A 223650-nucleotide genomic window follows, 5' to 3' on the forward strand; every position below is an offset into this window, starting at 1 on the left:
CCTGGGCCACACGCCGCAGTTGGACGTCGACGGTACTTTCGGACCGCTGACCAACGCCGGAGTGAAGTGGCTCCAGGCCAAGGTCGGCGTCGGCGCCGACGGACTCTGGGGACCGGCCACCGAAGCCGCGTACGTGGCGTACACCGGAGGGACGGCCGACGCGGACGGTGGGTTGACCGGCATCCGGTCGGTCAGGGCTCAGCAGCACGCCGTCAACGGCCTCGGTCACACGCCGCAGCTGGACGTCGACGGCCTCTTCGGCCCCAGGACCGAATCAGGAGTGAAGTGGCTCCAGGCCAAGGTCGGCGCCGACGCCGACGGCCTGTGGGGCCCCGCCACCGAAGCCGCCTACAACCGGTACCAGGGGGGTGCGGGACTGGCCGTGGACGGCGGCTTCGGCCCGGCCACCGTCCAGGAGCTGCAGTACGCGATCGGCGCCACCGCCGACGGCTCCTGGGGGCCGGATTCCAAGCGCGCCCTGCAGCAGCACCTCAACACCTGGGCCGATGCCGGCCTGGTCGTGGACGGCGATTTCGGTCCGGCCTCGGTGAAGGCCCTGCAGGGTCACCTCAACAAGATGATCGGCGCCGGCCTGACCGTGGACGGCGACTGGGGCTCGGGAACCACCAAGGCCCTGCAGACCGCGCTCAACCAGGGGAGGTTCTGATGCGGGACGATGCGACGGGCGCCGCGGACACCACAGGCTCCACGGACGACCGGGCAACAGGGCTGTCCCGAAGGCGCGTTGTCACGGGCGGAGTCCTGGCCGCCGCCGGTCTCCTCGGCCTGGGGACTTCGGGGGCCGCCGCCCTGCCGACGGCCGCGGGCGCGTCCGCCGGGCGGTCCGGTGCGGCGCCCCGGTGGATGTCGTCCTTCACCGCGGTGGCGGCCGGCGAAGCGGATGCCGTCACGGTTCCCGCCGGTTGCACCGCCGACGTGCTCGCCCCCTGGGGGCAGCCCGTACGCGCGGCCGGGCCACCGTGGCGGGCGGACGGGAGCGGTACGGCGGCCGAGCAGGCACAGCAGGTCGGCAGCCACCATCACGGCGTCCAGTTCTTTCCCCTGGGTGACGGCGCCACGGGGAACCGCCGCGGTCTTCTGGTGATCAGCCACGAGGCGACCGACCCCGAACTGCTCGGCGGCGGTGCCGACAAGGCGGTCGCCGCGCAGGGCCTCACGGTGCTGGAGGTACGCGAGTCCGGAGGCGTGTGGAAGGCCGTGGATTCGGCGTACAACCGGAGGATCACGGGCGACTCACCGGTCCGGTTCTCCGGTCCCGTGAAGGTCGACGGCAGGTCACGAGGCGTGCTGGCCTGCGGCGGCCAGGGCATCACTCCCTGGGGTACCTACTTGGCGGCGGAGGAGAACTTCAACGCCGTCTTCGGCACCGACGAGCCCGACTGGCGACGCGGCGAGGAGCACGTCAGGTACGGCTTGTCCGCCGACGGCTTCGGCCACCCCTGGCACCGTGCCGACCCGCGATTCGACCTCGCCGCTCGTGAGGCGAGACCGGACGGGTTCGGCTGGATCGTGGAGCTGGACCCCCGCGATCCGTCCGCCGTCCCGGTCAAGCGGACCGCGCTCGGACGCTTCATGCACGGCGGCGCCACTGTGACCGAGGCCGCCGGACGCCTCGTGGTCTACAGCACTGACTCCGAGGACGGCGAGTACCTCTACAAGTACGTGAGCGCGGACAGCTGGCGCCGGCTGCGCGACCGGGGCAGGAGCCCGCTGGACCACGGCACGCTCTACGCGGCGAGGATCTCCCCCGACGGCGTCGGCCGGTGGCTGCCGCTCCGACACGGGCACGGCCCGCTGACCCGTGACAAGGGCTGGTACGACCAGGCAGACGTCCTGGTGCGGGCCAGGATGGCAGCGGACGCCCTCGGAGCCACTCCCCTCGCCCGGCCCGAGCGAGTTGCGGTGAGCCCCCTCGACGGCGAGGTGTACCTGGCCCTGGCCAACAGCACGGGTGGCTTCCCGTGTTCGGGCGGGACCGGGGACGACACGGCGGCAGGGGCGTGCGCGCGTGGCGCCGATCCCTACGGGCGCGTCATCCGCTGGCGCGAGGAGGCGGACGACGGTACGACACCCTCCTTCCGCTGGGAGGAGTTCCTCGTCGCCGGTGACCCGGACCTGTCCGCCGACGGCGCGTTCGCCGCTCCCAAGGGCCTCTGGTTCGGCGCGGACGGAACGCTCTGGATCTCCACCGGTGTCTCCGGCCACGCCCTGAACGGCACGGCGGCCGCCTACCGGGCCGCCGGGAACAACGCCCTGCTGGCCGCCGATCCCACGACCAGGAAGGTTCGCCGCCTCCTCACCGCCCCGCGCGGCGCCGAGGTCACCGGAGTCACCGCCACCCCTGACGGACAGACGCTCTTCGTGAACATCCAGCACCCCGGCGAGCGCACCGCCCGGTGGGGCGCCCCGGACGCCGCCGACCCCGGTGCGGTCAGCACCTGGCCGTCCGGACTGCCGGGAAGCCGCCCCCGCTCCGCCACCGTCGCCGTCCACCCGGTCCGAAATCCGCGTCGAAAGGAATCGGCATGACCATCAAGCCTGTCCCGTCCCGGTCCCGGAAAGCGGTGAGACGCCCAGGTCACACGGGTGACACCGTCCCGCCGTCCCACCCGGCAGCGTTCCGTCACGGGCGTTCCGAGCGCCCTGACGGTGTCGCTCCCGTCACCGATGAACCGAACGAACGAAAGGAAGAACGTATGCGACCGAACGTCATGACGAGGTCGATCGTCAGCGCCACCGCCGTGGCCGGGCTGGCGATCGGGACCCTCGCGGGTGCCGGGACCAGTTTCGCGGCCTCCGCACCGGCGGCCCCGCCGGCGGTGAGCGCCGAGGCCTTCGGCACCCTCGCGACGAACAACCTCGGCCTCACCAGCAAGCAGGCGAAGGGCATCCAGCGCTGGCTGACGGGCTGGGGCTACACCGGAGACATCGACGGACTGCTGGGAACCAACAGCTGGAAGGCGATGCAGAACTACCTGGCGGCGCAGTGGGACTACAACGACTCGATCGACGGGATCCCCGGCCCCAACACGATCAAGGCGCTGCAACGGTTCCTGAGTGAGCACTCCCAGTACACGGGTCCGATCGACGGCATCGCCGGGCCGGGCACCAGGGCCGCGTGGTCGAACTGGGCCAACTTCATCGGCTGATCCGCGCTCACGTCACCGATCGACCGAACGAACGAAACGAAGGGGAGAACGCATGCGACCGAGCCTCATGACGAGGTCGATCGTCAGCGCCACCGCCGTGGCCGGGCTGGCGATCGGGACCCTCGCCGGTGCCGGCACCAGCTTCGCGGCCTCCGCACCAGCGACCCAGCCGGCGCTGAGCGCCCAGGCCTTCGGCGCCCTCGCGACGAACAACCTCGGCCTGACCAGCAGGCAGGCCAAGGACGTCCAGCTCTGGCTGCGGTGGAACCATGAGTACACCGGTTCCATCGACGGACTGCTGGGCACCAACAGCTGGAAGGCGATGCAGCGCCACTTGGCGGAGGACTGGGAATACAAGGACTCGATCGACGGGATCCCCGGCCCCAACACGATCAAGGCGCTGCAGCGCATGCTGCGGGACCACGGCTACAACGGTCCGATCGACGGCATCGCCGGGGACGTCACCAGGGCCGCGTTCGCGAAGTTCGCCGACATCCACGGCTGATCCGTACGCGCCTGCCTCACCTCTTCACGGGGGAGGTGAGGCAGGCGCGCTCCCGTTCAGCCAGCCGCAGACGACCGAACGAACGAAGGGAAGAACGCATGCGACCGAGCGTGGTGACGAGGTCGATCGTCAGTGTCACCGCTGTTGCCGGGTTGGCAGTCGGGACACTCGCGGGTGCCGGCACCAGCTTCGCGGCCTCCGCACCAGCGACCCAGCCGGCGGTGAGCGCCCAGGCCTTCGGCGCCCTCGCGACGAACAACCTCGGCCTGACCGGCGCGCAGGCCGAGAACCTCCAGTGGTGGCTGTCCATGCACTACAGCTACACCGGCCCCATCGACGGGCTGTTGGGCACGAACAGTTGGAAGGCGCTGCAGCGCCACCTGCGGACGAACTGGGACTACGAAGACGCGATCGACGGGATCGCAGGCCCCCACACGATCAAGGCGCTGCAGCGGTACCTGAAGGACCTCTGGGGCTACACGGGTCCGATCGACGGCATCGCCGGTCCGGGCACCAGGACCGCGTTCGCGAAGTTCGCCGGCTCCGTCGGCGGCTGATCCGTAGCTGCCTGCCTCACCTCCTCACGGGGGAGGTGAGGCAGGCGCGCTCGTCGCTTCCGGCGCACCACCGGCTGTACCCGAAACCCGCGTCGTCCACGTGCAGGCGCCAATGAGCAGGCGCGGCAATCTCGTTGAACCCCTGTTTATCGTCTCTTGATTCCAGCTACCTACGATCGTCCGGCGGATCCCGCGCCGAACGAAACACTGGTGCGCTGTAGAGCAAGAGCCGAACTCAACTGGGGGAACGACATGCTCCGCATTCACTTCACCGATGTGGATCTCGCGAGGACCCGGCTCGCCTCCGCTCCCGATCCGCTCTTCGAGATCGCCGCGAGCCTGCACCGGTTCCAGACCCGGAGGGGAAGGTGGGCCTTCGACGGGTGGTACCGCACGACACGGCAACAACTGCGGGAGAAGGGGCTGGAGCGCGCCCTGCGAAGTGTTCTGCTGCCCTTGTATCCGAGGGCCGCGTACTATCCGGATTTCCTCACCCCGGTCGGGGCGTTGGACGGACTGGATGTGGGACTGGAGTCGATTCTGGCCACGTCCGGGCAACGGGTCATGGCGGAGATGGCCATCCTCGACCGGATCGTCGGAGCACCCGCGTGGGCCGGGCAACTGACCGGACTGGAAGCGCGCAAGGAGTTCGTGGGGGTGCTGCGCGCGTACTACGAGGTCGTCGTCGCCCCCCACAAGGAGCAGGTGCGTGCGCGTGTCGAGGCCGAGCGGGCGGCACGCTGCCGTGGGTTTCTCGACGGCGGAGTGGAGGGCATGCTCTCGGGGCTGGGGCCCATGCTGCGCTGGCGCCCGCCCGTCCTGGAGGTCGCGTACCCGAGGCAGGCCGATGACCGGGACCTGCACCTGAACGGCCGTGGGCTCACTCTCGTCCCTTCGTACTTCAACTGGGGCGAGCCGGTTGCCTTCGCCGACCCGGGACTGCCGCCCGTGGTCTGGTACTCGCTGCTCCACGAGCCCGAGGTCCGCTCCGTGGCCGGCAGCGCTCCCGAGCAGTCCCTGACCAATGTGCTCGGACGTGCCCGAGCGGTCGCCCTGCGCGCCGCGTCCGCCGGTGCCACGACCGGCGAGATCGCCCGTGCGGCCGGAGTTTCGGCCTCCGCCGCCAGCAGGCACGCCACCGCGTTGCGCGACGCGGGACTCGTCACCACCGTTCGGAACGGCCCGACCGTGCTGCACACCCTCACCCCCACGGGCGCATCCCTGCTGCGCGCCGCCATGCGCAAGGCTGAGGCCGACCTCACGGGCACCGTCGTCTGAGCGGGCCTCAGTCGGTCGCCCGGTGCGAGGCGGGGGGTGCGACGGGGAGCGGGGCCTGCGCGGTGCGCGTCACATCGCCGATGAGCTCCACCACATCGGGCCCGTACGCATGGGTGTTGACCACCTTCAGCAGCAGGACGAAGCTGTTGTTACGGTGCTTGCGCTGGAGCTTCTCGTAGTTGCGGGCGAGGTAACGCGAGGCCGCCTGATTGGTGATGGCGCGCTGTCCGCAGAACAGGAAGACGGGACGGGCGTCCTGACCACCCGTCAGTCGCGCGAGCAGGACGTGCTCGGCGACGCCGGACTCCAGGCGGTAGCGTTCCGATCCCACCTGGAAGGCGGCGCGGTCCGGACCGGGCTCGGGATCCGTGTTGACCTTCACGCCGGGCAGCAGGGACTGCAGGTGGGCGGCCATCCGCCGGTTCGACACCGGGCCGCCGACACAGAACTCCGTACGCTCACCGAACCCTTGCTGGGTCACGTCGTGGGACACGATCTGCGCATGGGCCTGGCAGTCCTTGATCAGCGCCGAGAGTTCGAGCAGGGCGAAGACGTCGTGACGGTGGACAGCGCCGTCGCCGCCGGCCTCACGATTCACCACGAGCATGCACTCGGAGTTCCCGGGCAGTCCGAAGAAGGCCTGCTTTCGGCGGAGTCTGCGCCGCCACAGGTAGGTACGGGCGATCCAGCCCAGGGAGGCGCTGAGCCCCGCGGCTATGAGACCCAGCACGATGTTGCGCACGTCGTCAGTCATGGGCGGGCATATTAGCGGTCGTCCGAGTCCGTGTCCGAGGCGGTCCTGTGGATCCGGGCGGGGCGGCGTTACCCTGCGCGGACGATCCTTCACTGGAGGTACGGATGCGTCGTTCCGTCGGCCGGAATGTGTCGTTCTTGAGCGTCATCGCTGTCATCGGTTCGCTGGGTGCCGCGGCGCCGGCGGCATCGGAACCGTCCGGACCACCACCCAAGTCGCCTGTCGCGGTGGGATACGGGGGAGCGGTGGCGAGCGTCGACGCGGACGCCTCGGCGGCCGGGATCGAGGTGCTCCGCAAGGGGGGCAACGCGGTCGACGCGGCCGTGGCGACCGCGGCGGCGCTGGGTGTCACCGAGCCCTACTCGGCGGGCATCGGCGGCGGAGGCTACTTCGTCCTGTACGACGCCGAGAAGCGCACCGTGCGGACCATCGACGGCCGTGAGACCGCGCCGCGCAGCGCGGACTCCTCGCTCTTCCTGGAGAACGGGAAGCCGATCCCGTTCAGCGACGCCGTCACCAGCGGCCTCGGAGTCGGTACCCCCGGCACCCCGGCCACCTGGGAGAAGGCCCTGGACGCCTGGGGCAGCAAGCCGCTGCGGCACCTGCTGAAGCCGGCCGAGCGCCTCGCCCGCGACGGATTCGTCGTGGACGCGACCTTCCGCTCACAGACCGCGGCGAACCAGGCGCGGTTCGCCGACTTCCCCGCGTCCGCGGAGCTCTTCCTGCCCGACGGACAGCTGCCCGTGGTCGGATCGGTGTTCAAGAACCCCGATCTCGCGCGTACGTACGAGACGTTGGGCCGCGAAGGCATCGACGAGCTGTACCGCGGCGGGCTGGCCGAGGACATCGTGGAGACGGTACGCAAGCCCCCCGTCGACCCGGCCGCCACCCGCGTGGTCCGTCCGGGGGATCTGACGGCGGAGGACCTGAAGTCGTACCGCGCCCTGCGCCAGGCCCCCACCAAGATCGGCTACCGCGGCCTCGACGTCTACGGCATCGCGCCCTCCTCGTCCGGTGGTACGAGCGTGGGCGAGGCGCTCAACATCCTTGAGTCTACGGACCTTTCGAAGGCGAGCCAGGCGCAGTACCTGCACCGGCTCATCGAGGCGAGCAGGATCGCCTTCGCCGACCGGGGGCGCTGGCTCGGCGATCCCGCGTTCGAGGACGTGCCGACACGGGAGCTGCTCAGCCAGCGCTTCGCCGACTCGCGCGAGTGCCTGATCAAGGACGACGCCGTGCTCACCAGCCCGCTCGCGCCGGGCGACCCCCGTAACCCCGTCCCGTGCGCCGCCGGGGACGCCGCGGCCCCGACGACGTTCGAGGGTGAGAACACGACGCATCTGACCGCCGCCGACCGGTGGGGCAATGTCGTGGCGTACACACTGACCATCGAATCGACGGGCGGCAGCGGCATCACGGTGCCGGGGCGCGGCTTCCTGCTCAACAACGAACTGACGGACTTCTCCTTCGCGCCCGCCGGCCCGGCGGTCCACGACCCGAACCTTCCCGGGCCGGGCAAGCGCCCGCGGTCGTCGATCTCGCCGACCATCGTGCTGGAGCACGGCAAGCCCGTACTGGCCCTGGGATCGCCGGGCGGTGCGACGATCATCACCACCGTGCTGCAGTCGCTGACCGGGCACGTGGACCGGGGGCTGCCGCTCGTCGAAGCGATCGCGGCGCCCCGTGCCAGTCAGCGCAACTCGGCCACGACCGAGATCGAACCAGGGCTGTGGGACAGCAGGGTGCGCGGGGAGCTGGAATCGCTCGGCCACGTCTTCCGGCTGAACCCGGAGATCGGGGCGGCCACGGGCGTCCAGCGGCTGCCCGACGGGCGCTGGCTCGCAGCTGCGGAAAAGGTGCGGCGGGGCGGCGGCTCGGCCATGGTGGTGCATCCGAGCGGACGTTCATGACCGATCGGCAGTAGCAGTGCCCTCGGGGCCGGTACGACGCGCTCAACCGCGTCGTACCGGCCCCGAGGTGTGACGCGGACGGGGCCGACCCGGCCGCGTCGGCAAGGAAGGGCCCACCGGGCTCCTTCGCGTCCAGTGAAAGGGCATCCCCCACGGTGCGTACACGAATGCTCGTTCCCTCCGTCGTCTCAGGTGCCGCTCTGCTCGCCGCCGCGGCCTTTCCGGCCGCGGCTCTCCCCGCCGTCGCCGGCGGCCACGGCGGGGAGACCGGGACGGACGCGGTGAGCGCTGCCGAGCTGCTGGCGCGGGTGAAGACCTGCACCCCGATCTCGCACGGGAAGTACCGAACGGACCAGGGCGGGCCGGCGAAGGTGCCGGTGTGCGGGACGAAGGGAGCCGTGTTCTGGGAGGCGGACATGGACATCGACTGCGACGGCCGGGTCACCGCCGCCTGCAGCAGGAAGACCGACCCCTCCTTCCTGCCCGACACGGCGTTCCAGACCTCGGACGGCAAGCCCCTGGACTCCGCCCGGCTGCCGTACGTCGTCGTGCCCGGCCCCGGCCCGATCTGGAACTACACCAGCTCCCAGATCGCGGGCGGCGGCGTGGCCGCCGTCATCTACCGCGGAAAGGTCCAGTACGCCGTCGTCGGGGACACCGGTCCCACCGGGATCATCGGCGAGGCGTCGTACGCCGCCGCGGAGGCACTCGGTATCGATCCCGACCCGAAGACCGGCGGCACCGCGTCCGGCGTCACCTACATCCTGTTCAAGAACTCCCGGGTGTCGCCGATCGAGAGCCCCGAAGCGGCCGTCACCGCCGGCCGGGAGCTGGCCCGGAAGTTCGTCGCCGACGGGGCCTGACGCGGAGGTCCGGCTCGCGGTCCCGCGGCCGGCCGACGCTCAGAGCGCCGTCAGGATCCTGGGGCCGCTGTCCGTGATGGCCACCGTGTGCTCGGCGTGGGCGGCCCGGCTGCCGTCGGTCGTGCGGAGGGTCCAGCCGTCCGGGTCCGGACGGAAGTCGTCGCGGCCGCTGCCGATCAGCATCGGTTCGATGGCGATCACCATCCCGTGCCGCAACGGCATGCCGCGGCCTGCCGGCCCCTCGTTCGGCACGGACGGGTCCTCGTGCATCGTCCGGCCCACACCGTGGCCGCCGAAGTCCTCCATGATGCCGTAGCCGGCGTCCCGGCACACGGTGCCGATCGCGTGGGCGATGTCGCCGATCCGGTTGCCGACGCGCGCCGCCGCGATGCCGGCGTCCAGGGCCGCGAAGGCCGTGTCGATCAGCCGGGTGTCGGCGGGGCGGGCACGGCCGACGGTGAAGCTGACCGCCGAGTCGCCGACCCAGCCGTTCAGCGTCGCGCCCGCGTCGATGCTCACCAGATCGCCGTCGCGGAGCCGGTAGTCGGTCGGGATGCCGTGCACGATCGCGTCGTTGACGGACGCGCAGATCACGCCGGGGAACGGGGTGGGGGCGAAGTGCGGACGGTAGTTGAGGAACGGCGAGGTGGCCCCCGCCTCCCGCAGGATCTCGTGCGCGGTCGCATCGAGCTCGCGCAGCGATACGCCGACCACGGCCGCCTTCTGTACGGAAGTGAGCACCTGCGCGACGACCCGGCCGGCCTCACGCATGGCTTCGATATGTGTGTCTGTCTTGAGCTGCACCATGCCAATTACTATACCGGTCGAAGCGGTATTACAATGACGGCATGGTACGGACACCCCTGACCCCCGAAGAGCGACGCCGCGGCGAGCGGCTCGGCGAGCTGCTGCGCGAGGCGCGCGGCGGACGCAGCATGGTCGCGGTCGCCGCGAGCGCCGGAATCTCGGCCGAGACGCTCCGCAAGATCGAGACGGGCCGGGCCCCCACCCCCGCCTTCTTCACCGTGGCGGCGGTGGCGGGCGTTCTCGGGCTGTCGATGGACGACGTGATGGCGCGGTGCGCACCCGAGCCGGATCCGGTGGCCGGACCGCTGACGGTGTCCCGGCCCGTACCCGCGTCCGGACCGCTCCCAGGGGCGCTGCCCGCAGCGGGGTCGCTGCCGCTCACGGCGTAGGGCGGAGTAGGGTCACGCCCGTGACTCTCCAGGACTTCGCCCGCAGCGAGTACGTCAGCCTGACCACGTACCGGAAGGACGGCACGCCCGTCGCCACGCCCGTCTGGGCCGCGGCGGACGGCGACGTCCTGTACGTCTGGACGCGAAGCGATTCGTGGAAGGTGAAGCGGCTGCGCAACGACCCCCGGGTCGTCGTCACCGTGTGCGACGTCCGCGGCCGGATCGCCGAGGGCGCGCCGAGCGCCGAAGGGACCGCGCGCCTCCTCGACGGGACGGAGATGGCGGGGGTGCGCAAGCTGCTGGCCCGCAAGTACACCTGGAAGTTCTGGATCGTGGACTGGCCCGCCATGGTCTTTCGGCTCGGAAAGCGCCCCCACACCGGGATCGCCGTCACCTTCTGAGGGGCGTGCGCCACCCGTCCCGCGCTCCGGACGCACCACGCCCGAAAAGCTCGCGTAGCCCGCCTGTAACACGCCTGCGATCGAATGCCAGCGGACTGGAATGTTCCAGTCGGCAGTCGGTGAGGGCGACGGTGACAGTGCATCAACATGCGTGGGACGTAAGGAATTTCGCACAGTACTTAAGAGGTCTTGCGGCCCTGCTCGATCCGGGGCAGGGCTGGTACGGGGTCTTCTGCGGGCGCGATCCGGAGGGCATGCGCGCCTGCTTCGACGGCGTGGAGGTGCCCCCCTGGGACGTGGTCGAATCACTCCTCCAGGACCTCGCCGTGGCCCGTGGCAACGAAGTCGCCGCGCAGGAATCCGTACGGGCCGCCGCGCTGTACACCGCCTCCGCCGGTGCGCACGACCGGCGGCCGGGCGGACGGCAGGCCCTCGTCGACCGCCTTGGGCTCATGCTCAGGGAACAGGCCCGTGCCGCACAGCAGTTGCGGGTGTCCGGGGGCGACAGGGCGCACGCGCCGGGTGTGGAGCCTGACGCCCTGGCCTGGGCGCGCGACGACCATGCCCGCGCCACGGCCCGCTGCGCGGAACTCCGCAACCGGCTGGCAGCCGTGGAGAGCACCGTGCCCGACCACTGGTTCCGTGCGGACGGCGACGGGCGCACACCGGAAGCGGAACACGCCGCGAGTACGCCCCTGATTCCCGAACCCCGCCGCCCGTCCGGTACGCGATCCCAGGGCACCGGCCCCGAGCCGGAGGCGCGGCCCGCCCCCAAGCGCAAGAAGCCGCGCGGAGCCCGGTTCGCCGGCCTGGAGCTGGAGGACGATACGGAAGCGGCCCCCGCCCCGTCCGCCGTTCCCGTGCTGCCCGAGCCCTCACGGGCCACCGCCGTACCGCGCGGCGCCCGCTTCGGCGGCGCTCCCGCGGAGGACCCGGCCGCGTCGGCGCCGCAGGCCGCCCCCGACCCGGCCGCCCGCCGCGTCGCCGACGAGGCCGTCGCCCAGCTCGTACGGCTGCGCGCGGAGGGCCGCAGCGGCGAGGCGCATGTGGTGCTCTGCGAGGCGGCGGCCTGGCCGGCCGGGCATCTGCCCGTACTCGCCGAAGCCCTGTACCGGGCCGGTCTGGCCGCCGACTGGGGCACCCTGCTGTGGGAGGTGTCCTCCCAGCCACCTGCCGAACTCGCCGCAGCGGCAGGCGCGTTGGCAGCGGCGGGCCGCGCCGAGGACTGCGGCCAGCTGCTCCGGCAGGGCGTGGCCCGGCCCGCTGCGGAGATCGCCGACGCCGTGGTCGCCCTCGACCGGGCCGGCCTGAAATCCGAGGCACGGGCCCTGCTGGGCGCCTTCGTACGCGTACGGACGGCACAGGACGCCGCGCTGATCGCGGAAGGCGGCCCGAGCCACCTCGTTCCTCAACTGCTCGCCGCCGCCCGGGAGGTGTCCGCGGCGCGGGAGTGGGACCTGGTCCACGCCCTGCGGGTGGCGGGCATCGCATCACCGTAGACCGCACCCGGGACCGTTGTCCCGGGTGCACCTCGCAAGCCGGAGACATCGCCGCGCTCCTCGACCATCCTGGGATTCGGGTTGAGGCCCTGGAGGGAGGGGCCGACGTGTCCCCGTTGGAAGGGAATTGTCGCCAGGTGCTGTCTCGTCTGCGACGCCGCGGGTTCTCGCAGGTGCGGGTGCTGGCGCGGTACGGAATCGGGAGCGAGGAAGCGGAAAAGCTCGGCTGTGCGCCAGGGTTCGAGGTCGCGGGCGCGTTGATCGCAGAGGTTGCTCGTGTGCATCACTTCCTCACCTGGGTTGCTTCCGGTGAAAGCCGAATTCCGGGCGGAGCGGCAGCGTTGGTGGCAACTGCCTGGGAAGAGTCCGAAGCCGGTGGTCGTCAATGGATCCAGTGGTGCGCGGAGGACCTCGGCCATATTCATTCGAGTGAGTGGTACTCAAGCGATCGGCGGTCCACCCCGGAGTGCGGTGACGGGCAACTCGGTGAATTGTTGCGTGCCGGCGACGCGGCGCTGAAGGCCGGCCTGTGGCGCGTGCCCGTACAGAGGACTCCGGAACAGACCGCCCATGCACTGCTCCTCGCCGGCATGGAGGAGATTCACGCCCTCGCCCGTGGTGGGCTGCCGCTGCCGCAGGGAGGTGGTGACCATGGAGGAGAGGGGCCGTGGTCGCGCATCGAGACGGTTTCGGATACCTGCCACAGGATTCCGATCCCCAGCGAGATTCCTCGCCCTTTTCGCTCGCTGGTCATCCGCAGAGGGCTGCGCTCGGCCTTCGATGATTCCAGTGAATCAGGAAGGGCCTGGCTGACCGAGATGTTCCTGAACTGACGGCACGTCAGGCGCGCTGAGGAGCGCGGTGTTCGGGCCGACAGCGGAGTCTTCACCGGGTTGGGGATCCGTGACTGTCGGAGGTGGCTTGTACCCTGCACTCATTCGACGATCGGGCGATCACGGGTACGGGCATGCGGGCACGGGGCAGGCGTCCAGGGGCGGGAGCGGCGGGGAACTCGATGAGTGACGCACATCCGATACGAAGCAGCACACCGGGCCTCTCGGCCGGCGCGCGCATCATCGCCGGGGTCGTCCTCGTCGCGATCGGGGCCGTCGGCGCCTGGCTCCAGCACGACGCTCGCGGCCGGAGCGCGGAGCCGCGTACGGAGTTCACCGCGAACAACCCGCCCGCCGGCCTGACCACCGCGCTCACCACCGGCCAGCACCTGCGCTGGTCCCGCTGCACCTCGCCGCCCACCGCGCGCACGGGCTACGACTGCGCCGCCATGAAGGCCCCCCTCGACTACCGGAAACCGGACGGCAGGACGATCGACGTCGCCCTGATCCGCCGCAAGGCCACCGGTCCGAACGCCCGGCGCATCGGCTCGCTCGTCCTCAACTTCGGCGGCCCCGGCGTGTCCGGTGTGAGCGGGCTGCCCGAACGCCTCAACCAGTACAAGCCGCTCCTCGACCGCTACGACCTGATCTCCTTCGACCCGCGCGGCGTTGGGGCGACCCTCCCCGTGCGCTGCGGTAAGACCGCAGACGACACCGGCTACGACGAGGCCGACGCCTGTGCCGAGCACTCCGGGGCGCTCCTCCCGTACATCGGCACCTCGCACACCGCGCGCGACCTCGACCTGATGCGCTACCTCCTCGGCGACGAGCGGCTGCACTACTTCGGGGTCTCGTACGGAACGGCGCTCGGCGCGGTCTACGCCCACCTGTACCCGGCGCACGTCGGGCGGCTCGTCCTCGAAGCGTCCGTCGATCCGACCGAGGACCTCGACGAGGAGCAGGTGTCGCAGGTCAAGGCGGTCCAGGCGGCGTTCGACCGGTTCGCTGCGCACTGCGCGGCCCGTATCCGCAACTGCCCGACCGGCGACGGGCCCGAGGAGGCCGCGCGACGCATGGCGCGCCTGGCCGACCGCCTGGAGAAGAAGCCCGCCCCGGCCGGCGACGGAAGGAACCTCGACGCCGACGACCTCGCGCACGCCGTCAGCGACCATCTCGACTCCGGCACGGACGGCTGGTCGCCGCTCGCCAAGGGCCTCACCGCGCTGATCGACCACAACGACGGCCGTCCGCTGAGCAAGGGCGCGGACGACACCGGCTCCGCCGACCGCGCGGCGACCCCACGCGACAACGGCCGCGCCGCCCTGATCGCGATCACCTGCGCGGACTCCAGCCTGCGCCCCGGCTTCGAACGCCTCGACAGGGACGAGGCTCGCATCAAAGCCGCCTCACCCGTCTTCGGCGCGGCCTGGTCCACCGGCATCTACCTCTGTTACGACTGGCCGTTCGACGGCGAGCGCGCCACGCTCCAGGTGAACGCCGACGGTGCGGCCCCCGTCCTGGTGGTCGGCGGCACCGGCGACCCGACTACCCCGTACCCCGGCGCCCGCCATATGGCCCGCGCCCTGGGCGACGGTGTCGGCGTGCTCCTGACGGCCGAGGAGGAGGGCCACGGCACATACCCGCAGAACCGCTGCGTCACGAAGACGGTCGACCAGTACCTCCGCACGGGCCGCACCCCTGCCCCGGGGACAGTGTGCCGGGGAAGCATGTCCTGAGGCCCGTACGGATGCGCAGGGCGGCCCAGCAGACGTGCAGGAACACTCGCGCAAGGGAACTGCCGCAGGAACGCTGCGCATCACAGGCCGGCCGATGAGCCTTGCCGTCGGGAGAGGGCCAGCCTGCGTCGTTCCCGGTCGACCTCGGTGACGACCACCGTGATCTCGTCGCCGACCTGGACGACATCTGATGGAGTCTCCACCGGTGTCCAGGCGAGCTCCCGTAGGTGAACCAGTCCCTCAATTCCGTCGGCGACCTGGACGAAGACACCGAACGGGATCAGCTTGGTGACCTGGCCGGACAGTTTCTGCCCCACCGCGATGGTGTCGGCGAATACCTCAAAGGGGTCCGGCTGTGTGGCCTTCAAGGACAGTCTGGCTTCCAGGTTCCACGTGTCGAACTGGAGGAACCCGCATGAGACGCGCTGTCCAACCGTCACCACGTCGGAGGCTTCCTCGAAGCGTCGCCAGGACAGTTCGGCGAAGGAGATGAACCCGACGCCGGGAAAGACCGGATGGGCGGGTCCGTCGTCCAGCGCAACGAACACACCGAACCGTTCGATCGCTGAGACCGTGCCGGAAAGCACATTGCCCCAGTGCAACGACTCCAGGAATGCCCAGAGTTCTGGGTTCTCGGACGCCCCACCCATCATCCTCCCAGCCTTTCACAGGGAACTGCGTCGGGGTAGGAAGTGTGCTCACGCTGCGGATACGGGCGCGTTCACGTCGTTCGGCGGCCAGGTAAATGAGAGCGAAACCCCTTGGCCTCAGCCCTGCGGGGGCCCGATGACCCTTTGTCCGATCTGTTCGGCGAGCCACCCCGCCAAGCGCTCATCGTCGCCATCACTACGCCGACGGACGTGGACCAGGACGCTATGCGTGTCCGCGCGGACGTCGAGCTCGACGGAGTCGCAGTTGAGCAGGAGCGTCACCTCGGCGTGTGTGCCCTCGCCGTACACATCGCGTTCCGGCGCTGCCGGCCACACCAGGCAGTCCCAGTGGATCCTGGCCGGATGTGGGCTGACCGCTGAGGCGAAGTGATCTTCGATGCTTCCCACTGGCTGTTCCTGCAGGTGGACAGCGAAGGGCAGGAATTCCTCCACGCGGGCCAGGTCGTCCGGAAGCTCACGGGCAGGAACTCCCCCGAACAGGTCCAGGACTCCCGGCAAAGGATCGACGGGTGCCGTCCAGCTCGTGAAACCCGCCTCGGGGAGGGCATCACGGATCCGCCTCGCCTCGGTCAGGGTAGGCACCTGCGCCTCCACCGACACGTCGGAGAACGACTGGACACCAAACGCCACCATCTGTTGAGCCACCCTCAGTGCCAGGGCTCGGTCGGGCGTACGGAAGACGGGGTAGGAGATGCCGTTGGACATGCGAGGACTCTGACACGGCCCCGTGCACGCGGTCCTACGGATTCTCGGGCTGTGCCATGGCTGCCGGGAAGGCATCCGTGTGCGGGTGACGGGCCAGTACCGACACGGTAAGGGCGGACTTCGGGACGCCCTTTGCGCTGACCTGGTGTCCGGTCCTGCCGAACAGTGGCGACGCAAGGTATCCCTTCCCTCGGATGGTTACCGGAGGCTACGAACTGGAGGGCGCTCCGGTGCAAGATCCCCATGAGTCCGGCCTTGCGGAGAGAAATCTCATTCCAGCCTTTAGGCTCGGTCGAGGCATATCCCCGCAAAAGGGATATGCCTCCGCATGTCCCAGTGATGAGGAGGCACCATGCTTGCCCAGGAAATCACTCTCACCGCAACGACGACCGAGACCACGGCGCTCGGCGCGCTGATGGTGGAGCCCGAGGCCGCCGTCAGTGACGCCCCGCTCTACACCCCGGAAGCCGCGGGCTTCCTGCTCGCGCTCCTGCTCCTGTCTCCGAAGGAGCCGAAGGAGCCCCGGGGCAAGTGAGTTACCGGTCAGCATTCGCCGCGGCGACTGATGCCCTGGCAGGCAGCGTCCTCGGTGCCCTCACGGGCACCGGGGACGCTGTCCAGCTGGCGCGGTACGTCGACGACGCCCCTGACACCCTGGCGGCCCTCGCGGCCGTCCGGGTGCTCGGGGCCGATGCCCTCAGCCCCCAGCTCCTGGCGGGCCATCCGCTCCCGGCGCAGGACGCAGCCATCGTGGCCAAGGCCTTCGAGTCCTTCCCGGCCTCCGATGCCATCGAAGAGAGAACGGCCGCCCGCCGCGACTGGGCGACCGCGCACCTCCTCGCCCGCCTCACCGGGGACGACACCCTCCGGGCCGTCGCGCCCCCGCCCGCGGACGACGCGGAGCTCGCCGGCACCGCGCACTGGCAGACCTGGTCCGTCCGTATGGCCCAGCTCTCCCCGCTCGCCACCCTCGGCCTCGACGGACCGGTGCACGACGCGGCGCGCGGCGGTGCCCTGGCGCTGAGCCGGGGCGTCAGCCGCTCGATCCTGCGCCGTGACTTCCCTACGGCCGTACGGCTCATCCGCTGGCTGGCCTGGCTGCGGTACGACGGCACGGAACTGCCGCTGGACCCGGCCCTCGCCGCGGAACACGCATGGCTCGTGGGAGGGGCGGGCCCGCGCACGGCCCTCGATCTGGAGATCGTGCGCCATTTCCTCGAACGGCGCCCCCGTACGGTCCCGAAGGCGGCACACACATGACGATTCCCGAGCCCGTGACGCGGGCCGCCCGGAGCATGGCCGACCGGGCCCTGTCGTGGCTGCACGCGAACCGTGCACTCGGCGGCCTGCCGCCCGACACCACCGAGACGATGGCCGACCCCGACAGCGTCTACAAACCCCTGGGCGAGACCACCCTCGCCGCATCGCTCATCCTGCGCGACGGCGTCGCCGGACCGGGCCGGCTGGTCGCCGCCCAGAGCCTGATGGACTTCACCTGGGAGCAGTTCCGGCGCGGCGACATGATCTACGAACGTCAGCTCCGCCACACCCTGATGACGGACCCGCTGGAGATGTACGCCCCCTTCGTCCGCTGCGGATACCGCCACGAAGGCCTCGACAAGCTGCTGGCCCACCGGGCCCGCATGCGGTCGGCGAACAGTGTCGAGATGCTGCCCAACCGCCGGCTCGCCGTCGCCAACGCCGCCCGCGTCGTCGGCCTGGAGCAGGCGGAGGACCTGACGGCTCTGGCCGGTGCCACCTGGCTCGGTGCGACGCCGGAACCCTGGGCCATCAACTGGATCACCGCCTACGCGATGACCCACACCGTCTTCCACCTCACCGACTGGGGCGCGGACCCGGACGGACTGCCACCCGAACTCGCCGCGTACGTCACCACGTGGCTGCCGGTATGGATCGACATCTGGCGCGAGGTCGGCCAGTGGGACCTCGTGGCGGAGCTGCTCATCGTCGGCGCCTCGCTCCCGGAGCCCTACTGCGCACCGGAGGACTGGGAGGCCCTGGCCGCGCTCCAGCACGAGGACGGACTCGTGCCCCGTGACAGCGACCCGGTGGACGCCGACCCGAAGCAGCGCTTCACGGACCACCAGCACACCGTCGTCGTCACCGCCGTCGCCGGATCCATCGCGCTGGCCCGGGCGGCGGGGCCGCGGTGACCGAACCGCCCCTGGCCGACTGCCTCCCACCCCTGCTGGCCGCGGCCAAAGGGCCGGGCACAGCGGTGGCGGCGCTCCGCGGCGACGAACGTGCGATGCTCTGCCACGGTCCGGTCGGGGCGGACACCCGCTTCGAGACGGGCTCGCTCACCAAGACGTTCACCGCCCTGCTGCTCGCCGAACTGGCCGCCAGGGGCGAGGTCAGCTACGGCGACCGCGCCGACCGCTACCTGCCGTTCAGGCTTCCCGGTCCGCCCCTGACCCTTCTGCACCTGGCCACCCACACCTCCGGGCTGCCCCGACTGCCGCCCGGGCTCCTCGCCCGCGCGGTCCGCAGCGGATGGTTCAGCAACCCGTACGCGGGCTTCTCCGAGACGGACCTGCTCGTGTCGCTCGCCCGCACCCGGCTCCGGCACCGGCCCGGCTCCAGGGTCCACTACTCCAACTTCGGCGGTGGCCTGCTGGGCCATGTGCTCGCCCGTGCCGTGGGCGGTGCCGGGAGCGACTACGCCGCACTACTGGCCGAGCGTGTCATCAACCCCCTCGGCCTGACAGACACCGACTGCGACCCCAACCGGCCCCAGGCGACCGGACATTGGCACGGCAGGGCGCGTCCGGCCCTGTTGATGCCCGGACTGGCCGCCGCCGGCGCGGTGCGGTCCAGCGCCCGGGACCTGCTCCACGTCCTCGCCGCGCTGGTCGCCCCGGACACCGCTCCGAGCCCCGCGCTGCGCACCGCGCTCGCCGAGGTCCAGCGCCCCCGGCTGAGCGTTCCGCGGACCGGTTCGCGGCTGTGCCTCATCTGGAACCTCCGGCCGCGCCCGGACGGAGCACTGCTCCACCACTCCGGTGGGACCCGGGGTTTCACCGCGTTCGCGGGCTTCCTCCCCGGCTCCGGTACCGCACTCGTCGCGTGGACGAACTCCGCCCCGACCCCGCTCGTGCCCTTCGTCCAGGCCGCCTACGGGACCCTGCGCGCACTGGACCGGCCGCCGCCGGGAGTGGTGTGGACCGCTCGGGTGTGAAACATGATCGACTCCGCCGGTTCACGGCGATGGTCTTGCCCCGTTGTGTGACGGGGCTTACGTTCTCCTCCTATGCATCGTGTCTACGGGCGTAGAAACCGCGTAGAGGCTCTCTGACGCCGCGTCGAAGGAGCAGCTCATGTCCCACGTCGTACGCGCCGCACTTGTCCAGGCGACCTGGACCGGCGATACCGAATCCATGATCGCCAAGCATGAGGACCATGCTCGCGAGGCAGCTCGGCAGGGCGCCAAGATCATTGGCTTCCAGGAGGTGTTCAACGCCCCGTACTTCTGCCAGGTGCAGGAACCCGAGCACTACCGCTGGGCGGAAGCCGTCCCGGACGGGCCGACCGTCCGGCGGATGCAGGACCTGGCCCGGGAGACGGGCATGGTGATCGTCGTGCCGGTCTTCGAGCTCGAACAGTCCGGTTTCTACTACAACACCGCGGCGGTGATCGACGCCGACGGCTCGTACCTCGGCAAGTACCGCAAGCACCACATCCCCCAGGTCAAGGGCTTCTGGGAGAAGTACTACTTCAAGCCCGGGAACGCCGGCTGGCCGGTCTTCGACACCGCCGTCGGCAGGGTCGGCGTCTACATCTGCTACGACCGTCACTTCCCCGAGGGCTGGCGCCAACTCGGTCTGAACGGCGCCCAGTTGGTCTACAACCCGTCGGCCACCTCGCGCGGCCTCTCCAGCTACCTGTGGCAGCTGGAACAGCCCGCCTCCGCCGTCGCCAACGAGTACTTCATCGCCGCGATCAACCGCGTCGGCCAGGAGGAGTACGGCGACAACGACTTCTACGGCACGAGCTACTTCGTCGACCCGCGAGGCCAGTTCGTCGGCGAGGTCGCCAGCGACAAGGCGGAGGAACTCCTCGTACGCGACCTCGACTTCGGACTCATCGACGAAGTCCGGCAGCAGTGGGCGTTCTACCGGGACCGCCGGCCGGACGCGTACGACGGGCTGGTGGAGCCGTGACCGGACTGCACGAGCGGCACCTGGCCGTCAGCCCCGACTGGCTCGCCCTCTACTACCGGCAGCCGCTGGAGATCACCCACGGCGAGGGGCGCCACGTCTGGGACGCGGACGGCAACCGCTACCTCGACTTCTTCGGCGGCATCCTCACCACCATGACCGCGCACGCCCTGCCCGAGGTGACCAAGGCCGTCACCGAGCAGGCCGGCCGGATCATCCACTCCTCCACCCTCTACCTCAACCGTCCGATGGTGGAGCTCGCCGAGCGCATCGCGACGCTCTCCGGCATCCCCGACGCCCGGGTCTTCTTCACCACCTCGGGCACCGAGGCCAACGACACCGCCCTGCTGCTCGCCACCGCATACCGCAGGTCGAACCAGATCCTGGCGATGCGCAACAGCTACCACGGCAGGTCGTTCTCGGCGGTGTCCATCACCGGCAACCAGGCCTGGTCGCCCACCAGCCTGTCCCCGCTCCAGACCCTGTACGTCCACGGCGGGGTCCGGACCCGCGGACCGTACGCGGAGCTGAGCGACGACCGGTTCATCAAGGCGTGCGTGGCCGATCTGGAGGATCTGCTCGGGCACACCAGGGAACCCGCGGCGCTGATCGCCGAGCCCATCCAGGGCGTGGGCGGATTCACCGCGCCGCCGGACGGGCTGTACGCGGCCTTCCGAGAGGTCCTCGACCGGCACGGCATCCTGTGGATCTCCGACGAGGTGCAGACCGGCTGGGGGCGCACCGGTGAGCACTTCTGGGGCTGGCAGGCTCATGCCGAGAACGGGCCGCCGGACATCCTGACCTTCGCCAAGGGCATCGGCAACGGCATGTCCATCGGCGGAGTCGTCGCCCGCGCCGAGGTCATGAACTGCCTGGACGCCAACTCCATTTCGACGTTCGGCGGCTCTCCGGTCACCATGGCGGCGGGCCTGGCCAACCTCTCGTACCACCTGGAGCACGACCTCCAGGGCAACGCCCGCAGGGTCGGCGGACTGCTCATCGAGCGCATCCGGGCGGTCGGCGCGGGCTGCGCGGCCGTGCGCGAGGTGCGGGGTAGGGGCCTCATGATCGGCATCGAACTGGTGAGACCCGGCACCGACGAGGCGCACCCGGATGCCGCGGCCGCCGTGCTCGAAGCGGCCCGTGCGGGCGGACTGCTCATCGGGAAGGGCGGCGGTCACAGCACCAGCGTCCTTCGGATCGCACCGCCCCTGTCGCTCACCGTCGCCGAGGCCGAGGAAGGCGCGGCGATCCTGGCCGACGCCCTGCAAGCGGCGACCTGACCCAGCTGCCCGCCGGAGCGCCCATCCGCCCGGCGGGCAGCGCGCCGCCCGGCCGGCCGTTGGGCCGGTGGGGTGTGCCGGGCCGGAAACAGAAACGTCTTCACGGGTTAGCAGCAGCGGTATTGCCACAGTGGGTAACCCACTTCTACGTTCTTCACCACGCACCGTGTCTACGTGCGTAGACCCATTCCGCCACCGCGAGGAGGGGCACATGAGTCGCACTGTCATTCACGGCGGCCTGGTCATCACCGCGTCCGACGAGATCCACGCCGACGTACTCATCGAGGGCGGACGGATCGTCGCCCTCGCCGCCCAAGGCACCGACGCGGCCGAGAGCTGGAACGCCGACAGGAGAATCGACGCCACCGGGAAATACGTCATCCCGGGCGGTGTCGACGCGCACACGCACATGGAGATGCCGTTCGGCGGGACCTTCGCCGCCGACACCTTCGAGACCGGCACCCGGGCCGCCGCCTGGGGCGGAACCACGACGATCGTCGACTTCGCCATCCAGAGCATGGGCCGGTCCCTACGCGAAGGCCTCGACAGCTGGTACGCGAAAGCCGACGGCAACTGCGCCATCGACTACGCGTTCCACATGATCCTCTCCGACGTGAACGCGTCCTCGCTCAAGGAGATGGACCTCCTGGTGGCCGAGGGCATCACCTCGTTCAAACTGTTCATGGCCTACCCCGGCGTCTTCTACAGCGACGACGGGCAGATCCTGCGCGCCATGCAGCGGGCCTCCGGCAACGGCGGGCTGATCATGATGCACGCGGAGAACGGCATCGCCATCGACGTCCTCGTCGAGCAGGCACTCGCCGAGGGCCGCACCGACCCCCGCTACCACGGTGACGTACGCAAGGTGGCGCTGGAGGCAGAGGCCACTCACCGCGCCATCCAGCTCGCCAGGGTCGCCGGATCGCCGCTGTACGTGGTCCACGTCTCGGCCGACGAAGCCGTCGCGGAGATCGCCGCAGCCCGCCACAAGGGGCTCCCGGTCTTCGGCGAGACGTGTCCGCAGTACCTCTTCCTCTCCACGGACAACCTTGCCGAGCCCGACTTCGAAGGCGCGAAATACGTCTGCTCCACCCCGCTGCGCCCCAAGGAACACCAGGAGGTGCTCTGGCGCGGTCTGCGGAACAACGACCTGCAGGTCGTCTCCACGGACCACTGCCCGTTCTGTTTCTCGGGGCAGAAGGAGATGGGCCGGGGCGACTTCTCGAAGATCCCCAACGGCATGCCCGGCGTCGAGAACCGCATGGACCTCCTCCACCAGGCCGTCGTGGACGGCCACATCACCCGGCGCCGCTGGATCGAGATCGCCTGTGCCTCTCCGGCCCGGATGTTCGGCCTCTACCCGAAGAAGGGCACCATCGCGCCGGGCGCGGACGCCGACGTCGTCATCTACGACCCGCACGCCCAGCAGACCATCTCTGCCGAAACGCACCACATGAACGTCGACTACTCGGCGTACGAGGGCAGGCAGCTCACCGGCCAGGTCGAGACCGTCCTCTCGCGCGGTGAAGTCGTCGTCGACGAACGGAAGTTCACCGGCCGTGCCGGTCACGGCATGTACACCCCGCGCGCCACCTGTCAGTACCTCGACTAGGAGCACCTGCCATGGACTTCGGACTCGTCCTCCAGACCGACCCGCCCGCCTCGGCCGTCGTCGGACTCATGCGCCGTGCGGAGCGCAACGGATTCCGCTACGGCTGGACCTTCGACTCGGCGGTGCTCTGGCAGGAGCCCTTCGTCATCTACAGCCGGATCCTGGAACACACCGAACGGCTGATCGTCGGCCCGATGGTCACCAACCCCGGCACCCGCACCTGGGAAGTCACCGCCTCCACCTTCGCCACCCTCAACGAGATGTACGGCAACCGCACCGTCTGCGGCATCGGGCGCGGCGACTCGGCGATGCGCGTGGCCGGCCGCAAGCCCAACACCCTGGCCAGGCTCGGCGAGGCCATCGACGTGATCCGCGACCTCGCCGAGGGGCGCGAGGCCACCGTCGACGGGCAGCCCGTCCAGATCCCCTGGGTGAAGAACGGCCGACTTCCCGTCTGGATGGGGGCGTACGGACCCAAGGCCCTCGCACTCGCCGGACAGAAGGCCGACGGCTTCATCCTCCAGCTGGCCGATCCCTACCTCACCGAGTGGATGGTCAAGGCGGTGCGGGACGCGGCGGCCGACGCCGGCCGTGACCCGGACTCCATCACCATCTGCGTCGCCGCGCCCGCCTACGTGAGCGAGGACCTGGACCACGCCCGCGAGCAGTGCCGCTGGTTCGGCGGGATGGTCGGCAACCACGTCGCCGACCTCGTCTCCCGGTACGGGGAGCACTCGGACCTCGTGCCCGAAGCCCTCACGGCGTACATCGCGGGACGGTCGGGATACGACTACAGCCATCACGGCCGCACCGGGAACCCGGACACCGCGTTCGTCCCCGACGAGATCGTCGACCGGTTCTGCCTGCTGGGCCCGGCCGAGGCGCACATCGAGAAACTGCAGGCCCTGCGGGACCTGGGCGTCGACCAGTTCGCCGTCTACAACATGCACGACGCGCGGGAGGCGACCATCGACGCCTACGGTTCCACGATCATTCCCGCGCTCTCCGCCTGACCCGTTCCCACACGACCGTCTCCACCCACCGTCCGCACCGCACAACCCCCCGCGCCCCGCACGGCACCGCTCCCGAGCGAAGGGTCCCCGTCGCCATGACCGCCACCGTCCCACCCGGCCCAGCCGGCTCACCGCCCGGTCCGGGGGAGCAGATAGCCGACCCGTCCGGCCGGATCGAACTCGCCCCCGGATCCGTCCCCGACGACCCCCGCTTCGTCAACGACGACCTGCTGCCCGTCCCCCTGGAGCGGCGCCGCTGGACGACGTACAACTTCGCCGCCCTGTGGATCGGGATGGCGCACAACATCCCGTCCTGGCTCCTTGCCTCGGGGCTCGTCGCCCTCGGCATGGACTGGAAGCAGGCCGTCTTCACGATCGCCCTGGCCAACCTGATCGTGCTGGCACCGATGCTGCTCACCGGACACGCCGGACCCAAGTACGGGATCCCGTTCCCCGTGCTGGCCCGCGCCTCCTTCGGGCTGCGCGGCGCCAACCTGCCCGCCCTGATCCGGGCGGGAGTCGCCTGCGCCTGGTTCGGGATCCAGACATGGATCGGCGGAGTCGGCATCTTCACACTGCTCGGCAAGATCTTCGGCGGCTGGGCACAGGCCGACGAGATCGGCGGGCAGCCCTGGACGCTCTGGCTCTGCTTCGCCCTCTTCTGGGTACTCGAACTCGCCATCATCTACCGGGGTATGGACACCCTGCGGCGCTTCGAGAACTGGGCGGCGCCCTTCGTCATCGTCGGCGCGGTGGTCCTCCTGGTGTGGATCGCGGTCAAGGCGGGCGGCCTCGGCCCGCTCCTGGACCAGCCGTCCGCGCTCGGCTGGGGGTCCGACTTCTGGCCGGTCTTCTTCCCGTCCCTGATGGGCATGATCGCCTTCTGGTCCACCCTGTCGCTGAACATCCCCGACTTCACCCGCTTCGGGGCCGGCCAACGCGCCCAGATCTGGGGCCAGTCGCTCGGGCTGCCGACCACCATGACGTTCTTCGCGCTGCTCTCCGTCTTCGTCACCTCCGGCTCGCAGGCGGTGTACGGGGAGGCCATCTGGGACCCGGTGCAGCTCGTCGCCAAGACCGACAACGTCTTCGGGCTCCTCTTCGGCCTGATCACCGTCCTGATCGCAACGATCTCCGTGAACATCGCCGCGAACGTCGTGTCACCCGCGTACGACCTGGCGAACCTGGCACCGAAGTTCATCAACTTCCGTACGGGTGCCCTGATCACGGGAGTCGTCGGCGTCCTGATCATGCCGTGGAAGCTCACCGAGACCCCCGAGCTGTACATCTTCACCTGGCTCGGCCTGGTGGGCGGTCTGCTCGGCACGGTGGCCGGCATCCTGATCGCCGACTACTGGATCATCCGCCGCACCGTCCTGGACCTGCCCGACCTCTACCGGCCCGGCGGCCGCTACTGGTACACCAACGGCTGGAACTGGCGTGCCGTGGCGGCCTTCGTGACCGGCGGCGTTCTCGCGGTGGGCGGCTCCCACTCAGCCCCGGGCAAGGGGCCGTTCCCCGCCGACGGCCTGATCCCGTTCCTGAAGCCCCTCGCCGACTACGGCTGGGCTGTCGGCCTCGCCTCGTCCCTCCTCCTCTACACCCTCCTCGGCGCAGGCGAACGAACCAGACGCTGAGGGCCCTTGGGAGCCTGCACCCGGCGTACGGCACGACTCGTCCGACGCTACCGGCGGTTCTGCCCCTGGAAGGGCCTCTGACCTGCATCGTATGCATCAGAGGCCCTTTCTGGGCGCCCCTCGGAGTCTCGGGGGAACGTGGCGCCGGAGTCCTTCAGTCGTCGGCCCGACAGGTTGACCCGCGGGCGGCAGCCGCGTCGATGAGGGCGAGCACGTGCGCAGTGGGCCGGACATTACCGAAAGAGCGGTACACCGTTCGTAGAGCGGCGTTGTGCTCCTGGTCCCCGCCGGCGGAGCTGGCGTCGGCGGTAGTGGCCGCTGTTGAGCCGTAGAGCTCCCGAATTCCACCGGCAGGGGCGGGTGGGGACGTGGTGACCCACCGCCCTGGGTGGGCGCCTTTCCCTCTCATGGAACTGCCTTCGGGGAGCATGGTGTGGACGTGGGAGAGGTTGAGAGGCCGGCGCGCGCAGCGGCGGGCCGCCCGCAGTTCTCGAGCTGCGCGCGACCGGCCCTCCGGCAGGCGCGCCGACCCTGCTGCATGACGTCAAGAGCCCCGTTAGTATCGCCAAGTGGCACGCGTTGCGGGCCAGTTCGGACGGGGGTCCTCGAATATGGTCACGGTTCTATTCGTACACGGTACGGGCGTGCGTGAGCCGTCCTACAGCCAGGCACTCGAAGAGATAAAGGCCGGCCTGGCCGGCGTCCGCTCCGATGTCCATGTCGAACCCTGCGACTGGGGCACCTCACTCGGGTCGTACCTGAGGGCGGGCGGCGTATCGATACCCGGATACCCGGAGTACCTGGCGGCAACGGCCGAGGAGACAGCAGCCGGAAAGGCGGAATCCGGCGTGGCGGCAGCCGGGCCGTACCCGTTTCCCTCCGACGGCTTCGAGGGTGGCAGCGAAACGGACGAGGCGCGGCTGCGCTGGGCGATGCTGTACGCCGATCCGTTCGCCGAGCTCGGCGTGTACGCCATGTCGGGGAAGCCGTCCGGTTCCGGATCCCCGGCCCTCTTCACCCCGGGCGTGGTCTCCACCGGTGACGAGCTCCTGGCCGTGCTGTCCCGGTTGGAGGAGTCCGATGCAGTGTGTGCGGCGTGGGGATCCTTCGTATCCGGCCCTTCAGTCACCGAAGGGGTCGCCGCCCTGCTGGCCGCCCAGGAACTGCGCCGGGCCGTCGCTGTCGCGCCGGCCGGGGGCGACGCCCTTCCCCGGCTGGCTGCCCGTGCTCTGACAGCCTGGGCGATGGCACAGTCGCCCAGGGACGCCGGCGCGTTCCCGGTCCCGGAGCGGGACGAACTCGTGGACCTCCTCACGAACGAACTCGGTGGCGACGCGAAGGGGCTGAACGACGCCCTGGTCTCCGCCCTCGGCTACTCGGCACGACTCTTCGAGCGTTCGATCGGCTCTCGGATGCTGGTGTCGCGGCGAGCCCGGATCAGCAATCGCTCGGTGGGCTTCTTCGGAGACATCCTCAGCTATCTGACACGTGGGCAAGCAGTGCGTGACCATGTGGCCGAGACGATTCGGGCCCTCCCCGACCGGGGGCCCGTGGTCCTGCTCGGGCACAGCCTGGGCGGAATCATCGCCTTCGACCTGCTGGCGGCCCAGGCCTCGAACCCCGTCGCGGACATGCTGGTGACAGTGGGTTCGCAGGCGCCCCTGCTGTACGAACTGGACGCGCTGCCGTCCCTTCCCTACGGCACCGGACTGCCCGGCGCGTTCCCCCGCTGGCTCAACGTCCACGACCGCCGCGACCTGCTCTCCTACCTTGCTGCCGAGGCCTTCGGGCGCGACCCGCGCGTCACGGATGTGGCTGTGGACAACCGTCAGCCGGTCTCCGCGGCCCACAGCTCCTACTGGGCCAACGCGGATCTCTACCGGGTCCTCGCCGATGCACTTCCCGGCTGATCGGGGAGCCCTTACCCTGGGCCCCCACCTCGACTCGGACACACGTCACGGTGCAAGAGAGGACGCGCGTGGCCACGGGAGGATTCGATGCCGTACAACACCGCGTCCTGCGCGCGGTGATCAAAGCGCTGGAGGACCCGGCGGGGCGGCTCATCAACGACAGCAGCCGGGACCTGTGGCGTCAGATGATCCACCAGCACATTTCCGGCCTGACGCCCGCGAGCTTCACCGTGACACGTCAGGAATTCGTCAGCATCGTGTACAGCTGCGCCGCGTTGGACGACGGCATGGATCTCCTGGTCGAGGCCACCTGCCTGGTCACACCCGCTCTGGAACCGGCTCTGCTCCTCCTGCTGTCGCAGTGGAAGGCGCGGCTGGCGTTCCCGGGTCCTGACTGGGAGCCACTGCGCCGCGTGCTGGATGTGCCGGTGGCCGATTTCGGTGCCCTGGTGGACCGGGCGACGGGCGGTCTGGCACGCCTGCCCGAGAACTGCGCAACGCCCTGGGAGGCATTCCTCCATCTGGCCGACCAGAACGGGCGCCCCGGCGAACTGATGCCCGCCATGGCCTTTCTGGAGCACCTGTCACTCTTCCCCGAAGTGGCTTCGGACGTAGGTGAGTTGCGTATGTGGAACGATCACTTCGCCGACCTGTGGAACCTGTCCGTGCCGCTGGCCGAACTGCGGGCCGCCCTCAGGGACGGCGCCGACCCCCGCACCGCCGGTTCCGATGACGTCCCGGAACGCGGGCGGGGCGGCCCGGCCCGGCCGCTGATCAGGATCTACGTCAAGGTGGAGCCGGACCGTACGCCCCACAGCGGCGCGGGCCGGCGGCGGATGAGCAGGGCGCAGCGCTACTACGTCTCCGCCTGTGTCAGATATCCGGACTCGAACGCACTCCAGCGGGATCCTCACACCGAGCCGCTGGAATCAGTGACCAGGTCTCAACTACCATATGAGATGGCTAAGTTACTCACTCACATGACGCAGTTGCGCCACTCCCGCGCGGACAATGCCGCCTTGGAGATCTTCCTTCCGGCGGAGCTGCTCACCGAGCCCGTGGAGTGGTGGGATCGTGATCCCTCGCTGGGCTTTCCGAACGCTCTGCTGAGCCGATACCGGGAGATCATGCTGCACAGCCTGGAGCGCGTACAGCGTCCCACCTTCCACAACGCGTGGCGCGCCCGCTGGGCGCACTGGCGGACCGGCGACGGCCGGGGCCAGTTGTACGAATGCGCTCCCGAAGGGCTGACGGATGCCGAGCACCTTGCCCTGCTGGACGCGAAGATCGGGCGGGACGACGACGTGGTCGGCATGGTGCTCAGCAGGCCGCCGCACCGCGAGAGCGAATTGGGCCTGCGCGAGCTGAGTCTCGCCCTGGACCTCGGAGTGCCCATAGTCGTCTACCACCGGGCGGATCCCGCGTCAGCGGTGTTCCGGAGCATTATTCGTGAAAGCTTGGCCAATGAGGGGCTGGCACACCTTCCTGAAAGTGCGCAACAGTGGAAGTCCGACGTTGCCGTCCGCGCCACGGTCGCAGGCGCGTCAAGTGCTGTACGGGAGCGAGACGTTGACGCGATCCGTTCGATGAGCATGATCTGGGACGACCCCGAGCATCTTCTTGAGGGCGGGCAGAACGCTCCTGCCACCTTTGTAGGGGGGACCGAGTGAACGCGGCGGACAACGACGGCCGGCTCTACCGGGGCACCGGAGACCCGTTACCCGACGAGGCGTACGAGCAGCGCACCTGGCCCGAAGGGCCGCCGTGGCGCACCTTCCGCAGCGCGGCGACCATGCCTCAGCCACCGGACGACGACGAGGCCGACCGCCGGCTCGGCCCGCCAGGACGCCGGCGCGTCCCTCGCGCCGAGGAGCTTCGCCTGGTGAACGCCGCGCTCCTGCTCCGCAGGCCCCTGTTGGTCACCGGACGGCCGGGAGTGGGAAAGTCGGGCCTCGCCTACCGGATCGCCCGGGAGTTACGGCTCGGACGGGTGTTGCACTGGCCCGTCACCAGCCGGACGACGCTGACCTCCGGTCTGTACGAGTACGACGCCATCGGACGCGCGCAGGCGACCCAGGACGCGGCCGAAGGCGCCGGACGGCCCAGCGTCGGGAACTACGTCCAGCTGGGTCCGCTGGGCACGGGCATGCTCCCCTACCGGCTGCCGCGCGTGGTCCTCATCGACGAGATCGACAAGTGCGACGCCGATCTGCCCAATGACCTCCTGACCCTGTTCGAGGACGCCTGGTTCGACGTGCCACCCCTCGTACGGGTGAAGCAGACGGAGGCATTAACCACCGTCCATACGGCTGATCCCGGCCACAGCGCGGTGGTCGAGAACGGCGTGGTCAGGGCTCACGTCTTCCCCGTCGTCGTCATGACCTCGAATGGTGAACGCGATTTCCCCGAAGCGTTTATGCGGCGCTGTCTGCGGCTCGACATTCCTGACCCCGACGCGGAGACGCTGGGAGAACTCGTCTCCGGACATTTCGGAGATCTCCTCGGCGACAGGCAGGACGCGCTGATCCGTGACTTTCTCCGAAGGAGCTCCCGGATGGGCGGGCTGGCCGCCGATCAGTTGCTGAATGCCGCGCATTTGGCGACATCGGGCCTCTACCAGCAGGACGGAAGCGACGCCAACGAGTGGCAATCGGTCCTCGCCGCCATTTGGCACCCGCTGGGCGGTGAAGGGGCGGATTCGGGGTGACCGGGGAATCTTCGAGGACCGGAGGCGCTGGTGCGCGGCACCGTCGCGACGGTCCCATGAGCGCGCCTGACGGCGATCCGCTGCCTCTCACCGGTCTGTACCCATGGGAAGTGGCCGACTCGTTATGGCTGGCGGCGAACCATCCTGGACTGGCCACCGACGAGGACCTGACGGACATCGGTCATGAGGACGCCGAGCCGTCGGAGCCCGCTTCCGCACAGCGGGACGACGACCGGGTGACCGAGCCGGAGCGGCCGGACAGGGACGACGCGCCGCAGCCGGAACAGCAGCGGCCTCCGGGGCCCGAACCGCTGCCGCCTGCCGCACGGGACGACGGACCGCCACCCGCCGGCGGGCCGGATACGAGGGACACCCTCGCGCCGACGGCCGAACTGCCCGCGATCCCGCAGCTGCGCGCAGCCGCCGGTCCCGGCGCGGCCGACCGCCCCCCGCGCGACCGTCTGAGCCTCGGTCGTGCGCTGCGTCCGCTGCGCTCCTTCGTCGCGTCCGCGCACTTCGACGTCCTGGACGAGTCGGCGACGGCGGAACGGATCGCGGCGGCCCCGCATCTGCCACCGGTGCTCACGGCCGAGCCTGAGCGGCAACGGAGCGCGGTCCTGGTGGTCGACACGGCCCCGCACATGACCATGTGGCGGCCGGCGGTGAAGCACTTCCGGACGATGCTGAGCCGGTACGGCGGAATGCGCGACGTGAAAACGATGACGCTCGATACCGCGGATGCCACGCGTGTGCTGCTGCGCGGCCACGAGCAGGCGTCGCACCCGCAGCCGCCGCGCGGCCTCGTCGACCCGACGGCACGGCAGATCGTCTTCCTGGTGACGGACGGCGTCGCGCCCGCCTGGCGTTCCGGGGCGGCGCAGCGACTGGCCGCCCTCTGGGGGAAGTTCCAGCCCGTGGTGGTGCTCCAGCTGCTGCCACAGCGCCTGTGGCCCAGCACAGGACTCTTTCCGGTACGGGTGCGACTCCGTGCCCAAGGGCCGTGGTCCGCCAATGCGCAGGTGCACTGGGAGCCCGCCGAACCGCTTGCCGCGTCGCTCCCGCGCGATCCCTCCGATCAGGTCGTCCTCGTCCCGGTGCTGGAACTGGGCGCCGAGTGGATCGGTCCCTGGGCCCGGTTCGTCGCGGGAACCACGCCGCGCTGGGCGGACATGGCGGCGATCCTCACCAGTACCCGGCCGCTGCCGTCTCCCGTGCCGTCACCCGTTCAGGGGCTGACCGCCGCCGAACTGGTTGCGCGGTTCCGCACGAAGGCTTCGGCGGAGGCATTCTCGCTGGCCACGCGCCTGGCCGCGGTACAGCTGGACCTGGAAACCATGTCCGAGGTGAAGCGGCAGGTCATGCCGCGCGCCTCGCGGGCGCACCTCGCGGAGCTGTTGATCAGCCCATTGGTCGATCCGCTGCCCGGGTGCGACGGGGAGTCCTACGTATTCGTCGACGGTGCCCGCGAGGAACTACTCGCCGCAGGCAGCAGAACGGCCACGGCAAGGGCCCTGAAAAAGGCGGCAGAGTTTCTGGCCCCGCGCAATGAAGCGGCGCGGGAGTTCCTCGGCTACTTACATGGTTCCGAAGAGTCGCCGCACCATGAGGAAGCGCTCACGACGGTCGAGTCGACTACGGAGAACCTTCGCTTCCGGCAGGCCGAACATGCGGCTCTGCAGGCGATTTCCGGAAATCATCTCCACCGCGCCCGGCGCCTCGGCGAACACATAGGGGCCGGTCCGCCGGCCGCTGCGAACACGCCCGGGGGCGATGCCGGACGCAACCCTTCGCGGCCTTCTCCCGATGAGACACTCCCCGACGACACCGACAGTACGATCCCCGCCCCTGGAGGCCCACAAGTGAGTACGGTCCGCCCCTCGGTAGAGAGCCCGGCCCCGGCACCCCCGGCACCCCCGGCCGGAAGCGGTGGGCGGCCGCCCATGCCCGCCGTCTGGGGCAACATGCCGCCGAGGAACCTCGTATTCACCGGACGCGAAGAATTGCTGGTCAACCTGGAACGCGGCCTGCAGGACGGGCCGACCGCGGTGCTCCCGCATGCACTGCACGGAATGGGCGGTGTCGGGAAGTCGCAACTCGCACTTGAATATGTATACCGACATGCCGCCGAATACGAAGTTGTCTGCTGGATCCCGGCAGAGCGGCCTACGCAAATTCAGCAGGCGTTTGTCGAACTGGCCCGGCGACTCCACCTTCCGGTGAGCAGCGAGGCGATTACCGCGGTGCCGGCCGTCCTGGAGGCGCTGCGCATCGGAAACCCGTACGGTAAATGGCTTCTGGTGTTCGATAACGCTGAAAGTCCGGCAGCGGTGCAGGAATACTTCCCGAGCACGCCGGCGGGCGGACCGGTAGGCTCCGTAATCGTGACATCGCGTAATCCCCAGTGGAACACCTTGGCCCACCCGTTGGAAGTCGATGTGTTCGAGCGGGAAGAAAGCATCCAGCTGCTGCGGCGGCGCAATCCCGATCTGTCCACCGCGGACGCGGACATGCTCGCCGAGGTCCTCGGCGACCTGCCGCTCGCGGTGGAGCAGGCATCGGCGTGGCGCGCAGAGACCGGCATGCCTCCGGCCGAATATCTGAGGGTGTTCGAAGAGAAGAGCGCTGAGCTGATGGCGGTGTCCCCGCCGACTCAGTACGAGAAGACCGTCGCCACCGCGTGGAACGTCTCCCTCGACCACGTCGAGGGGAAGAACGCCGGGGCCATCCAACTCCTGGAACTGTGCGCCTATTTCGCGCCGGAACCGGTCTCCAGGCAGTTCTTCTCCAACGCGGTTTCCGAGCCGATCGCCCCGGAGCTGGACCGGATCTTCACCGACCCGATCCGGCTCAGCCGGGCCATCCGCGAGATCAGCCGCTACTCCCTGGCCAAGATCGACCACCGCACCAACTCGATCCAGATGCACCGGCTGGTCCAGGCGGTGCTCGAAGCGCGCATGGCCGAGGAGCAGCGCCGTACGTTCCGGCACGGAGCGCACCTGCTCCTCGCGGCGAACGCACCCAGCGACCCGCGCGCCCCGCAGAACTGGACGCGTTTCGGTGAGCTCTACCCGCATGTCATCGCCTCCAAGGCGTCGCTCTCACCCCACCGCAATGTGCGCCAGATGGTCTACAACGTCGCGGAGTACCTCTTCTACTGGGGCGATCACGAGGCGGCGCTGGACTTCTCCAGCGAGACGTACGAGAACTGGTGCCGGCTCTTCGGCGAGGACGACCCCCAGACGCTGATTCTCGGTCGGCATGTGCGCTTCATCATGTGGACGATGGGCCGCTATCCGCAGGCCGCGGCCCTCGGGGAGCGCATGCTTGCCACCCTGGAGGGGGCCAGCCCGGATCTCGAGGAGGAGTACCTGCGCGTCAAGGGCCAGGTGTCCGGCGACCGCCGGGCGCGCGGGGACTTCCGGGGCGCGCTGGAGTTCGACGAGGAGGTCTACGCGCGGGCCGTCAGGTCGTACGGCGACGAGGACCCCGAGACCCTGCTCCACGCCCACAACCTCGCGGTGACCCGGCGCGGCAACGGCCTCTTCCGCGAAGCGCGGGACCTGGACGAGGCGAGCTGGCGCACCAAGGTGCAGATGTTCGGCGCGGACGCGCCCACCACCCTCAACTCGGAGGTCTCATTCACCCTGGACAAGCAGGAACTCGGGGAGTACGCCGCGTCGGAGAAGGCCTGTGAGGACGCGGTCGACACGTTCCGCAGTACGTTCGGCGAATTCCACCCGTCCGCCCTGCGGGCGGTGGCGAGGCTCGGGGTGGCGCAGCGCAAGGCGGGCCATCACGAGGCCGCGCAGCTCAGCACCGAGATGGCCCGGACCGCACTCATCGACCGGTACGGCGAGCGCAGTCCCGACGGTCTGCAGGCCTCGCTCAACCTCTCCATCGACCTGCGGCAGAACGGGAAGCTCCAGGAGGCGCTGACGCTGGGGGAGCGGACCCGGGCGTTGTACGCGGAGGTATTCGGCAAGGACCATCCGCACACCGTCGCGGCCGATGCCAATCTGGCCGTGACGCTGCGACTGCTCGACCGGGTGGACGAGGCGCGGAAGCTGAACGAGTCGGCACTGGCCCGCTTCCGGGCACCGCTCGGCGACACACACCCGCACACCTTGATCTGCGCGATCAACCTGGCCAACGACCTCTTCGCCCAGGGAGATGCGGCCGCCGCCCTGGAACTCGACCGGAAGACGACGGCAGCGCTGGTCGAGAAGTTCGGCGAGTCCCACCCCACTGTGCTGGTGCTTCGTGGCAACACGGCGTCGGACCTGAGGGCGCTGGGCCGTACCGGTGAGGCCGAGGAACTGCACCGGAGTGCTGTGGACGCGATCAACGAGCAGTTGGGACCGGATCACCGGGCCAGCGCCGACACGCTCGCCTGGCGCCGGGCCAACTGCGACGTCGACCCCATGCCGATCTAACGGAGGCCGGGCGGACCGGTATCGCCCTGGCCGAGCCAAGCGGCCAGGGCGATCGGGTCCGGGGTCCGCTGTGACATCCGCCGGGCGGCACCGTGAACGGCCGCCACCCTTTCAGGCACCTCCGTCAGGGCCTTGACGGCCTCCGGGGCGCGGTCGGCGTCCGCCAGGGCCAGCCCCAGACCCGTCCATGCCCCGGGGCCGGCGGATGCGCTCCGGATCTCCTGTACGTAGAGGCGTCGCGCGGCGGCGAACTCGGCGCAGGCCCACAGGACATCGGCCGGCCGGGCCCCGGCGACCCCGGGCACGTGGTCACCCTGGCTGCCGCGCATCTTGTCGAGTGCGGCAGGGTCGGCGAGGCCGACGCGCACGAGCATGGCGCGGGCGTCGAGGTGCCGCGCCCGGGATTCCCGGATGTCCGGGTGCGGACGCCGTGGCAGCGCGGGCGGTTGCTTCCGGCCCTCGCACCAGGCGGCCGCCAGCCGCCCCACGTCGTCCGGATGAGGCCGTACATGGGCCAGCCTCCACGTCGCCCGGTGATCGGCGGCCATCCGGCGGGCCATTGTCGCCTCTGTGCCCTCACGGGTGCGGTCGTGCAGCTGGAGGACCGCCCCGAGCAGGTCCTGCAAGGCGTCACGTCCCAGCGCGGTCAGGGTGGGATCGGTGGCCAGGTCCGGCACGACATCGGCCAGCTGGCCGAGCCACAGGGCACTTTCGAAGCGGGCGAGGCTGCTCATGTGACCTGTGAACCGCACGGCGCAGGCACCCCAGAACCGCGCCACCGCGGTGAAGGCGTAGGCGCCCTGCAGCATTCCCCCGAGCGGCCGGGGGTCATCGCGCCACGGAGCGTAGTAGAAGCGCTGCTGCTCGCCCGGGGGTGCGGGCTCGTGGAGCGGGTACAGGTGCATCAGCGCGCTGAGCTTGCTGTGCTGGAGTTCGTGCACCAGCGTGGCCGCGCAGAGCGGCGCGTTATCCGGCAGGGACGATGCCAGGCCGCCGACGCCGTGCCCGCTGCTGACGCTGCGTACCCGGAACCGTTCGTGGGCCGGCATCGGCTGGACGGAGCGCAGCAACCCGACGGCCGCGACGGCCGTGGGCGGATCCACGGTGGTCAACAGCCCGTACGCGTCCTGCAGCAGTCTGCTCCATGAGTCGTACGCGCTCTGCGTCAACCGCTCGGCCGCACCGTCCGGCAGAGGAGCGAGCCGGTGGTGGCCGAGGTCGTCCAGGGTGATCCGGCGGGAAGCGCCCGCGCCGAGAGCCGGCCGACGCTGGGGCAGCCAGCCACGCGCCGGGCGCTCCGGGCCGGAGGGCAGACGGAGATGACCGTACGCACCCCTGAGGGTGAGCCGGCCGCACACCGATCGGACCTCCGCCACCGTCCAGGCGTTCCGCTGCCGGTGCACCGAGGGCAGCCGCGCCAGTCCCATCGTGGGCAGCCAGACGCTCTCCTGGAGGGCCGGGACGGGAAAGCTGAAGGTGAGGCCCGCCCGTGCGGCGGCCACGGCGGCCAGGGTGTGCAGATGTCCTGCCTCGGCCCACAGAGGGGTCTCGGCACGGCCGGCGGAGCGCAGCCGGGTCAGCAGCCGGGTAAGCCACAGCCCGGTTTCCGGAAGGAGGAGCAATTCCTCCACCGCTGCCGGATTCCGGTGCTGTGCCGCGGCGAGCAGGTCCCAGGCGCGCTGGGCGGAAGGGAGCCGGCCGGTCACCCCGGCCAGAGGGCTGAGAGCATCCATCAGCAGATCGAACAACAGCAGGCGGTGGCTGTACTCGGCTCGCGACAGCGCGGCGAGCGTGGCGGGACTGCCGTCGGCGCGCGCGAGTTCACGGAATTGCTGAGGTGTCAGTGAATGCCGCGACTCCGCTTCGTGCAGTGAGTCAGGGCACATACGCTCCCTCTGCCTTGGCGCCGGATCGGACCGGGGACGTCAGGTGGTCCAGCTGTTCTCCCCGCCTGCAACGCTTCTGGCCGACCGCCCGACTTCCTCCAGCAGCCGCTTCTTGGCGGCCGCTCTGTCGTCGTTCGATCGAGCGCGCAACGCCTCCAGGGACGTGCCGGTGAGATCAGGCAGATCCGATATGGCGGCGCTTTTCGGCTTTACCACTGCCGTGAGACCTCCCCCGAGTCAGTGCGATGCGATGTTCGGCCCGCACTTACATGATGTCCTATGCATGCGCTGCTGGAAACATGCTCAACCGGTCAAGCCTGCGCCATCACAGGCCTGAAGTGGCTGAATCACGAAGCGTCAATTCGCTTCGAGTTGAGGCGGAGTAAACCGCTCCGGATAACTCCGGAAGACCTCCAGGAGGTCGTCGAGCGCGGTCGTACCGGGGTCGACCAGGGACACCGCCGACCACAAGTGCGTCAGTCCGTCACCGAATGCCAGACAGGTTTCGATGAGATCCAGGATTTCCAGGAGCATGACCCCTGATCTGGCGACACTTCCCGCCATCTCGGCAGGAAGCAAGGCGATGACCTGACTACGCGACTCCGGCTGCCGCATCACTCCGACCGCGGCCAGTGCGTCGCGCAGACGGCGTTTGTCGGACAGTTCGAGTCTCTGCCGAGGAATCCTCCGACTCACGGCGGTCCGCCCGGCCTCCCCGTCCCCTTCGAACCAGAGAGAGGTGGTGGTCCCGAACCGGCTGCGCAGCGCATCGGCCAAGGGGCGCGGAGACCGTCGCCAGTCGGGGTGCTCGCGCAGCATCCGCAGAGCCTCGGCACTGAACACACCCGAGCGCAGTCCGTTGCGCGTCGCCTCGCCCGGTCCGCAGGCGAACAGCACGTGCTGATCGGCCTGCTGACGTGGGGTCGAGCGCGGTATCGGGTCGGGCCGCAGGGTCCCAGCCGTCGTCGCCGGGTCGGCGTACGTCTGGCAGGCGTCGAACAGCCAGAGCTGGTGCGGATGCCCCGGTGCGCCGTCGGACCGGTACATGGCAAGCACCGCTTCGACGTCCAGACCGCGAAGGTCCCGGTGGACCGCATCGGCGAAGAGCAGCCGGCGGTTGTGATCGGCGTCGATGAGGCCGTGCCCGGACCAGGCGACGAACAGCCAGTCGGTCCGCTCGTCCGCCAGTTCCCGGGTCAGCACCTGGTGCACGGTGTTCCGGTCGGCCGGACGGTACGGCAGACCGGAGCCGTCGGCGAGTGCGCGGTTGCGCTCGAGCGGAGAGAGCAACAGGGTCAGCGACTCGTCCCTCACCCCGATCTCCCGCAGCCAGCCCGCGTATCCCAACGCGTCGTGCACCGGCCCGTCGAGGTCCCAGGCCGACCCCGCCTCGTAGGACTCCACCCCGACCACGAGCGCCCGCATCCATGTCTCCCGTCGCCGTAACCACAGCCATTGTGGGGCAACAGAATTACCCCGGGCGGTAGTTGGGCGACGTCGTATCTCTGCGAATCACTGCCGGGGGGCTTCGGCGCAGGCTGGACCGGACTGTGGCCCCAGCGTCTCAGACGGGTGCGGGCGTCCCGCCCAGCACCTCGCCGACGTCCACCGCGTCCTCCGCAGGCGGCGTGGCCGCGGGTACCGGCCTGTCGAAGCCGGAGAAGTCCACGGCCGCGTCCGCCCCATGGTCCTGCACGGTGATCCGCACCGGGTAGGGCTTGCCCTCGGTGGCCACGTACAACGTCAGCTCCTGGTCGTCCCCGGTCGTCGTGACGGGGACGGTGCGCACCCCGTCGACCGTCGTGCCTGTGCCCTTGGTGAGCGTTCCCCCGGGCGCATCGGCGTTGTCGGAGAGCAGCTCGTGGAACGCTTCGAGGTCGCACACCTGCACCATGGGAAGCAGCCTCGCGTCCGAGGCCTCGCCCTTCATGTACCGCCCGGCCAGAATCGCTTCGAAGGCCGTGCCCCCGACCGGGACCTGGTTCTTCCAGAAGTTCGAATCCGGCTTCACCCAGACAGTGTCGCCACGCTTGACGATCTCGACCGAGCCCTCGTCCTTGCCCAGGTCGATACCGCCCACGCAGTTGCCGTCCTGGTCCAGCGTGAGGTCGACCGTCATGGGGGAGCGTCCCTCGCCCAGATCGCCCACCGAGTGAAGGTGCAGCGACCGGGTGTCGAGCAGGGCGTCACGGGAGCGGTCGGCGATCTCGCGGGCGGGGAGCGACTCGATGTCGTCGTCCGCGTGCGCCACCGCGCCACTCGTCACGGAGAGTACGACCACTGCCGCGCAGGCGAGCGCACGGGCGGTGATGCGCTGTCCGGTCACGGCGCCTCCTCGGAAACAGCCTTGTCCAGGCTTCTTTCGAGCGTGCGTTCCCCCGAAGCGAGCGTACGCCGGGGATCCCCCGCCCGCGCGGCGGACAAGGGTGCACGGAGTGTGAGGTTCGGCGGTGTTTTCGGTTACGGAACGTGGGGGAGAGGAGCCGTGAAGAGCAAGGGATCAAAGGGGAGACATGAAGAATCTGTCCAGGGGGAACGCCGTTCGCACCCTGCTGCGCGGTGCGGCCGTCACGGGCCTGACCGTGGCACTGGCCGTGCCGGTGACCGCGGCGGTCGCCGTCGCGCCGGCAGCGCAACCGCCCGGTCTGTCCTGCGACACCGGGAAGCACGCGATCGACGACTACACGGGGTACGCGCTGTGCCGGAACAACGGATCGGCACCGCAGACCTTCTGGGTCCATCTGGTCTGCGGCTGGTCGCCGGACGTGGACGGTGAGCACGTCACGCTGAACCCGGGCCAGTCCGGACAGTCGACCGCCCACTGCGCCGGTCTCGGTACGGGGATCGGCGAGATCCACGTGAGGCCGTAGGACCTTCGGACTGTCTGCGCCGCGCGCGGCGCAGACAGTCCTTCCGGCAGGCATCCTTGAGCGGACCCCGGCCCCTCGTTACTCTCCAGTAGGACCGCTCGGGCGGCCCCGGGGCGGACCTCGGGGACCGTGCTCCGGCGGCAGCGAGGAGGCGGCAGCGATGTCTTCGGCAGACCCCGCGGAGCGGACCGGACCGAGCAGGCCGGACGAGCCCGCCGAACCGTACGGACTCGTCGGCAGCGCACAGGAACTCGCGGACGGCCGCACGACGTCCCAGGAGCTTGTCGCCGCCGCGCTCGCGCGCATCGAGGCGAGCCGCGACACCCTCAACGCCTTCCGCCACCTGCGGACCGAAGCCGCACTCGAAGAAGCCGCCGAAGCCGACCGGCGGCTCGCCGCCGGCGAACGGCTGCCCCTGCTCGGGGTGCCGGTCGCCGTCAAGGACGACACGGATGTCGCCGGTATGCCCACCCACTTCGGCTGCGCGGGCGACCTGCCGCCCGTCACCGCCGACAGCGAGGCGGTCCGCCGGCTGCGTGCGGCCGGAGCCGTCGTCGTCGGCAAGACCAACTCCTGCGAGCTGGGCCAGTGGGCCTTCACCGAGGGCCCCGCATTCGGCGTCACCCGCAACCCGTGGAACACCGCCCACACGCCCGGTGGTTCCTCCGGCGGCTCCGCGGCGGCCGTCGCCGCGGGACTCGTCCCGGCGGCACTCGGTTCCGACGGCGCCGGATCCATCCGTATCCCCGCCGCCTGGACCCACCTCGTCGGCATCAAGCCGCAGCGCGGCCGCATCTCCGTCCACCCCAACAGCGACGCCTTCCAGGGCCTCACCGTCAACGGCCCCCTCGCCCGTACGGTCGCCGACGCGGCGCTGCTCCTGGACGCCGCCGCCGGACCGCACCCCGGCGACCCGCACCGGCCGCCCGCCGTCAGTGCGTCCGCAGCCGCCCGCCGCGACCCGGGCAGGCTGCGGATCGGCCTCGCCCTCCGGCCCCCGCTGACCCTCACCCGGAACGCACCCCATCCCGAGGTGGTGCGCGCCGTCACCGCACTCGCCGAAGTCCTCGCCCGCCTCGGCCATCACGTCGAGGAGGCCCGTCCCCGCTACGGACTCATCGGCCTCTCCTTCGTCCCCCGTGCCACCGCCGGAATCGCCGAACTCGCCGCGCTCCACCCCGACCCCGCGCTTCTGGACCCGCGCACCCGCAGCGCCCTGCGCACCGGCACACGCCTCGGCGGCCGGGTGGTCCGGGCGGCCCGGGCCCGCGAGGTGCGCCAGCACCGCAGGATCGGCGCCTTCTTCGACCCGGCCACGAGCAGCGGGTACGACGTGCTGCTCACCCCGACCACCGCCGCCCCGCCGCCCCGGGTCGGCACCTTCGACCACCTGAGCGCCTGGCGCACCGACCTGGCGATGACCGCGGCGTGCCCGTACGCCTGGCCCTGGAACGTCCTCGGCTGGCCCGGCGTCAACGTCCCGGCGGGCTTCACCCGCGACGGCCTGCCCCTCGGCGCCCAGCTGCTCGGCCCGTCCCGAAGCGAGGAACGACTCGTCTCGCTCGCCGCCCAGCTGGAAGCCGATCAGCGCTGGTACGAGCACCGGCCGCCCCGGGGCGAGTTCGCCTGATCAACGGCACCTGGAACGTGGGCCGGGGCGCGGGCCCCCGACGGCGCGCGCTACGGCGCCCGGTTCGCGTCGGAGGCCGCCCAGTGCATCCCGACCGGACCGTTCCACGCGGCGGCGACGCTCATGCCCGCTCCCCGGCGGCCGTCCGCAGATTGGCCTCGACCCGCTCGACGGCGCACATCGCGCCGAAGGCGACCAGGTGGACCAGGCAGTGATCGGTGAACGGCGGTACACGCCACGCCGCCACGTCCTCGTCCGTGATCCGGTAAGGGGCGCGCGCCGCGAGCAGGGCAAGCCGGGCGCCCGGCCGTTGCGCCCGGTCGGGCAGCGCGGCGGTCAGGGGCAGGGGCGTGACGCCGTCCCAGCCGGCCACCGACTCCCGTACGAACGCGGCGTCCTCGTCGCTCAACAGGCCCGCACCCAGCTGCGCGGCCGTGCGCAGCGCGCCGTACGCCGTACCCACCGGGGTGTCGCCCGCCCACTGCGGCGGGTCGCCGGCTGTGTCGAGCAGCGCGAGGCTGTCGCCCGACCGCAGCTCGCGGCGCACCGTGCGGGCCAGCGAACGGCCCGCCGTACTCCGCACCAGCCGGTACTTCTCGGCGCCCCCCGGCAGCATCACTTCCGACAGCAACGAGGACACGACGCGGTTGATGAAGTGGAAGGCGAGCGCCGTCCCCACGTACTCGGGTGCCTCCCGCGCCGGGAACGGCTGCGGCGTGCTCATGTCCTTGCCCCAGGCCAGCAGTCGGCGATGTCCCGGCTCGTCCGGCTCATCGCCCCGCAGGATCGTCTCGGCCAGCCGGTGATCACCCGTGGCGTGCAGCAGCACGGTGTGCGCGTGCACACAGAACGGGCAGCGGTTGGCGAGCGAGACCCCCGCCGCCACCACCTCCTTCCCGGTACGGGACGCCTGCCCGGCCAGCAGGGACTCCCGCATCAGGGCCCAGGTGGCGGTGAGCAGCGGAGGGGAGGCGGACAGGACGACGAAGGTCGTGGCGTCCTTGATGCCGAAGTCGGTGGCGAGCTGGGCGTACACGTCGGCCACCGCACCGGTGGCCGACTTCGGAGGTTCGGGCGAGGTGTATCGGAAAGGTCCGGTCATGGCGACGATGCTCGTCCCCGCCACCCGCTCCCGTCGTCGTACGGCGGAAGGCAGTCCGGGCTGCGCCGGCCCGACGGGTGGGCGACCCCACTACTCCCCGGGGAGCAGCCCGGAACCCGTCCCGGAGGACGACGCGCCCGCATCCGTACGGGAGTTAGGGTGCGGCTCATGCAGGCGCGGGGGGACATCGAACGGCGGGCACTCCTGCTGGACACGGCAGGTGCCGCGGTGATCGGTGCTGCCGTGATCGCGGCGGCCCGGGCGGCGTCCTCGTTGGACGGCCTCGACCTGCTGCTCGTCGCGGCCGGCTCCCTGGCCCTCGCCGCACACCGCCGGGCACCCCGCACGGTGCTGGCCGTGACCACCCTGAGCATGTTCGCGTACGTCCTCCACGCCCACCCGGGCAGCTGGGTGGCGCTGCCCGTCGTGGTCGCCGTCCACGCCGCCGCGCGCAGCGGACACCGGGCGGAGGCGAGCGGGGCCGGGGCCCTGTTCCTCCTCGGCTACTTCACGGTGCTGCTCATCGCCGTACCCGGAGTCCAGGACACCGTCGAGCGGACGCTGCTCCTGCTGGGATGGTTCCTCTGCGCAGGGGTCACCGGTCTCATCGACAAGAACTGGCAGGCCTACCTGCGCCAGACCGAGCAGCGGGCGCTCGACGCCGAACGGACCCGCGAGGAAACCGCGTTGCGCCGCGCCGGGGAAGAACGGCTGCGCATCGCGAGGGAGTTGCACGACTCACTGACCCATTCGATCTCGATCGTCAAGCTCCAGGCGGGCGTCGCCGTGCATCTCGCCCGTAAACGCGGCACCGAGGTGGAACCCGCCCTGCTCGCCATCCAGGAGGCCAGCGGCGAGGCGATGCGGGAACTCCGCTCGACGCTGGAGGTGCTGCGCACGGACGTGCTCGACCCCGGCAACGGGCTGGACCGCATCGACGAGCTGGCCGAACGGGCGCGGGCCGCGGGCATCGCGCTCGTGGTCACCGTCGACGGCGTCGAACGGCCTCTTCCGGCCGATGTCGGCGGAGCCGCGTACCGCATCGTCCAGGAGGCCCTGACCAACGTGGCCCGGCACGCGGACCGCGCCGAGACCACCGTCCGTCTCCTCTACACGGACTCGACGCTCGCACTCCGCGTCGACGACCGGGGGCCGTGCCTGCCCGGCGACCGGATCACTCCGGGCACCGGGCTGACGGGCATGCGGGAGCGCGTCACCGCGCTCGGCGGCACCCTCGAAGCCGCGCCGGGTGAGCACGGGGGCTTCTCGGTACGCGCCGAGCTGCCCCTGTCACCCGGGACGCCGGGGAAGTCGGGGGTATCCGGGGTGTCAGGGGAGTCCGCAGGATGATCCGCGTGCTGATCGTCGACGACCAGGCCCTCATGCGGGCGGGATTCCGGGCCCTGCTGGAGGCCGAGGACGGCATCGAGGTCGTCGGGGAGGCCGCCGACGGGCGGCGGGGCGTCGAGCTGGTCCGCCGGTACACCCCGGACGTGGCACTCATCGACGTACAGATGCCCGTGATGACCGGCATCGAGGCGACCCGCGAGATCGCCGCCGACCCCCTGCTGGCCGCCGTGCACGTCGTCATCCTGACGAACTACGGCCTCGACGAGTACGTCTTCGACGCTCTGCGCGCCGGGGCAGCCGGATTCCTGCTCAAGGACACCGAACCGGCCGAACTTCTGCGGGCCATCGAGGTCGCGGCCCGCGGCGACGCCCTGTTGTCGCCCGCCATCACCCGTCGGCTCATCGGCGCGTTCGTCTCCCGGCCCCCGGACCGTGCCACCGCGCCGGGCCTCGAGGCCCTCACCCGCCGCGAGCGCGAGGTCACCGCCCTTGCCGCCCGGGGGCTGACCAACGAGGAGATCGCCGCCCACATGGTGATCAGCCCGTTCACGGCCAAGACCCACATCAGCCGGGCCATGATCAAACTGGGCGCGCGTGACCGGGCACAGCTGGTCGTCTTCGCGTACGAGTCGGGGCTCGTCGAGGCGGGCAGGGCGCCGGGGGCGCACGGGTCCGCCCCCTCCGCGGCCGGACGCGACTGACCGGTTCCGGCCGAAAACGAGGGCGGGCCCCTGTGGAGAGGGGGGCGGGCACGAGATATCTTGATGTCAAGCAATGTTGCAGACGTGGAGCGGAGCACCCGGTGACTGACTCGACCATCATCTATACGCACACCGACGAGGCCCCTGCCCTGGCGACCTACTCGTTCCTGCCCGTCGTCGAGGCCTACGCCTCGACCGCAGGGGTCACGGTGGAGAGCCGCGACATCTCCCTGGCGGGCCGGATCATCGCCAGCTTCCCGGAGCACCTCGAGGCCGGTCAGCGTATCGATGACGCACTCGCCGAGCTCGGCGAGCTGGCCAAGGCTCCCGGCGCCAACATCATCAAGCTGCCGAACGTCTCGGCGTCGATCCCGCAGCTGAAGGCCGCGATCGCGGAGCTGCAGAAGCAGGGCTACGCGCTGCCGGACTACCCGGACGACGCGAAGACCGACGCGGACAAGGACGTCCGCGCGCGCTACGACAAGATCAAGGGCAGCGCGGTCAACCCCGTCCTGCGTGAGGGCAACTCCGACCGCAGGGCCCCCGCCTCGGTCAAGAACTACGCGAAGGCGCACCCGCACCGCATGGGCGCGTGGACGGCCGACTCGAAGACGAACGTCGCGACCATGGGCGTCGACGACTTCCGGTCCACCGAGAAGTCCGCCGTCATCGCCGAGCCCGGCACCCTGCGCATCGAGCTCGTGGGCGACGACGGCACCACCACCGTCCTGCGTGACTCGGTACCCGTCCTGGCGGGCGAGGTCGTCGACGCCGCCGTGATGCGGGTGGCCGCGCTGCGTGAGTTCTTCACCGCGCAGATCGCCAAGGCCAAGTCCGAGGGCGTGCTGTTCTCCGTGCACCTCAAGGCCACGATGATGAAGGTCTCCGACCCGATCATCTTCGGTCACGTGGTGCGTGCGTTCTTCCCGAAGACGTTCGCCGAGTTCGGTGAGGCGCTCGCCGCGGCCGGCCTGACCCCGAACGACGGTCTCGGCGGCATCCTCAAGGGCCTGGAGGCCCTGCCCGAGGGCGCGAAGATCAAGGCGTCCTTCGAGGCCGAGCTCGCCGAGGGCCCCGCCCTGGCGATGGTCGACTCCGACAAGGGCATCACCAACCTGCACGTCCCCAGCGACGTGATCGTCGACGCCTCCATGCCGGCCATGATCCGCACCTCCGGTCACATGTGGGGTCCGGACGGCCAGGAGGCCGACACCCTCGCCGTCCTGCCGGACAGCAGCTACGCGGGCGTCTACCAGGTCGTCATCGACGACTGCCGTGCGAACGGCGCCTACGACCCGGCCACGATGGGCTCGGTGTCCAACGTCGGCCTCATGGCGCAGAAGGCCGAGGAGTACGGCAGCCACGACAAGACCTTCGAGATCCCCACCACGGGTACGGTCCGCGTCCTGGACGCCGCCGGCAACGCGGTGCTGGAGCAGGCCGTCGGCGCCGGTGACATCTTCCGGATGTGCCAGGCCAAGGACCTGCCGATCCAGGACTGGGTCAAGCTCGCCGTCACGCGCGCCCGCGCGACCGGCAACCCGGCCGTCTTCTGGCTCGACGAGGACCGCGCGCACGACGCCAAGCTCATCGAGAAGGTCCGCACGTACCTTGCCGACCACGACACCGACGGTCTGCAGATCGAGATCATGTCGCCGGTGAAGGCCACCGCGTTCTCCCTGGAGCGCATCCGCCGCGGCGAGGACACCGTGTCGGTCACCGGCAACGTGCTGCGTGACTACCTCACCGACCTCTTCCCGATCCTCGAGCTGGGAACCAGCGCGAAGATGCTCTCCGTCGTTCCGCTCATGAACGGCGGCGGACTGTTCGAGACGGGCGCCGGCGGCTCCGCCCCGAAGCACGTCCAGCAGCTCGTCAAGGAGAACTACCTGCGCTGGGACAGCCTGGGCGAGTTCCTCGCCCTCGCGGTCAGCTTCGAGCACCTCGCGCAGACCACGGACAACGCCCGCGCCCAGGTCCTCGCGGACACGCTGGACCGTGCGACGGCCACGTTCCTCAACGAGGACAAGTCCCCCAGCCGCAGGCTCGGCGGCATCGACAACCGCGGCAGCCACTTCTACCTGGCGCTCTACTGGGCCCAGGAGCTGGCGCAGCAGACCGCGGACGCCAAGCTCGCCGAAGCGTTCTCCACGCTGGCCAAGACGCTGGCCGAGCAGGAGCAGACGATCGTCGACGAGCTGATCGCCGTGCAGGGCTCGCCGGTCGACATCGGCGGCTACTACCAGCCCGACCCGGCGAAGGCCGCGGCCGTCATGCGTCCGTCGGCCACCTTCAACCAGGCCATCGCGACCCTGGGCTAGATCCGGCACCGCGCTCCGGGAAGCCCCTGGAAGCGCAAGCACCGCCCCGGCAGGCACCCGCCTGCCGGGGCGGTCTGCGTTGTGGCCGGGAGGTCTGCGGGCGCCCGGGCCGGCTCTCCGCCCGTAGGTGCCGGACCCGAACCTCGACAGTTCCGCCCACCACCTCAACACCGAGGAAAGTGCCGGGTGTCGGGAATCGGACACCCGTGAGCCGGCTCGCGGTACGGAAGAAGACGGCCCGGCGATACAAAAGTTCATCTCCTCGAACGATGAACACTCTTGTGAACTTCTGCGGTGGACTATCCGCGGCGATCGGCCCGTCCGGCGCGCATCGGCCGGGAAGACCTGCGGCTGGAGCGCCGGGCGGCGGGAACGGCTTCTGCGAGGCGGCGGCCGGATCGGGTGACGGTGTGGCCCGAAGCGCGGCCGTACGCATTCCGCATGTGACAAGAACCTTGTCAGCCCTGCGTGAGCAGCCCTATCCTCGCGGACAGAAAGCGCTTTCCTCGTTCGCGAGCCTCGTTCCGGTTGATGCGGTTCCCACGGCATCGACCGCGACGTCCGCATGGGCCGGTACCGGCGCGGCGGAACCGTCGGCCAGGCCGCGTCGATGAGGGCACCCGCAAGCGGACGGACGAGGGACTGCCCAGTGGCAGGACGCGGTCTCGAAAGTTCATGGATATGACCACCGTACAAGTACCAACACCCAGAGTTCGAAGACGAATCGGGAGATGGACATGAGACGACCAGTCGCACTGCGACTTTCTGCGGCGCTCGCCACGACGGCCCTGGCCGCCGCAGCCGGTGTGGTTGTGTCGATGCCCTCGGCATCGGCGGCAGTGACCGGCAGCGCCACCGGCTACGCGAGCCAGAACGGTGGGACCACCGGCGGTGCGGGCGGGCAGACCGTGCGTGCCACCACGGGCACCGCGATCCATGAGGCACTGTGCGGCCGGGCCAGCGCCAGCACCCCGATCACCATCGAGGTCGAGGGCACCATCAACCACGGCAACACCGCCAAGGTGTCCGGCGACAGCTGCAACACCGCCGCGGGCGTGATCGAGCTCAAGCAGATCAGCAACGTCTCGATCGTCGGCGTCGGCAGCGGCGCCGTCTTCGACCAGCTGGGCATCCACATCCGTGAGTCCAGCAACATCATCATCCAGAACGTGACGGTCAAGAACGTCAAGAAGTCGGGCTCGCCCACGTCCAACGGCGGTGACGCCATCGGCATGGAGAGCGACGTCCGCAACGTCTGGGTCGACCACACCACCCTTGAGGCGTCGGGCGGTGAGTCGGAGGGTTACGACGGCCTCTTCGACATGAAGGACAACACCCAGTACGTGACGCTGTCCTACAGCACCTTGCGGAACTCCGGCCGCGGGGGCCTCATCGGATCCAGCGAGACCGAGCTCTCCAACGGCTTTGTGACCTACCACCACAACCTGTACGAGAACATCGACTCCCGTGCGCCCCTGCTGCGCGGCGGCATCGCGCACATGTACAACAACTACTACCTGAAGCTCAACGAGTCCGGGATCAACTCCCGGGCCGGTGCCCGCGCCAAGGTGGACAACAACTACTTCAAGGACTCCAAGGACGTCCTGGGCACCTTCTACACCGACGCGGCCGGCTACTGGCAGGTCGCCGGCAACATCTTCGACAACGTGACCTGGTCCGCCCCCGGTACCGACAACAAGCCCGCCGGGCCCAACGTGCAGTCCACGACCACGGTCAGCATCCCCTACTCCTTCAGCCTCGACGCGGCCAACTGCGTGCCGAGCATCGTCGGCCAGACGGCAGGGGCCAACAAGGGCCTGAAGGTGTCGAACGGAAGCTGCACGCCGACGAACCCGTCACCGACCCCGACCACTCCCACGCCGGACCCCACCACCCCCACTCCCGACCCCACCACCCCCACGCCTGACCCGACCCAGCCCAGCGGGACCAACCTCAGCATCGGCGCCGGCGCCGACGGTTCCAGCAAGGCCAGCGGGACGAGCTTCGGCAACGTGCGTGACGGCAACCTGAGCACCTTCTGGTCTCCGGCCGGCTCGACCGGTTCCGTCTCGGTCAAGTGGTCCTCCGCCACCACCGTGGCCCGCATCAACATCCGTGAGGCATCAGGCTCCGCGGGCAGCATCGGATCCTGGAGGGTCCTCAACGGCGACACCGGTGCCGTCCTGAAGTCCGGTACCGGCGCGGGCGCCATCACGGTTCCCAGCACCTCGCTGAGCAAGATCACCTTCGAGATCACCGGCTCGACCGGAACGCCGAAGGTCGCCGAGTTCGAGACCTACGCGAGCTAGTCGACGCGGTCCCGTCGTCCGGGACCGCACCGTCCGGCTCCACCGGGCCTGAAGCGGCGCACACGGCAGCGACATCGCGGCCGCCCTGCGCTGCTGGTCACCCCGAACGGGGGCCGTCGCATACGACGGCCCCCTCATTCGTGCGGGCAGCTGGTGCTGACCTGGGCATGCGGGCGCCGCGTGCTGTCCGTGCCCCGTGCGGACACTGACGCACCGTACGCACAGCGAGGCTGGTGGGAGCCGGAGTTCGCGCTCATGGGCGACGGCGACGCGCGGCCGGGGTTCGTCCGCCGCGTCCGGCGCCCGCAGTCCCGATCCGCGATCACAATGACCGATTCGAGGGATACGGGTACCCGGCCTGCTGTACGTTCCTGGCATGGTCACGGGACAAATGAGCGAGAACCCGGAGTCACGCTTCTCCGCACTTCTGGCCGGCGCGGCAAGGCTGCCGGGTGTGCGAATCGACAGGGAGGCGTACCTCCGGACGGCGCTGGCCCGTCATTGCTCGGAAGATGATGTGCGCAGGGCGACGGAAGAGACCCCCGCGGCGGCGGGTATCCCTCTTGATGTTCTGGACAGGGTGGCCAACGAGTCCATTCGCTACGAAACCGCCAAGGTGAGCGCGCTCTCCGCGGCTGCCGGAATTCCCGGATTCATCGCCATGCCTGCCACGGTGCCGGCCGATCTGGCCCAGTACGTCGCCCACATGCTGCGCGTCGCGCAGAAGCTCGCCTATCTCTACAGCTGGCCCGATCTGTTCTCCGCCGACAACGACGACCTCGATGACGCCACCAAGGGAGTGCTCACGCTCTTCTTCGGGGTGATGTTCGGAACCCAGTCCGCGAACGCTGCCGTGGGGAAGGTGGCTGAGGCGATGGCCGAGCAGGTCGTCAAGAAGCTGCCTCAGAAGGCGCTGACCAAGGGTGTCGTCTACCCCATCGTGAAGAAGGTCGCCGAATACCTCGGCGTCGAGATGACGAAGCAGACCTTCGCCAAGTCCGTCTCGAAGGCCATTCCCCTCGTCGGGGCCGCCGTGTCCGGCGGGCTCACCTTCGCGACCTTCCGCCCCATGTCCAAAAGGCTCAAGACACATCTCTCCGGCCTGGAACTCGCCGAGCCGGTCGGCCAGGTCATCACCGGGGAAGTCATCCGGGACGAGGAATCCCCGACGGAGGACCAGGCGAAGATCCCGCACCCGGGCCGCGACTGGCGTGTCCTGAGGCGTCGGTAGGCAGGTAAGGGCTACTGGGGCAGCCACCTGGTCAGAGCCTGCGCCGTGCGGGTCATGGCGGTTCAGTAGTCGGAGAAGTTCCAGAAGATGCCCACCTCGGTGTCCGCGACGACGATCAGGCCGCAGTCCTCCGAGTACACGCTCAGGGGGCTGTACCCCCAGTGCGACGTCGTGAAGTCGAGGGTGCCGGGCGCAAGGCCGGGCCTGTCGACGTTGGTGTGGTAACCGGCCTTGTCCCCGAAGCGATCGAGGATCGTGCGCGCCATCGAGCGCAACTCCTCCTGGCTTTCCGCGAAGCGTGCCAGGTTGGACACGGTGCACTTGTCGTCCGTGAGGGCCAGGAGCAGGTTCTCGGCACTGTTTCGGTCGATCTCCTTCAGCCGCTCCGCGATGTAATCCGGCGGGTGGGCGACGAAGGGGTACGTGGGGGACGCCTCACGCTCCGGGTTGTGGGCCGCGTCGTCGAGACCGGACCAGCCGCGGGGATCCGGGACCCGCGCCATCAGCGCGATGACATCGAGGATCCAGGCTTCGTGGAGGCGTGGGCCCGTGGCGTCGTACGGGTACGCGTCCTCGTACAGGTGGCGTACAGCGGCTTCCCAGGACTTCTGGTCGACGGACATGCGGTGCCGGCCTTTCTCGCCCGGTCGCCAGGACGTGGAGGGCATCGTGGTCATGACGGTGAACGACGCGGCGTCAGTTCCCGTCGTCGGCCCCGCGATCCGGGGCTGATGGAACGGGCCGCGGCCCGCGGCAGGGTGATGGTCCGTTTCCAGCCATCGGGGCATCCAAGGGGCCGAATTTCACCTTCAGGTTAGGTTAGGCTAACCTCTGTCGAGTGATCGTGACTGCACCCGACCGAGAAGAATCGCCACCGCCTCGCCGCGCCGTGGCAGACCCCGGCGTTCCCGCCGGGGGTACCGCTGCCCCGTCCGGCCTCGCCGCCACGGGAGTCACGGTCGCCTACGACGGCGTCGACGTCGTACACGAGACGGACCTCCGTCTTCCGCGAGGGCAGGTCACCGCGCTGATCGGCCCGAACGGGAGTGGGAAGTCCACCCTGTTGCGTGCCGTCGCCCGTCTGCACCGGGCTCGCAGCGGGAGCGTGACCGTAGGCCCCGACGACGACCCGATCGACGCCCTTGCCCTCTCGCGCACCGATTTCGCCCGGCGCGTCACGTTGCTCGCCCAGAGCCGTACGACCCCGGCCGGCCTCAGCGTCCGCGAAGTGGTGGGCTTCGGACGGCATCCGTACCGCAGCCGGATGCGGGGGAGCGACCCGGACGGGGCGCGGCTCATCGAGCACGCCCTGGCCGTCACGAACGTCACCGATCTCGCCGACCGCGGCGTCGAGAGTCTCTCCGGCGGCCAGCTGCAACGCGTCTGGTTCGCCTGCTGCCTGGCGCAGGACACCGACGTGCTGCTGCTCGACGAGCCGACGACCTATCTCGACCTCCGCTACCAGGTGGAGATCCTGGACCTCATCCGGAGCCTCGCCGACACGCACGGCGTGACGATCGGGGTCGTCCTGCACGACCTGGACCAGGCAGCCGCGGTGGCGGACCAGGTCGTCCTGCTGTCCTCCGGACGCGTCGCCGCCGCCGGAACACCCGCCCAGGTCTACGAACCAGGGCTCCTGACCGACACCTACGGCATCCGTATCGAGGTCGAACCCGACCCTTCGACGGGCATCCCCCGCACCCGCGCGGTGGGAAGACACCACCTTCGGCTCGAAAGGCCCTGAACTCCTCATGACGACCAAGCACTGGGCATGGCCTGTGATCGCCGGCACCGCGGCGCTGACCCTCGTCGGCTGCGGCACCACCGAGGCGCCCGCGGAAGTGTCCGCCTCCGACTCCACGCTGACCGTCACCGACGCACGCGGCACGAAGGTGAAGCTGGACGGGCCCGCCAAGCGTGTCGTCGGCACCGAGTGGAACGTCGTCGAATCGCTCATCACACTGGGCATCGACCCGGTCGGCGTCGCCGACGTGAAGGGCTACCGGGCCTACGACACCGCGGCGCCCCTGACCGGCGACGTCAAGGACATAGGCACCCGCGGCGAACCCAGCGTCGACACCGTCGCCGCTCTGAAGCCCGACCTCATCGTCGCGACGACCGACCTGCCGGACGCCGCCGTCAAGCAACTCTCCAAGGTGGCCCCGCTCATCGTGGTGAAGGCGGCGGACGCCTCCAGGCAGATCGACCAGATGACCGACAACGTCAACCTGATCGCCGAAGCCACCGGAACCGAGGACAAGGCCGAGGCCGAGATCGCCGCCTTCCGCAAGAAGCTCGCCGACGGCAAGAAGGAGCTCGCCACCGCCGGCCTCGACGGTGAAGAGGTCGCCTTCGCCGACGGCTGGAAGGAAGGGAGCCAGGTTTCGGTGCGCCCGTACGTGAAGGGAGCACTGCTCACCGACATCAACACCGAACTCGGCCTGGTCAGCCCCTGGGCCATGAAGGGCGACGAGGGCTACGGCCTGGCTGCGACCGACGTCGAGGGCCTCACGAAGATCGGCGACGCCCGGTTCGTCTACATCACGAACAGCGCGGACACCGCCGACCCGTTCGCCGACGGCCTCAAGGACAACGCCGTGTGGAAGTCGCTGCCCTTCGTGAAGAACGGCGACGTCCACCGACTGCCCGACGGCATCTGGATGTTCGGTGGCACGGCGTCGATGACGCAGTACGTCGACGCGCTTGTGGACGCACTGACCAAGTGAACGTGAGCACCCTTACGACGAAGGCCGAGCCGGCGTCGTCGACCGCCCCGACGGAGGACGCGTCCTCCGTCGGGGCCGGGCGGCCCGCCCGCCGTGGGCCCCTCTTCCTCCTCGCGCTCGGGGCGCTGACCGCCCTGCTCGCCCTCGCGGTCGTACACATCAGCCAAGGCACGGCGCCCGTCGGACTGCGCACCCTCTGGGGTGCCCTCGCCACCCTGTGGACCGACACCGACGGGACCCACCAGGCGGACGCCGTGCTGGTGGCCTCCCGGCTGCCGCGGCTCGCCGCAGGGCTGGTCGTCGGCTGCGCGCTGGGCGCGGCAGGAGCCGTACTGCAGTCGGTGTCCCGCAACGTGCTGGCCTCGCCCGACACGCTCGCCGTGAACGCCGGCGCCTACTTCGCGGTCGTCGCCGTCGCCGCGTTCGGCATCAGCCTGCCACCCCTCCCGGCCGGCGGCACGGCCCTGATCGGCGGACTCGTGGCCGCCGGGATCGTGCTGGGGCTCGCCCGTGCCGGAGCGGGAACCACCCGGCTCGTACTCGCAGGATCGGCACTCACCCTCGGGCTCAGCGGCCTGAGCCACATGCTCCTCCTGCTGCGCGCCCAGCAGACCACCGGTCTCTACGCCTGGGGCAACGGCTCCCTCGCACAGATCGGCATGCAGGCGATCGACAGGCTCGCGCCGGTCGCGCTCCTCGCGCTGATCGGGCTGGTCGTGCTCGGCCGACGGCTCGACATCCTCGCACTCGGTGACGACGGTGCCGTCGTGGTCGGTGTCAATCCGCGTCTCACGCGGGCAACGGCCGTCGTCCTGGCCGTGGTTCTCTCCGCCGTCTCCGTCACCGTCGCCGGACCCATCGGGTTCGTGGGACTGTGCGCGCCCGCGATCGTCCGGCTGGTCGGCGCCAAGGTGCCCGCACTCGTCCGGCACCGCGCCTTCATCCCGGCTTCGGCGGTGGCGGGCGTCCTCGTCGTGCTCGGCGCCGATGTGCTGCTGCGCGCAGTCTTCGGCGCCCAGGCGGGCGCGTCCGTGCCGACCGGCATCGTGACGAGCTTCTTCGGCGCCGTGGTGCTCGTCCTCCTCGCCCACCGCTCCCGCGGAGGCGGATCCACCGGCCCCGAGGCGGCCTTCGCCCGGCTGCGCAGCCGACGCGCGTTCGTCCTCACCCTCACGGTGGTGACCACCGCTCTCGTCCTCGCGGTCGTCGCGGCGACTCTCCTCGGCGACGCCCCCCTGCTGCTCGGCGACGTGGGGAACTGGCTCACCGGCCGTTCCGGGAGGCTCGTCACCTTCGTACTCGACACCCGTGTGCCGCGGATCGCCGCGGCACTGCTCGCCGGTGCCGCGCTGGCGACCGCGGGGGCGGTGGTACAGGCCGTCTCACGGAACCCGCTCGCCGAACCGGGCATCCTCGGGGTCGTCGGGGGAGCGGGAGTCGGCGCCGTCATCACCCTGACCGTCGTCCCGCTCGCGAGCTTCTGGCTCATCAGCGGATCGGCGCTCGCAGGGGCGGCAGCCGCCGCGGCGCTGGTCTTCGGGCTCGCGGCACGGGGCGGACTCGAGCAGGACCGGCTGGTGCTGATCGGTATCGGTGTCTCCGCGGCTACGGCGGCGCTGGTCAGTCTGATGATCGTGCTCACCGATCCGTACAACGGGACCAAGGCGCTCGTCTGGCTCTCGGGCTCGACCTACGGGCGCACGTTCCCCGAGGTCCTCCCCGTCCTTGCGGCTCTCGCCGTGTCACTGCCGGTACTCGCCGTCAGGCGCCGGGAGCTCGACCTCATCGGTCTGGACGCCGACACCCCGAGGCTGCTCGGGATCCGGCTCGGCAGGGCGCGGCTGGGACTGCTCGGTATCGCCGTCGTCCTCACCGCGGCCGCGGTGGCCGCGGTAGGCGTGATCGGCTTCGTCGGACTGGTGGCACCGCACGCGGCGCGCGCCCTGGTGGGGCAGCGTCACGCGCGGGTGCTTCCGGTGGCCGCCCTGATGGGATCCCTGCTGGTGGTCGTCGCCGACACCATCGGCCGTACGGTCATCGCGCCCGCGCAGATATCGGTGGGCGTCGTCACGGCGGTGATCGGAGCCCCGTACTTCGGCTGGCTGCTGTGGCGGTCCAAGGCCTCGCGATAGAACGAGGCGTGCGGACAGCGGGTCCCGTCGCTTCCCCGTGCCCCGGCTCCGGCCGGGCCGGGGAAGCCGCGGAGGCCCGCTCCCGCATGTGTGCAGTCACCACGCATGCTTTGTCAGGTACCTGACTTTCGCCGGGCGCCATCCCGGGCCGGGGCACCGGAAAACGCCGGGTGACCGGCTCCCACCTGCACAGTTCAGGCAATCCGCGCATCCCCGGGCGACCTGCCCGCACCGTTACCCGATCGTCAGAATTATCCGTCCGCTATGTGGGAGACCCCCTTGCACTGCGGACTGTATGCGAAATACGGTCTGCGATATTCCTTTGATCACTCCTGGCAGGAGGTAGGCCTTCGTGCGCCGAAAAGCGGTTGCCATGGTGGCGGTTGCCCTGGTGTTCCTGACCTCGGGCTGCGCTTCGCTGCAGTCCTCGGCGACCGAGGTCGGCGGTGTACGGAAGACCGATGACCGGTCCGTGCGCGACGGCGGGACCATCACGGTGGCTCTCAACTCGGATCCCGACAAGCTCGACCCCACGCTCGCCCAGACGCTCGTGGGCCGCACCGTCTTCGCGGGCATGTGCGAGAAGCTCTACGACATCGACGAGGACGGCACCCTCGTGCCGCAGCTCGCCGCGGCCCTGCCCACCACCTCGGCCGACGGCCTCACGGTCACGGTCCAGGTGCGCCCCGGCCTCACCTTCAGCGACGGAACGGCGCTCGACGCCGACGCGGTGGCCACCTCGCTGCTGCGCCACCGCGATCTCCCCGGCTCGGCGCGAGGTACGGAGCTCGCTCCGGCCCGCACCATCGAGGCCACCGGTCCGCACACCGTACGGATCGTGCTCGACCACCCCTACGTCCCGCTCACCGGCGTGCTCGCCGACCGCTCCGGGATGGTGATGTCGCCGACCGCACTCAAGAAGTACGGGAAGAACTTCACCAACCACCCGTCCTGCGTCGGCCCCTTCCGCTTCGTCGAGCGGGTCGGCGGCGACCGGATCGTCCTGGAGAAGGACCCCCACTACTACGACGCCGCCGAGGTGCACCTCGACCGGGTCGTCTACAAGCCCATCCCCGACGGCAACGTCAGGCTGGCCAATCTGCGCTCCGGCGACCTCCAGATCGGCGACCAGATGGCCCCGGTCGACGTGCGGAGCGCACTCACCGAGCCCAAGCTCCAGCTCTTCAACTCGCCCTCGCTCGGCTACCAGGGCATCGGCCTCAACGTCGGCAACGTCAAGGGGCTCGGCGAGAAGCCCGGGAAGATCGACACCCCCCTCGGCCGTGACGTCCGGGTCCGGGAGGCCTTCGAGCTCGCCATCGACCGCGAACTCATCAACAAGGTCGTCTTCCAGGGCATGTACGAACCGGCCTGCGGCCCGATCTCCCCGCAGTCCGCCATCGCCCCCGGCGTACCGCCGCAGGACTGCCCGAAGCGCGACGTCGCCAAGGCGAGGAAGCTGCTCGAGGAGGCGGGGGTGAAGACCCCCGTCAAGATCGAACTGAAGACCTCCACCACCCCGGAACAGGGACGCGTCGGCCAGGTCCTCCAGGCCATGGTCAAGGAGGCGGGCTTCGAACTCTCCCTGCGGCCCACCGAGTACGCCACGATGCTGGCCGAGACGGACGCCGGGAAGTACGACGTCTTCACCAGCGGCTGGTCCGGACGCCTCGACCCGGACGGCAACGTCTCCAACTTCCTCAAGACCTCGGGCGCCATGAACGCCTACGGTCTGGGCGACCCGGAGATCGACAAGCTGATCGCCGAAGGCCGTTCCGTCGCGGACCCGGCGAAGCGCGCCGGCATCTACGACGAACTGACCCGCAAGGTCCAGGCGGCCCACGCGATGATCTACCTCTACCGGCAGAAGAACTACGTCGTCGCCAACAAGGACGTCGCGGGCATCCGCGTCTACGGCGACGGACTGGTGCGCGTCACGACTGCGGGGTACACACGATGACCAAGTACTTGCTGACGCGCCTGCGCCAGTCCCTGATCACCCTCTTCCTCGTCAGCATGGTCGTCTTCGCGGGGATCCGGGCGCTGCCCGGAGACCCTGCGCTCGCCCTCGCCGGTGAGGAACGCAGCCCGGAGGCGCTCGCCGCTATCCGCGAGAGCTACGGACTGAACGACAACATCGTCGTCCAGTACGCCCGGTTCATCGGCCACGCGCTCACCGGCGACCTCGGGACCTCCTCCCGTACCGGACTCCCCGTGAGCGACGCCATCGCCCAGGCCCTGCCCGTCACCCTGGAACTTGCCGCGCTCTCCCTCCTCCTCGCGGTCGTCGTCGGCATCGGCGCCGGTGTGGTCGCCGCGGTCCGCCGCGGCAGGCCGGAGGAGTGGCTGGCCAACGCCATCGCGCTGATCGGCCTCTCCATCCCGACCTTCTGGCTCGGCATCGTGCTCGTCCTCGGACTCGCCATCGCCGTCCCCGTCTTCGCCGCCTCGGGCTACGTCCCCTTCGGCACCGATCCGGTCGACAACCTGCGCCGCATGGTGCTCCCCGCGATCGTCCTCGGATCCGGTCTCGCCGCCGTCGTGATGCGGCAGACCCGGGCCGCGATGCTCGACTCGATGTCCGCCGACTACGTCCGTACGGCACGCGCCAAGGGCCTCTCCCGGCGCGAGGTCATCGGCGGTCACGCCCTGCGCAACTCACTCGTCACCGTGGTCACCGTGCTCGGCCTGCAGCTCGGCCATCTGATCTCGGGGGCCGTCGTCACCGAGCAGATCTTCGTCCTGCCCGGGTTCGGCAAGCTCACCATCGACGCCGTCTTCACCCGTGACTACGCGACGCTGCAGGCCGTGGTGCTCTGCACCTCGGCCGCCTACATCCTCATCAACCTGCTGGTCGACGTGATCTATTCGGTCATCGACCCGCGCATCCGGCTCGGAGGTGCCCGGTGACCACAGTTACCCCCTCGCTCCCCGCCACGCCGAAGGTCACCGGGCGGCGTGCCGGCGGCGGACGGCTGCGGGCCCTGCGGAAGAACCGGCTCGCCCTCACCGGCGGGATCATCGCGGCCGTCTTCATCCTGGTCGCACTGTTCGCCCCGCTCATCGCCCCGTACGACCCCTCGCAGCCCGACTTCGGCAACGTACTCGCGGAACCCGGCGGGTCCCACTGGCTCGGCACCGACGACCTCGGCCGTGACCAGCTGTCCCGCATCGTGTTCGGCGCACGGGCCTCCATGCAGGTCGGTCTCGTCGCCGTCGTGCTGGCGTTCGTCATCGGCGTACCGCTCGGGCTCATCGGCGGCTACTACGGGAAGTTCGCCGACGGTGCGATCTCCCGGCTCACCGACACGATGCTGGCGTTCCCGTTCCTGGTGCTCGCCGTCGGCCTCGCCGCCATCCTCGGCCCGTCGCTGACGAACGCGACCATCGCGATCGGCATCTCGCAGATCCCCGCGGTCATCCGCATCACCCGCGCCGAGACACTCCGGCTCAAGCACGTCGACTACGTCGCGGCAGCCGTCGCCAACGGCGGCGGCGACGGCACCGTGCTCTTCCGGCACATCCTGCCCAACGCCACCTCCGCCCTGATCGTCCAGGCGACCGTCGGCATCCCCGCCGCGATCATCGGCGAGGCACTGCTCAGCTTCCTGGGCCTCGGAGTCCAGCCGCCCGACCCCTCGCTCGGCGTGATGCTGTCCGGCGCCCAGTCCTTCCTTGCCCCGGCCCCCTGGCTGGCGGTCTTCCCCGGCCTGGCGATCGTCGCCGCGACGCTGGCCTTCAATCTGCTCGGCGACGGGCTGCGTGACGTCCTCGACCCCCGTGGAGGAACCCGATGACCGGAACACCCGTGCGCGAACCCATCCTGAGCGTGCGCGACCTGTCGGTGTCCTTCCGCTCCGACTCCCGCACCGTGCACGCCGTCGACGGAGTCTCCTACGACCTGGCCCCCGGCGAAGTCCTCGCCGTGGTGGGGGAGTCGGGCTGCGGCAAGTCCGTGACCTCGATGGCCGTGATGGGGCTGCTGCCGCCCACCGCGCACATCGGCGGCTCCATACGGCTCGCCGGCCGCGAGCTGGTCGGAGCATCCGAGAAGGAGCTCCAGAAGGTCCGCGGCAAGGACATCGCGATGATCTTCCAGGAGCCGATGACCTCGCTGAACCCGGTCCTCACCATCGGCCGGCAGATCGGCGAGGTGGTCCGCAGGCACCAGGGACTGAGCAAGAAGGAGTCCAGGGCACGTGCCGTGGAACTCCTCGAACTCGTCGGCATCCCCGCCCCGTCGCGCCGCATCGACGAATACCCGCACCAGCTCTCCGGCGGCATGCGCCAGCGCGTGATGATCGCGATCGCCGTGGCCTGCGACCCGGCGGTACTCATCGCTGACGAGCCGACGACAGCCCTGGACGTGACCGTGCAGGCCGGGATCCTCGAGGTCCTGCAGTCGCTGCGCGAGCGGCTCGGCACCGCCATCGTCCTGGTCACGCACGACCTCGGTGTGGTGGCGGACGCCGCCGACCGGGTGCTCGTGATGTACGCGGGACGGGGCGTCGAACAGGCCCCGGTCCACGATCTGTTCGGCTCGGGACGCCACCCGTACACCCGGGGTCTGCTGGGAGCCGTGCTGCGGCCCGGCGGCGAGGGCAAGCGGCGGCTCCCCGAGATCCCCGGCCTCGTCCCCAGCCTCGACACCCAGCCCGACGCCTGCACGTTCGCGCCGCGCTGCGCCCGCGCCGACGACACCTGCACCTCGTCCCGGCCCGGCCTCACGGCCATCGACCCGCAGGCGGGCGCCGACGCGGCGCACCGGGCCGCCTGCTGGCACCCGCACACCGCGGACCCGGTCACGGAGGCCGGAGTGCCGGCCGCCGCCGGCGAGACCGCGCGAACCACCCAGGAGGCCGGAAAGTGACCACAGCACAGACCGTCCCCGCACCGCGCGGGAGCGACGACGAGAACGCGCCCCGCCCCCAGGGGCCGGTGCTCGAGATCGACGCCATGGAACGGCACTTCGGTGCCTCCGGCGGCGGTACCGTCCGCGCCGTCGACGGCGTCTCGATCACCATCGGCCGCGGGGAGGTCGTCGGCCTCGTCGGCGAGTCGGGCAGCGGCAAGTCGACCGTGGGCCGCTGCGCCGTACGCCTCGACGAACCCACCGGCGGCAGTGTCCGCATCAACGGCACCGACATCACCCACCTCTCGCGCCGGGCCCTGCGGCCGCTGCGCAAGGACTTCCACCTGGTCTTCCAGGACCCGTCGTCCTCGCTCGACCCCCGCATGACCATCGGGCAGATCATCGCCGAACCGCTGAGACTGAACCGGCAGGCCCGCGGGCCTGCCGTGCGCGCCCGGGTCGAGGAGCTCCTCGCCCAGGTCGGCCTGCGCCCCGAACACGCGGACCGGCATCCGCACGAGCTCTCGGGCGGGCAGCGCCAGCGCATCTCGATCGCCCGCGCGCTCTCCTGCGACCCCGACCTGGTCGTCGCCGACGAGCCGACATCGGCCCTGGACGTCTCCGTCCAGGCCTCCGTCCTCAACCTCCTCGCCGACCTCCAGCGCGACCGCGGTTTCGGCTGCCTGTTCATCACCCACGACCTGGCAGCCGTCGAGTTCCTCGCCGACCGGATCGCCGTGATGTACCTCGGCCAGATCGTCGAGCAGGCCCCGACCGCCGAACTCTTCGCCGCGCCCAAGCACCCCTACACCCAGGCCCTGCTCTCGGCCGCTCCCGTCCCGGACCCGGTCGACCAGCGCTCCCGCCGGCGCATCGTGCTCCACGGCGAGCTGCCCAGCCCCCTGGACCCGCCGCCCGGCTGCCGCTTCCACACCCGTTGCCCGCTCGCCACCGACCGGTGCCGCACCGAGGTCCCCGTGCTGCGCGAGCTGCCCGGCGGACGCCAGGTCTCCTGCCACCTCGTCGACGACGACGGTGCGGCCCCGGACGCGGCGGCCCCGGCTGCCGTGGCCCCGGCCGCGGCATCCTGACCCGTCGTCCTTACGATCCGAACAGCGCACCTCACAGCATCACCGCACCAAGGAGCCCTATCCCGTGTTCACCACCAGGCCCACCCTCCAGGGCACCTTCGGCATGGTGTCCTCCACCCACTGGCTCGCCTCGCAGTCCGCGATGGCAGTGCTGGAGGACGGCGGCAACGCCTACGACGCGGCCGTCGCCGCCGGATTCGTCCTGCACGTCGTCGAACCGCACCTCAACGGGCCCGCCGGCGAGGTGCCCATGATCGTGGCGCCCAGGGACGGCGACGTACAGGTCCTGTGCGGTCAGGGCCCGGCGCCCGCGGGGGCGACCATCGACCACTACCGCGGACTCGGCCTCGAGCTCGTTCCCGGCACCGGGCCCCTCGCGGCCGCCGTGCCCGGCGCGTTCGACGCCTGGATGCTGCTCCTGCGCGACCACGGCACCAAGACGCTCGGCGAGGTGCTGCGCTACGCGATCGGGTACGCCGAGGACGGCCACGCACCGGTCGAGCGGATCGGACAGACCGTCGAGACGGTCCGCGAGCTGTTCGAGAACGAATGGCAGTCGTCCGCCGAGGTCTACCTGCCCGGCGGAAAGTCCCCCGAGCCCGGTCAGCTGTTCCGCAACCCCGCACTCGCCGCGACCTGGCGGCGCCTGCAGACCGAGGCCGAGGAGACCGGCGGCGACGACCGCGTCGCACAGATCGAGGCCGCCCGGAAGGTCTGGAGCGAGGGCTTCATCGCCGAGGCGCTCGTCCGCCAGGCCGCGGTACCCACCCTGGACACCAGCGGCACCCACCACACGGGCACCCTCACCGCCGCCGACCTGGCCGGCTGGTCCGCGTCGTACGAGGCCCCGGCCACGTACGACTGGAACGGCTGGACCCTGGCCAAGGCGGGCGGCTGGAGCCAGGGCCCCGCCTTCCTCCAGCAGCTCGCCCTGCTGCCGGCCGAACTGCCCGCCTACGGCTCCGCCGACTACGTCCACCTCCTCGTCGAGGGCTGCAAGCTCGCCATGGCCGACCGCGAGGCCTGGTACGGCGACGCCGCCGACGTGCCCCTCGACGTGCTGCTCTCCGAGCCGTACAACGCGGCACGCCGCGCCCTCGTCACCGCCGAGGCCTCGTGCGAGCTGCGCCCCGGCAGCCCCGGGGGCCGTACCCCCGTCCTCAGCGCACACGCCCACGCCGTCGCCTCCGGCGAGTCCGGATTCGACGCCATGGGCATACCGGCCGCCGGCGCGGGCGAGCCGACCGTCGCCAAGGACGGCGCGACCCGCGGCGACACCTGCCACCTCGACGTCGTCGACCGCTGGGGCAACATGGTCTCCGCCACCCCCAGTGGTGGCTGGCTCCAGTCCAACCCGGTCGTGCCCGAGCTCGGCTTCCCGCTCGGTACCCGCCTCCAGATGGCCTGGCTCGACGAGGGGCTGCCCAACTCCCTCACCCCGGGCCGCCGCCCCCGGACCACCCTGACCCCGTCCCTCGCGCTCCGCGACGGCGTCCCGGTCATGGCGTTCGGCACGCCGGGCGGCGATCAGCAGGACCAGTGGCAGCTCCACTTCTTCCTCGCTGTCGCGCTGCGCTCCGAGGTCCGTGGCGGCCTCGACCTGCAGGGCGCCATCGACGCCCCGAACTGGCACAACGACAGCTTCCCCGGCTCCTTCTTCCCCCGGGGGATGAGGCCCGGCAGCATGACCGTCGAGGAGGGAATGGACCCGGAGGTCATCGAGGAGCTGCGCCGCCGCGGCCACGACGTCACGGTCGGCGACCCGTGGTCCGAGGGGCGCATGTGTGCCGTCGCCCGCGATCCGGAGACCGGAGTGCTGTCGGCCGCCGCCAATCCGCGCGGCATGCAGGGGTACGCGGTCGGCCGCTGACCGCCCACCTGCGATGTCCCCCGGCGACCGTGCTTAGCTGGAGGCATGATCGATGACTTCCTCGCTGCGGACGCAGGGAACCTGACCGAGGTCGAGGCGGCGGTCCGCGCAGCGGCCGCCGCCGAGATCATGCCCCGGTACCGGCAGCTCGCCACGCACGAGATCGTGCAGAAGAGCGGCCCGCACGACCTGGTCACCGCTGCCGACCGGGGTGCCGAGGAGCACCTCACCGCGTCGCTGACCCGGCTCCTGCCCGGATCGGCCGTCGTCGGCGAGGAGGCCGTCCACGCCGACCCGTCGGTGTACGACGCACTGGGCGAGGACGCGCCCGTCTGGATCGTCGACCCGGTCGACGGCACCCGCCAGTTCGTCCACGGCGAACCCGGCTTCTGCACCCTGGTGGCCCTCGCCCACCGCGGCGAGGTGCTCGCCTCCTGGACGTACGCCCCCGCGCTGGGCGAGATGGCCGTCGCCGTACGAGGCCGTGGGGCCACGCTCAACGGCGCGCCGCTGCACAGCGGTTCGCCCGTGCCGGGCGCCGTCCTCAGGGTGGCGATGTCCCACCCCGACTACACCTCCGACGCCCAGAAGCGTGCGTTGCTCGGCCTGCGCACCGAAGGCATCGAGGCACGTTCCTGCGGATCGGCGGGCCTCGAGTACCTCGCCGTCGCCTGCGGTGCGCAGGACGCGGTCGCCTTCAACTGGGAACTGGCCTGGGACCACGCGGCCGGCCTGCTCCTGGTCGCCGAGGCGGGCGGCACCCAGTCCACGCTCGCCGGGCTCCCGTACCGCATCACCGGCGGCAACGCCCTCCCCTTCACGGCCGCCCGCGACGCGGCGACGGCCGATGCGGTCCTCACCGCGTTGCGCGACGGCGTATCCGGTTCAGGCTCCTCCGGCGCCTGAGACCGCGTCGCCGCCTTCCAGTACCCGCTGCACCTCCCGTACGACCGCGGCCGCCGTCTCCACCGCGTCCGCGTCCAGGCCGCGCAGCGCCCGGGAGACCCGGTCCGCGAAGCCCGCAGGGGTGTCGGGGAGGGCGGCGGCCGCCGCGAGCGCGCCCTTCTCGTTGAGGCACCAGGTGCGGTGGTGGGCGTGGAGGGACTGGGCGAGGACGCCGAACGCCCTCGACAGGCACAGGGCCACATGGAGCGTGTCGCCGGACGGGGCGGACTTGCGGGCCGAGGCCACGGAGAAGCCGGCTTCCCACGCGGCGTCGACGAGCGCCGTGCGCAAGGGCTCCGGATAGGTGCGCACCGTCTCCTGAAGGGCCGTCAACTCCCCGTGCGGATCCTCGAGTACGCGCCCGAGCGCGACCTCTCCCACATAACAGGGGGACCAGAAGCCCAGCGGGTGGCCGGGCTGGACGCCCACCTCGAAGCGGCCCTCGCGGCAGTCGGACCAGACCGACTCCACCCGGTCCAGATCGCGCAGGATCCAGTCGACCGCGACACCGTCCACCGTCAGCCACGCACCGCCGTTGACCCACGGCCCCCAGCCGCCCGGCCCCGCAACCGCCACCGGGGAACCCTGGGCCCCGGACGCCAGGGCGGTCAGTCCTGCCAGGCCGGGGGTGCCGCGGTAGTAGACACCCAGGTCCCAGTCGGAATCCGGCCGGTGGGTGCCGCGGGCCCGGCTGCCGCCGAGGACGACGGCCCTGATTCCGGGCAGTGCGGCAAGCCGGGAGGCCATCGCGGAGACGGCGGGCGGAGGTACGGAAGCGTTGTTCATCGGTCGGGAGGCTACCCGCGGGCCGGTTGTCGGCGCGCCCGAATATCCTGGGTGTCCTGGCCACCGGCTGACAGAGGAGTCCGAAGGTGCCATCGATGCTGGATGCCGTCGTCGTGGGGGCGGGCCCCAACGGGCTGACGGCCGCGGCAGAACTGGCCCGCCGCGGCTTCGCCGTCGAGGTCTTCGAAGCCGCGGAGACCGTCGGAGGCGGTGCCCGCACCGAGGAGCTCACCCTCCCGGGCTTCCGACACGATCCGTGTTCCGCCGTGCACCCTCTGGGGATCGGCTCACCCGCCTTCGACGCGATGCCGCTGGCCCGGCACGGCCTCGAATGGCTGCAGCCCCGGCTGGCGCTCGCCCACCCCTTCCCGGACGGATCCGCCGCCGTGCTCACCCGGTCCGTGGGAGAGAGCGCCATGTCCCTCGGCCCCGAGGACGCGGGCGCGTACCGCAGGCTGGTCTCGCCCTACACCGGCCACTGGGACACACTCGCCGCGGACTTCCTGCGCACCCCGTGGGACGGGCTGCCCCGCGACCCGTACCGCTGGGCGCGCTTCGGCCTCGACGCGATCCAGCCCGCCACGCTGCTCTCCCGCCGCTTCAAGGGCGCCAAGGCGCGCGGACTCATCGCCGGGCTCGCCGCCCACGCCATCGCGCCCACCAGCGGCATCGCGACGAGCGGAATCGCCCTGATGTTCGCGCTCGCCGCGCACGAGAAGGGCTGGCCCGTGCCCCGCGGCGGCTCGCAGGCCATCTCCGACGCCCTCGCCTCGTACCTGCGTGAACAGGGGGGCGAGATCCGTACGGGCATCGAGGTCAAACGTCTGGACGAGCTTCCGCCCGCCCGTGCGTACATCTTCGACACCTCGCCTACCGCACTCGCCCGCATCGCCGGACTCGGCAGCGCCTACAGCGGCTACCGCTACGGCGCCTCCTGCTTCAAGATCGACTACGCCCTGTCGGGACCCGTCCCGTGGACCGCGGAGGAGGCCAGGCGAGCCGGCACGGTCCATGTCGGCCCCACGGCCGGTGAGATCGACGCCGCCCTGCGCGCCGCGGTGTCGGGCCGTGACCCGGACGTCCCCTTCCTGATCACCGCACAGCCGAGCCTCGTCGACCCGTCCCGGGCCCCCGAGGGCCGCCATGTCTTCTGGGTGTACGGACACGTCCCGGCAGGCTGGGAAGGCGACGCGACGGAGGTCATCGAACGGCAGCTGGAGCGCTTCGCCCCCGGATTCCGCGATCTCGTGCTCGCCCGCGCGACCGCCGGCCCGCCCCAACTCGCCGTGCGCAACGCCAATTACGTCGGCGGAGACATCGCGACCGGGGCGTTCGCCGGGCTCCAGACGGTGATACGTCCCAAACTCGCCCGCGTCCCGTACGCCACCGCCCACCCAGCGGTTTTCCTCTGTTCCTCGGCCACCCCGCCCGGCCCCGGCGTGCACGGAATGTCCGGCCATCACGCTGCGAAGGCGGTGTGGCGCCGTCTGCGGGCCACGTGAGCGTCCCGCACGGCCCCGCCCGGCAACGGCATGATGTCCGCATGAGCAGATCTGAGGCCGTCAACGTCACCCTGGCCCGCGGCGACATCACCCGGCAGAAGGCCGACGCCCTTGTCAACGCCGCGAATTCGAGTCTCCTCGGCGGGGGCGGTGTCGACGGCGCGATCCACCGCCGCGGCGGCCCGGAGATCCTGGCCGCGTGCCGTGAACTGCGCGCCTCGCACTACGGAAAGGGGCTGCCGACCGGCCGGGCCGTGGCCACGACGGCAGGCCGGCTCGACGCCACGTGGGTCATCCACACCGTCGGTCCGGTCTGGAGCGGCGCCGAGGACCGGTCGGAGCTGCTCGCCTCCTGCTACCGCGAATCCCTGCGTGTGGCAGCGGAGTTGGGCGCGCGCACCGTGGTGTTCCCTGCCGTGTCCACCGGCATCTTCGGCTGGCCCATGGATGACGCCGCCCGCATCGCCGTCCGTACGGTGCTGGCCGAGGCGGCTCCGCCCGTCGAGGAGGTGCGCTTCGTGCTGTTCGACGCACACGCCTACATCGAGTTCGAGGAGGCCCTGGCAGCGCAAGGCTGATGTCGGATTTCCGCCAGCCCTGCCGCCGTGGATGCCCGATGCTTGAAGCATGCACACCGACACCGAACGCTGCGTGCGGGCCGTACAGTCGAAGGACGCCCGTTTCGACGGCTGGTTCTTCACCGCTGTCCTGACCACCCGGATCTACTGCCGGCCCAGCTGTCCCGTCGTGCCGCCCAAGGTCCGCAACATGACGTTCTACCCCAGCGCCGCCGCCTGCCAGCAGGCCGGATTCCGGGCCTGCAAGCGATGCCGGCCCGACACCAGCCCCGGCTCACCGGAGTGGAACGCCCGGGCCGACTCCGTGGCCCGCGCCATGCGCCTCATCCAGGACGGGGTGGTCGACCGGGAGGGCGTGCCGGGTCTCGCCGCGCGGCTCGGCTACTCGGCCCGCCAGATCGAGCGCCAGCTGCTCGCGGAGCTCGGCGCGGGCCCCCTCGCGCTGGCCCGTTCCCAGCGTGCCCAGACCGCGCGGGTGCTCATCGAGACGACCGGACTCCCCATGGCCGAGGTGGCGTTCGCGGCCGGTTTCGCCTCCGTCCGCACCTTCAACGACACCGTCCGCGAGGTCTTCGCGCTCGCCCCCGGGGAACTGCGCACCCGTGCGGCACGCGGGGCCGGGGCGGCCGAGGCTCCCGGAGTCATCACGCTGCGGCTGCCGTACCGCGCCCCGCTCAACCCCAGCAACCTCTTCGGGCACCTCGCCGCGACGGCGGTCCCCGGAGTCGAGGAATGGCGTGACGGCGCCTACCGCCGCACGCTCGCCCTCCCGCACGGACACGGCATCGTGGCGCTCACCCCGCGGCCCGACCACATCGCCTGCCGGCTCTCCCTCACCGATCCGCGTGATCTCACCCAGGCCATCAGCCGGTGCCGCAGACTGCTCGACCTGGACGCCGACCCCGTGGCCGTGGACGAGCAGCTGCGCTCCGATCCGCTGCTCGCGCCGCTGGTCGACGCGGCCCCCGGCCGCCGGGTGCCGCGCACGGTCGACGCCGCGGAGTTCGCCGTACGAGCGGTCCTCGGCCAGCAGGTCTCCACGGCGGCCGCGCGTACCCACGCCGCCCGCCTGGTCGCCGCCCACGGCGTACCCGTCGAGGACCCCGAGGGCGGCCTCACCCATCTCTTCCCGACCGCGGAGGCCCTGGCCGGACTCGATCCCGAGACCCTCGCGCTGCCGCGCAGCCGCCGCACCACGCTCACCACCCTGGTCGGGGCTCTTGCCGACGGCTCGTTGCACCTGGGGGAGGGCACCGACTGGGACGCGGCCAGGGCAGAACTGTCCGCCCTGCCGGGCTTCGGCCCCTGGACGGTCGAAGTGATCGCCATGCGGGCGCTCGGGGACCCGGACGCGTTCCTCCCCACCGACCTCGGCATCCGCCGGGCGGCCGAGCGGCTCGGCCTCCCCGCCACCCCCGCGGCGCTCACCGCGCGCGCCGCGCACTGGCGGCCCTGGCGCGCGTACGCGGTCCAGTACCTGTGGACCGTCGACGACCACCCCATCAACCACCTGCCCGTCTGAGGGCGTAAGGACGAACCATGACCACCACACCCACGGTGACCAGGCAGCACACGGTCATCGACAGCCCGTACGGGGCCCTCACCCTGGTCGCCACCGACGGCGTACTGGCCGGCCTGTACATGACCGGACAGCGCCACCGGCCGCCGGAGGAGACCTTCGGCGAGCCCGACCCGCGGCCGTTCACCGAGACGGTCCGCCAGCTGGGCGCGTACTTCACTGGAGAGCTGAGGACGTTCGACCTGCCGCTGCACCTGGCCGGCACCCCGTTCCAGCGCAGTGTCTGGGCCGGGCTCCAGGAGATTCCGTACGGCGAGACCTGTTCGTACGGTGAACTGGCCGAACACCTCGGCAAGCCCGGCGCCTCCCGTGCGGTGGGCCTCGCCAACGGCAAGAACCCCATCGGGATCATCGTCCCCTGCCACCGGGTCGTCGGAGCGTCGGGAAGCCTCACCGGGTACGGCGGCGGGCTGGAGCGCAAGCAGCGGCTGCTGGACTTCGAGCGGGGGACCGGGGACGAGGTACAGGCCCTGTTCTGAGGGCCCGCCCGGCCTCCCGTACGGATCAGCTCGTGAAGATCTCGACGACCGACCAGATCGCGAGCCCGAGCATGCACACACCACCGATGCGCTGCACGGTCTTCAGGGGCACCCTCTTGGCGATGAAGCGCCCGGCCAGCAGTGCCAGCGCCGAGACGGACATGAGGGCGGCGGCAGCCCCGATGGCCGTGGACCAGGTGCCGTTGCTCGCCGCGAGGTTCGCGGTGGTGATCTGCGTCAGGTCGCCCCATTCGCTGATGAAGACGGCCATGAAAGCGGTCGAGTAGACCGGCCAGAAGCCGGTCACGGTCTTGATCTCGTCCTCGTCGTCCTCGTCACCGCCGCCACTGCGCAGCAGCATGAACGCGCCGAAGGCGAAGAGGGAGGCCGAGACCAGCTTGACGATCCAGTCGGGCAGCAGGCCGATCAGACCGCCCGCGCCGACCGCGATGGCGACATGCACGATGAAGGCGGACGACGTACCGAACCAGACATACAGCGGCCGCATGCGCGTGCCCATGGCCAGCGAGGCGAACATCGTCTTGTCGGGGAGCTCCGCGAGGAAGATCAGCCCGAAGGCGGTGAGGATCGCCAGGAGGTCGAGATGCATTCCGGGTGGCTTTCTGTACGAGCCGGGCCCCGGGCCTTTCGCGAAGCGCCGCTCGGGCTTCTCGGAGGACCACTCGGCCCGGCATGACGGCAGCGCCCGCAGGACGCGGGCGTGTCATACCTGACCGAAGGTCTCGCCCACCCGTAAGGATCTACGAGCCCGGCCACCGGGAACCCGAAGGCTCCAGTGTGTCGACGACCGGTTTGCGGGGCTACTCCCCTTCGCAGCCGTCAACACTACCCCACCCCGGGGCCCGGACCGCCGGGGGAGCCGCTCGGTACAGTCCTACGGTGATCAACCGCGCCACCACCGGGAGTTCCTCCGCATGAGCCGCCGTACCCGCAGGCCCGCCGCCGGGCCGGGACCCTCCCGGCCCACCGTCAGCGTCTGCCGGGGCTGCTGCTGCGGCACCCCGAAGATCCCCGGCGTGGACCACGCCGGGCAGCTGGCAGAGCTGCGGCAGTCCCTCGACGGGGTCGCCACCGTGCGTGCCGTGGAGTGCCTGGACGCCTGCGAGCAGGGCAACGTCATCGTGGTGCAGCCCTCCGCCGAGGGACGCGGCGCCGGTGGCCGGCCGGTCTGGCTCGGTCTGGTGAACGATCCGCACGCCGTCGCGGACATCGTGACCTGGGCGGGGGACGGCGGACCCGGTCTCGCCGAGGCGCCCGAGATTCTGGACCTGTACGTGTTCAAGCCGTCGCGCCGGGTCCAGGGAGGCCTGGAGGAGTAGGCCGTGCCGGAGGGGCGAAAACGATCACAGCGTACGGCGGCTAGGCGCCCGCTCCGGCGGACAGGCGCTCCAGCAGCGTCGGCAGGGCCGTCCCGATGGGTTCGCGGATCGTCTCCTCCGCCAGCTCGTCGTACGGGGTCGGGTCGGCATTCATCACGATGAGCCGGGCGCCGTGCTCCACGGCGATGCCTGCCAGGGAGGCCGCGGGCTGGACCTGAAGGGTCGTGCCCACCGCGACGAACACCTGGCTCGCCTTGGTGATCGCCATCGCCTCGGCCAGGACCTGCGGATCCAGGCGCTCACCGAACATGACCGTTGCGGACTTCAGGATTCCGCCGCAGACAGCACACGGCGGGTCCGCCTCGCCGGCTTCGACCCGGGACAGCGCCTGCTCCATGGAGGACCGGGCACGGCAGCGCGTACAGACGACCTCGCGTGCGGTGCCGTGGAGCTCGACGACCTTGCGGGCGGACAGGCCGGCCAGCTGGTGCAGTCCGTCGATATTCTGCGTGAGGACCCGCACCGGTGTACCCGACCGCTCGAGTGCCGCGACGGCACGGTGGGCCGCGTTCGGCTCGGCCTTCCAGGTCGCACTGGTGCGACGCATCTGCCAGGAGCGGCGCCGGATCTCGGGATCGGACATGTAGAAGTCGTAGGTGACGAGCTTCTCCGCCTCCGGGTCCTTCCGCCAGAGCCCTTGCGGCCCACGGTAGTCGGGGATGCCGGAGTCCGTGGAGATGCCGGCGCCGCTGAGGATCGCGACGAGAGTCATGGCACGAGCGTACGCACCGGCCCGTACCGCCCGCGATCAGTTTTCGTCACCGTCCTGCCGGTTCGCCGTCCTCCAGCTCGGCCGTGCCCGCGCCGGAGTCCCGCACGTCCAGCGCCGCCAGGACCCTGAGGCGGAGCGACCCGCGCAGATGGCCGGCGAGGTCGGCGCGGTCCACCAACTTCCAGGACAGCAGCTCCTCCTCCTGGAGGCGGATCGACTCGAACTGTTCCGCCGACAGCACACCACCGTCGTACAGGTACGCGACGATCGGCGGACGCGCCGGACCGCGCGCCCAGTCGACCGCGAGCAGCCGGCCCGGCTCCAGATCGAGGCCGATCTCCTCCGCCGTCTCCCGGCGCGCGGCCTGCCGGGGGCTCTCGCCCGCATCGGATTCGACCGTGCCGCCCGGCAGCGCCCAGCCTTCGCGATAGTTCGGCTCGACGAGCAGGATCCGCCCCTGCCCGTCGAGGAAGAGCGATGCCGCCGCGGCCAGTACCCGGGGCAGGCCCGCGATGTACGCGGCGTAGTCGGTTGAGGTCATGGCGGCAGCGTAGAGGCAGGCCGGACGGTCCTGGACAGCCATGGGCAGGGAGGGGGTCGTCCGGATAGGGTCGGGGCGGCGCGACTGCCTGTTCGAAAGCAAAGGATGCAAGGTGACGGACGGAGCAGTGATGGAGACCGCCCGCGTGCTCGTCGCGGCGGACAAGTTCAAGGGCTCGCTCACGGCCGTACAGGTCGCGGAGCGGGTGACGGCCGGACTGCGGCGCGTCGTCCCCGGGGTGCGGGTCGAGACCCTGCCTGTCGCGGACGGCGGCGACGGCACGGTCGCGGCGGCGGTGGCCGCCGGATTCGAGCGCCGCGAGGCGCGGGTGACCGGACCGCTGGGCACACCCGTCGACGCGGCGTACGCGGTGCGCGACACCACGGCCGTGGTGGAGATGGCCGAGGCATCGGGCCTCCAGCACCTACCCGCGGGGCAGTTCGCCCCGCTCACGGCCACCACGTACGGCTCCGGCGAACTGCTGCGGGCCGCACTCGACGCGGGCGCGCGGACGATCGTGTTCGGGGTCGGCGGCAGCGCCACCACGGATGGCGGCGCAGGCATGCTCGCCGCGCTGGGTGCCCGCTTCCTGGACAGGGACGGCAAGCCCGTCGGCCCCGGCGGAGGAGGGCTCGCCGAGCTGGCCGAGGCCGATCTGTCGGGGCTCGACCCACGGCTGACGGACATCGACCTGATCCTGGCCAGCGACGTGGACAACCCGCTGACCGGCCCGAAGGGCGCCCCCGAGGTGTACGGGCGGCAGAAGGGCGCCACCGAGGACGACATCGCGGTCCTCGACGCGGCGCTCGCCCACTACGCCTCCGTCCTGGGACCCGAGCACGCCGCCCTCCCCGGGGCCGGCGCCGCCGGAGGCATCGGCTACGGCGCACTGGTCGCGCTGGGGGCACGCTTCCGGCCCGGCATCGAGGTCATGCTCGACGTCCTGGGCTTCGCCCCGGCGCTCGCCCGCGCCACGCTCGTCGTCACCGGCGAGGGATCGCTCGACGAGCAGACCCTGCACGGCAAGGCCCCGGCGGGCGTCGCCGCGGCGGCCCGTGCCGCGGGCGTGGAGGTCGTCGCCGTCTGCGGACGACTCGCCCTGCCGCCCGAGGCGCTGGAAGGGGCCGGGATCCGACGGGCCTACGCCCTGACGGAACTCGAACCCGATCCGGCCGTCTGCATGGCGCAGGCAGGACCCCTGCTGGAACGCGTGGCCGAGGCGATCGCCCGCGACTTCCTGGCGTGACGCACAGCCTCCTGTCGTGACGCACAGCGGTGAGGGGGGCGGGCCCGCCCCCCGCACCGCCGGGCCGCCCCCCAGAGCCCGAAGGGCCCCAGGGCCCACAAGATCACGAAAAGCGCGCGCGGCCCGGTAAACCCCCCTCACCGCTGTGCCGCCACCGAGAGCCGGAAGGCCTCCAGGGCCAGCATGATCTCGATCAGCTCGCGCGGCCGTGACAGCGACCGTGACGTCAGCTGCTCCAGCCGCCGCAACCGGTTCAGCACGGTGTTGCGGTGGCAGTACAGGAGTCCCGCCGCCCGCCCCGCGGACCCTCCGCAGTCCAGCCAGGCCTCCAGCGTCCGCACCAGCAACTCCCGGTCCGCCGGGTCCAGGCCCAGCAGCGGGCCGAAGACACTCGCGACCAGCCGGGCAGCCAGCTCCGGCCGGCTCACCACCAGCGCCGCCGGCAGCCGCTCCTCCAGCCGCACGATCCGGGCCGTGCCCGGGGGACAGGTCAGCAGTGCCACATCGGCCAGCCGGCGCGCCGATCCCAGCTCGGCGAGCGACTCCACCACCGGACTGATCCCTCCCGGACCGGGAAACCGCTCCACCAGGACCGCGGTGAGTTCGTCCGTGTCCCGCTCGCCCAGGGCCACGACCACGATCTCGCAGTCCGCCCGCGTCCGCCGGAGGAAGGTCATCCCGTCCGCGTCCATGACCGGACGGTCCGGCCCGTCGCCCGTCCGCAGCACCGCCACCGCGTAACGGCCCTGCTCCGGCAGCCCGAGACCGGCCGCCGCACGCGCCGCGAGTCCCGGCGCGGACCGGTCCTCGAGGAGGGCGTCGAGCAGCGCCTGGACCCGTTCGTCACTGCGCCGCTGCATGTCATCGCTCCGTTCCGCAGCCGGGCCGCTCATGGCTCGTGACGATGCCACCCGCCGCGAGGCGTGCGACAGCGGATCACGTGGCTCTGTGCGCGTGCACAACCGCACCCTTCGAACGCTGGTCAGACGCAGCGATTGCGCCGCGGACCGTGGACGCGCGGCCCGCCCCCTGCTGGTCTGTGGCACCACAACGACCAGTCGGAAGGAGGAGGACGCATGGCAACGCTCGAGATCCGCGAACTGTCCGTGGGCTACGGCCCGGTACGGGCACTGCGCGACGTCTCCGTCGACGTGCCGGCCGGCGCGATCACCGCGGTACTCGGCGGCAACGGCGCCGGCAAGACCACGCTGCTGCGGGCCGTGTCGCGGACCCTCGGCTTCCACCGCGGGACGGGCACGGGCACCATCCGCTTCGACGGCGTGCCCCTGGACGGGCTGCGCCCCGCCCAGGTGGTGGCCGCAGGAGTGATCCAGGTGCCGGAGGGGCGACAGGTGTTCGCCCGGATGACGGTGGCGGACAACCTGCGGGCCGGTGCACTCGGTGCCCGGGGCGGGCGCAAGGCAACGACCGCGGCGCTCTCACGCGTACACGAACTGTTCCCCGTCCTCGCCCAGCGCGCCCACCAGCGTGCCGGACTGCTGTCCGGCGGGGAGCAGCAGATGCTGGCGATGGGACGGGCCCTGATGGCCGGGCCCCGCCTGCTCCTGCTCGACGAACCGTCCCTCGGCCTGGCGCCGTTGATGGCGGCCAGGATCGCCGAGACGATCCAGGAGATCAACGCGGCGGGCACCTCCGTCATGCTCGTCGAGCAGAACGCGGCGATCGCGCTCAGGCTCGCCTCCACCGCGTACGTCCTGGACGTCGGCGAGGTCGCCATCGAGGGCCCGGCCGACGATCTCGCCGCGTCCGACGAGGTACGCCGCCGCTATCTGGGCGTCGTCGACGAGGAGGCAGCCGAGGTCGCGCGGCAGGCCGTCGGCGGCCCCTCACGCACCCTGAGCAGGTGGTCCGCGTGACAACCGCTCCGGCCACCACGGCCCCCGTCACCGCCCCGGCCGCACTCGCCGTGCGCGACGTGACCGTACGCTTCGCCGGGCTCACCGCCCTCGACGCGGTCTCGTTCACCGTCGAACCCGGCAGCGTGCACGCCGTCATCGGACCCAACGGCGCCGGCAAGTCCACCACCTTCAACGTGCTCTCCGGTGTCTACCGGGCCACCTCCGGCTCGGTGCACCTCGGCTCCACCGAACTCACCGGCCTCGCCCCGCACAAGATCGCCGGCCTCGGCATCGCGCGCACCTTCCAGAACCTGGCGCTGCCCCCGCACGCCACCGTCGCCGACAGCCTGCTGCTCGGCCGGCACCGCCTCACCCGCGCCGGTTTCCTCGCCAGCGGACTGCGGCTGCCGTCGGCGGCCCGCGAAGCGCGGCTCCATCGCGAACGGGTCCGCGAGATAGCCGAGTTCATCGGCCTGGACAAGGAACTGGAACGGCCCGCGGGTGCGCTCCCGTACGGGAAGCAGAAGCTCGTGGAGCTCGGCCGTGCGCTCTGCATGGAGCCGCAGGTGCTGCTGCTCGACGAGCCCATCGCCGGCATGACGGCCGACGAACGCCGTCGCGTCGCGGCCGTCGTCGCGGACGTACGCGACAGCCTCGGCATCTCCATCGTGCTCGTCGAGCACGACATGGGTGTGGTGATGCGGCTCGCGGACGCCGTGACCGTACTCGACTTCGGACGCAGGATCGCGGGCGGCACCCCCGCCGAGGTCCAGAACGATCCGGCCGTCGTCCAGGCCTACTTGGGGACACAGGAATGACCACCTTCATCGAACTCCTCCTCGGCGGACTCTCCATCGGATCGGTCTACGCACTGATCGCGCTCGGCTTCGTCGTCATCTTCAAGGCCACCGAGGTCGTCAACTTCGCCCACGCCTCCCTCCTGCTGGCGGGCGGATACGTCACCGCCGTACTGCACGACGACATCGGCTTCTGGCCGGCGCTCGGCGTCGGGATCGCGGGCGCCGCGGTCGTCGGCTCCGCCGTCGAGTTCTTCGTGATGCGCCGCTACCGGGGCAGCGACCACAGCGTCCTGGCCATCGTCACCATCGGCGTCGACATCCTCATCACCACGGAACTCACCCGCCAGATGGGCACCGAGGTCCTGTCGCTCGGTGACCCGTGGGGCGACAATGTCGTCACCATCGGCGGTGTCACCCTGGCCGAGACCCGCATCGCGGCCTTCGTCGTCGCGGGGCTGCTCATCACGGTGTTCCTGCTCGCGTTCCGCTACACCTCGTGGGGCGTGTCGATGCGGGCCGCCGCCGAGAACCCGCAGACGGCGGCCCTGATGGGCATCAAGCTCGGCCGGGTGTCGCTGTCGGCCTGGGCGGTCGCCGGGGCACTCGCCGCGGTCGCCGCGCTCTTCCTCACCGTCTTCCCCACCCCGGGCCTCGAACGGGCCACGTCCTTCGCCGCGCTCAAGGCGTTCCCGGCGGCGATCCTCGGCGGCCTCGACTCGACGACCGGTGCGCTGGTCGGAGGGCTCATCGTCGGAGTCACCGAGTCGCTCGCCACCGGGTACCAGAGCGATCTCTCCTTCCTGGGGCGCGGCATCGGAGACCTCGCGCCCTATCTCGTGATGGTGGTCGTCCTGCTCATCCGGCCCGCGGGACTCTTCGGTACGAAGGAGCTGGCCCGTGTCTGAAACCGTCAAGGACGCCGGGACGCCCGCCGAAGCCGGCGTCACCCAGGCTCCCGTGCCGCCCGGCCCGGGGCAGTCGCTCACCGCACGGCTGCGGCACCCCCGCCCCTACCTGTGGCTCGTCGGCTCCGTCGTGCTTCTCCTGTTCCCGTTCTACCTGGACCGCTTCTGGCTCCAGGCCGGACTCTTCGCGATGGCCGCCGCGATCGGGGCGATCGGCCTCAACCTGCTCACCGGCAGCACCGGCCAGCTCTCCATGGGCCACGCCTTCTTCCTCGCGGTGGGGGCGTACAGCTACTGCATCCTGGCCGGTGAGAGCAGCACCGAGAACGGCCACGAACTCTCGGGGCTCGGCCTGCCCACCTGGCTCGCCGCGATCCTCGCCGTCCTGCTGGCGGGCGCGGTGGGCGGACTGTTCAGCCCGATCGCGGGCCGGCTGCGCGGCGCGTACCTCGGTATCGCCACACTCGCCCTGATCTTCATCGGCCAGCACGTGCTGTTCAACGCGGGCTCCCTCACCGGCGGTTTCAACGGCCGGGCCGTGCCCCCGCTCTCACTGTTCGGGTTCACCTTCGACGACACCGAGGTGATCGTCGCCGCGGTGCCCTTCCAGTCCTCCGAGAAGCTCTGGTACGTGGGACTGCTCGCCCTCGCCCTCAGCGGGCTCTTCGCCCGCGGGGTGCTGCGCGGCAGGCCCGGCCGGGCGCTCAACGCCATCCGCGACCACCGGATCGCCGCGGGCGTGATGGGCGTGCCGGTGGCCAAGTACCGGGCAGGGGTCTTCGTCCTCTCCTCGATGTACGCGGGCCTCGCGGGTGTCCTGCTCGCGCTGGTCTTCCAGCGGACCGTGCCCGAGTACTTCGGCATGGTCCTGTCCCTCGAGTACCTCGCCATGATCGTCATCGGCGGGCTCGGCAGTGTCGCGGGGGCCGTCGTCGGCGCCGCGTTCGTATCGCTGCTCCCGCAGGTGCTCACCCACTACAGCGACTCCCTGCCCCTGGTGTCCGCCCCCGGTACGGGCGGACTCACACCGGGTGAGGCGTCCCGCTATCTGTACGGCGCCGCGGTGGTCGCGGTGGTCCTGTTCCTGCCCGGCGGCCTTACGCGTCTGAAGAATCCAGGGGAGAAGAAATGAAAATGCGTGTGTACGGAGCGGTCCTTGCGGCGCTCACCCTCACCCTCGTCGGGTGCAGCGAGAAGGCCGGAAAGGGGGATGCCGCCGGCACGGACAAGAGCGGGGTGAAGACCGGTGAAGGAGTCACCGACTCCAAGATCACCCTCGGCGCCCTCACCGACATGACAGGGGTGTACGCCTCGCTCGGCAAGAGCGTCACCCAGGCCCAGCAGCTGTGGGTGAAGGAGACCAACGCCGCGGGCGGCATCTGCGACCGGCAGATCGAACTGACCGTCCGCGACCACGGCTACGACCCGCAGAAGGCCATCGCGGCCTACACGGAGCTGGAGCCGGACGTGCTGGGCTTCGCCCAGTTCATCGGCTCCCCGTTCGTCGCCGCCGTCGAGCAGCGCATCGACGGCCAGGACAAGGGCATCGTCCTGCCGCAGGCCTGGTCGGCGAACCTCCTCGGCTCCAAGTACGTCCGGGTCATCGGCGCCACGTACGACGTCGAGACGATCAACCTGGTCGACTTCCTGCTCGACGAGAAGCGCGTCGCCAAGGGCGACAAGATCGGTCACGTCTACTTCGAGGGCGACTACGGCGAGAACGCCCTGGCCGGCTCCAAGTACGCGGCGAAGGAGGCGGGCCTGACCGTCGTCGAACAGAAGATCAAGCCGACCGACAACGACATGACCGCCCAGGTCTCCGCGCTCAAGCAGGCGGGCGTCAAGGCGATCGTCATCAGCGCCGGACCCCGCCAGGCGGCCTCACTGGTCGGCGTCGCCGCCGCCACGGGATTCAACGTCCCCGTCGTGGGCAACAACTCGGCCTACGCGCCGCAGCTCCTGGCGACCCAGGCGGGCCCGGCCCTGCAGAAGGACTACTACATCGGTTCCTCCACCCTGCCGATCGGTGACGCGGCGGCGGGTCCGTCCAAGCTCGCCAAGGCCTATACGGCCCAGTACCCGAAGGACGGCCTCGACAACGGGGTCGTCGCCGGATACAACGCGGCGTCCGTCTTCGGGGAGGCTCTGAAGAAGGCCTGCGAGTCCAAGGACCTGACCCGTGAGGGTGTCGACAAGGCCCTGCTCACCATCAAGGGCTTCGGCAGCGACTTCGGGATCTCGCACGACTTCACCGATCCCGCGGCCCCGTCGACCAACCAGACCGTCATCATGAAGCCGGATGCCAAGACCCCCGGTGGTCTCAAGGTGGTCCGCCCGGCCGAGGTGTCGACGGCCGCGGAGGGCTTCGCGTCCAAGTCCTGACCCCTGTGAGCGATGACGGGCCCGGCCGTGAAGGCCGGGCCCGTCACCGTGTCGTCCGATCAGCTGGTGTAGGCCTCCAGTTCGGAGAGCTGAGCAGCCGGCCAGCCGGTGTTCCCGGTGAAGGTCAGCCGCACATAGCGGGTCGGCGTCCCCGGCAGGGTGACGGTCGCGGTGTTGCCGCTCGACGGGTTGAAGGTGTAACCCGCCGAGGCCTTGAGCGAGTTGTACGTGGAGTTGTCGGTGCTGCCCGTGACGCCGATGGTCTGTGTGCGGGTGGCCCAGGCGGCGGCCGGAGGCAGTTTCAGCACCAGCCGCTTGACGGCCTTGGCGGCACCGAGGTCCACGGTGACGGACTGCGGGAAGGCGTTGTTACGGCTCTCCCAGTAGCTGTTGGCATTGCCGTCCACCGCGTTGGCCGCGCCGTACACATCGACGTGACTGGTCTCGGTGACCGTACGTCCCTGGGCGAGGTTGCCCGTCTCCTCGGGCGGGTCCGTCGGGTCCGGGGGGTCGGTCGGGTCGGTCGGACCGCCGCTCCCGGGCACCCCGCCGTTCGTCCACACCGGGTCCGGCCAGACACCGGTGCAGGCGGGCGGGTTCGCGTACCAGCCGGAGTTGCCGGTGCCCTGGGTGATCTGGAAGCCGCTGCCGACGCAGTTGTGGATCGGGTTGGACTGGGCGATGTGCGTGGCGACGACCTTGTTGAACGAGGCCGTTCCCGGCGCCTGGATCTGCAGGGCGTACGTACCGGCGCCGTCGATCTTGATGTTGTCGAAGTGCAGCCCGTTGGACGCGCCCTCGATCAGGTGGATCGCCGCGTAGGAGCTGTCCAGGATCTCGCTGTCGGTGATGTTGATCGTGGCGTTGCTGATCGGCTCGTTGAGACCGCTGAACCAGATCGCACCGACGCCGAAGCGCCAGTTGAAGTCGTTGTTGCCGGTGCGGATCAGGGTGTTGCGGGCGGCCGTGTGGGTGCCCGAGACCGCGGTTCCCTGACCGGAGTTGACGCCCGGATAGCGGTTGGCGATGTGCAGGCCGCCGCCGTTGCTGATGGTGTCCGACATGACGTTGTCGGAGATCGTGATGTCCTTGCCGCCGTAGGTCACGATGTTGTTGGCGAGGATCGGCAGGATGACGGTGTTGAACGTGAACTTGTTCCTCACGTTCGGGATGTTCTCCGCCCACATGGCCAGACCGTCGTCACCGGTGTTGCGGACGAAGGTGTTGGTCACGGTGGAGTTCGTGACACCGTAGTGGAAGTTCACACCGTCGGCGGTCTGGTCGAGGATCCGGCTGTTCTTGATGGTGAAGTTGTCCATCGGACCGTCCATCCAGGCGCCGCACTTGGTGTGCTGCATCCAGACGTTGTCGACGACCGAGTTCGACATGGCCCCGCCGATGGCGTTGACCTGGTCGTTGTCCACGCGCTCGCGGATGTCGCCGATGATGGCGAAGTCCTTGAGGGTGACGTTGCTGCTGCCGCCCTGGGCCGCGTACTTGCCGTAGACGCCGACCGCCTTGCTCCGGTCCGTGGGGTGGCGTCCGGTCAGCACGCTGTACCAGGGACCGGCGCCCCGCAGCGTCACCTTGTCGACGACGATGTGGTCGTTGACCTGGAAGGTGCCCTGCGGGATGTACACCTCCCTGCCCTGGGTGCGGCCCGCGTCGACCGCCGCCTGGAACTTCGCGGTGGAGTCGGTGCCGCCCGTCGGGTCGGCACCGAAGTCACCCACCACGTCCAGGGCGCCCGAGGGCTTGCCGACCGGCGCGCCGACCTGCTCGAAGTCCGCCAGGTCGATGGTGAAGGAGGGCGAGGCGGCGGTGGACGTCACCTGGAGCCGTACCTTCGTTCCGGCGGCCAGCGTCGATCCGAACATGGTCCGGGTCTCGTCGTAGAAGTGGTGCGGGTTGGTGTCGCCGGGATTGTTGTTGAAGGGATAACCCCCGTAGTACCAGCCGTACTTCGAGGTCACCGGCACGCTCTTGAGCGAGGAGCCGTTCACTCGCAGGTCGATCGAGGCGTCCCGGCCCGTCCCGGCGGAGTTGTCCGGCAGTGAGTAGCGGAAGGTCATCGCGTTCGCGGGTGCCGTGAGGGTGAACTCCACGTACTCACCCGCCGAGTCCAGCGTGACGGCCTGCCGGCCCGATGCCTCCGAGGGCAGCGAACCGTACAGCCGGTCGGGGCCGATGAGTGCGCCGTTGGTGGCGGCGTACTCGGCTTCCTGCTCCGTGAACGGAACGGTGGCACCCCGGCCGGGTATCCCGACGGGCGACGGCGCGGGGACACCGGCGGCCTGGGCGGACGGTGCGCCGGCCATCACGACGGCGGCAGCGGTGCCGACGGCGGCGAGGGCCAGGGAGAGGGATGCGGACAGGGAGCGCCTGAGCAGGCGTCGTCCAGGTGGTGAGGTCACGTGTCGGTCGTCCTTGCGGCTCGTGGGGGCTCTGCGGACGCCCCACAGGCTAGGAGCATCTCCGCAAGGAAGTCCACGCTGCTGCGCAAGATTTTGTGTTCAGAGCTCAAATTCATGACTCAGATGCGTGAATACTGACCTCTGTCCGGCGCGCGCACCCCGCGTGCGCCGATCGTCCGGAGGTGTGGCCCGGGTGCGGCAGGGGCTTTCGGGGCCCGCGGGGCGGGTGTGGCTTCCGCCCGGCCCTCGGGTGCCCTGTCCGGCGCCGGTCCGGCGTCTTCAAGAAGTGAAGATTGACATGCCCATTGACAGCGCATCCGGCCTGCTGGCTTCATGTGAACAATGAATGGGAGCGCTCCCATGATCCATTGCCTGCCTTACCCCATGAAAGGCAACGACGGATGAAGTTATCGATGAGAAAGCGCCTGGGCGCGGCGGTTGCCGCAGCCGTCACGGCGACCGCCGTGCTGATGACGCTGTCGGGCCCGGTCGCCGCGCAGGCTGCGACCGGCTCACCGCCGGCGGCCGCGGCAGTCCCCGCCGCGCAGACCAAGGCCGCTGCCGGAACCGGCAAGGACTGGCTGCACACCGAGGGCAACCGGATCGTCGACGAGCAGGGCAACCGGGTCTGGCTGACCGGAGCCAACTGGTTCGGCTTCAACGCCACCGAACGCGTCTTCCACGGACTGTGGTCCGCGAATCTGGAGACGGTCACCCGACAGATGGCGGAACGGGGCATCAACATCGTCCGCGTACCGATCTCCACCCAGCTCCTGCTGGAGTGGAAGGACGGCCGGGCGGCGGTCTCCAGCGCCGTCAACACCTGGGCGAACCCCGAACTCAAGGACAAGACGACCCTGCAGGTGTTCGACGCCTTCCTCGCGGTGTCGGAGAAGTACGGCATCAAGGTGATGCTCGACGTCCACAGTGCGGAGGCCGACAACTCCGGCCATGTGTACCCCGTGTGGTGGAAGGGCGCGATCACCACCGAGCAGTTCTACTCCGCCTGGGAGTGGGTGACCGCCCGCTACCGGACCAACGACACCCTCGTCGCGATGGACATCAAGAACGAGCCGCACGGCAAGCAGTCCGACAGCCCGCGGGCGAAGTGGGACAGCTCCACCGACCAGGACAACTTCAAGTACACCTGTGAGACCGCGGGCAGGCGCATCCTCGCGATCAACCCCGATGTCCTCGTCCTGTGCGAGGGCATCGAGATCTACCCCAAGGACGGCGCCAACTGGTCCTCCACCACCGCGACGGACTACCACAACATGTGGTGGGGCGGGAACCTGCGGGGTGTCGAGGACCACCCGGTCGACCTGGGTGCCCAGCAGGACCAGCTCGTCTACTCGCCCCACGACTACGGGCCGCTGGTCTACCAACAGCCCTGGTTCCAGGGCCAGTGGAGCCGCACCACACTGGAGCGCGACGTCTGGGACCCGAACTGGCTCTTCGTGCACAAGACCGGAACCGCACCCCTGCTCATCGGCGAATGGGGCGGCTTCCTCGACAACGGCCCGAACCAGAAGTGGATGACGGCGCTGCGCGACCTCATCGTCGAGAACGGGATCCACCAGACCTTCTGGTGCATCAACCCCAACTCCGGTGACACCGGCGGGCTGCTGAACCACGACTGGACGACGTGGGACGAAGCCAAGTACGCCCTGCTCAAGCCGGCGCTCTGGCAGTCGGGCGGCAAGTTCGTCAGCCTCGACCACCAGGTCAGGCTCGGCGGGGCGACCGCGACCACCGGTATCAGCCTGGGCGACCTGTACGGCGGCTGAATCCCGAACAGCTCGCACAGCACCACCCGTTGACCGTCCCGGGGTGCCGATGAAACCCCACCGCCTCGGCACCCCGGGACACCCACGGCGCATCCGGCCTCCGGATGCGGGCACGCCGCCGCCCCGGCAGCCGCCCCAGGCCCCGGGCGCCCGGGGATCCAGGCCTCAGCGCTCCGGCCGCGGTGGAGCGCTTGTCCCCAGAGCGTTGATGAGGAGCAGGGCGATGTCGTCGGTGCCGGGTGTGTACCGCTCCGCGTACCGCACGAGCGTGTCGGCCACGTCGTCCATGTCCTGGTCGAGGGCCAACGCGAAGTGTTCGGCCAGCTCGGCCGTCGCGTCCTCGAAGTCCACCCCCGGAGCCTCCACGAGGCCGTCCGTGAACAGGGCGAGCGTCGCCCCCGGCGGCAGCGGGATCTCGGCCGTCGGGTAGCGGGACGCCGGATCGATGCCCAGCAGGAGACCCGGCGGAAGATCGAGAACCTCGGTCTGTCCGTCCGGCTGCCTCAGGAGCGGTCCGGGGTGTCCTGCGGTGGCCAGGACCGCGCGGTGCCCGGCGAGGTCGAGATGGACGTACAGACAGCTGGTGAACAGGCCGGGGTCGAGATCGGTGAGCAGCCGGTTTGTGCGTGCGAGCACTTCGTCGGGCGGCGCCCCGGCGGAGGCGTGCACGGCCGTACGGACCTGGCCCATGAGAGCGGCGGCGTTCACGTTGTGGCCCTGGACGTCGCCGATGGCTGCCGCGGCCGTCGTGTCGTCCAGCCGGATCAGGTCGTAGAAGTCCCCGCCGATGCCCGTGCCGCGGGCGGCCGGGAGGTAGCGGGCGGCGACGTCCAGTCCGGGGATGCGGGGCAGGGTGTGGGGGAGCAGGTGTGCCTGCAGGCTGTGCGCGAGCCTGTCCTTGGTGTCGTAGAGGCGCGCGCGGTCGAGCGCCTGGGCGAGCAGACCGGCGATGGACGTGAGCAGGGCACGTTCCTCGGGCGGGAAGTCGTGGGGACGGTCGTAGGAGAGCACCAGAGAGCCGGTGGGGTGCCCGGAGACGACCAGGGGGAGAGAGGCGCAGGCTGCGACCGTCTCACGGAGGACGAGTCCGGGGTAGGCGCGCTCCAGCTCCCCCGCGGTGGCGAAGAAGGCGGGGACGCCCGTGGTCAGCACGTGCGCGGCGGGATTGTCCGCGGACAGCGGCACACCGTCGAAGCCGTCCACGAGCGCGGCATGACTGCCGCGGCCGCCCTCTATCCGCAGCCGTCCCTGGTCCGATGTCAGCACGATGAGGGAGTGGATCCGGAAGGCGGGCATGAGCTGGTCGCCGGCCAGCTCGATCACGTCCCGGGTGCCGACGGCCTCGGTGAGGGTCGCGGCAAGGTGCATCAGGTGGTAGAGGGCGGTGGCCCGGCTGGGCGTCGCGGGTGTCGGCGCCGCCAGCGGCAGCGGGGAGTCCGCCGGCTCGGGCTTCACGGCGGGAAGGATCCGGACGCTGATGCCCGTGGCGTTCGGGAAGAGGTGGAAGGACAGCCACCGGTCCGGTGGGCGCAGGGCGGTGAAGGACGTCTGCTGGCGGCTGAAGACCGCGGCCCGGTAGTGGTCCTCGATGGCGGGATTGTCCATCCAGGGGAGCGACACCCACGGCAGGGTGCCCAGGACGTCCTCGGGGCGGGCGCCGAGCAGTTCCGCGGCCGAGGGGGTGAGGAAGCTGACGGTCCCGTCCATCTTCAGCGCGCAGCTCCCCCCGGGCAGCCGCCGCACGAACTCCATCGCTGCCGTGCCCTCGGCCGGATCAGGGACCGGCGGCGCCGGCGGGGGCAGCACCCGTGGCTGGGTCCCGGGCAGCACGGGGTAGCCGCTGCTCTCGGACTGCTGCATGAGCATGCCGATGTTGCGGCAGCCGCGGACCACGGCATCACGTTCCCGTGGCGCCAGCTGAGGGGGGTGCGAGCCGGGCCACAACAGGAGCAGCCCGCCCCAGTCGGTGTCTCCCGTACGGATCGGTGCGGCGGCCAGGGAGAACCGGTAGGGCATCACCAGGGCGGGGCGCGGATAGCGGCGCGCCAGTTCCTCCTGGCTGCCGAGCCAGATCAGACACCGGTGGCGGAGGGCGTCCGACACCGGCATCGGTGAGGACAGTGTCACCCGGTTCCAGGGAGCGGCCAGCTGGCCCGGCGCTCCGGCCAGCACCGTCAGGCGCAGCGTGGTCTCGTTCCTCGGCAGCAGGTACAGCATGGCCACGGACGCGCCGGCCTCCTGGACGACACGGGCCACGGGGCCGTCCAGAAGCTCCGTCCAGGCTCCCGTGGCGGCGACGGAGGCGGCTTGGTCCTGCACGCTTCAACCCCTCACCGTGACGAGCGGCGGGGCGCCCATTACCGAATGCGGCATATATGGACAATACGCCCACTCGGTCCGGAGGACATCGCGGTGTACCGGGACGCACGAGGGCCCGGATGCCGGGGAGCATCCGGGCCCTCGTGTCTGTCCGTGCCGTGCGTTACGGGAGCTGGGCCGCCCGTGCCTCGCGCCGGTTGTCGCGGAAGGTGTTCACCCGCCGCGCCGTGGCGAAGAGCGGGATCACCGCACCCAGCACGACCTGCAGCGCGCAGCCGGTCTGCAGGAGCAGCTGGCCGCCGGGGGCGTCGAACGCCCATGCGGCGAGCAGACCCATCGCGGCCACGATCCAGCCGAGCATCGCCACCGCGAGGACACCTCGCGGTTTCGGGTACTCGACCCGGCTGACCATCAGCCACGCCACTCCGACGATCGCGAGCAGCGTCGGCACGAAGGGCAGCTCCAGGAGCACGATCGAGACGACCGTCAATGCCCCGAAGGGGCTCGGCATGCCCTGGAACATGCCGTCCTTCAGCGTCACGCAGGAGAATCTCGCAAGCCGGAGCACCACCGCCAGCAGCACCACGATCGCCGCGAGCGCCGACACCCGCTGGTGGGCGTCGTCCGCGACCATTCCGTACACGAGCACGAAGTAGGCCGGGGCGAGCCCGAAGCTGATCAGGTCCGACAGGTTGTCGAGCTCCGCACCCATCGGCGAGGAACGCAGCTTGCGTGCCACGAGCCCGTCGAAGAGGTCGAACACCGCCGCCAGGAGCATGAGGATCACCGCGGTGGCGGCGGAGTGACGGGCCATGCCCGTCTCGTCGCTGCCGGTGAGGTGCGGGATGAGGATCCCCGTGGTGGTGAAGTACACCGCCATGAATCCGCACGTGGCGTTACCGAGAGTGAGGGTGTCCGCTATCGACAGCCGCATCGAGAGCGGCATGTCCTCGGCGTCGGCATCCTCCTCGGCCTCCGGTACCCAGCCGGCCTGTGTATCAGGATCAATCACGGTCAATTCGAGTCACCCCCGCGGTGGTGGCCTGTCCGACCTCGACCGCGACATCGATACCTTCCGGAAGGTAGATGTCGACGCGCGAGCCGAACCGGATCAGACCGATGCGTTCGCCCTGCTCCACCTTCGTACCCTGCGGGATGTAGGGGACGATGCGACGGGCGACCGCTCCGGCGATCTGCACCATCTCGATGTCGCCGAGCTCGGTGTCGAAGTGCCAGACAACGCGCTCGTTGTTCTCGCTCTCCTTGTTGAACGCCGGGACGAATCCACCCGGGATGTGCTCGACCGATGTCACGGTGCCGGCCAGGGGGGCCCGGTTGACGTGGACGTTCAGCGGGCTCATGAAGATCGCGACGCGGGTGCGCCCGTCCTTCCACGGCATGATGCTCTGCACCACACCGTCGGCCGGCGAGATGACGCGGCCCTGGGTGATCTCGCGCTCGGGGTCCCGGAAGAACCACAGCATGCCCGCCGCGAGCGCGGTGGTGGGCACGGCCACAGCGGCCCAGCGCCCGGACCTGCGGGCCCGGGTGAGGCTGAGTGCCGCGGTGGCGACGGTCGGGAGGAGCCACGGCGATGCTCCGCGCGCAAGGCGGACCCCGCCGCGTGATGCAGAGGTTTGGCTGTCGGGCATGGATGACCTTCGTAGCGGATGATGCCGCGCTGGCAAGGGGGGGACGGCGGCTTTCCCGCGATGCTATCGGGTGCGAGCGGCAACTGGGCAAGCCAGCAGCCGAGTCGGACAGCTGAAAGGCTCCGGACGAGGGTGACTCGGTGTGATGTTCTTCGCCACCAAATCACCCTGAAGGGGACAATCAGCCCTGGAACCGGTACTCCTCGAGGAGCCGGCGACCGATGATCATTTTCTGGATCTCGGCGGTACCTTCACCGATCAGCAGCATCGGTGCCTCACGGTAGAGGCGCTCGATCTCGTACTCCTTGGAGAAGCCGTAGCCGCCGTGGATACGGAAGGCGTCCTCGACGACTTCCTTGCAGTACTCGGATGCGAGGTACTTCGCCATCCCTGCCTCCAGGTCGTTTCGCTCCCCGGAGTCCTTTTTGCGCGCTGCATTCACCATCATCGCATGAGCCGCTTCGACCTTGGTGGCCATTTCAGCCAGTTTGAACTGGATCGCCTGGTGCTGAGCGATCGGCTTTCCGAAGGTCTGGCGCTGCTGGGCGTACGAAACGCCCAGTTCGAATGCACGCTGTGCGACACCGCAGCCACGTGCGGCGACATTCACGCGGCCGACTTCGACACCGTCCATCATTTGGTAAAAACCTCGGCCGGTGGTGCCGCCCAGTACGCGATTGGCCGGAATGCGCAGTCCGTCCATGATGAGCTCGGTCGTGTCGACGCCCTTGTAGCCCATCTTGTCGATCTTCCCCGGGATGGTGAGACCGGGACGGACCTCACCGAAGCCCGCCTCCTTCTCCACCAGGAAGGTCGTCATCGACTTGTGGGGGGCGGTGCCCTCGGGGTGTCCTTCGTCACTCTTGCACAGGACGGCCACCAAAGTGGACGTTCCGCCGTTCGTCAGCCACATCTTCTGGCCGTTGAGAACGTACTCGTCGCCGTCCCTGACGCCCTTGGACGTGATCGCGGAGACGTCGGAGCCCAGTGCCGGCTCGGACATCGAGAAGGCGCCCCGCACCTCGCCCAGTGCCATCCGCGGCAGGAAGGTGTCCTTCTGCTCCTGCGTGCCGTGCTGCTTGAGCATGTACGCCACGATGAAATGCGTGTTGATGATGCCCGACACACTCATCCAGCCGCGGGCGATCTCCTCCACACACAGTGCGTAGGTGAGCAGCGACTCGCCCAGACCGCCGTACTCCTCGGGAATCATCAGCCCGAACAGGCCGAGTTCCTTCAGTCCTTCGACGATTTCCGTCGGGTACTCGTCGCGGTGCTCCAGCTGGGTCGCGACAGGAATGATCTCCTTGTCGACGAAATCCCGGACCGTGGAGAGGATTTCCTGCTGGATATCGGTCAGACCGGCGGTCTGCGCGAGTCGGCTCATGGCTACTTCTCCACGTTCTTCTGCGGCGGCTGGACCAGCTCCGGGCGGCCGGGCTGCTCGCCGCCCCGCTCCTTGATGTACGTCTCGGTGGGGACCATCACCTTGCGGCGGAACACGCAGACCAGCGTGCCGTCCTGCTTGTAGCCCTTCGTCTCGACGTAGACGATGCCGCGGTCGCTCTTGGACCTCGACGGCGTCTTGTCGAGCACGGTCGTCTCGCCGTAGATCGTGTCGCCGTGGAAGGTCGGCGCGACGTGCTTCAGCGACTCGACCTCCAGGTTGGCGATCGCCTTGCCGGAGACGTCCGGCACCGACATGCCGAGCAGCAGCGAATAGATGTAGTTGCCGACGACGACGTTCTTTCCGAAATCCGTCGTCTTCTCGGCGTAGTTGCTGTCCATGTGCAGCGGGTGGTGATTCATGGTCAGCAGACAGAAGAGGTGGTCGTCGTATTCCGTGACCGTCTTTCCGGGCCAGTGCTTGTAGACAGCACCGACCTCGAATTCCTCGTATGTGCGTCCGAACTGCATGATCAGGCCTCCGGGGCTTCGAACTTGGAGGTGCGCTGCATACCGGCGGCGCGTCCCTTGCCCGCGATCACCAGCGCCATCTTGCGGCTGGCCTCGTCGATCATCTCGTCGCCGAGCATCGCCGAGCCCTTCTTGCCGCCCTCCTCCGAGGTGCACCAGTCGTACGCGTCGAGGATGAGCTCGGCGTGGTCGTAGTCCTCCTGCGAGGGTGAGAAGACCTCGTTGGCCGCGTCGACCTGACCGGGGTGCAGCACCCACTTGCCGTCGAAGCCCAGCGCCGCGGCACGGCCCGCGACCTCGCGGTACGCGTCCACGTCGCGGATCTGCAGGAACGGGCCGTCGATCGCCTGGAGGTCGTGCGTACGGGCCGCCATCAGGATGCGCATCAGGATGTAGTGGTACGCGTCCGCCGGGTAACCGGGCGGCTGCTGGCCGACGACCAGGGTCTTCATGTTGATCGAGGCCATGAAGTCGGCCGGGCCGAAGATCAGGGTCTCCAGTCGGGGCGAGGCGGCGGCGATGTCGTCGATGTTCACCAGGCCCTTGGCGTTCTCGATCTGCGCCTCGATGCCGATCTTCCCGACCTCGAAGCCCATCGTCTTCTCGATCTGGGTCAGCAGCAGGTCCAGCGCGACGACCTGCTGCGCGTCCTGGACCTTCGGCAGCATGATGCAGTCGAGGTTCGGGCCCGCGCCCTCGACGACCGTGATGACATCGCGGTACGTCCAGTGCGTCGTCCAGTCGTTGACGCGCACGACCCGGGTCTTGCCCGTCCAGTCGCCGTTGTTGAGCGCGTCGACGATGTGGTGCCGGGCGCCTTCCTTGGCGAGCGGCGCGCAGGCGTCCTCCAGGTCCAGGAAGACCTGGTCGGCGGGAAGGCCCTGGGCCTTCTCCAGGAACCGCGGGTTCGAGCCCGGCACGGCCAGGCAGGAGCGGCGCGGACGCAGACGGTTCACGGGGGCGGGCGTGGTCATGCGGGGACCTCCAGAGGGTCGAGCTTGTTGGCTTTCCGGATCTCGTCGACGATACGGCCGATGATCTCCGTGATACCGAAGTCCTTCGGGGTGAAGACGGCGGCGACGCCGGCCCCGATCAGTGCGGCGGCGTCGGCGGGCGGAATGATGCCGCCCGCGATCACCGGGATGTCGGTCGCGCCCGCCTCGCGGAGCCGGGTCAGTACGTCCGGCACCAGCTCGGCGTGCGAGCCGGACAGGATCGACAGGCCGACGCAGTGCACGTCCTCAGCGACGGCTGCCGAGACGATCTGTTCCGGCGTGAGGCGGATTCCCTGGTAGACCACCTCGAAGCCCGCGTCACGGGCCCGTACGGCGATCTGCTCGGCGCCGTTGGAGTGTCCGTCCAGGCCCGGCTTGCCCACCAGCAGGCGCAGCCGGCCCACGCCCAGGTCGTCGGCGGTGCGCGCGACCTTCTCACGGACCAGGGCGAGCGGGGTGCCGGCCTCGGCGGTCACGGCGACCGGCGCCGACGAGACGCCCGTCGGTGCCCGGAACTCGCCGAAGACGTCCCGCAGCGCCCAGGACCACTCGCCGGTGGTGACACCCGCACGGGCGCACTCCACTGTCGCTTCCATCATGTTCTCGGTGCCGGCCGCGGCCTTCTTGAGCGCGGCGAGCGCCTCGGAGGCACGGGCCTCGTCGCGGTTGTCGCGCCACTCGTGCAGCGCCGCGACCACCCGGGCCTCGTTGGCGGGGTCCACCGTCATGATCGCCGCGTCCAGGTCGGCGGTCAGCGGGTTCGGCTCCGTCGTCTCGTAGATGTTGACGCCGACGATCTTCTCGTCGCCGCCCTCGATCCGTGCCCGCCGCGCGGCGTGCGAGGAGACGAGTTCCGACTTGAGGTAGCCGGACTCGACGGCGGCCATCGCGCCGCCCATCTGCTGGATCCGGTCGATCTCGGCGAGCGACTCGGTGACCAGCTCGTCCACCTTGGCCTCGATGACGTGCGACCCGGCGAAGATGTCCTCGTACTCCAGCAGATCGCTCTCATGGGCGAGCACCTGCTGGATGCGGAGCGACCACTGCTGGTCCCAGGGGCGCGGCAGCCCCAGTGCCTCGTTCCAGGCGGGCAGCTGCACGGCGCGGGCGCGGGCGTCCTTGGAGAGCGTCACGGCGAGCATCTCCAGGACGATGCGCTGCACGTTGTTCTCCGGCTGCGCCTCGGTCAGCCCGAGGGAGTTGACCTGCACGCCGTACCGGAAGCGCCGCTGCTTCGCGTTCACGATGCCGTACCGCTCGCGGGTGACCCGGTCCCAGATGCGGCCGAAGGCGCGCATCTTGCACATCTCCTCGATGAAGCGGACACCCGCGTTCACGAAGAAGGAGATACGGGCGACGACTTCGCCGAACTTCTCCTCGGGCACCTGTCCGGAGTCGCGCACCGCGTCGAGGACCGCGATGGCCGTCGACATGGCGTACGCGATCTCCTGGACCGGAGTGGCTCCCGCCTCCTGCAGGTGGTAACTGCAGATGTTGATCGGGTTCCACTTCGGGATGCGGTTGACCGTGTACGTGATCATGTCGGTGGTCAGCCGCAGCGAGGGGACCGGCGGGAAGACGTGCGTCCCGCGCGAGAGGTACTCCTTGACGATGTCGTTCTGCGTCGTGCCCTGGAGCTTGTCCGGGTCCGCGCCCTGCTCCTCGGCGACGACCTGATAGAGCGCCAGAAGCCACATCGCGGTGGCGTTGATCGTCATCGAGGTGTTCATCTGTTCCAGGGGGATGTCCTGGAACAGACGCCGCATGTCACCGAGGTGCGAGACGGGCACGCCGACCCGGCCCACCTCGCCGCGGGCGAGGATGTGGTCGGGGTCGTAGCCGGTCTGCGTCGGCAGGTCGAAGGCGACCGACAGACCCGTCTGCCCCTTGGCGAGGTTGCGCCGGTAGAGCTCGTTGGACGCCTCGGCGGTCGAGTGACCGGCGTACGTCCGCATGAGCCAGGGCCGGTCCTTCTGGCGCTCAGTCATCTGGTGAACCTCAGACGTTCCGGAAGCGGTTGATGGCGTCGATGTGCTGCTCGCGGAGCTCCTCGTCGCGCACGCCCAGGCCCTCGCGGGGCGCCAGCGCGAGGACGCCGACCTTGCCCTGGTGGAGGTTGCGGTGCACGTCGTACGCGGCCTGGCCGGTGTCCTCGAGGGAGTAGACCTTGGAGAGCGTCGGGTGGATCTTGCCCTTGGCCACCAGGCGGTTGGCCTCCCACGCCTCGCGGTAGTTGGCGAAGTGCGAGCCCACGATCCTCTTGAGGGACATCCACAGGTAGCGGTTGTCGTACTCGTGGTTGTAGCCCGAGGTCGAGGCACAGGTGACGATCGTGCCGCCCTTGCGGGTCACGTACACGCTGGCGCCGAAGGTCTCGCGGCCCGGGTGCTCGAAGACGATGTCCACGTCCTCGCCGCCGGTCAGCTCACGGATGCGCTTGCCGAAGCGCTTCCACTCGCGCGGGTCCTGGTTGTGCTCGTCCTTCCAGAACTTGTAGCCCTCGGCGTTGCGGTCGATGATCGCGGTCGCGCCCATCTTCCGGCAGATGTCCGCCTTCTGGTCGCTGGAGACGACACAGATCGGGTTGGCGCCGCCGGCGAGGGCGAACTGCGTGGCGTACGAGCCGAGTCCGCCGCTCGCGCCCCAGATGAGCACGTTGTCGCCCTGCTTCATGCCGGCGCCGTTGCGCGAGACGAGCTGGCGGTACGCCGTCGAGTTGACGAGACCGGGGGCCGCCGCCTCCTCCCAGCTGAGGTGGTCCGGCTTGGGCATCAGCTGGTTGGACTTCACGAGCGCGATCTCGGCGAGTCCGCCGAAGTTCGTCTCGAAGCCCCAGATGCGCTGCTCGGGGTCGAGCATCGTGTCGTTGTGGCCGTCGGAGGACTCCAGCTCGACGGACAGACAGTGCGCGACGACCTCGTCGCCGGGCTTCCAGGCATTGACGCCGGGACCGGTGCGCAGCACGACGCCCGCGAGGTCGGAGCCGATGACGTGGTACGGGAGGTCGTGACGCTTGCTGAGGTCGCTGAGCTTGCCGTACCTCTCCAGGAAGCCGAAGGTCGAGACCGGCTCGAAGATCGAGGTCCAGACGGAGTTGTAGTTCACGGAGCTGGCCATGACCGCGACGAGGGCCTCGCCCGGGCCGAGCTCGGGCACCGGCACGTCCTCGACGTGGAGGGACTTGCGCGGGTCCTTGTCGCGGCTGGCGACCCCGGCGAACATCTCCGCCTCGTCCTTGTGCACGGTCACCGCGCGGTACGACTCGGGGATGGACAGGGCCGCGAAGTCCGCGGCAGTGCTGTCCTGCGATTGGATCGCGTCCAGGATTTCCTTCACGGTGATGCCTCCGGCAGATCGGGTCTCCAACGCCGAGGGAACGCTGGAGGGACCCCTGTGGACAGGGGGGCGGTGCGGTGTGGAGGTGTGCCGTCGGTTCGGCGGGGTGGTGCTTCGGCCTGCTCGGTGGAGCAGAAGGGTTGCCTGTGACGCAGGCGTCCGGGCGCGCAGACACGGTGGATTGCGGGGACAGCCGACGTACGAGAGGTCTCTGCACGCCGGCCGCCCGGACACCTTCAACGTATGGCACTCCGTGACAGGTGGCAAGGCACCGAGTGCCAACAATTTCTCTCACTTGTCATCTGTACGGCACGCATGAGCAATATGATGAGCGCTATGCCCGATTGCTCCTGGAGATGGTGCGGTTACGGCGTGGTGCGGTAGACGTACGGGGTCGTCGTGCTCAGGGCCGTGAAGCCGAGCCGGCGCAGGATCGGGGCCGACAGGTCGGTCGCGTCGACCTGCAGGTACCGGTAGCCGCGCTCGGCGGCGACACGGGCACGGTGGGCGATCAGCGCCCGGTAGATGCCCCTGCCCCGCCAGGGCGCGGCCGTCCCGCCGCCCCAGAGGCCGGCGAAGTCGGTGCCCGGATACAGCTCCATACGGGCCGAGCTCACCGGCTCGCCGCCCGCCACGGCCAGGACGGCCACGAAGGTGTCAGGGGCCTCGGAGAGCCTGGCCAGCGTCTGGTGACGCAGCCGTGAGCCGTCGGTGCCGAAGGCCAGTTCGTGGGCCCGGACCATCAGCTCCACGCCGGCGGCGTCGTTCACGGTGCGCAGCTCGACGCCTGCGGGGAACTCCACGGACGTGGGCAGCTCCGCCACCTCGGCGACCAGCAGCGTCTCCGCCGGCTCGGGCTCGAAACCGGCCGCGGCCAGGCGCCCGCCCAGATCGGCGGGGCTGTCGTGTGCGTACAGCTTCCATTCGAACTCGTCGTGCCCGAGCGAGGTGTAGTGCTCCACCTGCGCCGCGATCGCCGCGTCCGCCTGTACGGGACCGAGATCCGGAGCGGTCCAGACGACACCGTTCCAGTCGTCGGCTCTGCCGGTCTGCCGTACGAGGTCTCCCATGCGTTCGACCCTTACGCCGGGGCCGTCGGGGCGGGCGTGTTCACGCATCTGGTGGTCGAAGAGGGCGAGCAGTGCTGCGGGATCGGATGTCATCGGCACACCCGAGCACGGGGGTCCGGCCCCGGCAACCGGGTTTCGGCTGCCGCGCCGTACGCCCGGCGGTCCTTCTCAGCGGTCCTTGAGGGCCTGCTGGATCGTGCGCATCACCTCGTCGAGCGGCGCGTCGGTCCGCGCCACCGCGACCAGCACCTCGCCCTCCGTGACCACGGAGGCGACCGGGGTCTTCGCGGGCTCGCTCCCCGCGGTCCGTCCGGCGCCGATACCCGTCCCGAACGTGTCCCGCACGATGGCGAAGGCATGATCCAGCTGGGCCTCCACATCGCCCTGGCCGCCCGCCCGCAGCCAGCGCCGCAGCACATGGTTGTGCGCGGTCACCACGGCGGACGCGGCCACCTCGGCCAGCAGCGGGTCGTCATTGCCCACATGGTGGTCGCGCTCGTCGAAATGGCCCAGCAGATAGCGGGTGAACAGCCGCTCGTAACGGGCCACCGAGGCGATTTCGGCCTCCCGGAGGGTGGGAACCTCACGGGTCAGCTTGTAGCGCGCCACCGAGACCGCCGGCTTCGCCGCGTACATCCGCATGACTTCCTTGATGCCGCGGCACACGGTGTCCAGCGGGTGCTCGTGCGCGGGAGCGGCATTGAGGACGGCCTCGGCCCTGACGAGGGTGTCGTCGTGGTCCGGGAAGATGGCCTCTTCCTTGGAGCGGAAGTGGCGGAAGAACGTACGCCGTGCGACTCCGGCGGCGCCCGCGATCTCGTCGACCGTCGTCGCCTCGTACCCCTTCGTCGCGAAGAGCTCCATCGCCGCGGCGGCCAGTTCGCGGCGCATTTTGAGCCGTTGGGCAGCGGCGCGGGTGCCTGCGGCACTCTCCGTGGCGTCGGGCGCGGCGGCGGAACGGGTGGACCTGGCAGGCTGCGACATGGTGTGAACGTAACTCATCCGTGCAGGAGAGTGCGCCCGTGGGGGCGGGTCGCCCGAGGGCCCGAGCAGCCCGCCCCACCCGGCTCCGGGCTCAGCGGCGGGCATATTCGCGGAAGCCGCGCCCCGTCTTGCGGCCGAGGCAGCCCGCGGCCACCAGATGCTCGAGCAGCGGCGCCGGGGCCAGGCCCGGATCGCGGAACTCGCTGTGCAGAACCTTCTCGATGGCGAGCGAGACATCGAGCCCGACGACGTCCAGGAGCTCGAACGGGCCCATCGGGTAGCCGCCGCCCAGCTTCATCGCCGCGTCGATGTCGTCGAGGGTCGCGTAGTGCTCCTCGACCATCTTGATCGCGTTGTTGAGGTACGGGAACAGCAGCGCGTTGACGATGAAGCCCGCGCGGTCCCCGCAGTCGACGGGGTGCTTGCGCACCTTCACGCAGACCTCGCGCACCGTGGCGTGCACGTCGTCGGCGGTCAGCACCGTGCGGACCACCTCGACGAGCTTCATCGCGGGCGCGGGGTTGAAGAAGTGCATCCCGACGACGTCCTGGGGACGCGCGGTGACCTTCGCGATCGCCACGACCGGCAGCGAGGAGGTCGTCGTGGCCAGCACCGCACCCGGCTTGCAGACCTTGTCCAGCGTCGCGAACAGCTGCTGCTTGATGTCCAGGTCCTCCGCGACCGCCTCGACGGCGAGGTCGACCTCGGCGAACGCGTCCAGGGACCCGGCCGGTGTGACCCGGGCGAGCGTCTCCTCGCGCGCCTCGGCCGTCAGCCGTCCCTTGGAGACCGAACGGTCCAGCGACTTGGCGATCCGGGCCTTCGCCGTGTCCGCCTTCTCCTGGCTGCGCGCGGCGAGGACCACGGAGTACCCGGCCTTGGCGAAGACCTCGGCGATGCCCGAGGCCATGGTCCCGGAGCCGGCGACACCCACCGAGGACACCTCGCGCCCGGCCACCGAACCCGTGCCGGCCAGGGGGGTCCGGGCGTCCGGCACCACGGTCTGGCCGCCGGGGGCGTCATACGTGTAGAAGCCGCGGCCCGCCTTGCGGCCGGTCAGACCCGCCTCGCTGAGCTGCCCGAGCACGGGAGCCGGTGCGTGCAGCCGGTCGTGGGACGCCGAGTACATGGCCTCCAGGACCGTGCGGGCCGTGTCGATGCCGATCAGGTCGAGCAGGGCGAGGGGGCCCATCGGCAGCCCGCAGCCCAGCTTCATCGCCGCGTCGATGTCCTCACGGGAGGCGTAGTTCGCCTCGTACATGGAGGCGGCCTGGTTCAGGTAGCCGAACAGCAGCCCGTCCGCGACGAATCCGGGCCGGTCGCCGACCGCGACCGGCTCCTTGCCCAGTTCGCGTGCCAGCCGGGTGACGGTCTCCACGGCCGTCGGCGCGGTCAGCACGGAGGAGACCACCTCGACGAGCTTCATGGCGGGCGCCGGGTTGAAGAAGTGCAGGCCCAGGACACGCTCGGGGTGCTGCGACTCGGCGGCCAGCCGTGTCACCGACAGGGCGTTCGTGCCGGTCGCGAGGATCGCGGTGGGGGAGACGACGGCGTCGAGCTCCCGGAAGACCTGCTGCTTGATCTCGTAGGACTCGGGCACGACCTCGATGACCAGCTCCGCGTCCGCGGCGGCCTGGAGATCGGAGAACGTGCGGAAGCGGGCGAGGATGTCGCGCCGCTCCTGCTCCGTGATCCGCTCGCGCTGCACGGCGCGTGCGGTGGAGGCCTCCAGGGACGCGACGGCCTGACGGGCGACGGCTTCGCTGATGTCGATGCCGATGACCTCGCGGCCCGCACGGGCCAGGACCTCGGCGATGCCGGTTCCCATGGTGCCGAGGCCGACGACGGCAATGGTGCTGAGCGGGGTGTCCATCACGGGACTCCAGGGTGAGTGACGACTGAGAGGAGCACGGGCGGCGCGTACGGTCGAAGAGAACCGGCGCTCGGCGTGCGGGAGTTGTGTCGTGGTGCTCAGGGCCCGGGGCGTGCTGGGCACGCACAGGACCGGGGAAAAGGTGACGGACTCTGTCCCGAGTCACGTCTCTCAAAGCTGCCGAACCGACAAGCACTCCGGGTGGCTGCGTCACCAGGCCACCCGAGTCGGCGGGTGTGTGTCCCGCTCACATGAGGTTAACCGGCAAGTAATGAGCGCGCCAGCCCTGGACGGATGTGCGCTGGCACACAGTTGGGGCCGACACGGTGCGTGTGCATCGATAAGCTGACTGTCATGGATGAGGAGTTGCGCTCGCTGACGGACAGGCTGCGGGACGAGGCCGAGGAACCGGCGGTCTGCCAACGGCTCCTGGCCACGGACGACGACGAGGAGCTGGCACGCGTCCTGATCGAGCCCGCGCGACCGTTGTGGGCGCGTGAGATCGCCGCGTTCCGGCTCGGCTGCCGGGGCGACCGCCGGGCCTTCGAGGCGCTGGTCCTCCTCCTCAACCACCGCGACCCCGAGCGCTGCGTCTCGGCGGCCCACGCCCTGCTGCTCCTCGACGACCCCCGAACACCCAGGGCCGCCGCGGCACTTGCCACGAACACGCTGCGCACCGCCTACGCGATGCACCCGGTACGGCTGCTCACCGCCCTGCGCGCGCCGGAATCGGTGCCCGTGCTGGTCAGCACCCTGCGGCGGCTGCTGACGCCGGAGGAACCGCACTGGCGCGTCGCGCTCGCCTGCGTGGAGGGGCTGGGGAGCCTGGGGGATCGCGAGGCCAGGCCGGTCCTGGAGGCTGCGCTGCCGCACCCCCGCCTCGGCCGGGCCGCGGCGGAGGCGCTCAGCCGGCTGCCGGCCCCCTGAGAGCCCGCACGTACCGGACCTCGGGCACCGAGGCGCCGCCCACCTCGAAGGGCTCCTCCGCGCCGTCCGGCCGGAAGCCCGCCCGCTCGTAGAAGCGGCGGGCGCGCCCGTTCTCCTTGAGCACCCACAGCGCCATCTCGTGGAAACCGGCCGCCACGGCACGGGCGGTCAGCTCGGCCAGGAGCGCCCGGCCGGCCCCCGCCCCGGTCCGCTCCGGGTGCACGTAGATCGCGTACAGCTCGCAGCGTCCGGCCCTGCCGGTGCCGTCGCGGTCGGGGCCGTAACAGGCCCAGCCGGTCACGGCGGGGTCCGGTGCCGTCCGGGAGACGACGTCGACGGACCTGCCCGCGGTGAGGGAGCCACGGCGGCGCTCGGCGTCCGACGCGATGTCCATCGCGTCCAGATACGGCTGCGGGATCATTCCGGCGTACGCGGACTGCCAGCCGCGCACCCGGATCTCCGCCACGGCGGCACAGTCGTCGAGCGCCATGTCCTCGACCTGAACGCCGGGGACGTACGCGGGAGTGGGCCGTGTCGTCATGCTGACCATCCTGGCGTACGCCCCCGGCGGCTACGCGGACGGGCTTCAGCCGCGGAAGCCGAGCAGCCCGTGCAGCGTGCTGCCCTTCGTGCTCGTGCCCGCCTTCGCGGCCTTCGGCGGCTTCGGCTCGGGCAGCGCCTCGCAGACCGCGTCCGCCCCGCTGCCGGCGGCGCGCGGGAGGGTGCCGTCGGTGAGGTAGTCCACCAGGTAGGCGTCCAGGCAGGCGCTGCCGCTCAGGGTGATGCCGTGGTTGCCGCCGCCCTCCTCGACGACCAGGCTGGAGCCCTTGAGCCTGCGGTGCATGGTGACACCGCCCTCGTACGGCGTGGCGGCGTCGTCGGTGGCCTGGAAGAGCAGCGCGGGCGGGATGCTGCGGTTGGTGACCCGCAACGGCTCCAGCGGTTCCACGGGCCAGGTGGCACACGGAGCGTTGTACCAGGTGTTGTTCCACGACATCAGGGGTGCCTTGCGGTGGGCCTGCCAGGTGTCGTTGCGCCAGGTGCTCCAGGTCCGGGGCCAGGCGGCGTCGCGGCACTGCACGGCCGCGTAGACGGAGTAGCCGTTCTCGCCGCTCGCGTCCATGGCCGCGAAGTTCTCGTAGGCGGAGACCAGCGCCTCCTGGTCCGCGTCCTTCACGTACGCCGCGAACGCCTTTGCCAGGGAGGGCCAGTAGCCGTCGTAGTACCCGCCGGGCATGAAGGTGTCCTCCAGCTCGCTGGGGCCGACCCTGCCGCCCGCGGGGTGCTCCTTGACCGCGGCGCGCATGTCGTACCAGGCGGCCTCGACGCCCGCCGGGTCGGTGCCGAGCCCGTACGTGGCGTCGTTCTTCGCGACCCAGGCCGCGAACGCCTTGTGGCGGGAGTCGAACGCGTGGTCCTGGGCGAGGTTGTCCTCGTACCAGACGCCGTCCGGGTCGACGATCGAGTCGAGGACCAGGCGGCGCACACGCTCCGGGAACAGCTTCGCGTACACCGCGCCGAGGTAGGTGCCGTAGGAGTAGCCGAAGTAGTTGATCTGCTGCGAGCCGAGGGCCCCGCGGATCACGTCGAGGTCCTTCGCGGCGCTGACCGTGTCCATGAAGGGCAGCAGGTCGCCGTGCTTCTTGCCGCAGGCGGCGGCGAAGGACGCGGCCCGGTCCCTGTTGGCCTTCTCGGCCGCGTAGGAGTCCGGAACGGCGTCGGGGCGCACCGGGTCGAAGTACTTCGGCACACAGTTCAGTGCGGGGGTGCTCTTCCCGACCCCGCGCGGGTCGAACCCGATCACGTCGTACTGGGCGGCGAGCTTCTTGGGCAGCGAGCCCGCCACGAAGCCCGCCATCGAGAGCCCGCTGCCTCCGGGGCCGCCGGGGTTGACCAGCAGCGGACCCTGCGAGGTCTTCGCCGTGTGCGGGATCCGGGAGAGCGCGAGGGTGATCCGTCTGCCCGACGGACGGTCATGGTCCAGCGGGGTGCGGACCGTTGAGCACTGCAGGGTCGGATACGACGCCGTCCCGCACGCGGTCCACTTGAGCGGTGCGACGGCGCTCGGTGCGCCCGTCGCCGTTCCGGCGGTCGCGGTGGACGGTGCGGCGGTCACCAGACCCGCGACCGTGGCCCCGACTGCGACCAGAATTCCTGCACGTTTCGTCATATGGCCTCCCGTGGTGGAGGGAACGCGCCTGTGAGCGGCACAGCCCCCGCCGGATGCTCCCCGAATTCGGGCACGGCAGGACAGATTCCATCGAGAGTTGACCCGTTCGGGCAGGAGCGCGGGTGCGGTCAGAGCAGGGTGAGCTGGGTGGGGCCGGTGGCGGGAGCGTCGGGCAGGGGTACCGGCACCTCGGGTGCAGAGACCCGGCGGGCCTCGCCCCGGCGGGCGGGACCGATGCCGAACTCGGCCGCCAGTTCGTGCACCCGGCGGGTGATGCGGCGCTGGTACCAGGTCGGCGCGTACGCCCCGTCCGCGTACATCCGCTCGTACCGGCGCACCAGGTGCGGATGGTGCTCGCCCAGCCACTGCATGAACCACTCGCGGGCGCCGGGGCGCAGGTGCAGCACGAGCGGGGTCACCGACGTGGCCCCGGCGGCGGCGATGGCGCGGACCGTGGTGCGCAGCTGGTCCGGACCGTCGCTGAGGAAGGGGATGACCGGTGCCATCAGCACACCGCAGCCGATGCCGTTGTCGGTGAGGGTGCGCACGACGTCCAGGCGGCGCTCGGGGGAGGGGGTGCCCGGTTCGACCGTGCGCCACAGTCCGGGGTCGGTGAAGCCGACGGAGACGGAGATGCCGACCTCGGTGACCTCGGCCGACTGCCGCAGCAGCTCCAGGTCGCGCAGGATCAGGGTGCCCTTCGTCAGGATCGAGAAGGGGTTCGCGTGATCGCGCAGGGCCGTGATGATGCCCGGCATCAGCCGGTAGCGGCCCTCCGCCCGCTGGTAGCAGTCGACGTTGGTGCCCATCGCGATGTGCGCACCGTGCCACTGCCGGGAGGCGAGGTGGCGGTTCAGCAGTTCACCGGCGTTGATCTTGACGACGATCTGGGAGTCGAAACCGAGGCCGGTGTCCAGGTCCAGATAGCTGTGGGTCTTGCGGGCGAAGCAGTACACGCAGGCGTGGGAGCAACCCCGATAGGGGTTCACGGTCCATTCGAACGGCATGCGGGACGCGCCGGGCACCCGGTTCACGATCGAGCGGGCCCGGATCTCGTGGAAGGTGATCCCTCGGAATTCCGGGGTGTCGAAGGTGCGCGTGGTCACCGCGTCCGCGGCGAAGAGCGCGCCGTTACCCGCCTTTGCGGTGTTCTCGGCCAGATTGTCCCAGCGCATGGACGCCTCCTTGGTAGCACTGCGCAGAGAATAGAACACTTGTTCCCTTGATCGTGCGCGGTGGGATCACGAGGCCCGATTTTGAGGGGCAGTACCGGAGGTGGTTGGCTCAGCTACACCCCGAACAACCGAGTGCTGAGGAGCAGGCATGGCGCAGGTCGAGGCCACGACGGAGCGGATCATCGCGGCGGACGCAGAGACTGTGTTCGATGCGCTGGCCGACTACAAGGAGGTCCGGGGCAAGGTGCTGACGGGCCACTTCAGCGAGTACGAGGTGCGTGAGGGCGGAGACGGCGAAGGCACCCTCGTGCACTGGAAGCTCCAGGCCACCAGCAAGCGCGTCCGCGACTGCCTGCTCGAGGTCACCGAGCCGACCGACGGGCAGCTGGTCGAGAAGGACCGCAACTCCTCCATGGTCACCACCTGGACCGTCACTCCGGCCGGTGAGGGCAGGTCCAGGGCCGTCGTCTCGACCGTCTGGGACGGTGCCGGCGGCATCGGCGGCTTCTTCGAAAGGACCTTCGCGCCGAAGGGCCTCGGCCGGATCTACGACGAGCTCCTGCAGAACCTCGCCACCGAGGTCGAGAAGTAGCCCGTCGGCCGCCCCGTCGGTTCCACAACCGGCCTCACCGGAACGGGTGGTTTTCCGGGACGGCCGGTTGTGCGCCGTAGCACCTCCCACCGGCGCATAAGCCCTCTGTGTGCGCCTCCCGCGCGCCCGGTCGCGTTTGCCCTGCCTTGCCGCCTGATGCGAGAAATGGGCGGCGCAGCAGCGACGAGGGGAGCGTCACGTGGTGGGTGGGATCACTCTGGTGAAGAACGAGCCGAGTGGCGCAGGAGGCGCCCCGGCCACGCCGCCCCCACCGCCTCCCGCGGCGTCCGAGGACATCAGCCCCCGTCGGGTCCGCCTCGTCTTCCTCGGGCTGATGCTCACCCTGCTGCTCGCGGCGCTCGACCAGATGATCGTGGCCACCGCCCTGCCGAAGATCGTCGGTGAGCTCCACGGCCTGGACAAGATGTCCTGGGCCGTCACGGCGTATCTGCTCGCCTCCACCATCGGCCTGCCCGTCTACGGAAAGCTCGGCGACCTCTTCGGCCGCAAGGGCGTCTTCCAGTTCGCGATCGTCGTCTTCGTCATCGGCTCCGCGCTCGCCGGCCGGTCGCGCACGATGGACGAACTCATCGCCTTCCGGGCCGTCCAGGGCATCGGCGGCGGCGGACTCATGATCGGTGTCCAGGCGATCATCGCCGACATCGTCCCGCCCAGGGAACGCGGCCGCTACATGGGCCTCATCGGGGCCGTCTTCGGCCTCGCGTCCGTCGCGGGACCTCTGCTCGGCGGCTTCTTCACCGACCACGCCTCCTGGCGTTGGTGCTTCTACATCAACGTGCCGTTCGGCCTGGTCACCCTCGCCGTCATCGCCGTCGTACTGAAACTGCCCAAGCCGGCCGTCCGCCCCCGCCTCGACGTGCTCGGGGCGCTGCTGCTCGCCGCCGCCTCGACCTGCCTGGTGCTGCTGACGAGTTGGGGCGGAACGGAGTACGCCTGGGGCTCGCGCACCGTCCTGGGACTCGCCGCCGGTGCTGCCGGAACGACTCTGCTGTTCCTCGCCGTCGAGCACCGTGCGGCCGAACCCGTCATCCCCCTGCGGCTGTTCCGGGACTCGGTCTTCAACGTCACCGCACTGGTGGGGGCCGTCATCGGGGTCGCGCTCTTCGGAGCCGCCAGCTACCTGCCGACGTACCTCCAGATGGTCGAGGGCGCGACCGCGACCGAGTCGGGGCTGCTGATGCTGCCCATGATGGGCGGCATCGTCGGCGCGTCCATCGTCTCCGGCCAGCTGATCTCGCGGACCGGGCGCTACCGGATCTACCCCCTCGCCGGCAGTGCGGTCTCGGCCGTCGGCATGTGGCTGCTCTCCCGGCTGGAGACCGACACATCGGCGGTCGAGTACGGCTTCGGGCAAGCCGTCCTGGGCATCGGGATCGGCCTGGTCATGCCGGTGCTCGTCCTCGCCGTCCAGAACTCCGTACGCCCCGCCGACCTCGGCAGCGCGACCAGTGCCAACAACTACTTCCGCCAGATCGGCGGCAGCGTCGGGGCGGCGATCTTCGGAACCCTGTTCGCGGGGCGGCTCGGGGACGCACTCGGGGTGCGGCTCCCGACCGGAGCCGACCTGCCCGACCCGGAGTCGATCACCCCGCAGCTGGTCCACGCCATGGAGCCCGCCCTGCGCGACGCCTACATCCAGGCGTACGCCGACGCGATGCCGCGGATCTTCCTCTACCTCGTGCCGGTGCTCCTGCTCGGCCTGTTCCTCGCCTTCTTCCTCAAGGAGAAACCCCTGGTGTCCCACCACACCCCCGGCACGGCCGCCGACCCGTCCGCGACGCACTCCACGATCCCCGCGGCCCGCACCGACCCCGGCCCGCAGGCCGGACGGCTGTCGGGCGTCCCGGTCTGCGGCAGCGTCCAGCACCCCGACGGTACGAAGGTGGGGCGCGCCGCCCTCACCCTCATCGACGTCCAGGGGCGGCAGATCGGACGTGGTGCGAGCGGCGACGACGGGCGGTACGCGCTCAGCGCGCCCGCTGCCGGTTCGTACGTGCTGATCGCCGGGGCGGGCGGGCACCAGCCGCAAGCCGTCAGCGTCACCGTCGGCGAACGGCCCGTGGAGCTCGACGTGGTGCTCGGCGGTGCGGGACGGCTCGCGGGCGCGGTCGTCACCCCCGACGGGGCCCCGGTCCGCGACGCGACGGTGACGCTCACCGACGTGCGCGGCGAAGTCGTCGCGACCACCCGCACGGGGCGCGAAGGCGGCTATGTGATCGGCGAGCTGGTGGCCGGTGAGTACACCCTGGCGGCCGGCGCCCCCGCCTTCCGCCCCGCCGCCCTGCCGGTCAGCGTGCAGGCCGCGAGGGAGACCAGGCAGGACATCGAACTGGCCGGCGGGGCCGTGCTGCGCGGTGTCGTACGGGCCCCCGGCGGGCGGGTCGTCGAGGACGCCAGGGTCACCCTGCTGGACGCGGCGGGCAATGTCGTCGACACGCTCGCCACCGGACCCGACGGAGCGTTCCGCTTCGTGGACCTGTCGACCGGTGAGTACACCGTGATCGCCGCCGGTTACCCGCCGGTCGCCACCGTGCTCCAGGTCCCGGGCGGTGGCCGGACCGAACGCGATCTCCAACTGGGGCACGAGGACTGAACGGCCCGGACCCGGCGGGGTCACGGCAGCAGACGCGGCCTCCGCTTCGCCGCGACGTCCTCGACCCAGCCGAAGCACACCACTGCGGCGGCTGTCAGCACCCAGGCGACACCGAACTGAACCCAGAGGCTGTCCAGCGCAAGATGCTGCTCCATCACAGGCACCTCCCACATCAGATCGATCAGCGGTACGGCGGCCATCAGCGCCACCTCGTGCCAGAGGTAGACGGTCACGGCGCGCGCGTTGAACACGGTGACGAGCCGGTCCGCCACCGGATGCCGCGCGAGCCCGTCGAACCGGGGCCGGAAGCACAGCAGAAGCAGCACAAACCCCGCCGACCACAGCGCCTGGGCGAGCGGAATGTCGTCCAGGTCGAACGAGCCGTCCACCCGGTGCCGCACCGCCCACCAGGCACCGGCCGCCATCAGCGGCAGCGCGGCGCCGGCCACCCCCGCCCCGCGCAGCCGGTCCAGGACGCCCTCCCGGTGCGCGAAGCCCAGCAGCCAGCAGAACAGGAACACCGACAGGTCGTCGACCGCGCTGCCGAGCCGCCCCTCCGGCACGCCCGTCACCGTCTCCAGGACCACCACGGGCACGAGCGACAGCGCGAGAACAGGCAGCGGAGCCGACCGGAAGACGCGCAGCAGGACCGGCGACAGCAGCACGAACCACAGATAGGCGCGCAGGTACCAGAGCACCGCCCAGGCCTGCTCGCCCCACGCGTTGCCCGGCGGATCACCGAGCGGAAGCACCCAGTACAGGACATCCGGTCCGGGCACCCAGCCGTGCAGCAGCATCGCCACCCCGAGGACGAGACCGAAGAACCACACCGGAACGAGCAGCCTGCGCAGCCGGCCGCGGATCACCCCGACGGCGGGCCGTTCCAGCGAGCGCGCCATGAGCGAACCGGCCAGCGCGAACATCACGCCCATGGCGGGGAAGAGGAAGCCCAGCCACGGCCACGCGAAGGTGTGGTAGGCCACGACCCGCACGAGCGCGAAGGCCCGCAGCACGTCGAAGGACCGGTCGCGGCCGGTTCCCGGCCCGGCCACCGGGGGCGGCGCGAGCGTCGTCCTGCGGTGCGCACCCGCCATCACCCGGCCTCCGCACCCGGCCGGTGCGCGCCCACCTCACCGGTGCGTTTCAGCTTCTGCCAGCGCAGCCGGCCGCCCGTCGCGGCGGTCACGCACGAGTGGATCAGGACGAGGTACATCAGCTGCCGGTACGCGAGCTGCTGGAGCGGCAGCATCAACAGGTACCGGTACTTCTCCCGGTCGAGACGGAAGGCGTAGGCCGCACAGAACAACTGCACGCCCAGCACCGCGAGCCACGCGAGCAGCGAGGCCCTGAAGTCCACGAAGACCATCGCGTAGACCGTGAACACATCGATGAGCGGGGCGAACACCGGCGTGACGATCTGGAAGAGGACGACCAGCGGCATGCCGACCCGGCCGAAGCGCCCGGACGGGCCCCGGTCGGTCACGGACCCCCGATGCTTCCAGAGCGCCTGCATCGTGCCGTAGCTCCAGCGGTAGCGCTGACGCCACAACTGGGCCGGTGTCGCGGGCGCTTCGGTCCAGGCGCGGGCGTGTTCGGCGTACACGACGCGCCAGCCCGCCCGGTGCAGGGCGATCGTGATGTCGGTGTCCTCGGCGAGCGTGTCGTCGCTCATCCCGCCGACCCCGAGGACCGCCGAGCGGCGGAACGCCCCGATCGCGCCGGGGATGGTGGGCATGCAGCGCAGCAGGTCGTACATGCGGCGGTCCAGATTGAAGCCCATCACGTACTCGATGTGCTGCCAGGCACCGATCATCGTGGAGCGGTTGCCGACCTTCGCGTTGCCGGCGACGGCACCGATCTCCGGGTCGGCGAAGGGCTGCACGAGCCGGTGCACGGTGTCCGGCTCGAAGACGGTGTCCCCGTCCATCATCACGACGATGTCGTAACGCGCCTGTCGGACACCGTTGTTGAGCGCCGCGGACTTGCCCGCGTTCTCCTGCCGCACGACCCGGACGTTCGGCAGGCCGAGCGCCTCGACGATCTCGGCCGTGCCGTCGGTCGAACCGTCGTCGACGACCACGATCTCGATCGGATGGGTACTCGCCGCAAGGGAGCCGATGGTGCTCGCGATGCACTCCTTCTCGTTGTACGCGGGAACGATCACGCTCACCGGCCCGGTCACCTCCGGACCCCAGGAGAACCGGCGCCGGTTGCGCCGGCGGTGGTGGCGCCGTGCGAGCAGGAGCATCAGGCCGAAACGGCCCAGGACGGCGAACCCGACGACCCCCAGCACCGCCGCCAGCCCGGGTACGGTCCATTCGGCGACCGCGACGGCCGCGAGCAGTGCCCGGCCCTCCCACCGCGTGGCCGTGTCCGCGGTGCGATGGGCGGCCTGCGCGGAGGAGGTGCCCCGAGGGGCTTGTGCTCCGGGGCCGGCCTGCACGTCGTCCTGCCCCCGCTCCGCCTCGGCGGCCTGCTGCTGCGCCCCGCTGACGGTGGTGAAGGTGTAGCCCTTCGCCTTCATCTTCTTGATGTACGTCGGCAGCGCGGCCAGCGTCTCGGAGCGGTCGCCGCCGGAGTCGTGGAAGAGCACCGAGGCGCCCTCCCCGTCCTTCGGCGTCGCCCACTTGACGATGTTCGAGACCCCGGGCCGCTGCCAGTCCTCGCTGTCGGTGTCGATGAACACGCTGGTGTAGCCCATCGCTCCGAGCCGCTGGTAGACGGGCCAGCTGTAGTCGTCGATCGCCTCGTTCGTCGAGGAGTACGGGGCACGGAACAGCGTGGTCGTGATGCCTGCGGCCCCCGCCAGCGCGAGCTGTGTCTGGGCGATCTCCCGCTCGACCCGGGCCTCGCTCCGGTACGAGAGGTCGACGTGGGTGAAGGTGTGGACCCCCACTTCGCTGCCGTCGTCGACCATCCTGCGCACCACGTCCGGATAGCGCGAGATCATCGAGCCGACGAGGAAGAAGGTGCCCGGAACGTCGTTGTCGTCCAGGACGTCGAGCACCTTTCCGGTCCACTCCGGGTCGGGGCCGTCGTCGAAGGTGAGCACGATGGTTCTGTCCGGTACGGACTGTGCGCGGGCGCTGCCGCCGTCGAAGCTCAGCAGCGGCCCGCCGTCCAGGACGCTGTCGGGCACGGTGTCCGCGGAGGCGTCGGAGCGCACCCGCTGGTCGTCGCCGACCTCGGCGCGGAGGTAGCCGTCGAGGAGCATGACGCAGACGAGCCCCAGCAGAAGGAGCAGGGCCATGATCACGCGCGGTTTCGGGACCGCCTGGCGCCGGACCCGGTCGATCCTGCCGGGGGTGGCATGCCGCCGTCGGGAGGAAACCATCAGCCCGCCTCGCCCGACCGGGACATCGTGCCGAACGGGTTCGGCGCGCCGCTCGGGGGCGCCCCGGAGCCGCCCGGTGCCGCACCGTACCCGGGCAGCATCCCGCCGCCCGGGCCCGCCTCCGCGACCGGGCCGCCGTCGAAGGGCAGCAGCTGGGACGGGGTCAGCGAGATGCCCCCCATGAAGGCGAGCCCCAGCACGGCGGCGTAGCCGACGCAGGCGATGCCCAGCAGCGTGCCCGCACGGCGCAGCAGCCGGGCCCGGCGGCCGGAACTGTCCACGAACACGGGTCCCTCCTGGGACCGTCCCGCCGAGCGGGGAGGCCCTGCGTGTGCCCGGCGCCGGCCACGCGGTGCCGGGTCTTTCTCGATGACGGGGTCGGATTGCATGTGCGCATGGTGGCGAACCCCGTTGTGCGAAGCCTGGAGCTTTGCTGGCCGTCCGCTGTGAAAGGGGGCCGAACCTGTCGGGCCACTGAGAGTGCGGCCGGCGCCCTCGGCACCCCTGTCCCGGTAACGACCGCAGCTGAACTGCGAGTTGACGGAAATCCGGTCAACTTTCCGGCCCCGCCCATGAGGTGGCTGTGTCTTCGCGGGGACCCGCGATGTGAGAGGTTCGTGGTGTCCCGGCACCATCGGTTGCCGTTTCTGGGCGCGACTTCCGAGAACAGGTGCACACATGATGCAAAGGCGCACACGCGTTCCCTCCGTCATCGCCGGGCTGGCCGCACTGGGCCTCGCCTGTTCGGCCTGCGCGACCGGAACGGCGGCCGACCTGACCAAGGGGTCCGCCCCCTCCCCGCAACGCGCACCGCGGACCGCCTACACCCCGTACGTGAGCGCCACGACCCCCGCCGACACCGATACGGCCGTTCCCGTCGACACGTACAACCTGGCCTTCGTCACCGCCGACGGGTCCGGCTGCACGCCGGTCTGGGGCGGCACCGAACCCGCCACCAGTGAGGCGGTCGTGGCGCGGGTGGCCGCGCTCACCGCCACGGGGGCGGGTATCCGGGTCTCCTTCGGTGGTGCCGCGGGCACCGAGACGGCCCTGGCCTGCGACAGCGCGCGGGAGCTGGCCGACGCGTACGCCGAGGTGCTCGACGCGGTCGGTGCCACCGCGGCCGACTTCGACATCGAGGGCGACGCGCTGACCGACCGCGCCTCGGTCACCCGCCGCAACGAGGCCCTGGCCCTCCTCCAGAAGGAGCGCGACCTCGACATCACGTACACGCTCCCCGTGATGCCCGACGGACTCGAGGACTCCGGGCTCGCCCTCGTCGAGGACGCGGCCGACCGGGGCGTCCGGCTCTCCGCGGTCAACATCATGGCCATGAACTACAGCTCGTCCCACCGCGGCGACATGGGTGACTACGCGGAACAGGCGGCGGCGTCGGCCCACGACCAGCTCGTGGACGTACTCGGGCTGTCGCAGGACGCGGCGTGGCAGGCGCTCCACCTCACCGTGATGATCGGGGTCAACGACGTGGCGGGGGAGACCTTCACCCTCGCCGACGCCGCCTCCCTGCGTGACTTCGCCACCCGGGAAGGGGTCGGCGCGCTCTCCATGTGGGCGGCCTTCCGGGACCGGCCGTGCACCGACGGCGAGGACACGACGGTGGCCGATGACACCTGCAGCGGGGTCGCACAGGAGCCGGGAGCGTTCGCCGAAGCCCTGAGCGGCTGAGCGGCCCGGTCGCGCGCCGGGAGCTCAGCGCAGCGGGTCCTCCCGGACCAGCGACATCAGCGCCCGCGCCCCCGGGCTCACGGCCCTGGCCGGCGGAAGCAGCACGACACTCTCGTAGACCGGCCGGTGTGCACCGTCGAGCTCCACCACCACGAGCCCCCGCGCCTCCGGCTTGCGGGAGAAGTGGTGCGGCACCACCGCGATGCCGAGGCCCTCATGGACCAGCTCCAGCAGGCTGTGTACGTCGTTGACCTCGAGTGCCACCGTACGGCGGACCCCCGCCGCGGCGAACGCCTCGTCCGCGGCGCGGCGCGGCCCCCAGTCCGGATGGAAGTCGATGAACGACTCGCCGTGCAGTCCGGTCCACGCCACCCGGGGCACCTCCGCGAGACGGTGACCGGGGGCGCACAGGACGACCATGGGCTCCCGTGCCAGTGGCATCAGCTCGCCCGCCCACTCCAGCGGGCTGACGGTGGCGGCGAACGCGAGGTCCAGGCGCCCGCCGGCCACCCCCTCCAGCAGGCTGGACGTTCCCTCCTGCCGCAGCCGGATCTCCATCTGCGGATGGTCCCGGTGGAAGGCCGCGAGCAGCCGGGCCGGGCTGACCCCGGCCACGCACTGCTCGACCCCCAGCGTCAGCGTGCCGCGCAGCAGCCCCCGTACGGCATCGACGGCGTCGCGCGCCGCCCTCGCCCCCGCCAGCGTGCGCTCCGCCTCCACGAGCAGCGCCTGACCCGCCTCGGTGAGCCGCACCGTGCGCGTCGTGCGGCTGAACAGAGGGGTCTTCAGCTCGTGCTCCAGCGCCCTGACGGACGCGGACAGCCCGGACTGGGACACGGCGAGGCGTTCGGCCGCGCGGGTGAAGTGCTGCTCCTCCGCGACGGCCACGAAGTGCTCCAGCTGACGCAGTTCCATGATTGAGCGATCCTATCGATGAATCCCAGCGCAATCTCCTGTTGGACCGCTGGATCGTTCTCCGTCAGTCTGGACGCTGCGCACCAGACCTGGCGCGCTCCCCCGGACCTCTCCCGTGGAGTGCTCGCATGTACCTTCCGTCCGCCGACCGCTACACCGCCATGCCCTACCGGCGCACCGGACGCAGCGGTCTGCTGCTTCCCGCGCTGTCGCTCGGGCTCTGGCACAACTTCGGAGGCGACCGGACCCCGGAGAGCCAGGGCGAGATCCTCCGCAGGGCGTTCGACCTGGGCATCACCCACTTCGACCTCGCCAACAACTACGGCCCGCCCCCCGGCTCCGCCGAGATCGCGATGGGCCGTGCCCTGAAGACGGACTTCGCCCGTCTCCGGGACGAGATCGTCATCTCCACCAAGGCCGGCTACCACATGTGGGACGGCCCGTACGGCGAGTGGGGATCCGCCAAGTACATGCGCTCCTCGCTGGACCAGAGCCTGACCCGGCTCGGCGTCGAGTACGTCGACATCTTCTACTCGCACCGCTTCGACCCCGACACCCCGCTCGAGGAGACGATGCGGGCGCTCGACACCGCTGTCCGCCAGGGCAAGGCGCTGTACGCCGGCATCTCCAACTACTCCGCCGAGCAGACCCGCGACGCCGCCCGGATCCTGAACGACCTGGGCACCCCGCTCCTCATCCACCAGCCCCGCTACTCGATGCTGGACCGCTGGGTGGAGGACGGGCTGCTGGACGCCCTGGACGAGCTCGGCACCGGCTCCATCGCCTACTCGCCGCTGGAGCAGGGCATCCTCTCCGACCGCTATCTGCGGGGCATCCCGGAGGGCTCGCGAGCCGCGGGAACCAGCCCCTTCCTTTCGGCCGACGCCGTCACCCCCGAGCTGGTGAGCCGGCTGGGCGCGCTGAACGAGCTGGCGCGGGAGCGCGGGCAGTCCCTGGCCCAGCTGGCGCTGGCCTGGGTGCTGCGCGGCGGCCGGGTCACCTCCGCCGTCGTCGGCGCGAGCAGCGTCGCCCAGCTGGAGAACAGTGTGGCGACGGTCCGCAACCTGGAGTTCGGCGAGGACGAGCTCACCCGCATCGACGAGCTCCTCAAGGGCACGGCCCGGCCCTGACGGTCCGCCGCCCCGACGGCCGGCGCACCGGCGGCCCGACGGGTCAGAGCCAGCCGTTGCGCCGGAAGCCGCGGTGGATGACGAAACAGGCGACCGCCATGACACCCACGACGAACGGGTAGCCGTACGTCCAGTGCAGTTCCGGCATGTGGTCGAAGTTCATGCCGTAGACCCCGCACACCATGGTGGGTACGGCGATGACGGCCGCCCATGCGGTGATCTTGCGCATGTCCTCGTTCTGGGCGACGGTCACCTGCGCGAGATGGGCCTGCAGCACGGAGTCGAGCAGAGCGTCGAACGCGGCGATCTGCTCGGCCGTGCGGGCCAGGTGCCCGGCGACATCGCGGAAGTAGGGCTGGAAGTCCGGCCCCACCGGCTCCATGGTGCGGTTCGCCAGGGCTTGCAGCGGCCGGTCCAGCGGCGACACCGCCCGCTTGAACTCCAGCAGCTCACGCTTCAGCTGGTAGATGCGGCCCGCGTCACCGCGGCCGGCGGACTCGCTGAAGACGGCCGTCTCCACGGCGTCGATGTCGTTCTGCATGGACTCGGCCACACCGAGGTAGGCGTCGACCACTTGGTCGGCTATCGCGTGCAGAACGGCCGCCGGGCCCTTCGCCAGCTGCTCCGGCGCGGATTCCAGGCCCTCGCGAAGCGGGCCGAGCGAGCCGTGGCTGCCGTGCCGGACGGTGATCACGAAGTCGTGACCGGTGAAGACCATGATCTCCCCGGTGTCCACCACCTCGCTGGTCGCGGTGAGCTCCTCGTGCTCGACGTAACGGCACGTCTTGAACACGGCGAACAGCGTCTCGTCGTACCGCTCCACCTTGGGCTGCTGATGGGCGTGCACCGCGTCCTCGACGGCCAGCGGATGCAGGGCGAACAGCTCGGCCACACCGGCGAACTCGGCCGCGGTCGGCTCATGGAGCCCGAGCCAGACGAAGCCCCGGCCGGAGGCACGGACCCGGCGCAGGGCCTCGTCCGCCGGGCAGTCGGACGGATGCCGCACCCCGTCCTCGTACAGCACGCAGTTGACCACCGCGCTGCCGAGCGGGGAGCGCGCGGGGTGGCTCAGGTCCACCGTGCCGCGGTAGGCACGGCGCACCACGCGGCGGAGGCTGCGGATCATCGTCACGGGGGCTCCTTCGCACGATCGGCGGCCAGTGTGCCACCGGCGCGGGCCCGTCCGTCGGCCGCCCCCCCGGCATCACCGGACTGGACCAGTGACAGATTCCGACGGCTCTGGCCCGGTGCCCTTGCGGCGCGTACCGTGATGCGGCACGAAGATCTTCTTCCCGGGGAACGGGCGGGGGATATCCGTCTGCCGTGCGGGTACCGATGTCGCACGACCGACGCGGTATCCGTTCGACCGCACCCGACCGACCAGCGACAGGACCGTGCACCGTGAAGATCCTCGTCAGTGCCGACATGGAGGGCGCCACCGGCGTGACATGGCCGGCCGATGTGCTGCCCGGCACCCCCCAGTGGGAGAGGTGCCGCCCGATGTTCACCTCCGATGTGAACGCGGCGGCCCTCGGTTTCTACGACGGGGGCGCCGACGAGGTACTCGTCAACGAGGCCCACTGGTCGATGCGCAACCTCCTGCTGGAGCAGCTCGACGACCGCGTGCAGTTGCTCACCGGCAGGCACAAGTCCCTCTCCATGGTCGAGGGCATCCAGCACGGGGACGTCGACGCCATCGCGTTCGTCGGCTACCACACCGGTGCCGGCACCGAGGGCGTACTCGCGCACACCTATCTCGCCAACTCCATCACCGGGGTCTGGCTGAACGGTGTCCGTGCCAGCGAGGGGCTGCTCAACGCCCATGTCGCGGCGGAGTACGGTGTCCCCGTCATCCTGGTCACCGGCGACGATCTGACCTGCGAGGACGCGGAGCTGTACGCCCCGGATGCCCGCAAGGTCGCCGTGAAGGACCACGTCTCGCGGTACGCCGCCGTGTGCCGCACCCCTGCCCGTACCGCCGCCGACATCAGGGCGGCGGCCAGGGACGCGACCGCCCTCGCGGTGCGCCACACACCCGTGACCGGGGGTTCCTTCACGGTGGAGCTCGAATTCGACGCCGCACATCTGGCGGCGGCCGCGACCGTGGTCCCCGGCGTGGCGCCCAGTGGCGAGCGGCGCGTCGCCTATACCAGCGGGACGATGTACGAAGGTATTCGCACGTTCAAGGCGGTGACGACGATCGTGTCGTCCGCCGTGGAGGAACAGTATGGCTGAGACGACGAACCCACCCGGAGCTGTCGACGACCTGGCACTCGACGAATCCGTGACGTTCACCTCCGAACTGATCCGGATCGACACCACCAACCGCGGCGACGGCAGCTGCCGGGAGCGCCCGGCCGCCGAGTACGTCGCCGAACGGCTGGCCGGCGCCGGACCGGAACCGATGCTGCTCGAGCGCACGCCCGGACGGACCAATGTGGTTGCCCGGATCGAGGGAACCGACCCGTCCGCCGACGCCCTCCTCGTGCACGGGCACCTCGACGTGGTGCCTGCGGAGGCCGCCGACTGGACCGTGCACCCGTTCTCGGGCGAGGTGCGTGACGGGGTCGTATGGGGGCGCGGCGCCGTCGACATGAAGAACATGGACGCGATGGTCCTCGCCGTCGTCCGGGCCTGGGCGCGCGCCGGTGTCCGCCCGCGCCGGGACATCGTCATCGCCTACACGGCCGACGAGGAGGCCAGTGCCGACGACGGCTCCGGTTTCCTCGCCGACCGGCACCCGGAGCTCTTCGAGGGCTGCACGGAAGGCATCAGCGAGTCCGGGGCCTTCACCTTCCACGCCGGACCCGGCATGTCGCTCTACCCGATCGCGGCGGGCGAGCGCGGAACGGGCTGGCTGAAGCTCACCGCCGAGGGCAAGGCGGGACACGGCTCCAAGGTCAACAGGGCCAACGCCGTCAGCGCGCTCGCCGCCGCCGTCGCCCGGATCGGGGAGCACGAGTGGCCGGTGCGACTGACCCCGACCGTACGGGCCGCCCTCACCGAGATCGCCGCGCTCCACCACATCCGTGTCGACCTCGACGCGCCCGGATTCGACGTCGACGAGCTGCTCGGCAAGCTCGGCCCGGCCGCCGCGCTGGTCGAGTCGACCATTCGCAACAGCACCAACCCGACGATGCTGGAAGCCGGTTACAAGGTCAACGTGATCCCGGGCCGGGCCACCGCCCTGGTCGACGGCCGCATGGTGCCGGGCGGCGAGGACGAGTTCGTCGAGACCCTCGACCGGCTGACCGGACCCGGCGTCGACTGGGAGTTCCACCACCGCGAGGTGGCGCTCCAGGCTCCCGTCGACTCACCGACGTACGCGAAGATGCGCGCCGCCGTCGAACTGTTCGACCCGGGCGCCCATGCCGTCCCGTACTGCATGTCGGGCGGAACGGACGCCAAGCAGTTCTCCCGCCTCGGCATCACCGGCTACGGATTCTCCCCGCTGAAGCTGCCCGTCGGCTTCGACTACCAGGCGCTGTTCCACGGTGTCGACGAGCGGGTCCCCGTCGACGCCCTGCACTTCGGCGTACGGGTCCTGGACCACTTCCTGCGCAACGCCTGACGACTACGGGGGAACCGACATGGTGTCCACAGCGGCGTACGGCGCGTGGCCGTCACCGATCGACGCGGCACTGGCCGCCTCGCACGACGGCCGCCCCGAGTTCGTCGGCGACGTCGGCGACGAGGTGTGGTGGACGGAACCGCGCCCGTCGGAAGGGGGCCGGCGCGCCCTCGTACGCCGCCGGGCCGACGGCACCACCGCCTCCGTCCTGCCCGCTCCGTGGAACCCCCGCAGCCGCGTCATCGAGTACGGCGGCCGGCCGTGGGCCGGGGCGGCCCGCGAGGAGGGCGGACCGCTGGTCGTCTTCGTCCACCACCCCGACCAGCGGCTGTACGCCTATGCCCCGGACGGGCCCGACGAGCCCTGGCCGCTCAGCCCCGTGTCGGACATCGGCGACGGACTGCGCTGGGTCGACCCCCAACTGCACCTCGACCGCGGTGCGCACGGCGAGGTCTGGTGCGTGCTGGAGGAATTCACCGGAGAGTCGCCCACCGACGTCCGCCGGACGATCGCCGCCGTGCCCCTGGACGGCTCGGCGGCCGACGACCGGAGCGCCGTACGGGAACTCGGCGGCGACCGGCACCGGTTCGTCACCGGGCCGAAGCTCTCCTTCGACGGACGCAGGGCTGCCTGGATCGCCTGGGACCACCCGCAGATGCCGTGGGACGGCACGGTCGTGATGGTCGCCGAGGTCACCGAGGAGGGCTCCTTCAGCGGCGTACGGCCGGTCGTCGGCGACATCGACGAGTCGGTCGTCCAGGTGGAGTGGGACCGGGACGGCTCGCTGCTCTTCGTGTCGGACGTCGGCGGCTGGTGGGAGCTCCAGCGGATCCGGCCGGACGCCGTGGAGGGCGCCGTCGTGCCCAGCAGCCGGCTCTGCTCCGGCCGGGGCGAGGAGTTCGGCGGGCCGCTGTGGAAGATCGGCCTGCAGTGGTTCCGGCTGCTGGACAGCGGGCTGATCGCCGTCATCCACGGCCGTGGCACCACCCGGCTCGGAGTGCTCGACCCGGAGACCGGTGAGCTCGTCGACGTCGCCGGGCCCTGGACCGCGTGGGCCGAAACGCTCGCCGTGCAGGACACCCGGGTCATCGGCATCGCCGCGAGCCCGCACAGCTCCTACGAGGTGGTGGAGCTGGACACCGCGACGGGCCACACCCGGACCATCGGCCCGCCCCACCAGGACGCCGTCGACCCCGCGTACTACCCCGAGCCGCAGATCCGTACCTTCACCGGACCGGGCGGCCGCGAGATCCACGCCCACATCCATCCACCGCGCCACCCCGCGGTCACCGGCCCCGGCGACGAGCTGCCGCCCTATGTGATCTGGGCGCACGGCGGCCCCACCGGACGCGACCCGGTCGCCCTCGACCTGGAGATCGCCTACTTCACCTCCCGCGGCATCGGCGTCGCCCAGGTCAACTACGGCGGTTCCACCGGCTACGGCAGGCTCTACCGCGAACGCCTCCGGGAACAGTGGGGCGTGGTCGACGTGGAGGACTGCGCCGCCGTCGCCCTGGGGCTGGCCGAGGAGGGCTCGGCCGACCGCGAACGGCTGGCCATCAGGGGCGGCAGCGCCGGCGGCTGGACCGCGGCCGCGTCCCTCACCGGAACCGACGTGTACGCCTGCGGGGCGATCATCTACCCCATCCTCGACCTGGAGGGCTGGGCGACCGGTGAGACGCACGACTTCGAGTCGCAGTACCTGGAGTCGCTCGTGGGCCCGTCGGCCGAGGTGCCCGAGCGCTACCGCGAGCGTTCACCCGTCAACCACACGGACCGGCTCACCGCTCCCTTCGTGCTGCTCCAGGGACTCGACGACCCGATCTGCCCGCCGGCGCAGTGCGAACGGTTCCTCGCCGCCCTCGAAGGCCGCGGCGTTCCCCACGCGTACATCACCTTCGAGGGCGAGAGCCACGGATTCCGCCGGGCGGACACCGTGCGCCGCGCCCTGGAGGCCGAACTCTCCCTCTACGCGCAGTCGTTCGGCATCGACCGGACCGACATCCCCCGACTGGAGCTGAAGAAGTGACCCTGCAGCCCCTCACCCGGCCGGCCAGACTGCGCCCCGGTGCCCGGGTCGCGGTCGTGGCACCCAGCGGCTCCGTGCCGGCCGAGCGCCTCGAGACGGGCCTCGACCTGTTGCGCGGCTGGGGCCTGGATCCGGTGGTCGCTCCCCATGTCCTGGATGTGCACAAGGAGTTGGACTACCTGGCCGGTACGGACGAGGACCGTGCCCGGGACCTGCAGGAGGCGTGGTGCGATCCGTCCGTCGACGCGGTGCTGTGCGCCCGCGGCGGGTACGGCGTCCACCGCATGGTCGATCTCCTCGACTGGCCCGCGATGCGGGCGGCCGGGCCCAAGGCATTCGTCGGCTACAGCGACGTCACCGTGCTGCACGAGGCGTTCGCCCTGCGGGCGGGATTCTCGACCCTGCACGGACCGATGATCGCCACCGAGGTCTTCCTCAAGGACGCGGCCACCCAGGAGTCGCTGCGCTCCACCCTGTTCGAACCCGAGTCGGTGCGCACGCTCGGGCTCGGTGCGGCGGCCGCCCTGGTCCCCGGGCGGGCCCGGGGGATCACGTACGGCGGCTGTTCGAGCCTGCTCGCGGCGGACGCGGGGACCCCGCAGGCGCGGACCTCCGCCCGGGGCGGCCTGCTCATGATCGAGGACATCACGGAGGACCCTTACCGGCTCGACGGCATCCTCACGCGGCTGTTGCGCATCGGAGCACTCGACGGCATATCCGGGGTGGCGTGCGGTTCCTGGGAGAGCTGCGGACCGTACGACCAGGTCCGGGCCGTGCTCAACGACCGGCTGGGCGGACTCGGGATACCCGTCGTCGAGGAGCTGGGCTTCGGTCACTGCGCCGCGGCGCTGACGATCCCGCTCGGTGTGCCCGCGGTGCTGGAGGCTCCGGCCGACGGCGGTCGCTGCACACTCACCACGGAGGTGCCGGCCCTGGTGTGAAGTGCCGCACCACGCCGGTCTTTCGAACATCTGTCATGAAACCGCGGTCAGGTGCGTTGACAGCGGTATGACGGGTGTCACAGCATGGGCCCGGCTCGGTACTTACCGGTCGGTAAGGTGTCCTCGGTGTGGAGGTCCACGTGTCGCGCGCTGTCCCCAGGTTCCGCAGTCCACTCACCTTCCTCGCCGGGGCGGCGCTCATCGCCCCGCTCACCCTGACCGGCGCCGGTCCCGCGTCGGCGGCATCCGAATTCACCGTGACCCCCCTGGAGTTCACCGTCAGGGCGGGCGACCGGTCCTGCACCGTGGACGCCGACCTGTACCGGCCCGCCGGTGTCGACGCGACGCACCCAGCCCCCGCGGTTCTCGCGACCAACGGCTTCGGCGGCAGCAAGTCCGACGGCTCCACCGACGCCATCGGCAGGGCCTTCGCCTCCCGCGGCTACGTCGGCCTCGTCTACTCCGGACTGGGCTTCGGCGAGTCCGGCTGCCTCATCACGCTCGACGACCCGGCCGTCGACGGAAAGGCGGCCTCCGGGCTCATCGACTTCCTCGCCGGGACACGGGCCGCCGACGACGGCACCAGGGCCGACTACGTCACGGGCGACGGTCCGGGTGACCCGCGTGTCGGCATGATCGGCGGCTCGTACGGCGGGGCCGTCCAGCTGGCCACCGCGTCGGCCGACCGCCGGGTCGACGCACTCGTTCCGCTGATCACCTGGAACGACCTGGCGTACGCACTCGCCCCCAACGCCACCGGAGCCGCCCGGGGCGTCTCCTCCGACACCCCAGGTGTCTTCAAGTGGCAGTGGACCAACGGCTTCTACCTGATGGGCGAGGCCCAGCCGCTCCTGGTCCCGAGCCTCGACCCGTCGCGCTTCGGCAACCTCACCTGCCTCCACTTCGCCCCGCAGGCGTGCGACACCATCCGGCTCCTGAACTCCGGCCGCTACCCGGCCGCCGAGACCGACGCGATGCTGGACTACGCCCGCAGCGTCTCACCGGCCTCCTACCTGCCGGGCGTCACGGCACCCACCCTGCTCGTCCAGGGCCAGGCCGACAGCCTGTTCAACCTCAACGAGGCCACCGCCACCTACCGGACGCTCGCGGCGCAGGGCACGACGACGAAGATGATCTGGCAGGCCTGGGGTCACAGCGGAGGCGAGGTGCCCGGCGAACTCGACCTCGCGGAAGGCAATCTGGAGACCAGCTACGTCGGACAGCGGATCCTCGCCTGGTTCGACCGCTACCTCCGGCACGAGGAGGACACCGACACCGGGCCCGCGTTCGCCTACTACCGCGACTGGGCGAGCGGTTACGGAGCCGCGGCCGCCGTCCCCGCCCTCTCGCGGAAGATGTACCTCTCCGGCGACGGCACCCTGGCCGGCAGCCGTGCGCAGGTCACCCGCGGCAGCCGCCAGTACACGAACTGGCTCCTGCCGACCAGTCACTCCGAGAGTTCGCTGGCCGGCCTGATCGGGCTCGACGACCCGGCCCCGTACGACACCAAGGGCACCCACCTCGGCTGGACCGGCGCCCCCCTGAGCTCGGCGTTGGATGTCGTCGGTGCGCCGAAGGCCACCCTGAAGGTCGTCTCACCGAAGACGGAGCGGGTCCAGAACAGCGGGGACGCCGCGGACAAACTGGTCCTCTTCGCGAAGCTCTACGACGTGGCGCCCGACGGCAGCAGGAAGCTGGTCAACCGTCTGGTCGCGCCGGTGCGCGTCCCGGACGTCACGCGCCCCTTCACCGTGGAGCTGCCGGGCATCGTCCACCGCTTCCTGCCGGGTCACCGGCTGCGTTTCGTGATCGCCGCGAGCGACACGGCGTACTTCGGCAACCGGGGCATCAAGCCGGTCACCGTCGTCAGCACCCCGCAGGACACCGGAGTCCTGGAGCTCCCCGTCGTCGGCTGACCGTCACCCGAACGGCCGTGCTCCACTGCCCCCGGGCCCCGCACGGAGAGATCCTGGGGTCCGGGGACCGCCGTTCCCGGTAGCGGAGCCAGGACCCAGCGAAAGGGCCGCGCATGAGCCCCAAGGACGTATCCACCGGCAGCTCGGGCGCCTTCAGCCCTGCCCGGATCGCCGTCACCGTCCTGGCGATCCTCGCGATCGTCTTCATCTGCGTCAACACCGACGAGGTCACCATTCGCGTGATCATCCCGAAGGTCACGATGCCGCTCTGGGCAGCCCTGCTGGGAATGTTCGTGGCGGGACTGCTCTGCGGTGGCTACGTGATGTACCGGCGCGGGCGGGCGGCCAGGGCCAGGTAGCACCCCGGGCCTCAGGCCGCCGCGGTGGTCTGCGCGTCGAGCGCCGCGAACAGCCAGTCGTGTGCGGACCCGGGGGTCGGCTCCGGCGGACCGCCCGGGGTGCTGATCACCTCGGTCACCAGGTCCCAGTAGCGGTCGATCCGCGGGTCGGCCGCGAGCTGTCGGGCCAGCCGGCTGCGGAAGGCGGAGGTGTCCCGGGCGCCGTACATGCTCGCGTACGCGCCCACGAAACTGTCCAGCTCCTCGCCCGCGTACGGCTCCCGGCCGCGGCGCAACTGTGTACCCGCGAGCTCGTACGCCTGGGCCAGACCGGCGTACAGCACGGCCGGCCCGTGGGCCCCCGCCGTCCTGTGCGCCTCGGGCCGGGGCTGTTCGGCGCCCGTGCACGGGCGGGTCACGAACGCGTTGAGCCGGGCGAAGGCGAGCGCCTGGGCCGGTTCCGGATCGTCGGGAGGTTCGGGGACCGCCGCCTCCAGGAAGGCGGCCGTCGCCCGGGCCGGCATCCGCGGCGGCAGCCAGGACCGCCAGAACCGGGCCAGTGGGGCCGTGCTCGGCGGGGCGGCCAGTGCGCCGATCAGGGCCAGCCGGTCGGCCCGCTCCCCGGGCGGGCACTCCTGCACCAGCTGCAGCCCCGCCTCCCGCCAGCGCAGGGCCTTGAGCTGGGAGCCGAGTTCGCGCAGTTGCCCGGCGACGGCGTCCTCCAGCACGCTGCCCGCCTCGTCCTCCTCGTCGAGGATGCGGTGCACCTCGCGCACCGGCAGACCGAGGGCACGCAGGGAGCGGACCAGGCGCAGCCGGCCGAGCGCCTCGGGGCCGTACCGGCGATGCCCCCCGGCACTGCGGGAGGCTTCCGGCAGCAGGCCGCGATCGGAGTAGAAGCGGACGGCCTTGACCGTGACGCCCGCGCGCTCGGCGAGTTCGCCGATGCTGCACAGGCCGTCGTGCGACGTGAACACTTGAACCTCCCTAAGGGGGAGCTTCTACCGTACCGGCGAGCGTGGCCCGCCGATCGTGGCGGTCCGCCGACGACGCCGCACGGAGGAGAGGCCCATGACTGTATTCATCCTGGTGTCCGGGATGTTCACCGGCCCGCACGTATGGGAGGACACGGCCGCGCAACTGGCCTCGCAGGGAGCCGGGGTACACGCTGTGGCCCTCACCGGACTCGACCGGTCCCGCGCGGCCGAGGCGGCCGGCATCGATCTGGAGACCCACATCTCGGATGTCCTCGCGGTGATCGACTCGGTCGACGCCGCGGCCGGCCGGGAGATCGTGCTGGTCGGCCACGACTACGGCATCCACCCTGCGCTGGGCGCCGCCGACAGGCGGTCGGAGCTGATCGACCGGATCGTCTACCTGGACTCCGGAATGCCGCAGGACGGGGTTCCCGCCCTGGCCGCGGTTCCCGACCAGTCGCTGCGCGAGGAGCTGGCCGGGCAGACCGGTGCCGACGGGACCCAGCGGGAGCTGCCCTCGCCCGCCCGCGACGAGTGGCAGCGCTGGGGCAGCACCGCGGGCATTCCCGACGCGGCGCTCGACCGGCTCACCGCCCTGGCGGCGCCGCAGCCGCTGCGCACCCTCCTCCAGCCGCTGCGGCTCACCGGTGCGGTGGCCTCGCTGCCCCTCACCGGGGTGCTGTGCAACAAGAACGGTGCGAGCATCGAACTGGTCCAGATGCGGGTGGGCTTCGGTGACCCCGCCCTCCAGGTGCTGACCGAACCCCGGGTGACGTTCTTCGAACTCCCCACCGGCCACTGGCCGATGCTCTCCCTCCCGGCTGAGCTCGCGGACGTCCTGATGCGGGCCGCCGCGGGCGGGGGGCACCGGCTGGTGCCTCCGGGCTCCGCCGAGCAGCCCGCGCACCTGCGGCCGTTCCTGCTGGACGTGCCGGACATCCCTCGTGAACGGACCGGGAACGTCGACCTCTACCTGCCCGACGCCGAGGACCCGCGGCCGGCCGTGGTGTTCGTGCACGGCGGACCGGTGCCCGCCGAGGCCAGGCCGACCCCGCGTGACTGGCCGGGACTCATCGGGTACGCCCGGTACGCGGCCGGGCAGGGGGTGGTGGGCGTGACCCTCGACCACCGCCTGCACGACCTGGCCGACTACGAGCGCGCCGCCGCGGACGTGGCGGCCGCGGTGGAGCTGGTCCGGGCCGATCCGCGGGTGGACGCGGACCGGGTCGCCCTGTGGTTCCTCTCGGGCGGCGGCCTGATCGCGGCGGACTGGCTGCGCCGGCCTCCGGCGTGGCTGCGCTGCCTGGCGGCCAGCTACCCGATTCTGGCGCCGCTGCCGAACTGGGGTCTGCTCGACAGCCGGTTCCACCCGGTGAACGCGGTGGCGGACGCGGGCACCCTTCCCGTCGTGGTCACGAGGGTGGGGCGTGAGATGCCCGAGATCGCCGCCACCGTCGAGGAGTTCCTGACCGCGTCCACGGGCTGCGGGGCGAACGTCGAGGTCGTCGACGTACCGAACGGCCGCCACTCCTTCGATACCGTCGACCCGACGGAGGAGTCGCGCGAAGCCGTACACCGCGCAATGCGCTCGGTGCTGACCCACCTGGCGGCCTGAACCGCATCTGTGAGCCCGGCGTGGTCCGGGCGCGAGTCACCGGGTCGAGACCGGAAGCGAGACCAGCCCGCGAACGAGTCGGGTCCGACGCCAACTCAACTGCCGCGGAGGTACGGCCAGACGCAGACGGGGAAAACGCGTCAGGACAGCGCGCAGGACGATCTCCGCCTCGGCCTTCGCCAGGGGAGCTCCGACGCAGCGGTGGATTCCGTGGCCGAAGGCGAGGTGCCCCGCGGCATCCCGGTCGGGGTCGAGCCGGTTCGGTACCGGAAACCTCGCCGGGTCGCGGTTGGCGGCCCCGAGGGCGATCAGCACCGGGACACCGGCGGGGACGGCGGTGTCCCCGAGCGTGACGGGTTCCGTGGTGAAGCGGAACGTGGACGTGCTGACGGGGGAGTTGAAGCGAAGGAGCTCCTCCAGTGCGGCCGGAATGCTCCCCGGGTCCCGGCGCAGCCGTTCGCGCTCGGCGGGGTGCCGGAGGAGGGCCAGGGCGGCGTTCCCGAGGAAGGCGGTGGTCGTCTCGTGTCCTGCGACGAGCAGCAGCACCGCCAGGGAGACCAGCTCCTCCTCGCTGAGACGATCGTCGCCGTCGCGCGCCGCGACGAGGCGGTCGAGGAGCGAACTGCCCGGTCGGAGACGCTTGGACGCGATGAGGCCGGTCATGTAGTCGGCCACGGCGTGCGAAGCATCGTCGACGCGGTCCGGCCGGCCGGCGGCGAACAGGTCGGCGGACCACCGCTGGACCGCGGGCCGGTCGCCCTCCGGCACACCGAGCAGCTCGCAGATCACGATGACCGGCAGGGGCACGGCGAGTTCGCTGACGAAGTCGACCTGCCCGCCCACCGGCCACCGGTCCAGGAGCTCCTCGGTCAGTCCGGCGATGAAGGGGCGCAGACCGGCGACGGCGCCGGTCGTGAACGCACCGGTCACCAGCTTCCGCAGCCGGGTGTGCTCGGGCGGATCGGTGGCCAGCATGCTGTGTGCGACCGCGGGGTGCAGGTGGCGCTGCGACCCCTTGCCCGCGAAGAAGGCCGCCGTGTCCTTCGAAAGGCGGTCGTCGCCGAGCGCCTGCCGGGCTTCCGCGTACCCCGTGACCAGGTAGCTGCCGCGCCCGCTCGATCCGACGGGCACCGCCTGCACCGGGCACGTGGAGCGCATGGCCGCGAACGCCGGGTACGGGTCGGGGTGGAAGCGGGGGTCTTCGGTCGGGTCGTCCATGCTGTCAGGCTCCCACCGTGATCCTCCTCTCCGCTCACGGGGACCGCGGTCCGTTCCGGCCGGTGCGCCGACGGCCACGTGAAGCGGATGCGGACGGCGGCCCGCGTCCACTGCGCAGTGGACGCAGGCCGCCGTCCGCGGCGCGCACCGTTCGCGTACCCGCGTGTGCGGGGAGCGCGGATCAGATGGTCCGGCGCAGCGCCACCACGTCGATCTCCACCAGGATGCCCATCAGCTCGGAGCCGACCGTGGTGCGCACCGGCCGTGGGTCGGCGAAGTGCTCCCGGTAGACCTCGTCGAACCCGGCGAAGTCGCGGTGCACGTCCTGGAGATGGACCGTCGCCTTCACCACGTCGTCGAGCGTGAGCCCGTCCGCCGCGAGGAGCGCGCTCAGGTTCGCGAGCACCTGGTGGGTCTGCTCCTCGATCGTCTCGCCCAGTTCGCCCGTGACCGGGTCCTGCGGGCCGAAGCCCGAGGTGAACAGGTACGGGCCCGCTGCGATGCCCTGGCTGTAGCCACCGATCGGGGCGGGCGCCGTGGCGGTCGTGACGGCGTGGCGCCCGGAACGGGAGTTGTCGCTGGTCACTTGGTGAGGTCTCCTTCGCGCGCGTTCACCCCGGCGTAGTGGCGGAGCTTGTCCTCGTCGACGGTGACGCCGAGGCCCGGACCGTCCGGCACCCGCAGGCTGCCGTCGGTCAGCGTGAGCGGCTCGATGATGTCGTCCGCGTGCAGGTAGTACATGGAGTCGATGGCGCGCGACAGCACCGGGGTGCTGGCGACCACCGCGAGGTGGGCGGCCGTCGCGATGCCCAGCTCACCGCCGCTGTGCAGGTTCATGCCGAGGCCGAACGTCTCGCAGTGCGCGGCCAGCGCCTTCGTCGCGGCGATGCCGCCCCACTTGTAGACGTCGCCGTGGATCACGTCGACCGCGTTGAGGCGCATCGCGGGAGCGAAGTCCTCGAAGCGGACCACGCACATGTTGGTGCACAGCGGGATGCGCACCTTCTGGCGGACCTGGCTCATCCCCTCGATCCCCACACACGGGTCCTCCAGGTACTCGAGGTCCAGCTCCTCCAGCGCGATCCCGGCGCGTATCGAGTCGGGCACCGACCATGCGGCGTTCGGGTCGACGCGCAGACTGACCTCGGGCAGGGCTGTGCGCAGCGCCCGCAGGATCGCGACGTCGCCCTGAACGTCCTTGGTGCCCTTGAGCTTCACGGCTGTGAAGCCACCCTCGGCCACCACGCGCCCGGTGTGCTCGGCGAGAGCGCGTGGCAGGTCGCCCGCGTCGGCACCGGGTGCGTCGGCGCGGGTGATCAGCGCGGTCAGGGGCACCTCGTCGCGCACCGGGCCGCCCAGCAGATCGGTCACCGACTGCCCGGTGGCCTTGCCCATGGCGTCCCAGCAGGCCACGTCGATCGCGGCCAGGGCCGCGTAGCCCAGGTAGCCGTAGAAGAACGGCACCATGTGATGGCGGCGGTGGAAGGCTTCCAGGGCGAACGGGCTCGTGCCGATCAGGTCCTCGGCGAGGTCGCGGACGATCGCGGCGACGGGGCGGCCCCACATCGTCTCGCCCCAGCCCTCCACACCGGAGTCCGTCCTGATGCGCACCACGGTGCGCGTCTCCCCGGTTTTGGTCTCGAACGAGCTGGTGAACGGGTTGACCAGCGGCAGATTGACGACGTGGACGTCGACCTCGGTGATCTTCATGAGCGGTTCCTTACGTGTGAGGTGGTGGAGGGTCACGCGAGGGGGCGCGACGCGGCGTCGAAGGCCAGCACCGCGCGGGCCAGGCCGCGGGCGCGCCGGTCGAGCAGGCGCTCGCCGTGCGCGGCGTCGGCGCCGGCCGCGTCGTCGGTGGCGCCGCCCACCCGCTCCCACTCGCCGTGCCGCTCCACGGTCAGACCGGGGTAGGGCGGCTTGTCGAACAGTGGCGGCGGCTCGACCGGCTCGTGCCGGGCGCGCCCGGCACGTACGAGCTCCGGCCGTGCGGCGAGCATCAGCGACGTCTCGAACCAGCCGGCGTGCCCGGGCACCAGCTCGGCGTGCCTCTCGTCCTGCGCGTCGGCGTCAGCCTCGGGCTCGCCGGTGTCGGTGAGCGTCCAGTACGAGCAGGCAGCCGCTGTCACGTCCGCGCGCAGCGCGAACCGTTTGACCGCGAGCCGCATGATCTCGTCGTTGCCGCCGTGGCCGTTGACGACGAGCACCCGCCGGTAGCCGCAGGAGGCCAGCGAGTCGAGGAGCTCGTCGAGGACCAGGCCGAGCACCGGCGCGGACAGGGTCAGCGCCGCCGCGAACAGATGGTGCGGGCTGTGGCCGTACGGCAGCGTCGGCAGCCTCACGAGTTCCGGCACGTCCACGCCGCCGGCGGCCCGCTCGTCGAGCAGGGCCAGGGCACGGGAGACCACGGCGTCGGCGAGCATCGTGTCCGTGCCCATCGGCAGGTGCTCGGCGTGCTGCTCCTGCGAACCGATCGGCAGGACGGCGATCGCGCCGGGAGCCGCGTCCCGCGTCTCGCGCCAGGTGGCCTCGGTCAGATTGCGGTGGGTCATGCCGCTGTCTCCCCGGTTCGGGGGCATGACAGAGTCGGCGCATGGCGCATGAACGTATTCCTTTGCGGTTGGTGCCCGATCCGGGGCCGGACGAGCCGGCCGGGCGGGACGTCGGTGTGCTGGGCGCCGTCGAGGTGCTGCCCGGACTGGTGCGTGCCGCGCTGCTCACCCGTGCCGGAGCGGTGCGCGAGCGTACGCAGGCCCGCTTCGACGCGCGCAGCGCCGACCCGGCCGTCGTCGACGCGGCGCTGCGGGAGGCGGCGGGGGTGTTCGCGGGGCAGCCCCTGCTCGGCGTCGGCGTGGCCGCCGCCGGTGTGGTGGATCCCGCGGCGGGCCTGATCATCGAGGCGAACGACGCCCCGGCGCTGCGCGGCTACCCGCTGGCCGACCGGCTCGCGGGGCTCACGGGCGCGCCGGTGCGGATCGAGCACCGGGCACACGTGCAGGTGCTCGGCGACCGCTGGTTCGGTGCCGGGCGGGGCCGCCGTTCGTTCGCCTCCGTCGCGACCGGTGAGGTCCTCGGCGTCGGCATCCTCTACGCGGGGGAGGTGCTCGCCCCGGCCGGCGGACGCAGCGGCGCCCATATGACGGTCACCGCGAGCGGCGAGATCTGCACCTGCGGACGGAGGGGCTGCTGGAAGACCGTGGCGACGACCCGCTGGCTCCGCGAGCGCGCCGCCGAGCACGGGCTCGCTCCCGAGGCGGCCACACTGGCGGCGCTGACGGCGTCCGCCGCCCCGGCCGCCGGTGATCTCGTCGCGCGGTACGCGGAGAACCTGGTGCTCGGCCTCGCCACCGTCCAGCAGCTTTTCGCCTGCGGCCTGTTCGTGCTGCACGGCGAGGCCCTCGACGGTGGTGAACGGTTCCGGGCCATGGTTGAGTCCCGGCTGCGCGCCGATGTCCTCGGTGGTGGCGAGGCCCCCACCGTGGTCCTCGGCGAGGCCGCGGACACCGGTGCGCTGCTCGGGGCGGCGGGCCTGGTCCTGTCGGGGGTCTAGGCCGGGATTCATGCCGGGACACCCCGCAGGGTCCGGCGGCCGGGGTCGGGTACCGGCACGGCGTCCAGGAGCCGCCGGGTATAGGCGTCCTCGGGGGCGGTGAACACCTGGTCGGCGGTGCCGGACTCGACGATGCGGCCCTGCCGCATCACGGCCACCCGGTCGGCGATCTGACGGACGACGGCCAGGTTGTGCGAGATGAAGAAATAGGTCAGGCCGAGGCGACTTTGGAGTTCGGCGAGGAGGTCGAGGACGCGGGCCTGCACGGACACGTCGAGCGCGCTCGTCGGCTCGTCGAGCACGACCAGGCGCGGCTCCAGGGCCAGTGCCCGCGCGATGGAGATGCGCTGGCGCTGCCCGCCGGAGAACTCGTGCGGATACCGGTCCAGGATGCTCGCGTCCAGACCGACGGAGTCGAGGAGCTCGCCGGCCCGGTCGCGCACCTTGGCCCTGCCGCGCCGTCCGCGCGCCCATTCCTCGTGGGTGACGAGCGGCTCCCCGACGATGTCGGCGATCCGCAGCCGCGGATTCATGCTGGAGTACGGGTCCTGGAGCACGACCTGCATCTGCCGGCGCAGCGGCCGCAGCGCGGAGCCCTTCAGCGCCAGCAGGTCCGTGCCGTCGAACCGTACGCTGCCCGCCGTGGGTTCGAGCAGCCGCAGCAACAGCCGGGTCAGCGTCGTCTTGCCGCAGCCCGACTCGCCGACCAGGGCGAAGGTCTCGCCCTCCCGGACGGTGAGGGAGACGTCGTCGACGGCGACGCTCGGCGGGCGGCCGGGGAACTCCTTGCGCAGGCCGTCGATCTCCAGCAGTGGGTTCGTGGTCATGCGACGGGCTCCAGTCGGGGAGTGGCGGCCAGCAGATCGCGTGTGTACGAGGCGGTGGGGCGTGCGAAGACCTGTTCCACGTCCCCGGTCTCCACCACCTCGCCGTGCCGCATGACGACGACGCGGTCGGCGGTCTCGGCGACGACACCCAGGTCATGGGTGATCAGCAGGACGGCCATGCCGTGGCGTTGCTGGAGCCGTACGAGCAGTTCGAGGATCTGCCGTTGCACGGTCACGTCGAGCGCGGTGGTGGGCTCGTCGGCGATGAGGACGCGGGGCCGTGCCACGAGTGCGGAGGCGATCATGACGCGCTGGCGCAGACCGCCGGACAGCTCGTGCGGGTACTGGCGGTAGCGCCGTTCCGGGTCGGGGATGCCGACCTCGTCCAGAGCGGTCAGCGCCGCCCGGCGGGCCTCGGCGCGGGTGTGGTCCCCGTGCAGCCGCAGGACCTCGGCGACCTGCTCGCCCACCCGCTGCAACGGGTCGAGGCTGGTCATCGGGTCCTGGAAGACCATGGATATCTGGGCGCCGCGAACCTTGCGCAACTCCTTCTCGCGCAGGGCGAGTACGTCCTTCCCGTCGAGCAGCACGTGGCCGCCCGCGTACACGCACGGGGGTTCGGGATTGAGGCGCAGCGCGGACAGGGCGGTGGCCGACTTGCCGCTGCCGGACTCGCCGACGACGGCGAGGGTCTCGCCGGCGGTCACCGAGAGGTTCACCCCGCGTACCGCGTGCACGGTCGAGGAGGCGAGCGCGAAGTCGACACGCAGGTCGCGGAATTCGAGGACGGGCGTGGACGGTGTGGTCTGTGCGGAGTCGGTCATTGGCGGTACGCCTTCGGGTCCGCGACGTCGCGCAGCGCGTCGCCCAGGATGTTGATGGACAGCGAGGTGAGCATGAGCGCGATGCCGGGGAAGACGGCGATCCACCAGGAGGTGCCGAGGTAGAGCTGCCCGTCGGAGAGCATGCCGCCCCAGGTCACCGTCTCCTTCGGAACGCCGAGGCCCAGGTAGCTCAGCGACGCCTCGGCGACGATGGCCGACGCGATGTGCAGGGTGCCGATGGTGGCCAGGGGGGCCATGACGTTGGGCAGCAGGTGCCGCCGCATGATCGCCAGGTCGCCGACGCCGATCGCGCGGGCCTCGGTGACGAAGTCGCGGGTGCGCAGCGACAGCACTTCGGACCGCACCACGCGGGCGTACGACACCCAGCCGGTGATGCCGATCACGAGGATCACGTAACCGAGTCCCGAGCCGACGAAGCCGACCACGGCGAGTGCCAACAGGATGGCGGGGAAGGCGAGTTGGACGTCCGCGACACGCATCACGACACGGTCGGTCCACCCGCCGAGATAGCCGGAGGCGAGGCCCGCGACGGTACCGATGACCCCGGCCAGCAGCGCGGCGCCGGCGCCGACGAGCAGGGAGACCCGGGTGCCGTACACGACGCGCGAGAGCAGGTCGCGGCCGAGCTGGTCGGTGCCGAGGAGATGGTCCGTGCTGCCGCCGGACTGCCAGGCGGGGGGCCGGAGCCGGGCGAGGAGGTTCTGGGCGCCCGGGTCGGCGGGAGCGATGAGAGGGGCGAACAGCGCGCACACGACGACCAGCAGGAGGAGGACGAGCGCGATCGCGGCGAGCCGGTTGCGCAGCAGCGAGCGCAGGACGGAGGGCCGGGTCGAGGCGGGGGCGGTGGCGGCAAGGGTGGCCGCGGGGGCGGTGGTGGTCATCGGGAGTTCCTCACCCTCGGGTCGAGGAGGCCGTAGGACAGGTCCACGAGCAGGTTCACCACGACGAACGTGGCGGCGAACAGCAGCACGGCGCCCTGTACCAGGGGGAAGTCGCGGTTGGCGATGGCCTGCACGGTCAGCTGGCCGACACCCGGCCAGGAGAAGACCTGCTCGGTGAGGATCGCGCCGCCGAGCAGGCTGCCGACCTCCAGGCCGACGACCGTCACCACGGGCAGCGACGCGTTGCGCAGGCCGTGCCGCAGCACGGTGCGCACCGGTCCGAGGCCCCGGGCGCGGGCCGTGCGGATGTGGTCGGAGCCGAGCACGTCGATCAGCGAGGAGCGCAGCAGCCGCGCGACGACGGCGACCGAGTAGACGGCCAGGGTGATCGACGGCAGGACGAGATGGGAGAAGGTGCCGTACCCGGAGGCGGGCAGGGCGTGCAGGCCGACCGCGAACACGAGGATGAGCAGGATGCCCACCCAGAAGGCGGGTGTCGACTGGCCGACCAGGACGGCCGTGATGACACCGCGGTCGGCGGCCTTGCCGCGGCGCATCGCCGCGATCGTGCCGGCGGGCAGCGCGATCACCAGCGTCACCACGAGGGCGCCCGCCGCGAGCAGCAGGGTCGCCGGGATGCGGTCGGCGAGTACCGCGCGGACCGGCTGGTTGTAGAAGAGGGAGTTGCCGAAGTCGAAGCGCGGCAGACCCCACAGGTAGTCGAGATACTGCGTGACGAGCGGCCGGTCCAGGCCCAGGCTGTGCCGCAGCACGCTCTCCTGCTGGGCGGTGGCGTCCGGCGGCAGCATCACCTTCACCGGGTCGCCGGACAGCCGCACAAGGAAGAACGCGACGGTGGCGGTGCACAGCAGGACCAGCAGCGCGGTGCCCAGGCGGGCGGCGGCAGGCCGCAGCACGGCCCAGGCACGGCTGTGGCCGGCCACGGGAGCGGAGGGTGCGGTCAGGGTCCGGCTCATCACACGGCCACCTTCGCGCTCGCCATGGCCAGTACCCCGGCGGCGCCGGGCGTCCAGCTCGGCCGGGTGTTGTGCACGTAGATGTTGTCGATCTGGTAGAGCGGCACGAACGGCGCCTCGTCCTTGATCAGTTGCTGCAGGTCGGAGAAGGCGCGGCGGCGCACGGCCGGATCCACGGACAACTCCTCGCGGTCCACGAGCAGGTCGGCACGCTTGTGGTGCCAGCGGCTCTGCCGGCGGTCGCTGCGCACGTTCGACTGGAGCATCGACGAGCCGTCCATGGTCCAGACGGTGGACGCGGCCAGGTAGATCGGGCCGAGCGCGCCGTGGTTGGTGGAGGTCAGGCGCTGGGAGTACGTGCCCGGGTCGAGCAGGTTCACCTCGGCGCGGATGCCGGCGCGGGCCAGCAGGCCCGAGATCGCCTCGGCGACGTTCGCGTCCAGGTTGGACGCGGTGATCGAGGTGCTGATGCCGTCGGGATGCCCGGCCTCGGCCAGCAGCGCGCGGGCCTTGGCGAGGGAGCGCTCGAAGGGTTTCACGGACTCGTCGAAACCGAACGCGCCGCGCGGGATCATCGCCGGGACCTCGGTGGCGTTGCCACCGAGCACCGCCTTGATGAGCAGGGGTACGTCGACGGCGTGGTTGAGCGCCTGGCGGACGCGTCGGTCGCGCAGCGGTCCTTCGGTGAGGGTGTCGAGCGACAGGTACGAGGTGCGGATGCCGGTGTGGTGGTCGATCCGCACGCCGGGGTATCCGGCCAGCTGCTCGGCGGCGTCCGGGGTCATTCCCGCCACGATGTCGACGCCGCCGCTCTGCAGGGCGGCCAGCGCGGACGACGAGTTGGGGGCGGGCACGAAGACCAGCTCGTCGACGTGGGGGCGGCCCTGCCAGTGCTTGTCGTAGGCGGCGAGGCGCAGTTCGTGGTCGCGCTGCCAACGCCGGAACGTGAACGGTCCGGTGCCCACCGGGTGCGCGGCGAAGCCCTCGTCGCCGACCTCGGCCAGGTAACGCGGGGGCACCACGACGCCGCCGAACAGCGACAGCTTCGCGGGCAGGATCGGGTCGTGCACCGAGGTGTGCACGTCCACCGTGTACCGGTCGACCACGCTGACGTCCGACACGTAACGCAGCTCCACGATGGGCGACTTCGTGGCGGGGGCGAGCAGCCGCTCGATGCTGAACCGGACGGCCTCGGCGTCGCACGGCTCACCGTTGTGGAAGGTGACGCCGCGCCGCAGCTCGAACCGCCACACCGTCGGCTCGACCGCCTTCCAGGACAGGGCGATCCGTGGCTGGAGGGTGTTGTCGCGGGCTCTCGTGGTGAGTGTGTCGAAGATGTTGATCAGGGCGTTCATCGACGTCATGTCGCCCTGCTTGTGCGGGTCCATCGTCTTGGGGTCCCCGGTCTGGGAGACCCGCAGCACGTTGCCCGCGGACGCCGCCGAGGGTGCGCCGCACCCGCTCAACAGGACCGGGGCCGCGAGGGCGGGCACCGCGAGACCGCTCAGGCGCAGCGCCGAACGGCGGGAGCAGCCGACGTGCGGGCCGCCTCCCCCTTCACGTATTCGTTCCATTGGGCAACACACTCGTTCCGGTGAATGGAATGCAGTTCGGGTAAGGTAGGCCACATGGGGAAACCGGTCAACAGTCGTTCGCAGAAGCAGCCCTCCGCAGGGGCGGCCGTCGCCGCCTCCGACGGCCCGGGGGCGAGTGCCTCGTCGCCCGCTCCCGGACCGGTGGACAAGGCCATGGAGGTTCTCGCTGCCCTCGCCCGGTCAGGGGCGCCGCACCGACTCGCGGACCTCGCCCGTCACACGGGACTCGCGAAACCCACCGTGCACCGCCTGCTGCGCGCCTTCGCCGCGACGGGTTACGCCGAACCCGACACGGGCGGCAGCTACCGTCCGGGGCCACGGCTCCTCGGACTCGCCGCGAGCCTCCTCGCCGACGACGCCGCGATGCGCCGGGTCGGCCCCGTCCTCGACGAACTCCGCACACGCACCGGCCTGTTCGCCTCCTACGTGGTGCGCGACGACCGTACGGTGATCCACCTGGACGTCCGTTCCCCCGTCCAGGGACTCGGCCTCGACCTGGGCCCGGGCTTCCGCGAACCGGTGACCGCGGGCGCGGCGGGCCTCGCCCTGCTCGCCGCCCTGCCGGCCGGGGAGAGGGACTCCCTGTCGACCGGCCCCGACGGCGTACCCGTCGATGACGCGGCCCTGGCCGCCGCGGCCCGCGACGGCTACGCCTTCGACGGCACCGACGCCTGGCTCGACCGGCGCGCGCTGGCCGCCCCGGTGCGCGACGCGACGGGCCGCGCGGTCGGCGCCCTCGTACTGACCGGCCTTGCCTTCACCCTCGACGACGCGGCCGCGCGGCTGTACGGGCCGATGGTGCGGTCCGCCGCGGCCGCGGTGTCGGCGAGCCTGACCGCACAGCCCGGCGTGCGGCTCGGACTGGCCGCGGACCCGGGGCGCCCCGCGAGCGGGGCGAGCGGCGGCAGCACGAGGAGTACGGGCGCAGCCGAGGGCGAGAGGGAGATGCGATGAAGGCCGAGCACCGGCAGAGGACATCGGCCACCACGGGGCGCGAGGTGGCCACCGGTGCGAGCGTCACGGGGTCCGACGTGCCCAACTCCGGGCGCCACGCGGCCGCCCGCCGCCGACTACTGGAGGACGGCCGGGAGCGCGGCCTCTACTCGGGCGCAACCTGGTCGCTGGGCGACGCGGCAGGCCCGTACGACCGGGGCTGGACCGGCACCCGCGCACTCGACGGGCCGGCTCTGGACGGCCATGACCTGTGGGACCTCGCGTCCGTGACCAAACCGATCGTCGGCCTGGTCGTCATGGCTCTCGTCGACCGCGGCGTCCTCGGCCTCGACGACACCGTGGGACAGCACCTCGCCCGCTACTCCGGCAGTCCGCACGCCGCCCGTACGGTCGCCCAACTCCTCGACCACACCGCGGGGCTGCCCGGCGGCGTCCCGCTCTACCGCGACCACCCCACCCGCGAGTCCCTGCTCGCGGCGCTGGGCCCACTGCCGCACAGCGCCGAACCCGGTACCCATGTCACCTACTCCTCCCAAGGGTTCATGCTGCTCGGCCTCATCGCCGAACAGGCCACCGGCCAGGGCCTGGACCAGTTGACGGCCGACCTCGTCAGTGCTCCCCTGGGTCTGACCGACACCCGTTTCCGGCCGGGCACCGCCGACCGCGCACGCGCCGTGGCAACCGAAGCCTGTCCCTGGCGCGGCCGGACCGTCGTCGGTGAGGTGCACGACGAGAACGCCGTCGTACTCGGCGGTGTCGCCGGGCACGCGGGCCTCTTCTCCACCCTCGCGGACCTGGAACGCCTCGCCCTCTGCCTGCTCGGCGGCGGCCGGCCGCTCCTGGAGCCCGACACCCTCACCCTGATGACGGCGCCCCGCACCGACCACCTCAACCTGCGCCGCGCGCTGGCCTGGCAGGGGCAGGACCCGGTCGGTTCGCCGGTGGGCGACACCTTCGGGCCGACCTCGTACGGCCACACGGGCTTCACCGGCACGAGCCTGTGGCTCGACCCGGAGGCCGGCCGCTACGCGATCCTGCTCACGAACCGCGTCCATTCCGGCCGCGAGGAGCGCGGGTTCGCGGCGCTGCGGCGGGACTTCCACACGATCGGATCCCTCCCGACCGGGCAGGTGCCCCCGGACGACGCTCACGGTTGAGCGCGTCAGGCCTCGGGTCTTTCCCGCGTCCGTTCAGGAGGCTCGACCGTGCGACGAGCCGTGCGGCTATGCGCCGGCAGACGGTCTCTGCGGGTGGAGCACCGCGAAGATGCGCTCGAAGCGTGCGGTCATCTCGTCGGCGCTCTGGTCGGGGTGGTGTCGCCACCAGGCGACGGCGGCGCTCACATTCCCGAACCAGAGGTGGGTGGCGAGGTCGGCGTCGAGCGGTTCGCCGGCCTCGGGGACGTCGAAGAACTCGGCCACGCCGACGGCTCCGATGCGGTTGAGTTCCCGCCGGTGGACGGCAGCCGCCGCATGGAGAGGACCGTCGGCCGGCAGGGTCACGTCGTAGACGAGTGCCCAGTCGTGCACGCGTGACTCCAGCGTCCGGAAGATGGCGTCCATGGTGCGCGCGGCACGCGTGATGTCGGACGGGCCCTCCTGTGCCGCGGCGACGGCCTCGACGAGACGGGAGCCGGCGTGCTCCAGGCAGGCCAGGTAGAGGCCGTCCTTGGAGCCGAAGTACTCGTAGACCATGGGCTTGCTGATCCCCGCCAGTGCCGCCACGACCGCGGTCGACCCGCGGGCGTAGCCCTTGGTACCGAACTCCCGGGCAGCCGCGTCCAGGATCAGCCGCTCCCTGTCGGCGCGGGGCATTCCCTTGGTCCCGACCGTGCGGGTGGCCTTCTCCTGCTTGCTCATGGTTCCACCCTATGCCAAGGTGACCGCCAGGTAACTTACCCTCCGTTCAGATCGGTGGTCGGCAGTGAGCGGCAAGACGCGTTCGTGGTGGGGATGGGGAAACGTCGAAGACGCGGTGACGGGTGCGGAGCGCGCGGACATCACCCGGCGTACGGCGGAGATGCTGCCCGGTGCCGACCTGACGGTGCACGAGGCGCCCCCGGTGGAGGCGTTCGGCGTGGGCCCCAGCCGGGTCCAGGCCCCGCCGGGGCTCGCGTCGATCGCCTCCGCCGACGTGCGCGACCGCCTCGCGCACAGCCACGGGCAGGCGTTCCGTGATGTCGTACGGGCGCTGTTGGGGCAACTGCCCCACGTGCCCGACCTTGTCGTGCGCCCGACCTCGGAGAACCAGGTCGTCCACGTACTGGACTGGTGCAGTGGCGCCGACATCGCAGTCGTCCCCTTCGGCGGCGGCTCCTCGGTGGTAGGAGGAGTCGAACCGAGGGTGGGGGACGACTACGCCGGGGTGGTCAGCCTGGATCTGGGAGCGATGGACCAGGTCCTGGAGGTCGACCGGACCAGCCGGGCAGCGCTCGTCCAGGCCGGCGTCCTCGGTCCGCACCTGGAGGACCAACTGCGGCCCAAGGGCTACACCCTGCGGTTCTTCCCCCAGTCCTTCGAGTTCTCCACCCTCGGCGGCTGGCTGGCCACGCGGGCGGGAGGCCATTTCGCCACGAACCTCACCCACATCGACGACCTGACCGAGTCGGTGCGGGTCGTCGCCCCCAGCGGCGTCATCGAATCCCGCCGGCTCCCGGGCTCGGGCGCGGGGCCGTCCCCCGACCGGATGTTCCTCGGCTCGGAGGGCTCGCTCGGCGTCATCACCCAGGCATGGGTCCGCCTCCAGGACCGGCCCCGGTGGCGCGCGGGGGCCACGGTGGGCTTCGCCGACCACGCCGCGGGAGTGCGCGCGGTGCGCGCCCTTTCCCAGTCGGGGCTGAACCCTGCCAACTGCCGCCTCCTGGACCCCGTGGAGGCGTTCATCAACGCCGGCGCGCCGACCGCTGTCCTCGTGCTCGGGTTCGAATCCGCCGACCACCCCGTGAACGCCTCGATGGAACGGGCACTGGAGCTGTGCCGGGACCACGGAGGCACCTTGACCGAGGAACCGCGCCGCACCGATTCCACCGACCGGGCCGCACGGACCGGAGCCGCCGAGACCTGGCGCAACTCCTTTGTCCGGATGCCCTACCAGCGGGACGCACTTGCCTCGCAGAGCATGATCGTGGAGACGTTCGAAACGGCCTGCACATGGGACCGGTTCGACGCCCTGCATGCGGCGGTCGACGCCGCGGCCCGGGACGCCATGCGGCAGGTCGGCGCGGAAGGTGTGGTGACCTGCCGGTTCACCCACGTCTACCCGGATGGTCCGGCACCGTACTTCGGGATCTACGCAGCCGGGACGTGGGGCAGGACCGTCGAGCAGTGGGACGAGATCAAGCAAGCCGTCTCCGAGGCGCTGATCAGCAGCGGCGGCACGATCACGCACCATCACGCGGTGGGCCGCGACCACCGCCCGTGGTACGACCGCCAGCGCCCCGACCTGTTCGCCGCGGCCCTCCAAGCCGGCAAGAAGGTCCTCGACCCGGCCGGGATCCTCAACCCCGGCGCGGTCATCGACCCCCTGCGCCCCCACTGACCGGGCGCCGGCCTTTCTGTACGGTCGCCGGCAGCCGGTGGCGCTCGTAGACGGTCTTCCACGGCCTGAACCGCTCGGGCGGGTCAGCGGCCACCACGTCCGTTGCCGTTCGTGGCGCCAGGTTCCCACCGTGTCTCTCCTCTCCGCTTACTGGGGGAGCGCGGCCCGTCCCGGCCGGTGCGCCTTCGGCCACGCGAAGACCCGACACGTCCCCATCCGGCGCGGACCACCGCAGCGTGCCGGGAACCACTTCGCGCCCCGAGCTCCTGAACGGCCCTTTGCACTGCGGACTTTGACGCCCGTCAAACAGCGTGGCGCACCGGTTGTCGGCATGGGCACTATGCGTTCGAAAGTCAGTCGGAATGTGGGGCAAGTGAAGGGAACGCACATGTCCAAGACCATTTCGCAGGTGCCGCTTCGGCGCCTGAGAACCTTGCTGATCGCTGTCGTCTCGGTGTTTGCCGTGATGCTGGCCGTACCGGTCGCCGGCGCCGCCGACAAGGACAAATCGGTCCAAGTTCGTCCGTCCGCCGCCGCGGCCGCTTCCGCCGGCGTGGGGACCCTGGCCGCCGCACCCGCAGGCTGTACCGCCGGCAATCTGTGCTTCTGGGTGAACGACAACTGGAACGACGGGCCCGGCCAGCTCTACGGAAACAACGCCGACTGGGGCGTGTACAGCCACTCGACGTGCTCGACGGGCACCTGGGAGGACTGCGCCTCCTCCCTGTACAACAACGGCAACAGCTGCGTCGCAAGCGTGTACTTCCTGGAGAACTACCAGACCCCCAAATTGAGCATCTCCCGGCAGAGCGGGTACAACTCCCTGTCGGCCGTCCCGCTGGGCTACGGCGTCGACGGGAACTGGAACGACAACATCCGTTCCAACAAATGGTGCTAGCTGGTCAGACAGCGAATCCACTCATCACGGGACGGTGGGCTCTTCATGCCGGTGCGATACGCAACCCTGACACGACCCGCGATCGTCGCCGCCGTGCTGTTCGGCCTCGTCGGCTGCGCCTCGGCGCAGCCGGCGGGTCGAGGCGACGCAACCGCGGCCGGCAAGCCGGCACTCGGCGCGGCCGCTGTCGCACTGCTCACCAAGGACGACCCCTACTACGCGGATCAGCAGATCCTCCAGGCGGCAGAGCTCAAGCTCAGCGACAGATGCATGAGGCAGCAGGGCTTCCGCGATCCGGCGGTCGATGCCCCGGCACAGATTGATCGTGACGAGGACTGGCACCCCGATCTTCAGCAGCGGCGCATCCGCGGCTACCAACTGGGCCAGGGGGAAGGCAAATCGGCATCGGAGGGGAGCGCAGACACCTATCTGCGGACGCTCTCGGAGCGGGAGCGGGAGCGATTCCACCGGGCGCTGGCCGGCGGGCCTACCGACCGGGCCCCCCTCACGCTCAGCAGCGGTCAGACCTTCACCTTTCCCACCGCCGGCTGCATCGCCGAGAGCCGCGGACAGCTCTACGGTTCGCCGACCGAGGCCGCTCGCATCGAGTTCATCCCGCAAGGTCACTACGTGGGCCTGTACTTCAAAGCCATTGAGGACACCCGCTACCACCGGGCCATCGAGGTGTGGGGCGGCTGCATGCGCGGTCGCGGCTACCCCTTCGCCACCCAGGCGCAGGCGCGTGCTCAGGCAGCGGCTGCCCACAAGTCCAGCAGTGCGACGGCGGCTGCGAAGCAGGAGATCGCCATCGCGGTCGCGGACGCGCAATGTGCCGGCACTGCCGGGCTCACCCAGACCGTCCAGGGGCTCCTGCGCGGCTACGCCAAGGGGCTGCCGGCCGCCAAGGCGAAGGAGCTGGAGGAGCTGGCTGCCATGCGCACCGAAGCTGTCCGACGGGCGGAGGATCTGGTCAACTGAGGTGCTGTCACGCAGCCGGCACGCCGCGCATCCGCTGAAGCACGTCGGGCGCGACCCGCCTCGGTCGCGAACCGCCTTGGGGGGACCACTTGCTCCGGATCCACTTCACCGACGCCGACCTCGCCAGAGTCACGGTCGCGACCAGGCCCGATCCCCTGTGGGAGATCACGGGCAGTCTCCATCGTCTGCAGACCCGCAACGGACGCTGGGCCTACGCCGACTGGCTTCGGGACTTCGGGCCCCGCATCCACGAGGCCGGTCTGTCCCGGGCGTTACGCACCGTACTGCTGCCGCTGTTCGTGCGGGCGGCGTACTTCCCGGACTTCCTCACTCCCGCAGCAGGGGCGGCCGGGCTGACACCGGGGCTGAAGGCCGTCCTGGACGCGCCCGCCAAGCACGTCGAAGGCGAGCTGGACCTGCTGACCCGGAGGGTGATCTCCACACCGCCCGGGCTGCGCCGGTTCGCGGAACGCGACCAGCGGGAAGACCTGGTCCAGTTGCTGCGCGAGTACTACGACGCTGTGATAGCACCACACAGCGACCGGATCCTCGCAGGTGTGACGACGGATCGGCTGATGCGCAGCCGTGCACTGCTGTCCGGGGGCGTCGCCGGGCTGCTGGGCAGCCTGACGCCCAGGATGCGCTGGCGGCCGCCGGTCCTGGAGGTGGACTATCCGGCCGAGGACCGTCACTTCCACCTCGACGGCCGTGGGCTGACCCTCGTGCCCTCCTACTTCTGCTGGAACTATCCGGTCGCCCTGGCGGATCCCTCGCTCCCCCCGGTGCTGATCTACCCGTTGAACCACGAGCCGGGTGCGACAACCAGCCGGGACTGTGAGGACAACCTTCCGCTGGCGGCCTTGATCGGCGGCACCCGCGCCGTGTTGCTGCGCATCGTGGCGAACGGAGCATCCAGCAGTGAGCTCGCGCGGCTCGCCGGGATTTCACCGGCGACCGTCACCTTCCATACCCGGGCGCTCCGGGACGCGAAGCTCATCAGCAGCCAACGGCACAGCAGCGTCGTTCTGCATGTCCTGACGCCGTTAGGGGCTGCCCTGCTCAGGGGGACGGTGCCGAGCGAGGAGCTGTCGTGAATGGGGAATAGGAACTTCTCGATAATGCGGCTGCTCTGAATTCAGTTGTTCCGATATCGCGCTGACGGCGACTCAGTCATTTCGGGGTTCGTTCAACTGCCGGAATCGAGAAGTGTGCGGCGTCTCAGGTGCATTCTCTTCTGGAGGCTCGTTTCCTGAGGCTCCTTTTTCGACGCCTGGAAAACCCCCGAAGGGCCTCGGCGCGCGGCGCGCCGGGGCCCTTCGGAAACTATCGAGTGCGTCGGATCAGTAAGCGACGCTCCCGTACTCGTAGCCGAGTTGGAACTCCACGTAGAACTTGGTGCCGTCCTTGACGTCGGTCGCGGCCAGCCCCCAGACGCCGCCCGAGATCCAGCGCCAGGCGTTACAGCTGGTGCCGCCGCTGCTGGGCAGGAAGCAGGTGCGCACGTTGTCGCCGTAGTAGGGCTTGACGTTGATGTCATTGCAGGTGGACGTGGTGGTGACCGAGCCGGACCCGGGCCACCGGTACGGTGCGGTGTAGGTGCTGGAGAACGACTTGGCGCCGCCCAGGCAGGACTGGACCGCGGTAGGTGCCGCGGTGGCCGTGGCAGTGGTTGCGGCTGTCAGCCCACCGGCCGTCAGGGCGACAGCCGCCAGAATTCCGAGAGTGCGTGAATGGTTGAACACTCTTTTCCCCTCCCCGCGCCGGAATGGACCGGCGCTTCGTCGACTATAAGGCCGGTGTGGACTTCTCGAATAGGGGTACGACGGAACTCTGCGCGGGGCGTCAGAAGGTATACGAATCAACGGAGTTGCGCTTGCCGCGTGATGTGGCATGTGTCGGCGTCGACCGGCTGATATTCCTCGCCGTCGTGCCGTCGGCGGTTCATGCCGTCGATGTGGTGGCTACCCAATGGCTTATCCGAAAGGCCGTCCGTAAATGATCTCCGGGGGTCTGTTTTCTGCCCGCCGGCCCTTCCGGCGAGGGAGGTCCTGGCGAGCCCACCCGCCGGAGGGCGCACAGACGAGTCCACCGCCCCGCGGGCCCCGTTGTTCCACCGGAGCTCTGAACACCTCACCGCTCTCCTACGTATGAGGGTGCGCACCCGGCTCACAGCCGGGGACGTTCACGTCCGACACGGCAGAGGCGCGAGGAGTTCTCGGTGAGCAGGTCCACACGGAAACGATCGAAGAGAGGCAGACGCACGGTCGCAGCCTCGGCCGCGCTCATCCTCGGCGGCGGCGGACTCATCGTTGTCAACACCTATGCCGCGGCCGGCGAGGGCCAAGGCGCCTGGCCCGGCGGGGACACAGCTACCCGGACCCAGGAGGCCGGTTTCCAGGCGGCCACAGTCAGCTGTCCCGAACTTGCCGAGACCCTCACCGAGGTGCCGGAGGCGGCAAGGGCGGAGGTCGACCGTGAACTCGCCTCGCTGGACTCCCGGATCACGGACGCCTACCGGCGGTTCGCCGACCGAAGGGAGCGGATCGAGAAGGATCCGCAGGTCCTCGAGAAGGAGGTCCTCGGCCCGCTGAGGAGTGAGCGCGCGGCAGGTATCCAGCGGATCGCCTCCGCTGTGGAGAAGGCCGGGGGGACATCTCCCGCCGGGCTCGACGGGCTGGCCGCGTGTTCCGTGAAGGCGGACGAGGCGGACGCGGGTGCCGACGCGGCCGGGACAGGCGGGGAGGGGGCCTCCGACGCTCCGGGCCAGGAGCAGTCCGGTGACAGCGGCGGGCAGACAGGGGACGGTGGCGGACAAGCCGAGGAAAGTGGCGGACAGGCCGGCAACGGCCCCGCAGCGTCCGACTTCGCCGACATCACCTCCGTCGAGCCGAAGGCGGCCCGGCCGGTCTTCGGCCCCGACGCCTCCCGGGGCACCTTCGTGACCGAGTGCGGAGTGAACGCGAACGGGAAGTTCAACCCTGACAACGTCATCGTGGCGCCCGGCGTGAGCAACGGCGCGCACCACATGCACGACTACGTCGGCAACCAGGCCAACGACGCCTTCGCGAGCGACGACGACCTCGCCGCCGGCGCGACGACCTGCCGCGACCAGGGTGACCGCTCCACGTACTACTGGCCCGTGCTGCGGCTGCAGGACGGGCAGGAGGAGAAGGACGCCAAGGCGGGTGGCGGTGGAGCCGACCTGAACGTCGGCAAGATCCTCACTCCGTCGCAGGTCACCCTGACGTTCGTCGGCAGCCCGGCCGGCCGGGTGACGGCCATGCCGCGCTTCCTGCGGATCATCACGGGAGACGCGAAGGCGTTCGTCAACGGTGACAAGAACGCGAACGCCTCATGGAGCTGCACCGGTTCGGAGGACCGGCAGCTGCGTGACAAGTACCCGATCTGCCCGGCAGGCAGCCAGGTCGTACGCACCTTCGAGTTCCAGAGCTGCTGGGACGGCCGGAACACGGACAGTGCGAACCACCGGACCCATGTGGCGTTCGCGGACGGCAACGGCGCCTGCCCGGAGGGGTTCCGGGCGATCCCGCAGCTGGTGCAGCGGATCGTCTACAACGTGCCGCCTCCGAACTTCGGCGGTGAGAGGCCCGTGGCCTTCGCGCTGGACTCGTTCCCCGAGCAGCTGCACAAGCCGGTGACGGACCACGGCGACTTCATCAACGTCTTCGACGAGACGCTTATGGCAGAGCTGGTCGGCTGCCTCAACGAGGGCCGGAAGTGCGGCGCCGGCGACGGCAACGGCGAGGGCGGGTCCGCCCCCGGTGCCGGCGATCCCGGCAACGACGAACCCGACCGGCCGGGCGGTGAGGACGGTCCGGAGCGGCCGGAGGGTGAGGAGGAGCCCGAGTCCGGCCCGCAGAAACCGCCGCCCGCCGACGCACCGGCAGCGCAGCCCACTGCCGAGGCGCCGGCAGCACAGCCCACCGCCGACAAACCGACCGTGCGGCCCACCGCCGACGGAGCGAAGGCCGATCAGCCCGGTCCGCCGAGGGGAAAGAGCACCGAGTCGCCCGCGCCTCCGTCCGACGAGGGCGTCGAGCCGTCCCCTGCACGAAGTGCCCCCGCCCGGGACGTGACACCTGAGGCGGCCCCTGGCACCGGAGAAAGGACCGCTGCCCCTGCGCCGAAGAGCGCGTCGAGCGCCCCGGCCACCGGTGGCGTGGTCCAGAACGCCGGCTCCGCGCCGCAGACGGGAGAGGGAACACCGTCCGGCAGGGGTGCACTGGCTTCCACCGGCGCCCAGTGGTGGCCCTCCGCCGCCGGAGCGGTCCTGCTCGTCGTCGGCGTCCTGCTCTTCCGGGCGCGGCCGCGACGGCAGGCCACGCGCGGTCGATGAGACCGGCGCCCCGCTCGTGCCTTCCCGGCACGAGCGGGGCAGGGCCCGGACACCTGGACCGCTCGCCCTCACCCCACCCGGCGCAGAATCAGCATCCGGCTCGCGTACCCACCGGGCGGCAGCTCCGCCGGCACCCCGAACGCCGCCAGCGCGGCGCCCCTGTGCTCCGTCCCCGGCGGGAGCGCCCCGCTGTCGTCGTCGACGCGGTACACCGCCTCCGGATCGAGACCGCGCAGCCGTAGCCGGGGCACGGCCGAGCGTTCCGACGGTCCCACCCGCCACTGGAGGACCACGCACTCGGCGCCGTCGCGCGCCACGAACTGCACGGCGTGAGAACGGTCCGCCGGGGAGCCCAGGCGGTACAGGTCGCCGGTCTGGATCGTGGACCGGACCTCCTTGTAGAGGGCGACGTACGCGGCCGTCTCGTCCAGTTCCGCCTGCGGCCAGCGCGTCAGGTCGCCGCCGATGCCGAGAGCCCCGGCCATCGCGCTGTGCAGGCGGAACCGCAGGGGCACGGCCCGCCGGGTGTACGGGTTCGGGCTGTCCGTCACCCAGGCGCCCATCACCTGCGCGGGATAGAGCTGCGAGAAGCCGTACTGGATGGTCAGCCGGTCCACCGCGTCCGTGTTGTCCGAGGCCCACGCCTGGTCGGTACGGGCCAGACTCGCCAGGTCGACGCGTCCGCCGCCGCCCGAGCAGGTCTCGATCCGCAGGGCGGGACGTGCGGCGCGCAGCCGATCGAGGACACGGTGGGCGCCGAGGGCGTGCTCGACGAAGACCCTGCGTCCATCGGGCCGGCCGGCCGCGGAACCCGCTTCCGTGAAGGACCGGTTGAAGTCCCACTTGAGGAAGTCGACATCGAACCCGTCGACCGTGCGGAGCAACCAGTCGAACGCCCAGTCGGTGACCTCGGGCCGCGAGAAGTCGAGTACCAACTGGTTCCGCAGGGGGTGGGCGGTGCGGTCGGGCAGATGCAGGACCCACTCCGGCCGTTCGCGGAACAGATCGCTGACCGGATTGACCATCTCCGGTTCCACCCACAGCCCGAACCGCATACCGAGTCCGTGGACGTGGTCGGCCAGCGGGCGCAGCCCGTCGGGGAAGGCGGCGGGCCGGGGTGTCCAGTCCCCCAGCCCCGCACGGTCGCTGTCACGGGCACCGAACCAGCCGTCGTCGACGACGAACAGCTCGGCGCCGGTCCGCGCGGCCAGATCGGCCAGTTCTCGTTGCCCCTCGAAGGTGACGTCGAAGGCCGTCGCCTCCCAGGAGTTGTACAGCACGGGCCGCGGTTCCCCGGGCGCGGGCAGGACCCGGTCCCGCACGTAGGCGTGGTAGGCCCGGGACGCCCCGCCGAATCCGCCCGGCGTGTACTGCCCCGTGCTCACCGGAGTCGTCCAGGTCTCGCCCGGTGCGAGGGAGATCTCCAAACCCTCGTGGCCGCTGCCACCCAGCACGCTGCACCGGCCGTCCGCGGACCGCACCGCCGTCATCCGCCAGCTCCCCGCGGTGGCGAGGGCGACGGTCCACACCTCGCCGCCCTCCTCGGTCGCGTCCCCTGCGTCGAGGGCGAGCCAGGGGTTGCTCTGGTGGCCGGTGTGGCCGCGCCTGCTGGTGAGGGTCGTCTCGCCGACGGCGAGGGGGGTCCTGCGCAGGTGGAACTCGTCCGCCCACTGCCCGTGCACGGAGCTCATCCGGTACGCCCGCAGGACGGGCAGGTTCCACTGCGCGGCACAGTGCCGCACCAGCGACAGCGGTGGCTCCTCGGGTGCCCCGGTGTGCCGAAGTTCGGTCCAGCGTTCGATCACCGGGCAGTCCTGGCGGACCCGGTAGTGAAGGTGCCACCCGAGCGGGCGGCCGGCGTCGCGGAGGCTGACGGACAGCACCGCGCTGTCACCGTCCTCCCTGACCTCGTAGCCGTCCACGACGGGCTCGGTCGCACTGGTGCCATCCGCGTACCGCACGTCCAGGGCGGGCGGGGCGAACCGTACCTGTCCGTCGACGGCCAGCTCCTCCGTACCGTCGAGCGGGCTGTCGAAACTGCTCCTCGCGGAACCCGGCTCCCGCAGGACGAGGGCGTCCTCCAGGACGATGGGCGCTCCCCAGTGCAGCAGGCGTACGGTCCCGGCGGACGCGTCGACCCGCAGCATGTAGCCGGTGTCGGCGGCGCGCAGGAGCACGGTCCCGGAGGGCCGGTCGATCTCGACGAGAGACATCAGCGGTCCTCTTCCCGGTGTCGTACGGCCCGTTCCCGTACAGGTTGTTCCCGCAGGACCACGACATCCCCCGCAGGGACGCTTGCGCAACCCGGCAGCGCCGAACCGTCGAGCCGCGTAAGGCCGTCGACGGGGATGGTCACCTCACCGTCCGTGTGGTTGACGAGGAAGAGGTACGACCGGTCGCCGGCACTGCGGCGTACGGCTTCGACGCCGGGGGGAACGGAGGCCACCGGGGCGGCCCCGGCCTCCCGGCACACGGAGTCCATCAGGTCGCGCAGGGAACGCGCGGGCAGGGCCGCCGCCGCGTACCACCCGGCACCGGCACCGTAGGAGTGCCGGGTCACGGCGGGGCCGCCGCGGGCCGGGCCCCCGTCCGGGCCGTCCGCGAACCGCAGCCTCGCGGTACAGCCGCGCGACTCGACCCGCTCGGTCCACAGCAGTGCGCGGCCGCCGTCCGACAGCAGCGCCGACTCGCCCTCCCGCAAGGGGACGTACTCGTCGACCACGAGTCCGAGGAGGTCCCGGAACGCGCCGGGGTGTCCGCCGGTCCGCACCCGGTCGTACGCGTCGACGGCTCCGCTGAACGGGCCGAGCACGGCGTGCCCGCCGCCCCGCACGTAGGCGTGCAGGGAGTCCGCGTCCGCGTCGGACACCAGATAGAGGCTGGGTGCGACGACGGCCCGGTACGGGGTGAGGTCGGCGTCGGGTGCCACGAGGTCGCAGGTGACGCCGAGATCCCACAGGGCCCGGTACCAGTCCCTGACGGTGTCGAGATAGCGCAGGCGCTCGGAGGGGCGGGCTTCGAGTTCCAGGGCCCACCAGGTGTGCCAGTCGAAGAGCAGTGCCACGTCCGCCCGGACCTGGGTGCCGCATACCTCGGCCAGGGTGGTGAGTTCGGCGCCGAGGGCGGTGACCTCGGCCCAGGTGCGGGTTCCGGTGCCGCCGTGCGGAAGCATCGCGGAGTGCCACTTCTCCGCACCCGCCCGGGACTGCCGCCACTGGAAGAACATGATGCCGTCGGCGCCGCGGGCCAGGTGGGTGAGGCTGTTGCGGCGCATCTCCCCGGGCGCCTTGGGTACGTTGACGGGCTGCCAGTTGACCGCGGACGTGGAGTGTTCCATGAGGAGCCAGGGGCGGCCGCCGGCCATGCCGCGGGCGAGGTCGGCGTTGAGCGCCAGGTCGACGTGGTTGCCGGGATCGGCCGCGACGAGATAGTGGTCGATGGAGACGATGTCGGAATGCCGGGCGAAGGCGTGCCCGTCGACCTTCTTCTCCAGGGTGCCCAGCAGGTTGGTCGTGATCGGGATGCCGGGCGCCAGGTCACGCAGGAGCGCACTCTCCGCCCGGTGCCGGGTGAGCAGGGCGTCGGAGGAGAAGCGCCGGTAGTCGAGCTCCTGGCCCGGATTGCGGAAGGCGGTGGTGTCGCGCGGCGGGTCGATCTCGTCCCAGCCGCCGTACCGTTGGCCCCAGAAGTCGGTACCCCAGACGTCGTTGACCCGGTCCAGGGTGGTGTACCGGGCGCGCAGCCAGTCGCGGAAGGCAGCGCCGCTGGTGTCGCAGTAGCAGAGGGCGTTGTGGTTGCCCCACTCGTTGTGCACGTGCCACATGGCGACGGCGGGATGGGCGGCGTACCGGGTCGCCAGCGCGGTCACGACGGCGTCGGCGGCCCGGGCGTAGTCCGGACTGCTGGGGCAGAACGCCTGTCGGCTGCCGTGGGTGAGGCGGGTGCCGGACGCGTTCTGCGGGAGCGAGGTGGGGTGCGCCTTGCTGAACCAGGGTGGGGGAGCGGCGGTGGGGGTGGCGAGGTCGACGGCGATGCCGTTGTCGTGCAGCAGGTCAAGGACGGTGTCGAGCAGCGACCAGTCGTAGGAGCCCACGCGGGGTTCCAGGCGGGACCAGGAGAACACCCCGAGGGTGACCAGGTTGACTCCCGCGTCGCGCATGAGGCGCACGTCCTCGTGCCAGATGTCCCTGGGCCACTGTTCCGGGTTGTAGTCGCCTCCGTAGGCGATGCCGCCGAGCCGCTCGGAGAGTGCGTCCAGAGGACCGGCCGGAACGCCGTTCGGGCCGGTCACTACTTCACCGCCCCGGCAGCCAGGCCCGCACGCCAGTAGCGCTGGAGCAGGAGGAACGTGATCACGATCGGTACGACCGAGACGAGCGCGCCGACCAGGGTCAGCGTCTGGAGCTCGGGCATCCGGCTGGTCTGCGACTGCCAGGTGAACAGGCCCAGGGTGACCGGGTAGAGACGCTCGTCCTGGAGCATGATCAGCGGCAGCAGGAAGTTGTTCCAGATGACGACGAACTGGAAGAGGAAGACGGTCACCAGGGCGGGCGACATCATGCGCAGCGCGATGCTGCGGAAGATGCGCCACTCGCCGGCGCCGTCGATGCGAGCCGCCTCGATGACCTCCTCGGGTATGGAGGCGGTGGCGAAGATCCGCGAGAGGTAGACGCCGAACGGGCTGACGACGCTGGGCAGGAACACCGACCAGAAGGTGTTGGTGGCGTCTGCCTCGGCGAAGAGCAGGAACAGCGGCAGCGCGAGTGCGGTGGCGGGCACCAGCACGCCGCCGAGGATCACCGAGAAGATCGCCTCACGGCCCTTGAACCGGTAGACGGCCAGCGCGTATCCGGCCATGGCGGCGAGCAGGGTGCCGACCGCCGCACCGGCCCCCGCGTACGCGAGGCTGTTGACGAGCCAGCGTGCGTACACCCCGTCCTGCTGCGCGAAGAGCGAGCTGAGGTTCTCGCCCAGGTGCCAGTCGGCGGGGAGCAGGCCGGGCGTGCTGACCAGGTCGCTCTGGCTCTTGGTGGCGGAGACGAGCAGCCAGTAGACCGGCAGCAGCATGTAGCCGGCGACCAGCGCCATGAACACGAACACCGGCACGGTCGACAGGCCGGGGATGCGGCGCGGGCGTACGGGCGCGGGGGCGTGCGCACCGTCGGTACGGGTGAGGAGGGTCATCCCTGCCTCCTGGCAGTGAAACGGAGAAACACGAAGGACAGCACGAAGGTGGCCACGGCCAGCAGAACCGACAGCGCCGCGGCCTCGCTGTAGCGGTCGCCCGCCGCGAGCGAGTACGCGGCCAGGTTCGGGGTGTACGTGCTGGTCACGCTGGTGGAGATGGCACGGAACACCTGCGGTTCGGTGAACAGCTGGAAGGTGCCGATGAGGGAGAAGACACCGGTCAGCACGAGCGCCGGCCGAATGACCGGCACCTTGATGCGGAGGGCGATCGTCCACGGCCCGGCCCCGTCCACCCGCGCGGCCTCGCCGAGATCGGCGGGCACCGCCTGCAGCGCCGCGTACATGATCAGCATGTTGTAGCCGGTGTAGGTCCAGGTGACGACGTTGCCGATCGACCACAGGATGGCGTCGGGGCCCAGGAGGTCGACGTCGATGTGCGCCGAACGGAGCAGGTCGACGACGGGGGAGAGGCGCGGGTCGTAGAGGAATGCCCACATCAGGGCGGCCACGACGCCCGGGATGCCGTACGGGACGAAGTAGACGAGGCGGAAGAACCGCTTGAGGCGGGCCACCGCCGAGTCGAGCAGCAGTGCGAGGGCGAGCGCGAGCGCGATCATCACCGGGATCTGCACCAGCGCGAAGAGCGCCACGCGCAGCAGGCTGTCCACGAAGAACGGCTCGGACACCACGTCGCCGTACTGCTCGAACCCGGCGAACACCGTCTCGGTGCGGCCGAAGGTGCCACCCGTGCGCTCGGTCTTGTGCAGGCTCTGCCAGAACGCGTAACCGACCGGCACGAGCGTGAAGAACACGAAGGGAATCAGGAAAGGGGCGAGGAACGCGAGTGGTGCGAGGGTGTGGCGGTGGCGGCGGGGCGCCGCCACCGGGGTGCGGGTGGTCGTCACGGGTGACTTTCGGGTTGGGCCGTACCGGCGGAGCGGAGGCGGGGGAGGACCGGCCGGAGGGGTCAGTCCGTCACATCCAGCGCCTGCTTGCGGAGTGACTCGACGCTCTGGGAGTCGGTGTCCTTCAGTACGTCGGCGAGCGTGCTGCCGCCGCCGGTGGCCTTCGCGGTGCCGTCACTGAGGAAGCGGTAGGTGTCGGTCATGGTCGGACCCCAGGTGAAATCGGTGTCGACGTTCGCCGATGCCTCCGAGAAGACGTCGAAGATCTTCTGCTTGCCGTAGAAGTCGACCGGCTGCTGCAGTACCGGGAGTTCCAGACCGGCCGTGGCCGCGGGGTAGAGGCCGCCCTCACGGTTGAGTATCTCCAACGCCTCCGCGTCGGTGTTCAGCCACAGCGCGAACTTCGCGGCCTCGGCAGGGTGCTTGCTGCCCGCAAGGACGGCGGTGGTCGAACCGCCCCAGTTGCCCGCCTGCTTCTGGCCCTTCTCCCACTGCGGCATAGGGGCGACGGCCCACTTGCCTGAGGTGGACTTCGCGTTGTCCCGAATGGTGCTGTAGCCCCAGGCGGCACTGATCCAGGTGACGACCTCACCGTCGTTCCACGACTTGTACAGGGCGGGTGAGAAGCCCTGGAGGTCGGTGGCGACGAGCTCGTCGTCGATGAGCTTCTGCCAGTAGTCGGCCACCTGGCGGCTCTCCGGCCGGTCCACGCTGACCTTCCAGTTGTCGCCGTCGCGCTCGAACATGGGGGCCTTGTTCTGCCACAGCAGCCCGGTGAACCAGTTCGGGTCGGTCTGCGAGAAGTGGGTGATGTACTGCCCCTTCTTCGCCGCCTTGATCTTCCGGGCGGCGGCCTCGTACTCCTCCCAGGTCGTCGGCGCGGCCAGGCCGAGCTTGTCGAAGACGTCCTTGCGGTAGAAGAGCGCCATCGGACCGGTGTCCTGGGGCACCGCCCAGACGCCGTCCTTGCCGTCGGCCCCGAAGTCCACCTGCGACCAGGTCCAGTCGACGAACTTCGATCCGGCTTCCGTGACGCCGTCGCACTTCGCGATGTCCGTCAGCCCGCCCTTGAGACGGAAGCTGGCCAGGGAGTCGTACTCGACCTGCCCGAGGTCGGGGGCCTTGTCGGCCTTCAGGGCGTTGGACAGGTTCTGGTACGTGCCCGCGTTGCCGGACGGCGTCGTCTTGAGGGTGACCTGGACATCGGGATTCTCGCTGTTCCAGAGGTCGACGGCCTTCTGCATGCCCGGGACCCAGGACCAGTAGTCGAGCGTGACCTTGCCCGAGGCGGGCTCGCACGCGGAGTCCGCCGAGTCCGCGCCGTCGTCCGAGCCGCCGCCGCACGCGGTCAGCGCCGCGAGGGTGAGAACCATGCCCCCGGCCAAGCTGCGCCGGACGAGGGAGCTGCGCCGGGTGACCGGGCCGTGCTTAAGAACTGCCATGAGGGTGCTCTCCTTTGAGCCGACGCCGTCACGCCTGAGTGAGGCAATGGCGGCTACCTTCACAACAGAGATCAACAGAAGTCAACAGTTGCGGTGAACTTTGGTCTCCATCGCGACCGTTTCGTAATGCGGCATCGTGTGGTTCTGGTGGTCTCAAACGTGCTGTGAGCTGCGCATATGGTGGTGGGAGCGATCCCGTGGGTGTCGGTCGAGAAGATGACGTAATCGATTACGTATGGGCTGCTGCGGGCGCTGATCGCGCCGTCCGGTGGGGCGGGGGAGAGCGCCGCCCCACTGCCCCTTCAGGGCCGCGAGCAGAGCCGGGCCGACGGGAGGGTTGACGGGGCGGCTGACGGGTCCTTCAGACGGGTCGGTTCAGACGGTCCCGCGCGAGACGAACTCGGCCTTGACGTGCACGGTCTTCCGCGCGACGCGTCCGTTGAGGCGCTCGATCAGAAGCCGCGCAGCGGCCTTTCCCACGTCGACCGCCGGATACCTGACCGTGGTCAGACGCGGACGCACCAGCGATGCGAACGACGCGTCGTCGTGGCCGATCAGCGCAACGTCGCCGGGGATGCCGACGCCGAGTTCCTCCGCCTTGTCCATCGCGCCGATCGCGACGGCATCGTTCGCACAGAAGACCGCGTCCGGGCGGTGCTTCATGCGCATCAGGTGCCCGAACCCCGCCGCGCCGGCCTCACGGGTGTGCTCGCCGCGCACCACCAGTCGGCCGGGAAGTGTGGTGCCGAACTGGACGGCCAGGGTCCGCAGCAGTTCCATCCGGGGGTCGCCGCCGGTGGCGTCCCGAGGACCGGCGATCATGGCGATCCGCCGACGTCCGGCGCCCGTCACCTCCGTCAGTGCCGCGCGCATGGCGGCCCGCGCGTCCGGCGTCACCAGGTCTGTCTCCCCGAAACGCAGGTCGGCGCTGACGACCGCCGGGATACCCGCCTCCGACAGCGTCAGGAAGTCCTGAGCCACCAGCCGGAAGGGGGTGATCACGACCCCCGCGAACCGCTGCTGGACCGCCTCCCGCAGGAATGCCCGCTCCTCGTCCCGGTCCGCTTTCGTGTCACAGACCATGACATGCAGACCGAGCGTCCGCAGCTCGTCCTGGAGGGAGGCCGCGAGCTGGGCGTAGAAGGGGTTGGACAGATCGGGAACGACCAGTGCCACGATGCTGGAACGCCCGGTCCGCAGGCTTCGAGCCACCGTGTTGACGGTGAAGCCCAGATCGGCGATGGCTGCTTCGACCACCCGCCGGGTCTCGTCCGCGACGGCCCGCTTGCCGGAGAGGACGTAGGACACGGTCGCCGTCGACACTCCGGCCGCACGGGCGACATCGGCCATGGTGACCCGAACTGCCAACGCACACGCTCCCTCCGTACGGTTCGTCACCCTACTTCACACCGCGACACCGCAGCTCACGCGCGTTCCGCGGTCCGGGCCGGGTGTGAGGGTGCCACAACCGCACGGGGCGAACGGGTGGCACTGTGGGGTTGATCCGGCGATCAACGCACCGCACACCTCTGTCGGGCAATGCCCGAGTGGTCGTGCCGGGTATCGGCGGTGCGGGGGCGCTACTTCAGGCTGCGGTAAAGGGCGCGGTGGCGTAGCGGACCGCCGGGGACACGGGTGGTGCGCCGCCGTTGATGTCAGGCGTGGACGTCAGGCGGGCCGAGGCACGATACTCACGGCGCGGTAGTCGTACCCGTCCTGTTTGAAGCCAGGGGCTTCCCAGGTGAGGTCCACCTGTTGTCCGGACGACAGCGTGCGGAAGCCCGGCAGCTGGATGTCGGAGTAGTGGCCGAAGCAGCCGCCGGGGGTCTCGGAGGAGTCGAGTACACCCCACCCTTCCTCGTCGTTCCACTCGCGGACAGTCGCAGTCACCATGGGCGGAACTCTACGGGCTTCGTCTGCGCCGGCCCGCTCGGCACTGAAGCGGCAGCGTCCGGACCGTAGGTGACCACGCCCGCTGAGGTCAGAAGTGGATGTCAAAGGCCCCCAACCATGATCAGTTGGGGGTCCGCGGCTGACCGCTCCGTCTGGCACGGGTATGGCACAGCCACGTTCTGATCCGTAGCTCCAGCCGGATCGGTCAGCGACAGCCATATCGCCCGCTACGAGGTCCCGGAGAGACGGTGTCGGGCGGGGGCGGTCGCTGTGGTTGGTGTACTGCGCTGCTGCACACCAAGGATCAACAGCGGGGCTATCCGCTGAGCGCTTCCACGAGGTCAAGGAAGACCTTCAGCCCGAAGACGGCGACGCCTCCAAGTGCGATGACCCCCAGTGCGCAGACCAACGCGACCACGGTCATGATCCAGGCGCATCCCTGAGGCGCGTTGTGATCGGTTCCGTCGTCGTCCCAGCCCTGATCCCCCATGTCGCCCCCTTCGCCGGTCACTCTAATGAGCGGCCGGCGATGGTTCGATCGGGAGGGGGCCCAGCTGGTCAGGTCGATCACAGGGGACGGTCGACATCGGCCGACCAGCCCGGTGCTTCGATCGATCGTCTGCTGAGATCTGGGGTCGGCCGTCGCTGGTCGCGCTTGTCGGTGTCAGCCGCTGATGTCAGCCCACCGTAGTGGCCTTGACCTGGCGAGACGCCGTGGCATCAGCTCCCTGGGAGTTAAGATCCGCTGCCGACCTGCGGGAAGTCCGAATGGGCGGCTTCCAGGGGGTGTGAAGTGGCTGGAGCAGTCAGGGTGCCGCGCGGGCAGGCCCGGTTTGCCTGCGGCGCGCTTGCCGCGTTCGCGCTGGTGACTGTCGCGGCCGGGTTGGCAGCGTGGCACAAGTACCAACTGCTGGCGGGACCGCTGGCGCCAGGGCCGTACGTCGACAACCCATTGGTCGAGGTCGACACATATTTCAGAAACCTGATGGGCTGGCGGACGGGGCTGCTCCTCGCTGCCCTGTTCCAGTTCAGTATCTGGCTCGCCAACATGCGCGACCTCGCGGATGTGCTCTGGCGCCAGGGACAGCGTCGGCACAGGGCGTGGCTGGTCTTCGGCTGGGTGATTCCGCTGGGGCAGCTCTTCATACCCAAGATGTTCGTCAACGACCTGTGGGCCGCCAGTCGGCCTGAATCGCAGCGCCGTCGCGGACATCCCCTGCTCACGGCATGGTGGCTGTCCGTCCTCGTCGCGGCGAACGCATACAACGATGCCCCCGAGGCACTCAAGGAGGCGGACACTGCTAGCCAGGCTCGCCATGCCCTGCGCCAGATCATGCTCAACGATGGTCTGGACATCTGTGCCGCCGCGCTATCGATCGTCGTCGTCTGGCAGCTCATGCGCAGGTTGGAGCGCGCCACACTGACGGCGAGGGCGCCTGTCGAGGTCTGCCCGGCGGGCCAATCGAGACCCGAGGTGGGAGCCCACGACGCTCGCCACGAATCCGCCGGCACTCGCGAACGGCGCCCCTCTCATCCCGGAGTCTGAGCGCCCCCGCCGGAGGTATGCCTTACGCCTGACGGTTCCCTTCGCCCAGGCTCTCTCGCTCCAGTACTCCAGCCGTAGATCGTCATCTTCATCGACGAGCGGATCGTTGGCAGTGGCGAGTGCACGATTGCTGACGGCGCCGCCTGACTGTCACTCCGTGCAGCTGGCATCACCTGACCCGTGCACGACGTCCGCGTTCGGAGCCGGGCGTCCCCGCCCGGCAAGGAGGCCCGAAAAGCCGAGTGAAGCATGCCAAGGGCGGTTGCATGCCGGGCAGCCTCAGCAGGATTCCTCGGCCAGCTCTTCGAAAGCTTCGCGCGTCATGCTCCGGCCATCGGCCCACACCTGACCGAGCTCCAAAGCATCGATATCCGTCAGGCGGAAGGTCACCAGACCGGTGTACTCGTAGTTGAACTCGGCTTTGCCAAAAGAGATTTGGTAAGTGAGGTCGGCGCGCAAATCCTGATCCCCCACTTGCACAGCAGCCCACTGCGAGGGCGGTGCGAAGAGCGGAAAGTCGACATCCCCCGGCGCGTGCTCAGCTGGAACCTTCCAGCCGGAGAGGTTCTCCCCGTCGAGCAGGCCACCATCCTCAGCTTGGTTGGTTCCCGCGAATCCCTGGAGGCCCGGCCCTCGGATCTTGTCGTCTCCGCACGGTCGCAACAGAACATGCGGAACTCCCTCGGCGTCGAGTTGTACGCCAACCAATGGCAGCACCACCGCGCCGCATGCGGATAGCGTCGCCACTCCTATCGCCGCAAACAGCGCACAGGCCATCACTCGTCGCATCTATCCCCCCCCGGGATGGTCCGGATACTACTGGGTCAACCCTGGACTGGGAACGTAATGGGGCAACGTTCGCCGGGAGTAAGAACTCCCAACTGAATGACTCTCAAGACCTCGTTGGGGTTGGACGGTGGCTAGCGGCCGCGTGCGAGGATGCTGCTGTGCTGGATGAGATCGACGCCGTGGGCTGGGGCTCTATACCGGGCCATCCCGACTGGTACGAACCGGAGCGTGTTGCCCGTGGTCTACGTGCCCTTTGCGAGGCCGCGAACTTGGTGCAGGCCGCGGAAGCCGGCTCGCAGCTCGGCGGCGGTGGAATTGTTCATGGGCACAGCGGCGCGGTGTTCCCAGCGGCTGTGATGGCGACCCCGCTTCTCCTGGACATCGCCCAGCGGGGGCACCCGGCGGCACAGGACACCGCGTTGGGCCTGCTTGATGAGGCTCTGTCGTGCTATCCGCATGCCGGGTACACGCGGGTGGCGGTTCCTGGCGGCACCGCGGTACCCATCTGCTGTGCCATCGCCCACCATCTGCGAGATCGCACCGATTTCCTTGCCGGGCTGGGCAAAAGGGGCAAGGCATTGCTGGCCGACGCGGCATTGCACTGGCGCTTCGAGATCGGCGAGTGTGTCGCCGACAACAACGACACAGCAGCCTTCGGTATCTTGGCCGGCTGTCTCCCCTGCGGCGTGCATGCGGCGGAAATGCATCTTGCTGGCGCCATCACCATGCTGCGCGAACTCACCCTCGAGTACCCACCCGCGGAGGGCTCTCTGGAAGCATGCTTGCGGGTGATCGCACGTCACCCGGGCGAACTACCGCCAGGTGCCTTGCTGTTTCCGGCGGAGTGCGGGGATCGCGTGCACTGACTGGCTCCCGTTTATCAAGGATCTTCTGGTGCAGGGACCGGCCGCTGTCGTCAATCCGGTGCGCTACGGCGCGTCCTTGGCGGGCCGGGAAGGGGGCTGTTGTGGACGTAGTGGAATTGATGGAGTGGTTGGCCGAGCGAGGATGCTCGGTGGTCTTCAAGGCTGATGGTGAGCGCGGACAGGGGCACCGTTGGATGGTGATCGTCTCCGGCGGCGCTCTGGGGGCGGAGGGGTTCTTCAGGACTGACCTGTCGTCCGCCGAGGCGTGTGTTGAAGCCACACTCGAGCACTTGGCGAGCCGCCAGATCTCACCTTTCACCTGAGCTTGGCCTCACTGGTGATCCGCCCCGGATAAGCCGGTGACCTGAGATACCAGGGCTGGCACCCCGCCGGGCCGGCCAGATGCGCGGCAAAGCGCCTGCTGTCGGCGCGGGGGCCTGAGGGCCGCCTACGCGGCATGGCCCCTTCGGTTGTGAGTCATGAACGGCAGTCTGTACGGGGCTGGACAGATGCGTAGGTCGGTTGAGTCTCGACGGCCGAGCCAGGTCACAGACCACCTTCACCAAGTTGATTCTCCTGGTCGACCGCGAGATCTGGACCTCTGGCTTCGTCCTCATCAGGACGCTTCCCACCAGTTCAGCGGCTCTCCGTCCGGTCCGAACACGTTGCTGAAGCCCCACTCGACCAGCACGCCCACGCCTGCTGTCCACAGATCCATCACGGCCTCGACTGCGGGGAATCCGGCAGCAGCCGGCACCGTCACCACGATGAACCGCCGGTCGGCAGGCGCCTCCACCAGGCCGCCCAGGGGAACGAAGGCGCTGGTCAGGGATTCCAGCGACTCAGCATCGAAGGGCGGCTCGCCGAATGCTTGGATGCAAAGGTTCGGGCCTCGTCGCTCAACCTGGAACAGACCGTCGGCGTCGATCTTCAGCAAGTCCCCGGCCGCGCAGCCCTCGACCATGCCAGGGCTACCCGTCAGTTCATAGCTGCCAGGACCGACAGCCCTGGCAGGGAGCGTCTCGAACACTGGCTTCCCGGAACGGGCAGAGCCGACGCGGAGTACCACGTGGCAGTGGTCGGAGGGTGCGGGACTCTCGATGTTCATTTCAGCATCCTCGCGCAGGCCGTCCGAGGCGGGAAACTCCACCGTCCTCGTGGTCCGTCCGGCTACCTGCACTGCCCGAGCACCCCCACCGTCACCCTCCCCAGCTCCCATCCCGTCTGCCTTCGGCCCACACACCGTGGAGCGGTGGGGTTACCCGTCAAGTCCTTCTGCTCAGTTCGCCAGGCCGGCCCGGGGACCCGGGGCGATATGAGGCATGCCCGACATCGCGATCAACTTCAAGGTGAACGCGTTGAGGAAGGCACACACCCGTCATGCCGACCAGGCGCGGCGCCGACGGAATCGGCGTACGTTGCGCGGATGGAAATAGGCAAGATCAAGTCGAAGCCGGCGTTGCTGGTAGTCGTGGGCCTGGTGGGCGCCGGTGTCGGATTCGGGATCGGCCACACGCTACCGACGGATACTGCGACACCCCGGATGTTCCAGGGCACGGTCTCGGCAGTCGGGGGCAACGGAGACAAGTTCGGGGTCTCCCTCGACGGTCGCCAGCCGGGAGAAAGCTTCGGACTCGGCGCCGTGCCGTGGAAGGACACCAACGGCACCTGGCACGACAGCAGCCCGATCGACTGTCTCAAGCCTCTGTCCCAGGGACAGCACATCGCGTTCGGCGTCGTCCACGTGAACGATCCCGACTTCAGCACCGACCTCGTCGCTTGGGTCGACTGCTCGAACGCGACCGGCTGACCCAGTCTGGATCAGTCATCTGGGAGCAGGGATCATCGGTAGCGTTCTACGCCGAAGCCTGCCCAATCCCACCACTTACCCCGGCTTCCATGCTGTCTGCCTTCGACCCACAGACCGTGGAGCGTGTGTGGTTCAGGCGTCAAGGTTGAGCACGCCACTGCACTAGCGACCTTGACGCCTTGGGTCGCGACTACTCGGGCCTGTCCGGGGCGAAGGTTGTCGGAATGGGAGCCCACGACGCTCCCCACGGATCCGTCGGCACTCGCGAACGGCGCCCTTCCCCTCCCGGAGTCTGAGCACCCGCGTCGGAGGCGTGCCTAGTGCCCCGACGGTTCCCCCCTTGGCGATCCGAGCGGCCATCTCAGCCCCGCCCCATGACCTGACCTGCCACCGCCTGCGGCGAAGCGCAGTCGGCGTGACAGCATGCGGCAATGGCTTTCCGGCACCCCGACGGCGACTACGCGATCACCACGATGTACTCCGTGCCCGATGACGCCTGGTATCTGGAACTGGACCTCGTGGCCGAGCATCGGAATCTCGTGATCGCGATCGTCCCCGACGAGGATCCGGCACGGGAGCCGACCGTGTGCTTCAACCCTCACGGAGGGCACGTTGACGTCCCGTACGAGGTCATGACGTGGTTCATGCACCAAGTCGATGAAGAAGTCCGTACCTCCCGTGCCTGGATGCGGCTGAGGCCCGATCTCGTCGAGATCATCCACCGGCTCCGTCAGGAGCACATGGGCGCCATCGACGACGACACCTTTCGGCAGGTCCTGCCGGAGGTGCGCGCCGCGGTCCCCGAGGCAGACCTCCCCGCCGTTCTCGAAGCAGCCTTCGGGCGGAGACCTGACGGCACCACCATGGAACAGCCGCAAGCGCCCGATCTGTAGACGTTCCAGGAGGCACCTGGGCTGTCACTGAGCCGGCCTCGGGAGCGAATCCCAGGCGGTGTGCGGGGACGCTGTGCTCTCTGCGTGGTGCAACGGTCTGCCCGTAACCGGTGGTCAGCCGGTCACCCACCTGATGAGCGCGATCACGGCCCCGGTCATCCCGGCGACGGCTGCGAGGTTGGCGAACGTGATCGTCACGACGTCGAATTTCGTGACCTTCTCACTATCGAGTTTGTCGGCCAGCTTCTCCAGAGTGTCCGTGCGGTGCTTCAGCTCCGTGAAGGCGACTGCCGAAGTCAGGTTGGTGGCTTCGGTCGCCAACTCCGCAGTGGCCTCGGCCCGCTCCCGGTCCATTCGCTCGGAGCGTTCCTTCTCCATGGCGGCGTGCTCGTCGAGCACCTTCAGCAGGTGTTCGCGAGTCTCCGGGTCAGTAACACTCGCACTCACTTCCTGGCGGAAGTCCTTGATCTGTTCGGCCGGATGCAGTGAGTTGATCCGCTCCAGAATCAGAGTCTTCCGTTCCAGCAGCGTGGGGAGGATCCCCAACTCCATCTGTGCATCGTCTGCTTTGTCCGCGAGGACGAATAGGACCTTTCCTGACCTTGCCGTCAGTTCCACCCTTGCCACCGGGAACGAATTCGGATGCTCGATCGCCGTGTTCACCGTTTCCAGGGACGTCTGCAGTTCGGCGAGCGACTGCGCCATGATCTGGTCCATGGTCAGCCGGAGTTGCCGCAGCGTGCCCTCGAAGAACGCATCCGTGAAGCTTGTCACCTGCGAGTCGACGGAATTCACCCACCCCATGCTGTGCGCCCCCTCGATGCCGTACCGCCGCATCCGCTCAGGGCCCGGACGCCGATGGCCACCTGGCCTGCTCGCGGGCGGTGCAGAGACTTCGGTGTCCTGGCTTCGGTCATGTCAACCGCTCCCTCGACGCTCCGGGCCGCCGCTTGCGGCGGGGCGACTACCGGTGGAAGGACATCTGTTGCTCTCGTCCCGTGCCCGCATCATGTCCGTTCGCGTCCTGCATCATGCGATCACCGATTCTGTTCAGAGGTTGAGTTGAGGTTCGAGCCTGATCGTCCCGCGAAGGCACGTCCGACAGAGCTGAAAGCCTCTCAAAGATCCCTGCCTCAACTCGCCCCACCCCGTGACGGAGCGGAAAGTGAGGAATTCCCGGATCAACGGCGGTACAACAGCCGTCCGTCAGGCGTCACGCCGCTCCCGGCCCCCGCCGTCCCTTGTAGTTGATCTTCATCGTGTCCATGTCCGTCGCGGTGGAGCGCAGCACCCCGTAGCCGTGGCCCCGCTCCGCGAGGTGCGTCTGCGCACGGTCCTCGGCGATCGCCACCGCCATCTCCTCGCCGTCCGCGGCATCCGAGACGACCACGTAGCGGAAGCTGAAGTGCTTCAGCGCGGAGTCGTAGGTGAGGGTGCCCTCCTCGGTGAACTGCATCCCCGTCAGCCCGTGTTCCGACGCCTCGGACAGCAACCGTTCCCTGTCCGTGTCCGTCAGCCCCTCCCAGGTGCCCCGCACGATCACCCGGTACGTGTGCTGCGTGTCCATCGTCCTGCCTGCCCTCTGCTCGGAAATACGTTGAGGACGAAGGCTACGGCGGGAAGGATGGGATCCATGCGGAATATCGTGGTCCTCGACGCCCCGTCCAACCTGGGCCTCCGGCCACCGGCGCCGGGCACCGTACCCGGCTGCTACAAACTGGCCGGTGCCCTGCGCGAGCAGCGGATCGTGCAGCGCCTCGGGGCGTCCGAGGGCGGTGTCGTCGTACCGCCGCGGTACGACCGCGGTAACTGGCAGTTGGGCGACGGGGTCTTCAACGCGGCAGCCATCGCCCGCTACACCCGCACTCTCGCCGACCGTATCGAGGGCCACGTCAGGGCCGGGGAATTCCCGCTGGTGCTCGGGGGCGACTGCTCCATCCAGCTCGGGGCGACCCTCGCCCTGCGCCGCATCGGACGGTACGGACTCGCCGCCGTCGACGGCTCCTCGGACTTCCGCCACCCGGGCAACAGCACCCTGATCGGCGCCGCGGCCGGGGAGGAACTGGCGCTCGCCACCGGGCGGGGGCAGGCCGACCTCACCGACCTGGAAGGGCTCCGGCCCTACCTCAGGGACGAGGACATCCGGCTCTTCGGAATGCGTGACTACGACGAGGACCGGGCCGAGATGGCCGCGCTGAAGATCTCCAACGCCACGGTCGGGGAGATCAGGGAACGGGGCGTCGCCGAACTGACGCACGGCGTGCTGCAGACCCTGGAGGTCCCCGCCCTCGACGGCTTCTGGGTGCACCTCGACGCCGATGTGCTCGATCCGAGCGTGATGCCCGCCGTCGACAGCCCCGACGACGGCGGGCTGCTCCCCGACGAGCTCGGGACGCTGCTCCGGATCCTGGTCCGCTCGCCGCGCTGTGCCGGGCTCAACATCACCGTCTACGACCCGGATCTGGACCCCGACGCCACCGCGGGCGCCCTGCTCACCGACCTCGTCGTCGCCGCCTTTGCCGAAGACTGACACCTCGACCCCCTGGCCGGGGGGCCGTCCAGCGTGTTCCATGGTCATCGGGGGGCGCCCGGACCTGTGGCGGCCCGCGAGGGAGCGAGGTTGTCTTGGCCACGACCGTACGACGTGCCGTACTTACCCTGCCCGCAGCGCACGCCGGGCCGGAGAACCCACTGGCGGCGCTGCGGCCACTCGACGAGATGCACGCCGTCGGGAGCCGCGAACGGGACGACCTGCCCCGGGACATGGCGCGGCAGCTCGGGCACGAGCCGCTGCGCACCGTCCTTCCGGTCCGGATTCTCGACGGGTACGACCGCGACCGCACGCCCACCGACCTGGACGCGATCGTCATCGAGAACGACCGGCTGCGCGCCACTGTCCTGCCAGGGCTGGGGGGCCGCATCCACTCCCTCCACCACAAGCCGACCGGCCGCGAACTCGTGTACCGCAACCCGGTCCTGCAGCCCGCGGACTTCGCGCTCAACGGCGCCTGGTTCTCCGGCGGCATCGAGTGGAACATCGGCGCGACCGGCCACACCACCCTGTCCTGCGCCCCGGTGCACGCCGCCCTCGTCACCGCCCCCGACGGCGGAGACATGCTGCGGCTCTGGGAGTGGGAACGCCTGCGCGACCTGCCCTTCCAAGTGGACCTGTGGCTGCCCGAGGACTCCGACTTCCTGTACGTCGGCGTGCGCGTGCGCAACCCGCACGAGCATCCAGCGCCCGTCTACTGGTGGTCCAACATCGCCGTCCCCGAGGACGAGCACACCCGCGTCCTGGCCCCCGCCGACGAAGCCTGGCACTTCGGCTACGAACACGCCCTGACCCGGGTCCCCGTCCCGGTGACCGACGGCACCGACCGCACGTACCCCCTGCGCAGCGAATACCCCGCCGACTACTTCTACGAGGTCCCCGACGGCGCCCGGCGCTGGATCGCCTCCCTCGACGGTGGCGGCCACGGACTCGTCCAGACCTCCACCGACGTCCTGCGCGGCCGGAAGCTCTTCCTCTGGGGCAGCGGCACCGGCGGACGCCGCTGGCAGCGGTGGCTGACCGAGCCCGGCACCGGCGGCTACGCCGAGATCCAGGCCGGGCTCGCCCGTACCCAGCTGGAGCACGTTCCCCTCGAAGCCGGCGCCGAGTTCAGCTGGCTGGAGGCGTACGGTCCACTGTCCGCGGACCCCGCCGCCGTGCACGGTGACGACTGGGCGGCGGCCCGGGCCGAGACCGAGCAGCAGCTCGCCCGGGCCCTGCCGCGTGCCGACGTGGACGACGCGTACGAGGCGTGGCGCCGCTGCGCCGACACCGAACCGGGCGAGGTGCTCGCCACCGGTTCCGGCTGGGGCGCACTGGAGGTCCGGCGCGCCGGGTACAAGCTTCCCGGTACGCCCTTCGACCGGTCCACGCTCGGCGAACAGCAAGCCCCTTGGCTGGAGTTGCTGGAACAGGGCACCTTCCCGCAACCACTCCGGGTGGCTCCGCCCGGACCGTCCCTGGTCTCCCCGCACTGGCGCGACATGCTGGAGACGGCCTCCGCCGAACCCCTCACCGAATACCACCTGGGCATCGCCCAGTGGCACGCCGACGACCGGGCCCAGGCGGTGCGCAGCTGGGAGCGCGGGCTCCCGCTCGCTCCGTCCCGCTGGCCCCTGCTGCGCTGTCTCGCCGTGGCGGCCCGGGAGAGCGGCCAGAGCGAACGGGCCGCCGACCACTACACGGAAGCCTTCGACGCCCTGTGTGCGGAGCGCAGTGACGACGGCGAGATCTGGACGCCGGCAACGTCAGCCCTCGGTCGTGAGGCCATCGAGGCACTGCTGACGGCCGGACGCGCCGCCGCCGCCCGCGTAGTGCTGGAAGGCCTGGGCCCGGAGATCCGGGCGCGGGGCCGCTTCCGGCTGCTGGAGGCGCGAATCCTGCTGGCCGAAGGAGACACCGCGGCCGTGCGCGCGGTTTTCGACGCCGGCTTCGAGGTCGCCGACCTACGGGAAGGGGCCGAGATCCTGGACGAGGTCTGGCGCGCCGTCACCGACGACCCACTGCCGGACCTCTACAACTTCAGGATGCGTCCCCTGCGTTGAGACCCCGGCCGCAGAGCACCGCCGGGGACGGAGAGGACCGCGGCCGCCGCGCGTGATCCGGCCGACGACGCCACCGCGTTCGTCGGCCGATCCGCGTCAGGCGGACACGTTCCGGTCCACGTACTCGAAGACCGAGCCGTCCGGGTGAAGGGCGATCAGATTGCGGCCGGCCGGGGTGGGGACCGGACCCGCGACGATCCGCGCCCCCACCCTGGTCAGAGCCGCATGGGCCTCGTCGACATCCTTGACGGCGATGGTCGCCGACACCTTGCGCAGAATCTCCAGCTCCGACTCCGGGCCGCTCATCAGCAAGAAGCAGCCGATCGCGGCGACCGATACCCCGCCACGCTCGAAGCGCAGCGCCGGAGTACTGGTGAGGCCCTCGTAGAAGGCCACCGAGGCCTCCAGGTCGTCGACGCAGATTCGCAGCGTGGTTCCCAGGATTTCCATGCCCACGAGGGTAGTCGGCGACCTGACGGCATGTGATCGAATCCGTCCGGGAGCGCCGGTGGTCAGGGCCGGCAGAGCACCTCGCCGTGCGGCACCATGAACCACCCGTCGGGCTCCTCGCCCCATGCGTGCCAGGCCGCCGCGACGGCCGTCAGCTGTTCGGGGTCGGCATGTCCGCCGTCCACCGCCAGTTTCGCGTACACCGATGCCGTCGTACGGTCCGCCCACAGGCCGCTCCACCAGGCCCGGTTCTCCGGGGTGGCGAAGCACCAGGCCGCCGCGGTGGGGGTGATGTCGCTGAACCCGGCCTGCCGGGCCCAGGACAGCAGCCTGCGCCCGGCGTCGGGCTCGCCCCCGTTGGCGCGCGCCACCCGTCCGTACAGCTCCTGCCACTGCTCCATGCCCGGCACTTCCGGGTACCAGGTCATCGCCGCGTAGTCGCTGTCGCGCGCCGCGACCACACCGCCGGGCCGGCACACCCGTCGCATCTCGCGCAGTGCCTGCACCGGGTCGCCCACGTGCTGGAGCACCTGGTGGGCATGGACCACGTCGAAGGAGTCGTCGGGGAAGTCCAGTGCGTGCACATCGGCCGTGGCGAACTCGATGTTGTCCAGGCCGCGTTCGGTTGCCGTTGCGGCTGCCCGGTCCAGGATGTCGCGGCTCGTGTCGACCGCGGTCACCCGGCCCGGGGCGACCAGCGCCGCCAGATCGGCGGTGATGGTGCCCGGTCCGCAGCCCACGTCCAGCACCGCCTGGCCAGGGCGGAGTTCAGCGATGAGGTAGGCCGCCGAGTTGGCCGCGGTGCGCCACCGGTGCGAGCGCAGTACCGACTCGTGATGGCCGTGGGTGTACACGGCGGTCTCCTTGGGCATGGCCTTGTGTCCTCTCTCGGGACTTCGCGAGCGGTAGGGCAACGGTACGCCGCGATGTCGCATCCTGAGATAGGCGTCTTGCGATCCGGACAGGCTAGATGGGCATCGGGCAGTAGACCGTCAACGCCTCCGGCAGCTTGTCGATCATCAACTCCCTTCCGGAGTGCGCCACTTCGCCGTCGAACGCGTACGGAGTGCCCGGTGCGAGGCCGGAGATGCGCACCCTGTGCCGGCGTACCGCCGCATGCACGGGTGACCGGGTCAGCGGCCCCGCGACCGCCGCCGCGAGCAGTCGCAGACCCGGAGTCCGGCCGCCGTGCACCACCCTGACGTCCAGCAGGCCGTCCGCCAGGTTGTGCCGTCGGCCGGGCGCGGGGCCCACCCGCTGGAACAGTCCGTTGCCCACGAAGAGCAGCCACAAGGGCCGGCGCCGCCCCTGGACTTCCGCCGTCAGCGGGCGTCCGCCGCGCAGCGCCTCGAAGGCCGCCAGTACTCCTGCGGGCCAGCCGCCGATCCGGGGCGCCCAGCGCTCCCGGGTCCGTACGAGCTCCGGATACACCCCGAGGCTGAATGCGTTCAGGAAGTAGCCGTGCGCCCCGCCGGGGCCTTGGGGGCCGGGCCGGAAACGGCCGAGGTCTACCCGGACCGCGTCACCCGCGGTGAGCGCGGCCACCGTGTCCTGCACCGTTTCGATGCCGAGGTCGTAGGCGAAGTGGTTGAGGGTCCCGCCGGGGAACACGGCGAGCGGCAGGCTGTGCGTCGCCGCGACGGCCGCCGCGAGGTTCACCGTGCCGTCGCCGCCGCAGACGCCCAGAGCCTTGCCCCGTCGTGCCGCCTTCTCCAGCGTCCCGGACAGGTCGGCGGGCGCGCACTCCAGCACCTCGGCGAGCGGGAGCGCCTCGCGGACCAGGTCGGCCGTGGCGGTCGCCGAACCGGACTCCCGGTTGACGATCACGACCAGGTCCTGCCCGGTCGGCATCGCCGGAGCACCGGCGGGCGGTCTCCCGGGCGCGGGCAGCTGTCCACGGGTCGGTACGACGCCCCGCAGTGCGAAGGCCGCCCCTATGCCGAGCGCCGCACCCGCCACCACATCGCTCGGATAGTGGACCCCGGTGTAGACGCGGGAAGCGGCCACGGCGAGCGCGACCGGGGCGACGACCGCACCCCAGCCCTTCGACTCCAGGGCGACACCCGTCGCGAAGGCCGCGGCGGACGCCGCGTGCCCGGAGGGGAAGGACGTGGTGAACGGCTGCCGCTTGAGCTGTCGTATCACCGGAACCAGATCGAGTATCGGGCGTTCCCTGCGCACCGCGCCCTTGCCGACGGTGTTGATCGCGGCCGAGGCCACGGCCAGTGAGGCGATGCCGCGCAGTGCGGCCCTGCGTGAGCGGGCGCTGCTGCCCAGTGCCGCCATGCCTGCCGCCGCGCCGAACCACAGCAGCCCGTGATTGGCGCTGCGGCTCAGCCGGGGCAGGAGGGGTTCGGCGCCCGGCCAGTGCCGTGCGGCCACACTCTGGAAGGCGGCGAGGTCGCGTTGATGGAACCAGGTCTGCCAGCGGGTGGGCGAGGAGAGGTTGCGCGGTGTCGACATGGGACAGCGAATACCCTGCCGAAGGGACGTGAACCAGGAGGCGCGCACACAAACCCCTGTCGGAACCCGACCGAATCGAGGACAATCCGATGAATTGTGCCGGTGTCCGGCCTCTACGGCGGGTCACGGACATTGCCCGGACAAGTTCCCTGCCGTTAGCCTGCGTTCGTAATTCCGGTCATTGGCCGGAGTGTCGAACGATGGGTGGGCGATCATGGGGCGACTCGTCCCTGCGGTGACCAGGGCGCTGGACGTACTCGAGCTCTTCCTCCAGGCCGAGGGAACCCTCTCGGCCCCCGAGGTCACCCGCAAGCTCCAACTGCCGAGGACCACCGTCCACGAACTGCTGACCACGCTGGCCGCGCGCTCCTACCTCGTCACGGTCCCCGAGCAGCCCGGCCGCTACCGGCTCGGCGTGCGGACGTACCAGCTCGGCAGCCGGTACGCGGAACAGCTCGACCTGGCGGCCGAGGGGCAGCAGGTGGCCCGGGAGGTCGCCGAGACCTGCGGCGAGACGGTCCACGTGGCGATCCTCGAGGACACCGAAGTCATCTACATCGCCAAGGTGGACTCCACGCACGCCGTCCGCATGGTCTCGGCCGCCGGGCGCAAGCTTCCCGCGCACTGCACCTCCGTGGGCAAGCTGCTCCTTGCCGCCCTGCCCGAGGCGGAGCTCGACGCCCGGCTCGACGGACGCGAACTCGTCGCGATGACGGACAACAGCCTCACCGACGCGACGGAGCTGCGCGCCGCGCTCGCCGCCGTGCGCAAGCGGGGGATCGCGGTCGAGCACCGGGAGTCGAACCCGGACGTGAGCTGTGTGGCGGCGCCGGTCCGGGACCGTTCGGGACGTGTGGTCGCGGCGCTCTCCATCTCCGTGCCGATGATCCGCTGGAGCGAAGAGCGTGAGGAGGAGCTCGCGCAGCTCGCCGCGGGCGGCGCGGACGCGCTGTCCGGCAGGCTCGGACACCACCGGGCCCAGGGGTGAGGCACACCGCGGAGGTGGCCGTACGGGAACGGGCCGAGCTCGGTGAGGGCCCCACGTGGGACCCGGCAGCCGGACGGCTGATCTGGGTCGACATCCTCTCCTCCCGGATCCACACGTACGACCCGTCGAGCGGCCGGCGTACGGTCATGGCCACCGAGCAGCACGTCGGAGCGGCGAAGCCGCGGGCCGGCGGTGGGCTCGTGGTCAACCTCAGGGACGGCGTCGGCCTGTACGACCCCGCCGGGGCCTTCTCGTGGCTGACCCGCGACCCGGTTCCGGGGCGCCGGGGCAACGACGCGGCCGTGGCACCGGACGGCGCCCTGTGGGCGGGCACCATGCGCTACGACGAGCGGGAGGCGGGCGGCAGCCTGTCCCGGATCGGGCCGGACGGCAGTGTGGCGGTCGTACCGGAAGCGGTGGCGGTCAGCAACGGCACCGGCTGGAGCCCCGACGGGCGGCTCATGTACTACATCGACAGCCCGACCCGGCGGATCGACGTGTTCGACGTGGAGGGCGAGCACATCCGAGGCCGCCGTCCGTTCGCCGTCGTCGAGCCGGGTGCCGGCTGGCCCGACGGCCTGACGGTGGACGCCGACGGCTGCGTGTGGACCGCCCTCTGGGACGGTGCGGCGGTGCGGCGCTACACGCCGGACGGCCGGCTGGACCTGGTCGTGGAGCTGCCGGTGCGGCGGCCGACGGCATGCGCGTTCGGGGGGCCGGACCTCGCCGACCTGTACATCTCCTCGGCCCGGACCGGTCTCGTGGCGCCGCATCCGCTGTCCGGGTCCCTGCTGGTGCTGGCAGACGCGGGGCGAGGGGTGGCGGGGGTTCCGTTCGCGGGGTGACCGGCCCCTTTCCGCCCCCCCGGCCGGCGGCGGGCCCGGCGGTGCCCCCGGTCCGCCGGACGCCTCCTGCCGCCCCGGGCGCCACATCTGGGTCCGGTGCGGGGGCGGAGCGGGTGAAACCTCCGTATAAAGGGCCCAGGGTGATGCAGGCGGAGGAGGCCCCGGGATGCACTGGAGCGAGCGGGAGCAGCCCCACGCCGTCCGCCAGGACCACGGCCCCGTGCGGTACGGGCCGCCCGCCCCCGAACCCGGACTTCCCGCCCTCCCGGAGCTGGCCGACGTGCTGGCCGCCTCGGCCGCCAGGACCAGCCCCGAGCCCCCGGGTGGCGGAACGATCCTGCGGGGGGCTGCCTCCGCCTACTGGGAGCGACGAGGCCTGCACGGCGGTCCGGGGGACATCGCGGCGGCCCCGGGCGCCCAGCCGCTGCTCCTCGCGCTCATCGCCGCGCACGGCGGCGATGTGCTCATGCCCCGTCCCTGCCCCGCCACCTGGATGCCGCAGGCCCGGCTGCTCGGCCGCCCCGCCTATCACGTGCCCACTCCGGCCGAGTGCGGAGGCATACCCGACCCGTTCGCCCTGCTGGAAACCGTGCGCAGGGTGCGCGCCGAGGGCGGCAGGCCCCGGCTGCTGCTGATCTCCGTCGTCGACGACCCGACCGCCACCGTCGCCCCTCCGGAGCTGGTCAGGGAAGTCTGCGAGGCCGCCGTCGGCGAGGGTCTGCACATCGTCAGCGACGAGACCTGGCGCGACACCGTGTACCGGCCCCTCGACACGGTCCTGCTCAGCCCCGCCGAGATGTGCCCCGACGACGTGACCGTCCTCGTGGACCTCGCCGGTGCGCTGACCCCGTCCGCGTGGCCGGTCGCGGTCGCGCGTTTCCCGGCCACCCGGCGCGCGGCCGTCCGCCGCGCACGCGCCCTCGACGTCCTCACCGCACTCGGCGCCCTCGTGGCGGAACCCGTCGCACGGGCGGCCGCCCACGCGCTGCGGGAACCGGAGGCGGTCACGGCCAGGATGCGGCAGGCCGCCGGCCTCCAGGCCCAGGTCGCCCCCGCCGCGCACCGTGCCGTGCTCACCGCCGGTGCGCTCGCCAGGCCGCCGCAGGCGGGCAGACACCTCTACGCCGACCTCGGCCCGCTGCGCACCCGGCTGGCCGCCAGGGGCGTCACGGACTCCATGGAACTGGAGGAGTACCTGACGGAACGTCTCGGCACCCCCACTCCGGGCGGGCACCGGTTCGGGGACGAACTGGGCGCCCTGCGGGTCCGGCTGGGCACGGGACCGCTGCTCGGCTCAACCCCGCAGGAGCAGATGGAGTCCCTCACTGCGGTGGAGCCCTTGAAATTGCCCCATGTCGCACAAGCGTTGAGCATTTTCGCAGCAGCCCTCGATGAACTCCGATGACAGGAGCCTCTCGATGACGGAACAGACCGAGCGCCCGCTCGCCGGCCCCGGCCCCGCGGCCACCGGCCGCGTCGTCGTGACGCGCCCCCTCGGTGAGGTCCGGTCCTGGCCCGGCAGCTTCGCGGACCGCCTCACCGCTCCGCTCCCGGGTGTCAGGGGCATGACGCGGCTGGCCCGCGAGCGCGCGATGCGGCCCAACACCGAAGGGCTGCGGGGGATCCACCGGCTCCCGTACGAGCCCGGCCCGCTGCCTGCAGCGGGGACGGACACGATGGCCGTCACCTGGGCCGGACACGCCAGCTGGATCTTGAGGGTCGGCGGGCTCACCGTCCTCACCGACCCTGTCTGGTCGCGCCGGATCCTCGGTACCCCGGCGAGGATCACCCCGGTCGGCGTCCGCTGGGAGGAACTTCCTCCGGTCGACGCCGTCGTCATCAGCCACAACCACTACGACCACCTGGACGCCCCGACGCTGCGCAGGCTGCCGCGGGCCACTCCGCTGTTCGTCCCCGCCGGGCTCGGCCCCTGGTTCCGGCGCCGCCGCTTCACCTGCGTCACCGAGCTCGACTGGTGGGAGTCGGCGGAACTGGGCGGCGTACGGTTCGACTTCGTACCCTCCCACCACTGGTCCAAGCGCACCCTCGTGGACACCTGCCGCTCACTGTGGGGCGGCTGGGTCCTCGGCGACCGGCAGGGGCGGCGGATCTACTTCGCGGGGGACAGCGGCTACGGGCACTGGTTCAAGGAGATCGGCCGCCGCTACCCCGGACTCGACCTGGCGATGCTGCCCATCGGCGCGTACGAACCGCGCTGGTGGCTCTCGGACGTGCACACGGACCCGGAGGAGGCCGTCCAGGCGTACGAGGACCTCGGTGCCCGCGCGATGGCACCGATGCACTGGGCGACGTTCCTGCTCTCCGCCGAACCCGTGCTCGAACCGCTGATCCGGCTCCGTACCGCCTGGCACCAGGCCGGATACCCCCGTGAAGACCTCTGGGACCTGCCGGTCGGCGGCTCGCGTGTCCTCGGCGGCTGAGCGCGCCGGGTCAGTGGCTCCGCCGTGCCCGCAGCCTGCGCCACACCGCCGGTGCCCCGCTGATCACCAGCGTCAGGGCGACCGCGGCGAGCACCCCCTGCCACGGCTCGGCGAAGAGGGAACCGCCCAGGATCCCGATCAGCTGATAGGCCGCGGCCCAGGCCAGACACGCCGGTACGTCACCGCGGGCGAACTGCCGCAGCGGCATCCCGCCGAGCAGACAGGCAAGCATCACCGGTATCCGTCCGGCCGGCACGAGCCGGGACAGCACCAGCACCGTCCCGCTGTGCTCGTCCAGCTTCCGCTGCGCCTGCGCAAGGCGCTCCGGAGCGGCCCGGCTGCTGATCGCCTCCAGCCACCGCGAGCCGTTCCTGGACCGCACCCCGCGCTGTCCCAGCCAGTACAGGCATATGTCCCCGAGGAACGCCGCGGCCGACGCCACCACGAAGACCACCAGCAGGGCGAACGGTGACGTCTGGTGGAACGCCACCACGGCGGCCGAACTCACCAGGGCCCCCGTCGGCACCACCGGCACCAGCGACCCCAACGCCACCAGCGCGAACAACGACGGATAGCCGAAGGCCTGCTGCGTCGACTCCGTCGGCAGCTGCCGCACGACTTCCTGGATCATCTACGGGCCTCCGGCCGCACATGCTCGCCGTGCCCCAGCCGGTGCACCGCCACCCCCGGCGCCACGAGCGCCGCCTGCCGTACGAATTCGTCACCCGGCGCGTGGAACTCGTGCGGCCGGACCCCGTCCATCCCGATCGGCCAGTACGTTCCGTAGTGCACCGGCACCGCGGAGAGCGGCGCCAGCATGGCCAGCGCCTGCGCGGCGCGGGTGGCGTCCAGATGGTGATGGCCGAGATACGGACCCCAGCCGCCGACGGGCAGCAGCGCCACATCCACCGGCCCCACGGCATCCGCCATGTCGTCGAACAGCCCGGTGTCCCCGGCGAAGTAGGTGCGGGCCTCGCCCTCCACCACGAAGCCCAGGGCAGGCACCCGGTGCGGGCCGACCGGCAGCCGGCGGCCGTCATGCAGCGCGGGTACGGCCCTGACCAGCACCGCGCCGACACGGACCTCGTCGCCCGGAGCGACCTCCCTGATCCGCAGCCCGCGCAGCCGGCGCAGGACCCGCAGCCCCGGTACGGCCCCGGTCGCCCCCTTGGGCACGATCAGCAGACTGCCCGGGGCGAGACGGGCCAGGGAGGGGAGATGCAGATGGTCGGAGTGCAGATGGGAGATCAGGACCGCGTCGGCGACAGCGGCCTCGGGCGGCGGCACCTCGCCGCGGCGCCGGCGCAGATGCGCGAAGCGCCGTACGAACAGAGGATCGGTCAGCACCCGGACCCCGGAGTCCTCGATCGTGCAGGTGGCATGACCCCACCAGGTGACCTCCACCGCCCCGCCTCCTCGCTCCGTCGGCCCGCGCACCCGTCCCGGCCATGCGCTGTCCCGTACGAGCCTAGGCGCTCCGCGCCGTCCTCACGCCGGTGCGCGCCTTTCCACTCCTGTCCGCCCGGGTGCACACGGCTACGGAGGGCTACGGCCGGGGTAGGGTCGGGCGCATCATCCGAGCGCGGGGGGATCCGTTCATGGGGGACGTCATCGACGGCGTACGGGTGGCGGCCATCGCCAGTCTCACACCGCTGGAAGAGCTCGACGGCGATCCGTTCATCGTCGACACCCGCAGCCAGCACGCCATGTGCGCACGCTGGGCCGCCGACCAGGGATACGTCGTCACCCGGCAGCTGCGCGTCTACGGGCTGCGCCCCGACCACCACGCACTGTGGGCCGACGTCGAGGGCGGGCAGGTCGAACTGTTCGTCGCCCCCAACGACCGCGTGCTCGCCCGGGCCGTCGTCTCGGTGCCGGACTTCGCCGCCGAATGCGCGCGGCGCGGCGTACGGCTGGAGCTCGCCGGCCTCGCCGAGCCCGTGTACACCGCGCGCACGAAGGCGAGCGTCCATCGCAGACTCTCCATGCCGACCGCGGGATACGACGGCTGCTGACCACCGGCCAGGGCACGGACCAGCTGTGAAAGGCTGGAACCGGACCCACGACGGCACCGGGTCCGGACGTGAGGTGGAGCGGCGTGGGTGACGGGCGATGGCGTACGGCGGGCAGAGCCCTCATGCGCGTGGTCGCGGTGTGGGCGGTCTCCACCCTCACCCTGCTCGCGCTCGCCGGGATCCTCCCCGACTTCCAGCTCCAGTCCGACGACGGCGACAGCGTCACGAGGACCGCGTTCACCGCGGCCTGGGGGGCGGGCGCCTTCGGTCTGCTCTCCGCACTGGTGTGGCCGGTCCTCGTCCGGGCGCTGCTCATCGTGCCCGCCCTGGTGCTGGGCGCGCTGGTCTTCTTCCTCAACGGCTCGCTGCTGCTGATCGCTCTCAGCCTCATCCCGGACGGGCGCGGAACGGCCAACCCGGAGACCGCGGTGGTCGTCGCGGCCGTCATGTCCGCCGTCGCCTCGGCCACCTCCACCGCGCTCGCGGTCCGCGACGACGACGCCTACCGGCGAAGGCTCTCCCGGCTGGCCGACCGCCGCCGTCGGCGCAGCGGCACGGCAGGCACCGCGGACGGCGGCCGCGGCGGACCGCCGGGCATCGTGTTCGTACAGCTCGACGGCGTCGGTCACGACGTGCTCGAGCAGGCGGCCGCCGCCGGCCTGATGCCGACCGTGGCCGGCCTCCTCGCCGACGAGGCGGGCCACCGGCTCACCCCGTGGAGCACCGACTGGTCCAGCCAGACCGGCGCCAGCCAGCTAGGCATCCTGCACGGCAGCAACTTCGACGTGCCCGCGTTCCGCTGGTACGAGAAGGAGACCGGCACCGTGATGGTCTCCAGCAGGCCGGCGAGCGCACTGGAGCTGCAGCGCAGGGCCATCACCCGTACCCGCGACGGCGGCCTGCTCACCGTCGACGGGGCAAGCCGGGGGAACCTCTTCAGCGGCGGTGCCGACCAGCTCGCCCTCGTACTGTCCATGGCAGCCAGGCGTGGCAAGGGGCGCCGGTCGCGCGCCGGATACTTCGCCTACTTCTCCGACCCGGCCAACGCCGTCCGGACCGCCCTGTCCTTCGTCGCCGAGGTGGGCCGTGAGATCGGCCAGTCCACCCGGGCCCGGATCAGGAAGGAGTCCCCCCGGGTCAAACGCGGCGGGCTGTACCCCTTCATCCGGGCGTTCGCGACGGTGGTCGAACGCGATGTCGTGGTCGCCGCGGTCATCGGCGACATGTTCGCGGGACGCACCGCCGTCTACGCCGACCTCGTCGCGTACGACGAGGTCGCCCACCACTCGGGGCCGCACAGCAGGGACGCGGAGAAGGTCCTGACACGGCTCGACCGCTCCCTGGGACTCATCGCGAAGGTCGCGGAACACACCCCGCGCACCTACCGGATCGTGCTCCTCTCCGATCACGGCCAGAGCCCCGGGGAGACCTTCGCCGGGAGGTACGGACTCACGCTCAAGGACCTGGTGCGGGCGGGCTGCGGGCTGCCCGTCCCCCGCAGGGCACAGCGCACGCGCAGCGCGTCCGAGGCGCGTGACGCCGTGCGCATCGCGCTGCACCGGCCCGTCGGGGAGAAGGAGGCGGAGCATCCCGCGACGCCGTCCGACCCGATCGTTCTCGCTTCCGGCAACCTCGGGCTGTTGTCCTTCCCGGACATCGAGGGACGTGCCTCGCGCGAACAGCTCGAACGCCGCCACCCCGCGCTCCTCGCCACACTCGCCGGCCATCCGGGCATCGGCTTCCTGCTCGTGCGGAGCGAGGAGCACGGCTCGGTGGTGCTGGGACCCGGCGGGGCCGAGGTCCCCGTACCCGAACTGAAGGACGGGGAGGGGCCGATCGCCGTCTTCGGGGCGGGGGCGGCCGAGGCGGTGCGGCGCACCGACACCTTTCCGCACGTCGCCGACGTCATGGTCAATTCGATGTACGACCGCGAGAGCGGACGCGTGCACGCCTTCGAGGAGCAGATCGGTTCGCACGGCGGACTCGGCGGCGAACAGTCCCGGCCGTTCCTGCTCTGGCCGCGCACGCTGGCCGACCCGCGGGACGTCGTGGCGGCGGAGGGAGGGACGTCGTCCAGCGGTCCGGTGGGTGCGGAGGCCGTGCACCGGATACTGGCGCGCTGGCTGCGGGAGCTCTCCGGGCCCCAGGTGCCGTTGCTGACCGAGGGCTTCACCGGGGCGGAACGGGCCGACGAGCCCTTCCCGGACGTGGACACCGACGCCGAGGTACCGGGCGCGCGGGGCTGACGGTCACCGGCCACGGCCGGCGCCGCGTCAGGTGGACTTGCGCTCCACGAGCGTCGGATGGAAGACGACCGAGGGAGCCGGGCCACCCGGCTTGCCGATCTGCTGCAGCAGCAGCCGGGCCATCTCCGCGGCCATCTCCTCCACCGGCTGCCGCACCGTGGTCAGCGGCGGATCGCAGGCCAGCGCCGCGCTGCTGTCGTCGAAACCCACCACCGACACGTCCGACGGCACGTCCTTGCCCGCCCGCAGCAGTACGGGCAGGGCACCGAGCGCCATCAGGTCCGAAGCGATGAACACCGCGTCCAGGTCCGGCCGGTCACGCAGCAGCTGCCGCATCGCCGACGCGCCTCCCGCATGGGTGAAATCCCCCTCGGCACGCGCCACGTCGTGGATGCCGTGCAGGGCGAGCGCGTCCAGGAACCCGGTCAGGCGCGCCTCACCCGCGGGCATGTCCTGCGGCCCCGCGACCGTGCCGATGCGCAGACGTCCCAATGACGCCAGGTGGTCGGCGGCCAGCTGCGCCCCGGCACGCTGGTCGGCCTCGACATAGGTGAGCGGGGACGCCCGCCTCGGCCTGCCCGCGAGCACGGCGGGCAGCCGCGTGTCGTGGAGGAGGCCGGGCAGCGGATCCTCCGCGTGGGAGGAGATCAGCACCACGCCGTCGACATGGCCCTGGCGCAGGTACGACAGGAGCTGGATGCGCGAGGCCTCGTCGTCGGCGAGCATCAGCACCATCTGGATGCCCGCGGGCCGGAGCACCTCGAGCAGACCGCTCACCACACGGCCGAAGTACGGGTCGGAGAACATCCGGCCTATGAACGGTTCGGACACCGGGCGCCGTTCCCGCTCGGACACGACCAGGGCGATCGAGTCCGTCCTGCGGGTCACGAGCGAACGTGCCGCACGGTTGGGGACGTACCCCGTGGTCGCCACCGCCTCCTCCACGACCCGCCGCAGTGCCGGGTCCACCGTGGTCGCGCCGTTGATCACCCGGGACACCGTGGCCCGGGAGACGCCCGCCACCGCGGCAACGTCCTCCAAGGTGGCGGGGCGTGCGGGCGGGGTCACATGGGCAGTCATGCAGCCTTTATACCGGGTGGTCCGGCGGCTGCGCGCACCGGTTCGGGCACGTCAGCCGCTGTTCACGGCCAGTGCGTCCAGGTCCGCCAACTGGCTTTCGCGCGCCGTCACGAGGGCCTCCGCCCGCTCCCTGGCGTCGGCCCTGGTGCCCGCCGTCGTCTCGGAGCGCGATACCTGCGCGGACTGTCGGAGATGGTCGCGGATCTGCGCCACGAGGATCCGGTCGAACGTGGCGCCCTCTGCCGCGCGGGCCTCCACGAGGTCGTCGGCCGTCACCATGCCCGGCATGCTGTGGCCCGCGTGCACATCGGTGGTGGGCAGGCCCATCCCGTCCCGAAGCCCGCGCAGCGCGGTCAGTTCGGCGTCCTGCGCGGTACGCAGACGGGTCGCCCAGGACCGGAGCCGTGGGTCGGACGTCTTCTTCTCGGCCATGGCCAGCAGGGCGACGGCCTGTTCGTCCATCGGGATCATCAGCTGGACCCAGGCGGAGTCCGTCGGGTCCCCGGACCGTGACGGCGCCGGGCCGGAAGAGGGAGGGGCCGCCGGGCGGGGCGGTGGTTCCGGGTCGGCGGAAACGGAACACGAGGTGAGCCCGGTGGCGAGGAGCAGGGGGAGCAGGAGCGACGCTGCCGCGCGGCGAACCGCCTTCACAAGGGTGTCCTCGGGTGTGGAACCGGTCGGTCCCCGTCCGGAGGCAGTGCGGCCCCGGACGGGAACCCACCGGTGGAGTGGGTGAATCGCGACGGACGGGCCGTCAGGGAGTGCCGTCAGCCCCGCACTTCACGATGGCGTTGATGCAGTCGCGTACGCGCTGGGCCATCTCCGCCTCGGGCCACACGTTGAAGAAGTCGCCGTGCATCGTGTAGCCGCGACCCGATGCCAGTCTGAGACGGGCGGGGTCGCCGTTGACCGGATAGCGCAGCACCTGGCGCAGCTTGGGTACCGGGACAGGGTGGGTCGCCGGGCAGGCGCCGCCCACCGGGTAGGCCATGTGGCTCTTGTGGTCGGCCGAGTCCAGGTCCCTGCCGTTCCAGCACTGCGGGAAGTCGAGGTACGACTCCAGCATCGCGCCGGCAGGGCAGTTGACGAAGTCGTGGGACGGGTTGACCTCGCCGTGGTGCAGACACGACCAGCGCGCGATCGTGTTGTCGTCGGGGCCGGTCGCCTTCGCGTTGCCCGCGACGATCCGCAGACCACGGGGGAAGGGCTTGATCGTGCGGATGATGTCGTCCCGGACTCCCTCACCCAGGTAGTAGAAGGTCGTGCCGGTCGGTTCCACCTCCTTGTTGCCGTCGTACATCGTGGGAACCCAGTACGAGGAGATGTCGGTCGAGGGGGCGCAACTGGTGCCGCCCTTCTCCAGGGACGCCAGATCGGAATGGGCGTTCGTGGTTTCGTTGCCGAAGAAGCTGTGCATGTGGGAGGCACCCGGCAGATTGGGCAGCACGATCGGGTCGTCGGGAGCACGGTGGGTGTACGGGCACTCCGCGAGGAACTCGGCGACCCGGACCACATCGGCCGGGGCCTTGGGCGCGGCACCGGCCGTCAGGTCGCCGGCCGCGTTGCCCACCTCGGCCTGGACGAGGGACAGGGCGAGGGCGGCGACCGCCAGCCCTGCGATTCTGTGGCGCCACGGGGGCAGGGATCTGCGCCCGCGGTGTTCGGTCGTGCGTCGGTTTCGGAAGAGCACGGCACTCCTGTTCTGAGGAAGTGGGGTTCCTTGACCAGTTTTCTGATCACTGTAGAGAGCGCTCTCTCGCAGAACGTAAGAGTGTGACGTAAGCATGTCAAGCGATTGCGCAGCGCTAGCAACTGCCTGGCCATTGAACCGACTTGGCGGAGCGAGAAGAGGGAGAGCGCTCTCTTGGAAGAGGGGTCGGATGGGTGCCTCGGGGCGTTGTCAGTGGTGGGCGGCAGGATGGTGGTCATGACGACGAACTCAGCTGTTGTGCTCGCCGATGCAGCCGCCTACGCCGCCGCGGTGGAAGAGGCGACGCAGGCCGCCGCCGCCTACTACGCCTCGGGCGAGAGCACGCTCGACGACGACGCGTACGACCGCCTGGTGCGCGGGATCGCGGCCTATGAGCTGGAGCACCCGCAGGAGACGCTGGAGGCCTCGCCGACCGGGAAGGTCGCGGGCGGCGCCGCCCTGGGCGACGTACCGCACACGGTCCCGATGCTCTCCCTGGACAACGTGTTCTCCGCCGAGCAGTTCGTCACCTGGACCGCGTCCTTGGAGCGCCGGATCGGCAGGCCCGTCGCGGCATGGAGCGTGGAGCCCAAGCTCGACGGCCTCGCGGTCGCCGCGCGCTACCACCAGGGCCGTCTCGACCGGCTGATCACCCGGGGCGACGGGACCGCGGGTGAGGACGTGTCGCATGCGATCGGCACGGTGCTCGGCCTTCCCGGGCAGCTGGCCTCTCCTGCCACCATCGAGGTGCGCGGCGAGATCCTCATGACCGACGAGCAGTTCGAACAGGCCAATACCGTACGCACGGAGCACGGTGGCGCCCCCTTCGCCAACCCGCGCAACGGGGCGGCGGGCACCCTCCGCGCCAAGGACCGGCCCTATCGCGTCGAGATGACCTTCTTCGCGTACGGAGCGCTCGCGCTGCCCGACTCCGGTGAACTGACCGGCACCCTGGCCGAACTCCCGCACAGCGAGGTCCTGGAGCTCGTCGCCGGCCTCGGCGTGCACACGGCGGCGGACACGGCGGTGGCGCCGCGCACCGTCGGTACGGCCGAAGAGGTACAGGCCGGGGTCGAGGACATCGCCGCGCTGCGCGCCTCGCTGCCGTTCGGGATCGACGGCATCGTGATCAAGGCGGACCTGGCGGCCGACCAGCGTGAGGCGGGTTCCGGGACGCGGGCGCCGCGCTGGGCCATCGCGTACAAGCTCCCGGCCGTCGAGAAGGTCACCCGTCTCCTGGGCGTCGAGTGGAATGTCGGCAGGACCGGCATCATCGCCCCGCGCGCGGTGCTCGAGCCCGTGGAGATCGACGGATCGACCGTGGGGTACGCCACCCTGCACAATCCGGCCGACATCACCCGCCGCGATCTGCGCCTGGGCGACCAGGTGATGGTCTACAAGGCGGGCGACATCATCCCCCGGATCGAGGCGCCCGTCGCGCATCTGCGGACGGGCGAGGAGAAGCCGATCGAGTTCCCCGAGGCATGCCCGCAGTGCGGCTCGGAGATCGACACCAGCGAGCAGCGCTGGCGCTGCACCAGAGGGCGCAACTGCCGTCTGGTCGCCTCCATCTCCTACGCGGCGGGGCGTGATCAGCTCGACATCGAGGGCCTCGGCGCCACCCGGGTCGTCCAGCTCGTCGACGCCGGTCTCGTCAGTGACTTCGCCGATCTGTTCACGCTCGGCCGGGAGCAGCTGCTCTCCCTGGAGCGGATGGGGGAGACCTCCACCGACAATCTCCTCGCCGCCATCGACACGGCGCGGACGCGCCCGCTGTCCCGTGTCTTCTGTGCTCTGGGCGTACGTGGCACGGGGCGCTCCATGTCCCGCCGGATCGCCCGCCACTTCGCGACGATGGACCGGATCGTCGCCGCCGACGCGGACGCCCTGCAGCAGGTCGACGGCATCGGCAAGGAGAAGGCCACGGGGGTGGTCGGGGAGCTGGTGGAGCTGGCGCCGCTGATCGCCAAGCTGGTGGCCGCCGGGGTCAACATGACGGAGCCCGGTGCGACCCCGCCGCCGGAGCCTGGGGAAGCGCAGGCGGACGGTGAGGCGGGCGACGGGGAGGTGTCCGGGCTGCCCCTCGACGGTATGACCGTGGTGGTCACCGGCGCCATGACCGGCCCGCTGGAGAAGCTCTCGCGCAACCAGATGAACGAGCTGATCGAACGGGCCGGGGGGAAGTCCTCGTCCAGTGTGTCCAAGCGCACGAGTCTGCTGGTCGCGGGGGAGAAGGCCGGATCGAAGCGCACCAAGGCCGAGGACCTGGGCGTAAGGATCACCGCGCCGGACGAGTTCGCGGAGCTGATCGCGTCATTCCTGAGCTCGGAGGCGTAGGACGCGCCATCGAGGGTGCGGCCCTTGGAATCGCTGAGGGAGTGGCGTTCCCCACCCCGTTATTGCATAGTGAGGGTTCGGTCATGCCTCGCTATCAGCGGGTCATGGGTGGTGAGCGGCTGCAGTGGCAGGCCGGGGGTGAGGGGCGATGCGTTCTTTGCGCGACGGACGGCGGCACAGCCGGCCCGTCCACCGGTGGCCCGGCGGCCGTGCCGCCGCGGCGGACCACCACGGGGCGACCCGTGGGCTGGCCATCGACCTGGGAAGTTCCGGGGTGCGTGGCTGGGTTCCCGGCCGTGGCCTCGTCACCGGCCCCGCGCCGCAGGAAGGCCGCGGCCGTCCGGTCCGGCGTGGACGCATCGTCGACGCCGAGTCCTGCGCCGAACTCCTCGGCCACCTCGCCGATACGGCGCTGGGCGCCGACCGCAGCGGCGCCGTGATCGTCCTCAGCCATCCGGTCCTCGCCGGATCCGAGCACCGGTCCCTGGCCAGGGACCTCCTCACCGCCCTCGGCCCCTCCGGAGTCGTGGTCCTCAGCAGCGCGAGAGCCGCCGCCGCATGCGCCGGGCCGCGCGGCGGCGGTCCGCTGCTCGTCGTCGACACGGGCGCCGAGATCACCGAAGTCACCCTGCTCGTCGACGGGACGGTCGCCGACGCCAGGCAGGCCGAGGCCGGGCTCATCGACCTGGAGCCGGAGGCTCCTCCCGCGGACCTCGTCCGGACGGTGCTGGACATGGTCGTGTCGATGTGGCGACAGGACAAGCACGGAGCGGTGAGCGGCGCGCTGCGCAGAGGCCCCGTGCTCGCCGGGGGCGGTGCGCTGCGCAGGGACGTCACCGACGGGATCGCGGGGCGCCTCGGCGTACGCGTGCACCTGGCCGACGACCCCGCGACCACGGTCGTACGGGGTGCGGGCCTGATCCTGGACTCCGTGCTGCGCCACACCGGTGCGGGTGCGCCGGCCGTCCTGCCGGGCCGAACGAGGTGAGCCCCCGCCCGGGGGCGCCCCGGGGGAACGCGCCCCCGCGGGGGCGGCCGGACGCCCCGGCGCACCGGGCCCGGCATGCCCTTGCCGCGTTCCTTCTCGCTGTTCTCACGCTCGTCGCAGGCGCGCCTGCCGCAGCCGGATCGGTGCTGCCCCTCGGTGCGCTCGCAGGCCGGTCCCCGGTCACCGCGCACGCGCCGGGAGCGCAACCGCCCCTGCCTCGTTCCGACCGGACCGCGAACCAGGGCCAGGCACAAGAATCCCGCCGCTTCCGTGCGGCCGCAGCAGCGTCGCCCTCCTCGGGCAGCCCCACGCCCGGCGAGTCCGTCAACGCGGGCAAGGCGGGCAAGGCCGGCACGTCCGTCGAGGCCGCAGCCCAGGGGGCGTGGGCCGAGGCCCTGCCCCGGCCCGGCCCATGGGCAGGCGCCGACCGCCCGCACGCCCCGCACCACTTCCCTCCGCCGGACCACGGAGCACTGCCGCCGTGCGCGACGGCCCTGCCCGAACCCCGTAAGGCGCCGCGAGCGGCTGTCGGGACCCGCCTTTTCGTACCCGGCCGGGTCCGCACCGCGCTGCCGGGAGTACGGGGCCCTCCAGGGGTGACGGCCGGTCAGCCGGCCGTTCCCCTGTCCTGTTCGACAGACCTGTCGTCGCGTCCTCTCTGAACGAGGGGCGGACGACGCCCCTCGGAGGATTCCCATGACTCGCGCCGCCACGGTGCGAGCAGTTCTGGCTGCCGCCGTTCTGCTCGTCTCCGTGCTCATCACGCTGACCATGTCACCCAGACTCGGACTCGACCTTCAGGGCGGCACCCGGATCGTGCTGCAGACCAAGGACTCGGACACCGCGAAGGCGGACCGGGAGAGCACCGAACGCACCTTGGAGGTGCTCCGCGGCCGCATCGACTCCCTCGGTGTCGCCGAACCGTCCCTGACACGTTCCGGCGAGAACCGGATCATCGTCGAACTGCCGGACGTCCAGGACCCGCGGCAGGCCGCCGAAGTCATCGGCCGAACCGCCCAGCTGAGCTTCCACGCTGTTCAGGGCCCCGGAACCGAGCAGAAGGACGACGCCCCACGGACGGGGCTGACACTCCCGGACGAACAGGGCACTCCCCTCGCCCTCGGCCCGGTGCGGCTCGACGGCGCCGGAGTGAAGGACGCCACCGCAGCCTTCGACGCCCAGCAGGGAACGGGCTGGTCCGTGTCGCTCGACTTCCACAAGGACGCGGGCGGGAAGTGGACCGGGCTGACCGGGGAGGCGGCCTGCAACCCGCCCCAGGACGAACGGCGCAGGGTCGCGATCGTCCTCGACGGGAAGGTCATCTCATCGCCCCAGGTCGATCCGTCGATCGGCTGCCAGGCCGGACTGCCCTCCGGATCCACCCAGATCACGGGCTCCTTCAGCGCCGACGAGGCACGCGATCTCGCCCTCCTCATCAAGGGCGGCGCACTTCCCGTCCCCGTCGAGATCGCCGAGCAGCGGACCGTCGGTCCGACGCTCGGGGCCGCGGCCATCGACGCCAGCGCCCGGGCGGCGCTCATCGGCGCAGCGGCCACCGCGCTCTTCATCACCTTCGTGTACCGGCTCTTCGGTGCTCTCGCCGCTGTCGCGCTCGCGGCCTACGGTGTCATCTCCTACGCGGCTCTCGTCGCACTCGGCGTCACCCTGACCCTCCCGGGGCTCGCCGGATTCGTCCTCGCCATCGGAATGGCGGTCGATGCGAACGTCCTTGTCTTCGAGCGGGCCCGTGAGGAGTGCGCGGCCCGCCCGAGCCGCTCGCTGCGTCCCGCCCTGACCGCGGGGTTCCGCAACGCCTTCAGTGCCGTCGCGGACTCCAACGTCACCACCCTCATCGCGGCGGGCCTGCTCTTCCTCCTCGGTTCGGGACCGGTCAAGGGCTTCGGTCTCACGCTCGCGATCGGTGTCCTCGCCTCGATGTTCTCGGCACTGGTCATCGCCCGCGCGCTCACCGAGACGGCGGCGGGATCCCGGTTCGTCAGCGACTACCGGAGTGTCAACGGCATCGCACGTCCGGGCCGGGTACGCACCTGGCTGAACGAGCGCGACCCCCAGCTGTTCCGGTCACCGCGCCGCTGGCTGCTGGTCTCCGGCGCGCTGGTCGCCGCAGCCGTGCTCGGCATCGTCGTCCGCGGTGTCGATCTCGGCGTCGAATTCACCGGAGGCCGGCTCGTCGAGTACTCCACGAGCCGCCCCGTCGACGTGGAGACCGCCCGCACCACCATCGCCGACGCCGGGTTCGGTGACGCCGAGGTCACCACATCGGGCGAGGGCGATCTCTCCGTACGCTCCGGAAAGCTCGACAACGACGGGGAACACGCGCTGCGTACGGCGCTGGCCGCCGAGGGCGGTGAGACCACGAAGGTGCGCGACGAGCTGATCGGTCCCAGCCTCGGCGACGAACTCCGGCGCAACGCGCTGATCGCTCTGGCCGTCGCCGTGTTCGTCCAGCTCGCCTATCTCGCGGCCCGGTTCCGCTGGACCTTCGCCGTGGCCTCGGTCGGGGCACTGGTGCACGACGTCATCATTCTGGTCGGCGCCTTCGCCTGGCTCGGCCGCCCCGTGGACGGGATCTTCCTGGCCGCACTGCTCACCGTGATCGGCTACTCCGTCAACGACTCGGTCGTTGTCTTCGACCGGGTACGGGAGCTGTGGGCCGGGAACCGGCGCGCACCGGTCGGTGAGATCGCCAACCGGGCCGTTCTGCAGACCGTCCCACGAACCGTCAACACGGGCATGGGCGCCTTGTTCATCCTGGTCGCGCTGGCCGTGCTGGGCGGAGACTCGCTCGCGGACTTCGCCCTCGCCCTCCTGATCGGCATCTGCGTCGGCACGTACTCCTCGGTACTCACCGCCGTACCCGGGGCGCTCCTGCTGGAGCGGAGCAGCAAGGCCCCGCCGCCGGCCCGGAAGCGTGGCCCGGGACGCAAGCAGGGCGCCGGACGGGCGCGCCGCGATCCGCGGGACAACGGCGCACGCGTGTAGCGCGTGCGGTGAAGCAGGGCCGCCCGCCCCGCGGACGCCGCTTGCCGTACGGGTGGTTCCGGGCCCGTCCGGCGCGTGCGGACACCACGGCCTCCGGGCTGCGGCACACTCCGATCACATCCAGCGATCGGAGTGTGCCGCCCATGCCCGTCGTCCTGCGTGAGGCCTGGGCCACCCTCGTACCCGACATGACCGCCCGGCACGGTCCCCTGCCGCCGCTGATGCTGGCCCTGACCGTCATCACCGGGCTGGTCGACGCGTTCAGCTACCTGCTGCTGGGCAGGGTCTTCGTCGCCAACATGACCGGCAACGTGGTCTTCTGCGGCTTCGGTGCCGCAGGTGCCCCGGGGTTCTCGCTGCTCGCCTCGGCCGTGGCCCTGGGCGCGTTCGCCGCGGGCGCACTGGCCGGGGGGATCGTCGTGCACCGGGCCCGTGCCCACCGGGGCCGGCAGCTCCGGCACGCGCTCCTCGTCGAGACCGCCTTCGTGGCGGCCGCCACGGTGGTCACGCTGACCTCGGGCGAGCCGTACACCGGAGCCGCCCGCTTCACCCTCATCGCGCTGCTCGGCCTCGGACTCGGTGTCCAGAACGCCGCCTCCCGTGCGCTCGCGGTCCCCGACCTCACCACCACCGTGCTGACCCTCACGATCACCGGGGTCGTCGCCGACAGCCGGCTCGCCAAGGGGCCGGGGCGCCGTGCCGGGCCCCGGATCCTCTCGGTCGTCGCCATGCTGGCCGGAGCCCTCGCCGGGGCCGTGGCCGTGCTGGGCGGGCATCCGACGCTGCCGTTGCTGATCACCCTGGTGTTCCTGGTCCTCGCGAGCACGGCCGCGATCCGTTTCGCCCGCAGTGACGCGCCCTGGACCCGTCCGCTCGTCACGGCATGAGCGCGTGCAGGTACGCGGAGGTCTCCCGGTCGGCGGGCAGGAACGTCTCGATGGCCAGCTCGGCCACGGTGACGTCCATCGGTGTGTTGAACGTGGCGATGGACGAGATGAACGACAGTTCCCGCTCGCCGTGCGCGATACGCAGCGGCAGCGCGAGCGACGGCACGCCCTGGGCCGCCGCCGTCCCTGCCGGGTCCGCCGGCTGCCCGGGGAGGGGATAGGCCGCGACCTCGTCGTACAGGGCGCGGAGCTCCACCGAACGGACCAGGGCGATCTGACGTTCCATCTGGGCCAGCAGATCGGCTCGCCACTCCGGCAGATTCAGGATGCGCGGGGCCAGGCCGTCCGGGTGCAGAGTGAGCCGCATGGCGTTGACGGGCGGGGTGAGCAACCGCTCCGACACGCCTTCGAGCAGCAGCCGCATCCCCTGGTTCGCCGCCACCACCGTGTACATCGCGTCGAGGACGAGAGCCGGATACGGGTTGTAGCCGGCGAGCAGCCGGTCGATGGCTTCGCGCAGCACTCCCATCGACGGGTCGTCGAGTGCGGTCTGAGCGAAGCGGGGCGCGTAACCGCCCACCACCAGAAGCGCGTTGCGCTCCCTGACCGGAATGTCGAGGTGCTCTGCCAGCCGCAGGATCATCTCCTCGCTCGGGCGTGAGCGGCCCGTCTCGACGAACGAGATGTGCCGGGCCGAGGAGTCCGCACGCAGGGCCAGCTCCAGCTGGCTGATCCGCCGCTGTTCCCGCCAGCCACGCAGCAGTGGCCCTACCCCCGTGTCAAGCGCGACAGTTGTCATATCCAGACCGTAACGTCACGGGCACTGCTGATCGCACCGATCCCGGTAGGAGCCGCCGCATGCCTGCTGAACCGCTGTCCCCGCGCGACATCGAGGCCGGTCTGCGCGACCTGCCCGGCTGGGAACTGGAGGGGGACAGGATCACCCGTACCTACCGGCTGCCGTCCCACTTCGCCGCCACCGGGCTGACCGTCCACATCGCCCGGATCCAGGACGAGCTCAACCACCACTCGGACCTGACACTGGGCTACAACACCGTTCGCCTGTCCGTGAACTCGCACGACGCGGGCGGCGCGGTCACACAGAAGGACCTGACGCTGGCAGGCCGGGTGGAGGCGGTGGCTCCGGGCCACGGAGCGACGTGACGGCCTCCCAGGACGTCGGGCCGAACCCGGGATGGGCGTCGAGCCAGCGCGTGTAGCCGTCGCTGCGCCGCACCGCCTCCGCGTACGCCGAGCGGGTGTGCCCGCTCACCGCACCGGCCGCCCCGTCCGCCGCGGGGGAGCGGGGGTTGCGGCCCAGCAGATGGCGCCAGCTCAGAGGCGAGCCCGCCAGGGGCCGGGTCACCAGTCCCTGCGTCGGCGGGAACGTGGCCCGGCACAGCCCGATGGCCCGCCCCACCTGCACCAGGTGGACCACGGACGTCGTGTCCGTCTCGTACACCGACAGCGGAGTGAAGCCGGCCCGGGCGCAGGCGGTGGCGAAACAGTCCGCGAAACAGCCGTCCCCCGGCACGTCGGCCCAGGACTCCCCTGCCAGCGCGGAGAGTTCGAGCTCCGTCTCGCCGGCCAGCGGATGGTTCTCCGGCAGCATCACGAACACCGGGTCGATGCCGATGACCTGCCAGACGAGCCGGTCCGCCATGGGCGGCGTGCTCTCCCCGCAGACACCGATCAACGCGAAGTCGAGCCGTCCGTCGATGAGCAGCGAGGCGATCTCGGCCACCGACCACGAGGTGTACGTCGTCACCGGCGCCGTCGGATGCGCGGCGGCCAGCCGGTCGACGAGGCCGCCCAGCAGCGGACCGTGCGTCCCGCCGAGCCGGAAGCGCTCCACGGTGGCCCAGGCGTTGGCGAAGCGCACCGCCTCCTCCTGGAGCTCGCTCACCGCGGGCAGCACCACCCGGGCCCGTGTCAGCACCAACTCACCGAGCAGGGTGGGCCGGGCACCCGTGTGGTCCCGGTCGAAGAGCGGGCCGCCGAGCGTCTTCTCGATCCGTCGCAGCTGCGCGCTGAGCGCGGGCTGCGCGAGCCCCAGAACGGCGGCCGCCTTGGTGAGACTGCCTGTGTCGGCGATGGCCCGCACCGTGCGCAGATGACGTAACTCCAGCTCCATGACCGCACGTTATGTCCACCACCACTCACCGGCAATACATCCGGCACCCATGGTGCGCCGCGGTCGGGACGGGCCTTCTAGACTCGCCCCCGTGCTGGACTACAACGCCGAAGCCGCCGTCTACGACGCCACCCGGGGCGGGGTGCCCCGCGCCGAAGCCGCCGCCCGCGCCGTACTCGGGCTGGTGCCGCCGTCCGCCCGCACGCTGGTGGACGTCGGCTGCGGTACGGGACTGGTCGCGGAGCGGATCGCCCTCGCGCGCCCCGCCTTGCGGGTGCTCGGCACCGACAGCTCGTACGGCATGGCGCGGCTGGCCGGGCAGCGGATCGGAGCGGTCGTCCTGGCCGACGCGCGGAGGCTGCCGCTGGCCGGTGCGACGGCCGATGCCGTCAGCGCGGTCTGGCTGCTGCACCTGCTGCGGGGCGACGGCGAGGTGCGGGCCGTGGTGGCCGAGGCGGCGCGGACACTCCGGCCGGGAGGTGTGTTCGTCACGACGGTCGACAAGGACGCGGGGCACCACGTGGGCAGCGACATCGACGCGCTGCTCGCCCCGTACAGCGCCCCCCAGCCGTCCGACTCCGCGGACCTGGTCACCGCGTACGCCGACTCCCACGGCCTGGAACGGGTGGGCGGGGCAGGGTTCGCCGGCCACGGTCAGGGCCGCACCCCCCGACGCGCGGCACGCTCGGTGCTGCGGGGTGACTACGCCGCACACCTGTCGCTGCCCGGGACGGCGGCGGAACGGCTCGCGGCGGAACTCACCGCGCTGCCCGACCCCGACCGGCAGCGTCCGGACCCCGCCTACCGGCTGCTCGCCTTCCGCAGACGGGGCTGAGCCGCCCCGCCCGCGCCGCGCTCCGGTGATCCGGCCGTCCTGTGGCAGCGGGGGTACCACAACGGGAAACAGGCTTGCTGAAACGGCAAGGAAACTGGCCCTGGGTGCCCTGCAGGGAGAAGGTGAGCCCATGAGCAAGCACACCGCGCACGGTCACGGCCACACCCATGCCCACGCCCACGCCGACCGCACCGAAGACCTCGACTGGGACACCGTCGGTCCGAGCCTCGAGGAGGAGGCCGAACTCAGCAGGCCCCAGTACGAGGCGGCCGCCCGCTGGATCGCGGAACTTCCCGGGGCCCAGGACGTGCACAGAGTCCTCGACATCGGCAGCGGCCCCGGCGTGATCAGCTGTCTGCTCGCCGAGGTGTTCCCCGGAGCGGAGATCGTCGCCGTCGACGGCACTCCGGCCCTCCTGGAGCGCACCCGTGCCCGCGCCGAGCGGCACGGCTTCGGCGAGCGGGTGCGGACCGTGCACGCGGCACTCCCCGAGGACCTGGGGAAGCTGGACGAAGCCGATCTGATCTGGGCGGGCAACTCCCTTCACCACATCGGCGACCAGCGCGGCCTCCTCGCGGGCTTCGCCGGGCTGCTCCGCCCCGGCGGCACCGTCGCCCTGCTCGAAGGAGGCCTGGCCGCCCGCCAGCTTCCCCGCGACATCGGCATCGGCAGGCCGGGACTGGAAGCCAGACTCGAGGCGCTCCACGCCGACCGGTTCGAGGACATGCGGGCGGGACTTCCCGACAGCACACGGGAGATCGAGGACTGGAGCGCCCTCCTGGCCGCCGTCGGCCTGGCACCCCAGGGCACCCGCAGCTTCCTGCTCGATCTGCCCGCCCCGCTCACCGGCGTCGCGCGCGACCGTACCGTCACCGAATTCGCCCGCAGGCGCGAGGCGTTCGCCGACCGGCTCACCGCCGAGGACGCCGCGACGCTCGACCGGCTGCTGGACCCCGGTGACCCCGAGGGGCTGCGGCTGCGCCCGGACCTCTTCCTGCTCTCCGCGCGCACCGTGCATCTGGCCCGGCGGGAGCCCCGCACGGCGGACTGACCTACCGGCTCAGGACTCGGGCACCGGCTCCAGCCGCCACCACTGGCCGGGGGAGTCGGTGTCCTCCCACTGCTGGACGTTGGCCCCGTCGTCGGTGGCCCCGTCGGCGACCTCAAGGACGAGGCCGCTGACGAAACTGACCAGCGTCACGGTGCCGGGTGCCTCCAGGTGCTGCTCGATGAGCCATTCCTGGGCACCGAAGTTGTTCGCCTTCCACTGCTGGACGTTCGCGCCGTTCTCCGTGGAGGCTCCCGCGACGTCCAGCCGCTTGCCACTGTGCGCGTTGACCAGGTGGTACAGGGCAGCGCCCTCGTGCACGGGGTTCAGCCGCCAGTGCTGGGCCGCGGTTCCGCTCTCCTTGCCCTGCTGGACATTGGCGCCGCTGCCAGTGGCCCCGCCGTACACCTCGAGCAGCAGTCCGCTGCCCACGTTCCGCAGGCGGTACACACCCGCCTCGACGACGGGCGCGGTCTCCCCGCTCATGGTCCGTTCCCCTTTGGTGTGCTCGGGTACGGCGCCCCGCCGCAGGGGCGGGGTGCCGTACACCAGCGTTCTCAGGCGCTCACGGCTCAGGCGCCCACGGCGAATTCGGCCGGGTCGGGGCCGATGCGCTTGCCCTCGTCCAGCGCGGCGAACGCGGCGAGGTCGTCCGCGTCCAGCTCGAAGCCGAACACGTCGAGGTTCTCCACGATCCGCGACGGCGTCACGGACTTCGGGATCGCCACGTGGCCGGTCTGCAGATGCCAGCGGAGCACCGCCTGGGCGGGGGTCCGGCCGTGCTTCCGGGCGATCGCCACGACTGTCGGGACGTCCAGGCCCTTGCCCTGCCCCAGCGGGGACCAGGCCTCGGTGACGATGCCGTGCCGCGCGTGGAAGGCGCGGGACTCCGCCTGCTGGAGCTGGGGGTGCAGCTCGATCTGGTTGACCGCGGGGACGACGGAGGTCTCCTCGATCAGGCGCTCCAGATGCGCGGGGAGGAAGTTCGACACGCCGATGGCCTTGGCGCGGCCGTCGGCGTGGATCTTCTCGAGGGCCTTGTACGTGTCGACGTAGGCGTCCTTGGCCGGCAGCGGCCAGTGGATCAGGTACAGGTCGACGTAGTCCAGGCCCAGCTTGTCCAGCGAGGCGTCGAAGGCCCGCAGCGTCGAGTCGTAGCCCTGGTCGCCGTTCCATAGCTTGGTGGTGACGAACAGCTCGTCACGCGCCACACCGGAGGCGGCGATGGCCTTGCCGGTGCCCTCCTCGTTGCCGTAGATCGCGGCGGTGTCGATGCTCCGGTACCCGGACTCGATGGCCGTGGCGACCGCCGTCGTGGCCTCGTCGTCCGGCACCTGCCAGACTCCGTAGCCGAGCTGCGGCATCTCGAGACCGTTGTTGAGGGTGATGGAGGGGACCTGGCTCACGAGCAGTGGATCCTTACGTTGTCGGTGGGTACTCCCGTTGGGAAACGATCAACGAAGCCTATGCATTCCCGTCTGCGGAGAACCGGCGAACGGAAGAACCGGGCACGCGGAACGGCGGGGCCGACGCAGCGTGACGACCGCCGGCACCGGCCGCGTCAGAGGCGTCGGTGGTCAGTGGCAGGTCGGCGGTAGGTCAGTGGTACAGGGCTTCGACCTCGGACGCGTACGCCGTCTCGATCGCCTTGCGCTTCAGCTTGAGCGACGGTGTCAGCAGACCGTGCTCCTCCGTGAACGGGTGCGCCAGGATACGGAACGTGCGGATGGACTCCGCCTGCGACACCGCCGTGTTCGCGGCCACGACGGCGCGTCTGACCTCCATCTCCAGATCCGGGTCCCGCACCAGGTCCGCCGCGCGCATCGGCGCACGGCCCTGCATGGCGAGCCAGTGGTCCACCGACTCCTGGTCCACGGTCACCAGCGCGGCGATGTAGGGCCGGTCGTTGCCGACGGCGATGCACTGCGCCACCAGCGGATGCGAGCGCACCCGCTCCTCCAGGCCGGCCGGGGCGACGCTCTTGCCGCCCGACGTCACCAGGATCTCCTTCTTGCGCCCGGTGATCGTCAGATAGCCCTCCTCGTCGAGTGCGCCGAGGTCCCCCGTGGCCAGCCACCCGTCGTGCAGCACGGCGTCGGTCGCCTTGGGGTCGCCCAGGTATCCGCCGAAGATGTTCGCCCCGTGGACCCAGATCTCGCCGTCCTGGGCGATGTGCACCGTGGACCCGGGGATCGGCTGCCCGACCGTGCCGTACCGGGTGCGCTCGGGCGGGTTGGCCGTCGCCGCGGCGGTCGACTCGGTGAGGCCGTAGCCCTCGTAGACGATGACGCCGGCGCCCGCGAAGAACAGTCCGAGCTGACGGTCCATGCCGGAGCCGCCCGACATCGCGTGCCGCACCCGGCCGCCCATCGCGTCGCGGACCTTCTTGTAGACGACCTTGTCGAAGAACTGGTGCTGCATCCGGAGCCCGGCGGAGGGGCCGGGGCCCGTCCCGAACGCCCGCTCCTCCAACGCCTCCGCGTACTTCACCGCGACCTCGACGGACTTGTCGAAGGGACCGATCCGGCCCTCCGCCTCCGCCTTGCGGCGCGCGCCGTTGAAGACCTTCTCGAAGATGTACGGCACCGCCAGGATGAAGGTGGGCCGGAACGACACCAGGTCCGGCATCAGTGCCTTCGCCGACAGTTCCGGCTGATGGCCCAGCTTCACCCGGCCGCGCAGCGCCGCGATCTCCACCATGCGGCCGAAGACATGGGCGAGCGGCAGGAAGAGCAGCGTCGCCGCCTCGTCGCCCGGCTTGGAGTGGAACACCGGGCTCCAGCGGCTGACCATGGTGTCGGACTCGAACATGAAGTTGGCGTGTGTGATCACACAGCCCTTGGGGCGCCCCGTCGTACCGGAGGTGTAGATCACGGTGGCCACGGAGTCGGGTGTCACCGCGCGCCGGTGCCTGTGCACCGTCTCGTCGTCGATCTGGACCCCCGCGTCGACGAGCTCGGTCACCGCGTCGGCGTCCAGCTGCCAGAGCCGCTTCAGGTTCGGCAGCCGGTCGATCACCGAACCGATCGTCATCGCGTGGTCCTCGTGCTCGACCATGACGGCCGCGACCTCGGCGTCATGGAGCATCCACAGGACCTGCTCGGCCGACGACGTCGGGTAGATCGGCACGGACTGGGCGCCCACCGTCCAGAGCGCGAAGTCGAAGAGCGTCCACTCGTAGCGGGTACGGGACATCAGGGCGACGCGGTCGCCGAAGCGCACGCCGTGTGCGATCAGCCCCTTGGCCAGCGCCAGCACCTCGTCGCGGAAGACAGCGGCGGAGACGTCGTGCCACTGACCGTCCGCGTCCTTGCGACCGAGGGCGATCCGGTGGGGATCGTCCTCGGCGTGGTCGAAGACGGTATCGGCAAGACCGCCGACTTGAGGGGCGGCTGCCATGGGTGGGACAGTGAATTCGCGCAATGACCTGCTCCTTGTGGCGCTCCGCACGGCGCCGCGACGCTACCCCACCGAGCGGGGAAGCGGGAGGGTCCGAAGTCTCCGGATAACGTGCCATCTGCACAGGTCAGCCACTGAAATCGGGCCAGATGGGCAAGGCTCGGGCGCACTTCTGACCGCCGGGTAAGTAGCTCGCACGGGAATCTCCACGGAATCTGTACGCGGTGATTACGCGCGCTCCGGGTGGGCGGGCAGGTCCGTCACCCGGTGAAGACGGTCGCCACCCGCGAGGATCGCCGCCGCCAGGGCGTCGGCCGCCTCCTGCGCGGCGTCCCTGCGCCTCCCGTGCAGCAGGACGAAGTCCACGTCGCCGAGCTCCGGGAGCCCCGCCCTGGCGGGCACCGGGACCAGCCCCGGCGGAATCAGCCCACGCGTGTGCGCCATCACCCCCAGGCCCGCGCGGGCGGCGGCGATCAGGCCGCTCAGGCTCGCGCTCGTGCAGGCGAACCGCCAGGACCTGCCGTGCTCCTCCAGGACCTCCAGGGCGCGGGCCCTGGTGATGCCGGGAGGCGGGAAGGCGATCAACGGGAGCGGCCGGTCCGGGTCGATCCTCAGCTGCGGGGCGCCGATCCAGGCCAGCGAGTCCTGCCAGACCACCTCGCCGTGCGTGTCACCGGTGCGCCGCTTGGCCAGGACGAGGTCGAGCCGGCCCGCCTCGAGCTGCTGGTGCAGCGTCCCGGACAGCTCCACCGTCAGTTCCAGCTCGACCTCGGGATGCTCGCGCCGGAAGGACTCGAGGATCTCCGGCAGCCGCGTCAGGACGAAGTCCTCGGAGGCCCCGAAGCGCAGCCGTCCGCGCAGCCGGGTGCCGGTGAAGAACGCCGCAGCCCGCTCGTGGGCCTGCAGGATCGTCCGCGCGAAGCCCAGCATCGCCTCACCGTCCTCGGTGAGATCGACCCGGTGGGTGTCCCGGGCGAACAGTTGCCGGCCCGCCTCGGCCTCCAGCCGGCGTACGTGCTGGCTGACCGTGGACTGCCTGATCCCGAGCCTGCGTGCCGCCTGCGTGAAACTCAGGGTCTGCGCGACGGCCAGGAACGTGCGGAGCTGGACCGGTTCGTACATGCGGCCAGGCTATCGCGAATCGTGATGACAGTCAGAGCGGTATGCCGGATTCCCGATCACGGTGATCAGGAGCAGGATGGGGAGGGCACGACTACGCCGAGAGAGCACGTGGAGCACATGAGCAGCCGCACCAGCCGCCGTATCCCGACGCTGCCGTCCTGGCTGCCGGTGGACCCGTACATCCTGGCGCTGATCGGCACGGTGGCCCTCGCGGCGCTGCTGCCCGCTTCGGGAGCGGCCGCCGACGTGGCCTCCGGGGCGTCGACCGGGGCGGTCGCCCTCCTCTTCTTCCTCTACGGAGCGCGTCTGTCGACCGCCGAGGCGCTCGAGGGACTGAAGCACTGGCGGCTCCATCTCACGGTCCTGGCCTGCACCTTCGTCGCGTTCCCGCTGCTGGGTCTCGCGAGCCACGGCCTCGTGCCCTACGTGCTGACCCCGCAGCTGCAGGACGGCTTCCTCTTCCTGTGCCTGGTCCCTTCGACCATCCAGTCGTCGATCGCCTTCACGTCGATGGCCCGCGGCAACGTGCCGGCCGCGATCTGCGCCGGTTCCTTCTCCAGCCTTGCCGGGATCCTGCTCACCCCGCTGCTCGCCGCACTGGTGCTCGGAGGTGGCACCGGGGGCTTCTCGGCCGACTCCCTGGTGAAGATCGTCCTCCAGCTCCTGGTGCCCTTCCTGGCCGGACAGCTGCTGCGCCGCTGGGTCGGCGGTTTCGTCGCCCGCCACAAGAAGGTGCTGGGCTATGTCGACCGCGGATCGATCCTGCTCGTCGTCTACACGGCGTTCAGCGAGGGCGTCGTCGGCGGAATCTGGCACCAGGTCACCCCGGTCAGGCTCGGTGCGCTCATGGCGGCGGAAGCGGTTCTGCTGGCGCTGATGCTCTCGCTGAGCTGGTACGGGGCGAAGCGGCTCGGCTTCGGGCGCGCGGACCGGATCGCGATCCAGTTCGCGGGGTCGAAGAAGAGCCTAGCCGCCGGACTGCCGATGGCGAGCGTGCTGTTCGGCGCCCACGCGAGTCTTGCCGTGCTGCCGCTGATGCTCTTCCACCAGATGCAGCTGATGGTCTGCGCGGTGATCGCCAAGCGCCGCTCGCGCGACCCGCTGCCGGAGTCCCAAGAGGTGTCACAGGTGCCCGTTACGGTGGGCTGAGAAGCCGACCGCTCCGGAAGGACGACACCGTGACGAGTGACAGGAACACCCCGCCGGACGGCTTTCCGCACGGTGTCGGCAACCCGGCCCGCAATGCCCTGCACGCGGCGGGTTACACGGCGCTGGACCAGCTCCCGGCCATCAGCGAGGCGGAGCTGCTGCGGCTGCACGGCGTGGGACCGAGAGCCGTGGGAGTGCTGCGCGCGGCGCTGGAGGCGAAGGGGCTCTCGTTCGCCGGGGAGTGAGCGCGGAGCAGCGCATGAGGGGCGCCGAGCCGGGTACGGGACCACGGGCACGGACGACCGTGGCACGGAGGGTCCGGCCGGCGCAGGGGGCGCTCCCCGCCGGCCGGACCCCTGACCCGTGCAGCGGGCGGGGCACCTCAGTCCTGGCTCACCGCTGCCTCCAGGGCGATGCGGTGCTCACCCGCGTACACGTTCATGGACGGACCCCGCAGGAAGCCCACGAGGGTCAGTCCGCTCTCGGCCGCCAGGTCCACGGCCAGCGACGACGGCGCGGACACCGCCGCGAGCATCGGGATCCCCGCCATCACTGCCTTCTGCACCAGTTCGAACGAGGCGCGGCCCGACACGAGCAGGATCGTCCGCGAAAGGGGCAGCCGATGGTCCGTCAGGGCCCGGCCGACCAGCTTGTCGACCGCGTTGTGGCGGCCCACGTCCTCCCGGATGTCGAGCAGCTCACCCTCCGGCGAGAAGAGGGCCGCCGCGTGCAGACCCCCGGTCCGGTCGAAGACCCGCTGCGCCTCGCGCAACCGGTCGGGGAGGGCGGAGAGCAGCGCGGGTTCCACCCGGACCGGGGGAGTGTCGGCGACGGGATGCCGGGTCGTGGTGCGGACGGCGTCCAGGCTCGCCTTGCCGCAGATCCCGCACGACGACGACGTGTAGACGTTGCGCTCCAGCGTGATGTCGGGGACCACGACACCCGGCGCGAGCTTCACGTCGACCACGTTGTACGTGTTCACACCGTCCGCCGTCGCGCCGGCGCAGTACACGATCGACTGCACCTCGGAGCCCTCACCGAGCACGCCCTCGCTCACCAGGAAGCCGGCCGCGAGCGCGAAGTCGTCTCCCGGGGTGCGCATCGTGATGGCGAGCGGTTTGCCGTTCAGCCGGATCTCCAGGGGCTCCTCGGCGACGAGGGTGTCGGGGCGCGTGGTGACTGCCCCGTCCCGGATGCGGATGGTGCGGCGACGCTCGGTGACCCGTCCCATAGCCGTTAAACCCGATTCTGTACGTGTTGGTAGCCGAAGCGGCCTTTGATGCAGAGGTTGCCGTGGGTCACCGGGTTGTCGTGCGGTGAGGTGACCTTGACGATTTCATTGTCCTGCACATGGAGCGTGACGTTGCAGCCCACACCGCAGTACGCGCAGACGGTCGTGGTCTGCGTCTGGGCCGGCTCGTCCCACGTGCCCGCCGCCCGCATGTCGAACTCGGTGCTGAAGGAGAGTGCTCCGGTGGGGCACACCTCGATGCAGTTGCCGCAGAACACGCAGGCCGAATCGGTGAGCGGGGCGTCGTGCTCGGTGGAGACGCGGGCGTCGAAGCCGCGCCCCGCGACGGCGATCGCGAACGTGTTCTGCCACTGCTCCCCGCAGGCGTCCACGCACTTGTAGCAGAGGATGCACTTGTCGTAGTCGCGGACGTAGAGGTCGTTGTCGATCTTCGGCTGCTCGTTGACCCGGGCGGCGTCCGCGCCGAAGCGGCCGGGTTCCGCGTCGTACTCCTTGATCCATTCGGCGGCCCGCGGTGTCGTCGACAGGTCGGTCGAGGAGGCCAGCAGCTCCAGGACCACCTTCCGGCTGTGCCGGGCCCGCTCGGTGTCCGTGCGGACCGTCATGCCCGGCTCGGCGCGCCGGGAGCAGGCCGGGGCGAGTGTCCGGGCACCCTCCACCTCGACGACGCACACCCGGCAGGCGTTCTTCGGGGTGAGCGTGTCGCCCTGGCACAGGGTCGGGATGTCCTTGCCCGCCGACCGGCAGGCGTCCAGGATCGTCGAGCCCTCGGGGACCCGGGTCTCCGAGCCGTCGAGCGTGAACGAGACGAGACGGCGCGGCGGCTGGAGCGGCACAGCGGTCACTTGTAGACCCCCAGACGGTCGATGGCGGATTCCACGGCGTTCCACGCGGTCTGGCCCAGACCGCAGATCGAGGCGTCCCGCATGGTCTGCCCCACCTCTCTCATGAGTGCGACGTCGGCGGCGGCCCCCGCTCCCGTACGGTCCACGATCCGGTGCAGGGCCTCCTCCTGGCGGACCGTGCCCACCCGGCAGGGCACGCACTGGCCGCACGACTCGTCGCGGAAGAACTCCGCGATGCGCAGCAGGATGCGCGGGAGCTCCACGGAGTCGTCCAGGACCAGGACCACACCGGAACCCAGCGTCGTCCCGGCCGCGCGGGTGCCTTCAAAGGTGAGCGGGATGTCCAGCTCGTCGGGGCGTACGAAGCCCCCCGCGGCGCCGCCGAGGAGGACCGCCCGCAGGTGCTCCGGCGGACCCGCCAGGGCGAGCAGCTCCCGCAGGTTCGCGCCGAAGGGCAGTTCGTAGATGCCGGGGCGGGCCACCTGGCCCGAGACGCAGAACAGTTTGGTTCCGGTGGACGTCTCCGTGCCCGTCGCGGCGTACGCGGCGGCGCCGTGCTCCAGGATCGGCAGTACGTTCACCAGCGTCTCGACGTTGTTGACCGCGGTCGGCTTGCCGAAGAGGCCCTTCTCCACCGGGAACGGGGGCTTGGAGCGCGGTTCACCGCGCTGCCCCTCGATCGAGTTGAAGATCGCGGTCTCCTCGCCGCAGATGTAGGCACCGGCGCCCCGCCGGATCTCGATGTCGAAGGCGTACCCCTGCCCGAGGACGTCGGTGCCGAGCAGCCCGCGGGTGCGGGCGCTCGCCAGGGCGTGGCTCAGGCGCTCGTACGCGCGGGGGTACTCGCCGCGGAGGTAGATGTAGCCGTGCGCGGCACCGATCGCGTACCCGGCGATCGTCATCGACTCGATCAGGGCGTACGGATCGCCCTCCATCAGCACCCGGTCCTTGAAGGTGCCCGGTTCGCTCTCGTCGGCGTTGCAGACCAGGTAGTGCGGGCCGTCGGCCTGCTGGGCGGTGGCCTGCCACTTGCGGCCCGTGGGGAACGCGGCGCCGCCACGGCCGACCAGGCCCGCGTCGAGCACCTCACGGATCACGCCTGCGGGGCCGAGTGCGAAGGCGCGGCGCAGGGCGGTGTAGCCGCCGGTGGAGCGGTAGTCGTCCAGGGAGGCGGGGTCGACCGAGCCGATGCGCCTGAGCAGGACGAGACCGGGGTCGCCGGCCTGGGGGACTGCCGTTCCGGCCGGTGGTTCGGCGGGGGCGGTCCCGGGGGAGCGGGTGGCTGCGACGACGTCGGGTGCGGTGGCGGGCGCGAGCACCGCGGAGCACCGGACGGCGTCCGCGGCGGGCTCGTCGCCGGCCGGCTGCTCGCCCGCCTGCAGCAGCAGCGCCGCCGGGGCACGTTCGCACAGGCCCAGGCAGGGGCTCTCCTGCCAGACCGTGCCCTCGGCCGGGGTACCGGCGGGGCCGAGGCGGTCCGTCAGATCCGCGCACAGGGCGCCCGAGCCGCGGGCCGCGCAGGCCAGGTCCGTACAGACGTGGAGGACCTTCGCCGGGCGGGGCACCACCGAGAACATCGCGTAGAACGTCGCGACGCCGTACGCCTCCGCCGGGGCCACCGTCAGCCGCCGGCAGATGTAGTTCAGCGCTCCCTCGCTGATCCAGCCCACCCGGTCGTTGACCACATGCAGGGCGGGCAGCAACTGGTCGCGGCGGTCCTTGGCCGCTGACGCTCCGCCCCTCGCCCAGCGCAGGTCCGCGTCGGTCCGCTCCTGGCCGCCCTCCCAGCCTGAGGGCGGCGGGCCCAACAGGGAGTCCACCGCGGCCCGTTCGATGTCGGTGGGGGTCGCGTCGGTGTACCTCAGGTCCATGCGGGCACCAGCTTCTCTATCCGTACGGCGGAGGCCTTGAACTCGGCGGTGCCGGCGATGGGGCAGTTCGCCTCGATGGTCAGCTGGTTGGTGTCCACCTCGTCCGGGAAGTGCATGGTCATGAAGGCCAGACCGGGCCGCAGACCGGTGTCGACCCACACGGGCGCGGTGACGCTGCCTCGCCGTGACGAGACACGCACCTCCTCGCCCACCGCCACGCCGTAGGCCTCGGCATCCTCCGGGCAGAGCTCGATGTACTCGCCGCGGCGTAGCGGCGACGCGTAACTCCCGCTCTGTACACCGGTGTTGTACGAATCGAGCCGCCGCCCGGTGGTCAGGCGCAGCGGATAGGACTCGTCGGTGAGGTCGACCGGAGGGTCGTGCCGCACCAGGCCGAACGGCGCGGCCGCGCCGCGCCGGACCGGATCGGTCTCCCAGAGCCGGGCGTGCAGGAAGCTCGACGGGAGCTTGTCCGTGTCGGGGCAGGGCCACTGCAGGCCCTGATGCTCGGCGAGGCGCTCGTACGTCATCCCGAAGTGGTCGGGGGAGAGGGAGCGCAGCTCGTCCCAGACCGCCTGGGAGTCCTCGAACTTCCAGTCGTGGCCGAGGAGTCCGGCCATCGCGCAGATGATGTCGACGTCCTCGCGTGCCTCGCCGGGCGGTACGAGCGCCGCCCGTACCCGCTGCACCCGCCGCTCGCTGTTGGTCGTCGTCCCGTCGGTCTCGGCCCAGCCGGCCGTGGCGGGCAGGACGACGTCGGCCATCTCGGCGGTCTTCGTCAGGAAGATGTCCTGCACCACCAGATGGTCCAGGGCGGCGAGCCGGCGGACGGCCTGGTCGCTGTCGGCCTCGGACTGTGCGGGGTTCTCCCCGATGCAGTACACGGCCCGCAGTTCACCGGTCTCCATCGCCTCGAACATCTCGGTCAGCGTCTTGCCGTACCGGGGCTGGATGACGGCGTCCCAGGACCGTTCGAACTTCTGCCGGGACTGCGGGTCGAGGATGTCCTGGAAGCCGGGCAGCTTGTTGGGGATGGCGCCCATGTCGCCGCCGCCCTGCACGTTGTTCTGCCCGCGCAGGGGCTGGACCCCCGAGCCGTACCGTCCGACGTGGCCGGTGAGCAGGGAGAGGTTGATCAGCGCGCGGACGTTGTCGGTGCCGTTGTGGTGCTCCGTGATGCCCAGGGTCCAGCACAACTGGGCCCGTTCGGCCGTGGCGTAGGCGTGGGCGAGGTCCCGGATCGCCGCGGCGGGCACCCCGGTCACCTCCTCGGCGGCGGTCAGGGTCCAGGGCTCGACGAGCGCCACGTAGTCCGCGTAGCCGGTGGTCGCCCGGTCCACGAAGGCGTGGTTGACGAGTCCGGCACGGATGATCTCGCGGCCGATGGCGTGGGCGAGCGGAATGTCGGTCCCGACGTTGAGCCCGAGCCAGCTCTCCGCCCACTCGGCGGTCGAGGTGCGGCGCGGGTCGACCGCGTGCATGCGGGCCCCGTTGCGGATGCCCTTCAGGACGTGCTGGAAGAAGATCGGGTGGGCGAAGCGGGCGTTGGAGCCCCACATCACGATGAGGTCGGTGTGCTCCACCTCCTCGTAACTGGAGGTTCCCCCGCCCGATCCGAAGGCGGCCGACAGCCCGGCGACGCTGGGGGCGTGGCAGGTGCGGTTGCAGCTGTCGACGTTGTTGGTGCCCATCACGACGCGGGTGAACTTCTGCGCCACGTAGTTCATCTCGTTGGTGGCGCGGGCGCAGGACAGCATGGCGAAGGCATCGGGGCCGTGCGCGTCGCGGGTCTGCCGGAATCCGGCAGCCGCCCGTGCCAGTGCCTCGTCCCAGCTCGCGCGCCGCAGTACTCCGTCGGTGCCACGGACCAGGGGGTGGGTGAGGCGCTCGTAGGTCTTCGGCTGCCGGCCCTTGCGGTTCCGGGGGCCTGTGGTGCGGTCGCTGTTCATGGTGCGCTCCCTGCTGGGGCCGAGGAGGTGGTGGCGAGGAGATCGGCGAGTGCGTGCACGGCGCGCAGCGTCGGTACGGGCGTGCCGGCCAGCGAGGCCAGCTCGACGACGGCCGCGAGCAGCACGTCGAGTTCGAGGGGCTTGCCCTTCTCCAGGTCCTGGAGGGTGGATGTCTTGTGGTCGCCGACGCGCTCGGCGCCCGCGATGCGCCGCTCCACGGAGATCTCGGGCCGGCAGCCCACGGCCGCCGCCACGGCGAGGGTCTCGCGCATCATCGACTCCACGAGTGCGCGGGTGTCGGGATGGCGGCAGATCTGGCCCATGGTCGCCCGGGACAGCGCGCTGATCGGGTTGAAGGAGATGTTGCCGAGCAGCTTGATCCAGATGTCGTTGCGCAGGTCCGGCTCGACGGGGCATTTGAGTCCGCCCGCGACCATGGCCTCGCTGAAGTCCAGACAGCGCCTGGACACGGACCGGTCCGGCTCCCCGATGGAGAACCGGGTGCCTTCGAGGTGGCGTACGACTCCGGGCGCCTCGATCTCGGTGGCCGCGTAGACGACACAACCGATGGCGCGCTCGGGCGGCAGTGTGGCGCTCACCGAGCCCGCGGGGTCGACGCTGTCCAGCCGGCGCCCGGTGTAGGGCCCGGCCAGGCCGTGGAAGTACCACCAGGGGATGCCGTTCTGCGCGGCGATCACGGCGGTGCGTGCGTGCATCAGCGGATGGACCAAAGGGCCCGACACCGCGTACGAGTTGGCCTTGAGGCCGAGGAACACATAGTCGACGGGCCCGACGTCCGACGGGTCGTCGGTGGCGGCGGGCCGTGCGGTGAAGTCACCGCGCGGGCTCAGCACGCGCACGCCGTCACGGCGCATGGCCGCCAGATGCGGGCCCCGGGCGATGAGATGGACCTCGGCGCCTGCGCGGTGGAGCGCGGCCCCGACATAGGCACCGATGGCACCGGCACCGACAACTGCGACTTTCACGGGGCTCTCCGTTCGGTGAGAGGACCGAGCGAGGGTGTCAAGTCGACAGAATATTGTCTACAGTATGCCTTCGGGGAGGGTCAATACTCCTGACAGCGGGTGACGTCATGACCGGGGTTACGGTGGGTGTACAGCGGTAGGCGCGTAAGTTCCCGGGGAGCTGTTCGAGACGCTCCAAGCTCCGGCCCATATATCTGTGGGGTTACGTGCCCTTGTACCGATCGGTAGCAACCAAGACTGGATAGTTCCTGCCATACGTAGCGAGGGGAACCCGTACATGACCGGCTCACGTGTCGTGGCGCTCGGCCACTATCAGCCCGCCAAGGTGCTCACCAACCACGACCTGGCCGCCATGGTGGACACCAGCGACGAGTGGATCACCAGCCGCGTCGGCATCAGGACCCGGCATGTGGGCGGACCCGACGAGCCCGTGGACGAGCTGGCCGCGCACGCGGCTGCCAAGGCGCTGGCGGGGGCCGGCCTGCAGCCCGCCGACATCGATCTGGTCCTCGTCGCCACCTCCACCGCGATCGACCGCTCGCCGAGCATGTCGGCGCGGGTCGCCGCACGGCTGGGCATGGGTTCGCCCGCGGTGATGGACATCAACGTGGTCTGCTCGGGTTTCACGCACGCGCTGGCCACCGCCGACCACGCCATCCGCGCCGGGGCCGCCACCCGCGCCCTCGTCATCGGTGCGGACAAGATGGGCGACATCGTCGACTGGACCGACCGCACCACCTGCGTCCTGATGGGTGACGGTGCGGGCGCCGCCGTCGTCGTCGCCGACCCGGACGCCGGTGACCGGCCCGGGATCGGCCCGGTCCTGTGGGGTTCGGTACCCGAGATGGGCAACGCGGTACGGATCGAAGGGACGCCCTCGCGGTTCGCGCAGGAGGGTCAGTCCGTCTACCGCTGGGCCACCACGCAGCTGCCGCCCATCGCCCGCAAGGTCTGCGAGAAGGCCGGCGTCACCGTCGAGGACCTGGCCGCCGTCGTACTGCACCAGGCCAATCTGAGGATCATCGAACCAGTCGCCAGGAAGATCGGCGCGGTCAACGCGGTCATCGCCCGGGATGTCGTGGATTCCGGCAATACGTCCGCCGCGTCGATCCCGATGGCCCTGTCCAAGCTGGTCGAGCGCGGGGAGGTCGAGAGCGGTGCTCCGGCCCTGCTCTTCGGCTTCGGAGGAAACCTCTCTTATGCGGGTCAAGTGATCCGCTGCCCCTGAACCGCATTGTGCTCGGTAGACTGTAGACGATAGGCAATTGCCCGGCGCCCGGAGGGGGAACCGCGATGTTGTCCGCAGGACTGCCGCAAGGAACGGTGCCGAAGCTGGATCGGCCAGGGCCGCTGCGCGAGCGTGTCTACGAGGCGTTGCTCGAGCTGATCACCACGCGCGCGCTCGGCCCCGGTCAGCACCTCATCGAGAGTGAACTGGCCGGGCACCTCGGCGTGTCGCGACAGCCGGTGCGCGAGGCGCTCCAGCGACTGAACACCGAGGGCTGGGTGGACCTGCGGCCCGCGCAGGGCGCCTTCGTCCACGAACCCACCGAGGAGGAGGCGGACCAGCTGCTCTCGGTCCGTACGCTCCTGGAGGCCGAGGCGGCCCGGCTCGCCGCGGCCAACTCCGGGAGTGCCGGCATCGAGGCCCTCGAAGCGCTCTGCGTCAAGGGGGAGCGGGCCGTCGCCGACGACGACGTGGACCTCGCCGTCGCCACGAACGCCGCCTTCCACGCCAAGGTGATGGAGCTGGCAGGCAACGTCGTCCTCTCCGCGCTGGCCGCGCAGGTCGACCGCAGGGTCCGCTGGTACTACACGCCGGTGGCCCGCCAGCGTGGCACCCGGTCCTGGATCGAGCACCGCTCGCTGATCGCGGCCATCTCCTCGCGGGACGGACAGCGGGCGACCGAGATCATGCGGGCGCACACGGAGCACACGCGCAAGACGTACCACGAGCGCGAGAAGAACTGACCGTCGCGCGCGGGAAGAAGGCCGGGGCCGACCGCCCCGGCCTTCTTGCTGTTCCAGGGCCTGCCCCTGACGCCGTGCCGCCCCCGCCGGATCCGGCGCGGTGGCTGCCGGTGGCTCCGCCGGGTGGCACCCCGGGCCACCTTTGTCCTCGGTGTGGAGAAAGTTGGAGTCGATTCACGCTCAACTTCTTCCCAGTCGGGGAAAGCGCTGCTACGTTCCACTCGAAAGCCCGACGGACTGGCCGATGTGGCGGGGAGGGACGCGTGAGACGGATGACGGCACGACCCGCAAACGCCCATCAGGCGCGGCTGCTCCGGCTGTTGCGCGACGGCGGGCCCAACTCCCGCGCGCAACTGGGTGACCAGGTCGACCTCTCGCGCTCCAAGCTCGCCGTCGAGGTGGACCGGCTGCTGGAGACCGGACTCGTCGTCGCCGACGGACTCGCCGCATCACGCGGCGGACGCCGTTCGCACAACATCCGGCTCGCTCCCGCACTGCGGTTCCTCGGCGTCGACATCGGCGCCACCTCCATCGACGTGGCCGTCACCAACGCGGAGCTGGAGGTGCTCGGCCACCTCAACCACCCCATGGACGTACGCGAGGGACCTGTCGCCGTCTTCGAGCAGGTTCTGGAGATGGCGTCCAAGCTGCGTGCCTCCGGGCTCGCCGAAGGGTTCGACGGCGCCGGGATCGGCGTACCCGGTCCGGTCCGCTTCCCCGAGGGCATCCCGGTCGCACCGCCGATCATGCCCGGCTGGGACGGCTTCCCGGTCCGCGAGGCACTCAGCCAGGAACTGGGCTGCCCCGTCATGGTCGACAACGACGTGAACCTGATGGCCATGGGGGAGCAGCACGCGGGCGTCGCACGCTCCGTCGGCGACTTCCTCTGCGTCAAGATCGGTACGGGCATCGGCTGCGGCATCGTCGTCGGCGGAGAGGTCTACCGCGGTACGACGGGAAGCGCCGGCGACATCGGACACATCCAGGTGGAACCCGACGGACGCGCCTGCGCCTGCGGCAACCGGGGCTGCCTGGAAGCCCACTTCAGCGGTGCGGCCCTCGCACGCGACGCGGAGGACGCGGCGCGCGCGGGGCAGTCCGCGGAACTGGCGGCCAGGCTGGAAGCGGCCGGAAAGCTCACGGCCATCGATGTGGCCGCTGCCGCGGCAGCGGGTGATCCCACCGCGCTGGACCTGATCCGCGAAGGCGGAAACCGGGTCGGCCAGGTCATCGCGGGACTCGTCAGCTTCTTCAACCCGGGCCTCGTCGTGATCGGCGGCGGGGTGACCGGGCTCGGCCACAACCTCCTGGCCAGCGTCCGGACCCAGGTCTACCGGCAATCCCTGCCGCTGGCCACGGGCAACCTCCCCATCGTCCTCGGTGAGCTGGGGCCGACCGCCGGAGTCATCGGCGCGGCCAGGCTCATCAGCGACCACCTGTTCTCGCCGGCCTGATGTCCGGGCCGGCGCGCCGCTCACCAAGCGTTCAGCAGCCACCTCCGTAACAGCCCGTTCCGAGCTCTGCCCGCAGCACCCGCCCAGCAGTTCCGTCAGCAGTACGGCACCGCCGGCACTGCGCCCTGCCCGCTCACCGGCCTTCCCCGAGCTCTCGGCATCGCCCGAGCAGGGGAGACCCCGTTCGCCGAGGGGATCGTCATGGCACCCGAACCACCCCTGCTCACGATGTCCGGCATCACCAAGTCCTTCCCCGGCGTGCGCGCCCTCGACGGCGTCGACCTCGAGGTCCAGGCCGGCGAAGTCCACTGCCTCCTCGGCCAGAACGGTGCCGGCAAGTCCACCCTCATCAAGGTGCTGGCCGGGGCCCACCAGCCCGACGGCGGTGGCATCACCTGGCGCGGCGAGCCCGTCTCGCTCTCCTCGCCCATCGCCGCCATGCGCCTCGGAATCGCGACCATCTACCAGGAACTCGACCTGGTCGAGGGGCTGTCGGTCGCCGAGAACATCTTCCTCGGCCATGAACCGACCTCCGCGGGCTTCGTCGTCCGCACCCGCGAGGGCCGTGCCGCAGCCGCCGATCTGCTCGCGCGCCTCGGCCACCCGGAGATCGATCCCGCCCGGGAGGTCGGCGATCTCTCCGCCGCCCACCAGCAGATCGTCTCCATGGCGCGGGCCCTCTCCCACGACGTACGGCTCATCGTGATGGACGAGCCCTCCGCCGCCCTCGACCCCGACGAGGTCGACAACCTCTTCCGCATCGTCGACGGTCTCACCGCCGACGGTGTGGCCGTCGTCTACATCTCCCACCGGCTCGAGGAGATCCGCCGCATCGGCGACCGGGTGACCGTACTCAAGGACGGCCGGGCCGTTGCCGTCGGCCTCCCCGCCAAGTCGACACCCACGCGCGACGTCGTGGCCCTGATGACGGGCCGCAATGTCGAGTACGTGTTCCCCGAGCGGCCCGGGAACTCCGTGGAGCGGGAGGTGGCGGAGCCCGTACTCAAGGTCGAAGGGCTGTCCAGGAAGGGCGAGTTCGCGCCCGTCGACCTGGAGCTCAGGCCCGGCGAGATCGTCGGCCTGGCCGGACTCGTCGGTTCGGGGCGCTCGGAGATCCTGGAGACCATCTACGGCGCCCGCAAGCCCACGGCGGGACGGGTCACCGTGGGCGGGAAACCACTGCGCCGGGGAAGCGTCCGGGCGGCCGTCGCCGCCGGGATCGGCCTCGCACCCGAGGAACGCAAGGCCCAGGCACTGCTGTTGATCGAGTCGGTCACCCGCAACGTCTCCCTCTCCTCCCTGTCCCGCTTCTCGCGCGGCGGCTGGGTCGACCGTGGCGCCGAGCGGAAGGCGGCACAGGCCGCCACCCGCGAGCTCTCGCTGCGCCCGGACAACCCGGACGCCCCCGTCCGCACCCTCTCCGGCGGCAACCAGCAGAAGGCGGTCCTGGCCCGCTGGCTGCTGCGCGGCTGCCGGATCCTCCTGCTCGACGAACCCACCCGTGGTGTCGACGTCGGCGCGCGCGCCGAGCTCTACGCCGTGATCCGCCGGCTTGCCGACGAAGGCCTCGCCGTTCTGCTCGTCTCCAGCGAAGTGCCCGAAGTGCTGGGCCTCGCCGACCGGGTGCTGGTCCTCCGGGAGGGCCACGTCGTGCACACGGCGGACGCCCGGGAGCTCGACGAGCACCGCGTACTCGACCTCGTCATGGAAGGGAGCCCGACGTCATGACACAGCCCGCACCGTCGGCGCAGCACCACGGGCCGGACAAGGGGACCCTGACCGGCCCCTCCGACGCGCCGCCCTCGAAGCAGAGCGGTGGCCTGCGCGCACTCGGCCTGCGCGCCGACGTCCGCAACCTCTCGCTGCTGGGCGTACTCCTCGCACTGGTGGTGGTCGGTGGCCTCACCGAACCCGAGGCGTTCCTGGACACCGGGAACCTCCAGCTGATCCTGACCCAGTCGTCCGTCATCGGCGTCGTCACCGTCGGCATGACCCTCGTCATCATCGGCGGCGGGATCGACCTGTCGGTCGGCGCGATGGTCGCACTCGCGTCCGTCTGGGCGACGACGCTGGCCACCCAGGAGTTCGGCTTCGCGGGCATCCTGTTCACCGCCGTGATCGTCGGGCTGGCCGCCGGACTCGTCAACGGGGTCCTCATCGCCTACGGGCGCATGGTCCCGTTCATCGCGACGCTCGCCATGCTCGCCTCGGCCCGCGGTCTCGCCCTGCAGATCACGGACGGCAAGACACAGATCGTCACCGTGGCCTCCGTCCTCGACCTGGGCCTTCCCGACTCGTACGTCCTCGGGATCCCGCCCCTGGTCCTGGTCTTCGCCGCGGTCACCGTCGCCGGCTGGCTGATCCTGAACCGGACCACCTTCGGACGCCGTACGGTCGCCGTGGGAGGCAACGCGGAAGCGGCGAGGCTCGCCGGCATCGACGTACGCCGCCAGCGGCTCTACCTGTACCTGCTCTCCGGCCTCTGCTGCGGCATCGCCGCCTTCATGCTGATCATCCTGTCCGGCTCCGGCCAGAACACCAACGGCAACCTCTACGAACTCGACGCGATCGCCGCAGCGATCATCGGCGGCACCCTGCTCAGCGGCGGCCGCGGCACGATCGTCGGATCCGTCCTGGGCGTCCTCGTCTTCACCACCATCACCAACATCTTCGCGCTCAACAACCTGCAGAGCGATGTCCAGCAGATCGCCAAGGGCGCGATCATCGTCGCCGCCGTCCTGGTCCAGCACCGCACGACGCGCCACGGCGAGACCTGACACACCCAGCTCCCTCACCACCCACCCGCTGTTCCGTATGCCACGCACCGGATGAAGGGTTTGACAGCCATGCCAGAAACCAGCCGCAGAGGACTGCTCTTCGGTACCGCAGCCGTCTCCGCGGGCGCCCTGCTCACCGCCTGTACCAGCAACGAGCCGAAGGAGAAGGCAGCGGCGCAGACCAACGTGCCCGCCGCCGACGACAAGCCCGGCAAGCCCGTCACCATCGGCTTCGCAGGCCCGCAGGCCGACCACGGGTGGCTCAACGCGATCAACGTCAACGCCAAGTCGCGGGCGGAGAAGTACTCCGAGGTGACCCTGGAGATCACCGAGGGCTCCAACGACACAGCCGCCCAGATCGGCCAGGTCAAGACCCTCATCAACAAGAAGGTCGATGTCCTCGTCATCCTCCCCGCCGACGGCAAGGCGCTCACCCAGGTCGGCCTCGAAGCCATGAAGGCGGGCATCCCCGTCGTCAACCTGGACCGGATCTTCGCCTCTCCGCAGGCCTACCGCTGCTGGGTCGGCGGCGACAACTACGGCATGGGCCTCAACGCCGGGCACTACATCGGTGAGCAGCTCAAGGGCAAGTCGAACGCCAAGGTCGTCGAGCTCGCCGGCATCGACAACCTGGAGCTCACCAAGCAGCGCAGCCAGGGATTCGCCGACGCGCTCAAGAACTACTCCAACATCAAGCTGGTGGCCCGTCAGGCCGCCGAGTTCACCGTCGAGTCGGGCCAGGCGAAGATGGCCCAGCTCCTGCAGGCGCAGAAGCAGTTCGACGCCCTGTGGAACCACGACGACGACCAGGGCGTGGGCGCGCTGCGCGCGATCGAGCAGGCCGGCCGCGACGAGTTCATCATGGTCGGCGGCGCAGGGGCCAAGTCGGCCATGGACGCCATCAAGGCCGGCAACAGCGTCCTCAAGGCCACCGTGCTGTACCCGCCGACGATGGCCGCGTCCGCGATCGACCTGGCGCGTGCTCTCGGCCAGGGCAAGGGTGTCTCGGGCCTCGCCGAAATGGAGATCCCGACCTCCCTCACGCTCTACTCGGCCGTGGTCACGAAGGACAACATCGACCAGTACCTGCCGACGGGCTTCAGCTGATCCCGCACCGCCGCCGCCACCGAACCACCGACGAGGAGGAAGTCCGCATGGCCCGTAGGGAAGAGACGGAGCAGGAGCCCGCAGCTCCGCCGCCGGTACAGCAGCCGACGGCGACGCTCGGGGTCGGCATGGTCGGTTACGCGTTCATGGGCGCCGCCCACTCGCAGGGATGGCGCACCGCGGGACACGTTTTCGACCTGCCGATGAGACCCGCTCTCGCCGCGATCTGCGGACGCGACCGTACGGCCGTCGAGGCCGCCGCCGCCCGGCACGGCTGGGCGGCGGCGGAGACCGACTGGCGCGCGATGATCGCCCGGGACGATGTGCACCTCGTGGACATCTGCACCCCCGGCGACAGCCATGCGGAAATCGCCATCGCCGCCCTGGAGGCGGGCAAGCACGTGCTGTGCGAGAAGCCGCTCGCCAACACGGTGGCCGAGGCGGAGGCCATGGTGGCGGCCGCCGAGCGGGCGGCGGCGCGCGGCCAGGTGGCGATGGTGGGCTTCAACTACCGCAAGGTGCCCGCCGTCACCTATGCCCGCACGCTCATCGCCGAGGGGAGGCTGGGTGCTCTGCGGCACGTACGGGCCACCTATCTCCAGGACTGGCTGGTCGACCCGGAATCGCCGCTCACCTGGCGGCTCAAGCGGGAGCACGCCGGATCCGGTGCGCTGGGGGACCTCGGGGCCCATATCGTGGACCTCGCCCAGTACCTGACGGGGGAGCTGCTGGTCGGCGTCTCCGCGGTGAGCGAGACGTTCGTACGCGAAAGGCCCGTGCTCGCCGGCTCCTCGGCCGGTCTCTCGGGCACCGCGGACGGTACCGCACGGGGGGCGGTCACCGTCGACGACGCGGCGCTCTTCACGGGCCGGCTGGCCTCCGGCGCGCTGGCCTCCTTCGAGGCGACTCGGATGGCGGCCGGCCGCAAGAACGCCCTTCGGCTGGAGATCAACGGGGAGCGGGGCTCGCTCGCCTTCGACCTGGAACGGCTCAACGAACTCTCCTTCCACGACCACACCGAGCCCGCCACCTCGGCCGGGTTCCGGCGGATCCTGGTCACCGAGCCCGAGCATCCCTACCTCGAGGCGTGGTGGCCGCCGGGCCATGCGCTCGGCTACGAGCACACGTTCGTCCACCAGGCCCGCGACGTGGTGCGGACGATCGCCGAAGGGGCGGCGCCCGTACCGTCGTTCGCCGACGGACTGCAGGTGCAGCGGGTGCTCGCCGCCGTCGAGGAGAGCGCCGAGAAGAACTCCGTACACACCCCGGTACCGGTCCCGTTCTAGGAGGTCCTGCGCATGCCCCGCCCCTTCACACTCTTCACCGGCCAGTGGGCCGACCTGCCGCTGGAGGAGGTCTGCCGGCTGGCCCGGGACTTCGGCTACGACGGGCTCGAACTCGCCTGCTGGGGAGATCACTTCGAGGTCGACAAGGCGCTCTCCGACCCGGGCTACCTCGACGGGCGGCGGCAGCTGCTCGACAAGTACGGGCTCAAGTGCTGGGCGGTGTCCAACCACCTGGTGGGCCAGGCCGTCTGCGACAGCCCGATCGACGAGCGACACCAGGGGATCCTCCCCGCCCGCATCTGGGGGGACGGGGAGCCCGAAGGCGTACGCAGGCGGGCCGCCGAGGAGATCAAGAACACGGCCCGTGCGGCATCCGCCTTCGGCGTCGACACGGTCATCGGCTTCACCGGATCGTCGATCTGGCACCTGGTCGCCATGTTCCCGCCGGTGCCGCCGCGCATGATCGAACGCGGCTACGAGGACTTCGCGGAGCGGTGGAACCCGATCCTGGACGTCTTCGACGCGGAGGGCGTGCGCTTCGCCCACGAGGTGCACCCGAGCGAGATCGCGTACGACTACTGGACCACGCACCGCGCCCTGGAGGCCGTCGGCCACCGTCCCGCGTTCGGGCTGAACTTCGACCCGAGCCACTTCGTGTGGCAGGACCTCGACCCGGTCGGCTTCCTGTACGACTTCCGGGACCGCATCTACCACGTGGACTGCAAGGAGGCCCGCAAGCGCCTCGACGGGCGCAACGGCAGGCTCGGCTCCCATCTGCCGTGGGGCGATCCCCGGCGCGGCTGGGACTTCGTCTCCGCGGGCCACGGCGACGTGCCGTGGGAGGACGTGTTCCGGATGCTGCGGTCCATCGACTACCAGGGGCCCGTGTCCGTCGAGTGGGAGGACGCGGGAATGGACCGCCTGACCGGTGCGCCGGAGGCACTCGCCTCGCTGAAGCGGTTCGACTTCGACCCGCCGAGCGCGTCGTTCGACGCCGCCTTCGGGGGCGGCGACTGAGAGCTGGGGGCTCCGTCCAGGACCCCGCTCCACCACCGCCGGGGAGGCTCGATGCGCAGCCCGGCCATGTGAGGTGCCGTCGGCACTTCACGTGGCCCGCCGCGTCGGGCCTGCCCGGCGACCACAGCCCGCGGTTCACGCACACCGCCGCCGGGCCGCCTCGCCCTGCCCCCGGGCCGCTTTGTCCTTCCAGAGGAAAAAGGCCGATCCGAGGGCTGCGTAAGGGCTTTCCGTCCGGGACGAACAGGTCTACCGTCCCCTAGGTGTACACAGCATGACTCGCGTAACCCGGGTCCCTCACGGCGCCCCGGGGTCACGAGCGCGGCAGTCCCCGCGCGAAACGTACGGCTCCACCCGCCCGTACAACCGGCACTCTCCGGAGGACGCACGTGCACAGAAGCAGCAGACGACTCCGAGCCCGAAAGACACTCGCTCTCCTCACCGGCGGACTGCTCGCGGCCGCCACCCTCACCCTGGGGTCATCGCCCGCGGCCACCGCCGACGCCCCGGCCCCGGCCGCGGCCGCCGAGGACTTCCAGCAGGTCACCCTCGCGAAGGGCGCCGCGGAGACCGGCGAACCCATGTCGCTGGCCGTGCTTCCCGACCGCAGTGTGCTGCACACCTCGCGCAACGGCGAGCTGCGGATCACCGACAGCGCGGGCAACACCCGCGTCTCCGGCACCCTGCCCGTCTACTCGCACGACGAGGAGGGGCTCCAGGGCGTCGGCATTGACCCGGACTTCGCGGAGAACCGGGCGATCTACCTCTACTACGCCCCGCCGCTCGACACCCCCGCCGGCGACGCGCCGGAGACCGGAACCGCCGCCGACTTCGCGAAGTTCGACGGAGTGAACCGGCTGTCCCGCTTCGTGCTGAAGGCGGACGGCACCCTCGACAATGCCAGCGAGAAGAAGATCCTCGACGTCCCCGCCACCCGCGGCATCTGCTGCCACGTCGGCGGAGACATCGACTTCGACGCGCAGGGCAATCTGTACCTCTCGACCGGCGACGACTCCAACCCGTTCGCCTCGGACGGCTTCTCCCCGATCGACGACCGGCCCGACCGCAACCCGGCGTTCGACGCCCGCCGCACGTCGGGCAACACCAACGACCTCCGCGGCAAGATCCTCCGCATCAAGGTCGCGGACGACGGCTCGTACACCGTCCCCGACGGCAACCTCTTCGCCCCCGGTACGGACAAGACCCGCGCCGAGATCTACGCGATGGGCTTCCGCAACCCCTTCCGCTTCAGCGTCGACAAGGCCACCGGCATCGTGTACGTCGGCGACTACGGTCCCGACGCGGGCGCCGCCGACCCGAACCGCGGACCCGCGGGCCAGGTCGAGTTCGCCCGGGTGACGAAAGCCGGCAACTTCGGCTGGCCGTTCTGCACCGGTGACAACGATGCCTACACCGACTACGACTTCGCGACGAAGACGTCCGGCGCCCCGTTCGACTGCGCCGCCCCGAAGAACGAGTCGCCGCACAACACCGGCCTGGTGGACCTGCCCCCCGCGCAGGCCGCCTGGATCCCGTACGACGGCGGGTCCGTGCCCGAGTTCGGCACGGGCTCCGAGTCCCCGATGGGCGGGCCCGTCTACCGCTACGACGCGGACCTCGACTCACCGGTCAAGTTCCCCGAGGAGTACGACGGGGACTTCTTCGCCGGTGAGTTCGGCCGGCAGTGGATCAAGCGCATCGAGCAGGACGGTGCCGGAGCCGTCCAGTCCATCAACGACATCCCGTGGACCGGGACCCAGGTGATGGACATGGCCTTCGGGCCCGACGGGGCGCTGTACGTCCTGGACTACGGCCTCGCCTGGTTCGGCGGCGACGAGAACTCCGCGCTGTACCGCATCGAGAACGCCACGGGCGGCCGCTCACCCATCGCCGAGGCCTCGGCAAGCAAGACCTCCGGCATCGCACCGCTCCGGGTGAAGTTCTCCTCGGCGGGCACCACCGACGGGGACGGCGACGCGCTCACCTACGCGTGGGACTTCGGCGACGGCGGAAAGTCCACGGAGGCCAACCCCTCGTACACGTACAAGAAGAACGGCACGTACACCGCCACCGTGACGGCCAAGGACCCGACCGGCCGCACCGGCGCCGCGAGCGTCCATGTGACGGTCGGCAACACCGCGCCCGTCGTGAACCTCCAGTTCCCCTCTGACGGACAGCAGTTCGAGTTCAGGGACGAGGTGCCCTTCAAGGCCACCGTCACCGACCCGGAGGACGGCACCATCGACTGCAGCAAGGTCGTCATCAAGTTCACCCTGGGCCACGACAGCCACGGCCACGACATCACCACGGAGCACGGCTGCGAAGGCACCATCAAGACCGCGATGGAAGGCGGGCACGACCCGAACGCCAACATCTACGGTGGCATCTCGGCCTCGTACACCGACGGCGGGGGCGGCGGCCAGGCCGCACTCACCGGCCGCGACCAGGCCCAGCTGCAGCCGCGCCACCGCCAGGCCGAGCACTTCGACGACTCCTCCGGCATCACCACACCGGAGAAGGCGAGCGCCCACGGCGGCCGGACCGTCGGAGACATCGACAACGACGACTGGATCTCCTTCACCCCGTACATCCTCGACGGCACCACCAAGCTCACCGCGCGCGTCTCCTCGGCCGGCGCGGGAGGCTTCCTGGAAGTGCGGACCGGATCGCCCACCGGAACCATCCTCGGCTCGGCGCCCGTACCCGTGACCGGCAGCTGGGACACCTTCCAGGACATCGACGTGCCCCTGCGCGGTGCGCCGAAGAAGGCCACCGAGCTCTTCCTGGTCTTCAAGGGCGGTGCCGGAGCGCTCTACGACGTCGACGACTTCGAGCTCTCCAACAGCGCCCCCGACCGGACCGCCAAGCGTGTCCTGGTCTTCTCCAAGACCGGCGGCTTCCGCCACGACTCCATCCCGACGGGCGTCGCCGCACTGAAGGAACTGGGCAAGGACACCAACATCACCGTCGACTCCACCGAGGAGGCCGGCCAGTTCACCACCAGCAACCTGGCGCGGTACGACGCCGTCGTCTTCCTGTCGACGACCGGTGACGTCCTCAACGGCGACCAGCAGAAGGCCTTCGAGAACTACGTGGCCACCGGAGGCGGCTACATGGGTGTCCACGCGGCCGCCGACACCGAGTACGACTGGGAGTTCTACGGCGGGCTCGTCGGCGCGTACTTCGACTCGCACCCGCAGATCCAGCCCGCGACCGTCCGGGTGGAGAACCACGACCACCCGGCCACCGCCCACCTGGACGACGCCTGGGACCGCACCGACGAGTGGTACAACTACCGCACCAACCCCCGGGACAAGGCCCAGGTCCTGGCCACGCTGGACGAGACGAGCTACACCGGCGGCAAGATGAAGGGCGACCACCCCATCGCCTGGTGCCAGGCCTACCAGGGCGGCCGCTCCTTCTACACCGGCCTCGGCCACACCAAGGAGTCCTACGCGGAACCCGCCCTGCGCCAGCACCTGCTGGGCGGCATGCGCTACGCCACGGGCCAGGTGAAGGCCAACTGCAAGCCGGACACCGGCTACCGGTCGATCTTCAACGGCAAGACGCTCGACGGCTGGAAGCAGGCCGGCCCCGGAAAGTTCGCCGTCACCGACGGTGAGCTGCGCTCCGAGGGCGGCATGGGCCTGCTGACCTACCAGGCCAAGGAGCTGAAGTCGTACTCGCTGAAGCTCGACTGGAAGATGGCGGGAGACGACAACTCCGGCATCTTCGTCGGCTTCCCGGAGTCCGACGACCCCTGGTCGGCGGTGAACAACGGCTACGAGGTCCAGATCGACGCCACGGACGCCGCGGACCGCACCACCGGGGCCGTCTACACCTTCAAGTCGGCCAACATCAAGGCCCGTGACCAGGTCCTCAGGCCACCCGGCCAGTGGAACAGCTACGAGATCCGGGTCCAGGGAGAACGCCTCCAGATCTTCCTCAACGGAGTGAAGATCAACGACTACACGAACACCGACCCGGTGCGCAGCCTGAAGGACGGCTACATCGGCCTGCAGAACCACGGGGCCGACGACCAGGTGTCCTTCCGCAACATCCAGCTGAAGGAGCTGCCCTCCACGTAGGGCGGCCACCCTCTGCCGACGGTGGGCGGGGGAGGCCCACACACCTTCCCCCGCCCACCGTCCTCCACCCCCTCTTCATCCCCCCAGGGAGGCAGCCCGTGACCGCACACGCCGTTCGTACCGGAGTCTGGTTCATCGGAGCACGCGGCTCCGTCGCCACCACCGCCACCGCGGGGTGCGCCGCCATCGCCGCGGGCCTGCACCCGGCGACCGGCATGGTCACCGAGACACCGCCCTTCGCCGACAGCGGGCTGCCGGCCCTGACGTCCCTGGTCTTCGGCGGCCACGACACCATCGACTGCCCGCTGCCCAAGCGGGCCGAGGCACTCGCCGCCGGAGAGGTCCTGCCGTACGGACTGCCGTCCGCCGTCCGGGCCGAACTCGCCGCCGCGGACGCGGAGATACGCCCCGGGGGACCCCTCACCGGCGACACCCGCTCCGACGAGGAACTCATCACGGCCTTCGCCGCGGACCTCGACGACTTCGCCCACCGCCACGCACTCGCCCGCACGGTCGTCATCAATGTCGCCTCGACCGAACCGGCACCCGGCGAGGACGCCACACGCCTGCCCGCCAGCTCCCTCTACGCGGCGGCCGCGCTCCGCGCCGGCTGCCCCTACGTCAACTTCACCCCGTCCACGGGGCTGCGCAGCCCCGCACTCCAGGACGCCGTCGACTCCTGCGGACTTCCCCACGCGGGACGTGACGGCAAAACAGGCCAGACGCTGCTCCGTTCCGTACTCGCCCCGATGTTCGTGCAGCGCGCCCTGCCGGTACGGGCGTGGTCGGGCACGAACCTCCTGGGCGGCGGGGACGGAGCGGCGCTGGCCGACCCGGCCGCCGCGGCGGCGAAGAACGCGGGCAAGGAACGCGTACTCGCCGACACGCTCGGGGCGGCCCCCGAAGGCGAGGTCCACATCGACGACGTCCCCGCGATGGGTGACTGGAAGACCGCGTGGGACCACATCGCGTTCGACGGCTTCCTCGGCTCGCGAATGATCCTGCAGACGATCTGGCAGGGCTGCGACTCGGCGCTCGCCGCCCCCCTCGTCCTGGACCTGGCCCGGCTGATGGCCCGCGCCCATGAAACCGGCCTGACGGGGCCGCGGCCGGAGCTCGGCTTCTACTTCAAGGACCCGGACGGCGGCCCGGCGGCGCTGTCCGAGCAGTACGCGGTGCTGCTGGCCTTCGCCGAGCGGCTGCGGGCGGCCCTGTGAGGCCGCTCCGGCTGTTCGCGACGCTGACAGGACTGCCGGCACCGCTCGGCGCCCGGAGTGTCCGGAGCGCCGGCCGCGCCCCGGGCGTGAGCTCACCAGACAGCCTGTCCGGTGGGGGCGGGACTGCGCCCGCACCGGACAGGCCCCCGACCCGGGTGCCCCTCCGCGCCTGGGCGGAACTGCTGCGGGTGTCCGCCCTGTTCACCGTCCCCGGTGACGCACTGGCCGGGGCGGCCGCCGCCGGCAGACGCCCCACCCGTGGCACGGCCCTCGCGGTCGGGGCGTCGCTGTGCCTGTACGAGGCGGGCATGGCCCTCAACGACTGGGCCGACCGCGACGAGGACGCCGTCGACCGTCCGCACCGCCCGATCCCGTCCGGCCGGATCGCACCCGGCGCGGCGCTGGCCGCGGCGGGCGTCCTGACGGCCGCGGGCCTGACCCTGGCGGCACGCGCCGGCCGCCCCGCCCTGGCGTTGGCCACCGGCCTGGCAGCCACCGTCTGGGCCTACGACCTGCACCTGAAGCACACGAAGGCGGGCCCGGCAGCCATGGCAGCCGCCCGCGCGCTGGACCTCCTCCTGGGCGCGACGGCAACGGGGCCGGCCACGGCGGGGGCATCGACCGCGGCCGCGGCGGGGGCACCGACCGAGGCCACGGCGGGGGCGGCGGAACGAGGAGCCACCCGCACCGCGCTCCCGGCCGCCCTCCTGCTCGGGGCGCACACCTACTCGGTCACCGCGGTCTCCCGCCACGAGGCACAGGGCGGGTCCACCGCAGTGCCCCTCGCGGCGCTCGCGGCGACCGTGGCGCTCGGCGCCGCCGTCGTCCGCGAGCGAACGGGCGACCAAGGCCCACCGCAGCTCCCGGGAACGGGCGCGGCGGGCACGAGGGGCGCGGCAGGGGTACTACCCCGTGGCCCCCGCTCCGTCACCGACCGGCTCCTGCTCACCGCCTTCGCCGGCGCCTACCTCCGTACCGCCGTTCCACCCCTGTTCCACGCCGCCCTCAACCCGTCCCCGCCCCTCACCCAGCGCGCCGTCGGCGGCGGCATCCGGGCCATGATCCCACTGCAGGCCGCGCTGGCCGTCCGGGCCGGGGCGCCCCTCGGCGGGCTCGCCGTCATGGGACTCGTCCCCCTCGCCCGCAGACTCGCACGGAAGGTGAGCCCCACATGACCCTCCGCCTCGGCTACGGCACCAACGGTCTGACCGACCTCCGCCTCGACGACGCCCTCGGGCTCCTCGCCGACCTCGGGTACGACGGGGTCGGGCTGACCCTCGACCACATGCACCTCGACCCCCTCGCCCCCGACCTCGCCGCCCGCACCCGCCATGTGGCCCGCCGCCTCACCGAGTTGGGTCTCGGCGTCACCGTGGAGACCGGCGCCCGCTACGTCCTCGACCCGCGACGCAAGCACGGCCCGTCCCTCCTGGACCCCGACCCCGAGGACCGTGCGGCCCGCACCGCGCTGCTCGTCCGGGCCGTCGACGTCGCCGCCGACCTGGGCGCGCACGCCGTCCACTGCTTCAGCGGCATCACCCCACCGGGCACCACCACCGACGCCGCCTGGCTACGACTGGCCGACGCACTCGCCCCCGTACTGGACGCCGCCACCCGCGCCGGAATCCCCCTCGCCATCGAGCCCGAGCCGGGCCACCTCCTCGCGACACTCGCCGACTTCCACCACCTGCGCACCCTCCTCGGCGACCCGGAACCACTCGGACTCACCCTCGACATCGGCCACTGCCAGTGTCTGGAACCCGCCCCGCCCGCCGACTGCGTCAAGGCCGCCGCGCCCTGGCTGCGCCACGTCCAGATCGAGGACATGCGACGCGGGGTCCACGAACACCTGCCGTTCGGCGACGGCGAGATCGACTTCCCACCGGTGCTCGAAGCCCTCGCCGCCACCGGGTACGGCGGCCTCACCGTCGTGGAGCTGCCGCGCCACTCCCACGCAGGGCCCGAACTCGCCCGCAGTTCGATGGAGTTCCTGCGCAGCGCCGCCGGAGCGACGAACGGAGCCGCCGCGTGCTGACCAGCCGCAAGGAACTCGACGCCCTGCTGCGCGGAGCGGCCAGAGCCTGGCTCGACGAGGCGCTCGCCGAGGCCGCGCACGCCGCCGCCCACCCCGGAGCCGACACGGGCACCCCGCCCTGGGAGCTGCGCTTCGCCTCCGCGGGCCGGCACTGCGGGCTCGAAAACGCCGACTCCGTACGCGCACTGCTCCTCCTCGAAGCCCGAGCGGGACTGCCCGCCGTGACCAGGCTCTACGAACAGGGAACCGCCGCCGAGCGCCGGGCCGTCCTGCTCACCCTGCACCGGCTGGACCTCGGTGCCACCGCCCTTCCGCTCGTCGAGGACGCCCTGCGCACCAACGACACCCGGCTGGTCGCCGCGGCCGTCGGCCCGTACGCCGCCGCCCACCTCGACACACACGGCTGGCGGCACGCCGTCCTCAAGTGCCTCTTCACCGAGGTCCCCGTCGAGGCGGTCGCCGAGCTCGGCCGCCGTGCCCGGGGCGACGCCGAACTCGCCCGCATGCTCGGCGACTTCGCCGCCGAACGCACCGCGGCGGGCCGAGCCGTCCCGGTCGGCCTGCGGACCGTCCTCGATCTCACGGCCCCCGCCCCCGCCCCCACGGAGGAGTCCTGATGCGCATCTTCGACCCCCACATCCACATGACCTCCCGCACCACGGACGACTACCGGGCGATGTACGACGCGGGCGTCCGCGCCCTCGTCGAACCCTCCTTCTGGCTCGGCCAGCCACGCACCTCGCCCGCCAGCTTCTTCGACTACTTCGACGCCCTCCTCGGCTGGGAACCCTTCCGCGCCTCCCAGTACGGCATCGCGCACCACTGCACGCTCGCCCTCAACCCCAAGGAGGCGAACGACCCCCGTTGCACCCCCGTCCTCGACGCGCTGCCCCGCTACCTCGTCAAGGACGGAGTCGTCGCCGTGGGAGAGATCGGCTACGACTCGATGACCCCGGCCGAGGACACCGCTCTCGCCACCCAGCTCCAGCTCGCCGCCGAACACGGGCTGCCCGCACTCGTCCACACCCCGCACCGCGACAAGCTCGCCGGTCTGCACCGCACCATCGACGTCGTCCGTGAATCGGACCTCGCCCCGGAACTCGTCCTGCTCGACCACCTCAACGAGACGACCGTGAAGGTCGCCGTCGACAGCGGTTGCTGGGCCGGCTTCTCCATCTACCCGGACACCAAGATGGACGAGGACCGCATGGTCACGATCCTCAGGAACCACGGCACCGACAAGATCCTCGTCAACTCGGCCGCCGACTGGGGCAGGAGCGACCCGCTGAAGACCCGCAAGGTGGCGGACGCCATGCTGAAGGCCGGATTCACCGAGGACGACGTCGACAAGGTCCTGTGGCGCAACCCGGTCGCCTTCTACGGACAGAGCGGCCGGCTCCAGCTCGACATCGCCGCCCCCACCCCGCTCCACGAGGGCAACTCCATCCTCCGCGGCGGGGAGTGACACGATGCGCTTCCGCCACCCCGACGGGTCCGTCGTCCACCTCGCGTACTGCACCAACGTGCACCCGGCGGAGACCCTCGAAGGAGTCCGCGCCCAGCTGCGCGACCACTGCGAGCCCGTACGCAAACGGCTCGGCCGCGACCGCCTCGGCATCGGTCTCTGGCTCGCCAAGGACGCCGCCCGCGCCCTGATCAACGACCCCTCCGCCCTGCGCGCCCTGCGGACCGAACTGGAGCACCGCGGCCTCGAAGTGGCGACCCTGAACGGCTTCCCGTACGAGGGGTTCGGCGCCGAGGAGGTCAAGTACCGCGTCTACACACCGGACTGGACCGACCCCGAACGGCTCGCCCACACCACCGATCTCGCCAGGCTCCTCGCCGCCCTGCTGCCCGACGACGTCACCGAGGGCACCATCTCCACCCTGCCGATCGCCTGGCGCACCCCGTACGCCGCCGATCCCACGGCGGCCGGCATCGCGCAGAAGGCGCTCATCACGCTCGCACAGCGGCTCGACGCTCTCGCCGAGCTCACCGGGAAGTCCATCAGGATCGGCCTCGAACCGGAGCCGGGCTGCACCGTGGAGACCACCGCGGACGCCATCGCACCCCTGACCGCCGTGGGCCACGACCGCATCGGCATCTGCGTCGACACCTGCCACCTCGCCACCTCCTTCGAGGACCCGGACACCGCCCTCGACGCCCTGTCCGCGGCCGGGGTGCCCGTCGCGAAGGCCCAGCTCTCCGCCGCCCTGCACGCGGAGCACCCCCATCTGCCCGAGGTGCGCACCGCACTGGCCGCCTTCGCCGAACCGCGCTTCCTGCACCAGACACGCACCCTCACCGCCGCCGGCCTGCGGGGGACCGACGACCTCGACGAGGCCCTGAACGGCGGGACGCTCCCCGACAGCACCCCCTGGCGCTCCCACTTCCACGTACCGCTGCACGCACCCCCGGCGCCCCCGCTCACCTCCACGCTCCCCGTGCTCCAGTCCGTGCTGACCCGGCTCGTCGGCGGCCAGAAGCCCCTGACACGGCACCTCGAAGTCGAGACGTACACCTGGCAGGCGCTCCCGGCGGAGCTACGGCCCCGTACCCGCGCCCAGCTCGCCGACGGCATCGCCAGTGAACTCACCCTCGCCCGCGACCTCCTGGTCGACCTCGGACTCAAGGAGCTGCCATGACCGCCGACCCCACCCCGCTCCTCGTCCTCGACGTCGTGGGCCTCACCCCCCAGCTGCTCGAACACATGCCCAACCTGCGGGCCATGGCGGCAGCCGGTGGGCAGGCACCTCTGTCCACCGTCCTGCCCGCCGTGACCTGTGCCGCCCAGTCCACCTTCCTCACCGGCACCACCCCCGCCGAACACGGCATCGTCGCCAACGGCTGGTACTTCCGCGAGCTCGGCGACGTCCTGCTGTGGCGCCAGCACAACGGTCTCGTCGAGGGCGACAAGCTCTGGGACGCCGCCCGCCGCGCGCACCCCGGCTACACCGTCGCCAACATCTGCTGGTGGTACGCGATGGGAGCCGACACCGACTGGACCGTCACCCCCCGCCCCGTGTACTACGCCGACGGCCGCAAGGAACCCGACTGCTACACCCGGCCGCCGGCCCTGCACGACGAGCTCACCGAGAAGCTCGGCACCTTCCCCCTCTTCCACTTCTGGGGCCCGGGCGCCGATCTCGTCTCCTCGCAGTGGATCATCGACGCCACCCGGCACATCCTCGCCACCCGCAGCCCGGACCTGGCCCTGTGCTACCTCCCGCACCTCGACTACGACCTCCAGCGCTACGGCCCCGACGACCCCCGCTCCCATCGGGCGGCGACCGACCTCGACCGGGCCGTGGCACCCCTCCTCGCGGACGCGCGCGCCGAGGGGCGCACCGTCGTCGCACTCTCCGAGTACGGGATCACCCGTGTCGACAGGCCCGTCGACATCAACCGCGCCCTGCGCCGCGCCGGGCTGCTGGAGGTCCACACGCAGGACGGCATGGAGTACCTCGACCCGATGGCCTCCCGGGCCTTCGCCGTCGCCGACCACCAGCTCGCCCACATCTACGTACGCCGCCCCGAGGACCTGGATGCGACCCGGGAGGCCCTCGCGGACCTGCCCGGCATCGATCAGCTCCTGGACGACGAGGGCAAGAAGGCCCACCACCTCGACCATCCGCGCTCCGGGGAACTCGTCGCCGTCGCGGAGAAGGACGCCTGGTTCACGTACTACTACTGGCTCGACGACGCCCGCGCGCCCGACTTCGCGCAGCTCGTCGAGATCCACCGCAAACCCGGCTACGACCCCGTCGAGCTCTTCATGGACCCCCAGGACCCCTACGTCAGGGTCAAGGCCGTGACCGCGGTGGCCCGCAAGAAGCTCGGGATGCGCTACCGCATGGCGGTCGTCCCCCTGGACCCCTCACCCATTCGCGGCAGCCACGGCCGCCTTCCCACGAGCGACGACGAAGGTCCGCTCATCCTCTGCTCCACCCCCCACGCGTTCACCGGCCGGGTCCAGGCCACCGAAGTGAAGTCCCTGCTCCTCCAACTTGCCGGACTGCACTGACAATCCGATCGGTCCCCACACCCACACAGGGAGATACGTGATGACGAGCCGCACCCCGAAGGACGCCGAACTCGCCCGCAGACTCAGCCGCCGCAACGTGCTGGGCGTCGCCGCCGGAGCCACCGCCGCCACCCTCCTGGGAGCCGCGACCGCCCAGGCGGCAGGCAGTACGGGCCGAGGGCACGGTCACGGCAAGGGCCGTGCCGTCCTGCCCCCCGGCCGCCTCGGAATCCAGCTGTACAGCCTCCGCGACAAGGTCTCCACGCTCGGCTTCGCCCCCGTCTTCGCCGAGCTGGAGAACTACGGCTACGACGAGATCGAGTTCGCCGGATACACCCAGGGCTCGGCCGGCGCCATCACCCTCGCCCAGCTCAGGAAGCTGGCGAAGGACCACGGTCTGAACCCCATCGGCAGCCACGTCGGCTACTACGACGACAACAACCCGGGCGCCTACACCTTCGCCCAGAACCTCACCAAGGTCCTCGACGACGCCGAGGCCCTCGGTCTGAAGCACATCGGCACCGCGTCCGGGCCGTTCCGCTACGGCTCCACCGTGGACGGCTGGAAGCGCGCGGCCGAGGAGTTCAACACCTACGGCGCGGCCGCCCGCAAGCGCGGCATGAAGTTCTACCAGCACAACCACGCGGAGGAGTTCTCCTTCGCCACCGACAAGCCGGGTGTGCGGCTCTACGACGTCCTGCTCGCCGAGACGGACCCCGACCTGGTCTATCTGGAGATGGACATCTACTGGGCGTTCTGCGCGCAGTTCCGCTTCGGCAAGAAGGCCGACGGGACTCCCGCCCCCTTCAACCCCGTCGACTACGTACTCAGGCAGCCCGACCGCTACCCCCTCTTCCACGTCAAGGACGGCACCCGTAACGACTCCGCCCGCGACGGCTACGACATGACGGACGTCGGCGACGGGGACATCGACTACAAGACCTTCCTCAGCCGCGTCACCGAGCGGACCCACCGAGGCCGCACCTACCACCACTGGCAGACCGAGCACGACAACCCGGTCGAGTCCTTCGCCTTCGCCCGTAAGTCCAGCGAGCACCTGCACTCCCTCCGGGAGCGCTGCGGCGACTGACGCCCGACGGCACATACGTGTGGGGCCCGGTTCCTTGAACCGGGCCCCACACGGATGTTGCCGCGGGGGGGCGATCAGTCGGGGTACCGGCATTTCGGGGACGG

Annotated in this window: 191 protein-coding genes; 114 read left to right on the plus strand and 77 right to left on the minus strand. The window is 70.8% G+C overall.

Going from position 1 to position 223650, the window contains the following annotated elements; genetic code table 11:
- From ACFW9O_RS20175 to ACFW9O_RS20200, 6 genes are all read left to right on the plus strand, one after another.
- Positions 1 to 667, plus strand: a 667-nt coding sequence (locus ACFW9O_RS20175; RefSeq protein ID WP_384611018.1) for a peptidoglycan-binding protein, incomplete at its 5' end; no start/stop codon positions are given.
- Positions 667 to 2550: a PhoX family protein gene (locus ACFW9O_RS20180; RefSeq protein WP_384611019.1), complete on the plus strand. Its 1884-nt coding sequence runs from the start codon at positions 667 to 669 to the stop codon at positions 2548 to 2550. The genes ACFW9O_RS20175 and ACFW9O_RS20180, both read left to right, overlap by 1 nt.
- Positions 2551 to 2717: 167 nt before the next feature.
- On the plus strand, positions 2718 to 3170 hold the full coding sequence (locus tag ACFW9O_RS20185; RefSeq protein WP_384611021.1) for a peptidoglycan-binding protein: 453 nt from the start codon (positions 2718 to 2720) through the stop codon (positions 3168 to 3170).
- A gap of 52 nt (positions 3171 to 3222) precedes the next feature.
- On the plus strand, positions 3223 to 3675 hold the full coding sequence (locus ACFW9O_RS20190) for a peptidoglycan-binding protein (RefSeq protein ID WP_384611022.1): 453 nt from the start codon (positions 3223 to 3225) through the stop codon (positions 3673 to 3675).
- Between the two features lie 98 nt (positions 3676 to 3773).
- Positions 3774 to 4232 (plus strand): peptidoglycan-binding protein, encoded by a 459-nt coding sequence (locus ACFW9O_RS20195; protein WP_384611024.1) that lies wholly within the window; start codon positions 3774 to 3776, stop codon positions 4230 to 4232.
- Between the two features lie 252 nt (positions 4233 to 4484).
- On the plus strand, positions 4485 to 5510 hold the full coding sequence (locus ACFW9O_RS20200) for an ArsR family transcriptional regulator (protein ID WP_384611025.1): 1026 nt from the start codon (positions 4485 to 4487) through the stop codon (positions 5508 to 5510).
- A 7-nt stretch (positions 5511 to 5517) separates the two neighbouring features.
- Here ACFW9O_RS20200 and ACFW9O_RS20205 read toward each other — a convergent pair whose 3' ends face one another.
- Positions 5518 to 6264, minus strand: a complete 747-nt coding sequence (locus tag ACFW9O_RS20205; protein ID WP_384611027.1) for a hypothetical protein — start codon at positions 6262 to 6264, stop codon at positions 5518 to 5520.
- A gap of 104 nt (positions 6265 to 6368) precedes the next feature.
- Between ACFW9O_RS20205 and ggt the strand changes: the two genes are divergently transcribed.
- Together ggt and ACFW9O_RS20215 are read left to right on the plus strand one after the other, a co-directional pair.
- A complete protein-coding gene (gene ggt, locus ACFW9O_RS20210) occupies positions 6369 to 8174 on the plus strand; it encodes a gamma-glutamyltransferase (protein WP_384611028.1) in 1806 nt (601 codons plus the stop codon).
- 155 nt (positions 8175 to 8329) lie between these two features.
- On the plus strand, positions 8330 to 9037 hold the full coding sequence (locus ACFW9O_RS20215) for a glycoside hydrolase family 75 protein (protein ID WP_384611030.1): 708 nt from the start codon (positions 8330 to 8332) through the stop codon (positions 9035 to 9037).
- 39 nt (positions 9038 to 9076) lie between these two features.
- Here ACFW9O_RS20215 and map read toward each other — a convergent pair whose 3' ends face one another.
- Positions 9077 to 9844, minus strand: a complete 768-nt coding sequence (gene map, locus ACFW9O_RS20220; RefSeq protein WP_351175978.1) for a type I methionyl aminopeptidase — start codon at positions 9842 to 9844, stop codon at positions 9077 to 9079.
- A gap of 41 nt (positions 9845 to 9885) precedes the next feature.
- Here map and ACFW9O_RS20225 point away from each other — a divergent pair, with 41 nt between their 5' ends.
- From ACFW9O_RS20225 to ACFW9O_RS20245, 5 genes are all read left to right on the plus strand, one after another.
- Positions 9886 to 10233: a helix-turn-helix domain-containing protein gene (locus tag ACFW9O_RS20225; protein WP_384611032.1), complete on the plus strand. Its 348-nt coding sequence runs from the start codon at positions 9886 to 9888 to the stop codon at positions 10231 to 10233.
- Positions 10234 to 10253: 20 nt separating this feature from the next.
- Positions 10254 to 10634, plus strand: coding sequence for a PPOX class F420-dependent oxidoreductase (locus ACFW9O_RS20230; protein WP_351175974.1), 381 nt, complete (start codon positions 10254 to 10256; stop codon positions 10632 to 10634).
- Positions 10635 to 10765: 131 nt separating this feature from the next.
- Positions 10766 to 12133 (plus strand): hypothetical protein, encoded by a 1368-nt coding sequence (locus ACFW9O_RS20235; RefSeq protein ID WP_384611034.1) that lies wholly within the window; start codon positions 10766 to 10768, stop codon positions 12131 to 12133.
- Positions 12134 to 12240: 107 nt separating this feature from the next.
- A complete protein-coding gene (locus ACFW9O_RS20240; RefSeq protein ID WP_384611036.1) occupies positions 12241 to 12966 on the plus strand; it encodes a hypothetical protein in 726 nt (241 codons plus the stop codon).
- A gap of 182 nt (positions 12967 to 13148) precedes the next feature.
- Positions 13149 to 14702, plus strand: coding sequence for an alpha/beta hydrolase (locus ACFW9O_RS20245; RefSeq protein ID WP_384611037.1), 1554 nt, complete (start codon positions 13149 to 13151; stop codon positions 14700 to 14702).
- A gap of 80 nt (positions 14703 to 14782) precedes the next feature.
- On the opposite strand, the gene ACFW9O_RS20250 is transcribed toward ACFW9O_RS20245, so the two are convergent.
- Together ACFW9O_RS20250 and ACFW9O_RS20255 are read right to left on the minus strand one after the other, a co-directional pair.
- Entirely contained in the window at positions 14783 to 15355 is a 573-nt protein-coding gene (locus ACFW9O_RS20250) for a S1 RNA-binding domain-containing protein (RefSeq protein ID WP_384611039.1), read from the minus strand.
- Between the two features lie 114 nt (positions 15356 to 15469).
- The gene (locus ACFW9O_RS20255; protein WP_384611040.1) at positions 15470 to 16078 is read right to left on the minus strand and encodes a hypothetical protein; all 609 of its coding nucleotides are present in this window, start codon (positions 16076 to 16078) and stop codon (positions 15470 to 15472) included.
- Positions 16079 to 16430: 352 nt separating this feature from the next.
- Here ACFW9O_RS20255 and ACFW9O_RS20260 point away from each other — a divergent pair, with 352 nt between their 5' ends.
- The 13 genes from ACFW9O_RS20260 (at position 16431) to fxsT (ending at position 34851) form a co-directional block, all read left to right on the plus strand.
- Positions 16431 to 16613, plus strand: coding sequence for a hypothetical protein (locus tag ACFW9O_RS20260; RefSeq protein ID WP_351175964.1), 183 nt, complete (start codon positions 16431 to 16433; stop codon positions 16611 to 16613).
- Positions 16610 to 17338, plus strand: a complete 729-nt coding sequence (locus tag ACFW9O_RS20265; protein ID WP_384611042.1) for a hypothetical protein — start codon at positions 16610 to 16612, stop codon at positions 17336 to 17338. The genes ACFW9O_RS20260 and ACFW9O_RS20265 overlap by 4 nt, the downstream gene beginning before the upstream one ends.
- Complete coding sequence (locus tag ACFW9O_RS20270) at positions 17335 to 18252, plus strand: DUF6895 family protein (protein WP_351175960.1); 918 nt, start codon at positions 17335 to 17337, stop codon at positions 18250 to 18252. The genes ACFW9O_RS20265 and ACFW9O_RS20270 overlap by 4 nt, the downstream gene beginning before the upstream one ends.
- On the plus strand, positions 18249 to 19277 hold the full coding sequence (locus ACFW9O_RS20275; protein WP_384611045.1) for a serine hydrolase domain-containing protein: 1029 nt from the start codon (positions 18249 to 18251) through the stop codon (positions 19275 to 19277). Before ACFW9O_RS20270 ends, ACFW9O_RS20275 begins: the two co-directional genes overlap by 4 nt.
- 139 nt (positions 19278 to 19416) lie before the next feature.
- Positions 19417 to 20259 carry a nitrilase-related carbon-nitrogen hydrolase gene (locus ACFW9O_RS20280; protein WP_329205942.1) on the plus strand — a complete coding sequence of 281 codons (843 nt, stop codon included), beginning with the start codon at positions 19417 to 19419 and terminating at the stop codon, positions 20257 to 20259.
- A complete protein-coding gene (locus ACFW9O_RS20285; protein WP_384611047.1) occupies positions 20256 to 21539 on the plus strand; it encodes an aspartate aminotransferase family protein in 1284 nt (427 codons plus the stop codon). Before ACFW9O_RS20280 ends, ACFW9O_RS20285 begins: the two co-directional genes overlap by 4 nt.
- Before the next feature lie 211 nt (positions 21540 to 21750).
- Positions 21751 to 23151 (plus strand): dihydropyrimidinase, encoded by a 1401-nt coding sequence (hydA, locus tag ACFW9O_RS20290; protein ID WP_384611049.1) that lies wholly within the window; start codon positions 21751 to 21753, stop codon positions 23149 to 23151.
- A gap of 11 nt (positions 23152 to 23162) precedes the next feature.
- The gene (locus ACFW9O_RS20295; RefSeq protein WP_351175953.1) at positions 23163 to 24164 is read left to right on the plus strand and encodes a TIGR03842 family LLM class F420-dependent oxidoreductase; all 1002 of its coding nucleotides are present in this window, start codon (positions 23163 to 23165) and stop codon (positions 24162 to 24164) included.
- 95 nt (positions 24165 to 24259) lie between these two features.
- Complete coding sequence (locus ACFW9O_RS20300) at positions 24260 to 25801, plus strand: NCS1 family nucleobase:cation symporter-1 (protein WP_351175951.1); 1542 nt, start codon at positions 24260 to 24262, stop codon at positions 25799 to 25801.
- 644 nt (positions 25802 to 26445) lie between these two features.
- Complete coding sequence (locus ACFW9O_RS20305; RefSeq protein ID WP_384611050.1) at positions 26446 to 27711, plus strand: alpha/beta fold hydrolase; 1266 nt, start codon at positions 26446 to 26448, stop codon at positions 27709 to 27711.
- A 68-nt stretch (positions 27712 to 27779) separates the two neighbouring features.
- On the plus strand, positions 27780 to 29381 hold the full coding sequence (locus tag ACFW9O_RS20310; RefSeq protein ID WP_384611052.1) for a hypothetical protein: 1602 nt from the start codon (positions 27780 to 27782) through the stop codon (positions 29379 to 29381).
- Positions 29378 to 30418: an AAA family ATPase gene (locus tag ACFW9O_RS20315; RefSeq protein ID WP_351175945.1), complete on the plus strand. Its 1041-nt coding sequence runs from the start codon at positions 29378 to 29380 to the stop codon at positions 30416 to 30418. The genes ACFW9O_RS20310 and ACFW9O_RS20315 overlap by 4 nt, the downstream gene beginning before the upstream one ends.
- Positions 30419 to 30528: 110 nt before the next feature.
- Positions 30529 to 34851: an FxSxx-COOH system tetratricopeptide repeat protein gene (fxsT, locus tag ACFW9O_RS20320; RefSeq protein WP_384611055.1), complete on the plus strand. Its 4323-nt coding sequence runs from the start codon at positions 30529 to 30531 to the stop codon at positions 34849 to 34851.
- On the opposite strand, the gene ACFW9O_RS20325 is transcribed toward fxsT, so the two are convergent.
- From ACFW9O_RS20325 to ACFW9O_RS20335, 3 genes are all read right to left on the minus strand, one after another.
- Entirely contained in the window at positions 34848 to 36737 is a 1890-nt protein-coding gene (locus ACFW9O_RS20325; RefSeq protein WP_384611057.1) for an aKG-HExxH-type peptide beta-hydroxylase, read from the minus strand. The genes fxsT and ACFW9O_RS20325 overlap by 4 nt on opposite strands.
- A gap of 357 nt (positions 36738 to 37094) precedes the next feature.
- Positions 37095 to 38162 carry a hypothetical protein gene (locus ACFW9O_RS20330; RefSeq protein WP_384611059.1) on the minus strand — a complete coding sequence of 356 codons (1068 nt, stop codon included), beginning with the start codon at positions 38160 to 38162 and terminating at the stop codon, positions 37095 to 37097.
- A 139-nt stretch (positions 38163 to 38301) separates the two neighbouring features.
- A complete protein-coding gene (locus tag ACFW9O_RS20335) occupies positions 38302 to 39063 on the minus strand; it encodes a hypothetical protein (RefSeq protein WP_384611061.1) in 762 nt (253 codons plus the stop codon).
- A gap of 187 nt (positions 39064 to 39250) precedes the next feature.
- On the opposite strand from ACFW9O_RS20335, the gene ACFW9O_RS20340 reads away from it, so the two are divergent.
- A complete protein-coding gene (locus tag ACFW9O_RS20340) occupies positions 39251 to 39607 on the plus strand; it encodes a hypothetical protein (protein ID WP_384611062.1) in 357 nt (118 codons plus the stop codon).
- Positions 39608 to 39767: 160 nt separating this feature from the next.
- On the plus strand, positions 39768 to 41237 hold the full coding sequence (locus tag ACFW9O_RS20345) for an amidase (protein WP_384611064.1): 1470 nt from the start codon (positions 39768 to 39770) through the stop codon (positions 41235 to 41237).
- 121 nt (positions 41238 to 41358) lie between these two features.
- Here the strand turns inward: ACFW9O_RS20345 and ACFW9O_RS20350 are convergent, their stop codons facing one another.
- On the minus strand, positions 41359 to 42339 hold the full coding sequence (locus tag ACFW9O_RS20350) for a carboxymuconolactone decarboxylase family protein (protein WP_384611066.1): 981 nt from the start codon (positions 42337 to 42339) through the stop codon (positions 41359 to 41361).
- A 168-nt stretch (positions 42340 to 42507) separates the two neighbouring features.
- On the opposite strand from ACFW9O_RS20350, the gene ACFW9O_RS20355 reads away from it, so the two are divergent.
- The 5 genes from ACFW9O_RS20355 to ACFW9O_RS20375 all read left to right on the plus strand — a co-directional run bounded on the left by ACFW9O_RS20355 (position 42508) and on the right by ACFW9O_RS20375 (position 50251).
- Positions 42508 to 43689 (plus strand): sensor histidine kinase, encoded by a 1182-nt coding sequence (locus tag ACFW9O_RS20355; RefSeq protein ID WP_384611067.1) that lies wholly within the window; start codon positions 42508 to 42510, stop codon positions 43687 to 43689.
- A complete protein-coding gene (locus ACFW9O_RS20360; RefSeq protein ID WP_384611068.1) occupies positions 43686 to 44390 on the plus strand; it encodes a response regulator in 705 nt (234 codons plus the stop codon). The genes ACFW9O_RS20355 and ACFW9O_RS20360 overlap by 4 nt, the downstream gene beginning before the upstream one ends.
- A 101-nt stretch (positions 44391 to 44491) precedes the next feature.
- Entirely contained in the window at positions 44492 to 46711 is a 2220-nt protein-coding gene (locus tag ACFW9O_RS20365) for an NADP-dependent isocitrate dehydrogenase (RefSeq protein WP_384611070.1), read from the plus strand.
- 737 nt (positions 46712 to 47448) lie between these two features.
- On the plus strand, positions 47449 to 49020 hold the full coding sequence (locus tag ACFW9O_RS20370) for a polysaccharide lyase family 1 protein (protein ID WP_384611071.1): 1572 nt from the start codon (positions 47449 to 47451) through the stop codon (positions 49018 to 49020).
- 376 nt (positions 49021 to 49396) lie between these two features.
- The gene (locus ACFW9O_RS20375) at positions 49397 to 50251 is read left to right on the plus strand and encodes a hypothetical protein (protein WP_384611073.1); all 855 of its coding nucleotides are present in this window, start codon (positions 49397 to 49399) and stop codon (positions 50249 to 50251) included.
- Between the two features lie 62 nt (positions 50252 to 50313).
- On the opposite strand, the gene ACFW9O_RS20380 is transcribed toward ACFW9O_RS20375, so the two are convergent.
- Positions 50314 to 50928: a hypothetical protein gene (locus ACFW9O_RS20380; protein ID WP_384611075.1), complete on the minus strand. Its 615-nt coding sequence runs from the start codon at positions 50926 to 50928 to the stop codon at positions 50314 to 50316.
- 164 nt (positions 50929 to 51092) lie between these two features.
- Here ACFW9O_RS20380 and ACFW9O_RS20385 point away from each other — a divergent pair, with 164 nt between their 5' ends.
- The 10 genes from ACFW9O_RS20385 (at position 51093) to ACFW9O_RS20430 (ending at position 63828) form a co-directional block, all read left to right on the plus strand.
- Positions 51093 to 51995: an ABC transporter ATP-binding protein gene (locus tag ACFW9O_RS20385; protein WP_384611293.1), complete on the plus strand. Its 903-nt coding sequence runs from the start codon at positions 51093 to 51095 to the stop codon at positions 51993 to 51995.
- A 7-nt stretch (positions 51996 to 52002) separates the two neighbouring features.
- The gene (locus tag ACFW9O_RS20390) at positions 52003 to 52977 is read left to right on the plus strand and encodes an ABC transporter substrate-binding protein (protein ID WP_384611076.1); all 975 of its coding nucleotides are present in this window, start codon (positions 52003 to 52005) and stop codon (positions 52975 to 52977) included.
- Between the two features lie 2 nt (positions 52978 to 52979).
- On the plus strand, positions 52980 to 55109 hold the full coding sequence (locus ACFW9O_RS20395) for an iron ABC transporter permease (protein WP_384611078.1): 2130 nt from the start codon (positions 52980 to 52982) through the stop codon (positions 55107 to 55109).
- Between the two features lie 352 nt (positions 55110 to 55461).
- Entirely contained in the window at positions 55462 to 57069 is a 1608-nt protein-coding gene (locus ACFW9O_RS20400) for an ABC transporter substrate-binding protein (RefSeq protein WP_384611080.1), read from the plus strand.
- Complete coding sequence (locus tag ACFW9O_RS20405; RefSeq protein ID WP_351177919.1) at positions 57066 to 58019, plus strand: ABC transporter permease; 954 nt, start codon at positions 57066 to 57068, stop codon at positions 58017 to 58019. Before ACFW9O_RS20400 ends, ACFW9O_RS20405 begins: the two co-directional genes overlap by 4 nt.
- Positions 58016 to 58906: an ABC transporter permease gene (locus ACFW9O_RS20410; protein WP_384611081.1), complete on the plus strand. Its 891-nt coding sequence runs from the start codon at positions 58016 to 58018 to the stop codon at positions 58904 to 58906. The genes ACFW9O_RS20405 and ACFW9O_RS20410 overlap by 4 nt, the downstream gene beginning before the upstream one ends.
- Complete coding sequence (locus ACFW9O_RS20415; protein ID WP_351177916.1) at positions 58903 to 59979, plus strand: ABC transporter ATP-binding protein; 1077 nt, start codon at positions 58903 to 58905, stop codon at positions 59977 to 59979. Before ACFW9O_RS20410 ends, ACFW9O_RS20415 begins: the two co-directional genes overlap by 4 nt.
- Positions 59980 to 60065: 86 nt before the next feature.
- Positions 60066 to 61052 carry an oligopeptide/dipeptide ABC transporter ATP-binding protein gene (locus ACFW9O_RS20420; RefSeq protein ID WP_351177931.1) on the plus strand — a complete coding sequence of 329 codons (987 nt, stop codon included), beginning with the start codon at positions 60066 to 60068 and terminating at the stop codon, positions 61050 to 61052.
- Positions 61053 to 61116: 64 nt separating this feature from the next.
- Positions 61117 to 62922 (plus strand): gamma-glutamyltransferase family protein, encoded by a 1806-nt coding sequence (locus ACFW9O_RS20425; protein ID WP_384611083.1) that lies wholly within the window; start codon positions 61117 to 61119, stop codon positions 62920 to 62922.
- Between the two features lie 45 nt (positions 62923 to 62967).
- Positions 62968 to 63828 carry an inositol monophosphatase family protein gene (locus tag ACFW9O_RS20430; RefSeq protein WP_384611084.1) on the plus strand — a complete coding sequence of 287 codons (861 nt, stop codon included), beginning with the start codon at positions 62968 to 62970 and terminating at the stop codon, positions 63826 to 63828.
- Here ACFW9O_RS20430 and ACFW9O_RS20435 read toward each other — a convergent pair.
- Positions 63808 to 64653, minus strand: a complete 846-nt coding sequence (locus tag ACFW9O_RS20435; protein ID WP_384611086.1) for a nucleotidyltransferase domain-containing protein — start codon at positions 64651 to 64653, stop codon at positions 63808 to 63810. The two genes, ACFW9O_RS20430 and ACFW9O_RS20435, sit on opposite strands and share 21 nt — an antisense overlap.
- An 86-nt stretch (positions 64654 to 64739) precedes the next feature.
- Between ACFW9O_RS20435 and ACFW9O_RS20440 the strand changes: the two genes are divergently transcribed.
- Genes ACFW9O_RS20440 through ACFW9O_RS20455 form a run of 4 tightly spaced genes read left to right on the plus strand, consistent with a single transcriptional unit; the run spans position 64740 to position 68791 of the window.
- Positions 64740 to 66155 carry a phytoene desaturase family protein gene (locus tag ACFW9O_RS20440; protein ID WP_384611088.1) on the plus strand — a complete coding sequence of 472 codons (1416 nt, stop codon included), beginning with the start codon at positions 64740 to 64742 and terminating at the stop codon, positions 66153 to 66155.
- A gap of 41 nt (positions 66156 to 66196) precedes the next feature.
- The gene (locus ACFW9O_RS20445; RefSeq protein WP_351177901.1) at positions 66197 to 66733 is read left to right on the plus strand and encodes an O-acetyl-ADP-ribose deacetylase; all 537 of its coding nucleotides are present in this window, start codon (positions 66197 to 66199) and stop codon (positions 66731 to 66733) included.
- Positions 66734 to 66782: 49 nt separating this feature from the next.
- Positions 66783 to 68255, plus strand: coding sequence for an AlkA N-terminal domain-containing protein (locus tag ACFW9O_RS20450; RefSeq protein ID WP_384611090.1), 1473 nt, complete (start codon positions 66783 to 66785; stop codon positions 68253 to 68255).
- A gap of 17 nt (positions 68256 to 68272) precedes the next feature.
- A complete protein-coding gene (locus tag ACFW9O_RS20455; RefSeq protein WP_384611092.1) occupies positions 68273 to 68791 on the plus strand; it encodes a methylated-DNA--[protein]-cysteine S-methyltransferase in 519 nt (172 codons plus the stop codon).
- A 25-nt stretch (positions 68792 to 68816) separates the two neighbouring features.
- Here the strand turns inward: ACFW9O_RS20455 and ACFW9O_RS20460 are convergent, their stop codons facing one another.
- Positions 68817 to 69401, minus strand: a complete 585-nt coding sequence (locus ACFW9O_RS20460) for a TMEM165/GDT1 family protein (RefSeq protein ID WP_384611093.1) — start codon at positions 69399 to 69401, stop codon at positions 68817 to 68819.
- Between the two features lie 325 nt (positions 69402 to 69726).
- Here ACFW9O_RS20460 and ACFW9O_RS20465 point away from each other — a divergent pair, with 325 nt between their 5' ends.
- On the plus strand, positions 69727 to 70131 hold the full coding sequence (locus tag ACFW9O_RS20465; protein WP_351177889.1) for a (2Fe-2S) ferredoxin domain-containing protein: 405 nt from the start codon (positions 69727 to 69729) through the stop codon (positions 70129 to 70131).
- A gap of 40 nt (positions 70132 to 70171) precedes the next feature.
- Here the strand turns inward: ACFW9O_RS20465 and ACFW9O_RS20470 are convergent, their stop codons facing one another.
- Both ACFW9O_RS20470 and ACFW9O_RS20475 read right to left on the minus strand, forming a co-directional pair.
- Positions 70172 to 70903, minus strand: coding sequence for an NAD-dependent deacetylase (locus ACFW9O_RS20470; protein ID WP_384611095.1), 732 nt, complete (start codon positions 70901 to 70903; stop codon positions 70172 to 70174).
- 46 nt (positions 70904 to 70949) lie between these two features.
- Positions 70950 to 71444 carry an NUDIX domain-containing protein gene (locus tag ACFW9O_RS20475; RefSeq protein ID WP_384611097.1) on the minus strand — a complete coding sequence of 165 codons (495 nt, stop codon included), beginning with the start codon at positions 71442 to 71444 and terminating at the stop codon, positions 70950 to 70952.
- Between the two features lie 130 nt (positions 71445 to 71574).
- Between ACFW9O_RS20475 and ACFW9O_RS20480 the strand changes: the two genes are divergently transcribed.
- The gene (locus ACFW9O_RS20480; protein WP_384611295.1) at positions 71575 to 72690 is read left to right on the plus strand and encodes a glycerate kinase; all 1116 of its coding nucleotides are present in this window, start codon (positions 71575 to 71577) and stop codon (positions 72688 to 72690) included.
- A gap of 137 nt (positions 72691 to 72827) precedes the next feature.
- Here ACFW9O_RS20480 and ACFW9O_RS20485 read toward each other — a convergent pair whose 3' ends face one another.
- Entirely contained in the window at positions 72828 to 73550 is a 723-nt protein-coding gene (locus ACFW9O_RS20485) for a PucR family transcriptional regulator (protein WP_384611099.1), read from the minus strand.
- A gap of 216 nt (positions 73551 to 73766) precedes the next feature.
- Between ACFW9O_RS20485 and ACFW9O_RS20490 the strand changes: the two genes are divergently transcribed.
- The 5 genes from ACFW9O_RS20490 to ACFW9O_RS20510 are packed head-to-tail and all read left to right on the plus strand — an operon-like array spanning position 73767 to position 78636.
- Positions 73767 to 74567 (plus strand): ABC transporter ATP-binding protein, encoded by an 801-nt coding sequence (locus ACFW9O_RS20490; RefSeq protein ID WP_351174546.1) that lies wholly within the window; start codon positions 73767 to 73769, stop codon positions 74565 to 74567.
- Entirely contained in the window at positions 74555 to 75367 is an 813-nt protein-coding gene (locus ACFW9O_RS20495) for an ABC transporter ATP-binding protein (RefSeq protein WP_384611101.1), read from the plus strand. Before ACFW9O_RS20490 ends, ACFW9O_RS20495 begins: the two co-directional genes overlap by 13 nt.
- The gene (locus tag ACFW9O_RS20500; RefSeq protein ID WP_384611103.1) at positions 75364 to 76254 is read left to right on the plus strand and encodes a branched-chain amino acid ABC transporter permease; all 891 of its coding nucleotides are present in this window, start codon (positions 75364 to 75366) and stop codon (positions 76252 to 76254) included. The genes ACFW9O_RS20495 and ACFW9O_RS20500 overlap by 4 nt, the downstream gene beginning before the upstream one ends.
- The gene (locus ACFW9O_RS20505; protein ID WP_384611105.1) at positions 76247 to 77386 is read left to right on the plus strand and encodes a branched-chain amino acid ABC transporter permease; all 1140 of its coding nucleotides are present in this window, start codon (positions 76247 to 76249) and stop codon (positions 77384 to 77386) included. The genes ACFW9O_RS20500 and ACFW9O_RS20505 overlap by 8 nt, the downstream gene beginning before the upstream one ends.
- Positions 77383 to 78636 carry an ABC transporter substrate-binding protein gene (locus ACFW9O_RS20510; protein WP_384611107.1) on the plus strand — a complete coding sequence of 418 codons (1254 nt, stop codon included), beginning with the start codon at positions 77383 to 77385 and terminating at the stop codon, positions 78634 to 78636. The genes ACFW9O_RS20505 and ACFW9O_RS20510 overlap by 4 nt, the downstream gene beginning before the upstream one ends.
- 59 nt (positions 78637 to 78695) lie before the next feature.
- Here ACFW9O_RS20510 and ACFW9O_RS20515 read toward each other — a convergent pair whose 3' ends face one another.
- Complete coding sequence (locus ACFW9O_RS20515; RefSeq protein ID WP_384611109.1) at positions 78696 to 81050, minus strand: discoidin domain-containing protein; 2355 nt, start codon at positions 81048 to 81050, stop codon at positions 78696 to 78698.
- A gap of 413 nt (positions 81051 to 81463) precedes the next feature.
- Between ACFW9O_RS20515 and ACFW9O_RS20520 the strand changes: the two genes are divergently transcribed.
- Positions 81464 to 82837 carry a glycoside hydrolase family 5 protein gene (locus ACFW9O_RS20520; protein ID WP_384611110.1) on the plus strand — a complete coding sequence of 458 codons (1374 nt, stop codon included), beginning with the start codon at positions 81464 to 81466 and terminating at the stop codon, positions 82835 to 82837.
- A 165-nt stretch (positions 82838 to 83002) separates the two neighbouring features.
- Here ACFW9O_RS20520 and ACFW9O_RS20525 read toward each other — a convergent pair whose 3' ends face one another.
- The 11 genes from ACFW9O_RS20525 to ACFW9O_RS20575 all read right to left on the minus strand — a co-directional run bounded on the left by ACFW9O_RS20525 (position 83003) and on the right by ACFW9O_RS20575 (position 96983).
- Entirely contained in the window at positions 83003 to 85156 is a 2154-nt protein-coding gene (locus tag ACFW9O_RS20525) for a SpoIIE family protein phosphatase (protein ID WP_384611112.1), read from the minus strand.
- A gap of 163 nt (positions 85157 to 85319) precedes the next feature.
- Complete coding sequence (gene pssA, locus ACFW9O_RS20530; RefSeq protein WP_351171454.1) at positions 85320 to 86174, minus strand: CDP-diacylglycerol--serine O-phosphatidyltransferase; 855 nt, start codon at positions 86172 to 86174, stop codon at positions 85320 to 85322.
- The gene (locus ACFW9O_RS20535; protein ID WP_351171457.1) at positions 86161 to 86808 is read right to left on the minus strand and encodes a phosphatidylserine decarboxylase; all 648 of its coding nucleotides are present in this window, start codon (positions 86806 to 86808) and stop codon (positions 86161 to 86163) included. Before ACFW9O_RS20535 ends, pssA begins: the two co-directional genes overlap by 14 nt.
- A 181-nt stretch (positions 86809 to 86989) precedes the next feature.
- A complete protein-coding gene (locus ACFW9O_RS20540; protein WP_351171460.1) occupies positions 86990 to 88195 on the minus strand; it encodes an acyl-CoA dehydrogenase family protein in 1206 nt (401 codons plus the stop codon).
- A 2-nt stretch (positions 88196 to 88197) separates the two neighbouring features.
- A complete protein-coding gene (locus ACFW9O_RS20545) occupies positions 88198 to 88725 on the minus strand; it encodes a MaoC family dehydratase (RefSeq protein WP_329205844.1) in 528 nt (175 codons plus the stop codon).
- Positions 88726 to 88727: 2 nt separating this feature from the next.
- Positions 88728 to 89699: an HpcH/HpaI aldolase/citrate lyase family protein gene (locus ACFW9O_RS20550; protein ID WP_384611116.1), complete on the minus strand. Its 972-nt coding sequence runs from the start codon at positions 89697 to 89699 to the stop codon at positions 88728 to 88730.
- Positions 89696 to 91708, minus strand: a complete 2013-nt coding sequence (locus tag ACFW9O_RS20555) for a protein meaA (RefSeq protein ID WP_329205841.1) — start codon at positions 91706 to 91708, stop codon at positions 89696 to 89698. The genes ACFW9O_RS20550 and ACFW9O_RS20555 overlap by 4 nt, the downstream gene beginning before the upstream one ends.
- A 10-nt stretch (positions 91709 to 91718) precedes the next feature.
- Positions 91719 to 93056 carry a crotonyl-CoA carboxylase/reductase gene (gene ccrA / locus ACFW9O_RS20560; RefSeq protein WP_351171469.1) on the minus strand — a complete coding sequence of 446 codons (1338 nt, stop codon included), beginning with the start codon at positions 93054 to 93056 and terminating at the stop codon, positions 91719 to 91721.
- A gap of 365 nt (positions 93057 to 93421) precedes the next feature.
- Complete coding sequence (locus ACFW9O_RS20565; protein WP_384611118.1) at positions 93422 to 94219, minus strand: GNAT family N-acetyltransferase; 798 nt, start codon at positions 94217 to 94219, stop codon at positions 93422 to 93424.
- Positions 94220 to 94294: 75 nt separating this feature from the next.
- Positions 94295 to 95110 carry a TetR family transcriptional regulator gene (locus ACFW9O_RS20570; protein ID WP_384611119.1) on the minus strand — a complete coding sequence of 272 codons (816 nt, stop codon included), beginning with the start codon at positions 95108 to 95110 and terminating at the stop codon, positions 94295 to 94297.
- 91 nt (positions 95111 to 95201) lie between these two features.
- Positions 95202 to 96983, minus strand: a complete 1782-nt coding sequence (locus tag ACFW9O_RS20575) for a 3-hydroxybutyryl-CoA dehydrogenase (protein ID WP_351171481.1) — start codon at positions 96981 to 96983, stop codon at positions 95202 to 95204.
- Positions 96984 to 97337: 354 nt separating this feature from the next.
- On the opposite strand from ACFW9O_RS20575, the gene ACFW9O_RS20580 reads away from it, so the two are divergent.
- On the plus strand, positions 97338 to 97910 hold the full coding sequence (locus ACFW9O_RS20580; protein WP_384611121.1) for an adenylosuccinate lyase: 573 nt from the start codon (positions 97338 to 97340) through the stop codon (positions 97908 to 97910).
- Here ACFW9O_RS20580 and ACFW9O_RS20585 read toward each other — a convergent pair.
- The 3 genes from ACFW9O_RS20585 to ACFW9O_RS20595 form a co-directional block, all read right to left on the minus strand.
- Positions 97888 to 98451: a GNAT family N-acetyltransferase gene (locus ACFW9O_RS20585; protein WP_384611123.1), complete on the minus strand. Its 564-nt coding sequence runs from the start codon at positions 98449 to 98451 to the stop codon at positions 97888 to 97890. The genes ACFW9O_RS20580 and ACFW9O_RS20585 overlap by 23 nt on opposite strands.
- A gap of 45 nt (positions 98452 to 98496) precedes the next feature.
- Complete coding sequence (locus ACFW9O_RS20590; RefSeq protein ID WP_384611125.1) at positions 98497 to 100080, minus strand: alpha/beta hydrolase; 1584 nt, start codon at positions 100078 to 100080, stop codon at positions 98497 to 98499.
- Between the two features lie 128 nt (positions 100081 to 100208).
- Positions 100209 to 101255, minus strand: coding sequence for an Rv2578c family radical SAM protein (locus tag ACFW9O_RS20595; RefSeq protein ID WP_384611126.1), 1047 nt, complete (start codon positions 101253 to 101255; stop codon positions 100209 to 100211).
- A gap of 148 nt (positions 101256 to 101403) precedes the next feature.
- Here ACFW9O_RS20595 and ACFW9O_RS20600 point away from each other — a divergent pair, with 148 nt between their 5' ends.
- Positions 101404 to 101847 carry an SRPBCC family protein gene (locus ACFW9O_RS20600; protein WP_351171496.1) on the plus strand — a complete coding sequence of 148 codons (444 nt, stop codon included), beginning with the start codon at positions 101404 to 101406 and terminating at the stop codon, positions 101845 to 101847.
- Positions 101848 to 102046: 199 nt separating this feature from the next.
- On the plus strand, positions 102047 to 104461 hold the full coding sequence (locus tag ACFW9O_RS20605) for an MFS transporter (RefSeq protein ID WP_384611128.1): 2415 nt from the start codon (positions 102047 to 102049) through the stop codon (positions 104459 to 104461).
- A 20-nt stretch (positions 104462 to 104481) separates the two neighbouring features.
- Here the strand turns inward: ACFW9O_RS20605 and ACFW9O_RS20610 are convergent, their stop codons facing one another.
- Genes ACFW9O_RS20610 through ACFW9O_RS20620 form a run of 3 tightly spaced genes read right to left on the minus strand, consistent with a single transcriptional unit; the run spans position 104482 to position 108082 of the window.
- Positions 104482 to 105555, minus strand: a complete 1074-nt coding sequence (locus ACFW9O_RS20610; protein WP_384611130.1) for an acyltransferase — start codon at positions 105553 to 105555, stop codon at positions 104482 to 104484.
- Positions 105555 to 107795, minus strand: coding sequence for a bifunctional polysaccharide deacetylase/glycosyltransferase family 2 protein (locus tag ACFW9O_RS20615; RefSeq protein ID WP_384611131.1), 2241 nt, complete (start codon positions 107793 to 107795; stop codon positions 105555 to 105557). The genes ACFW9O_RS20610 and ACFW9O_RS20615 overlap by 1 nt, the downstream gene beginning before the upstream one ends.
- Entirely contained in the window at positions 107795 to 108082 is a 288-nt protein-coding gene (locus ACFW9O_RS20620; RefSeq protein WP_384611133.1) for a hypothetical protein, read from the minus strand. The genes ACFW9O_RS20615 and ACFW9O_RS20620 overlap by 1 nt, the downstream gene beginning before the upstream one ends.
- 394 nt (positions 108083 to 108476) lie before the next feature.
- Between ACFW9O_RS20620 and ACFW9O_RS20625 the strand changes: the two genes are divergently transcribed.
- Positions 108477 to 109481 carry a chitinase gene (locus tag ACFW9O_RS20625; RefSeq protein WP_384611297.1) on the plus strand — a complete coding sequence of 335 codons (1005 nt, stop codon included), beginning with the start codon at positions 108477 to 108479 and terminating at the stop codon, positions 109479 to 109481.
- 24 nt (positions 109482 to 109505) lie between these two features.
- Here ACFW9O_RS20625 and ACFW9O_RS20630 read toward each other — a convergent pair whose 3' ends face one another.
- Entirely contained in the window at positions 109506 to 110396 is an 891-nt protein-coding gene (locus tag ACFW9O_RS20630; protein WP_384611134.1) for a LysR family transcriptional regulator, read from the minus strand.
- 128 nt (positions 110397 to 110524) lie between these two features.
- On the opposite strand from ACFW9O_RS20630, the gene ACFW9O_RS20635 reads away from it, so the two are divergent.
- A complete protein-coding gene (locus ACFW9O_RS20635; protein WP_351171514.1) occupies positions 110525 to 111526 on the plus strand; it encodes an aldo/keto reductase in 1002 nt (333 codons plus the stop codon).
- Positions 111527 to 111569: 43 nt separating this feature from the next.
- Here the strand turns inward: ACFW9O_RS20635 and ACFW9O_RS20640 are convergent, their stop codons facing one another.
- Positions 111570 to 112652 (minus strand): magnesium and cobalt transport protein CorA, encoded by a 1083-nt coding sequence (locus ACFW9O_RS20640; RefSeq protein WP_384611136.1) that lies wholly within the window; start codon positions 112650 to 112652, stop codon positions 111570 to 111572.
- Positions 112653 to 112927: 275 nt separating this feature from the next.
- On the opposite strand from ACFW9O_RS20640, the gene ACFW9O_RS20645 reads away from it, so the two are divergent.
- The 6 genes from ACFW9O_RS20645 (at position 112928) to ACFW9O_RS20670 (ending at position 120342) form a co-directional block, all read left to right on the plus strand.
- Positions 112928 to 113761, plus strand: a complete 834-nt coding sequence (locus ACFW9O_RS20645; protein WP_384611138.1) for a M55 family metallopeptidase — start codon at positions 112928 to 112930, stop codon at positions 113759 to 113761.
- A complete protein-coding gene (locus tag ACFW9O_RS20650; protein ID WP_384611140.1) occupies positions 113754 to 115097 on the plus strand; it encodes a M20/M25/M40 family metallo-hydrolase in 1344 nt (447 codons plus the stop codon). Before ACFW9O_RS20645 ends, ACFW9O_RS20650 begins: the two co-directional genes overlap by 8 nt.
- A 19-nt stretch (positions 115098 to 115116) precedes the next feature.
- The gene (locus ACFW9O_RS20655) at positions 115117 to 117126 is read left to right on the plus strand and encodes a S9 family peptidase (RefSeq protein ID WP_384611142.1); all 2010 of its coding nucleotides are present in this window, start codon (positions 115117 to 115119) and stop codon (positions 117124 to 117126) included.
- On the plus strand, positions 117123 to 118067 hold the full coding sequence (locus ACFW9O_RS20660; RefSeq protein ID WP_384611143.1) for an LD-carboxypeptidase: 945 nt from the start codon (positions 117123 to 117125) through the stop codon (positions 118065 to 118067). The genes ACFW9O_RS20655 and ACFW9O_RS20660 overlap by 4 nt, the downstream gene beginning before the upstream one ends.
- 140 nt (positions 118068 to 118207) lie before the next feature.
- Positions 118208 to 119983, plus strand: a complete 1776-nt coding sequence (locus ACFW9O_RS20665) for a CocE/NonD family hydrolase (RefSeq protein ID WP_384611145.1) — start codon at positions 118208 to 118210, stop codon at positions 119981 to 119983.
- A 113-nt stretch (positions 119984 to 120096) separates the two neighbouring features.
- Positions 120097 to 120342 carry a DUF1049 domain-containing protein gene (locus ACFW9O_RS20670; RefSeq protein WP_384611147.1) on the plus strand — a complete coding sequence of 82 codons (246 nt, stop codon included), beginning with the start codon at positions 120097 to 120099 and terminating at the stop codon, positions 120340 to 120342.
- Positions 120343 to 120353: 11 nt separating this feature from the next.
- Here ACFW9O_RS20670 and ACFW9O_RS20675 read toward each other — a convergent pair whose 3' ends face one another.
- Positions 120354 to 121298, minus strand: coding sequence for a MerR family transcriptional regulator (locus ACFW9O_RS20675; RefSeq protein ID WP_351171538.1), 945 nt, complete (start codon positions 121296 to 121298; stop codon positions 120354 to 120356).
- 94 nt (positions 121299 to 121392) lie between these two features.
- Here ACFW9O_RS20675 and ACFW9O_RS20680 point away from each other — a divergent pair, with 94 nt between their 5' ends.
- Positions 121393 to 122913 (plus strand): alpha/beta fold hydrolase, encoded by a 1521-nt coding sequence (locus ACFW9O_RS20680; RefSeq protein ID WP_384611149.1) that lies wholly within the window; start codon positions 121393 to 121395, stop codon positions 122911 to 122913.
- A gap of 36 nt (positions 122914 to 122949) precedes the next feature.
- On the opposite strand, the gene ACFW9O_RS20685 is transcribed toward ACFW9O_RS20680, so the two are convergent.
- The 4 genes from ACFW9O_RS20685 to ACFW9O_RS20700 all read right to left on the minus strand — a co-directional run bounded on the left by ACFW9O_RS20685 (position 122950) and on the right by ACFW9O_RS20700 (position 126683).
- A complete protein-coding gene (locus tag ACFW9O_RS20685) occupies positions 122950 to 124131 on the minus strand; it encodes a cytochrome P450 (protein WP_384611151.1) in 1182 nt (393 codons plus the stop codon).
- Between the two features lie 181 nt (positions 124132 to 124312).
- Positions 124313 to 124717, minus strand: coding sequence for a RidA family protein (locus tag ACFW9O_RS20690; RefSeq protein WP_384611153.1), 405 nt, complete (start codon positions 124715 to 124717; stop codon positions 124313 to 124315).
- Complete coding sequence (locus tag ACFW9O_RS20695; protein ID WP_351179861.1) at positions 124714 to 125841, minus strand: enolase C-terminal domain-like protein; 1128 nt, start codon at positions 125839 to 125841, stop codon at positions 124714 to 124716. Before ACFW9O_RS20695 ends, ACFW9O_RS20690 begins: the two co-directional genes overlap by 4 nt.
- 32 nt (positions 125842 to 125873) lie before the next feature.
- Positions 125874 to 126683 carry a creatininase family protein gene (locus ACFW9O_RS20700; RefSeq protein WP_384611154.1) on the minus strand — a complete coding sequence of 270 codons (810 nt, stop codon included), beginning with the start codon at positions 126681 to 126683 and terminating at the stop codon, positions 125874 to 125876.
- 41 nt (positions 126684 to 126724) lie between these two features.
- Between ACFW9O_RS20700 and ACFW9O_RS20705 the strand changes: the two genes are divergently transcribed.
- A complete protein-coding gene (locus ACFW9O_RS20705) occupies positions 126725 to 127681 on the plus strand; it encodes an ROK family protein (RefSeq protein WP_384611155.1) in 957 nt (318 codons plus the stop codon).
- 8 nt (positions 127682 to 127689) lie between these two features.
- On the opposite strand, the gene ACFW9O_RS20710 is transcribed toward ACFW9O_RS20705, so the two are convergent.
- From ACFW9O_RS20710 to ACFW9O_RS20730, 5 genes are read right to left on the minus strand one after another with little or no spacing between them, the layout of a single operon-like run.
- Positions 127690 to 128508, minus strand: coding sequence for an ATP-binding cassette domain-containing protein (locus ACFW9O_RS20710; RefSeq protein ID WP_384611157.1), 819 nt, complete (start codon positions 128506 to 128508; stop codon positions 127690 to 127692).
- The gene (locus tag ACFW9O_RS20715; protein ID WP_384611159.1) at positions 128505 to 129332 is read right to left on the minus strand and encodes an ATP-binding cassette domain-containing protein; all 828 of its coding nucleotides are present in this window, start codon (positions 129330 to 129332) and stop codon (positions 128505 to 128507) included. Before ACFW9O_RS20715 ends, ACFW9O_RS20710 begins: the two co-directional genes overlap by 4 nt.
- Positions 129329 to 130234 (minus strand): ABC transporter permease, encoded by a 906-nt coding sequence (locus ACFW9O_RS20720; protein ID WP_384611161.1) that lies wholly within the window; start codon positions 130232 to 130234, stop codon positions 129329 to 129331. Before ACFW9O_RS20720 ends, ACFW9O_RS20715 begins: the two co-directional genes overlap by 4 nt.
- Positions 130231 to 131211 (minus strand): ABC transporter permease, encoded by a 981-nt coding sequence (locus ACFW9O_RS20725; RefSeq protein WP_384611163.1) that lies wholly within the window; start codon positions 131209 to 131211, stop codon positions 130231 to 130233. Before ACFW9O_RS20725 ends, ACFW9O_RS20720 begins: the two co-directional genes overlap by 4 nt.
- Positions 131211 to 132785 carry an ABC transporter substrate-binding protein gene (locus ACFW9O_RS20730; RefSeq protein WP_384611164.1) on the minus strand — a complete coding sequence of 525 codons (1575 nt, stop codon included), beginning with the start codon at positions 132783 to 132785 and terminating at the stop codon, positions 131211 to 131213. Before ACFW9O_RS20730 ends, ACFW9O_RS20725 begins: the two co-directional genes overlap by 1 nt.
- A gap of 54 nt (positions 132786 to 132839) precedes the next feature.
- Between ACFW9O_RS20730 and ACFW9O_RS20735 the strand changes: the two genes are divergently transcribed.
- Together ACFW9O_RS20735 and ACFW9O_RS20740 are read left to right on the plus strand one after the other, a co-directional pair.
- On the plus strand, positions 132840 to 133760 hold the full coding sequence (locus tag ACFW9O_RS20735) for an IclR family transcriptional regulator (protein WP_384611166.1): 921 nt from the start codon (positions 132840 to 132842) through the stop codon (positions 133758 to 133760).
- Positions 133757 to 134917, plus strand: a complete 1161-nt coding sequence (locus ACFW9O_RS20740) for a serine hydrolase domain-containing protein (protein ID WP_384611168.1) — start codon at positions 133757 to 133759, stop codon at positions 134915 to 134917. The genes ACFW9O_RS20735 and ACFW9O_RS20740 overlap by 4 nt, the downstream gene beginning before the upstream one ends.
- Before the next feature lie 66 nt (positions 134918 to 134983).
- Here ACFW9O_RS20740 and ACFW9O_RS20745 read toward each other — a convergent pair whose 3' ends face one another.
- Positions 134984 to 135619, minus strand: coding sequence for a TetR/AcrR family transcriptional regulator (locus ACFW9O_RS20745; RefSeq protein WP_384611169.1), 636 nt, complete (start codon positions 135617 to 135619; stop codon positions 134984 to 134986).
- Positions 135620 to 135683: 64 nt separating this feature from the next.
- Here ACFW9O_RS20745 and ACFW9O_RS20750 point away from each other — a divergent pair, with 64 nt between their 5' ends.
- The 4 genes from ACFW9O_RS20750 to ACFW9O_RS20765 all read left to right on the plus strand — a co-directional run bounded on the left by ACFW9O_RS20750 (position 135684) and on the right by ACFW9O_RS20765 (position 140267).
- The gene (locus ACFW9O_RS20750) at positions 135684 to 137297 is read left to right on the plus strand and encodes an FAD-binding oxidoreductase (protein WP_384611171.1); all 1614 of its coding nucleotides are present in this window, start codon (positions 135684 to 135686) and stop codon (positions 137295 to 137297) included.
- Positions 137298 to 137685: 388 nt separating this feature from the next.
- Entirely contained in the window at positions 137686 to 138195 is a 510-nt protein-coding gene (locus tag ACFW9O_RS20755; protein ID WP_384611173.1) for a peptidase inhibitor family I36 protein, read from the plus strand.
- A 45-nt stretch (positions 138196 to 138240) separates the two neighbouring features.
- Positions 138241 to 139173 carry a hypothetical protein gene (locus ACFW9O_RS20760; protein ID WP_384611175.1) on the plus strand — a complete coding sequence of 311 codons (933 nt, stop codon included), beginning with the start codon at positions 138241 to 138243 and terminating at the stop codon, positions 139171 to 139173.
- Between the two features lie 89 nt (positions 139174 to 139262).
- Positions 139263 to 140267: a helix-turn-helix domain-containing protein gene (locus ACFW9O_RS20765; RefSeq protein ID WP_384611177.1), complete on the plus strand. Its 1005-nt coding sequence runs from the start codon at positions 139263 to 139265 to the stop codon at positions 140265 to 140267.
- Between the two features lie 246 nt (positions 140268 to 140513).
- Here the strand turns inward: ACFW9O_RS20765 and ACFW9O_RS20770 are convergent, their stop codons facing one another.
- Positions 140514 to 140915: a hypothetical protein gene (locus tag ACFW9O_RS20770; protein WP_384611179.1), complete on the minus strand. Its 402-nt coding sequence runs from the start codon at positions 140913 to 140915 to the stop codon at positions 140514 to 140516.
- 476 nt (positions 140916 to 141391) lie between these two features.
- On the opposite strand from ACFW9O_RS20770, the gene ACFW9O_RS20775 reads away from it, so the two are divergent.
- Complete coding sequence (locus tag ACFW9O_RS20775; RefSeq protein WP_384611181.1) at positions 141392 to 143530, plus strand: DUF1996 domain-containing protein; 2139 nt, start codon at positions 141392 to 141394, stop codon at positions 143528 to 143530.
- 68 nt (positions 143531 to 143598) lie between these two features.
- Here the strand turns inward: ACFW9O_RS20775 and ACFW9O_RS20780 are convergent, their stop codons facing one another.
- The 8 genes from ACFW9O_RS20780 to ACFW9O_RS20815 form a co-directional block, all read right to left on the minus strand.
- On the minus strand, positions 143599 to 145743 hold the full coding sequence (locus tag ACFW9O_RS20780) for an alpha-galactosidase (RefSeq protein WP_384611183.1): 2145 nt from the start codon (positions 145741 to 145743) through the stop codon (positions 143599 to 143601).
- Entirely contained in the window at positions 145743 to 147821 is a 2079-nt protein-coding gene (locus ACFW9O_RS20785; protein ID WP_384611185.1) for a beta-galactosidase, read from the minus strand. Before ACFW9O_RS20785 ends, ACFW9O_RS20780 begins: the two co-directional genes overlap by 1 nt.
- Positions 147821 to 148714, minus strand: coding sequence for a carbohydrate ABC transporter permease (locus ACFW9O_RS20790; RefSeq protein WP_384611187.1), 894 nt, complete (start codon positions 148712 to 148714; stop codon positions 147821 to 147823). Before ACFW9O_RS20790 ends, ACFW9O_RS20785 begins: the two co-directional genes overlap by 1 nt.
- Positions 148711 to 149622, minus strand: coding sequence for a carbohydrate ABC transporter permease (locus ACFW9O_RS20795; protein WP_384611189.1), 912 nt, complete (start codon positions 149620 to 149622; stop codon positions 148711 to 148713). Before ACFW9O_RS20795 ends, ACFW9O_RS20790 begins: the two co-directional genes overlap by 4 nt.
- A gap of 62 nt (positions 149623 to 149684) precedes the next feature.
- A complete protein-coding gene (locus tag ACFW9O_RS20800) occupies positions 149685 to 151064 on the minus strand; it encodes an ABC transporter substrate-binding protein (protein ID WP_384611191.1) in 1380 nt (459 codons plus the stop codon).
- 375 nt (positions 151065 to 151439) lie between these two features.
- The gene (locus ACFW9O_RS20805) at positions 151440 to 152432 is read right to left on the minus strand and encodes a LacI family DNA-binding transcriptional regulator (RefSeq protein WP_351176745.1); all 993 of its coding nucleotides are present in this window, start codon (positions 152430 to 152432) and stop codon (positions 151440 to 151442) included.
- A gap of 300 nt (positions 152433 to 152732) precedes the next feature.
- Entirely contained in the window at positions 152733 to 152957 is a 225-nt protein-coding gene (locus ACFW9O_RS20810; RefSeq protein ID WP_351176748.1) for a cold shock domain-containing protein, read from the minus strand.
- 316 nt (positions 152958 to 153273) lie between these two features.
- Positions 153274 to 153447, minus strand: a complete 174-nt coding sequence (locus ACFW9O_RS20815; protein ID WP_384611194.1) for a hypothetical protein — start codon at positions 153445 to 153447, stop codon at positions 153274 to 153276.
- A gap of 303 nt (positions 153448 to 153750) precedes the next feature.
- Between ACFW9O_RS20815 and ACFW9O_RS20820 the strand changes: the two genes are divergently transcribed.
- The gene (locus ACFW9O_RS20820) at positions 153751 to 154503 is read left to right on the plus strand and encodes a DUF4328 domain-containing protein (protein ID WP_384611196.1); all 753 of its coding nucleotides are present in this window, start codon (positions 153751 to 153753) and stop codon (positions 154501 to 154503) included.
- A gap of 279 nt (positions 154504 to 154782) precedes the next feature.
- On the opposite strand, the gene ACFW9O_RS20825 is transcribed toward ACFW9O_RS20820, so the two are convergent.
- Positions 154783 to 155292 carry a hypothetical protein gene (locus ACFW9O_RS20825; protein WP_384611198.1) on the minus strand — a complete coding sequence of 170 codons (510 nt, stop codon included), beginning with the start codon at positions 155290 to 155292 and terminating at the stop codon, positions 154783 to 154785.
- Between the two features lie 158 nt (positions 155293 to 155450).
- Here ACFW9O_RS20825 and ACFW9O_RS20830 point away from each other — a divergent pair, with 158 nt between their 5' ends.
- Positions 155451 to 156158 carry a hypothetical protein gene (locus tag ACFW9O_RS20830; RefSeq protein ID WP_384611200.1) on the plus strand — a complete coding sequence of 236 codons (708 nt, stop codon included), beginning with the start codon at positions 155451 to 155453 and terminating at the stop codon, positions 156156 to 156158.
- 101 nt (positions 156159 to 156259) lie between these two features.
- The gene (locus tag ACFW9O_RS20835; protein WP_327126036.1) at positions 156260 to 156481 is read left to right on the plus strand and encodes a hypothetical protein; all 222 of its coding nucleotides are present in this window, start codon (positions 156260 to 156262) and stop codon (positions 156479 to 156481) included.
- Between the two features lie 293 nt (positions 156482 to 156774).
- Here the strand turns inward: ACFW9O_RS20835 and ACFW9O_RS20840 are convergent, their stop codons facing one another.
- A complete protein-coding gene (locus tag ACFW9O_RS20840; RefSeq protein WP_384611202.1) occupies positions 156775 to 157266 on the minus strand; it encodes a DUF4265 domain-containing protein in 492 nt (163 codons plus the stop codon).
- A 318-nt stretch (positions 157267 to 157584) separates the two neighbouring features.
- Here ACFW9O_RS20840 and ACFW9O_RS20845 point away from each other — a divergent pair, with 318 nt between their 5' ends.
- Both ACFW9O_RS20845 and ACFW9O_RS20850 read left to right on the plus strand, forming a co-directional pair.
- Positions 157585 to 157968, plus strand: coding sequence for a hypothetical protein (locus ACFW9O_RS20845; protein ID WP_384611204.1), 384 nt, complete (start codon positions 157585 to 157587; stop codon positions 157966 to 157968).
- A gap of 431 nt (positions 157969 to 158399) precedes the next feature.
- Complete coding sequence (locus ACFW9O_RS20850; RefSeq protein ID WP_384611206.1) at positions 158400 to 158861, plus strand: hypothetical protein; 462 nt, start codon at positions 158400 to 158402, stop codon at positions 158859 to 158861.
- A gap of 114 nt (positions 158862 to 158975) precedes the next feature.
- On the opposite strand, the gene ACFW9O_RS20855 is transcribed toward ACFW9O_RS20850, so the two are convergent.
- Positions 158976 to 159698 (minus strand): hypothetical protein, encoded by a 723-nt coding sequence (locus ACFW9O_RS20855; protein ID WP_384611208.1) that lies wholly within the window; start codon positions 159696 to 159698, stop codon positions 158976 to 158978.
- A 376-nt stretch (positions 159699 to 160074) separates the two neighbouring features.
- A complete protein-coding gene (locus tag ACFW9O_RS20860; RefSeq protein ID WP_384611210.1) occupies positions 160075 to 160428 on the minus strand; it encodes a DUF6204 family protein in 354 nt (117 codons plus the stop codon).
- 66 nt (positions 160429 to 160494) lie between these two features.
- Here ACFW9O_RS20860 and ACFW9O_RS20865 point away from each other — a divergent pair, with 66 nt between their 5' ends.
- Together ACFW9O_RS20865 and ACFW9O_RS20870 are read left to right on the plus strand one after the other, a co-directional pair.
- Positions 160495 to 161391 (plus strand): arginase family protein, encoded by an 897-nt coding sequence (locus ACFW9O_RS20865; protein WP_384611212.1) that lies wholly within the window; start codon positions 160495 to 160497, stop codon positions 161389 to 161391.
- Positions 161392 to 161486: 95 nt separating this feature from the next.
- Positions 161487 to 163457: a DUF5107 domain-containing protein gene (locus ACFW9O_RS20870; protein ID WP_384611213.1), complete on the plus strand. Its 1971-nt coding sequence runs from the start codon at positions 161487 to 161489 to the stop codon at positions 163455 to 163457.
- 96 nt (positions 163458 to 163553) lie between these two features.
- Here ACFW9O_RS20870 and ACFW9O_RS20875 read toward each other — a convergent pair whose 3' ends face one another.
- From ACFW9O_RS20875 to ACFW9O_RS20885, 3 genes are all read right to left on the minus strand, one after another.
- Positions 163554 to 163907: a VOC family protein gene (locus ACFW9O_RS20875; RefSeq protein ID WP_329205772.1), complete on the minus strand. Its 354-nt coding sequence runs from the start codon at positions 163905 to 163907 to the stop codon at positions 163554 to 163556.
- Between the two features lie 62 nt (positions 163908 to 163969).
- Positions 163970 to 164779, minus strand: coding sequence for a class I SAM-dependent methyltransferase (locus ACFW9O_RS20880; RefSeq protein WP_384611214.1), 810 nt, complete (start codon positions 164777 to 164779; stop codon positions 163970 to 163972).
- A 94-nt stretch (positions 164780 to 164873) separates the two neighbouring features.
- The gene (locus tag ACFW9O_RS20885; RefSeq protein ID WP_384611215.1) at positions 164874 to 166370 is read right to left on the minus strand and encodes a bifunctional phosphatase PAP2/diacylglycerol kinase family protein; all 1497 of its coding nucleotides are present in this window, start codon (positions 166368 to 166370) and stop codon (positions 164874 to 164876) included.
- A 214-nt stretch (positions 166371 to 166584) separates the two neighbouring features.
- On the opposite strand from ACFW9O_RS20885, the gene ACFW9O_RS20890 reads away from it, so the two are divergent.
- The 4 genes from ACFW9O_RS20890 (at position 166585) to ACFW9O_RS20905 (ending at position 170644) form a co-directional block, all read left to right on the plus strand.
- The gene (locus tag ACFW9O_RS20890) at positions 166585 to 167358 is read left to right on the plus strand and encodes an IclR family transcriptional regulator (RefSeq protein ID WP_384611216.1); all 774 of its coding nucleotides are present in this window, start codon (positions 166585 to 166587) and stop codon (positions 167356 to 167358) included.
- The gene (locus ACFW9O_RS20895) at positions 167355 to 168203 is read left to right on the plus strand and encodes an SMP-30/gluconolactonase/LRE family protein (protein ID WP_384611217.1); all 849 of its coding nucleotides are present in this window, start codon (positions 167355 to 167357) and stop codon (positions 168201 to 168203) included. The genes ACFW9O_RS20890 and ACFW9O_RS20895 overlap by 4 nt, the downstream gene beginning before the upstream one ends.
- Before the next feature lie 166 nt (positions 168204 to 168369).
- Positions 168370 to 169608, plus strand: coding sequence for an aminotransferase class I/II-fold pyridoxal phosphate-dependent enzyme (locus tag ACFW9O_RS20900; RefSeq protein ID WP_384611218.1), 1239 nt, complete (start codon positions 168370 to 168372; stop codon positions 169606 to 169608).
- A 13-nt stretch (positions 169609 to 169621) separates the two neighbouring features.
- On the plus strand, positions 169622 to 170644 hold the full coding sequence (locus ACFW9O_RS20905; protein WP_384611220.1) for an MBL fold metallo-hydrolase: 1023 nt from the start codon (positions 169622 to 169624) through the stop codon (positions 170642 to 170644).
- Positions 170645 to 170654: 10 nt separating this feature from the next.
- Here the strand turns inward: ACFW9O_RS20905 and ACFW9O_RS20910 are convergent, their stop codons facing one another.
- Both ACFW9O_RS20910 and ACFW9O_RS20915 read right to left on the minus strand, forming a co-directional pair.
- The gene (locus ACFW9O_RS20910; RefSeq protein WP_384611221.1) at positions 170655 to 171275 is read right to left on the minus strand and encodes a DedA family protein; all 621 of its coding nucleotides are present in this window, start codon (positions 171273 to 171275) and stop codon (positions 170655 to 170657) included.
- Positions 171272 to 172048: an MBL fold metallo-hydrolase gene (locus tag ACFW9O_RS20915; RefSeq protein ID WP_351169495.1), complete on the minus strand. Its 777-nt coding sequence runs from the start codon at positions 172046 to 172048 to the stop codon at positions 171272 to 171274. Before ACFW9O_RS20915 ends, ACFW9O_RS20910 begins: the two co-directional genes overlap by 4 nt.
- A gap of 194 nt (positions 172049 to 172242) precedes the next feature.
- On the opposite strand from ACFW9O_RS20915, the gene ACFW9O_RS20920 reads away from it, so the two are divergent.
- Together ACFW9O_RS20920 and ACFW9O_RS20925 are read left to right on the plus strand one after the other, a co-directional pair.
- Entirely contained in the window at positions 172243 to 172659 is a 417-nt protein-coding gene (locus ACFW9O_RS20920) for a hypothetical protein (protein WP_351169492.1), read from the plus strand.
- Between the two features lie 122 nt (positions 172660 to 172781).
- Positions 172782 to 174905, plus strand: a complete 2124-nt coding sequence (locus tag ACFW9O_RS20925) for a phage holin family protein (RefSeq protein WP_384611299.1) — start codon at positions 172782 to 172784, stop codon at positions 174903 to 174905.
- 27 nt (positions 174906 to 174932) lie between these two features.
- Here the strand turns inward: ACFW9O_RS20925 and ACFW9O_RS20930 are convergent, their stop codons facing one another.
- The 3 genes from ACFW9O_RS20930 to ACFW9O_RS20940 form a co-directional block, all read right to left on the minus strand.
- The gene (locus ACFW9O_RS20930) at positions 174933 to 175985 is read right to left on the minus strand and encodes a LacI family DNA-binding transcriptional regulator (protein ID WP_384611223.1); all 1053 of its coding nucleotides are present in this window, start codon (positions 175983 to 175985) and stop codon (positions 174933 to 174935) included.
- Between the two features lie 51 nt (positions 175986 to 176036).
- Complete coding sequence (locus ACFW9O_RS20935) at positions 176037 to 176636, minus strand: DUF305 domain-containing protein (protein ID WP_384611225.1); 600 nt, start codon at positions 176634 to 176636, stop codon at positions 176037 to 176039.
- Positions 176637 to 176739: 103 nt separating this feature from the next.
- The gene (locus ACFW9O_RS20940) at positions 176740 to 177675 is read right to left on the minus strand and encodes a DUF1996 domain-containing protein (RefSeq protein ID WP_384611226.1); all 936 of its coding nucleotides are present in this window, start codon (positions 177673 to 177675) and stop codon (positions 176740 to 176742) included.
- 237 nt (positions 177676 to 177912) lie between these two features.
- Here ACFW9O_RS20940 and ligA point away from each other — a divergent pair, with 237 nt between their 5' ends.
- The 4 genes from ligA (at position 177913) to ACFW9O_RS20960 (ending at position 184890) form a co-directional block, all read left to right on the plus strand.
- The gene (gene ligA, locus ACFW9O_RS20945) at positions 177913 to 180012 is read left to right on the plus strand and encodes an NAD-dependent DNA ligase LigA (RefSeq protein WP_384611228.1); all 2100 of its coding nucleotides are present in this window, start codon (positions 177913 to 177915) and stop codon (positions 180010 to 180012) included.
- Between the two features lie 148 nt (positions 180013 to 180160).
- The gene (locus ACFW9O_RS20950; RefSeq protein WP_384611230.1) at positions 180161 to 181000 is read left to right on the plus strand and encodes a rod shape-determining protein; all 840 of its coding nucleotides are present in this window, start codon (positions 180161 to 180163) and stop codon (positions 180998 to 181000) included.
- 696 nt (positions 181001 to 181696) lie between these two features.
- Complete coding sequence (gene secD / locus ACFW9O_RS20955) at positions 181697 to 184003, plus strand: protein translocase subunit SecD (protein WP_384611232.1); 2307 nt, start codon at positions 181697 to 181699, stop codon at positions 184001 to 184003.
- Between the two features lie 143 nt (positions 184004 to 184146).
- Entirely contained in the window at positions 184147 to 184890 is a 744-nt protein-coding gene (locus ACFW9O_RS20960) for a YoaK family protein (protein ID WP_384611233.1), read from the plus strand.
- On the opposite strand, the gene ACFW9O_RS20965 is transcribed toward ACFW9O_RS20960, so the two are convergent.
- On the minus strand, positions 184880 to 185689 hold the full coding sequence (locus ACFW9O_RS20965) for a helix-turn-helix domain-containing protein (RefSeq protein WP_384611235.1): 810 nt from the start codon (positions 185687 to 185689) through the stop codon (positions 184880 to 184882). The genes ACFW9O_RS20960 and ACFW9O_RS20965 overlap by 11 nt on opposite strands.
- A gap of 59 nt (positions 185690 to 185748) precedes the next feature.
- Here ACFW9O_RS20965 and ACFW9O_RS20970 point away from each other — a divergent pair, with 59 nt between their 5' ends.
- Complete coding sequence (locus ACFW9O_RS20970; RefSeq protein ID WP_384611237.1) at positions 185749 to 186054, plus strand: 4a-hydroxytetrahydrobiopterin dehydratase; 306 nt, start codon at positions 185749 to 185751, stop codon at positions 186052 to 186054.
- On the opposite strand, the gene ACFW9O_RS20975 is transcribed toward ACFW9O_RS20970, so the two are convergent.
- Entirely contained in the window at positions 185987 to 187024 is a 1038-nt protein-coding gene (locus ACFW9O_RS20975) for a LysR substrate-binding domain-containing protein (protein ID WP_384611239.1), read from the minus strand. The genes ACFW9O_RS20970 and ACFW9O_RS20975 overlap by 68 nt on opposite strands.
- Before the next feature lie 91 nt (positions 187025 to 187115).
- Here ACFW9O_RS20975 and ACFW9O_RS20980 point away from each other — a divergent pair, with 91 nt between their 5' ends.
- Positions 187116 to 187859, plus strand: coding sequence for a class I SAM-dependent methyltransferase (locus tag ACFW9O_RS20980; RefSeq protein WP_384611241.1), 744 nt, complete (start codon positions 187116 to 187118; stop codon positions 187857 to 187859).
- A gap of 130 nt (positions 187860 to 187989) precedes the next feature.
- Positions 187990 to 188910, plus strand: coding sequence for a class I SAM-dependent methyltransferase (locus tag ACFW9O_RS20985; RefSeq protein WP_384611242.1), 921 nt, complete (start codon positions 187990 to 187992; stop codon positions 188908 to 188910).
- Between the two features lie 9 nt (positions 188911 to 188919).
- On the opposite strand, the gene ACFW9O_RS20990 is transcribed toward ACFW9O_RS20985, so the two are convergent.
- The 4 genes from ACFW9O_RS20990 to ACFW9O_RS21005 all read right to left on the minus strand — a co-directional run bounded on the left by ACFW9O_RS20990 (position 188920) and on the right by ACFW9O_RS21005 (position 193428).
- Positions 188920 to 189393: an RICIN domain-containing protein gene (locus ACFW9O_RS20990; RefSeq protein WP_384611244.1), complete on the minus strand. Its 474-nt coding sequence runs from the start codon at positions 189391 to 189393 to the stop codon at positions 188920 to 188922.
- Between the two features lie 86 nt (positions 189394 to 189479).
- A complete protein-coding gene (locus tag ACFW9O_RS20995; protein ID WP_351169450.1) occupies positions 189480 to 190313 on the minus strand; it encodes an aldo/keto reductase in 834 nt (277 codons plus the stop codon).
- Between the two features lie 193 nt (positions 190314 to 190506).
- Positions 190507 to 192306, minus strand: coding sequence for a long-chain fatty acid--CoA ligase (locus ACFW9O_RS21000; RefSeq protein WP_351169447.1), 1800 nt, complete (start codon positions 192304 to 192306; stop codon positions 190507 to 190509).
- Between the two features lie 228 nt (positions 192307 to 192534).
- Positions 192535 to 193428 carry a LysR substrate-binding domain-containing protein gene (locus tag ACFW9O_RS21005; RefSeq protein ID WP_351169444.1) on the minus strand — a complete coding sequence of 298 codons (894 nt, stop codon included), beginning with the start codon at positions 193426 to 193428 and terminating at the stop codon, positions 192535 to 192537.
- Positions 193429 to 193545: 117 nt separating this feature from the next.
- Between ACFW9O_RS21005 and ACFW9O_RS21010 the strand changes: the two genes are divergently transcribed.
- Both ACFW9O_RS21010 and ACFW9O_RS21015 read left to right on the plus strand, forming a co-directional pair.
- On the plus strand, positions 193546 to 194577 hold the full coding sequence (locus ACFW9O_RS21010) for a bile acid:sodium symporter family protein (protein ID WP_384611247.1): 1032 nt from the start codon (positions 193546 to 193548) through the stop codon (positions 194575 to 194577).
- Between the two features lie 29 nt (positions 194578 to 194606).
- Positions 194607 to 194822 carry a DNA-binding protein gene (locus tag ACFW9O_RS21015; RefSeq protein ID WP_384611249.1) on the plus strand — a complete coding sequence of 72 codons (216 nt, stop codon included), beginning with the start codon at positions 194607 to 194609 and terminating at the stop codon, positions 194820 to 194822.
- Positions 194823 to 194959: 137 nt separating this feature from the next.
- Here the strand turns inward: ACFW9O_RS21015 and fdhD are convergent, their stop codons facing one another.
- From fdhD to ACFW9O_RS21040, 5 genes are read right to left on the minus strand one after another with little or no spacing between them, the layout of a single operon-like run.
- Positions 194960 to 195808, minus strand: coding sequence for a formate dehydrogenase accessory sulfurtransferase FdhD (gene fdhD / locus ACFW9O_RS21020; protein ID WP_384611251.1), 849 nt, complete (start codon positions 195806 to 195808; stop codon positions 194960 to 194962).
- 5 nt (positions 195809 to 195813) lie between these two features.
- Positions 195814 to 196674 carry a 2Fe-2S iron-sulfur cluster-binding protein gene (locus ACFW9O_RS21025; RefSeq protein WP_384611252.1) on the minus strand — a complete coding sequence of 287 codons (861 nt, stop codon included), beginning with the start codon at positions 196672 to 196674 and terminating at the stop codon, positions 195814 to 195816.
- Positions 196671 to 198545, minus strand: coding sequence for an NAD(P)H-dependent oxidoreductase subunit E (locus ACFW9O_RS21030; protein ID WP_384611254.1), 1875 nt, complete (start codon positions 198543 to 198545; stop codon positions 196671 to 196673). The genes ACFW9O_RS21025 and ACFW9O_RS21030 overlap by 4 nt, the downstream gene beginning before the upstream one ends.
- Positions 198536 to 200494 (minus strand): molybdopterin oxidoreductase family protein, encoded by a 1959-nt coding sequence (locus ACFW9O_RS21035; protein WP_384611256.1) that lies wholly within the window; start codon positions 200492 to 200494, stop codon positions 198536 to 198538. The genes ACFW9O_RS21030 and ACFW9O_RS21035 overlap by 10 nt, the downstream gene beginning before the upstream one ends.
- Positions 200491 to 201480 carry a 2-dehydropantoate 2-reductase gene (locus tag ACFW9O_RS21040; protein WP_384611258.1) on the minus strand — a complete coding sequence of 330 codons (990 nt, stop codon included), beginning with the start codon at positions 201478 to 201480 and terminating at the stop codon, positions 200491 to 200493. The genes ACFW9O_RS21035 and ACFW9O_RS21040 overlap by 4 nt, the downstream gene beginning before the upstream one ends.
- Positions 201481 to 201757: 277 nt before the next feature.
- Between ACFW9O_RS21040 and ACFW9O_RS21045 the strand changes: the two genes are divergently transcribed.
- The 17 genes from ACFW9O_RS21045 (at position 201758) to ACFW9O_RS21125 (ending at position 223546) form a co-directional block, all read left to right on the plus strand.
- Entirely contained in the window at positions 201758 to 202708 is a 951-nt protein-coding gene (locus tag ACFW9O_RS21045) for a beta-ketoacyl-ACP synthase III (protein ID WP_384611260.1), read from the plus strand.
- Between the two features lie 65 nt (positions 202709 to 202773).
- Complete coding sequence (locus ACFW9O_RS21050; RefSeq protein ID WP_351169419.1) at positions 202774 to 203451, plus strand: GntR family transcriptional regulator; 678 nt, start codon at positions 202774 to 202776, stop codon at positions 203449 to 203451.
- A gap of 272 nt (positions 203452 to 203723) precedes the next feature.
- Positions 203724 to 204905: an ROK family transcriptional regulator gene (locus tag ACFW9O_RS21055; RefSeq protein WP_351169416.1), complete on the plus strand. Its 1182-nt coding sequence runs from the start codon at positions 203724 to 203726 to the stop codon at positions 204903 to 204905.
- 201 nt (positions 204906 to 205106) lie between these two features.
- Complete coding sequence (locus ACFW9O_RS21060; RefSeq protein WP_384611261.1) at positions 205107 to 206633, plus strand: sugar ABC transporter ATP-binding protein; 1527 nt, start codon at positions 205107 to 205109, stop codon at positions 206631 to 206633.
- Positions 206630 to 207682: an ABC transporter permease gene (locus ACFW9O_RS21065; RefSeq protein ID WP_384611263.1), complete on the plus strand. Its 1053-nt coding sequence runs from the start codon at positions 206630 to 206632 to the stop codon at positions 207680 to 207682. Before ACFW9O_RS21060 ends, ACFW9O_RS21065 begins: the two co-directional genes overlap by 4 nt.
- Before the next feature lie 69 nt (positions 207683 to 207751).
- Positions 207752 to 208789, plus strand: a complete 1038-nt coding sequence (locus ACFW9O_RS21070) for a substrate-binding domain-containing protein (RefSeq protein WP_351169407.1) — start codon at positions 207752 to 207754, stop codon at positions 208787 to 208789.
- A 47-nt stretch (positions 208790 to 208836) separates the two neighbouring features.
- The gene (locus tag ACFW9O_RS21075) at positions 208837 to 210075 is read left to right on the plus strand and encodes a Gfo/Idh/MocA family protein (RefSeq protein ID WP_384611265.1); all 1239 of its coding nucleotides are present in this window, start codon (positions 208837 to 208839) and stop codon (positions 210073 to 210075) included.
- A gap of 12 nt (positions 210076 to 210087) precedes the next feature.
- Positions 210088 to 211092, plus strand: a complete 1005-nt coding sequence (locus tag ACFW9O_RS21080; protein WP_384611266.1) for a sugar phosphate isomerase/epimerase family protein — start codon at positions 210088 to 210090, stop codon at positions 211090 to 211092.
- Between the two features lie 389 nt (positions 211093 to 211481).
- A complete protein-coding gene (locus tag ACFW9O_RS21085; protein ID WP_384611268.1) occupies positions 211482 to 215180 on the plus strand; it encodes a ThuA domain-containing protein in 3699 nt (1232 codons plus the stop codon).
- A 98-nt stretch (positions 215181 to 215278) separates the two neighbouring features.
- Positions 215279 to 216397 (plus strand): inositol-3-phosphate synthase, encoded by a 1119-nt coding sequence (locus ACFW9O_RS21090; RefSeq protein WP_384611270.1) that lies wholly within the window; start codon positions 215279 to 215281, stop codon positions 216395 to 216397.
- Positions 216394 to 217572: an SCO3242 family prenyltransferase gene (locus ACFW9O_RS21095; RefSeq protein ID WP_384611272.1), complete on the plus strand. Its 1179-nt coding sequence runs from the start codon at positions 216394 to 216396 to the stop codon at positions 217570 to 217572. The genes ACFW9O_RS21090 and ACFW9O_RS21095 overlap by 4 nt, the downstream gene beginning before the upstream one ends.
- Positions 217569 to 218432, plus strand: a complete 864-nt coding sequence (locus ACFW9O_RS21100; RefSeq protein ID WP_384611274.1) for a sugar phosphate isomerase/epimerase family protein — start codon at positions 217569 to 217571, stop codon at positions 218430 to 218432. Before ACFW9O_RS21095 ends, ACFW9O_RS21100 begins: the two co-directional genes overlap by 4 nt.
- Positions 218426 to 219049 carry an EboA domain-containing protein gene (locus ACFW9O_RS21105; protein ID WP_384611276.1) on the plus strand — a complete coding sequence of 208 codons (624 nt, stop codon included), beginning with the start codon at positions 218426 to 218428 and terminating at the stop codon, positions 219047 to 219049. Before ACFW9O_RS21100 ends, ACFW9O_RS21105 begins: the two co-directional genes overlap by 7 nt.
- Entirely contained in the window at positions 219049 to 219897 is an 849-nt protein-coding gene (locus ACFW9O_RS21110) for a TatD family hydrolase (RefSeq protein ID WP_384611277.1), read from the plus strand. Before ACFW9O_RS21105 ends, ACFW9O_RS21110 begins: the two co-directional genes overlap by 1 nt.
- 4 nt (positions 219898 to 219901) lie before the next feature.
- The gene (eboE, locus tag ACFW9O_RS21115) at positions 219902 to 221077 is read left to right on the plus strand and encodes a metabolite traffic protein EboE (protein ID WP_384611279.1); all 1176 of its coding nucleotides are present in this window, start codon (positions 219902 to 219904) and stop codon (positions 221075 to 221077) included.
- A complete protein-coding gene (locus tag ACFW9O_RS21120; protein ID WP_384611281.1) occupies positions 221074 to 222456 on the plus strand; it encodes an alkaline phosphatase family protein in 1383 nt (460 codons plus the stop codon). Before eboE ends, ACFW9O_RS21120 begins: the two co-directional genes overlap by 4 nt.
- 40 nt (positions 222457 to 222496) lie before the next feature.
- A complete protein-coding gene (locus tag ACFW9O_RS21125) occupies positions 222497 to 223546 on the plus strand; it encodes a sugar phosphate isomerase/epimerase family protein (RefSeq protein WP_384611282.1) in 1050 nt (349 codons plus the stop codon).
- Positions 223547 to 223650 lie beyond the last annotated feature (104 nt).

Origin of the sequence: Streptomyces sp. NPDC059499 (assembly GCF_042749285.1) — a bacterium.
Lineage (GTDB): Bacteria > Actinomycetota > Actinomycetes > Streptomycetales > Streptomycetaceae > Streptomyces.

Bases quoted from the DNA above. Each gene is read 5' to 3' on its own strand.
- ACFW9O_RS20880 (WP_384611214.1), bottom strand. From the start codon at position 164,779: ATGCCCAAGGAGACCGCCGTGTACACCCACGGCCATCACGAGTCGGTA.
- ACFW9O_RS21125 (WP_384611282.1), top strand. From the start codon at position 222,497: ATGACGAGCCGCACCCCGAAGGACGCCGAACTCGCCCGCAGACTCAGC.
- ACFW9O_RS20905 (WP_384611220.1), top strand. From the start codon at position 169,622: ATGACGGAACAGACCGAGCGCCCGCTCGCCGGCCCCGGCCCCGCGGCC.
- ACFW9O_RS20680 (WP_384611149.1), top strand. From the start codon at position 121,393: ATGACTGTATTCATCCTGGTGTCCGGGATGTTCACCGGCCCGCACGTA.
- ACFW9O_RS20190 (WP_384611022.1), top strand. From the start codon at position 3,223: ATGCGACCGAGCCTCATGACGAGGTCGATCGTCAGCGCCACCGCCGTG.
- ACFW9O_RS20460 (WP_384611093.1), bottom strand. From the start codon at position 69,401: ATGCATCTCGACCTCCTGGCGATCCTCACCGCCTTCGGGCTGATCTTC.
- ACFW9O_RS20550 (WP_384611116.1), bottom strand. From the start codon at position 89,699: ATGACCACGCCCGCCCCCGTGAACCGTCTGCGTCCGCGCCGCTCCTGC.
- ACFW9O_RS20535 (WP_351171457.1), bottom strand. From the start codon at position 86,808: ATGCCCGACAGCCAAACCTCTGCATCACGCGGCGGGGTCCGCCTTGCG.
- ACFW9O_RS20420 (WP_351177931.1), top strand. From the start codon at position 60,066: ATGGAACGGCACTTCGGTGCCTCCGGCGGCGGTACCGTCCGCGCCGTC.
- ACFW9O_RS20825 (WP_384611198.1), bottom strand. From the start codon at position 155,292: ATGCGACGAGTGATGGCCTGTGCGCTGTTTGCGGCGATAGGAGTGGCG.
- ACFW9O_RS20200 (WP_384611025.1), top strand. From the start codon at position 4,485: ATGCTCCGCATTCACTTCACCGATGTGGATCTCGCGAGGACCCGGCTC.
- ACFW9O_RS20595 (WP_384611126.1), bottom strand. From the start codon at position 101,255: ATGCGCTGGGACAATCTGGCCGAGAACACCGCAAAGGCGGGTAACGGC.
- ACFW9O_RS20710 (WP_384611157.1), bottom strand. From the start codon at position 128,508: ATGACCACGAACCCACTGCTGGAGATCGACGGCCTGCGCAAGGAGTTC.
- ACFW9O_RS20520 (WP_384611110.1), top strand. From the start codon at position 81,464: ATGAGAAAGCGCCTGGGCGCGGCGGTTGCCGCAGCCGTCACGGCGACC.
- ACFW9O_RS20490 (WP_351174546.1), top strand. From the start codon at position 73,767: ATGGCAACGCTCGAGATCCGCGAACTGTCCGTGGGCTACGGCCCGGTA.
- ACFW9O_RS20615 (WP_384611131.1), bottom strand. From the start codon at position 107,795: ATGGTTTCCTCCCGACGGCGGCATGCCACCCCCGGCAGGATCGACCGG.
- ggt (WP_384611028.1), top strand. From the start codon at position 6,369: ATGCGTCGTTCCGTCGGCCGGAATGTGTCGTTCTTGAGCGTCATCGCT.
- ACFW9O_RS20950 (WP_384611230.1), top strand. From the start codon at position 180,161: ATGCGTTCTTTGCGCGACGGACGGCGGCACAGCCGGCCCGTCCACCGG.
- ACFW9O_RS20700 (WP_384611154.1), bottom strand. From the start codon at position 126,683: ATGACCCACCGCAATCTGACCGAGGCCACCTGGCGCGAGACGCGGGAC.
- ACFW9O_RS21030 (WP_384611254.1), bottom strand. From the start codon at position 198,545: ATGGACCTGAGGTACACCGACGCGACCCCCACCGACATCGAACGGGCC.
- ACFW9O_RS21050 (WP_351169419.1), top strand. From the start codon at position 202,774: ATGTTGTCCGCAGGACTGCCGCAAGGAACGGTGCCGAAGCTGGATCGG.
- ACFW9O_RS20390 (WP_384611076.1), top strand. From the start codon at position 52,003: ATGACGACCAAGCACTGGGCATGGCCTGTGATCGCCGGCACCGCGGCG.
- ACFW9O_RS20655 (WP_384611142.1), top strand. From the start codon at position 115,117: ATGGTGTCCACAGCGGCGTACGGCGCGTGGCCGTCACCGATCGACGCG.
- ACFW9O_RS21110 (WP_384611277.1), top strand. From the start codon at position 219,049: ATGCGCATCTTCGACCCCCACATCCACATGACCTCCCGCACCACGGAC.
- ACFW9O_RS20435 (WP_384611086.1), bottom strand. From the start codon at position 64,653: ATGAACAACGCTTCCGTACCTCCGCCCGCCGTCTCCGCGATGGCCTCC.
- ACFW9O_RS20650 (WP_384611140.1), top strand. From the start codon at position 113,754: ATGGCTGAGACGACGAACCCACCCGGAGCTGTCGACGACCTGGCACTC.
- ACFW9O_RS20735 (WP_384611166.1), top strand. From the start codon at position 132,840: ATGGGGAAACCGGTCAACAGTCGTTCGCAGAAGCAGCCCTCCGCAGGG.
- ACFW9O_RS20255 (WP_384611040.1), bottom strand. From the start codon at position 16,078: ATGTCCAACGGCATCTCCTACCCCGTCTTCCGTACGCCCGACCGAGCC.
- ACFW9O_RS20345 (WP_384611064.1), top strand. From the start codon at position 39,768: ATGTCTTCGGCAGACCCCGCGGAGCGGACCGGACCGAGCAGGCCGGAC.
- ACFW9O_RS20725 (WP_384611163.1), bottom strand. From the start codon at position 131,211: ATGAGCCGGACCCTGACCGCACCCTCCGCTCCCGTGGCCGGCCACAGC.
- ACFW9O_RS20430 (WP_384611084.1), top strand. From the start codon at position 62,968: ATGATCGATGACTTCCTCGCTGCGGACGCAGGGAACCTGACCGAGGTC.
- ACFW9O_RS21065 (WP_384611263.1), top strand. From the start codon at position 206,630: ATGACACAGCCCGCACCGTCGGCGCAGCACCACGGGCCGGACAAGGGG.
- ACFW9O_RS20845 (WP_384611204.1), top strand. From the start codon at position 157,585: ATGGAAATAGGCAAGATCAAGTCGAAGCCGGCGTTGCTGGTAGTCGTG.
- ACFW9O_RS20625 (WP_384611297.1), top strand. From the start codon at position 108,477: ATGCAAAGGCGCACACGCGTTCCCTCCGTCATCGCCGGGCTGGCCGCA.
- ACFW9O_RS20470 (WP_384611095.1), bottom strand. From the start codon at position 70,903: ATGACTCTCGTCGCGATCCTCAGCGGCGCCGGCATCTCCACGGACTCC.
- ACFW9O_RS20670 (WP_384611147.1), top strand. From the start codon at position 120,097: ATGAGCCCCAAGGACGTATCCACCGGCAGCTCGGGCGCCTTCAGCCCT.
- ACFW9O_RS20325 (WP_384611057.1), bottom strand. From the start codon at position 36,737: ATGTGCCCTGACTCACTGCACGAAGCGGAGTCGCGGCATTCACTGACA.
- ACFW9O_RS20635 (WP_351171514.1), top strand. From the start codon at position 110,525: ATGTACCTTCCGTCCGCCGACCGCTACACCGCCATGCCCTACCGGCGC.
- ACFW9O_RS20575 (WP_351171481.1), bottom strand. From the start codon at position 96,983: ATGGACACCCCGCTCAGCACCATTGCCGTCGTCGGCCTCGGCACCATG.
- ACFW9O_RS20885 (WP_384611215.1), bottom strand. From the start codon at position 166,370: ATGTCGACACCGCGCAACCTCTCCTCGCCCACCCGCTGGCAGACCTGG.
- ACFW9O_RS20475 (WP_384611097.1), bottom strand. From the start codon at position 71,444: ATGACCTCAACCGACTACGCCGCGTACATCGCGGGCCTGCCCCGGGTA.
- ACFW9O_RS20790 (WP_384611187.1), bottom strand. From the start codon at position 148,714: ATGACCCTCCTCACCCGTACCGACGGTGCGCACGCCCCCGCGCCCGTA.
- ACFW9O_RS20455 (WP_384611092.1), top strand. From the start codon at position 68,273: ATGACCACCACACCCACGGTGACCAGGCAGCACACGGTCATCGACAGC.
- ACFW9O_RS20970 (WP_384611237.1), top strand. From the start codon at position 185,749: ATGCCTGCTGAACCGCTGTCCCCGCGCGACATCGAGGCCGGTCTGCGC.
- ACFW9O_RS20705 (WP_384611155.1), top strand. From the start codon at position 126,725: ATGGCGCATGAACGTATTCCTTTGCGGTTGGTGCCCGATCCGGGGCCG.
- ACFW9O_RS20355 (WP_384611067.1), top strand. From the start codon at position 42,508: ATGCAGGCGCGGGGGGACATCGAACGGCGGGCACTCCTGCTGGACACG.
- ACFW9O_RS20975 (WP_384611239.1), bottom strand. From the start codon at position 187,024: ATGGAGCTGGAGTTACGTCATCTGCGCACGGTGCGGGCCATCGCCGAC.
- ACFW9O_RS20720 (WP_384611161.1), bottom strand. From the start codon at position 130,234: ATGACCACCACCGCCCCCGCGGCCACCCTTGCCGCCACCGCCCCCGCC.
- ACFW9O_RS20205 (WP_384611027.1), bottom strand. From the start codon at position 6,264: ATGACTGACGACGTGCGCAACATCGTGCTGGGTCTCATAGCCGCGGGG.
- ACFW9O_RS20760 (WP_384611175.1), top strand. From the start codon at position 138,241: ATGCCGGTGCGATACGCAACCCTGACACGACCCGCGATCGTCGCCGCC.
- ACFW9O_RS20990 (WP_384611244.1), bottom strand. From the start codon at position 189,393: ATGAGCGGGGAGACCGCGCCCGTCGTCGAGGCGGGTGTGTACCGCCTG.
- ACFW9O_RS20890 (WP_384611216.1), top strand. From the start codon at position 166,585: ATGGGGCGACTCGTCCCTGCGGTGACCAGGGCGCTGGACGTACTCGAG.
- ACFW9O_RS21080 (WP_384611266.1), top strand. From the start codon at position 210,088: ATGCCCCGCCCCTTCACACTCTTCACCGGCCAGTGGGCCGACCTGCCG.
- ACFW9O_RS20840 (WP_384611202.1), bottom strand. From the start codon at position 157,266: ATGAACATCGAGAGTCCCGCACCCTCCGACCACTGCCACGTGGTACTC.
- ACFW9O_RS20600 (WP_351171496.1), top strand. From the start codon at position 101,404: ATGGCGCAGGTCGAGGCCACGACGGAGCGGATCATCGCGGCGGACGCA.
- ACFW9O_RS20445 (WP_351177901.1), top strand. From the start codon at position 66,197: ATGAGCAGATCTGAGGCCGTCAACGTCACCCTGGCCCGCGGCGACATC.
- ACFW9O_RS20580 (WP_384611121.1), top strand. From the start codon at position 97,338: ATGGATGAGGAGTTGCGCTCGCTGACGGACAGGCTGCGGGACGAGGCC.
- ACFW9O_RS21060 (WP_384611261.1), top strand. From the start codon at position 205,107: ATGGCACCCGAACCACCCCTGCTCACGATGTCCGGCATCACCAAGTCC.
- ACFW9O_RS21045 (WP_384611260.1), top strand. From the start codon at position 201,758: ATGACCGGCTCACGTGTCGTGGCGCTCGGCCACTATCAGCCCGCCAAG.
- ACFW9O_RS20930 (WP_384611223.1), bottom strand. From the start codon at position 175,985: ATGACTGCCCATGTGACCCCGCCCGCACGCCCCGCCACCTTGGAGGAC.
- ACFW9O_RS20245 (WP_384611037.1), top strand. From the start codon at position 13,149: ATGAGTGACGCACATCCGATACGAAGCAGCACACCGGGCCTCTCGGCC.
- ACFW9O_RS20900 (WP_384611218.1), top strand. From the start codon at position 168,370: ATGCACTGGAGCGAGCGGGAGCAGCCCCACGCCGTCCGCCAGGACCAC.
- ACFW9O_RS20280 (WP_329205942.1), top strand. From the start codon at position 19,417: ATGTCCCACGTCGTACGCGCCGCACTTGTCCAGGCGACCTGGACCGGC.
- ACFW9O_RS20465 (WP_351177889.1), top strand. From the start codon at position 69,727: ATGAGCCGCCGTACCCGCAGGCCCGCCGCCGGGCCGGGACCCTCCCGG.
- ACFW9O_RS20920 (WP_351169492.1), top strand. From the start codon at position 172,243: ATGGGGGACGTCATCGACGGCGTACGGGTGGCGGCCATCGCCAGTCTC.
- ACFW9O_RS20565 (WP_384611118.1), bottom strand. From the start codon at position 94,219: ATGACATCCGATCCCGCAGCACTGCTCGCCCTCTTCGACCACCAGATG.
- ACFW9O_RS21120 (WP_384611281.1), top strand. From the start codon at position 221,074: ATGACCGCCGACCCCACCCCGCTCCTCGTCCTCGACGTCGTGGGCCTC.
- ACFW9O_RS20850 (WP_384611206.1), top strand. From the start codon at position 158,400: ATGGCTTTCCGGCACCCCGACGGCGACTACGCGATCACCACGATGTAC.
- ACFW9O_RS20685 (WP_384611151.1), bottom strand. From the start codon at position 124,131: ATGGACGACCCGACCGAAGACCCCCGCTTCCACCCCGACCCGTACCCG.
- ACFW9O_RS21010 (WP_384611247.1), top strand. From the start codon at position 193,546: ATGAGCAGCCGCACCAGCCGCCGTATCCCGACGCTGCCGTCCTGGCTG.
- ACFW9O_RS20250 (WP_384611039.1), bottom strand. From the start codon at position 15,355: ATGATGGGTGGGGCGTCCGAGAACCCAGAACTCTGGGCATTCCTGGAG.
- ACFW9O_RS20510 (WP_384611107.1), top strand. From the start codon at position 77,383: ATGAAAATGCGTGTGTACGGAGCGGTCCTTGCGGCGCTCACCCTCACC.
- ACFW9O_RS20630 (WP_384611134.1), bottom strand. From the start codon at position 110,396: ATGGAACTGCGTCAGCTGGAGCACTTCGTGGCCGTCGCGGAGGAGCAG.
- ACFW9O_RS20800 (WP_384611191.1), bottom strand. From the start codon at position 151,064: ATGGCAGTTCTTAAGCACGGCCCGGTCACCCGGCGCAGCTCCCTCGTC.
- fdhD (WP_384611251.1), bottom strand. From the start codon at position 195,808: ATGGGACGGGTCACCGAGCGTCGCCGCACCATCCGCATCCGGGACGGG.
- ACFW9O_RS21070 (WP_351169407.1), top strand. From the start codon at position 207,752: ATGCCAGAAACCAGCCGCAGAGGACTGCTCTTCGGTACCGCAGCCGTC.
- ACFW9O_RS21075 (WP_384611265.1), top strand. From the start codon at position 208,837: ATGGCCCGTAGGGAAGAGACGGAGCAGGAGCCCGCAGCTCCGCCGCCG.
- ACFW9O_RS20340 (WP_384611062.1), top strand. From the start codon at position 39,251: ATGAAGAATCTGTCCAGGGGGAACGCCGTTCGCACCCTGCTGCGCGGT.
- ACFW9O_RS20555 (WP_329205841.1), bottom strand. From the start codon at position 91,708: ATGACTGAGCGCCAGAAGGACCGGCCCTGGCTCATGCGGACGTACGCC.
- ACFW9O_RS20295 (WP_351175953.1), top strand. From the start codon at position 23,163: ATGGACTTCGGACTCGTCCTCCAGACCGACCCGCCCGCCTCGGCCGTC.
- ACFW9O_RS21000 (WP_351169447.1), bottom strand. From the start codon at position 192,306: ATGGCAGCCGCCCCTCAAGTCGGCGGTCTTGCCGATACCGTCTTCGAC.
- ACFW9O_RS20865 (WP_384611212.1), top strand. From the start codon at position 160,495: ATGCGGAATATCGTGGTCCTCGACGCCCCGTCCAACCTGGGCCTCCGG.
- ACFW9O_RS20185 (WP_384611021.1), top strand. From the start codon at position 2,718: ATGCGACCGAACGTCATGACGAGGTCGATCGTCAGCGCCACCGCCGTG.
- ACFW9O_RS20875 (WP_329205772.1), bottom strand. From the start codon at position 163,907: ATGGAAATCCTGGGAACCACGCTGCGAATCTGCGTCGACGACCTGGAG.
- ACFW9O_RS20270 (WP_351175960.1), top strand. From the start codon at position 17,335: ATGACGATTCCCGAGCCCGTGACGCGGGCCGCCCGGAGCATGGCCGAC.
- eboE (WP_384611279.1), top strand. From the start codon at position 219,902: ATGCGCTTCCGCCACCCCGACGGGTCCGTCGTCCACCTCGCGTACTGC.
- ACFW9O_RS20925 (WP_384611299.1), top strand. From the start codon at position 172,782: ATGCGCGTGGTCGCGGTGTGGGCGGTCTCCACCCTCACCCTGCTCGCG.
- ACFW9O_RS20260 (WP_351175964.1), top strand. From the start codon at position 16,431: ATGCTTGCCCAGGAAATCACTCTCACCGCAACGACGACCGAGACCACG.
- hydA (WP_384611049.1), top strand. From the start codon at position 21,751: ATGAGTCGCACTGTCATTCACGGCGGCCTGGTCATCACCGCGTCCGAC.
- ACFW9O_RS20810 (WP_351176748.1), bottom strand. From the start codon at position 152,957: ATGGTGACTGCGACTGTCCGCGAGTGGAACGACGAGGAAGGGTGGGGT.
- ACFW9O_RS21035 (WP_384611256.1), bottom strand. From the start codon at position 200,494: ATGAACAGCGACCGCACCACAGGCCCCCGGAACCGCAAGGGCCGGCAG.
- ACFW9O_RS20300 (WP_351175951.1), top strand. From the start codon at position 24,260: ATGACCGCCACCGTCCCACCCGGCCCAGCCGGCTCACCGCCCGGTCCG.
- ACFW9O_RS20985 (WP_384611242.1), top strand. From the start codon at position 187,990: ATGAGCAAGCACACCGCGCACGGTCACGGCCACACCCATGCCCACGCC.
- ACFW9O_RS20730 (WP_384611164.1), bottom strand. From the start codon at position 132,785: ATGGAACGAATACGTGAAGGGGGAGGCGGCCCGCACGTCGGCTGCTCC.
- ACFW9O_RS21005 (WP_351169444.1), bottom strand. From the start codon at position 193,428: ATGTACGAACCGGTCCAGCTCCGCACGTTCCTGGCCGTCGCGCAGACC.
- ACFW9O_RS20745 (WP_384611169.1), bottom strand. From the start codon at position 135,619: ATGAGCAAGCAGGAGAAGGCCACCCGCACGGTCGGGACCAAGGGAATG.
- ACFW9O_RS20855 (WP_384611208.1), bottom strand. From the start codon at position 159,698: ATGCGGCGGTACGGCATCGAGGGGGCGCACAGCATGGGGTGGGTGAAT.
- ACFW9O_RS20415 (WP_351177916.1), top strand. From the start codon at position 58,903: ATGACCGGAACACCCGTGCGCGAACCCATCCTGAGCGTGCGCGACCTG.
- ACFW9O_RS20640 (WP_384611136.1), bottom strand. From the start codon at position 112,652: ATGATCCGCAGCCTCCGCCGCGTGGTGCGCCGTGCCTACCGCGGCACG.
- ACFW9O_RS20350 (WP_384611066.1), bottom strand. From the start codon at position 42,339: ATGACCGGACCTTTCCGATACACCTCGCCCGAACCTCCGAAGTCGGCC.
- ACFW9O_RS21100 (WP_384611274.1), top strand. From the start codon at position 217,569: ATGACCCTCCGCCTCGGCTACGGCACCAACGGTCTGACCGACCTCCGC.
- ACFW9O_RS20715 (WP_384611159.1), bottom strand. From the start codon at position 129,332: ATGACCGACTCCGCACAGACCACACCGTCCACGCCCGTCCTCGAATTC.
- ACFW9O_RS20910 (WP_384611221.1), bottom strand. From the start codon at position 171,275: ATGATCCAGGAAGTCGTGCGGCAGCTGCCGACGGAGTCGACGCAGCAG.
- ACFW9O_RS20545 (WP_329205844.1), bottom strand. From the start codon at position 88,725: ATGCAGTTCGGACGCACATACGAGGAATTCGAGGTCGGTGCTGTCTAC.
- ACFW9O_RS20570 (WP_384611119.1), bottom strand. From the start codon at position 95,110: ATGTCGCAGCCTGCCAGGTCCACCCGTTCCGCCGCCGCGCCCGACGCC.
- ACFW9O_RS20960 (WP_384611233.1), top strand. From the start codon at position 184,147: ATGCCCGTCGTCCTGCGTGAGGCCTGGGCCACCCTCGTACCCGACATG.
- ACFW9O_RS20485 (WP_384611099.1), bottom strand. From the start codon at position 73,550: ATGCAGCGGCGCAGTGACGAACGGGTCCAGGCGCTGCTCGACGCCCTC.
- ACFW9O_RS20815 (WP_384611194.1), bottom strand. From the start codon at position 153,447: ATGGGGGATCAGGGCTGGGACGACGACGGAACCGATCACAACGCGCCT.
- ACFW9O_RS20405 (WP_351177919.1), top strand. From the start codon at position 57,066: ATGACCAAGTACTTGCTGACGCGCCTGCGCCAGTCCCTGATCACCCTC.
- ACFW9O_RS20965 (WP_384611235.1), bottom strand. From the start codon at position 185,689: ATGACAACTGTCGCGCTTGACACGGGGGTAGGGCCACTGCTGCGTGGC.
- ACFW9O_RS20330 (WP_384611059.1), bottom strand. From the start codon at position 38,162: ATGCGGGCGCTCGTGGTCGGGGTGGAGTCCTACGAGGCGGGGTCGGCC.
- secD (WP_384611232.1), top strand. From the start codon at position 181,697: ATGACTCGCGCCGCCACGGTGCGAGCAGTTCTGGCTGCCGCCGTTCTG.
- ACFW9O_RS20740 (WP_384611168.1), top strand. From the start codon at position 133,757: ATGAAGGCCGAGCACCGGCAGAGGACATCGGCCACCACGGGGCGCGAG.
- ACFW9O_RS20590 (WP_384611125.1), bottom strand. From the start codon at position 100,080: ATGACGAAACGTGCAGGAATTCTGGTCGCAGTCGGGGCCACGGTCGCG.
- ACFW9O_RS20500 (WP_384611103.1), top strand. From the start codon at position 75,364: ATGACCACCTTCATCGAACTCCTCCTCGGCGGACTCTCCATCGGATCG.
- ACFW9O_RS21055 (WP_351169416.1), top strand. From the start codon at position 203,724: ATGACGGCACGACCCGCAAACGCCCATCAGGCGCGGCTGCTCCGGCTG.
- map (WP_351175978.1), bottom strand. From the start codon at position 9,844: ATGGTGCAGCTCAAGACAGACACACATATCGAAGCCATGCGTGAGGCC.
- ACFW9O_RS20370 (WP_384611071.1), top strand. From the start codon at position 47,449: ATGAGACGACCAGTCGCACTGCGACTTTCTGCGGCGCTCGCCACGACG.
- ACFW9O_RS20585 (WP_384611123.1), bottom strand. From the start codon at position 98,451: ATGACGACACGGCCCACTCCCGCGTACGTCCCCGGCGTTCAGGTCGAG.
- ACFW9O_RS20695 (WP_351179861.1), bottom strand. From the start codon at position 125,841: ATGAAGATCACCGAGGTCGACGTCCACGTCGTCAATCTGCCGCTGGTC.
- ACFW9O_RS20450 (WP_384611090.1), top strand. From the start codon at position 66,783: ATGCACACCGACACCGAACGCTGCGTGCGGGCCGTACAGTCGAAGGAC.
- ACFW9O_RS20225 (WP_384611032.1), top strand. From the start codon at position 9,886: ATGGTACGGACACCCCTGACCCCCGAAGAGCGACGCCGCGGCGAGCGG.
- ACFW9O_RS20480 (WP_384611295.1), top strand. From the start codon at position 71,575: ATGGAGACCGCCCGCGTGCTCGTCGCGGCGGACAAGTTCAAGGGCTCG.
- ACFW9O_RS20610 (WP_384611130.1), bottom strand. From the start codon at position 105,555: ATGGCGGGTGCGCACCGCAGGACGACGCTCGCGCCGCCCCCGGTGGCC.
- ACFW9O_RS20755 (WP_384611173.1), top strand. From the start codon at position 137,686: ATGTCCAAGACCATTTCGCAGGTGCCGCTTCGGCGCCTGAGAACCTTG.
- ACFW9O_RS20780 (WP_384611183.1), bottom strand. From the start codon at position 145,743: ATGTCTCTCGTCGAGATCGACCGGCCCTCCGGGACCGTGCTCCTGCGC.
- ACFW9O_RS20360 (WP_384611068.1), top strand. From the start codon at position 43,686: ATGATCCGCGTGCTGATCGTCGACGACCAGGCCCTCATGCGGGCGGGA.
- ACFW9O_RS20380 (WP_384611075.1), bottom strand. From the start codon at position 50,928: ATGACCACGATGCCCTCCACGTCCTGGCGACCGGGCGAGAAAGGCCGG.
- ACFW9O_RS20540 (WP_351171460.1), bottom strand. From the start codon at position 88,195: ATGAGCCGACTCGCGCAGACCGCCGGTCTGACCGATATCCAGCAGGAA.
- ACFW9O_RS20195 (WP_384611024.1), top strand. From the start codon at position 3,774: ATGCGACCGAGCGTGGTGACGAGGTCGATCGTCAGTGTCACCGCTGTT.
- ACFW9O_RS20180 (WP_384611019.1), top strand. From the start codon at position 667: ATGCGGGACGATGCGACGGGCGCCGCGGACACCACAGGCTCCACGGAC.
- ACFW9O_RS20375 (WP_384611073.1), top strand. From the start codon at position 49,397: ATGGTCACGGGACAAATGAGCGAGAACCCGGAGTCACGCTTCTCCGCA.
- ACFW9O_RS20860 (WP_384611210.1), bottom strand. From the start codon at position 160,428: ATGGACACGCAGCACACGTACCGGGTGATCGTGCGGGGCACCTGGGAG.
- ligA (WP_384611228.1), top strand. From the start codon at position 177,913: ATGACGACGAACTCAGCTGTTGTGCTCGCCGATGCAGCCGCCTACGCC.